This is a genomic window from Microbacterium sp. LMX7-1.2 (assembly GCF_040675935.1).
In the GTDB taxonomy this organism is placed as follows: Bacteria; Actinomycetota; Actinomycetes; order Actinomycetales; family Microbacteriaceae; genus Microbacterium.
In genome coordinates this window covers 2,011,848-2,235,841 of the sequence record NZ_JBEGIL010000001.1, presented here as the reverse complement: position 1 = coordinate 2,235,841, position 223,994 = coordinate 2,011,848, and the positions used below count along the sequence as shown (strand labels likewise).

The 223,994-nt window shown below is 69.4% G+C and carries 223 protein-coding genes, 3 tRNA genes and 2 pseudogenes (2 of these 228 cut by a window edge); 111 read left to right on the top strand and 117 right to left on the bottom strand.

The window, feature by feature from the left end; all coding sequences use genetic code 11:
• The 3 genes in view from MRBLMX7_RS10890 to MRBLMX7_RS10880 are tightly spaced (each overlapping or abutting the next) and all read right to left on the bottom strand, a layout consistent with a single transcriptional unit that may run on beyond the window.
• Window positions 1-862: the 5' portion of a carbohydrate ABC transporter permease gene (locus MRBLMX7_RS10890; protein ID WP_363368407.1), read on the bottom strand. The gene continues 17 nt to the left of window position 1, outside the view; only the first 862 of its 879 coding nucleotides appear in the window; it begins with the start codon at window positions 860-862; its stop codon lies off the left edge, out of view.
• Window positions 862-1,827, bottom strand: a complete 966-nt coding sequence (locus MRBLMX7_RS10885) for a carbohydrate ABC transporter permease (protein WP_363368405.1) — start codon at window positions 1,825-1,827, stop codon at window positions 862-864. The genes MRBLMX7_RS10890 and MRBLMX7_RS10885 overlap by 1 nt, the downstream gene beginning before the upstream one ends.
• Window positions 1,824-3,149, bottom strand: a complete 1,326-nt coding sequence (locus MRBLMX7_RS10880; protein ID WP_363368403.1) for an ABC transporter substrate-binding protein — start codon at window positions 3,147-3,149, stop codon at window positions 1,824-1,826. The genes MRBLMX7_RS10885 and MRBLMX7_RS10880 overlap by 4 nt, the downstream gene beginning before the upstream one ends.
• Before the next feature lie 101 nt (window positions 3,150-3,250).
• Here MRBLMX7_RS10880 and MRBLMX7_RS10875 point away from each other — a divergent pair, with 101 nt between their 5' ends.
• Both MRBLMX7_RS10875 and MRBLMX7_RS10870 read left to right on the top strand, forming a co-directional pair.
• The gene (locus MRBLMX7_RS10875; RefSeq protein ID WP_363368401.1) at window positions 3,251-4,471 is read left to right on the top strand and encodes an ROK family protein; all 1,221 of its coding nucleotides are present in this window, start codon (window positions 3,251-3,253) and stop codon (window positions 4,469-4,471) included.
• Between the two features lie 2 nt (window positions 4,472-4,473).
• A complete protein-coding gene (locus tag MRBLMX7_RS10870; RefSeq protein ID WP_363368399.1) occupies window positions 4,474-5,007 on the top strand; it encodes a 2'-5' RNA ligase family protein in 534 nt (177 codons plus the stop codon).
• Window positions 5,008-5,119: 112 nt separating this feature from the next.
• Here the strand turns inward: MRBLMX7_RS10870 and MRBLMX7_RS10865 are convergent, their stop codons facing one another.
• The 6 genes and pseudogenes from MRBLMX7_RS10865 to MRBLMX7_RS10840 all read right to left on the bottom strand — a co-directional run bounded on the left by MRBLMX7_RS10865 (window position 5,120) and on the right by MRBLMX7_RS10840 (window position 10,876).
• A complete protein-coding gene (locus MRBLMX7_RS10865; RefSeq protein ID WP_363368397.1) occupies window positions 5,120-5,356 on the bottom strand; it encodes a hypothetical protein in 237 nt (78 codons plus the stop codon).
• 140 nt (window positions 5,357-5,496) lie between these two features.
• Window positions 5,497-5,853: pseudogene (locus MRBLMX7_RS10860) on the bottom strand (transcriptional regulator); the annotation flags it as partial.
• A gap of 247 nt (window positions 5,854-6,100) precedes the next feature.
• Window positions 6,101-7,465 (bottom strand): dihydrolipoamide acetyltransferase family protein, encoded by a 1,365-nt coding sequence (locus tag MRBLMX7_RS10855; protein WP_363368396.1) that lies wholly within the window; start codon window positions 7,463-7,465, stop codon window positions 6,101-6,103.
• A gap of 122 nt (window positions 7,466-7,587) precedes the next feature.
• Window positions 7,588-8,568: an alpha-ketoacid dehydrogenase subunit beta gene (locus tag MRBLMX7_RS10850; protein WP_050724000.1), complete on the bottom strand. Its 981-nt coding sequence runs from the start codon at window positions 8,566-8,568 to the stop codon at window positions 7,588-7,590.
• On the bottom strand, window positions 8,568-9,722 hold the full coding sequence (locus tag MRBLMX7_RS10845; RefSeq protein ID WP_363368394.1) for a thiamine pyrophosphate-dependent dehydrogenase E1 component subunit alpha: 1,155 nt from the start codon (window positions 9,720-9,722) through the stop codon (window positions 8,568-8,570). Before MRBLMX7_RS10845 ends, MRBLMX7_RS10850 begins: the two co-directional genes overlap by 1 nt.
• Before the next feature lie 86 nt (window positions 9,723-9,808).
• Window positions 9,809-10,876 carry a histidinol-phosphate transaminase gene (locus MRBLMX7_RS10840; protein WP_363368392.1) on the bottom strand — a complete coding sequence of 356 codons (1,068 nt, stop codon included), beginning with the start codon at window positions 10,874-10,876 and terminating at the stop codon, window positions 9,809-9,811.
• 78 nt (window positions 10,877-10,954) lie between these two features.
• Here MRBLMX7_RS10840 and MRBLMX7_RS10835 point away from each other — a divergent pair, with 78 nt between their 5' ends.
• From MRBLMX7_RS10835 to MRBLMX7_RS10825, 3 genes are read left to right on the top strand one after another with little or no spacing between them, the layout of a single operon-like run.
• Complete coding sequence (locus MRBLMX7_RS10835; protein WP_363368391.1) at window positions 10,955-11,161, top strand: ribbon-helix-helix protein, CopG family; 207 nt, start codon at window positions 10,955-10,957, stop codon at window positions 11,159-11,161.
• The gene (locus tag MRBLMX7_RS10830) at window positions 11,158-11,520 is read left to right on the top strand and encodes a type II toxin-antitoxin system death-on-curing family toxin (protein WP_363368389.1); all 363 of its coding nucleotides are present in this window, start codon (window positions 11,158-11,160) and stop codon (window positions 11,518-11,520) included. Before MRBLMX7_RS10835 ends, MRBLMX7_RS10830 begins: the two co-directional genes overlap by 4 nt.
• A 52-nt stretch (window positions 11,521-11,572) precedes the next feature.
• On the top strand, window positions 11,573-11,977 hold the full coding sequence (locus MRBLMX7_RS10825; protein ID WP_050724005.1) for a phage holin family protein: 405 nt from the start codon (window positions 11,573-11,575) through the stop codon (window positions 11,975-11,977).
• Window positions 11,978-12,008: 31 nt separating this feature from the next.
• Here the strand turns inward: MRBLMX7_RS10825 and MRBLMX7_RS10820 are convergent, their stop codons facing one another.
• Both MRBLMX7_RS10820 and MRBLMX7_RS10815 read right to left on the bottom strand, forming a co-directional pair.
• Entirely contained in the window at window positions 12,009-13,295 is a 1,287-nt protein-coding gene (locus tag MRBLMX7_RS10820; RefSeq protein ID WP_363368387.1) for a hypothetical protein, read from the bottom strand.
• On the bottom strand, window positions 13,292-13,552 hold the full coding sequence (locus MRBLMX7_RS10815) for a hypothetical protein (protein WP_363368385.1): 261 nt from the start codon (window positions 13,550-13,552) through the stop codon (window positions 13,292-13,294). Before MRBLMX7_RS10815 ends, MRBLMX7_RS10820 begins: the two co-directional genes overlap by 4 nt.
• A 148-nt stretch (window positions 13,553-13,700) precedes the next feature.
• Here MRBLMX7_RS10815 and MRBLMX7_RS10810 point away from each other — a divergent pair, with 148 nt between their 5' ends.
• Together MRBLMX7_RS10810 and purB are read left to right on the top strand one after the other, a co-directional pair.
• The gene (locus MRBLMX7_RS10810) at window positions 13,701-14,240 is read left to right on the top strand and encodes a low molecular weight protein-tyrosine-phosphatase (RefSeq protein WP_363368383.1); all 540 of its coding nucleotides are present in this window, start codon (window positions 13,701-13,703) and stop codon (window positions 14,238-14,240) included.
• Entirely contained in the window at window positions 14,237-15,619 is a 1,383-nt protein-coding gene (gene purB, locus MRBLMX7_RS10805) for an adenylosuccinate lyase (protein WP_363370886.1), read from the top strand. Before MRBLMX7_RS10810 ends, purB begins: the two co-directional genes overlap by 4 nt.
• A 3-nt stretch (window positions 15,620-15,622) precedes the next feature.
• Here the strand turns inward: purB and MRBLMX7_RS10800 are convergent, their stop codons facing one another.
• The 3 genes from MRBLMX7_RS10800 to MRBLMX7_RS10790 are packed head-to-tail and all read right to left on the bottom strand — an operon-like array spanning window position 15,623 to window position 18,096.
• Window positions 15,623-17,056 (bottom strand): MFS transporter, encoded by a 1,434-nt coding sequence (locus MRBLMX7_RS10800; protein WP_363368381.1) that lies wholly within the window; start codon window positions 17,054-17,056, stop codon window positions 15,623-15,625.
• A 51-nt stretch (window positions 17,057-17,107) separates the two neighbouring features.
• Window positions 17,108-17,461 (bottom strand): hypothetical protein, encoded by a 354-nt coding sequence (locus tag MRBLMX7_RS10795; RefSeq protein ID WP_050724011.1) that lies wholly within the window; start codon window positions 17,459-17,461, stop codon window positions 17,108-17,110.
• On the bottom strand, window positions 17,458-18,096 hold the full coding sequence (locus MRBLMX7_RS10790; RefSeq protein ID WP_363368379.1) for an acyl-CoA synthetase: 639 nt from the start codon (window positions 18,094-18,096) through the stop codon (window positions 17,458-17,460). The genes MRBLMX7_RS10795 and MRBLMX7_RS10790 overlap by 4 nt, the downstream gene beginning before the upstream one ends.
• Window positions 18,097-18,541: 445 nt before the next feature.
• Here MRBLMX7_RS10790 and MRBLMX7_RS10785 point away from each other — a divergent pair, with 445 nt between their 5' ends.
• Window positions 18,542-19,318: a hypothetical protein gene (locus MRBLMX7_RS10785; protein WP_235556820.1), complete on the top strand. Its 777-nt coding sequence runs from the start codon at window positions 18,542-18,544 to the stop codon at window positions 19,316-19,318.
• 28 nt (window positions 19,319-19,346) lie between these two features.
• Here the strand turns inward: MRBLMX7_RS10785 and MRBLMX7_RS10780 are convergent, their stop codons facing one another.
• A complete protein-coding gene (locus MRBLMX7_RS10780) occupies window positions 19,347-20,180 on the bottom strand; it encodes a sulfurtransferase (protein WP_363368376.1) in 834 nt (277 codons plus the stop codon).
• Between the two features lie 112 nt (window positions 20,181-20,292).
• Here MRBLMX7_RS10780 and MRBLMX7_RS10775 point away from each other — a divergent pair, with 112 nt between their 5' ends.
• The 3 genes from MRBLMX7_RS10775 to MRBLMX7_RS10765 are packed head-to-tail and all read left to right on the top strand — an operon-like array spanning window position 20,293 to window position 22,367.
• The gene (locus tag MRBLMX7_RS10775; protein ID WP_363368374.1) at window positions 20,293-21,222 is read left to right on the top strand and encodes a DMT family transporter; all 930 of its coding nucleotides are present in this window, start codon (window positions 20,293-20,295) and stop codon (window positions 21,220-21,222) included.
• A gap of 27 nt (window positions 21,223-21,249) precedes the next feature.
• Entirely contained in the window at window positions 21,250-21,909 is a 660-nt protein-coding gene (locus MRBLMX7_RS10770) for a GTP cyclohydrolase II (RefSeq protein WP_363368372.1), read from the top strand.
• Complete coding sequence (locus tag MRBLMX7_RS10765) at window positions 21,909-22,367, top strand: MarR family winged helix-turn-helix transcriptional regulator (protein ID WP_363368370.1); 459 nt, start codon at window positions 21,909-21,911, stop codon at window positions 22,365-22,367. Before MRBLMX7_RS10770 ends, MRBLMX7_RS10765 begins: the two co-directional genes overlap by 1 nt.
• 236 nt (window positions 22,368-22,603) lie before the next feature.
• On the opposite strand, the gene MRBLMX7_RS10760 is transcribed toward MRBLMX7_RS10765, so the two are convergent.
• Window positions 22,604-27,766 (bottom strand): Ig-like domain-containing protein, encoded by a 5,163-nt coding sequence (locus tag MRBLMX7_RS10760; RefSeq protein WP_363368368.1) that lies wholly within the window; start codon window positions 27,764-27,766, stop codon window positions 22,604-22,606.
• Window positions 27,767-28,210: 444 nt separating this feature from the next.
• Between MRBLMX7_RS10760 and MRBLMX7_RS10755 the strand changes: the two genes are divergently transcribed.
• Window positions 28,211-28,552, top strand: a complete 342-nt coding sequence (locus tag MRBLMX7_RS10755; RefSeq protein ID WP_363368366.1) for a helix-turn-helix domain-containing protein — start codon at window positions 28,211-28,213, stop codon at window positions 28,550-28,552.
• A 7-nt stretch (window positions 28,553-28,559) separates the two neighbouring features.
• On the opposite strand, the gene MRBLMX7_RS10750 is transcribed toward MRBLMX7_RS10755, so the two are convergent.
• Window positions 28,560-29,153: a ClpP family protease gene (locus MRBLMX7_RS10750; protein WP_363368364.1), complete on the bottom strand. Its 594-nt coding sequence runs from the start codon at window positions 29,151-29,153 to the stop codon at window positions 28,560-28,562.
• Window positions 29,150-29,764: a ClpP family protease gene (locus MRBLMX7_RS10745; RefSeq protein WP_363368362.1), complete on the bottom strand. Its 615-nt coding sequence runs from the start codon at window positions 29,762-29,764 to the stop codon at window positions 29,150-29,152. The genes MRBLMX7_RS10750 and MRBLMX7_RS10745 overlap by 4 nt, the downstream gene beginning before the upstream one ends.
• Before the next feature lie 236 nt (window positions 29,765-30,000).
• Between MRBLMX7_RS10745 and MRBLMX7_RS10740 the strand changes: the two genes are divergently transcribed.
• Both MRBLMX7_RS10740 and MRBLMX7_RS10735 read left to right on the top strand, forming a co-directional pair.
• Window positions 30,001-30,594 carry a hypothetical protein gene (locus MRBLMX7_RS10740; RefSeq protein WP_363368360.1) on the top strand — a complete coding sequence of 198 codons (594 nt, stop codon included), beginning with the start codon at window positions 30,001-30,003 and terminating at the stop codon, window positions 30,592-30,594.
• A gap of 71 nt (window positions 30,595-30,665) precedes the next feature.
• Window positions 30,666-31,139, top strand: coding sequence for an acyl-CoA thioesterase (locus MRBLMX7_RS10735; RefSeq protein ID WP_363368358.1), 474 nt, complete (start codon window positions 30,666-30,668; stop codon window positions 31,137-31,139).
• On the opposite strand, the gene MRBLMX7_RS10730 is transcribed toward MRBLMX7_RS10735, so the two are convergent.
• Window positions 31,073-32,329, bottom strand: a complete 1,257-nt coding sequence (locus tag MRBLMX7_RS10730; RefSeq protein WP_363368356.1) for a trans-sulfuration enzyme family protein — start codon at window positions 32,327-32,329, stop codon at window positions 31,073-31,075. The genes MRBLMX7_RS10735 and MRBLMX7_RS10730 overlap by 67 nt on opposite strands.
• Before the next feature lie 112 nt (window positions 32,330-32,441).
• On the opposite strand from MRBLMX7_RS10730, the gene MRBLMX7_RS10725 reads away from it, so the two are divergent.
• Complete coding sequence (locus tag MRBLMX7_RS10725) at window positions 32,442-32,906, top strand: Lrp/AsnC family transcriptional regulator (protein ID WP_363368354.1); 465 nt, start codon at window positions 32,442-32,444, stop codon at window positions 32,904-32,906.
• A gap of 102 nt (window positions 32,907-33,008) precedes the next feature.
• Here the strand turns inward: MRBLMX7_RS10725 and MRBLMX7_RS10720 are convergent, their stop codons facing one another.
• Entirely contained in the window at window positions 33,009-33,416 is a 408-nt protein-coding gene (locus tag MRBLMX7_RS10720) for a hypothetical protein (RefSeq protein WP_363368352.1), read from the bottom strand.
• A gap of 106 nt (window positions 33,417-33,522) precedes the next feature.
• On the bottom strand, window positions 33,523-35,001 hold the full coding sequence (locus MRBLMX7_RS10715; RefSeq protein WP_363368350.1) for an MATE family efflux transporter: 1,479 nt from the start codon (window positions 34,999-35,001) through the stop codon (window positions 33,523-33,525).
• Between the two features lie 103 nt (window positions 35,002-35,104).
• Here MRBLMX7_RS10715 and cycA point away from each other — a divergent pair, with 103 nt between their 5' ends.
• The 10 genes from cycA (at window position 35,105) to MRBLMX7_RS10665 (ending at window position 46,764) form a co-directional block, all read left to right on the top strand.
• Window positions 35,105-36,556 (top strand): D-serine/D-alanine/glycine transporter, encoded by a 1,452-nt coding sequence (cycA, locus tag MRBLMX7_RS10710; RefSeq protein ID WP_363368348.1) that lies wholly within the window; start codon window positions 35,105-35,107, stop codon window positions 36,554-36,556.
• A 163-nt stretch (window positions 36,557-36,719) separates the two neighbouring features.
• Entirely contained in the window at window positions 36,720-37,649 is a 930-nt protein-coding gene (locus tag MRBLMX7_RS10705; RefSeq protein ID WP_363368346.1) for a J domain-containing protein, read from the top strand.
• A gap of 129 nt (window positions 37,650-37,778) precedes the next feature.
• The gene (locus MRBLMX7_RS10700; RefSeq protein ID WP_363368344.1) at window positions 37,779-38,771 is read left to right on the top strand and encodes a LacI family DNA-binding transcriptional regulator; all 993 of its coding nucleotides are present in this window, start codon (window positions 37,779-37,781) and stop codon (window positions 38,769-38,771) included.
• A 56-nt stretch (window positions 38,772-38,827) separates the two neighbouring features.
• Window positions 38,828-40,093, top strand: coding sequence for an extracellular solute-binding protein (locus MRBLMX7_RS10695; RefSeq protein WP_363368342.1), 1,266 nt, complete (start codon window positions 38,828-38,830; stop codon window positions 40,091-40,093).
• Between the two features lie 19 nt (window positions 40,094-40,112).
• Window positions 40,113-41,075, top strand: a complete 963-nt coding sequence (locus tag MRBLMX7_RS10690) for a carbohydrate ABC transporter permease (RefSeq protein ID WP_414685093.1) — start codon at window positions 40,113-40,115, stop codon at window positions 41,073-41,075.
• The gene (locus tag MRBLMX7_RS10685; RefSeq protein WP_363368340.1) at window positions 41,072-41,914 is read left to right on the top strand and encodes a carbohydrate ABC transporter permease; all 843 of its coding nucleotides are present in this window, start codon (window positions 41,072-41,074) and stop codon (window positions 41,912-41,914) included. The genes MRBLMX7_RS10690 and MRBLMX7_RS10685 overlap by 4 nt, the downstream gene beginning before the upstream one ends.
• Before the next feature lie 50 nt (window positions 41,915-41,964).
• On the top strand, window positions 41,965-42,942 hold the full coding sequence (locus tag MRBLMX7_RS10680; RefSeq protein WP_363368338.1) for a glycoside hydrolase family 130 protein: 978 nt from the start codon (window positions 41,965-41,967) through the stop codon (window positions 42,940-42,942).
• Window positions 42,939-44,993, top strand: a complete 2,055-nt coding sequence (locus MRBLMX7_RS10675; RefSeq protein ID WP_363368336.1) for a hypothetical protein — start codon at window positions 42,939-42,941, stop codon at window positions 44,991-44,993. The genes MRBLMX7_RS10680 and MRBLMX7_RS10675 overlap by 4 nt, the downstream gene beginning before the upstream one ends.
• 100 nt (window positions 44,994-45,093) lie before the next feature.
• Window positions 45,094-45,750, top strand: coding sequence for a histidine phosphatase family protein (locus tag MRBLMX7_RS10670; protein ID WP_363368334.1), 657 nt, complete (start codon window positions 45,094-45,096; stop codon window positions 45,748-45,750).
• A gap of 48 nt (window positions 45,751-45,798) precedes the next feature.
• Window positions 45,799-46,764, top strand: a complete 966-nt coding sequence (locus tag MRBLMX7_RS10665; protein ID WP_363368332.1) for a squalene cyclase — start codon at window positions 45,799-45,801, stop codon at window positions 46,762-46,764.
• On the opposite strand, the gene MRBLMX7_RS10660 is transcribed toward MRBLMX7_RS10665, so the two are convergent.
• Window positions 46,761-47,372 (bottom strand): hypothetical protein, encoded by a 612-nt coding sequence (locus MRBLMX7_RS10660; RefSeq protein WP_363368330.1) that lies wholly within the window; start codon window positions 47,370-47,372, stop codon window positions 46,761-46,763. The genes MRBLMX7_RS10665 and MRBLMX7_RS10660 overlap by 4 nt on opposite strands.
• 68 nt (window positions 47,373-47,440) lie before the next feature.
• Here MRBLMX7_RS10660 and MRBLMX7_RS10655 point away from each other — a divergent pair, with 68 nt between their 5' ends.
• Window positions 47,441-48,031, top strand: coding sequence for a TetR/AcrR family transcriptional regulator (locus MRBLMX7_RS10655; RefSeq protein WP_363368329.1), 591 nt, complete (start codon window positions 47,441-47,443; stop codon window positions 48,029-48,031).
• 30 nt (window positions 48,032-48,061) lie between these two features.
• Here MRBLMX7_RS10655 and MRBLMX7_RS10650 read toward each other — a convergent pair whose 3' ends face one another.
• Window positions 48,062-48,598 (bottom strand): hypothetical protein, encoded by a 537-nt coding sequence (locus MRBLMX7_RS10650; protein ID WP_363368327.1) that lies wholly within the window; start codon window positions 48,596-48,598, stop codon window positions 48,062-48,064.
• Between the two features lie 115 nt (window positions 48,599-48,713).
• Here MRBLMX7_RS10650 and MRBLMX7_RS10645 point away from each other — a divergent pair, with 115 nt between their 5' ends.
• On the top strand, window positions 48,714-49,133 hold the full coding sequence (locus tag MRBLMX7_RS10645) for a Fur family transcriptional regulator (RefSeq protein WP_363368325.1): 420 nt from the start codon (window positions 48,714-48,716) through the stop codon (window positions 49,131-49,133).
• 68 nt (window positions 49,134-49,201) lie between these two features.
• The gene (locus tag MRBLMX7_RS10640) at window positions 49,202-50,653 is read left to right on the top strand and encodes a catalase (protein WP_363368323.1); all 1,452 of its coding nucleotides are present in this window, start codon (window positions 49,202-49,204) and stop codon (window positions 50,651-50,653) included.
• 64 nt (window positions 50,654-50,717) lie between these two features.
• Here MRBLMX7_RS10640 and MRBLMX7_RS10635 read toward each other — a convergent pair whose 3' ends face one another.
• On the bottom strand, window positions 50,718-50,993 hold the full coding sequence (locus tag MRBLMX7_RS10635; protein WP_363368321.1) for a hypothetical protein: 276 nt from the start codon (window positions 50,991-50,993) through the stop codon (window positions 50,718-50,720).
• A 9-nt stretch (window positions 50,994-51,002) separates the two neighbouring features.
• Entirely contained in the window at window positions 51,003-51,800 is a 798-nt protein-coding gene (locus tag MRBLMX7_RS10630) for a hypothetical protein (protein WP_363368319.1), read from the bottom strand.
• Window positions 51,801-52,006: 206 nt separating this feature from the next.
• On the opposite strand from MRBLMX7_RS10630, the gene MRBLMX7_RS10625 reads away from it, so the two are divergent.
• Entirely contained in the window at window positions 52,007-52,816 is an 810-nt protein-coding gene (locus MRBLMX7_RS10625; protein ID WP_414685092.1) for an alpha/beta fold hydrolase, read from the top strand.
• A gap of 46 nt (window positions 52,817-52,862) precedes the next feature.
• Here MRBLMX7_RS10625 and msrA read toward each other — a convergent pair whose 3' ends face one another.
• Window positions 52,863-53,405 (bottom strand): peptide-methionine (S)-S-oxide reductase MsrA, encoded by a 543-nt coding sequence (msrA, locus tag MRBLMX7_RS10620; RefSeq protein WP_363368316.1) that lies wholly within the window; start codon window positions 53,403-53,405, stop codon window positions 52,863-52,865.
• Entirely contained in the window at window positions 53,402-53,896 is a 495-nt protein-coding gene (msrB, locus tag MRBLMX7_RS10615; protein ID WP_363368314.1) for a peptide-methionine (R)-S-oxide reductase MsrB, read from the bottom strand. The genes msrA and msrB overlap by 4 nt, the downstream gene beginning before the upstream one ends.
• Window positions 53,897-54,066: 170 nt before the next feature.
• Here msrB and MRBLMX7_RS10610 point away from each other — a divergent pair, with 170 nt between their 5' ends.
• Window positions 54,067-54,984 carry a DUF808 family protein gene (locus tag MRBLMX7_RS10610; protein ID WP_363368312.1) on the top strand — a complete coding sequence of 306 codons (918 nt, stop codon included), beginning with the start codon at window positions 54,067-54,069 and terminating at the stop codon, window positions 54,982-54,984.
• 123 nt (window positions 54,985-55,107) lie between these two features.
• Here the strand turns inward: MRBLMX7_RS10610 and MRBLMX7_RS10605 are convergent, their stop codons facing one another.
• Together MRBLMX7_RS10605 and MRBLMX7_RS10600 are read right to left on the bottom strand one after the other, a co-directional pair.
• Complete coding sequence (locus MRBLMX7_RS10605; RefSeq protein WP_363368311.1) at window positions 55,108-56,457, bottom strand: HNH endonuclease; 1,350 nt, start codon at window positions 56,455-56,457, stop codon at window positions 55,108-55,110.
• Between the two features lie 70 nt (window positions 56,458-56,527).
• Window positions 56,528-57,283 (bottom strand): SDR family oxidoreductase, encoded by a 756-nt coding sequence (locus tag MRBLMX7_RS10600; protein WP_363368309.1) that lies wholly within the window; start codon window positions 57,281-57,283, stop codon window positions 56,528-56,530.
• 161 nt (window positions 57,284-57,444) lie between these two features.
• On the opposite strand from MRBLMX7_RS10600, the gene sigJ reads away from it, so the two are divergent.
• From sigJ to MRBLMX7_RS10530, 14 genes are all read left to right on the top strand, one after another.
• Window positions 57,445-58,371, top strand: coding sequence for an RNA polymerase sigma factor SigJ (gene sigJ / locus MRBLMX7_RS10595; protein WP_363368307.1), 927 nt, complete (start codon window positions 57,445-57,447; stop codon window positions 58,369-58,371).
• Window positions 58,372-58,408: 37 nt separating this feature from the next.
• Window positions 58,409-59,608: a hypothetical protein gene (locus MRBLMX7_RS10590; RefSeq protein ID WP_363368305.1), complete on the top strand. Its 1,200-nt coding sequence runs from the start codon at window positions 58,409-58,411 to the stop codon at window positions 59,606-59,608.
• 80 nt (window positions 59,609-59,688) lie between these two features.
• Window positions 59,689-60,237, top strand: a complete 549-nt coding sequence (locus MRBLMX7_RS10585) for a GNAT family N-acetyltransferase (RefSeq protein WP_363368303.1) — start codon at window positions 59,689-59,691, stop codon at window positions 60,235-60,237.
• Complete coding sequence (pnuC, locus tag MRBLMX7_RS10580) at window positions 60,234-60,962, top strand: nicotinamide riboside transporter PnuC (protein WP_363368301.1); 729 nt, start codon at window positions 60,234-60,236, stop codon at window positions 60,960-60,962. Before MRBLMX7_RS10585 ends, pnuC begins: the two co-directional genes overlap by 4 nt.
• A gap of 156 nt (window positions 60,963-61,118) precedes the next feature.
• Window positions 61,119-62,504 (top strand): LLM class flavin-dependent oxidoreductase, encoded by a 1,386-nt coding sequence (locus MRBLMX7_RS10575; protein WP_363368299.1) that lies wholly within the window; start codon window positions 61,119-61,121, stop codon window positions 62,502-62,504.
• Between the two features lie 208 nt (window positions 62,505-62,712).
• A complete protein-coding gene (locus tag MRBLMX7_RS10570; protein WP_363370880.1) occupies window positions 62,713-63,318 on the top strand; it encodes an HD domain-containing protein in 606 nt (201 codons plus the stop codon).
• Window positions 63,319-63,628: 310 nt separating this feature from the next.
• Complete coding sequence (locus tag MRBLMX7_RS10565) at window positions 63,629-65,209, top strand: ABC transporter substrate-binding protein (RefSeq protein ID WP_363368297.1); 1,581 nt, start codon at window positions 63,629-63,631, stop codon at window positions 65,207-65,209.
• Between the two features lie 7 nt (window positions 65,210-65,216).
• Window positions 65,217-66,170 (top strand): ABC transporter permease, encoded by a 954-nt coding sequence (locus MRBLMX7_RS10560; protein ID WP_363368295.1) that lies wholly within the window; start codon window positions 65,217-65,219, stop codon window positions 66,168-66,170.
• Complete coding sequence (locus MRBLMX7_RS10555; RefSeq protein WP_363368293.1) at window positions 66,167-67,012, top strand: ABC transporter permease; 846 nt, start codon at window positions 66,167-66,169, stop codon at window positions 67,010-67,012. Before MRBLMX7_RS10560 ends, MRBLMX7_RS10555 begins: the two co-directional genes overlap by 4 nt.
• A complete protein-coding gene (locus tag MRBLMX7_RS10550) occupies window positions 67,009-68,694 on the top strand; it encodes an ABC transporter ATP-binding protein (protein ID WP_363368291.1) in 1,686 nt (561 codons plus the stop codon). The genes MRBLMX7_RS10555 and MRBLMX7_RS10550 overlap by 4 nt, the downstream gene beginning before the upstream one ends.
• 2 nt (window positions 68,695-68,696) lie before the next feature.
• The gene (locus MRBLMX7_RS10545; protein WP_363368289.1) at window positions 68,697-69,614 is read left to right on the top strand and encodes a LysR family transcriptional regulator; all 918 of its coding nucleotides are present in this window, start codon (window positions 68,697-68,699) and stop codon (window positions 69,612-69,614) included.
• Entirely contained in the window at window positions 69,611-70,408 is a 798-nt protein-coding gene (locus MRBLMX7_RS10540; protein ID WP_363368287.1) for a carbon-nitrogen hydrolase family protein, read from the top strand. Before MRBLMX7_RS10545 ends, MRBLMX7_RS10540 begins: the two co-directional genes overlap by 4 nt.
• Window positions 70,409-70,440: 32 nt before the next feature.
• A complete protein-coding gene (locus MRBLMX7_RS10535) occupies window positions 70,441-71,202 on the top strand; it encodes an HpcH/HpaI aldolase family protein (protein WP_050723615.1) in 762 nt (253 codons plus the stop codon).
• Window positions 71,203-71,369: 167 nt separating this feature from the next.
• Window positions 71,370-71,819, top strand: a complete 450-nt coding sequence (locus MRBLMX7_RS10530; RefSeq protein ID WP_363368285.1) for a carboxymuconolactone decarboxylase family protein — start codon at window positions 71,370-71,372, stop codon at window positions 71,817-71,819.
• Window positions 71,820-71,845: 26 nt separating this feature from the next.
• Here MRBLMX7_RS10530 and MRBLMX7_RS10525 read toward each other — a convergent pair whose 3' ends face one another.
• Window positions 71,846-72,412: a hypothetical protein gene (locus tag MRBLMX7_RS10525; RefSeq protein ID WP_363368283.1), complete on the bottom strand. Its 567-nt coding sequence runs from the start codon at window positions 72,410-72,412 to the stop codon at window positions 71,846-71,848.
• Window positions 72,413-72,502: 90 nt separating this feature from the next.
• Between MRBLMX7_RS10525 and MRBLMX7_RS10520 the strand changes: the two genes are divergently transcribed.
• Together MRBLMX7_RS10520 and MRBLMX7_RS10515 are read left to right on the top strand one after the other, a co-directional pair.
• Window positions 72,503-73,537, top strand: coding sequence for an iron-containing redox enzyme family protein (locus tag MRBLMX7_RS10520; protein ID WP_363368281.1), 1,035 nt, complete (start codon window positions 72,503-72,505; stop codon window positions 73,535-73,537).
• The gene (locus MRBLMX7_RS10515; RefSeq protein ID WP_050723611.1) at window positions 73,534-73,737 is read left to right on the top strand and encodes a CDGSH iron-sulfur domain-containing protein; all 204 of its coding nucleotides are present in this window, start codon (window positions 73,534-73,536) and stop codon (window positions 73,735-73,737) included. Before MRBLMX7_RS10520 ends, MRBLMX7_RS10515 begins: the two co-directional genes overlap by 4 nt.
• A gap of 135 nt (window positions 73,738-73,872) precedes the next feature.
• Here MRBLMX7_RS10515 and MRBLMX7_RS10510 read toward each other — a convergent pair whose 3' ends face one another.
• Window positions 73,873-74,577, bottom strand: coding sequence for a MerR family transcriptional regulator (locus tag MRBLMX7_RS10510; protein WP_363368280.1), 705 nt, complete (start codon window positions 74,575-74,577; stop codon window positions 73,873-73,875).
• Window positions 74,578-74,639: 62 nt separating this feature from the next.
• Between MRBLMX7_RS10510 and MRBLMX7_RS10505 the strand changes: the two genes are divergently transcribed.
• Window positions 74,640-75,080 (top strand): DUF6194 family protein, encoded by a 441-nt coding sequence (locus tag MRBLMX7_RS10505; RefSeq protein ID WP_363368278.1) that lies wholly within the window; start codon window positions 74,640-74,642, stop codon window positions 75,078-75,080.
• Window positions 75,077-75,619 (top strand): putative immunity protein, encoded by a 543-nt coding sequence (locus MRBLMX7_RS10500; protein ID WP_363368276.1) that lies wholly within the window; start codon window positions 75,077-75,079, stop codon window positions 75,617-75,619. Before MRBLMX7_RS10505 ends, MRBLMX7_RS10500 begins: the two co-directional genes overlap by 4 nt.
• A gap of 11 nt (window positions 75,620-75,630) precedes the next feature.
• On the opposite strand, the gene MRBLMX7_RS10495 is transcribed toward MRBLMX7_RS10500, so the two are convergent.
• Entirely contained in the window at window positions 75,631-76,518 is an 888-nt protein-coding gene (locus MRBLMX7_RS10495; RefSeq protein WP_363368274.1) for a hypothetical protein, read from the bottom strand.
• 111 nt (window positions 76,519-76,629) lie between these two features.
• Here MRBLMX7_RS10495 and MRBLMX7_RS10490 point away from each other — a divergent pair, with 111 nt between their 5' ends.
• The 7 genes from MRBLMX7_RS10490 (at window position 76,630) to MRBLMX7_RS10460 (ending at window position 83,664) form a co-directional block, all read left to right on the top strand.
• On the top strand, window positions 76,630-77,307 hold the full coding sequence (locus MRBLMX7_RS10490; protein ID WP_363368272.1) for a response regulator transcription factor: 678 nt from the start codon (window positions 76,630-76,632) through the stop codon (window positions 77,305-77,307).
• Complete coding sequence (locus tag MRBLMX7_RS10485; protein ID WP_363368270.1) at window positions 77,300-78,613, top strand: sensor histidine kinase; 1,314 nt, start codon at window positions 77,300-77,302, stop codon at window positions 78,611-78,613. Before MRBLMX7_RS10490 ends, MRBLMX7_RS10485 begins: the two co-directional genes overlap by 8 nt.
• 72 nt (window positions 78,614-78,685) lie before the next feature.
• The gene (locus MRBLMX7_RS10480) at window positions 78,686-79,510 is read left to right on the top strand and encodes a hypothetical protein (protein WP_363368268.1); all 825 of its coding nucleotides are present in this window, start codon (window positions 78,686-78,688) and stop codon (window positions 79,508-79,510) included.
• A gap of 124 nt (window positions 79,511-79,634) precedes the next feature.
• Window positions 79,635-79,859 (top strand): RNA-binding S4 domain-containing protein, encoded by a 225-nt coding sequence (locus tag MRBLMX7_RS10475; protein ID WP_363368266.1) that lies wholly within the window; start codon window positions 79,635-79,637, stop codon window positions 79,857-79,859.
• A gap of 100 nt (window positions 79,860-79,959) precedes the next feature.
• A complete protein-coding gene (locus MRBLMX7_RS10470; RefSeq protein ID WP_363368264.1) occupies window positions 79,960-81,765 on the top strand; it encodes a glycoside hydrolase family 15 protein in 1,806 nt (601 codons plus the stop codon).
• A 69-nt stretch (window positions 81,766-81,834) separates the two neighbouring features.
• The gene (locus MRBLMX7_RS10465) at window positions 81,835-82,731 is read left to right on the top strand and encodes an SDR family oxidoreductase (protein ID WP_363368262.1); all 897 of its coding nucleotides are present in this window, start codon (window positions 81,835-81,837) and stop codon (window positions 82,729-82,731) included.
• Between the two features lie 141 nt (window positions 82,732-82,872).
• Window positions 82,873-83,664 carry a DNA/RNA non-specific endonuclease gene (locus MRBLMX7_RS10460; RefSeq protein ID WP_363368260.1) on the top strand — a complete coding sequence of 264 codons (792 nt, stop codon included), beginning with the start codon at window positions 82,873-82,875 and terminating at the stop codon, window positions 83,662-83,664.
• Window positions 83,665-83,680: 16 nt separating this feature from the next.
• On the opposite strand, the gene MRBLMX7_RS10455 is transcribed toward MRBLMX7_RS10460, so the two are convergent.
• A complete protein-coding gene (locus tag MRBLMX7_RS10455; RefSeq protein ID WP_363368259.1) occupies window positions 83,681-84,862 on the bottom strand; it encodes a sensor histidine kinase in 1,182 nt (393 codons plus the stop codon).
• A gap of 263 nt (window positions 84,863-85,125) precedes the next feature.
• On the opposite strand from MRBLMX7_RS10455, the gene MRBLMX7_RS10450 reads away from it, so the two are divergent.
• The gene (locus MRBLMX7_RS10450) at window positions 85,126-85,785 is read left to right on the top strand and encodes a response regulator transcription factor (RefSeq protein WP_363368257.1); all 660 of its coding nucleotides are present in this window, start codon (window positions 85,126-85,128) and stop codon (window positions 85,783-85,785) included.
• Between the two features lie 6 nt (window positions 85,786-85,791).
• On the opposite strand, the gene MRBLMX7_RS10445 is transcribed toward MRBLMX7_RS10450, so the two are convergent.
• The 10 genes from MRBLMX7_RS10445 to dnaB form a co-directional block, all read right to left on the bottom strand.
• A complete protein-coding gene (locus tag MRBLMX7_RS10445; RefSeq protein WP_363368255.1) occupies window positions 85,792-86,577 on the bottom strand; it encodes a hypothetical protein in 786 nt (261 codons plus the stop codon).
• Window positions 86,574-87,473: an ABC transporter ATP-binding protein gene (locus tag MRBLMX7_RS10440; RefSeq protein ID WP_363368253.1), complete on the bottom strand. Its 900-nt coding sequence runs from the start codon at window positions 87,471-87,473 to the stop codon at window positions 86,574-86,576. Before MRBLMX7_RS10440 ends, MRBLMX7_RS10445 begins: the two co-directional genes overlap by 4 nt.
• Window positions 87,470-88,120, bottom strand: a complete 651-nt coding sequence (locus MRBLMX7_RS10435) for an ABC transporter ATP-binding protein (RefSeq protein ID WP_363368251.1) — start codon at window positions 88,118-88,120, stop codon at window positions 87,470-87,472. The genes MRBLMX7_RS10440 and MRBLMX7_RS10435 overlap by 4 nt, the downstream gene beginning before the upstream one ends.
• Window positions 88,069-89,556: a hypothetical protein gene (locus MRBLMX7_RS10430; RefSeq protein ID WP_363368249.1), complete on the bottom strand. Its 1,488-nt coding sequence runs from the start codon at window positions 89,554-89,556 to the stop codon at window positions 88,069-88,071. Before MRBLMX7_RS10430 ends, MRBLMX7_RS10435 begins: the two co-directional genes overlap by 52 nt.
• Window positions 89,553-89,936, bottom strand: a complete 384-nt coding sequence (locus tag MRBLMX7_RS10425; RefSeq protein WP_363368247.1) for a hypothetical protein — start codon at window positions 89,934-89,936, stop codon at window positions 89,553-89,555. Before MRBLMX7_RS10425 ends, MRBLMX7_RS10430 begins: the two co-directional genes overlap by 4 nt.
• Window positions 89,937-89,982: 46 nt before the next feature.
• Complete coding sequence (locus MRBLMX7_RS10420) at window positions 89,983-90,585, bottom strand: hypothetical protein (protein ID WP_363368244.1); 603 nt, start codon at window positions 90,583-90,585, stop codon at window positions 89,983-89,985.
• A gap of 1 nt (window position 90,586) precedes the next feature.
• A complete protein-coding gene (locus tag MRBLMX7_RS10415) occupies window positions 90,587-91,153 on the bottom strand; it encodes a stage II sporulation protein M (protein ID WP_363368242.1) in 567 nt (188 codons plus the stop codon).
• Between the two features lie 10 nt (window positions 91,154-91,163).
• A complete protein-coding gene (locus MRBLMX7_RS10410) occupies window positions 91,164-91,448 on the bottom strand; it encodes an uberolysin/carnocyclin family circular bacteriocin (RefSeq protein WP_363368240.1) in 285 nt (94 codons plus the stop codon).
• A 374-nt stretch (window positions 91,449-91,822) separates the two neighbouring features.
• On the bottom strand, window positions 91,823-93,073 hold the full coding sequence (locus MRBLMX7_RS10405) for a S1 family peptidase (protein WP_363368238.1): 1,251 nt from the start codon (window positions 93,071-93,073) through the stop codon (window positions 91,823-91,825).
• A gap of 289 nt (window positions 93,074-93,362) precedes the next feature.
• A complete protein-coding gene (dnaB, locus tag MRBLMX7_RS10400; RefSeq protein ID WP_050723587.1) occupies window positions 93,363-94,736 on the bottom strand; it encodes a replicative DNA helicase in 1,374 nt (457 codons plus the stop codon).
• A gap of 541 nt (window positions 94,737-95,277) precedes the next feature.
• On the opposite strand from dnaB, the gene MRBLMX7_RS10395 reads away from it, so the two are divergent.
• Together MRBLMX7_RS10395 and MRBLMX7_RS10390 are read left to right on the top strand one after the other, a co-directional pair.
• Complete coding sequence (locus MRBLMX7_RS10395) at window positions 95,278-96,270, top strand: hypothetical protein (protein ID WP_363368235.1); 993 nt, start codon at window positions 95,278-95,280, stop codon at window positions 96,268-96,270.
• Between the two features lie 111 nt (window positions 96,271-96,381).
• A complete protein-coding gene (locus MRBLMX7_RS10390; RefSeq protein ID WP_363368233.1) occupies window positions 96,382-98,388 on the top strand; it encodes a beta strand repeat-containing protein in 2,007 nt (668 codons plus the stop codon).
• 373 nt (window positions 98,389-98,761) lie between these two features.
• Here the strand turns inward: MRBLMX7_RS10390 and rplI are convergent, their stop codons facing one another.
• The 4 genes from rplI to rpsF are packed head-to-tail and all read right to left on the bottom strand — an operon-like array spanning window position 98,762 to window position 100,411.
• Entirely contained in the window at window positions 98,762-99,214 is a 453-nt protein-coding gene (gene rplI, locus MRBLMX7_RS10385) for a 50S ribosomal protein L9 (protein ID WP_363368231.1), read from the bottom strand.
• Window positions 99,215-99,225: 11 nt separating this feature from the next.
• Window positions 99,226-99,480 (bottom strand): 30S ribosomal protein S18, encoded by a 255-nt coding sequence (rpsR, locus tag MRBLMX7_RS10380; protein WP_017203799.1) that lies wholly within the window; start codon window positions 99,478-99,480, stop codon window positions 99,226-99,228.
• A 50-nt stretch (window positions 99,481-99,530) separates the two neighbouring features.
• Window positions 99,531-100,037, bottom strand: a complete 507-nt coding sequence (locus MRBLMX7_RS10375) for a single-stranded DNA-binding protein (RefSeq protein ID WP_050723584.1) — start codon at window positions 100,035-100,037, stop codon at window positions 99,531-99,533.
• Window positions 100,038-100,042: 5 nt separating this feature from the next.
• A complete protein-coding gene (rpsF, locus tag MRBLMX7_RS10370; protein ID WP_050723583.1) occupies window positions 100,043-100,411 on the bottom strand; it encodes a 30S ribosomal protein S6 in 369 nt (122 codons plus the stop codon).
• 223 nt (window positions 100,412-100,634) lie between these two features.
• On the opposite strand from rpsF, the gene MRBLMX7_RS10365 reads away from it, so the two are divergent.
• Window positions 100,635-101,336, top strand: a complete 702-nt coding sequence (locus MRBLMX7_RS10365; RefSeq protein ID WP_363368228.1) for a hypothetical protein — start codon at window positions 100,635-100,637, stop codon at window positions 101,334-101,336.
• Between the two features lie 221 nt (window positions 101,337-101,557).
• On the opposite strand, the gene MRBLMX7_RS10360 is transcribed toward MRBLMX7_RS10365, so the two are convergent.
• The 8 genes from MRBLMX7_RS10360 to MRBLMX7_RS10325 all read right to left on the bottom strand — a co-directional run bounded on the left by MRBLMX7_RS10360 (window position 101,558) and on the right by MRBLMX7_RS10325 (window position 110,559).
• A complete protein-coding gene (locus tag MRBLMX7_RS10360; RefSeq protein ID WP_363368227.1) occupies window positions 101,558-102,604 on the bottom strand; it encodes a FecCD family ABC transporter permease in 1,047 nt (348 codons plus the stop codon).
• Complete coding sequence (locus tag MRBLMX7_RS10355) at window positions 102,601-103,632, bottom strand: FecCD family ABC transporter permease (RefSeq protein ID WP_363368225.1); 1,032 nt, start codon at window positions 103,630-103,632, stop codon at window positions 102,601-102,603. The genes MRBLMX7_RS10360 and MRBLMX7_RS10355 overlap by 4 nt, the downstream gene beginning before the upstream one ends.
• On the bottom strand, window positions 103,629-104,672 hold the full coding sequence (locus MRBLMX7_RS10350; protein WP_363368223.1) for an iron-siderophore ABC transporter substrate-binding protein: 1,044 nt from the start codon (window positions 104,670-104,672) through the stop codon (window positions 103,629-103,631). The genes MRBLMX7_RS10355 and MRBLMX7_RS10350 overlap by 4 nt, the downstream gene beginning before the upstream one ends.
• 81 nt (window positions 104,673-104,753) lie before the next feature.
• Entirely contained in the window at window positions 104,754-105,359 is a 606-nt protein-coding gene (locus tag MRBLMX7_RS10345) for a hypothetical protein (RefSeq protein ID WP_363368222.1), read from the bottom strand.
• A complete protein-coding gene (locus MRBLMX7_RS10340) occupies window positions 105,356-106,276 on the bottom strand; it encodes a carbohydrate ABC transporter permease (RefSeq protein ID WP_363368220.1) in 921 nt (306 codons plus the stop codon). The genes MRBLMX7_RS10345 and MRBLMX7_RS10340 overlap by 4 nt, the downstream gene beginning before the upstream one ends.
• The gene (locus MRBLMX7_RS10335; RefSeq protein WP_363368218.1) at window positions 106,273-107,220 is read right to left on the bottom strand and encodes a carbohydrate ABC transporter permease; all 948 of its coding nucleotides are present in this window, start codon (window positions 107,218-107,220) and stop codon (window positions 106,273-106,275) included. The genes MRBLMX7_RS10340 and MRBLMX7_RS10335 overlap by 4 nt, the downstream gene beginning before the upstream one ends.
• 60 nt (window positions 107,221-107,280) lie before the next feature.
• Window positions 107,281-108,591: an ABC transporter substrate-binding protein gene (locus MRBLMX7_RS10330; RefSeq protein ID WP_363368216.1), complete on the bottom strand. Its 1,311-nt coding sequence runs from the start codon at window positions 108,589-108,591 to the stop codon at window positions 107,281-107,283.
• A 42-nt stretch (window positions 108,592-108,633) separates the two neighbouring features.
• Window positions 108,634-110,559 carry a glycoside hydrolase family 2 protein gene (locus MRBLMX7_RS10325; RefSeq protein ID WP_363368214.1) on the bottom strand — a complete coding sequence of 642 codons (1,926 nt, stop codon included), beginning with the start codon at window positions 110,557-110,559 and terminating at the stop codon, window positions 108,634-108,636.
• Window positions 110,560-110,698: 139 nt separating this feature from the next.
• Here MRBLMX7_RS10325 and MRBLMX7_RS10320 point away from each other — a divergent pair, with 139 nt between their 5' ends.
• Window positions 110,699-111,691, top strand: coding sequence for a LacI family DNA-binding transcriptional regulator (locus MRBLMX7_RS10320; RefSeq protein ID WP_363368212.1), 993 nt, complete (start codon window positions 110,699-110,701; stop codon window positions 111,689-111,691).
• A gap of 54 nt (window positions 111,692-111,745) precedes the next feature.
• Here the strand turns inward: MRBLMX7_RS10320 and MRBLMX7_RS10315 are convergent, their stop codons facing one another.
• The 7 genes from MRBLMX7_RS10315 to MRBLMX7_RS10285 form a co-directional block, all read right to left on the bottom strand.
• On the bottom strand, window positions 111,746-112,471 hold the full coding sequence (locus MRBLMX7_RS10315; protein ID WP_363368210.1) for an SDR family NAD(P)-dependent oxidoreductase: 726 nt from the start codon (window positions 112,469-112,471) through the stop codon (window positions 111,746-111,748).
• Window positions 112,472-112,542: 71 nt separating this feature from the next.
• A complete protein-coding gene (locus MRBLMX7_RS10310) occupies window positions 112,543-113,118 on the bottom strand; it encodes a TetR/AcrR family transcriptional regulator (RefSeq protein WP_363368208.1) in 576 nt (191 codons plus the stop codon).
• 45 nt (window positions 113,119-113,163) lie between these two features.
• Window positions 113,164-114,003: an ABC transporter ATP-binding protein gene (locus tag MRBLMX7_RS10305; protein WP_363368206.1), complete on the bottom strand. Its 840-nt coding sequence runs from the start codon at window positions 114,001-114,003 to the stop codon at window positions 113,164-113,166.
• A complete protein-coding gene (locus tag MRBLMX7_RS10300; RefSeq protein WP_363368204.1) occupies window positions 113,996-114,850 on the bottom strand; it encodes an ABC transporter ATP-binding protein in 855 nt (284 codons plus the stop codon). The genes MRBLMX7_RS10305 and MRBLMX7_RS10300 overlap by 8 nt, the downstream gene beginning before the upstream one ends.
• Window positions 114,847-115,758, bottom strand: a complete 912-nt coding sequence (locus MRBLMX7_RS10295) for an ABC transporter permease (protein ID WP_363368202.1) — start codon at window positions 115,756-115,758, stop codon at window positions 114,847-114,849. The genes MRBLMX7_RS10300 and MRBLMX7_RS10295 overlap by 4 nt, the downstream gene beginning before the upstream one ends.
• On the bottom strand, window positions 115,755-116,816 hold the full coding sequence (locus tag MRBLMX7_RS10290) for an ABC transporter permease (protein ID WP_363368200.1): 1,062 nt from the start codon (window positions 116,814-116,816) through the stop codon (window positions 115,755-115,757). The genes MRBLMX7_RS10295 and MRBLMX7_RS10290 overlap by 4 nt, the downstream gene beginning before the upstream one ends.
• 14 nt (window positions 116,817-116,830) lie before the next feature.
• Window positions 116,831-118,417, bottom strand: a complete 1,587-nt coding sequence (locus MRBLMX7_RS10285; protein WP_363368198.1) for an ABC transporter substrate-binding protein — start codon at window positions 118,415-118,417, stop codon at window positions 116,831-116,833.
• 148 nt (window positions 118,418-118,565) lie between these two features.
• On the opposite strand from MRBLMX7_RS10285, the gene MRBLMX7_RS10280 reads away from it, so the two are divergent.
• From MRBLMX7_RS10280 to MRBLMX7_RS10270, 3 genes are all read left to right on the top strand, one after another.
• Complete coding sequence (locus tag MRBLMX7_RS10280) at window positions 118,566-119,153, top strand: Lrp/AsnC family transcriptional regulator (protein ID WP_363368197.1); 588 nt, start codon at window positions 118,566-118,568, stop codon at window positions 119,151-119,153.
• Between the two features lie 224 nt (window positions 119,154-119,377).
• The gene (locus MRBLMX7_RS10275; RefSeq protein WP_363368195.1) at window positions 119,378-120,550 is read left to right on the top strand and encodes a pentapeptide repeat-containing protein; all 1,173 of its coding nucleotides are present in this window, start codon (window positions 119,378-119,380) and stop codon (window positions 120,548-120,550) included.
• A gap of 293 nt (window positions 120,551-120,843) precedes the next feature.
• Window positions 120,844-121,719: a hypothetical protein gene (locus tag MRBLMX7_RS10270; RefSeq protein ID WP_363368193.1), complete on the top strand. Its 876-nt coding sequence runs from the start codon at window positions 120,844-120,846 to the stop codon at window positions 121,717-121,719.
• Between the two features lie 82 nt (window positions 121,720-121,801).
• Here MRBLMX7_RS10270 and MRBLMX7_RS10265 read toward each other — a convergent pair whose 3' ends face one another.
• Complete coding sequence (locus MRBLMX7_RS10265; protein WP_363368191.1) at window positions 121,802-122,161, bottom strand: hypothetical protein; 360 nt, start codon at window positions 122,159-122,161, stop codon at window positions 121,802-121,804.
• A gap of 133 nt (window positions 122,162-122,294) precedes the next feature.
• Window positions 122,295-123,308, bottom strand: a complete 1,014-nt coding sequence (locus tag MRBLMX7_RS10260; RefSeq protein ID WP_363368189.1) for a hypothetical protein — start codon at window positions 123,306-123,308, stop codon at window positions 122,295-122,297.
• A 100-nt stretch (window positions 123,309-123,408) separates the two neighbouring features.
• Between MRBLMX7_RS10260 and MRBLMX7_RS10255 the strand changes: the two genes are divergently transcribed.
• Complete coding sequence (locus MRBLMX7_RS10255; protein WP_363368187.1) at window positions 123,409-124,392, top strand: hypothetical protein; 984 nt, start codon at window positions 123,409-123,411, stop codon at window positions 124,390-124,392.
• A gap of 46 nt (window positions 124,393-124,438) precedes the next feature.
• Complete coding sequence (locus MRBLMX7_RS10250; RefSeq protein ID WP_363368185.1) at window positions 124,439-125,269, top strand: zinc-ribbon domain-containing protein; 831 nt, start codon at window positions 124,439-124,441, stop codon at window positions 125,267-125,269.
• A 325-nt stretch (window positions 125,270-125,594) separates the two neighbouring features.
• Here MRBLMX7_RS10250 and MRBLMX7_RS10245 read toward each other — a convergent pair whose 3' ends face one another.
• The 5 genes from MRBLMX7_RS10245 to MRBLMX7_RS10225 form a co-directional block, all read right to left on the bottom strand.
• Window positions 125,595-126,098 (bottom strand): GNAT family N-acetyltransferase, encoded by a 504-nt coding sequence (locus tag MRBLMX7_RS10245; RefSeq protein WP_363368183.1) that lies wholly within the window; start codon window positions 126,096-126,098, stop codon window positions 125,595-125,597.
• Window positions 126,091-126,372 carry a DUF1778 domain-containing protein gene (locus MRBLMX7_RS10240; RefSeq protein ID WP_363368181.1) on the bottom strand — a complete coding sequence of 94 codons (282 nt, stop codon included), beginning with the start codon at window positions 126,370-126,372 and terminating at the stop codon, window positions 126,091-126,093. Before MRBLMX7_RS10240 ends, MRBLMX7_RS10245 begins: the two co-directional genes overlap by 8 nt.
• A 29-nt stretch (window positions 126,373-126,401) precedes the next feature.
• A complete protein-coding gene (locus MRBLMX7_RS10235; protein ID WP_363368179.1) occupies window positions 126,402-126,794 on the bottom strand; it encodes a DUF779 domain-containing protein in 393 nt (130 codons plus the stop codon).
• Between the two features lie 60 nt (window positions 126,795-126,854).
• Entirely contained in the window at window positions 126,855-128,420 is a 1,566-nt protein-coding gene (locus MRBLMX7_RS10230; RefSeq protein ID WP_050723567.1) for an aldehyde dehydrogenase family protein, read from the bottom strand.
• A gap of 133 nt (window positions 128,421-128,553) precedes the next feature.
• On the bottom strand, window positions 128,554-129,876 hold the full coding sequence (locus MRBLMX7_RS10225) for a transcriptional regulator (protein ID WP_363368177.1): 1,323 nt from the start codon (window positions 129,874-129,876) through the stop codon (window positions 128,554-128,556).
• A 148-nt stretch (window positions 129,877-130,024) separates the two neighbouring features.
• Between MRBLMX7_RS10225 and MRBLMX7_RS10220 the strand changes: the two genes are divergently transcribed.
• Window positions 130,025-130,378, top strand: coding sequence for a PadR family transcriptional regulator (locus MRBLMX7_RS10220; protein ID WP_363368175.1), 354 nt, complete (start codon window positions 130,025-130,027; stop codon window positions 130,376-130,378).
• Entirely contained in the window at window positions 130,375-131,433 is a 1,059-nt protein-coding gene (locus tag MRBLMX7_RS10215) for a hypothetical protein (RefSeq protein ID WP_363368173.1), read from the top strand. Before MRBLMX7_RS10220 ends, MRBLMX7_RS10215 begins: the two co-directional genes overlap by 4 nt.
• A gap of 18 nt (window positions 131,434-131,451) precedes the next feature.
• Here MRBLMX7_RS10215 and MRBLMX7_RS10210 read toward each other — a convergent pair whose 3' ends face one another.
• On the bottom strand, window positions 131,452-132,879 hold the full coding sequence (locus MRBLMX7_RS10210; protein WP_363368171.1) for a CCA tRNA nucleotidyltransferase: 1,428 nt from the start codon (window positions 132,877-132,879) through the stop codon (window positions 131,452-131,454).
• Between the two features lie 184 nt (window positions 132,880-133,063).
• Here MRBLMX7_RS10210 and MRBLMX7_RS10205 point away from each other — a divergent pair, with 184 nt between their 5' ends.
• Window positions 133,064-134,821, top strand: a complete 1,758-nt coding sequence (locus tag MRBLMX7_RS10205) for an alkaline phosphatase family protein (protein ID WP_363368169.1) — start codon at window positions 133,064-133,066, stop codon at window positions 134,819-134,821.
• Window positions 134,822-134,827: 6 nt separating this feature from the next.
• On the opposite strand, the gene MRBLMX7_RS10200 is transcribed toward MRBLMX7_RS10205, so the two are convergent.
• From MRBLMX7_RS10200 to MRBLMX7_RS10180, 5 genes are all read right to left on the bottom strand, one after another.
• Complete coding sequence (locus tag MRBLMX7_RS10200) at window positions 134,828-135,172, bottom strand: type II toxin-antitoxin system PemK/MazF family toxin (protein ID WP_363368167.1); 345 nt, start codon at window positions 135,170-135,172, stop codon at window positions 134,828-134,830.
• Window positions 135,169-135,483 carry a ribbon-helix-helix protein gene (locus MRBLMX7_RS10195; protein ID WP_422655930.1) on the bottom strand — a complete coding sequence of 105 codons (315 nt, stop codon included), beginning with the start codon at window positions 135,481-135,483 and terminating at the stop codon, window positions 135,169-135,171. Before MRBLMX7_RS10195 ends, MRBLMX7_RS10200 begins: the two co-directional genes overlap by 4 nt.
• Before the next feature lie 76 nt (window positions 135,484-135,559).
• Entirely contained in the window at window positions 135,560-137,584 is a 2,025-nt protein-coding gene (locus tag MRBLMX7_RS10190; RefSeq protein ID WP_363368163.1) for an MSCRAMM family protein, read from the bottom strand.
• A gap of 52 nt (window positions 137,585-137,636) precedes the next feature.
• The gene (locus MRBLMX7_RS10185; protein ID WP_363368161.1) at window positions 137,637-138,221 is read right to left on the bottom strand and encodes a small multidrug efflux protein; all 585 of its coding nucleotides are present in this window, start codon (window positions 138,219-138,221) and stop codon (window positions 137,637-137,639) included.
• Window positions 138,222-138,289: 68 nt separating this feature from the next.
• Entirely contained in the window at window positions 138,290-138,985 is a 696-nt protein-coding gene (locus tag MRBLMX7_RS10180; protein WP_363368159.1) for a GOLPH3/VPS74 family protein, read from the bottom strand.
• Between the two features lie 95 nt (window positions 138,986-139,080).
• Between MRBLMX7_RS10180 and MRBLMX7_RS10175 the strand changes: the two genes are divergently transcribed.
• Complete coding sequence (locus tag MRBLMX7_RS10175) at window positions 139,081-139,680, top strand: TetR/AcrR family transcriptional regulator (RefSeq protein WP_050723564.1); 600 nt, start codon at window positions 139,081-139,083, stop codon at window positions 139,678-139,680.
• Between the two features lie 46 nt (window positions 139,681-139,726).
• On the opposite strand, the gene MRBLMX7_RS10170 is transcribed toward MRBLMX7_RS10175, so the two are convergent.
• The 3 genes from MRBLMX7_RS10170 to MRBLMX7_RS10160 all read right to left on the bottom strand — a co-directional run bounded on the left by MRBLMX7_RS10170 (window position 139,727) and on the right by MRBLMX7_RS10160 (window position 143,342).
• Complete coding sequence (locus MRBLMX7_RS10170; RefSeq protein ID WP_363368157.1) at window positions 139,727-140,563, bottom strand: hypothetical protein; 837 nt, start codon at window positions 140,561-140,563, stop codon at window positions 139,727-139,729.
• Between the two features lie 164 nt (window positions 140,564-140,727).
• Window positions 140,728-141,783 carry an LLM class flavin-dependent oxidoreductase gene (locus tag MRBLMX7_RS10165; RefSeq protein WP_363368155.1) on the bottom strand — a complete coding sequence of 352 codons (1,056 nt, stop codon included), beginning with the start codon at window positions 141,781-141,783 and terminating at the stop codon, window positions 140,728-140,730.
• A gap of 29 nt (window positions 141,784-141,812) precedes the next feature.
• On the bottom strand, window positions 141,813-143,342 hold the full coding sequence (locus MRBLMX7_RS10160; protein WP_363368153.1) for a DUF7059 domain-containing protein: 1,530 nt from the start codon (window positions 143,340-143,342) through the stop codon (window positions 141,813-141,815).
• 98 nt (window positions 143,343-143,440) lie between these two features.
• Between MRBLMX7_RS10160 and MRBLMX7_RS10155 the strand changes: the two genes are divergently transcribed.
• The 4 genes from MRBLMX7_RS10155 to trxA all read left to right on the top strand — a co-directional run bounded on the left by MRBLMX7_RS10155 (window position 143,441) and on the right by trxA (window position 148,643).
• Window positions 143,441-145,567 (top strand): DUF6049 family protein, encoded by a 2,127-nt coding sequence (locus MRBLMX7_RS10155; protein ID WP_363368151.1) that lies wholly within the window; start codon window positions 143,441-143,443, stop codon window positions 145,565-145,567.
• Window positions 145,564-147,183, top strand: coding sequence for a murein biosynthesis integral membrane protein MurJ (murJ, locus tag MRBLMX7_RS10150; protein ID WP_363368149.1), 1,620 nt, complete (start codon window positions 145,564-145,566; stop codon window positions 147,181-147,183). Before MRBLMX7_RS10155 ends, murJ begins: the two co-directional genes overlap by 4 nt.
• A 93-nt stretch (window positions 147,184-147,276) precedes the next feature.
• Window positions 147,277-148,251 carry a thioredoxin-disulfide reductase gene (trxB, locus tag MRBLMX7_RS10145; RefSeq protein WP_363368147.1) on the top strand — a complete coding sequence of 325 codons (975 nt, stop codon included), beginning with the start codon at window positions 147,277-147,279 and terminating at the stop codon, window positions 148,249-148,251.
• A 68-nt stretch (window positions 148,252-148,319) separates the two neighbouring features.
• The gene (gene trxA / locus MRBLMX7_RS10140) at window positions 148,320-148,643 is read left to right on the top strand and encodes a thioredoxin (RefSeq protein WP_050723559.1); all 324 of its coding nucleotides are present in this window, start codon (window positions 148,320-148,322) and stop codon (window positions 148,641-148,643) included.
• 50 nt (window positions 148,644-148,693) lie between these two features.
• Here the strand turns inward: trxA and MRBLMX7_RS10135 are convergent, their stop codons facing one another.
• The 12 genes from MRBLMX7_RS10135 to rpmH all read right to left on the bottom strand — a co-directional run bounded on the left by MRBLMX7_RS10135 (window position 148,694) and on the right by rpmH (window position 158,623).
• Window positions 148,694-149,227, bottom strand: coding sequence for a GrpB family protein (locus tag MRBLMX7_RS10135; RefSeq protein WP_363368145.1), 534 nt, complete (start codon window positions 149,225-149,227; stop codon window positions 148,694-148,696).
• Window positions 149,228-149,230: 3 nt separating this feature from the next.
• On the bottom strand, window positions 149,231-149,566 hold the full coding sequence (locus tag MRBLMX7_RS10130; protein WP_050723557.1) for a hypothetical protein: 336 nt from the start codon (window positions 149,564-149,566) through the stop codon (window positions 149,231-149,233).
• Between the two features lie 9 nt (window positions 149,567-149,575).
• Window positions 149,576-151,024, bottom strand: a complete 1,449-nt coding sequence (locus MRBLMX7_RS10125; RefSeq protein WP_363368142.1) for a sugar porter family MFS transporter — start codon at window positions 151,022-151,024, stop codon at window positions 149,576-149,578.
• A 62-nt stretch (window positions 151,025-151,086) separates the two neighbouring features.
• Window positions 151,087-152,052 (bottom strand): ParB/RepB/Spo0J family partition protein, encoded by a 966-nt coding sequence (locus MRBLMX7_RS10120; protein ID WP_363368140.1) that lies wholly within the window; start codon window positions 152,050-152,052, stop codon window positions 151,087-151,089.
• Entirely contained in the window at window positions 152,052-152,927 is an 876-nt protein-coding gene (locus MRBLMX7_RS10115; RefSeq protein WP_363368138.1) for a ParA family protein, read from the bottom strand. Before MRBLMX7_RS10115 ends, MRBLMX7_RS10120 begins: the two co-directional genes overlap by 1 nt.
• Window positions 152,928-154,735: 1,808 nt before the next feature.
• Entirely contained in the window at window positions 154,736-155,194 is a 459-nt protein-coding gene (locus MRBLMX7_RS10110) for an AAA family ATPase (protein ID WP_363368136.1), read from the bottom strand.
• Window positions 155,195-155,558: 364 nt separating this feature from the next.
• Complete coding sequence (rsmG, locus tag MRBLMX7_RS10105; RefSeq protein ID WP_363368134.1) at window positions 155,559-156,191, bottom strand: 16S rRNA (guanine(527)-N(7))-methyltransferase RsmG; 633 nt, start codon at window positions 156,189-156,191, stop codon at window positions 155,559-155,561.
• A gap of 34 nt (window positions 156,192-156,225) precedes the next feature.
• Entirely contained in the window at window positions 156,226-156,717 is a 492-nt protein-coding gene (locus tag MRBLMX7_RS10100) for a protein jag (protein WP_050723553.1), read from the bottom strand.
• Complete coding sequence (gene yidC, locus MRBLMX7_RS10095; protein ID WP_363368132.1) at window positions 156,714-157,784, bottom strand: membrane protein insertase YidC; 1,071 nt, start codon at window positions 157,782-157,784, stop codon at window positions 156,714-156,716. The genes MRBLMX7_RS10100 and yidC overlap by 4 nt, the downstream gene beginning before the upstream one ends.
• A gap of 3 nt (window positions 157,785-157,787) precedes the next feature.
• A complete protein-coding gene (gene yidD / locus MRBLMX7_RS10090) occupies window positions 157,788-158,138 on the bottom strand; it encodes a membrane protein insertion efficiency factor YidD (protein ID WP_363368130.1) in 351 nt (116 codons plus the stop codon).
• Complete coding sequence (rnpA, locus tag MRBLMX7_RS10085) at window positions 158,135-158,479, bottom strand: ribonuclease P protein component (protein ID WP_363368128.1); 345 nt, start codon at window positions 158,477-158,479, stop codon at window positions 158,135-158,137. The genes yidD and rnpA overlap by 4 nt, the downstream gene beginning before the upstream one ends.
• 6 nt (window positions 158,480-158,485) lie before the next feature.
• Window positions 158,486-158,623 (bottom strand): 50S ribosomal protein L34, encoded by a 138-nt coding sequence (gene rpmH / locus MRBLMX7_RS10080; protein WP_022879826.1) that lies wholly within the window; start codon window positions 158,621-158,623, stop codon window positions 158,486-158,488.
• 316 nt (window positions 158,624-158,939) lie between these two features.
• Between rpmH and dnaA the strand changes: the two genes are divergently transcribed.
• From dnaA to MRBLMX7_RS10020, 12 genes are all read left to right on the top strand, one after another.
• Window positions 158,940-160,334, top strand: a complete 1,395-nt coding sequence (gene dnaA, locus MRBLMX7_RS10075) for a chromosomal replication initiator protein DnaA (protein ID WP_363368126.1) — start codon at window positions 158,940-158,942, stop codon at window positions 160,332-160,334.
• Window positions 160,335-160,830: 496 nt separating this feature from the next.
• Window positions 160,831-161,973: a DNA polymerase III subunit beta gene (dnaN, locus tag MRBLMX7_RS10070; RefSeq protein WP_363368124.1), complete on the top strand. Its 1,143-nt coding sequence runs from the start codon at window positions 160,831-160,833 to the stop codon at window positions 161,971-161,973.
• Window positions 161,974-162,039: 66 nt separating this feature from the next.
• Complete coding sequence (gene recF / locus MRBLMX7_RS10065) at window positions 162,040-163,200, top strand: DNA replication/repair protein RecF (RefSeq protein WP_363368122.1); 1,161 nt, start codon at window positions 162,040-162,042, stop codon at window positions 163,198-163,200.
• On the top strand, window positions 163,193-163,702 hold the full coding sequence (locus MRBLMX7_RS10060; RefSeq protein WP_363368120.1) for a DUF721 domain-containing protein: 510 nt from the start codon (window positions 163,193-163,195) through the stop codon (window positions 163,700-163,702). Before recF ends, MRBLMX7_RS10060 begins: the two co-directional genes overlap by 8 nt.
• A gap of 118 nt (window positions 163,703-163,820) precedes the next feature.
• Window positions 163,821-165,890, top strand: coding sequence for a DNA topoisomerase (ATP-hydrolyzing) subunit B (gyrB, locus tag MRBLMX7_RS10055; protein WP_363368118.1), 2,070 nt, complete (start codon window positions 163,821-163,823; stop codon window positions 165,888-165,890).
• 52 nt (window positions 165,891-165,942) lie between these two features.
• Window positions 165,943-168,510, top strand: a complete 2,568-nt coding sequence (gene gyrA / locus MRBLMX7_RS10050) for a DNA gyrase subunit A (protein ID WP_363368116.1) — start codon at window positions 165,943-165,945, stop codon at window positions 168,508-168,510.
• Window positions 168,507-168,911, top strand: a complete 405-nt coding sequence (locus tag MRBLMX7_RS10045; protein WP_050723544.1) for a DUF3566 domain-containing protein — start codon at window positions 168,507-168,509, stop codon at window positions 168,909-168,911. The genes gyrA and MRBLMX7_RS10045 overlap by 4 nt, the downstream gene beginning before the upstream one ends.
• A gap of 139 nt (window positions 168,912-169,050) precedes the next feature.
• Window positions 169,051-170,319, top strand: coding sequence for a sensor histidine kinase (locus MRBLMX7_RS10040; protein WP_363368113.1), 1,269 nt, complete (start codon window positions 169,051-169,053; stop codon window positions 170,317-170,319).
• 52 nt (window positions 170,320-170,371) lie between these two features.
• Window positions 170,372-171,061, top strand: coding sequence for a response regulator transcription factor (locus MRBLMX7_RS10035; protein ID WP_363368111.1), 690 nt, complete (start codon window positions 170,372-170,374; stop codon window positions 171,059-171,061).
• Window positions 171,058-172,035 carry a DUF4097 family beta strand repeat-containing protein gene (locus MRBLMX7_RS10030; protein WP_363368109.1) on the top strand — a complete coding sequence of 326 codons (978 nt, stop codon included), beginning with the start codon at window positions 171,058-171,060 and terminating at the stop codon, window positions 172,033-172,035. The genes MRBLMX7_RS10035 and MRBLMX7_RS10030 overlap by 4 nt, the downstream gene beginning before the upstream one ends.
• An 84-nt stretch (window positions 172,036-172,119) precedes the next feature.
• Window positions 172,120-172,193 (top strand) — tRNA-Ile (locus MRBLMX7_RS10025).
• A 26-nt stretch (window positions 172,194-172,219) separates the two neighbouring features.
• Window positions 172,220-172,292: transfer RNA gene (locus MRBLMX7_RS10020), tRNA-Ala, on the top strand.
• Between the two features lie 71 nt (window positions 172,293-172,363).
• Here the strand turns inward: MRBLMX7_RS10020 and MRBLMX7_RS10015 are convergent.
• Window positions 172,364-172,849, bottom strand: a complete 486-nt coding sequence (locus MRBLMX7_RS10015) for a DUF3253 domain-containing protein (protein WP_363368107.1) — start codon at window positions 172,847-172,849, stop codon at window positions 172,364-172,366.
• 148 nt (window positions 172,850-172,997) lie between these two features.
• The gene (locus tag MRBLMX7_RS10010) at window positions 172,998-173,819 is read right to left on the bottom strand and encodes a helix-turn-helix transcriptional regulator (protein ID WP_363368105.1); all 822 of its coding nucleotides are present in this window, start codon (window positions 173,817-173,819) and stop codon (window positions 172,998-173,000) included.
• A 76-nt stretch (window positions 173,820-173,895) separates the two neighbouring features.
• Between MRBLMX7_RS10010 and ilvD the strand changes: the two genes are divergently transcribed.
• Window positions 173,896-175,800, top strand: coding sequence for a dihydroxy-acid dehydratase (ilvD, locus tag MRBLMX7_RS10005; protein WP_363368103.1), 1,905 nt, complete (start codon window positions 173,896-173,898; stop codon window positions 175,798-175,800).
• Window positions 175,801-176,038: 238 nt separating this feature from the next.
• Entirely contained in the window at window positions 176,039-176,320 is a 282-nt protein-coding gene (locus MRBLMX7_RS10000; RefSeq protein WP_363368101.1) for a hypothetical protein, read from the top strand.
• Between the two features lie 20 nt (window positions 176,321-176,340).
• On the opposite strand, the gene MRBLMX7_RS09995 is transcribed toward MRBLMX7_RS10000, so the two are convergent.
• On the bottom strand, window positions 176,341-177,252 hold the full coding sequence (locus tag MRBLMX7_RS09995; RefSeq protein ID WP_363368099.1) for a LysR family transcriptional regulator: 912 nt from the start codon (window positions 177,250-177,252) through the stop codon (window positions 176,341-176,343).
• A gap of 120 nt (window positions 177,253-177,372) precedes the next feature.
• On the opposite strand from MRBLMX7_RS09995, the gene MRBLMX7_RS09990 reads away from it, so the two are divergent.
• Window positions 177,373-178,101 (top strand): gamma-glutamyl-gamma-aminobutyrate hydrolase family protein, encoded by a 729-nt coding sequence (locus MRBLMX7_RS09990; protein WP_363368097.1) that lies wholly within the window; start codon window positions 177,373-177,375, stop codon window positions 178,099-178,101.
• 90 nt (window positions 178,102-178,191) lie between these two features.
• Here the strand turns inward: MRBLMX7_RS09990 and MRBLMX7_RS09985 are convergent, their stop codons facing one another.
• On the bottom strand, window positions 178,192-179,199 hold the full coding sequence (locus MRBLMX7_RS09985) for a LacI family DNA-binding transcriptional regulator (RefSeq protein ID WP_363368095.1): 1,008 nt from the start codon (window positions 179,197-179,199) through the stop codon (window positions 178,192-178,194).
• 162 nt (window positions 179,200-179,361) lie between these two features.
• On the opposite strand from MRBLMX7_RS09985, the gene MRBLMX7_RS09980 reads away from it, so the two are divergent.
• Window positions 179,362-185,391, top strand: coding sequence for a GH92 family glycosyl hydrolase (locus MRBLMX7_RS09980; RefSeq protein ID WP_363368093.1), 6,030 nt, complete (start codon window positions 179,362-179,364; stop codon window positions 185,389-185,391).
• Window positions 185,392-185,471: 80 nt separating this feature from the next.
• Here MRBLMX7_RS09980 and MRBLMX7_RS09975 read toward each other — a convergent pair whose 3' ends face one another.
• The 3 genes from MRBLMX7_RS09975 to MRBLMX7_RS09965 form a co-directional block, all read right to left on the bottom strand.
• Window positions 185,472-186,587, bottom strand: a complete 1,116-nt coding sequence (locus MRBLMX7_RS09975) for a M24 family metallopeptidase (protein ID WP_363368091.1) — start codon at window positions 186,585-186,587, stop codon at window positions 185,472-185,474.
• A gap of 103 nt (window positions 186,588-186,690) precedes the next feature.
• Window positions 186,691-187,902: a lytic polysaccharide monooxygenase gene (locus MRBLMX7_RS09970; protein ID WP_363368089.1), complete on the bottom strand. Its 1,212-nt coding sequence runs from the start codon at window positions 187,900-187,902 to the stop codon at window positions 186,691-186,693.
• Between the two features lie 88 nt (window positions 187,903-187,990).
• Window positions 187,991-188,437, bottom strand: a complete 447-nt coding sequence (locus MRBLMX7_RS09965) for a hypothetical protein (RefSeq protein WP_363368087.1) — start codon at window positions 188,435-188,437, stop codon at window positions 187,991-187,993.
• A 169-nt stretch (window positions 188,438-188,606) separates the two neighbouring features.
• Between MRBLMX7_RS09965 and MRBLMX7_RS09960 the strand changes: the two genes are divergently transcribed.
• Window positions 188,607-189,029, top strand: a complete 423-nt coding sequence (locus MRBLMX7_RS09960) for an NUDIX hydrolase (RefSeq protein WP_050723521.1) — start codon at window positions 188,607-188,609, stop codon at window positions 189,027-189,029.
• Window positions 189,030-189,060: 31 nt separating this feature from the next.
• Here the strand turns inward: MRBLMX7_RS09960 and MRBLMX7_RS09955 are convergent, their stop codons facing one another.
• Both MRBLMX7_RS09955 and MRBLMX7_RS09950 read right to left on the bottom strand, forming a co-directional pair.
• Window positions 189,061-189,522, bottom strand: coding sequence for an aminoacyl-tRNA deacylase (locus tag MRBLMX7_RS09955; protein WP_363368085.1), 462 nt, complete (start codon window positions 189,520-189,522; stop codon window positions 189,061-189,063).
• A 50-nt stretch (window positions 189,523-189,572) separates the two neighbouring features.
• Window positions 189,573-190,241, bottom strand: a complete 669-nt coding sequence (locus MRBLMX7_RS09950) for a DNA helicase (RefSeq protein WP_327037280.1) — start codon at window positions 190,239-190,241, stop codon at window positions 189,573-189,575.
• Here MRBLMX7_RS09950 and MRBLMX7_RS09945 point away from each other — a divergent pair.
• Together MRBLMX7_RS09945 and MRBLMX7_RS09940 are read left to right on the top strand one after the other, a co-directional pair.
• Window positions 190,240-190,797 (top strand): peptidylprolyl isomerase, encoded by a 558-nt coding sequence (locus tag MRBLMX7_RS09945; RefSeq protein ID WP_050723520.1) that lies wholly within the window; start codon window positions 190,240-190,242, stop codon window positions 190,795-190,797. The genes MRBLMX7_RS09950 and MRBLMX7_RS09945 overlap by 2 nt on opposite strands.
• A gap of 21 nt (window positions 190,798-190,818) precedes the next feature.
• Window positions 190,819-191,715 carry a rhomboid family intramembrane serine protease gene (locus MRBLMX7_RS09940; RefSeq protein WP_363368082.1) on the top strand — a complete coding sequence of 299 codons (897 nt, stop codon included), beginning with the start codon at window positions 190,819-190,821 and terminating at the stop codon, window positions 191,713-191,715.
• 180 nt (window positions 191,716-191,895) lie between these two features.
• Here the strand turns inward: MRBLMX7_RS09940 and MRBLMX7_RS09935 are convergent, their stop codons facing one another.
• Window positions 191,896-192,135, bottom strand: coding sequence for a cell division protein CrgA (locus MRBLMX7_RS09935; RefSeq protein WP_363368080.1), 240 nt, complete (start codon window positions 192,133-192,135; stop codon window positions 191,896-191,898).
• 89 nt (window positions 192,136-192,224) lie between these two features.
• Here MRBLMX7_RS09935 and MRBLMX7_RS09930 point away from each other — a divergent pair, with 89 nt between their 5' ends.
• The 3 genes from MRBLMX7_RS09930 to MRBLMX7_RS09920 are packed head-to-tail and all read left to right on the top strand — an operon-like array spanning window position 192,225 to window position 193,829.
• Window positions 192,225-193,019, top strand: coding sequence for a class E sortase (locus MRBLMX7_RS09930; RefSeq protein ID WP_363368077.1), 795 nt, complete (start codon window positions 192,225-192,227; stop codon window positions 193,017-193,019).
• Between the two features lie 22 nt (window positions 193,020-193,041).
• Window positions 193,042-193,197 (top strand): hypothetical protein, encoded by a 156-nt coding sequence (locus MRBLMX7_RS09925; RefSeq protein WP_363368075.1) that lies wholly within the window; start codon window positions 193,042-193,044, stop codon window positions 193,195-193,197.
• Window positions 193,194-193,829 carry an anthranilate synthase component II gene (locus MRBLMX7_RS09920; RefSeq protein ID WP_363368073.1) on the top strand — a complete coding sequence of 212 codons (636 nt, stop codon included), beginning with the start codon at window positions 193,194-193,196 and terminating at the stop codon, window positions 193,827-193,829. Before MRBLMX7_RS09925 ends, MRBLMX7_RS09920 begins: the two co-directional genes overlap by 4 nt.
• Window positions 193,830-193,861: 32 nt before the next feature.
• On the opposite strand, the gene pknB is transcribed toward MRBLMX7_RS09920, so the two are convergent.
• The 7 genes from pknB to MRBLMX7_RS09885 are packed head-to-tail and all read right to left on the bottom strand — an operon-like array spanning window position 193,862 to window position 202,731.
• Window positions 193,862-195,556: a Stk1 family PASTA domain-containing Ser/Thr kinase gene (pknB, locus tag MRBLMX7_RS09915; RefSeq protein WP_050723515.1), complete on the bottom strand. Its 1,695-nt coding sequence runs from the start codon at window positions 195,554-195,556 to the stop codon at window positions 193,862-193,864.
• Between the two features lie 59 nt (window positions 195,557-195,615).
• Window positions 195,616-197,349, bottom strand: coding sequence for a protein kinase domain-containing protein (locus MRBLMX7_RS09910; protein ID WP_363368070.1), 1,734 nt, complete (start codon window positions 197,347-197,349; stop codon window positions 195,616-195,618).
• Window positions 197,346-198,800, bottom strand: a complete 1,455-nt coding sequence (locus MRBLMX7_RS09905) for a peptidoglycan D,D-transpeptidase FtsI family protein (protein ID WP_363368068.1) — start codon at window positions 198,798-198,800, stop codon at window positions 197,346-197,348. Before MRBLMX7_RS09905 ends, MRBLMX7_RS09910 begins: the two co-directional genes overlap by 4 nt.
• The gene (locus MRBLMX7_RS09900) at window positions 198,800-200,185 is read right to left on the bottom strand and encodes an FtsW/RodA/SpoVE family cell cycle protein (protein WP_363368066.1); all 1,386 of its coding nucleotides are present in this window, start codon (window positions 200,183-200,185) and stop codon (window positions 198,800-198,802) included. Before MRBLMX7_RS09900 ends, MRBLMX7_RS09905 begins: the two co-directional genes overlap by 1 nt.
• Entirely contained in the window at window positions 200,182-201,477 is a 1,296-nt protein-coding gene (locus tag MRBLMX7_RS09895) for a PP2C family protein-serine/threonine phosphatase (RefSeq protein WP_050723511.1), read from the bottom strand. Before MRBLMX7_RS09895 ends, MRBLMX7_RS09900 begins: the two co-directional genes overlap by 4 nt.
• Before the next feature lie 7 nt (window positions 201,478-201,484).
• Window positions 201,485-202,009 (bottom strand): FHA domain-containing protein FhaB/FipA, encoded by a 525-nt coding sequence (locus tag MRBLMX7_RS09890; protein WP_050723510.1) that lies wholly within the window; start codon window positions 202,007-202,009, stop codon window positions 201,485-201,487.
• Complete coding sequence (locus tag MRBLMX7_RS09885; protein WP_363368063.1) at window positions 202,009-202,731, bottom strand: DUF3662 and FHA domain-containing protein; 723 nt, start codon at window positions 202,729-202,731, stop codon at window positions 202,009-202,011. Before MRBLMX7_RS09885 ends, MRBLMX7_RS09890 begins: the two co-directional genes overlap by 1 nt.
• 191 nt (window positions 202,732-202,922) lie before the next feature.
• Here MRBLMX7_RS09885 and MRBLMX7_RS09880 point away from each other — a divergent pair.
• The 5 genes from MRBLMX7_RS09880 to MRBLMX7_RS09860 all read left to right on the top strand — a co-directional run bounded on the left by MRBLMX7_RS09880 (window position 202,923) and on the right by MRBLMX7_RS09860 (window position 205,591).
• Window positions 202,923-203,005 (top strand) — tRNA-Leu (locus MRBLMX7_RS09880).
• Window positions 203,006-203,139: 134 nt separating this feature from the next.
• Window positions 203,140-203,544: a hypothetical protein gene (locus MRBLMX7_RS09875; protein ID WP_363368061.1), complete on the top strand. Its 405-nt coding sequence runs from the start codon at window positions 203,140-203,142 to the stop codon at window positions 203,542-203,544.
• A 5-nt stretch (window positions 203,545-203,549) separates the two neighbouring features.
• Window positions 203,550-204,074 carry a GNAT family N-acetyltransferase gene (locus MRBLMX7_RS09870; RefSeq protein WP_363368059.1) on the top strand — a complete coding sequence of 175 codons (525 nt, stop codon included), beginning with the start codon at window positions 203,550-203,552 and terminating at the stop codon, window positions 204,072-204,074.
• Between the two features lie 78 nt (window positions 204,075-204,152).
• Window positions 204,153-205,199, top strand: a complete 1,047-nt coding sequence (locus tag MRBLMX7_RS09865) for a hypothetical protein (RefSeq protein ID WP_363368057.1) — start codon at window positions 204,153-204,155, stop codon at window positions 205,197-205,199.
• Window positions 205,196-205,591 carry a GntR family transcriptional regulator gene (locus MRBLMX7_RS09860; protein ID WP_363368055.1) on the top strand — a complete coding sequence of 132 codons (396 nt, stop codon included), beginning with the start codon at window positions 205,196-205,198 and terminating at the stop codon, window positions 205,589-205,591. Before MRBLMX7_RS09865 ends, MRBLMX7_RS09860 begins: the two co-directional genes overlap by 4 nt.
• Window positions 205,592-205,616: 25 nt before the next feature.
• On the opposite strand, the gene MRBLMX7_RS09855 is transcribed toward MRBLMX7_RS09860, so the two are convergent.
• On the bottom strand, window positions 205,617-205,994 hold the full coding sequence (locus tag MRBLMX7_RS09855; protein ID WP_363368053.1) for a hypothetical protein: 378 nt from the start codon (window positions 205,992-205,994) through the stop codon (window positions 205,617-205,619).
• Between the two features lie 150 nt (window positions 205,995-206,144).
• Between MRBLMX7_RS09855 and MRBLMX7_RS09850 the strand changes: the two genes are divergently transcribed.
• From MRBLMX7_RS09850 to MRBLMX7_RS09815, 8 genes are all read left to right on the top strand, one after another.
• Window positions 206,145-207,464: an extracellular solute-binding protein gene (locus MRBLMX7_RS09850; RefSeq protein WP_363368051.1), complete on the top strand. Its 1,320-nt coding sequence runs from the start codon at window positions 206,145-206,147 to the stop codon at window positions 207,462-207,464.
• Window positions 207,465-207,596: 132 nt separating this feature from the next.
• Window positions 207,597-208,451 (top strand): carbohydrate ABC transporter permease, encoded by an 855-nt coding sequence (locus tag MRBLMX7_RS09845; protein WP_363370877.1) that lies wholly within the window; start codon window positions 207,597-207,599, stop codon window positions 208,449-208,451.
• A complete protein-coding gene (locus tag MRBLMX7_RS09840) occupies window positions 208,448-209,284 on the top strand; it encodes a carbohydrate ABC transporter permease (RefSeq protein ID WP_363368049.1) in 837 nt (278 codons plus the stop codon). Before MRBLMX7_RS09845 ends, MRBLMX7_RS09840 begins: the two co-directional genes overlap by 4 nt.
• A 16-nt stretch (window positions 209,285-209,300) precedes the next feature.
• Window positions 209,301-210,677, top strand: coding sequence for a NosD domain-containing protein (locus tag MRBLMX7_RS09835; protein ID WP_050723495.1), 1,377 nt, complete (start codon window positions 209,301-209,303; stop codon window positions 210,675-210,677).
• On the top strand, window positions 210,674-211,705 hold the full coding sequence (locus MRBLMX7_RS09830) for a LacI family DNA-binding transcriptional regulator (RefSeq protein ID WP_363368047.1): 1,032 nt from the start codon (window positions 210,674-210,676) through the stop codon (window positions 211,703-211,705). Before MRBLMX7_RS09835 ends, MRBLMX7_RS09830 begins: the two co-directional genes overlap by 4 nt.
• Before the next feature lie 72 nt (window positions 211,706-211,777).
• Window positions 211,778-213,001, top strand: a complete 1,224-nt coding sequence (locus MRBLMX7_RS09825) for a glycoside hydrolase family 32 protein (RefSeq protein ID WP_363368045.1) — start codon at window positions 211,778-211,780, stop codon at window positions 212,999-213,001.
• Window positions 212,998-213,879, top strand: a complete 882-nt coding sequence (locus MRBLMX7_RS09820; RefSeq protein WP_363368043.1) for a carbohydrate kinase family protein — start codon at window positions 212,998-213,000, stop codon at window positions 213,877-213,879. The genes MRBLMX7_RS09825 and MRBLMX7_RS09820 overlap by 4 nt, the downstream gene beginning before the upstream one ends.
• Window positions 213,880-213,981: 102 nt before the next feature.
• The gene (locus MRBLMX7_RS09815) at window positions 213,982-214,779 is read left to right on the top strand and encodes a siderophore-interacting protein (RefSeq protein WP_363368041.1); all 798 of its coding nucleotides are present in this window, start codon (window positions 213,982-213,984) and stop codon (window positions 214,777-214,779) included.
• Between the two features lie 46 nt (window positions 214,780-214,825).
• Here the strand turns inward: MRBLMX7_RS09815 and MRBLMX7_RS09810 are convergent, their stop codons facing one another.
• Entirely contained in the window at window positions 214,826-215,812 is a 987-nt protein-coding gene (locus MRBLMX7_RS09810; RefSeq protein WP_363368039.1) for a hypothetical protein, read from the bottom strand.
• Window positions 215,809-216,513: an RNA polymerase sigma factor gene (locus MRBLMX7_RS09805; RefSeq protein ID WP_363368036.1), complete on the bottom strand. Its 705-nt coding sequence runs from the start codon at window positions 216,511-216,513 to the stop codon at window positions 215,809-215,811. The genes MRBLMX7_RS09810 and MRBLMX7_RS09805 overlap by 4 nt, the downstream gene beginning before the upstream one ends.
• A gap of 187 nt (window positions 216,514-216,700) precedes the next feature.
• Here MRBLMX7_RS09805 and MRBLMX7_RS09800 point away from each other — a divergent pair.
• From MRBLMX7_RS09800 to MRBLMX7_RS09790, 3 genes and pseudogenes are all read left to right on the top strand, one after another.
• Window positions 216,701-217,293, top strand: a pseudogene (locus tag MRBLMX7_RS09800) (molybdopterin-dependent oxidoreductase).
• Window positions 217,290-218,009, top strand: coding sequence for a ferredoxin reductase (locus tag MRBLMX7_RS09795; protein WP_363370874.1), 720 nt, complete (start codon window positions 217,290-217,292; stop codon window positions 218,007-218,009). The pseudogene MRBLMX7_RS09800 and the gene MRBLMX7_RS09795 overlap by 4 nt, the downstream one beginning before the upstream one ends.
• Complete coding sequence (locus tag MRBLMX7_RS09790; protein WP_363368034.1) at window positions 218,009-218,275, top strand: DUF6510 family protein; 267 nt, start codon at window positions 218,009-218,011, stop codon at window positions 218,273-218,275. Before MRBLMX7_RS09795 ends, MRBLMX7_RS09790 begins: the two co-directional genes overlap by 1 nt.
• Before the next feature lie 6 nt (window positions 218,276-218,281).
• On the opposite strand, the gene MRBLMX7_RS09785 is transcribed toward MRBLMX7_RS09790, so the two are convergent.
• The 7 genes from MRBLMX7_RS09785 to MRBLMX7_RS09755 form a co-directional block, all read right to left on the bottom strand.
• Complete coding sequence (locus tag MRBLMX7_RS09785) at window positions 218,282-219,730, bottom strand: LCP family protein (protein WP_363368032.1); 1,449 nt, start codon at window positions 219,728-219,730, stop codon at window positions 218,282-218,284.
• A gap of 253 nt (window positions 219,731-219,983) precedes the next feature.
• The gene (locus MRBLMX7_RS09780) at window positions 219,984-220,820 is read right to left on the bottom strand and encodes an aldo/keto reductase (protein ID WP_363368030.1); all 837 of its coding nucleotides are present in this window, start codon (window positions 220,818-220,820) and stop codon (window positions 219,984-219,986) included.
• Window positions 220,821-220,870: 50 nt separating this feature from the next.
• Complete coding sequence (locus MRBLMX7_RS09775; RefSeq protein ID WP_363368029.1) at window positions 220,871-221,638, bottom strand: hypothetical protein; 768 nt, start codon at window positions 221,636-221,638, stop codon at window positions 220,871-220,873.
• Complete coding sequence (locus tag MRBLMX7_RS09770) at window positions 221,635-222,201, bottom strand: mismatch-specific DNA-glycosylase (protein ID WP_363368027.1); 567 nt, start codon at window positions 222,199-222,201, stop codon at window positions 221,635-221,637. Before MRBLMX7_RS09770 ends, MRBLMX7_RS09775 begins: the two co-directional genes overlap by 4 nt.
• Window positions 222,202-222,251: 50 nt before the next feature.
• Window positions 222,252-223,316, bottom strand: coding sequence for a hypothetical protein (locus MRBLMX7_RS09765; protein WP_363368024.1), 1,065 nt, complete (start codon window positions 223,314-223,316; stop codon window positions 222,252-222,254).
• On the bottom strand, window positions 223,313-223,921 hold the full coding sequence (locus MRBLMX7_RS09760; protein ID WP_363368022.1) for an ABC transporter ATP-binding protein: 609 nt from the start codon (window positions 223,919-223,921) through the stop codon (window positions 223,313-223,315). The genes MRBLMX7_RS09765 and MRBLMX7_RS09760 overlap by 4 nt, the downstream gene beginning before the upstream one ends.
• Window positions 223,918-223,994, bottom strand: the 3' portion of a protein-coding gene (locus MRBLMX7_RS09755; protein WP_363368020.1) for a peptidoglycan-binding domain-containing protein. 907 nt of this gene lie beyond the right edge of the window; only the last 77 of its 984 coding nucleotides appear in the window; its start codon lies beyond the right edge, outside the window — the gene reads right to left on this strand; its stop codon occupies window positions 223,918-223,920. The genes MRBLMX7_RS09760 and MRBLMX7_RS09755 overlap by 4 nt, the downstream gene beginning before the upstream one ends.

The following is a 223,994-nucleotide window of genomic DNA, read 5'->3' as shown; positions in this document are numbered from 1 at the left end:
CCTGCGTGACGCCCTCCATCACGAAGCGCTGCGTGAACAGGTACGCGAGGATCGCCGGCGCCATGGCCATGAGGTACGACGCGAAGGCCACGTTGTAGTTGTTGCTGAACTGGTTCTGGAAGAGGTTCTGCCGCACCGGGAGCGTCTGCAGCGCCGGGTCGGAGATGATGAGCGACGGCATCATGAAGTCGTTCCACGCGTACAGGAACGCGAAGATTCCGACCGTGGCGCTCATGGGAGCGAGCAGCGGGAAGATGAGCCGCCAGAACGTCTGCCACGTGGTCGCGCCGTCGATGCGGGCGCTCTCCTCGAGCTCCAGCGGGATCGACCGGAGGAACGCGGTGAACAGCAGCACGCTGAAGCTCAGCTGGAACATGGTCGCGAGGATGATCACGCCGAACGGGTTGTCGAGGCCGACGCGTCCGGTGAGCTGGATCTGCGGCAGCGCCACCACCGGGAACGGGATGAACATGGCCGCGAGCAGATAGAAGAACGACCACCGGAACAGCTTGCGGTCCCAGTTGCGCACGATCGCGTAGGAGGCGAACGCCGCGAGGACGATCGTCGCGCACACCGTGCCCGCGGTCACGAGCAACGAGATCCCGGCACCGACGGGGAACTTGGTGAGGTTCCACGCCTCCACGAAGCCGTCGAGGCTGAACGGTGCGGGGAACGAGAAGGCGTTGCCGTCGACCGCCTGGCCGGTGGTCTTGAACGCCATCGAGATCGTCACGTACAGCGGCAGCAGCACCGTGACGGCGCACAGGATGAGGATGATCGTGCCGGACCAGTTGACACGCTCCATGCGGATGCGCGGCTTCTTGCCGGAGGAGGTGACGGTGGTGAGTGTCTGCGTCGACATCAGAGTGCGTTCCTTCCGCGGGTCAGCGAGAGCTGCAGCAGGGAGATGAGCACCGCGACGATGAAGAAGATCGTGGCGTTGGCCATCTGGTAGGCGTAGTCGCCGCCGTTGAAGCCGGCGATGATCGTCATGGCGACGCTGCGGGTCGCGGTGCCCGGTCCGCCGTTGGTCAGACCGACGATGATGTCGTAGGCGTTGAGGAAGCCCTTGAACCCGAGGATGACGTTGATCACGACGTAGCCCGCGACGAGCGGCACCGTGATGCGCATGAGCTGCTGCGTCTTGCTCGCGCCGTCGATGCTCGCGGCCTCGTACACGTCGCCCGGCACCGACAGGAGACCGGCGATGTAGATGAGGAGCGTTCCGGGCGTCGCCTGCCAGGCCGTCACGATCACGATCGCCACCCAGGCGAGGTCGGGGTTCGCGAGCAGGCTCGTCTCGAGCCACGGGATGCCGGTCGCGGCACCCGCGGCGGGGAGGGAGTTCGAGAACAGGAAGTTGAAGACGTAGGCGATGATGATGCCCGAGATCACCATCGGGATCACGAAGATCGTGCGCAGCCCGGTCTTGAAGCGGATGCGGGAGGTCAGACCCACCGCGAGCATGAACGCGATCACGTTGACGACGATCACGGTCGCGATCGAGAAGCCGAACGTGAAGAGGTAGCTCTGCAGGATCGACGGGTCGCTGAACATCGCGATGTAGTTCGTGAGGCCGTTGAAGCTCCACTCGCCGATCCCGATCGAATCGGTGAAGCTGAAGAAGATGCCCATGACGCCCGGCACCGTGATCGCGAGCGTGAACAGGATCAGCGTCGGCACGAGGAAGAAGTAGTAGATCGGCTCGACACGTCGGCGCTTGTGCAGCGCGCGCGGGGCGCCGGTCACGATCGCGGTCGTGTCGGTGGTCGGGGTGTTCGGCTTCGTGAGGTTCGACACCGCGGGTGCCGGGGTGGCGTTCGTCATGGCGTCGGCTCCTCTGCCTCGGCGGATGCGTTGTCCTGCGTGGTGGGGATCGGCGCGCGGAACGCGATGCGCGCCCAGTCGGCGTCCATGGTGCGCAGCGTCGAGGCGGGCGAGGCGCCGAGCACCATCGCCTGCACGTAGTTGTTGAGCGGCAGCGTCTTGGGGACGAGCACGGAGGGGCCCTGATAGATCTGCCCGTTGTCGTAGTACTCGATCATCCCCTCGATGCGCGGGTCGTCGGGGGCGGGAGCATCCGTCGTGGGCGTGAACCCGAGCTGCGAGGCGTTGTAGGCCTCGATGTTCTCGGGCAGGTAGAGGTACTCGAGGAAGTCGCGGGCGGCCTCCTGGTGCCGCGAGCCCTCGGGGATCATCGCCGCGAGGTCCATGTTGACGCGCACACCGAGGTCGGCGGGGTCGTCGGTCATGGGCAGCGGGAAGGTGCCGAGTGCGAGGTCGGGCGCGGTCTTGGCGATCTCGCTGAAGGCCCACGGACCCTGCAGGTACATCGCGGCCTCGCCCTTCGAGAACGCGAGGTTGCCGTCGCCGTAGCCGCGGCTCGCGGCATCCGTGTTCGTGTAGTCCTTCGCGAGCTGCATCATGCGGTCCATGGGCTCGGCGAAGTCCTTCTCGAAGGAGACGGGAGAGTCGGCGCCGACGTCGGCGCCCTCTTCCGCCATCGCGTCGAAGAAGTCGATCACGTCGACCGAGCCGCCGGCGGTGTAGTCGTACCACCCCTGCGCGACGGTCCAGTCATCCTTGAAGGTCGCGTAGAACGGGTCGATGCCCGCGGCCTTGAGCTGGTCGCATACGGCGATCAGCTCGTCCCAGGTGGTGGGGACCTCGAGGCCCTGCTGGGCGAAGATGTCCTTGTTGTAGATGACGGATGCCGCCATCACGGAGTACGGCAGAGCACTGGTGCGCCCCTCGCAGGATCCGTACTGGTCCATGAGCGGACCGAGGTCGTCGCGGATGCCGCTCGCGGCCTCGGTGCCGGAGAGGTCGGTGAGCGCGCAGCGCTGCACGAACCGGGCGATCTCGTAGTTGTAGTTGGCGAGCATGATGTCGGGCGGGTTGCCGCGGACGAAGCTGGCCGACACGACATCGACGCCCGAGGTGTCGATCTCGACCTTCACATCTTTCTGCGAGGCGTTGTAGTCCGCGACCAGCTGGGTCATGAACTCGATCGCCTCGCGTTTGCTGAAGGTGAACCGGATGGTCTCGGCGCCACCCGCCGAGGAGCAGGCCGTCAGCGCCGCGCCGACGAGCGCGAGCGTGGCGACTCCGGCTGCGACACGAGCCGGGCGTGGGGATCTCTCAGACACCGTCGTCCTTTCGTCCTGTAAATCGCAAGACTAAATCTAGTGAGCGAATTTACTTCGATGAGGGGTACTCTCTCACCTGAACGAGAGTGAGGTCAAGACCCGTGGCAGAATCCAGCGCCGGACTCGGCACCGGACGCGCGAGCGTCAGCGCGGTGCTCGACTTCGCCTGGACCGCGGGCGAGTTCACCGCGACCGAGGTCATGGCCGGCACCTCCCTCACGCGGTCGACCGCGATCGACGCGATCGACACCCTCGTGAGCGCGACGGTGCTGCGCGAGCTCCCGAACGCCCGAGCGGCCGGCAGCTATCGTGCGGGCCGACCCGCGCGACGCTTCATGCTCGCCGACGACCTCGGCGTCGTGATCGGAGTGGATGCCGGCGACAGCCACCTCGCCGTCACGGTCGCCGACCCGATCGATCGCACGCTCGTGCACCACCGCACCGACCTCGACACGACGCAGACCGGACGCGCCCGCCGCGCGACGATCCTGCGACAGATGGAGCACGCGCTGGCCGAGGCCGGGTCGACGCGCGACGACGTGCTCGCGATCTGCGTGGGCGTCGCCGCGCCCGTGAATCGCGACGGCGTCTCTCCCCCGCATCCCGAAGGATTCTGGGAGCGCACGAACCCCGGCCTCGCCACGGCCCTCTCGGACTGGGCGCCCATCGTCGAGGTCAAGAACGACGCCCAGCTCGCGGCGATCGCGGAGGGCTCGACCGGAGCCGCCATCGGGTGCCGCGACTACGTCGCCCTGCTCGCGAGCGACCGCTTCGGCGGCGGAGTCGTGGTCGACGGGCATGTGCTGCACGGCGCGCACGGCGGCGTCGGCGAAGGCGTCGTCTTCGACCACATCGTCGGCGTGGGCTCGGCCTTCGGCCTCAGCCTCACCCTGCAGTCGCAGGTCCGTGCGGCCGTCGACGCGGGAGAGATCGGTCCCGACACCGCGATCGGCCGCCTCGCTGCGGCTGACCGCATCGACCCGCGCCTCGTGCTCACCGCCGCCGCCTCCGGCGACGCGGACGCCCTGCTCGCGACCACCCGCGTCGGTACGACCCTCGCCCGCGTGGTCGGCGTTCTCGGCAGCATGTACGACCCCGCGCGGGTGATCGTATGCGGGGCCGTGGCCGAGAGCATCGAACCCGTGCTCGCCGCGGCCCGCGAGGTGCTCCCCACGCAGCTGCATCTCCCCGCCCCCGAGATCCTCGCCTCGACGCTCGGCGCCGAGGTCGTCTCGATCGGTGCCGTCACGACCGCGCGTCGCGCGGCGCGTGAGGTCGCCGTGCCGCGGCTGGCGGAGCGTCGGCTCGCCGCGCGGGCGTAGTCGTGGCCGAGTCGCGCCGCTCCCCGTCGTCTCTCGAGCTGCTGTTCGACCCCGAAACCGAGGCCGCTGTCCACGCCGAGTGGGATGCGCTCGCCGCACTCGGGGTGTCGAGCCTCGCGCGGCACACCGCAGCCAGCAATCGCCCGCACCTGACCCTCCACGTGCGCCTCGACATGCCCGTTCCCGACGCCGGTGTGTTCGCCGACCTCCGCGCGATACCGATCACACTGGGCGCGCCCGTGCTCTTCGGCTCCGGCGCCCGGCGAGTGCTGGCCCGCAGCGTCACGCCCACCGCGGAGCTGCTCGACCTCCACCGGACGGTGCACGACGCTGTCGGCCCGGGCGAGGATGCGCCGCACACCGAACCCGGAACGTGGACCCCGCACGTCACCCTGTCCCGCAGACTCCGCGTCACCGACCTCGAAGCGGCGCTCGAGGTAGTCGGCAGAGACATCCGCGGGCATGCCCGGGGCGTGCGGCACTGGGACCCTGAGTCGGCGACCGTCACTCCGGTGGCGGAGCTGCGGAGCGCCTGACGAGCCCTCCGCACGCAGATTGTGCAATGGGCCGTTGCACATGGCCCGAGATGCTTCAGATCGTGCAGAGTAGCGGCATAGTCGTCGGGCTCGAGGTCACTCATGGCGGGAGTCAGGCCCCACGGCTTCTGCTCCGCCACCCGGGCGCCAGGGCAAGGAGGAGCGCAATCACGAAGCATGCGGCACTACCGGCGACGAGAAGAACGTCGCTCACCCGTATCTCAGCCACATCCCCTGCTGCGTCCACCTCGAAGCTGTACGCAACCACGCTGAAGAACCACGCGATGAGCAGCGCGACACCAAGAGTCACGAGGCTCCAGACGAGGAACCTTGGTCTGCTCTTGTTCATGCGTCCGAACTCCTCGTGTTGCTGAGGCCGCTCCATCCCGAGACCGGGGACATCGGCTCGATCGATGACAAGCTAACCGACGTCGGCGTCGCCGTCCGTCGTATCCGACGCGCCATACCGACATCGCAAAATGGCGAGTTCTACGCGGACTGACCTGCCTCATGCGATGACGCCGCGAGCTCCTGCGCCCAGGAGGCGAGCAGGCGCAGCCGCTCGGCGGAGGGCGAGCCGGGTTCGGCGCTGTAGATCAGCATGACCTGGCCGGGCTCGGCCTTGATGGCGAGCTCTTCGTAGACCAGCGTCAGGTCGCCGACGACAGGATGCCGGAACCGCTTCTGTCCCGACCCGTGCGTGCGCACGTCATGGGCCGCCCACAGGGTGCGGAACAGCTCGCTGCGGGTCGACAGCTCGCCGACCAGGTCCTGGATGCCCTTGTCGTGCGGGTCACGGCCCGCCTCCGCGCGGATTACAGCGACGCAAGTCTCGGCGAAGCGCTCCCCGACCAGGACCATTGGCATGCCTCCGCGGAAGACACGTTCACGGAGCACATCGCGATGCTCAAGAACGGCGACAACCCCGCGACCGCCACCGTGTGGAAGCAGCACATCACGGACGAGGAGCACGAAGGAAGGTGGGATCGTTCGAGAAGGAGGCGATGCCGCCGGCGTAGGACGATTCCGGCGAGATGCGCCTACTTCGGCGTCATCTCCTACCTCGGCGTCGGGGCCGCGCCAGCTGACCGACTCACTCCACGAGCAGCGCGGGCTCCTCCAGCACGCTCGCGACGTCGGCGATGAAGCGGCTCATCCCGTCCCCGTCGACCACGCGGTGGTCGAACGAGCCCGCGACCGTGGTCACCCATCGGGGTCGGACCTCGCCGTCGACGACCCACGGCTTCTGACTGATCGTCCCCATGGCCACGATCCCGGCCTCACCCGGGTTGATGATCGGCGTCCCGGCATCCATCCCGAACACGCCGATGTTGGTGATCGTGATGGTGCCGTGCTGCTGGTCGGCCGGCGAGGTCTTGCCGTCACGCGCCGTCAGGGTCAGGCGGTTCAGGGCGCGGGCGAGCTCCTTCATGCTGAGGTCCTGCGCGTCCTTGATGTTCGGCACGAGCAGGCCGCGCGGGGTCGCCGCGGCGATGCCGAGGTTCACGTAGTGGCGCACCGCGATCTCGGCGCCGTTCTCGGTCTCGATCCAGGCGGCGTTGACCATCGGCGTGCGACGCGCGGCCCAGATCACGGCGCGCGCCACGATGAGCAGCGGCGAGACGCGGATGTCGGCGTAGTCAGGCGAAGCCTTGAGCCGTTTGACCAGCTCCATCGTGCGGGTCGCGTCGACGTCCTTCCACACCGTGACGTGCGGGGCGGAGTACGCGCTCTGCACCATCGCCGATGACGTCGCCTTGCGGACGCCCTTGACCGGGATCGACTCTGTGCGCTCGTCGGATGCTGCGGTGCCGGATGCCGGAGACGACGCCGGGGCCAGGCCGCGGGCGAGCCCGGCCGGGGCGGACTGCGGCGCGGGAACGGTCTCCTCGCGCACGTCGCCCCACTCGGGCGTCTGGATGTTGCGGAACACGCTCGCCTGCTCGGCGTGCTTCATGACGTCGTCGCGCGTGACCTCGCCGTCGGCGCCGCTCGGGGTGACGGTCGTGAGGTCGACGCCGAGGTCGCGGGCGAGCTTGCGGATCGGCGGCTTCGCGATCACGCCGACCGAGGAGCGCACGGGCCGCTCGGCCGGACGCTTGCGGCGCGAGGTCGCCCCGCCGCCGCTGCCGTAGCCGACGAGCACCGAGCCGCCGCCCTCCTCGGGCGCGGGCGCCTCGGCGGTCGCGATGACACCAGGACCCGCGTCGTCACGAGCATCCGTCACGAAGGTGATGATCGGCGAGCCGACCTCGACTGTCGCGCCCTCGGCGACGAGCAGCTCGCCGACGACTCCCGCGTGCGGGGAGGGCAGCTCGACGAGCGACTTGGCCGTCTCGATCTCGCAGATGACGTCGTTGATCGCGACGGTGTCGCCCGGAGCGACCTTCCAGGCCACGATCTCGGCCTCGGTCAGGCCCTCGCCGACGTCGGGGAGGGTGAAGTTCTGCGTGCTCATGCTTGATCCTCTCGTGCACGGGGTTCACAACTCCGGAGAAACTCGCTCGCGCCGGCGTTCCCGGCCCTGAATGGGGCCATCCGCACCGCGATCTCCGGAGTTGTGAACATGAGGCGGCGGTGTCAGTAGGCCAAAGAGCGGTCGACGGCCTCGAGGATGCGGTCGGCATCCGGGAGGTAGGTGCCCTCGAGCTTCGCGGGCGGGAATGGGGTGTCGTACCCCGAGACGCGCAGCACCGGCGCCTCGAGAGCGTAGAAGGCGCGCTCCATGACGGTCGCCGCCACCTCGCTGCCGATGCTCGTGTGCCCCTGCGCCTCCTGCGCGTAGACCATGCGTCCGGTCTTGCGCACCGAGTTCAGGATCGGCTCGTAGTCGATCGGCGAGAGCGAACGCACGTCGACGACTTCGCAGCTGGTGCCCTCGGCCTCGGCGAGCGCCGCCGCCTGCAGCAGCGTCGTGACCATGGCACCGTGCCCGACGAGGGTCACATCGGATCCGGTGCGCACGACCCGCGAGGCGTGCAGCGGCAGCGCCGAGGCCTCGAGCTCGACCTCGCCCTTGGGCCAGTAGCGGCTCTTCGGCTCCATGAAGATCACGGGGTCGTTCGAGGCGATGGCCTCCTGGATCATCCAGTACGCGTCGTTCGGCGTCGACGGCGAGACCACGCGCAGACCCGGAGTGTGCGCGAAGTACGCCTCGGGGCTCTCCTGGTGGTGCTCGACCGCGCCGATGTGCCCGCCGTACGGGATGCGAATCACGATCGGAAGGCTCAGCGCGCCCTCGTGACGGTTCGTGAGCTTCGCGAGCTGCGTGGTGATCTGGTCGAACGCGGGGAACACGAAGCCGTCGAACTGGATCTCGATCACCGGGCGGAAGCCGGCCATCGCCAGCCCGATCGCCGTGCCCACGATCCCGGACTCCGCGAGCGGCGTGTCGAGAACGCGCTTCTCGCCGAAGTCGCGCTGCAGGTGCTCGGTCACGCGGAACACGCCGCCGAGCTTGCCGATGTCCTCGCCCATGAGCAGGACCTTCTCGTCGTCCTCCATGGCCTTGCGGAGCCCCGCGTTGAGGGCCTTGCTGAACGGCATCGTCTCGAGAGTCATCAGTTTCCCCCTGCGCTGTGTCCGGCCGCTTCGCTGGTGGCCTCGAACGACGCCTCGTAGCGGGCGCGCCATGCCTTCTGCTCGTCGATCAGCGGGTGCGGGTCGCTGTACACGAAGTCGAACATCTTGTCGGGGCTGGGCGGGCCGAGCTCGACCGTGCGCGCGCGCAGGTCTTCGGCGGCGTCCGCCGCCTCGGCATCCGCATCCGCGAAGAATTGTCCCGACGCACCGCGGTTCTCGAGGAACGCCCGAAGCCGCACGATCGGGTCGCGCAGCGCCCAGGACTCCTCCTCGTCGGAGCCGCGGTACTTCGTGGGGTCGTCGCTCGTGGTGTGCGCGCCGAGCCGGTAGGTCACGGCTTCGATCGCGCGCGGGCCGAGCCCGCTGCGGGCCTCGTCGAGGGCGACGCGCGAGACCGCGTAGCTCGCGAGCACGTCGTTGCCGTCGACCCGGACGCTGGGGATGCCATAGCCGGCGCTGCGCTCGACCAGCGGGACGCGCGACTGCGTCTCGACGGGCACCGAGATCGCCCAGTGATTGTTCTGCAGGAAGAACACCGTGGGCGCCTGGTAGCTCGCGGCGAACACCATGGCCTCGTGCACATCGCCCTGGCTGGAGGCGCCGTCGCCGTAGTAGACGATCACGGCCTCGTCGCGCTCGGGGTCGCCGGTGCCGCTGCGCCCGTCGAAGTTCAGTCCCATCGCGTAGCCGGCGGCGTGCAGGGTCTGCGATCCGAGCACCAGGGTGTACAGGCGGGTGTTGCCGTTCTTCGGGTCGGTCGGGTCCCAGCCGCCGTGCGAGACGCCCCGCATCAGCTTGATGATGTCGAGCGGGTCGACCCCGCGGATGCGGGTGACCACGTGCTCGCGGTACGAGGGGAAGATCGTGTCCTGCGCGCGGGCGGCCCGGGCGGAGCCGACCTGCGCGGCCTCCTGACCGCGGCTCGGCGGCCAGAGGGCGAGCTGCCCCTGCCGCTGGAGGTTGGTGGCCTGGACGTCGATCGCGCGGATGCTGACCATGTCGCGATAGAACTGCTCGAGCTCCGCATCGCTGATCGCCTCGATCAGGGGCAGGTACTGCTCGGCGGCCGCGCTCGGCGCGTAGCGGCCGTCGGCGTCCAGAACACGAACGAGGGGGGTCTCGGAGGTACTCACGCGCTCCACGCTACCGGCGCCCGCATGCCAGGTCACGTATACCTAGGACGTCCTCGCATCTGCCGGGAATCCGAAGAAAAGGCCGGTCAGCGCAGAGTGGCCGCCACGTCGAGCACGCGGGCGACCGAGTCCTCCTCGCCCACGGAGATGCGGATGCCGTCGCCAGGGAACGGCCGCACGACGAGGTCGTTCTCGACGAAGACGGATGCGGCGACCTCGGTCTGCGCGCCGGTGGGCAGCCACACGAAGTTGGCCTGCGAGTCGGGGACGTCCCATCCCTGAGCGCGCAGTCCCTCGACCAGGCGGGTGCGGCGCTCGACGATGACCGAGACGCGTTCGAGCAGCTCCGGCTCGGCGTCGAGGCTGGCGATCGCGGCGTTCTCGGCGGCCGAGGTGACCGACAGCGGGATGCCGGTGGTGCGGGCCGCATCGAGGACCTTCTCGTTGCCGATCGCGTAGCCCACGCGCAGGCCGGCGAGGCCGTAGGCCTTGGAGAACGTGCGGAGCACGACCACGTTCGGGTGCGTCTCGAACACGCGCTCGGCGAGACCGTCGATCGCGTCGGGGGCGGTGACGAACTCGGCGTAGGCCTCGTCGAGGATCACGAGCACGTCGGAGGGGACCCGTGCGATGAACTCCGCGAACTCGGCGGAGGTGATGATCGGACCCGTCGGGTTGTTGGGCGTGCAGAGGATGACGGCGCGGGTGCGCTCGGTCACGGCATCCGCCATCGCGGGGAGGTCGTGACGGGACTCGGCTGTGAGGGGGACCTGCACGCCGGTGGCGCCGGCGACGAGCGGGAGGCTCGGGTAGGCCTCGAACGAACGCCAGGCGTACACGACCTCGTCGCCGACGGACGCGGTCGCGAGGATCAGCTGGTGGAGGATCGACACGCTGCCCGCGGCGACGTGCACCTCGTCGGGCGACACGCCGTAGCGCTCCCCCAACCGGGCACGAAGGCGACCGGCCGTCGCGTCCGGGTACCGGTTGATCGGCGTCGTGTGCTGCAGGGCCTCGACGACCGACGGCAGCGGTTCGAACGGGTTCTCGTTGCTCGACAGCTTGAACGCCTCGGGTCCTGCCTGCTTGCCCTGACGGTAGGGCGGGAGCGAAGCGATGGCAGGACGGATGCGCGGGAGGATCGGGTCGGTCACAGGACCACTCTAGGATCCGCCGGGCGCCGGTAGCCAGGATGCTGGTGGAAGGCGTGCGCCCGGTAGTACCATTCTGGTATGGCCATGAATCTTCGACTCCCGGCGGAACTCGACGCGCAGCTCAGCGCGCTCGCCGATCGCCGACACACCTCGAAGCACGCGCTCCTCATCGAGGCCGCCGACCGCTTCGTCCGCGAGGAGGTGACGACGGAGCAGGCCGTCGGGATCGCTCGTGGTGTGGCCGATCGCTATTCCGAGCTGCTCAAGCGGCTGGAAGACGCGTGACGCGTTACCTCGAACTCCCGCAGGCGATAGGCATACTCGAAGATCTCGGACTCCATGTCCGCGACATCGGCCTGCTCTCGTCCGCCCTCGCGCGACCGTCCAGCTCGATGTTCGGCGTCGAGGCCTATCCTGAGCTCGAGGTGAAGGCCGCCTCGATGCTGTCCTCGCTGAGCCAGAACCACCCGCTCTTCGACGGGAACAAGCGGTTCTCGTGGGTTGCCACTCTGACGTTCCTGGAGTTGAACGGCGTATGGATCGACATGGACATCGACACGGCCTTCTCCCTGGTGCTGCGCACCGCTCAGAACAAGGCCACTCTCGACGAGATCGCCGACGCCTTCCGGAGTCATTCCCGGTGACCACCGGTCCTCTCCTGACATCCCCGCGCCCGCGTGGGAGACTGGCCTGATCATGCGCTTCATCATCCGTGTCGTCGTCAACGCGTTCGCCCTCTGGGTCGTCACGCTGATCCCCGTCCTGCAGGTCACCATCACGGCGTTCCCGCCGGGTGAGACCCTGCAGCTCGTGCTGACGCTGCTCGCGGTGGCCGCGATCTTCGCCCTCGTGAACACGATCATCGGCACGATCGTGAAGATCGTCGCCTTCCCGCTGTACATCATCACCTTCGGTCTGATCGGCTTCGTCATCAACGGCTTCCTGCTGTGGCTGACCGCCTGGATCACGAGCGGCTTCGGCTGGGGCCTCTCGGTCGGACACTTCTGGTGGGGTGTCGTCGCCGCGCTGATCATCTCGATCATCAACGGCCTCTTCGGCTTCATCCTGCGCCCGCAGAGCAAGCGCTCGCGCCGCGACTGAGTCGGCCCACGCGTCCGGCGACCCGCACGCACTAGTCCTCCTTCGCGACCCGCTCCGCTCGGAACTCCGTCCTCTCGATCACCTCCGCCTCGTCGAGGCGCTGCCAGAACGCGTCGAGCTCCTCGATCCGCGGATCCCCTGAGGCATCGGCCTGCGCTGCCAATTCGCCGTACGACGCGAGGTGGTGCGGAATCCCCACATCGTTCGTGGTGAAGCCCGGATCCTGCTCCCGCGTGATCGTGATGCTGTCTGCGGTCCCGGTGCCACCGGGCGAGCCCCCGCCCGACAGCGCCCGCACCCCGTCGTCGGTGTGCCCCAGCGTCACCAGGGTCTGATCGTCGCGGAGCGTCGGGTCGATGGGGCTGCCCGCCGTGATGACCACGGGCACGTTGTACTCGCTCTGCATCGCGACGTAGGTTGCGACCGCACCGCCCTGTGAGTGCGCCACGACCGCGACCTGGTCGCCGGGCCGCGCACCGGCCGCCTCGAGCGCGGCGATCGTCGCGTCGTACGACGCCGATCTCCGTCCGCTGTAGAGCTCGGAGTTCGACTTCATATCCCAGGGGTCCCGTCCGCCGCAGTCCTGCAGCGCGAAGGTCTGCGTGCCCTTGATGTACACGATGTACGTGGAGGCTCCGCCGGCGAAGGAGTACTTCTCCACGGCGACCTGCGCTCCGCGCTTCTCGGGGATGCGCAGCACCGCCCCCTCGAGACCGGCCGGAGCGCCCGCCGGGGTCGACGCCTTCACCGGAGCGACCGACACCGGCTCCGCTGTCCCGTGAAGCTTCGCACCGCGGGGTACGACGCCGAGCGATGTCCCGCCCCCGATGAAGGCGAGCGGTAGGAACACAGGCCCGAGAAAGCCGCCCAACGGCATCTGCGTGATCAGCCCTTCGAATCGCTCGACCCGCCACTGATCGAGCAGGTCCTCCGCCATCCCCGGAATCCGCGCATCGCCATCCTCGAGACGTCGCATGCCCTCCCGCGCCTCCCTCCCGGCCGCGCTGCGCTCATCCATGAGCCATTGCACCCGCAGCTCGACGTATTCGTACACGTCGGCCATGAGCAGCGTGCTCGCGATCGTGTCCTCGCACTCGTCACGGAGCTCCTCCACCCGTTCCCCGACCACGTGGAACCCCACCAGGTCCATCCGGGCGCTCAGCCCCGGGGTGTCCACCACGAACTCGTAGGCGCGTGCGAGCAGTCGTCGCGCGTCGCGGTACGCCTCGGCGACGGCATCCAGCCTCCTCGCGATCCGTCGCAGATCGTCGGGGTCGACCGAGATCGCTCCGCCGTGGTCGATGCTCAGCCCGCTCATGCCTCGATCCTGTCCAGTGCCTGCTCGTGGTCCGTCACGTCCGCCCTCGCCACCCGAGTGCTCGCCAGCAGGTCGTGGAGCGCATCCTGCAGGGCCTCGACCCCGTCCGATCGCCACTCGGTGTCACCGCGGAGCGTGACGAGTGCGGGGATGGCGTCCTGGAGCGCCGCGCCCGCCGCGCGGACGAGGGACAGAGCATGGAGCACGGCCCAGGAGGGCGGGGCGGCAGCGGGATCGGTCGGAGCGAGGAGCAGCATGCGCCCAGCATCCTCGATCGGCTCGTGTCCGCGCGGGCCGCGGGGCAGGGTCCTCCAGCAGCCGTGGATGCCTCACGGATCACCGCGACTGTGCAGAGGAGGACGACCCGGCATCGCGCGAACAGCCGTCGACCGGCAGAATGGTCAGGTGACATCCCCGGATCCTTTCCGCGTGATCTTCGTGTGCACGGGGAACATCTGCCGCTCTCCGATGGCGGAGGTCGTCTTCCGCGATCTCGCCGAGCGGCAGGGACTCGGCACGCGCATCGTCTCGCGCAGCGCCGGCACCGGCGACTGGCACCTCGGCGAGCGTGCCGACCACCGCACCCTCGACGCCCTCGCCCGCCGCGGCTACGACGGATCCCAGCACCGCGCCAAGCAGTTCACGTTCGCCTCCTTCGCCGAGAACGACCTCGTGGTCGCCCTCGACCGTACGCACGAGCGCAACCTGCGCGAGTGGGCACGCGACGAGGACGAGGAGGGCAAGGTGGCGCTGCTGCTCGCCTTCGACCCCGGCGCGCCCACGCAGGACGTGCCCGATCCCTACTACGCCGGACCCGAGATGTTCGATTCGGTGCTCGGTATGATTGAGGCGGCGACCCGCGGGCTGTTCCGCCAGCTCGAGCCGGCTCTTCGCCAGCCCCGCTCGCCCCGAGGGATCGGGGCCCGATCAGGAGGACTCCCCTGACTTTCACGCCCTCGCTCCCGCCGCAGCCCCTGAGCCCCCTCGACGGCCGCTACCGCAGCGCCGTCACCGGGCTCGCCGACTTCCTCTCCGAGGCCGGACTCAACCGGGCACGGGTCGAGGTCGAGGTCGAGTGGCTGATCGCCCTGACCGACCGGTCGCTGTTCGAGACCACGCCGCTCACGGATGCCGACAAGGAGCGCCTCCGCGCGCTCTACCGCGACTTCGGCCAGGACGAGATCGATTGGCTCGCCGAGAAGGAAGCCGTCACGCAGCACGACGTGAAGGCCATCGAGTACCTCGTCCGCGACCGGCTCAGCACGCTGGGCCTGGACCGCATCGCGGAGCTCACGCACTTCGCGTGCACGAGCGAGGACATCAACTCCGCGTCGTACGCGCTCACCGTGAAGCGCGCGGTCGAGGAGGTCTGGCTCCCGGCGCTCGACACCGTGATCGCGAAGCTCCGCGAGCTCGCCGCCGAGCACGCCGACGCCGCCATGCTGTCGCGCACGCACGGGCAGCCGGCGACGCCGTCCACCATGGGCAAGGAGCTCGCGGTGTTCGCGTGGCGCCTCGAGCGCGTGCGCGCCCAGATCGCGGCGAACGACTATCTCGCGAAGTTCTCGGGCGCGACCGGCACGTGGTCGGCCCACCTCTCGGCCGATCCGGACGCCGACTGGCCGACCATCGCCCGCGAGTACATCGAGGGCCTGGGACTGGGGTTCAACCTCCTCACCACGCAGATCGAGTCGCACGACTGGCAGGTCGAGCTGTACGACCGGGTGCGTCACGCCGGCGGCATCCTGCACAATCTCGCGACCGACATCTGGACGTACATCTCGCTCGGGTACTTCGCGCAGATCCCCGTCGCCGGCGCGACGGGATCGTCGACCATGCCGCACAAGATCAACCCGATCCGCTTCGAGAACGCCGAAGCGAACCTCGAGATCTCGGGTGCCCTGCTCGCCTCGCTCGGCCAGACACTCGTCACCAGCCGCCTGCAGCGCGACCTCACCGACTCGACCACGCAGCGCAACATCGGCGTCGCGTTCGGGCACTCGCTGCTCGCGCTCGACAATCTGCGCCGTGGACTGAACGCGATCTCGCTGCGTCGGGACGTGCTGCTCGCCGACCTCGACGTGAACTGGGAGGTGCTCGCCGAGGCCATCCAGACCGTGATCCGCGCCGAGGTCACCGCCGGGCGCTCGACCATCCAGGACCCGTACGCGCTGCTCAAGGAGCTGACCCGCGGACACCGGGTGGGAGCTGCGGATCTCGCCGCGTTCGTCGAGGGTCTCGAGATCGGGGATGCCGCCAAGCAGCGTCTCCTCGCCCTCACCCCCGCCACCTACACCGGCATCGCCGAGCAGCTCGCGAAGTAGCGGTCAGTCCCCGGCCTCGCCGGAGCGCGCAACGGCGTCGTCGCGGGGCATGAAGACCGCCGCGAGCAGCGTGAGCACAGCGACGATCGCGGCGGCGACGAACACCCAGAACGAGGCGTCGACGATGGTCGCGGGGTCCTGCGGTCCCGCGCCCCGGGCGATCACGGCGTTCGAGATCGCCCCGAAGACCGCGACGCCGAGCGCGCTGCCGGCAGAACGCGCGAAGGCGTTCATCCCGGTGACGGCCCCGCGTTCACCCCATCCGACCGCGGCCTGCGCGGCGATCAGCGTCGGGGCCGCGCTCCACCCGAGCCCGAAGCCGAGCACGAACGCGACGGCGGCGATCACGACCGGATTCGGCCAGGGAGACACGGCCGCGAGTGCGATCGCCGCGACGGTCGCGATCGCGAGGCCGGTGAGCGCCGTGCGTCGGAAGCCGATGCGCAGGTAGAGGCGACCGGCGTTGGCGGCGGCAAGGGGCCAGCCGAGTGTGAGCGCCGCGACCGCCAGGCCCGACAGCAGCGGCGCGATCCCGATCGACCCCTCGAGGTACGCGGGGGCGAAGCTCGTGACGCCGGTGAGCAGTGCCCCGATCCCCAGCGACACGATCGTGGTGGTGAGGATCAGCGGGCGCGCGACCAGGCGCAGATCGACGATGGGCTCCGCGGCCCGGCGCTCCACGACCGCGAACCCCGCGAGCGCGACGGCGCCGACCCCGAAGCAGACGATGCTGGGCGCCGAGAGCCACTCCCAGGCGTTGCCGCCCTCCAGCATCCCGAGGATGAGCCCCGTGAGGCCGATCGTGAGCAGCACGGCTCCGAGGTAGTCGACGCGATGCCGCTGCGGCTCGAGCTTCTCGTGATATCTGCGCAGCAGCATCCACGCCGCGATCAGACAGAGCGGGATGTTGACCCAGAAGATCCACCGCCAGGCGTCGAGCTGCGCGAACACCCCACCGAGTGCGGGGCCGACGACCGAGGAGATCGCCCAGACCGAGGCGATGTAGCCCTGCACCTTGGCGCGTTCGGCGACCGTGTAGATGTCGCCGACGATCGTCATCGACATGGGGGCGACGGCGCCCGCGCCGAGTCCCTGCACGACCCGGAAGACGATGAGAGCCGTCATGCTCCACGCGAATCCCGAGAGCAGGGAACCGAGCAGGAACAGGCCGATGCCGAGGAGGATGATGGGCTTGCGTCCGACCGTGTCGGCGAAGCGCGAGTAGATCGGCACGCTCACGGCCTGCGCCAGCAGGTACACCGAGAACAGCCACGGGAACTGCTGATAGCTGCCGAGGTCGCGCACGATGCTCGGCACCGCGGTCGCGAGGATCGTCGCATCGATCGCGATCAGCCCGGTCGAGAGCATGAGCGCTCCGAGCACCGGTCCGCGTTCCGAACGGAGGCCGACGGAGGCGCGATCGATGGATGCTGTCACCCTGAAGACAAGCCGGACGGTGCCGCGACTATTCCGCGGAACCGGAGGGAATCAGGGCGTGGCAGAGCTGCTCGGCGCCTCGGGGTCGGCGTCGTCGGGCGTCTCCGGGTCGTAGAGGACCGGACGATCGACGGTCTTGGTGACGTCGGCGGGGTCGACGACGAGGATGAGCATCGCGAGGATCAGCAGTGTCACGATGAACGCGCCGCCGCCCACCACGAGGCCCAGCGCGATCGGCGTGAGCCCGTCGTAGGTGCCGCGCGCGATCGCGTCGTTCACGCGGGAGGTGAAGGCACCGGTCGACACCAGGGTCACGATCGCGGCGAACACGCCGCATCCCAGTGCGATGCCGAGCAGGTGCAGGGGACGCAGGATGTCGCGCCGCGTGGGCTTCTCGTCGCTCATCGGTCGCCTCCTTGCTCGACGGGTGCGGCCTCGGATGCGGTGGCCGCGGCGTCCGCGCGCTTCGGGGTGAGGCCCGCGATCCCGAGGAACACCGCGATGATGGCCGCGTAGCCGCCGAACATGCCGACGCCGAGGATGATGCCGGTGAGCTCGAATTCGCCCGCGCCCTTGATGGCGTACGGCTGCACGAACCCGGCGGGGATCGCGATCAGGAGCACGGCGAGCAGCAGACCGAAGGCGCCGACCGTGATGGCGTCGCGGGCGGCGGGATCGCCGGCGCGGCGCGCCCGGAGTCCGACGATGAGCTCGACGAGGCCGGTCGCCAGCGCCCACGCGATCACGACGATGAAGAAGAGGTCCTCGGTGCGCCAGGCGGGGATGCCCGCGGCCATGCCGGCCGCGATGCCGAGGAGCGCGAGCACGAGCCACGACCAGCGCTCACCGGCCGGGAACACGAGCCAGACGGCGAGGAGGAGGACGAGCGACGTCGCCAGCACGAACCCGCTGAACACCGACAGACCGACGGCGGCCGAGTGGTCCGGTGAGAAGGTGATCATCACGGCTGCTGCGGCGGCGAAGAGCGCGCGCATCAGTTGGACGTGTCGCGCGGTGAACGCGCGGGCAGGGGCAGACATGACGATCCAGAGTCCTCCGGGGTTTCACCCCAGTCTACGCGGGGGCGCGCGATGCTCGGACGCAGGAGCGATGCCCTCGGAACATGTCCGTGAGGCCTGACGGATCTCCCCAGATCGATCGTCAGGCCCCACGAGAACACGCAGCGACGGGGGCGACACTGCGTCGAGCTGCTCGAGCACAAGGTCGGGCACCCTGCTTGCCTCTCACAACTCTGTCGACCCCAGAAATAGCATCCCGTCCCCTACGCGATGCCGGTGTGGTCGTATGCTCACTTTAGGGGCCGGTTCTTCACATACCGGAGGGGGACGTGTGATGAGTTTGGAAAAAAGTCGTAGGACGGCATCAGACCTCTTTCCAGCTGCCTTCCGGGACGCGATAAACGCCCGGGATCTGTCGCTCGCGCGCCTGCACGAGATGCTGCGCGCGCGGGGCAACGGCGTGTCCATGACGACGCTGAGCTACTGGCGTTCCGGCCGCCGCCGCCCCGAGGGCGTGCAGTCCCTGGCGGCTCTCGCCGACATCGAGGTCATCCTGGACCTGCGCGCCGGCGCTCTCACCGGGCTGCTGGGAGCGACCAACCGCACCGGCCCCGTCGGACCGAACAGGTTCCCGCTCGACGAGCTCGAGGTCGAGCGCGCCGTGATGGATGCCTTCACCGCCATGGGTGCCGAGTACCCCGACACCTCGCGGGAGCTCACGACCCACTCCATCACCGACGTCGACGAGCACGGGAACGTGGCGCGCTCCGAGACGCGCAGCATCGTCCAGTCCACGGTGGGCACGGTCACCGCGATCCCTTTCCTTCAACTGACTCCGGGCGAGAGCACGCCCGCGCCGCTCATCAACGCGATCTCCGGCGGACGCATCGCGCAGCGCTACTCGCATCCGAGCGGCGAGGTGCACGGCGTCCTCTTCGAACTAGAGTCCCCGCTCGCCGCCCCCGACACCACGATCGTCGAGTGGTCGGTCGAGCTGCCGCCCGGCTACCCGCCGCAGCGCGACTCCGGTCACGCCGTCGCCATGAAGTGCCGCGAGCTGCTGGTGTGGACGCGGTTCCATCCGGATGCCGTGCCCGACACGGTCGAGGAGCGCGTCGACACCCCGGCCGGCGTCGTGTCCTCGCCCCTCGACCTGGGCGGCCGCACCTCGGTGCATCAGGTGCGGCGCGCGTTCGGCCCCGGAGCCCTCGGCATCGCCTGGAGCTACGCGGACGGACGCTGAGCGTCCGGCATCCGCCCGCTCCCGACGCTCAGGGCTGGTCGCCGACGGCCACCGGACGCCCGGGAGTGTTCGACCACTGGCTCCACGAGCCGGGGAACACCTTCGCGGCGATCCCGATCTCGTCGAGCACGAGCGCGGTGTGCGCTGCGGTCACGCCGGATCCGCAGTACGCGGCGACCGCTGTGCCCTCGGTCACGCCCGCCTGTGCGAAGGTGGCGCGCACGGCGTCGTGGTCGAGGATCCTGCCCGCGGCATCGAAGTGAAGCACCGTGGGGAGGTTGACAGCGCCAGGGATGTGACCGGCCTGCGGGTCGAGCGGCTCGACCTCGCCGCGGTAGCGCTCGGGCGCACGGACGTCGAGCAGCACCCCGGATGCCGGGAACGCGGCCGCCTCGTCGATCGTCAGCGCGTCCGCGCCGATCTCGTCGAGCACGACATCGCCCTCCACCGGCGTCACGTCATCGGTCGCGACCTCGAGGCCCGCATCCCGCCAGGCGCGGATGCCGCCTTCGAGCACCCGCACGTCGACGCCCGCCTGCCGGAGCAGCCACCAGGCGCGCGCGGCGGCCGCGCCCTTCGCATCGTCGTAGGCCACCACGGAATCCCCCTGTCGGAGCCCCCAGCGTCGTGCGGACGCCTGCAGCTCGGCTGTCGTCGGGAGCGGATGCCGCCCCTCGGACGGCTCGCCGTGGGTCGAGAGCTCGGTGTCGAGAGGCACGAACACGGCACCCGGCACGTGTCCGGAGAGGTAGTCGGGGCGCCCGTCAGGGCGGTCGAGCCGCCAGCGCACATCGATCACGCGGACGGGAGCTCCGGCCGACAGCAGTTCACTCAGCTCGGCGACGGTCACGAAGTTGCTCATGCTGCGAGGCTATCCGCTCTCCCGACCACCCGGGCCTGTGGTGCCACACGCCGTCACGGCCGCCGCTCCACCCGGCGATAGGCTCTATCCGGCCGCGTCGAGAAGGGACAGCATGCCCACTCGATTCCGCGGGATGCGCCTGCAACCACAGGAGACCGCCCTCATCGCCATCACGGCCGTGTGGGGCAGCACGTTCCTGCTCGTGCACTGGGCCATGCAGCACTCCGGTCCGTGGTTCTTCGTGGGCCTCCGCTTCCTCGTCGCCGGTGCCATCAGCGTCGTCATCTTCCGCACTTCCCTGCGCGGCATCCGCTCGCGCGACATCGGCGCGGGCGTCGCGATCGGGGTGATGATCCACCTCGGCTACGGGCTGCAGACGGTCGGGCTGCAGACCATCGATTCGAGCACCTCGGCGTTCATCACGGCGATGTACGTGCCGCTCGTCCCCTTGGCGCAATGGGCCGTGTTCCGGCGTCGCCCGCCCGCCATGGCGTTCGTCGGCGCCGGACTCGCGTTCTTCGGTCTGCTGTTCATCGCGGGACCCGACGCCTTCGCGCTCACGCTCGGCATGGGCGAGATCGTCACGATGCTCAGCACGCTCCCGATCGCGGCGGAGATCATCCTCATCAGCGTGTTCGCCGGGCGGATCGACCTCGGCCGCATCACGGTCGTGCAGCTGCTGACGGCCGGCGTGCTCGGGCTGCTCACGATGCCGGTGGTCGGCGAGGGCGTCCCGGAGTTCTCCTGGGTCTGGGTGGCCTGCGCGGTCGGGCTCGGCGTCTCGAGCTGTCTGATCCAACTCACGATGAACTGGGCGCAGAAGACCGTGTCGCCCACGCGAGCGACGATCATCTACGCGGGCGAGCCGGTCTGGGCCGCGGTGATCGGCCGGGCGGCCGGAGAGCGCCTCCCCGCGACGGCACTGATCGGCGGGGCGCTCGTGGTGCTCGGCATTCTCGCGAGTGAGCTCAAGCTCGTGCGGCGACGGCGCACGGATCGGCGCCGGGATCCCGTCACGCCGGTCGTGCCGAACCGGGAATAGAACCCGGGGAGCGGCGTTGCACCCCACATGATTGAAACTTCAACCGTCGTGCCGGTGGCCACCGAGCGGACCCGGGTGCGCGTGCCCCTGCGGTTCGCCGACGGCTACTCGACGACAGCGGACGTCGTGACGTTCGACGGGCTCGTCGACGGACGCGAGCATCTGCTGCTCGGCCTCGGCGACTGGCGCACCGCGCTCGACCGCGCCGTCGACGGCGGCCCCGCCCCGCTCGTGCGCCCGCACAGCGAATGCCTGACCGGCGACGTGTTCGGCTCGGAGCGGTGCGATTGCGGTCCGCAGCTGCGTGAGGCCGTGGAGCGGATCGCCGACGAGGGCGGCTTCCTCCTCTACCTGCGTCAAGAGGGCCGGGGCATCGGCCTCTACGCCAAGCTCGATGCGTACGCGCTGCAGGACTCCGGTCTCGACACGTACGAGGCGAACGTGGCGCTCGGTCGCGGCGAGGACGAGCGCGACTACACCGTGGCGGCGCAGATGCTGCGCGCCGTCGGCGCCGACCGCATCCGCCTCCTGAGCAACAACCCCGACAAGGCCAGGCAGCTCGAGGCGCTCGGCGTGGCCGTCGCCGAGCAGGTGCGCACGGGTGTGCACCTCTCGGCTGCCAACCACCGGTACCTCGAGGCGAAGCGCGACCACACGGCGCACACGATCGACCTGTCGGCGGCGTGATGTCGGAGCGGCAGCTGACCCCCGGGGAGATGGACGTCTGGCTCCCCACGATCCGCTTCGTGCAGCTGCTGCCACAGGTCCTCGATCGCACGCTCAAGGCCGAGACGGGGCTGAAGCACGCCTATTATGCGATCCTCGTATCGCTCGCGGGGCAGGATGACCTCGCACCGACCATGACGGAGCTCGCCCGGATCGCCGGTCTGAGCCGCTCACGCCTGAGCCACGCGCTGGACGTGTTGGAGGAGCGCGGATGGGTGGCCCGCACCACCTGCGGCGGCGACAAGCGCACCCAGTCGGCAGTGCTCACGGACGAGGGTCGCGAACTCCTGAGGTCAGCCGCTCCCGTGCACGTCGCGCAGATCCGGGAGCTGATCCTCGACCCGCTCGACGATGACGAGCGCGAGCAGCTCGCGAGCATCCTCACGAAACTGATCCCCGGGGTGACGGACGCCCTCTGAGGCGCTCACGCGAGGTGCGGTCTGCATCCGCTGAGCTCCGAGGGTGCCGTTCCCGAGGGTCCCGTTCCCGAGCGTGCCGCGCAGAGCGTCCCGCGCAGAGATGCGGGGACGGGGTGTCAAGACCCCGTCCCCGCTGCGCACGTCTTTTCGGGGGCCTTCTGGATGGCCACCGCCCGGGGAGGATGGGAACGTGCGCGGGCCCGGCGTCGAGCATGAACCGACGCCGGGAGTCTTCGTCAGTCGGTCGCCCTCCTCCGTGGCCGGACGATCAGGAGACCACCCGCTGCGAGGAGGACGGCGGCCCCGCCGATCCCGATCCACGGCACCTCGCCTCCCGTGGCCGGGAGCGCGCCGCCTGCCGTCGCTCGCGCGACGATGACCGTGACGCGGGCGGTGACTCTCGTCCCGTTGACGTCCGCGACCGAGTAGGTGATCGACGCGCGGCCGGAGAAGTCCGGGTCCGGCGTGAAGACGATCCTGCCGGACACGACTCGCCACTCGCCCTCTCCGGGGACGTCGAGTGTCAGCACGAGCGCACCGTCGGGCCCCACGATCCGCAGGGAGGCGGGATCCAGGGCCGCGCCGCCGGTTCCCGGGGTGTCGTCGCCGAGCACGTCGATCACGACCGGCATGCCCGACGACGTCCGGGCGACGTTGTCGCGCGCGATCGGGTCGTCGCCGACCACCGTGACGGTCAGAGTGGACGCGGCCACGTTGCCCAGGGAATCCGTCGCGGCGTACCGCACGGGTGACGCGGAGCCCGTGAACGTCGGCAGCGGGGTGAAGGTCACCCGGCCGTCGGCGTCGATCGCGTACGCTCCTTGGCCGGGGACCTCGATCGTCTTGCCGTCGGCTCCGAGCACGGCGCCGTCCGGCTGCCCGTCCGGCGGGAACACGACCGAAGCCGAATCGAACTCCGCAGCCGAGCCGTCGGCGCGCTGACCGGGGGTGTCGTTGCGGAGCACGTCGACCGTGACGGGGACGTTGCGCGACGTGCGTTCGGCGTCGGCCGCGCCGGTGGGCCCGGGGCGCACCGTGACGCCGATGGCTGCGGTCCCGGCGGTGCCGTTCGCGTCGCGGATCGTGTAGCGCACGGGCGTGGTCGCGCCGCTGAATCCCGCGGCGGGCGTGAACAGGACGGTGCCGTCGGCACCGAGCGTGTAGACGCCCTCGCCCGCGATCTCGACGGTCTTGCCGTCGTCGCGGATCTCGGCGGTGACGCCGGCGGGGAGGTCGGCGGCCTCGAAGGTCGCGGAGGTCGGATCGAGCGGAACGGACGGGTCGCCGGCGGTGTCGTTGCCGATGATGTCGATCGTCACGGGGGTCGCGAACGCCGTGGTCGCATCGTCGTCGGCGGCGGTCGGCGTCACGGGGTCGACGGTCACGCGGATCGTCGAGGTCACCGCGCCTCCGACCGCGTCGGATGCCGAGTAGCTCACGGTGCTCGCACGGCCCCGGAACTCGGGAAGGGGCGTGAACGTCACCGTGCCGCCGGCCGCGGCGACGTAGAAGCCCTCATTCGGGACGACCAGGCGGCGCCCGTCGTCGAGGAGCACGGAACCCGGCGGTTGCCCCTCGGAGGGGAACCGGAGGGTCGAGGGATCCCAGGCTCCCTCCGACCCGTCGGCGTTGCGCGACGGCACGTCGTTGGCGAGCGGGCTCAGGGCGACGGCGACGCCCTGCGGTGTCGTGATCGTGTCGCGCTCGGCGGTCGGCCCCGGGCGTACGGTGACCATCAGCCGGGCGTCGGCCGTCGTGCCGTTCGCGTCGACGACGCGGTAGGCGACGGGAGTCGTGGTGCCGCTGTAGCCCGCCTCGGGAGTGAAGGTCGCTGCACCAGTGGCGTCGAGCGTGTACGTGCCCTGACCCGGGACCGTGAGCGTCTTCCCGTCCGGGGACACCGTGGCCCCCTCGGGCTGACCCGCCGCGGGGAAGACCGTCTGCGCCGGGACCAGTGGCGCCGAATCGGCTCCGGCGCGATCGTTGGCGAGCAGATCCACCGTCACCGGGGTGCCGAAGGTCGTGGCGGCCCGATCGTCTGCGGCGACCGGGGTGATCGCGTCGACGACCACCATGATGGTCGACGACACCGGAGCGCCATGGCTGTCGAGGGCCGAGTAGACCACGGGTGTGCTCACTCCCGTGAACGCGGGCTCCGGGACGAAGGTCACGGCCCCGGTCGTCGGGTTCACCGTGTAGACGCCTTCGCCGGGCATGGTGATCGTGCGCCCGTCGGCGGAGACGACGGCGCCCGCCGGCTGTCCCTCTGTCGGGAAGGTCACGCTGGTGGGGACCATGGTCCCCGTGTCGCATCCCTGCGGAACATCGGTCTGCCCCGGGTCGCAGGGGGCGCCCAGGTCGCTCGCGTGATCGTTCCCCAGGACGTCGATCTCCACGGGGGTGTTCTGCGGCACGGCGGCCGAATCGGGCGCGGCGATGGCGCGACTCCCGACCATGACCTCGATCGTCGCGGTCGTCGGGGTGCCGTTGACGTCGGAGACCCGGTACTCGACGGGGGTCGCCCGACCGGTGAAGTCCTCGTCGGGCACGAAGCGCACCGAGCCGTCGTCGCGGATCGTGTACGTGCCCTCGCCGTCGACCACGAGCGTCTTTCCGCCGTCGGTCGCATCCGGCGAGGTGAACACCATGGTCGAGGCGACGAGCGGCGCGTCCGGCGCACCCGGGATGTCGTTGGCGAGCGCATCGATGACGACCGGCACATCGCCGGGGGTCTTCGCGGCATCGCCGGTCGCGACGGGGACCACCGCGGTGACGGACACGGAGATCGTCGACGACGCGGGGCTGCCGAACGCGTCGGTCACCGAGTAGGTCACCGGCGTCGCCGCGCCCGTGAACTGCGGCTCGGGGTCGAAGGTCACGCGTCCTGTGGCCGGGTCGAACGTGTACACGCCCTCGCCCGGCACCGTCAGCACGCGTCCGTCGGCGCTCGCCGCGCTGCCGGCGGGAAGCGCGGGCGTCACGACGAAGCGCACGGAGTCGCGGTCGAATCCTTCGCCGGGCCCGTTCGGCCCCTCACCCGGGACGTCGTTGTCGAGGATCGGGATGACGACGTCGACGTTCTGGTCGGTCGTGGCGGTGTCGGTGTTGGCCACCGGCCCCGGGAGCACGGTGACCGAGACGGTGGCCGTCGCCTGCTGGCCGCTCGGGTCGGTGGCGCTGTACGGCGCCGTCGCCGTCCCCGCGAAGCCCGGCGCGGGCCGGAACTCGACCTCGCCGCCGTCGGTCACTAGCCATTCGCCTTGCGCGGTGACGAGCCGTCGGCCGCCGTCGGTCGCGGCCGGGTCCGTGAAGACCACGGATGCCGGGTCCAGCGCCCCGCCGGGACCGGGCTCGTCGTTCGCGAGCACGTCCACCGTGACCGGAGTCGCCTGCGCGGTGCGCGCGGCGTCGTCGACCCCGACCGGGGGCTGCCCGGCCACCGTCACCTGGATCTGCGCGGTTGCCACGTTGCCGGTGCTGTCGGTGAAGCCGTAGGCGACGGGGGTCGTCGTGCCGGTGAAGGTCGCGGCGGGAGCGAAGGTCACCGCCCCGGTGGCGGGGTCGATCGTGTACACGCCCTCGCCGGGCACCGTGAGCCGTCGCCCGTCGGCGCTGACGGTCGCGCCCGTCGGCTGACCCGCGGTCGGGAAGACCACGGAGCCCGGCGGGATCGTGCCCGCCGTCCCGTCGGCGTTCTGCCCGGCGGCGTCGTTGTCGAGCACGGGGATCCGCACCTGCTGGCCCTGCGTGGTCGCAGCGGTGTCGGCCGCGGCCTCGGGTCCGGGTCGGATCGTCGCGGTGAGCGTGGCGGTCGACTCCAGTCCGTTGGCGTCGACCACGCGGTACTCGGTCACGGCATCGCCGGTGAAGCCCGGCGCGGGGGTGAAGGTCGCCCGCCCCTCGGCATCCAGGGTCCAGACGCCCTGCGGCGTCTCGAGGCGGCGGCCGCCGTCGGTCGCGTCGGGCGAGGTGAAGACGGTCAACTCGGGCGCGAGGGGCGCGCCACCCGCCTGGTCGTCGGTCGCGCCGTCCAGCACGACCGGTGCGCCGAACACCCCGAACGCCGCGTCGGGGGTGGCGGTCGGCCCGCGGACGACGTTCGTGAAGGCGCAGACGATGTTGATGCCGTCCGTGCCGGTCGGAGCCGTGAACGTCGCCGTGTTGCCCGTACCGCTCGAGATGGTCGCGCCGTCGCCGTCGGTGCACACCCAGGTCGTGTCGTACATTCGGAGATCGGTCGTGCCGAGGCCCTGCTGGGTCGCCGTGTAGGTCTCGCCGGGGATGATCAGGCCCGCATCGCTGTCGGCGCCGCCGTTGTCGGTCGTCCGGGTCGCCGGGAAATCGGGGCTGGTGCCGTTCGCGCCGTAGGAGCCACCCTCGAGGATGATGCGCACCGCGTCGGTCGGCCGGGCGCGCGGTCCGTCGAACTCGGCCATGACCTCGGCCGACGACGGGTTCGCGCAGCTGCCCAGGTCGTTGCTCGTGACCGTGCCGAACGAGCGCGGTGCGCCGACGGGAGCGCCGGTGATCGGGTTGGCCTTCTGCAGAGTCGAGACGCCGCCGATGTAGAGGAACCCGTCGGATCCGAACGCGACGCCGTTGGGGGCTGCGGTGACAGGGCTCCGGGAGATCTCCTGCGAGGTGAGGACCGTTCCGGTCCCCGAGGTCGGCACGACGCCGTTCGCGACGAAGAGCCCGGAGGTGGTGGGGTTGCCGTTGAGCATGAAGAGTCGGCCGAGCTTGTCGAACGCGATGTCTCCGTTGGTCCCCGGCGGGTTGGTGAGCGTCACGGACACCACGGGTCCTGCGGGCGACGCCCCCGTGGCGGGATCGTGCACGTACAGGTTCAGCGTCGCTCCGCTGTAGGCGCCGTAGTAGTGCAGGCCCGTGAGGGGGTTGACCGCGCCGACGGTTCCGGTCGGAATGGGGCCGGCCTTGCGCGAGGTGGTGAGGGTTCCCGCCTCGCTCGCAGCGGGCGTGAACTTGCCGATGCCGGCGGTGCCCACGATCATCGCGTAGGAGCCGTCCGCGCCGATGCCGAGCTGGTTGATCGACGAGCCGACCCCGCTGTTCGTCGTGAAGACCGGCGTGGGGTCGATCGCTCCCGTGGTGAGGTTCATCCGTCGGACGTTGCTGGCCGCAGAGCTGGCGATGTACACCGTGTTGTTGCAGGAGAGCGGGGCGGCGGCGCTGGCGGGAGTCGGAGCGGAACCGATCACCAGGCCTGCGGCCAGCATGACCCCGGCAGCCATCATCGAGACGGCGCGGGCGACCAGCGGACGACCGCGCTCCAGCGCGGTGACCCGATCGGTCGACAGCGATGCTCCGCCGTTCATGCTCTCCCCTTCCTGCTGGATCCGCCCGTCGGCCTCGGCGGGGGTGAGGTGACGACGCCTCACCCCCGCCTTTCCGAGCCACCGATCCGCCGATCCTTCGCGTCGAGGCCGTTGATCCTCGTGCGACGCCTGCGGCCGGTGATCGCCTGGGATCCAGTCGACCCGGAAGACCGTAGCAATCCGGTGTTCACCGACTGGGGCGGGAGAAGTGAACACGGAGGGGCGGAGCGGTTTTCTCCGCCCCTCCGCCGCACGAGGACCCGTCACCGGGTGCGACCAGGTGACGCTGAGGGGGTGGTCCCGCACGGCCCCGGCCGCCGACATGGGACGACAGCCGGGGAGCATATGCCGATCGACTGATCGTGTCTCCCGCCGACCACTGTCGGCCCGCGAAAAGTAGCAGTCGGCTGTTCACTCAGGCCGGGCGATCAAGTGAACCCGGCGGCCGCCGTTCTGCTCAGAGCAGAAACGCTCGCCGCGGACGTCCCCCGCGTCATACCGTGAGGCATGGCCGACCTCGTCCCGTTCCCCCGCAGCCCCCGGACGCGCCCGAGCGATCCCGAACCCCTGTGGCGCCACCTCCTCGGCGATCAGCTGCGGCGACGTCGGCACGAACGCGACGAGACACTCACCGAGACCGCGGCGAGCGCGGGAGTCTCCCCGCAGTACCTCTCCGAGGTCGAACGCGGCCTCAAGGAGCCGTCGAGCGAGATGATCGCCGCGATCGCCGGCGCGCTCGACACCTCGCTGATCGAGCTCACGAGCGCGGTCGCCGACGACCTGCGGGCGGCCGCGGCACCGGCATCCGCTTCCGCCTCGGCGAGCGGCGCGTTCGCCCTCGCCGCCTGAGTCGGCCTCAGAGCATCCGCTCCCCCAGCACCGTGTCGACGAGTCCGTAGTCGAGAGCCGCGGATGCCGTGAACACGCGGTCCCGGTCGGTGTCGGCGCGCAGCTCCTCGACCGTGCGACCGCTGTGCCTCGCGAGGATCGACTCCATGTCGGAACGCACGCGCACGACCTCGTCGGCCGCGAGGATCAGGTCGGGGATCGCCCCGCGCGACTGCCCGGCCGGCTGATGCAGCACGATCCGCGCATGCGTCAGAGCCGAGCGCTGACCGGACGCCCCGGCGGCGACCAGCAGAGCAGCGGGGCCGATCGCCTGCCCCACGCACGTCGTCGCGATCGTCGGCCGCACGTGCTGCATGGTGTCGTAGATCGCGAGAGCCGCACCCGGATCGCCGCCCTCGCTGTTGACGTACAGCTGCACGGGCGACTCGGGGGCATCGGCGTCGAGGTGCAGCAGCTGCGCGATGAGCGCGTTCGCGACCCCGGCGTCGATGCCCGTGCCGAGGTAGATCACGCGCTCCGCGAGCAGGTGCGAGTACACGTCCATGACCCGCTCCCCGCGCGGATGCTGGGCGATCACGTTCGGGATCGTGTAGCTGCTCATGACCCGACCCCCAGTCCGACCCGCGACCGTCGCTTGGGCATGAGGTCGGCGACCCCGTCGACGATGCCGTCGATGAACCCGTACTCCTGCGCCTGGACTGCGGTGTACCAGCGGTCGTGCAGCGAGTCCTCGAAGATGCGCTCGCGCGGCTGGCCGGTGTCGTGGGCGATGAGTCCGAGCACGGTGTCGCGCATGTGCCGGAGGTCGTCGGCCTGCGTCTCGATCTCGACCGCGGAGCCCCCGATGCCCGCGGACCCCTGATGCATGAGGATGCGCGCGTGCGGAAGCGCCCGCCGCTTGCCCCGCGCACCTGCCGACAGCAGGAACTGGCCGGCGCTGCACGCGAGTCCGAGCGCGAGGGTCGACACGTCGTTGGGCACCAGAGTCATGAGGTCGCGGATCGCGAGCATGGCGGGCACCGAGCCGCCCGGCGAGTGGATCCACAGGGAGATGTCGGTTGTCGGGTCCTCGGCCGACAGCGTCAGCAGCTGCGTCATGAGCAGCGTGCCGTTGTCGTCGTCGAGGGCACCGTCGAGCACGAGCACGCGCTCATGGAACAGCGCGCGCCGGGCCTCGGGCCCGAACTGCGGGATGGGGTTGTCTTCGCTCATGGCCCCAGCATCCGCCGCCGTCGCGGGATGCGGGCGGGAATCCGCCGGGGGCGGATCCGCCGAGGGCAGAGCCGTCTCATTCCGCACCCGCACCGCACGCGTGCCGCGGGGGTCGCACGCTCCGCAGGAGATCTCTCGACCTGCAGGATCGGTCGTCGCATCCGCTCCTGTAGATCGTGCGTTCTCCTGCATTACTGTGGGCTCGACCTCCTGACCTCCTCTATCTCGGAAGATCCATGCCCCTTCACGACGTCACCGGTGCCGACATCGACGCCTGCATCGCCCTGCTCCAGGCGCACGGAGTGCCTCTCGGCCCCGGCCTGGGTCCCGAGCAGATCGCGGACATCGAGGCCCGCTACGGCTTCGAGTTCAGCCCCGATCACCGGAGACTGCTCGAGCGAGTCCAGCCGTCGGGCGAGAGCTGGCTGCAGTGGACCGAGGACAGCGAGGAGAGCATCCGGTCACGGCTCGACTGGCCGCGCGACGGGGTGCTGTTCGATGTCGAGAACGACGCATTCTGGCCCGCGGGGTGGGGTGCCCGGCCACAGACCGCGGACGCACGCAGCGCGATCGTGACGGCGCGGATCGCGCGATGGCCCACGCTCGTCCCGCTGTACTCGCACCGCTACATGCCCGCCGCGCCGGCCGGGCCCGGTGCTCCCGTGTTCTCGGTCTGGCAGACCGATGTGATCTTCTACGGCTCCGATCTGCTGGACTACCTGCGCCACGAATTCGAACCCGCAACCCACGACTTCCAGGCCATGCAGGTGTCCCCCGACTCGTGCGTGCCGTGGTCGCTGTTCCCCTTCGAGGAGGAGATCCCCGAGTAGCCGGACGGGATGCCGCGATCCTTCTCGCGCGCGTAACGTCGCCGACTCACGACGGACGTAGCCTCGACCGCATGACGCAGCAGCAGGTACCCGAATGGCAGTGGTCGGAGGACGGCATCAACTTCCGGACTCGCAAGTGGGTGCGCCCCGAAGACCTCAACGCGAACGGCTCGCTGTTCGGCGGCAGCCTCCTCAAGTGGATCGACGAGGAGGCGGCGATCTACGCGATCGTGCAGCTCGGCAACTACCGAGCGGTGACCAAGCACATCTCCGAGATCACCTTCGAGGCCTCGGCCGTGCAGGGCGATCTCGTCGAGCTGGGACTCCAGGCCACCCACTTCGGCGTCACCTCGCTCACGATGCGGGCTGTGGCGCGGAACATGATCACGCGCAAGCGCATCCTCACGATCGAGAAGATCGTGTTCGTGAGCCTCGGCGAGGACGGCCGTCCCACGCCCCACGGCTACCGCGACATCACCTACAACCGCGACCGCATGCCGACCGAGCGGCTCGTCACGGGAACCGTCGCGCTGCCGAAGCTCTGATCGCCCTCGGCGTCCTGCGACAGCGTCGCGAATGCCGCGGCGAGGTCGGCGATGAGGTCGTCGACGTGCTCGAGGCCGATCGAGAGCCGCAGCACGTCGGCATCCGGCCGCGCCTCCGCCGGCACCGGCCGGTGCGTGAGAGCGGCAGGATGCTGGATGAGGGAGTCCACCCCGCCGAGGGAGACGGCGTGGGTGAAGAGCGTCGTGGCCGACGTCACCGCGGATGCCGCGGCGTAGCCGCCCTGCATCCGGAGGGCGATCATCGCACCCGTGCCGCGCATCTGCCGCTCGAGGATGCCCTCGGGGTCTCCGTCGAGGCCCGGATAGAACACCTCGGCGACCTCGGGGCGGTCGATGAGCCACTGCACGATGGCCCGCGCACTCTCCTGCTGTGCGCGCATCCGCACCGGCAGGGTCGTGAGGCCTCGGTGCAACAGGTACGCCCCGAGCGGGTGCAGGAGCCCTCCGGTCACCGCCCGCACCCGCCGCAGCGCCTCGGCCGTGCGCTCGTCGCACGCCACCGCACCCGCGATCACGTCACCGTGACCGCCGAGGTACTTCGTGGCGCTGTGCAGCGACATCGCGGCACCGAGGTCGATGGGGTTCTGCAGCACCGGCGTCGCGAAGGTGTTGTCGACCACGACCGGCACCTCCCCCGCCTGAGCGACGATCGCCGCGATGTCGGCGATCTCGAGTGTCGGGTTCGCGGGCGTCTCGACGACGATCAGGCCCGTGTCGGCGCGAAGCGCGGAGGCGACCTCGTGCGGCGCGCAGTAGGTGGTGTCGACGCCGAGCAGACCCGAGCCGAGCAGGTGGTCGGTGCCGCCGTACAGCGGGCGCACCGCGACGACGTGGTGTTTGCCGGCCGCGGGGCCGTGCGCGAGGATCACGGCCGTCATCGCCGCCATGCCGGACGAGAACGCGACGCCGGCCTCGGCGTGCTCGAGTACGGCCAGCGCCTCCTCGAATCGCGCGACCGTGGGGTTCCAGAGCCTCGCATAGACCATGCTGCCGTCCGCGGGCGGGCGACCGCCGGTGGCCATCGCCTCGTAGGAATCGCCACCCCGTTCGATGTCGGGCAGCGGGTTCGTGGTCGACAGGTCGATCGGCAGGGCGTGCACCCCGAGCGCGCCCAGCTCGGATCGTCCGCCGTGCACGGCCAGGGTGTCGGGATGCAGCGCTGCAGTCATCCCTCCACCTTGCCGAGAACACGGAAAACATGCTCGTTTTCGACAGCATCCGCTGCTTACACGCGCGATCTCGCTATTCTGAACGAGATCACGGTTCCCGGAGGTGTCGGACTTGGCCAAAGCGCAACTCGATGAGATCGACCTCGAGATCCTCGCCGCCCTCACGCGCGACGCGACCGTCACGAACAAGGCGCTCGCGCACCGGCTGGGGCTCGCGGAGTCCACCTGCGCGCATCGCGTGCGCGCGCTGCGCGATCGCGGGGTGATCCGCGACACCCGCATCCGCATCGACGGCGCCGCCCTGGGCCTGCCGCTGCAGGCGATCATCAAGGTGCGACTGGCGAATCACACCGGACCGAAGGTCACGGCGCTGTTCGACGCCCTCGCCGGCATCCCCCGCGTGCTGCAGGTGTTCCACGTCGCGGGGGTCGACGACTTCCTCGTGCACGTCGCGGTCCCCGACGCCACCGCGCTACGCGACATCGTGCTCGAGCACATCACGATCCACCCGGTCGTGCGGGCCACCGAGACCCAGCTCGTGTTCGAGCTGCGCGACGGACGCGGGGTGCTCGACTGAGGACTCGGCCCCCGATCGCAGGGGATCTCCCGATCCGCAGGACCGGAATCGGCATCCGCTCCTGCAGATCGTGCGATCTCCTGCGGATCGTGTGATCTCGCGTCAGCGCGCGAGCGCCGGGATGGTCCCCGTGGCGGGCGAGCCCGTCGAGGTGGGAGCCGTCGTCGTGACGGGCGCCGCCGCGATCGCCGCGGCCTTCCGCTCCCGCGCGGCCGCCCGCGCAGGCTCTCCCGCGTTCACGATGCCGCGTACCACGACGCCGATCACCAGCAGCCCCACCAGCAGCGCGACCGACACGAACAGCGGAGTCCACTGGTTCGCGAACGACGCGGTCAGGCTCAGCACCGCGGCGGGGATCCAGATCCCGACGGCCCCTCCGGCCAGGCCTCCGGCCCCTCGCACGATCGCGATCGCCGCGACCAGGGCGCACAGCCCCGCCAGCACGGCCCCGACGATCCCCAGCGGCACCAGTACCGACGCCAGCTCGCTCGCGACTCTCGATGATGTCATCATTCGACCCCCCGGTCAGCGGACCCTCCGCACTATCAAGAGTACGAAGGGGATCCGCTCCCGACATCCATCTGCAGGATGATGTTGCGCAATCTTGACTGGCTGTTCAACGTCGCTTCAGCCAGGCGAGACGAGAGCCGCGGACGATGCGCACGGGCTGCGTCAGGACCGCGTCGACGACCATGGACCCGTCGGTCGGCCCGACGATCGCGATCGCCGAGGTCTCGGTCGCCTCCACGGGGTCGACCCTCATGCGCGCGAGGTCGCGGTGCGCCCTGACGTAGGCGGGCACGAGCAGCACGATCGCGCCGAGCCACGCCAGCGGATTGCTGAGCGCGACGCCGTCGAACCCGATCATCGCGCCGAGGACGACGGCCGCTCCGACGCGCATAACGAGCTCGATCACGCCGGTGACCGTGGGTACGAGCGTGTGCCCGAGACCCTGCAGCGCACCGCGGAGCACGAACAGGATGCCGAGCGCCCAGTACCCGCATCCGTTGATCACGAGCATGCGGTGCGCGAGGTCGACGACGTCGTCGGCCGCGGAGCCGTGGCCGACGAAGAGACGCACGAGCGGAGCGCCGAGCGCGATGATGATCACGCCGAGCAGCAGACCGGCGCCGGTCGCCATCCAGGTGCCCTCGATCACCCCGCGGCGGATGCGGTCGGGGCGGCGTCCGCCGAGGTTCTGAGCGGCGTACATCGACGCCGCGAGGCCCAGCGACGAGAGGAACGCCACGGCGAGGCCGTCGACGCGCGAGGCGGTCGTGTACGCGGCGACCGCGTCGGAGCCGAGCGTGTTCAGAGCGACCTGCACCGTGAGGGTGCCGATCGCGATGATCGACGCCTGGAAGCCCATCGGCAGTCCGAGTCGGAGGTGCTCGCGGACGTCCTCACGTGTCACCCTCCAGTCGATGCGGCGCAGGTGCAGCATCGACAGACGGCGACGCACGAACTCGAGGCACAGCGCCACGGAGACGGCCTGCGCCACGACCGTCGCGAGCGCGGCGCCGCCGACACCCCAGGCGAGCGGACCGACCATGAGGACGACGAGACCGACGTTGAGGATGCACGAGACCGTGAGGAACACGAGCGGGGTACGGGAGTCGCCGATCGCACGGATGATCGCCGAGAGGTAGTTGAAGAACATCGTCGCGCTCGCCCCGAGGAAGCTGATCTGCGTGAAGGTCGTCGCCTCGGCCAGGAGCTCGGGCGGCGTCTGCAGCAGCTCGAGGACCGGCCGCGAGATCAGGGGAGCGACGATCGTGAGGACCACGCTCGTGAGGCCTGTGAGCAGCACGCCGGTCGCGACCGAGCGACGCACGGCCGCGGCATCCCCGGCGCCGAACGCCTGGGCGATCGGGATCGCGAAGCCGCTCGTGAGACCCCAGGCGAAGCCGATGAGGAGGAACAGCAGACTGCCGGTGGCGCCGACGGCCGCGAGGGACTCGACTCCGAGGTGACGCCCGACGACGACGGCGTCGGCGAACTGGTACATCTGCTGCACGACGTTGCCGATGAGCAGCGGGATGGAGAAGGCGAGGATGACGCGCCACGGGCGGCCCGTGGTGAGAGAGGTGGCCATGGGGAAGCGGCTCGCAGAACTGGGGGGGCGGATCGGGGGTGCGACAAGCCTATCGAAACGATTCGGGATGGCGGGAGAGCGAATCGCGATTACGGTCTATGGGATGAGCACCGCCAAGACATCAGCATCCGACACCGGGGTCGGCGACGAGCAGCACCTGAAACGGGCCCTCAGCAACCGGCACATCCAGCTGCTCGCTATCGGCGGAGCGATCGGCACCGGCCTCTTCATGGGCAGCGGCAAGACCATCTCGGTCGCGGGCCCCTCGGTCATCTTCGTCTACATGATCATCGGCTTCATGCTGTTCTTCGTAATGCGGGCGATGGGCGAGCTGCTGCTGTCGAACCTCAAGTACAAGTCGTTCAGCGACTTCGCGAGCGATCTGCTCGGCCCGTGGGCCGGATTCTTCACCGGATGGACCTACTGGTTCTGCTGGGTCGTCACAGGAGTCGCCGACGTGATCGCGATCGCCGGGTACACGGATGCGCTGTTCCCCGGCATCCCGCTGTGGATCCCCGGCGTGCTCGTGGTCGTGATCCTGCTCGCGCTCAACCTCCCCACCGTCGCCGCGTTCGGCGAGATGGAGTTCTGGTTCGCGCTCATCAAGATCGTCGCGATCGTGGCGCTCATCGTCACGGGGCTCGTCATGATCTTCACGGGCTTCCAGCACGAGGCCGGCACCGCGAGCTTCGCGAACCTGTGGGAGCACGGCGGCATGTTCCCGCACGGCTTCCTCGGCTTCGTCGCCGGGTTCCAGATCGCCGTGTTCGCGTTCGTGGGCGTCGAACTCGTCGGCACCGCGGCGGCGGAGACCAAGGATCCGGAGAAGAACCTCCCCAAGGCGATCAACGCCATCCCGATCCGCATCCTGCTGTTCTACGTGGGCGCGCTCGTGATCCTCATGGCCGTCACGCCGTGGACCGAGTACGTCGCGAACGAGAGCCCCTTCATCGCGATGTTCGCGCTCGCCGGACTCGGCATCGCCGCGACCGTCGTGAACCTCGTGGTGCTGACCTCGGCCATGTCGAGCGCGAACTCGGGCATCTACTCGACATCGCGCATGGTGTTCGGTCTCGCGCAGGACGGCGATGCTCCCCGGGTCTTCGGGCGCCTCTCGCGGCGACGCGTGCCGCAGAACGCCCTGTTCCTCTCCTGCATCCTGCTGCTCTCCGGCGTCGTGTTGCTGTACGCGGGCGAGGACATCGGCACCGCGTTCTCGATGGTCACGACCGTGTCGGCGGTGTGCTTCATGTTCGTGTGGACGATCTTCCTGTTCAGCTACCTCGTCTACCGCCGCCGGCACCCCGAGAAGGTCGCGGCGTCGTCGTTCCGGATGCCGGGCGGGCGGGTCATGGTGTTCGTGGTGCTCGCGTTCTTCGTGTTCATCCTGTGGGCGCTGACCACGCAGCCCGACACGCTGACGGCGCTGGCCGTGACGCCGATCTGGTTCGGGCTGCTGCTCGTGTCCTGGCTGTTCGTGCGGAAGTCGCAGAACCACCTGACCCGGCACGCCGCGCACATCGCGTACCTGCGCAGCGACGACCCCGCGTCATGACTCCGGACATCCGGTCGGATTCACGGGGATCCGGCCGGTTCTTCGACGTCCGGCGTCGGTTTCTCCGGAGTTGTGGCGGCGGGCGTGCGCGGCCGGCGCATAGGCGATGCCGGATATCCTGGACGCCGCGGCCACGCCGGCGCCGCGAGGGCGAAGGAGAGCGATGTTCGACAGTCCGCTCTCGGCCTCGGCGTACGAGATCCTCGGCGTCGACCCCGACATCGACCACGTAGAGCTGCGCAAGGCCTACCGGCTGCGCCTGCGCCAGACGCATCCGGACACCGGCGGCGACGCCGCGGTGTTCATCCAGGTGCAGCGCGCCTGGGAACTCGTCGGCACACCCGAGCTGCGTGAGGCCTACGACCGACGGTCGGGCGTGCACCCCGGCATCCCCACGGACTCGACGCAGAGCGGATGGCGGCCGCAGGCCGCACCCCGCACCGACACCAGGCCGCGTGCCCGGTCGTACGGTCAGCCCGGCGGATGGCGACGCGAGCGGTACCTGTCGCTGATCCGCGAATGGGCGGGCTTCGGCGTCGAGGTGCCCGATCCGTACGACCCTGCACTGGTGCGCTCGGCGCCGCGCGAGGTGCGACGCCTGCTGGCCGACGCCCTCGCCGAGGAGGCGACCGCCCGCACCGTGAGCGCGCTCGGCATGGGGTTCACGGTGTGGCACGACGTGGCCGTCACGGCGGACGCCGACGACAAGCTCGACCACGTGGTCCTCAGCCCCTCCGGCCTCTACGGCGTGATGTCGGAGGACTTCGGCGGCGTCGTGGGTTTCCGTCGCGGCGAGATCACCGGACCGAGCCTCGGTACCAGGGCACCGGTCACCGCGGCGCTGTCGCGGGTGCGCGCGGTGGCGAAGTCCGCACGCGTGAAGTTCGGCGGCGTGATCATGGTGCTGCCCGACGACGACCTGGCGCAGGCCGTGACGCCGCTCGGCAGCAGTCGCGGCGTGCCGGTCGTGGTCGTGCGGCGGAGCGCGCTGTCGATGGTGCTGCGGCAGGGTGTGCCCGGCGCGCGGGCGATCGGCGGCAACGAGCTGTTCGACGTCCGCACGCGGCTGCAGCAGACCGTCCGCTTCGTCTGAGCTCTCACGCATCCGGGATCCCCGAGCATGCAGGATGCCGTTGACAACGCGCGTCAAACCGGTTTACGCTCGTCTCGTCAAACCGGTTCACACCGACGCGACACCCCGCAGAGTCCACGAGGAGGTGGCATGAGCCGCACGACGATCGCCGACGTCGCCCGCGAGGCCGGCGTCACGAAGGCCACCGTCTCGCACGCCATGAGCGGCAAGCGCCCGATCTCCGACGACACCCGCGCCAAAGTGCTCGCGGCCGCCGAGAGGCTGCAATGGGTGCCCAGCCAGAGCGCGCGCGCCCTCGCCACGCAGCGGGCCAACGCGGTCGCCGTCGTCCTCGCCCGCGACCCCGAGGTCATCGCGAACGACTCGTTCTTCCCGGCGTTCATCGCCGGCGTCGAGTCCGTGCTCGCCGAGACCGAGACCGCGCTGCTGCTGCAGGTCGTGCCCGACCGGACCGCCGAGGAACGGGCCTACCGCACCCTCAGCCACGGTCGCGCCGACGGAGCGCTGCTGCTCGATCTGCGCACCGACGACTGGCGAGTGCCGCTGCTCGAGGAGCTCGACGTGCCGACCGTTCTCGTCGGGGCCTACGAACGGCCGACCCGGTTCTCGTGCGTGCGCACCGACGACGCGGCCCCGGTCACGCAGATCGTCGAGCATCTGCGTGCCGCCGGTCACGAGCGCATCGCCCACGTCTCGGGACCCCTCGACTACGTGCACTCGCGCGTCCGCGCCGACGCCTACATCGCCGCGATCGGCGACGACGAACTGCTGCGCGAAGGGGACTTCACGGCATCCAGCGGCCGCGCCCGCACCGCCGAACTGCTCGCACTGCCCCAGCGGCCGACCGCGATCCTCTACTCGAACGACACCATGGCGATCGCCGGGCTCTCGTACGCCCGCTCGCAGGGACTCGACATCCCCCGCGACCTCGCGATCTCGGGCTTCGACGACGACCACCTCTCCGCCCACCTCTCCCCCGCGCTCACGAGCGTCTCCTCGAGCCCCGCCGCCCGCGGACGCGCGGCCGCCCGCCTGCTGCAGGCCGACATCCTCGGCGCCGAGCCGCGCACCGAGATCGTCGACGGCAACGCCGTGCACTTCCGGGAGAGCACCGGACGCTGACCCGCACCACCCCGCACCACCCGAACCGCGCCATTCATCACGTCAAGGAGGACACCATGAAGAAGATCCGAGCCGCAGCACTGCTGGGGGCCGTGGCCCTCGTCGCCACCGGATGCTCCGCGGGAGGCGGGGGCGGGGGCGGTTCGGCCGACGCCACCGGCCCCATCGACATCTGGCTCTCGAACAACGAGCAGGAGCTCGCCTGGGGCAAGGCCGTGGTCGAGGCGTGGAACGCCGAGCACCCCGACGAGAAGGTCACGGCGCAGGAGATCCCCGCCGGGTCCTCGTCGGAGGAGGCCATCACCGCTGCGATCACCGCCGGCACCGCGCCGTGCCTGGTCTACAACGTGGCCCCGGCCGCGGTGTCGGGCTGGGTCAAGCAGGGCGGTCTCGTCAACCTGAGCGACCTCGACGGCGGTGCCGACTACATCACCGAGCGCGGCGGCGACGTCGACGCCTACGCGACGGACGGCGACTTCTACCAGGTTCCGTGGAAGTCGAACCCCGTCATGGTCATGTACAACAAGGCCCTGTTCCAGGCGGCCGGCATCGATCCCGAGAACCCGCAGATGAACACCTACGACGCGTTCATCGAGGGCTCGAAGAAGATCGTCGCCTCCGGCGTGCAGAGCGCGATCTGGCCCGCACCGACGAGCGAGTTCTATCAGCCGTGGTTCGACTTCTACCCGCTGTACCTCGCCGAGACCGACGGCACGATGCTCGTGGAGGACGGCAAGGCCACCTTCGACTCGGATGCCGGGGCCGCGGTCGCCGACTTCTGGGCGACGTTCTATCAGGAGAAGCTGTCGCCGAACGAGGCCTCGACGGATGACGCCATGTCGGCCGGCACCACCGCGATGCAGCTCGCCGGCCCGTGGGCGATCCCGTCCTACGCCGACACGGTCGATGTGGGCTTCATGCCGGTGCCGACCAGCGACGGCCGCGAGAACCCCACGACGTTCGCCGACTCGAAGAGCGTGTCGATGTTCACGGCCTGCGAGAACCAGGGCACCGCCTGGGAGTTCCTGCAGTTCTCGACGAGCCAGGACAGCGACGGGCAGCTGCTCGAGGCGACGGGCCAGATGCCGATGCGCACCGGGCTCGCCGACACCTACGCCGACTACTTCTCGGCGAACCCCGACTACGTCGCCTTCGCGGAGCAGGCCGAGGCCACGGCCGACGTGCCCAGCATCGCGAACTCGGTGGAGGCGTGGCAGGCCTTCCGCGACGAGTACTCCTCGTCGGTGATCTTCGGCAAGGAGTCGACGGCCGACTTCCTGAAGAACGCCGCCGCGAAGATCGACGATCTCGTCGCCGAGTGACGAGAGCGACGACGGGGTCATGACTCTCCGCGACGACGCGGTCACGGACGTGGCCGGGGCGGCGAACGCCCCGGCCACGCCGCCGACCCGATCCTCGAGATCGCTGCGCACCCGGATGCTGGGAGGGCAGCCGATCGGCGGCCTGTTCGCACTGCCGTACCTCGTGTTCGTGATCGCGATCTTCGCGTACCCGCTCGGCTTCGCGATCTACATCGCCTTCCACGACTACTTCTTCACCGCGCCGGGCGCGGAGGTCGAGCGGCCCTTCGTCGGGTTCGACAACTTCGTGACGGTGCTCACCGACCCGCGGGTGCTCGGGGCGTTCCGCAACACGCTGATCTTCCTGGTCATCAACGTGCCGCTCACGGCCGTGCTCTCGCTCGTGCTCGCGGCGGCGCTGAACACCGGCATCCGCTGGGCGTCGGCGTATCGCGTGGCGTTCTACGTTCCGTATCTCACGGCGAGCGTGTCGCTCGTGGGCGTATGGATGCTGCTGTTCTCGGGCAACGGCCTGATCAACACGATCCTCGGGCCGCTCGCGCCCGATCCCTCGTGGCTCGTGAACAGCGGGCTCGCGATGCCGATGATCGCGCTGTACGTCACCTGGAAGCAGCTCGGCTTCTACATCCTGCTGTATCTCGCGGCGCTGCAGAACGTGCCGAAGGAGCTGTACGAGTCGGCCGAGACCGACGGAGCCGGAGCACTCTCCCGCTTCTGGAACGTCACCGTCCCCGGAGTGCGCAGCGCCACCACCCTCGTGCTCATCCTGTCGATCATCACGGGCGCGAACCTCTTCACCGAGCCGTACCTGCTCACCAACGGCGGCGGCCCCGACGGCGCTTCCACCACGCCCGTGCTGCTCATCTACCAGCTGGGCATCCAGCAGCAGAACCCCGACACGGCGGCAGCGATCGGCATGATCCTCGTGGTGCTCGTCGGGATGCTGTCGCTCATGGCCAACCGCGCGACGAGGGAGCGATGATGACCCGCCGACGTTCACTTCCCCGCATCCTCAGCATCATCCTGCTGACGCTCGCGGCGATCGGGTTCGCGTTCCCGTTCTACTTCATGCTCGTGGGCGCGTTCCAGGAGAGTCCGACGAACTCCCCGGACGAGCTGTTCCCGACGTCCGGCTGGACGTTCGACAACTTCCTCGCGATCGACTCGCGCATCGACCTGATGGGGTCGCTGCTGAACTCGCTGATCTTCACGGCGGGAGTGCTGCTCGGCACCGTGGTGTTCGGGCTGCTGGCGGGCTATGCGATCGCGCGGCTCGACTTCCGCGGTCGCGGCGTCGTGTGGGTGCTGATGCTGCTCGTGCAGATGGTGCCGTTCCAGCTGCTCATGATCCCGCTGTACGTGCAGATCACGCGCAATTACGGGCTCGGCGACTCGTATCTCGGCATGATCCTGCCGTTCCTCATCAACACGACGGCGGTGTTCATCTTCGTGCAGTTCTTCAAGGCGCTGCCCGCGGAGATCTTCGAGGCCGCGCGCATCGACGGCGCCGGGGAGATCCGTCTACTCACCTCGGTCGCGATCCCGCTCATCCGCCCCGCGCTCGTCACGGTCGTGCTCGTGACGTTCATCGGCCCGTGGAACGAGTTCCTCTGGCCGTTCCTCATCACGAAGGATGCCGCGCTGCAGCCCCTCGCGGTCTCCCTCGCCAACTACATCTCCAACGTCGCGCAGTCGACGGCCAACCCGAACGGGGCGATCCTCGCCGGTGCCACGGCTCTCGCGTTCCCCGTCGTGATCCTGTTCATCGTGTTCCAGCGGTTCTTCCGCGCCACCGACCTGGGTGCGGCCGTCAAGGGCTGACGTCCGGTCGACCCCGACCCCGACCCCGACCCCCGCCAGAAAGGGCATCCATGTTCTCCGGAGCTTCCTTCCCGCTCGGTCCGTTCACCCCGTACGAGGGCAACCCCATCCTGCGCCCGCGCGGCGACAGCTGGGAGTCGGCCAACCTGTACAACCCGGCCGCGCTCGTCGACGGCGACGAAGTGCTGCTGCTCTATCGCGCGCACGCCGACGACATCGTGTCGCACATCGGCCTCGCCAGGTCGCGTGACGGCGTGAACTTCGAGCGCGAGGACGCGCCGATCCTGTCGCCGTCCGAGGACTACGAGACCTACGGCTGCGAGGATCCGCGCATCGCGCTGATCCACGGCACCTACTACCTGACCTACACGGGCTGGGATCGGCGCAGCGCCCAGCTGTGCCTCGCGACCTCGACGGACCTGCGCACCTGGACCAAGCACGGCCCGCTGTTCGACGACTTCGACACGTTCAAGACCATGGACCCGCGCGGGTTCAACTGGTCGAAGGCCGGGGTCATCGTGCCGCAGAAGATGCACGGGAAGTGGTGGATGTACTTCGGCGAAGGCGGCATCTACTGGGCGACCAGCGACGACCTGATCCACTGGACTCCCGGTACTCCCGACACCGAGCCGATGTACACCCCGACGGCGGGAACGTGGGACGAAGCGCTCGTCGAGATCGGCACCTCGCCGGTCGTGACCGACAACGGACTCCTGGTGATGCTCACGAACGGCGCGACGCGCACGGTGCACGACGACGGCACGGTCGACGTCGACTACCGCTGCGGGCAGATCGCGATCGACCCCGACGAGCCGACAAAGGTCATCGCTCGGATGCAGGAGCCGTGGCTGCGCCCGCAGTCCTTCGAGGACCTCCACGGGCTCGTGTCGAATGTGACGTTCGTCGAGGGGCTCGTGAAGTTCCACGGCAAGTGGTTCGCGTACTACGGGCAGTCGGACACGACGCTCGCGGTCGCGATCCACGATCCCGCCGAGCCGTGGGGACGCGCCTTGAGGGTGGAGTCATGAGCATCTCGCGGCGGGCGTTCCTGACGGCCGCGGCGGCGAGCTCGGCGCTCGCTCTGCTGCCGGTCCGGCCGACGGATGCCGCGGCGGCGGCGCCCTCGGCATCCGCTCTGCCCTTCTCTCTGCCCGGATCGGTGTCCTCCGAGACGGCGCGCGGCCGCCGGCTCACGAACCTCGCGCACCTGCGGTTCCTGCTCGCCGAGGTGCCGGTCGCGGCGAGCGCGACGCACACGACGTATGCGATCGACGCGGATCCGCGCGTGCGCGCGCCGTGGACCTACGCCGACACCGACGGTGCGGGCGGGTACCGTCCGGTCGGCGGCGGCACGCGCGACGCCGTGACGGGCCACTGGACCCAGGGCGCGTACAACGCCGACGACATCGCCCGGGCGGCCGTCGTGTTCCTTCGCGACTGGAAGGCCTCGGGTGACACGCAGAGCCGCGACGAGGCGCGCGACGTGCTGCGCTCGCTCGCGTTCCTGCAGACCGTGAGCGGACCGGATGCCGGGCGCGTGGTGCTCTGGCAGCAGGAGGACGGCGTGCTCAACCCGAGCGCGATCCCGATCGAGCTGCCCGACCCCTCGGACTCGGCCGAGTCGTACTGGCTCGCACGCACGGTGTGGGCATTTGGCGAGGGCTACGCGGCGTTCGCCGGCGAGGATGCCGCGTTCGCGGCGTTCCTGCTCGAACGACTGCACCTGTGCCTCGACGCGCTGGGGCGAGAGTCGCTCGGGCGCGCAGGACAGTGGGTGCAGAGCGACGGGCGCCGACTCCCAGCCTGGCTCATCGCGGGTGGTGCGGATGCGACAGCCGAGGCCATGCTCGGGCTCGCGGCGGCGGCAGAGATCGGCGATGCCCGCAGTCGCGACGCGCTTGCGACGTACGGCGAGGCGGTGGCCGCCATGGCGACCGACCCGCGCGGTGGGTGGCCGTTCGGCGCGGTGCTGCCGTGGACCGGCTCGCTGGGGTTCTGGCATGCGTGGGGTGCGGCAGCGCCGGAGGCGCTGGGGCGCGCGGGGGCACTGCTGCGACGACGCGACTGGTCGCGGGCGTCCGTGGGGGATGCCGGCACCTTCACGCCGCAGGTGCTGGCCTCGGGCGGACCGCACAACGCCTGGGCGCCGCTGCCCGCGGAGGCGCAGATCGCCTACGGCGCGCACGGACGCGTCGCGGGGGCTCTTGCGGCGGCGGCCGTGGGCGGCGAGGGACTGCGACTGATCGCGGGACTCTCCGCCGGCTGGTTCTTCGGTGCGAACACCGCGGGCCTCCCGGTGTACGACCCCACGACCGGCGTGACGTTCGACGGGGTCGAGACCGACGGGCGCATCAACCGCAACTCGGGCGCCGAGTCGACGATCCACGGACTGCTCACGATGCTGCTGCTCGATGCGAACCGCGACGTCGCGGCCCTCGCGACGTCGATCACCGGGCTGAGCTCGTTCTCGGGGCTGCGTGTGCTCGAGGCGGAGAGCGCGCGACTGTCGGCGGGATGCGTGATCGAGCGCCCTGCCGAGGGCGCGTGGACGGGAGAGGGCAACCTCTCGGGCGGCGCGTTCGTGCGGGTCCCCTCCGGAGAGACGGTGGAGTTCGATGTGACTGAGGCCGGCGGCATCCTGCACGCTCTGATCTGGCGGCAGGCGGCCGAGGTCGGCGACGCCGTGTGGGAGGTGTTCCGCGGCCGGAAGCGGGTGTGGAAGACGACCACGAAGGCGGGCGGCACAGGCGACCGGGGCCTCACCGAGGCCGACGGGATGCTGGTGCCTCAGCGCCTCGGCGGCGACCTGCCCGGGGAGGCGGTGGTCGTGCGGTGCACGAGCCGAGGTGACGTGCGGCTCGATGCGCTCGTGATCCAGCCCGCGGTCGCTTTGGCCGTGTATGCGACGACCTCGGGGCCGGCGGTGCTGTACGCCGAGGGCACCGGTCGCGACCAGCGCGTCGCGGCGCTCGCCCCCGGATCCGGCCGGGCGTACGAGGCCGACGGCTCGCAGCGCGGTCAGGCCGTCGGCGGCGGTAAGGTGCGGGTGCGCGGCGGCGGGTTCACGGTCACCCGCTGAGGCTGTCACGATTCGCGGATGCCGGCACGATTCGCGGACGATTCCCGCGAATGCATCCGGCGTTCGTGACAGCATCCGCAGATCGTGACAGCCTGGCCATGTGCCGACGAACGACCCGCTGCCCGACCGCCCCGCCCCCGACAACCCGACCGGCAAGCTCGTGCTGCTGCGGCATGGCGAGACCGAGTGGTCCAAGACCGGGCGACACACCGGCCTGACAGACATCCCGCTGACCGCACGCGGGGAGGACCTCGCCCGCGGTGCCGGGCGCCTCGTCGCTGACTACGACTTCTCGCTCGTGCTCACCTCACCCCTCGAGCGCGCGCGGCGCACGGCGGAGCTCGCGGGACTGCACGCCCAGGTCGATCCGCTGCTCGTCGAGTGGGACTACGGCGGGTACGAGGGTCGCACGACGAAGGACATCCGTGCCGAACTGGGCTACGACTGGAGCGCGTTCACGCACGGCGTCGTGCGCGGCGACACCCCCGGCGAGACCGTCGAGGAGGTCGCGGCTCGCGCATCGCGCGTGCTGACCCGAGTCCTACCCGCGCTCGTCGACGGAGACGTGGCTCTGGTCGCGCACGGCCACTTCCTCCGCATCCTCACGGCCGTCTATCTGCGGCTCGCACCGCGCTTCGGCGCGCAGATCTCGCTCGACGCCGGGTCGGTCTCGGTGCTGAGCTTCTACCGCGAGCAGCCGGCGATCCTGTCGTGGAACTACGGTCTCGAACTGCCGCTGGCGCCGTCGGAGTCCTGACACGCGAACCCGGTGCGCGTGTCGCCTCCCCGGAGTAGCGTGCCCGTCATGACGATGTCGACGGAGACGACGGACTGGCTGCTCGACGGCGACCCGGCTGTGCGCTGGCAGGTCGAGCGCGACCTGCTCGATGCCCCGGATCCCGTGTGGCAGGCGACCCGCGCACGGGTCGCGACCGAGGGGTTCGGTGCGGCGCTGCTCGCGGCACAGGATCCGGACGGACAGTGGGCGGGAGGCGCGCACTTTCCGGCGGGGTTCTTCGACACCGCCGAGGCGCAGGGGGCGACGCAGCCGTGGACGGCGACCTCGTGGTCGCTCAATCAGCTGCGCGAGTGGGGAGTCGACGCCGCGGCCCTGGGCGACACGGCGGAGCGCCTCGACCGGAACTGCCGGTGGGAGTACGACGACATGCCGTTCTGGGGCGGCGAGGTCGACGTGTGCATCAACGCGTTCACGCTCGCGAACGGCGCCTGGCTCGGGGCAGACGTCTCACGGTTGGTCGCGTGGTTCCCTGAGCACCGGCTCGCCGACGGCGGATGGAACTGCGAGGCGGAGGAGGGCGACTCGGTGCGCTCGTCGTTCCACTCGACGCTCAACGCGCTGCGCGGGATGCTGTCGTACGAGGTCTCAACAGGCGATACGTCGTTGCGCGAGGCGCGGCATGCGGGCGAGGAGTACCTGCTACGACGACGCCTGCTGTACCGCGAATCGACGGGTGAGCGGGTCGGCGGCTTCGTCGAGCACTTCGTCTATCCCGCGCGCCACCAGTACAGCGCGCTGACCGCTCTCGACCATCTCCGCGAGGCGGCGGCGGTCGACGGCACGGCGCCCGACGAGCGGATCGCGGATGCCGTCGAACTGGTGCGCGCCGCGAGGCAGCCGGACGGGACGTGGCTGCAGGGTGCTCCTCTCGCAGGGCGCACCTGGTTCGACGTCGACGCACCCGAGGGCGAGCCGTCGCGGTGGCTCACCCTGATCGGCACGCGCGTGCTCGACTGGGTGGATCGCAGCTAGCGGGCGTCCGTGGCGGGGCCATCGGCGAACGGGCCGGGCGCCTTCGCCTCCTCTTTCGATCCACCGCCGGCACCCCACACCGGTCCGAACAGCAACCAGAGCCCGACCACGACCCATGCGCGCCCGATCCACCACCATAGGGACTCGGCGGCGCCGGCATCCTCCGCCATCACCATCAGCAGCAGGTAGGCGCCCGAAGCGATCACGGCGGCGGTGACGACGCGATACCACTCCTTCCAGAGCGCCGCCTGCTTGGCTGCGCGACCCGAGGGCTTGATCGGGGCGGGCGCGCCGGCGAACCGGTGCGCGAAGCGAGCATCGGCCCAGCGCACGATCGCGGGACCGAACGCCACCGAGAATCCGAGGTAGATTCCGGCGAGCCCGTGTGTGAGGTCGACGGGTGAGCCGTTCAGCAGGTCGACCGCCGTGGCCACCACCAGCACGACATCGAGCAACGGGATCAGCACGAGCACGAATCCGCCCAGGCGCTTCCGTCTGGCCGGGTAGCGCAGCAGCAACCCCGCGCCGAGCAGCACCCACAGGCCGATCTCGCAGAGCACGATCACCGCGGCGATGGGATGGGCGTGCAGGAACTGTACGGGCGTCATGATCCTCCTTGGTAGCACGGTCGGGCTAACAAGCCGCTAAGGTAGCACAGTTGGGCTAAATTGGGAGCATGCCCCGTCTCATCGACCACCGCGAGCGCGAGAAGCGGATCGCCGCCGCGGTCTGGCGGATCGTGCTCGCAGACGGAGTCAGCGCCGTCTCACTCCGCACCGTGGCGGTGGAGTCCGGCCTCGTGGTCGGCTCGGTACGGCACGTCTTCCCCACCAAGGCGGATCTGCTCGAGTTCGCGATGCGCCTCGTTCACGAGCGGGCCGCCGCGCGCATCACTCCGCATCTCGACGGCGCCGACCCCGTCCTATCGACCGTCGAGGCCATCAACGAGCTGCTACCCCTCGACGACGAGCGGACCGTGGAGATCCGCGTGCATCTCGCCCTGACCGCAGAGGCGCCCCGCCACGCTCAGCTCGCCGCCCTCGCCGACTCCGCGCACGACGACATCGCGGGACTGTGTCGCCTGCTGCTGCGGCGATTGATGGACGCTGGCGCCCTCCGTGGCGAGATCGTGGTCGACGACGAAGCCCGGTACCTCCAGGCGGTGATCGACGGGGTCGCGCTGCACGGGTCACGTGGCGAACTCAGCCCGACGCAGCAGACCTCGGTGATTCGTACGCACCTGCGCCGTCTCGGGCTCCCGGCCTGACGGCGGGTACGCCGCGCGGGCGACCCGAGATCAGCCGACCCGTCGCAGCGACACCGCATAGATCGTCGGGTCGCCCTGCAGATCGAGGACGACCTCCAGCCCCGTCTCCGTCGTCATCATGTCGAACGCGATGGTCGCGTTCGAGCACTGCGTCGGCTGCGCTGCGAGCCCGGCATCCAGGTCGCCTCCGGATGCCGAGATCGTGCCATCGCCCCGGCACGCGATCTGCGCCTGATAGGTTCCCGGCTCGAGTGACTGGAACTGCGACACGTAGTTCGCGGAGGATGCGTCGCTCAGCCACCCCGAGAGCGAGCCGACGTATCCCTCGGTGCCCGACCCGGGAACGGCGGTCTCGGCCCATTTCGGGATCTCATCCACGGGGATGGGGAGCTTCGCCTCGGCCGCAGCGACCTCCGCCGCGTCGGGCGTGGGCGTGGGTGCGGGCGTGGGCCTGGCGGATGCCGACGGGGTCGCGTCGCGTCCGGCATCCGTCGTCGCCGTGCATCCGCTCACCGCCAGACCTGCCGCGAGGATCAGTCCGACCGTCGCCACTCGTCTGCCGTCCATGCCCTCCACGCTACGGACGCCCCGAGAGAGCGCAACCCCCGGCACACGTCCAGCATCCTGGCATACGACACGCCGGTCTTTTGAATCACTCAAAATAAGAGGTAGGGTCGGAGACATGGACACCACACTCGAGTCGGCGCTTCGCGGCGCCGGGCTCAAGGCGACCGCGGGCCGCGTCGCCGTTCTCGAGGCGATGGCGTCCATGGCCCATACGGATGCGGAGCGCGTGTTCCGCGCGGTCTCCGAAGTGCTGCCGACCACGTCGATCCAGTCGGTGCACAACATCCTCGCGGACCTGACGACGGCGGGCCTGCTCCGCCGGATCGAACCGGCAGGTTCCGCGGCGCTCTACGAGCGGCGAACCGGCGACAACCACCACCACGTGGTCTGCACCCAGTGCGGTGCGATCGGCGATGTGGACTGCGTTGTCGGCGAAGCGCCGTGCCTCACCCCGTCTTCGGCCGGGGGATTCACCGTCCAGACAGCCGAAGTCACCTTCTGGGGCGTCTGCCCCAGTTGCCAGAACGCCGCGTAGGCGTGTCCGCCGACCGCACCCGGAACCCCGGGGGTGTTCGTCGCGCCCGCGCGCAGAAGGAGAAGAACATGACGAAACCATCGACCACGACGCAGACCGGAACCCCGGCGCCGAGCGACGCGCACTCCCTCACGGTCGGAGCCGACGGCCCCACCGTCCTGCACGACCGCTACCTCGTCGAGAAGCTCGCCTCGTTCAACCGCGAGCGCGTGCCGGAGCGCAACCCGCACGCGAAGGGCGGCGGCGCGTTCGGAACCTTCACCGTCACGGAGGACGTATCGGCGTACACGCGCGCCGCGGTGTTCCAGCCGGGCGCCACGAGCGAGACACTGCTGCGCTTCTCGTCCGTCGCCGGCGAGCAGGGCTCCCCCGACACGTGGCGTGACGTGCGCGGCTTCTCGCTGCGTTTCTACACGACCGACGGCAACCTCGACATCGTCGGCAACAACACCCCGACGTTCTTCATCCGCGATGCGATGAAGTTCCCCGATTTCATCCACTCGCAGAAGCGTCTGGGCGACTCGGCACTGCGTGACGCCGACATGCAGTGGGACTTCTGGACCCTCTCCCCCGAGTCCGCGCACCAGGTCACCTACCTCATGGGCGACCGCGGCCTGCCCCGCAGCTGGCGGCACATGAACGGCTACGGCTCGCACACGTACCAGTGGGTCAACGCCGCAGGCGAGCGCTTCTGGGTGCAGTACCACTTCCTGTCGAAGCAGGGCGTCGAGGCGATGCACGCCGACGAGGCCGAGAAGCTCGCAGGATCGGATGCCGACCACTACCGTCGCGACCTGTTCGACGCGATCGCGCGCGAGGAGTTCCCGTCCTGGGACGTGTTCGTGCAGATCATGCCGTACGAGGAGGGCAAGACGTACCGCTTCAACCCCTTCGACCTCACCAAGACGTGGTCGAAGAAGGACTACCCGCGCATCAAGGTCGGCACGTTCACGCTGAACCGCAACCCGCAGAACTTCTTCGCCGAGATCGAGCAAGCGGCGTTCTCGCCCGGCAACCAGGTGCCCGGCACCGGCATCTCGCCCGACAAGATGCTCATGGCGCGCGTCTTCGCGTACCCCGACGCGCAGCGCCACCGCGTGGGCACGAACTACAACCAGCTGCCCGTGAACCAGCCGCATGCGGCCGAGGTGCGCAACTACATGCACGAAGGCAACATGCAGTACCACTTCAACCCGGCCGAGCACCGCGTATACACGCCGAACTCGTACGGTGCGGCCGGTGGTCCCGAGGCCGACCCGCTGGCGGGCGTCGAGGCGAGCTGGGAGTCGGATGGCGAGCTGATCCGCGCCGCCGCCACGCTGCGTGCCGATGACGACGACTTCGGTCAGGCGGGTACCCTCTACCGCACGGTCTTCGACGACGAGCAGCGCGCCCGGTTCCTCGACACCCTGACCGGTCAGGGCCAGGGCCTCACGGTCGACGCGATCCGCGAGCGGTTCTTCCAGTACTGGACGAACGTGGATGCCGAGCTCGGCGAGGCGCTCCGCGCGCGCTTCTGACCGCATCCTCACGAGAAGCACCCGCCTCGATATCCGGGGCGGGTGCTTTCGTCTGTCGTTGGGGCTACTCGTCGTCGGATCGTCCCAGCCGCTTCAGAAGCTTTCGACGACCGCGATGCAGTCTCCACCAGCTGAAGGTCGTCCGCAGCTGCAACCTCCCCAGATCATCGAGCCCTGGGAGGTCGCGTTCGCGCAGCTCCTGCGCGAACGCGACCTGGTTGTCCTTCCCCAGGTGCTCGATGATCGCGAACGCCTCGCGGACGGGCCCGGACGACAGCGGATGCTCGGCGATCCGCGCTTCCACTGCGGCCAGTCTGTCTTCGTCATGAAGCCTGCTCATCCTCACCGACTACTTTCCGAGCGCGCACGCGAGCGCCGCACGCCCGAGACCACCCCAGATCGTTCCGCTCGCGAAGGCGGCGACGATCTGAGGCCCGTTGAGACCGAGCCCGAGCAGGCATCGGAATACCCAAGGCGCGATGAAGATCGGGTCCGCGACGACCGGATATGCGACGTCAGATCCGATATGGGTGACGACCTGGGTCAGTACGTTCTCCGATACGTCGTACGACGTAGGAACGTGCGCACCATTGGCATCTCTCGCCCAAGCCTGCGATACGACGAACGCCGTGGAGCCGTCCGGATCGATGACCTGAGCGCCTCCATCCACGAGCTCCAGAACCTGTCCTGGCTCGAGCGACAGTTCGTAGGAGCAGCGTGTCGGAGAGTTTGCGCCATTGACGATCGTGAGGAGCTGTAAGCCTGCGGTGCTGATGACCGCCGCGTTCGAGCTTTGTGCCCCGGTGTAGACGATGGCTCCTTCGTCCAGTTGCACAGCCTCCTCGGCGTGCCGCGCATACGGAAGGTGAATCGAGAGCGTCTCATCCGACCAACCGGTGAGATGCAGGGCGTCACCCGGATCGATCGGTAGTTCAACCGCGCCCGCCCCCGTGTCCACCTGCACGCCGACCACGGGCTTGTCAGCTGCCTCGTTGATCGTCGAGAGAATCAGGCGAGGCTCAATGGCTTCGACGTTTTCCAGTGCGGCGGCTGCGGCGTCCGCCGTCGAGTTCGCCCCGGCGACGCTCCTTTGGTCGCTCTTCAGGGTCGACGCGGGCTGGGCGGACGGGGGGACGACCATCGCCAAGACGAGCATTGTGATCGGGAGGGCTGATTGCGAGAAGCGCCTGGGTTTCATCGAATCTCCTGTCGGTCAGTAGCGCCCACGGTAAAGGGAAAGGATTCGCTCGCATGCGATATGCCGATACAGACCAGATGGGGCCCCACGGGTCCGAATCCGCACCTCGCGGACGGTCTCACGGCGGGACCTTGAGCCTGCGAGCATCGAGGAGAATGGATGCCGTGGCCGTGCCTCTCTCCGATCTGACCCAGATGCCCGAACCGCAGCAGGTGTACGCCGCCGACGGCACCCGCCTCGCGACCTACACGTGGGGCGAGCTCGACGATCCCGTCGTGGTCGTCGTGCACGGCTTCGCGTCGAGCGCCCGCGACACCTGGGTGCTCACAGGCTGGGTGCGGCAGCTGACCCAGGCCGGCTATCGTGTGCTCGCCCTCGACCAGCGCGGCCACGGGCTGAGCGAGAAGCCGCATCAGGCCGATCAGTACGGCATCCGCACCCTCGCGACCGACGTCGAGACCGTCATGGACGCCTACCTCGTCGACGACGCGTTCTATCTCGGCTATTCGCTCGGCGCCCGCGTGGGCTGGGAGGTCGTGCGCGATCTTCCGCAGCGGATCGGTCGGGCGGTGCTGGGCGGCGTGCCCGACGGCATCCCCCTCGCCCGCCTCGATCTCGACCAGGTGCGCGGGTATCTCGAGGACGGCACACCTGTCGCCGATCCGACGACCCAGAACTACATCACGCTGACCGAGCGCGTGCCGGGCAACGACTTGCGCGCGCTCGTGGCCCTCGCGGAGGGGCTGCGGTCGTCGCGGATGATCGATCCCGATCCGTCGAACGCCCCCGAGGCCCCGATCCTGTTCGCGACCGGGTCGAAGGACGCGATCATCGAGGGCTCGCGCGCACTGGCCGAGGCCGCACCGCAGGGGCGCTTCTTCGAGATCCCCGACCGCAACCATTTCAACGCCCCCGGTTCCCGCGCGTTCAAGGAGGCGGCGCTGGCGTTCCTCGCCGAGAAGTAGGCACGAAGAAGCCCCCGCCTCGGAGGACGGGGGCTTGTTCGTGTGATCAGACCGCGGGGCTCTCCCGCTTGGGCAGCACCCATCCCGCGCGCGGGAAGTGGCAGGTGTAGCCGTTGGGGTACTTGATCAGGTAGTCCTGGTGCTCCTCCTCGGCCTGCCAGAACGGCCCCTCGGGCTCGATCGTCGTGACGGCCTTGGCGGGCCACAGGCCCGAGGCGTCGACGTCGGCGATCGTGTCGCGGGCGACGGTCTCTTGCTCGGGGCTGAGCGGGAAGATCGCCGAACGGTAGCTCGACCCGATGTCGTTGCCCTGGCGGTTCAGGGTCGACGGGTCGTGGATCTGGAAGAAGAACGCGAGGATGTCGCGGTACGTCGTCTTGGTCGGGTCGAAGACGATCTCGACGGCCTCGGCGTGACCGGGGTGGTTGCGGTAGGTGGCGTGATCGTTCTGCCCGCCGGTGTAGCCGACGCGAGTGTCGAGCACGCCGGGCTGACGGCGGATGAGGTCCTCCATGCCCCAGAAGCAGCCGCCGGCGAGGACGGCGGTCTCGGTTCCGGGGGTGCGGGTGATGGTTCCGGTGTCGGTCATGACTGCTCCTCGGTGTCGGGGGTGGTGCCGGACGTGGTGGCGTCCGGGGTGGTGAAGAGGGTGCTGTAGCGACCGTACCCCTCTTCCTCGAGCCGGTCGGCCGGGATGAAGCGCAGGGCGGCGGAGTTCATGCAGTAGCGCAGGCCTCCCTCAGCCCGCGGTCCGTCGTCGAAGACGTGTCCGAGGTGGCTGTCGGCTCCGGTCGATCGGGCTTCGGTGCGGGTCATCCAGAGTGTGCGATCGGTGCGGGTCGTGACGGCCTCGGCGTCGATCGGGCGGGTGAAGCTCGGCCATCCGGTGCCGCTGTCGAACTTGTCCGTGGACGAGAACAGCGGCTGGCCCGAGACGACGTCGACGTAGATGCCGTCGTCGTGGTTGTTCCAGTAGGCGTTGCGGAAGGGCGGTTCGGTGGCGTCCTGCTGCGTCACCTCGTACTGCAGGTTGGTGAGGTCGCTGACCGCCTCGGTGGTCTTGCGGTAGTCGTTCGACATGATCCGTCTCCTTGTCCGACGCGGCTGGCTGCGGCGTCATAGAGGAGAACAGAGGGGATGCCGGATTTGGTCCCGCTCCGCTGGGAACGGGCTGTGAGTTTCGGCGGACTCGATAGAGTGTCTCGTCTGCAGACAGCTGGTCTGCACTTTCACTCCGGGGGAGAACGCACATGTCGGTGGGACTGCTCGCGGTCGTCGATGACATCCTCAGCGCGGCGATGAAGGCCTCGGCGAAGGCGGCGGGGGTCGTGATCGACGACGCCGCCGTGACGCCCCAGTACGTGCAGGGCATCACTCCGGCGCGGGAGCTGCCGGTGGTGGCGAAGATCGCGCTCGGCTCGCTGGCGAACAAGTTCATCATCATCATCCCGATCGCGCTGCTGCTCACGGCTTTCGCGCCGTGGGTGCTGCCGTTCCTGCTGATCCTCGGCGGAGCGTACCTGTGCTTCGAGGGTGCGGAGAAGGTGCTCGAGTGGTTCGGCGTGCAGCACGGCCATGCCGATGAGGGTGCGCGCGACGAGCGGAAGCTCGTGTTCGGCGCGGTGCGGACGGACCTGATCCTCTCGACCGAGATCATGCTCATCTCGCTGGCGAATCTCGAGGCGGGCCTCGACATCTGGACGACGCTCGCGATCCTGGCGGTGATCGCGCTCCTGATGACGGGTGTCGTGTATGGCGCGGTGGCGCTGCTGGTGAAGATCGACGACATCGGGTTGAAGATGGCGAAGAGCCCCGAGCGTCGCGTGCGCCACACGGGGACGCGCATCGTGCGGTCGATGCCGGCGGTGTTCCGCTTCATCAGCATCCTCGGTACCGTCGCGATGCTGTGGGTCGGCGGTCATCTGCTGCTCGTGAACCTCGGCGAGGTGGGTGTGCATTTCGGCGCAGACATCCTGCATGCGATCGAGCACGCCCTGGAGCCGGCGGGCGGGTTCATCGTCTGGATCGGCGACACGCTGTTCTCGGCGATCGCCGGACTCGTCGCGGGTCTCGTGATCGTCGGGGTGGTGCTCGGCATCGCGAAGCTGTTCGGCACGAAGCCGAGCTTCCACGAGGGCGAGGAATCCCCCGCCGACGTGCACGTGTGATCTGAGCCCACGGCGTCGGCCCGGATGCCCGTATGCCCGTACACCCCGCGGCACGCGTGCGCGCCGGATCCTGCCTGCACGACTGTCGCGCGCGGGTAACCCGCGGCTTCGCACCTCCTGCGTTCAGGCGGCGATGTCGTAGCGCGCTCGTCCGCCAAGGCGTGGGGTGCGGGTGGGGTCGACGGACGCCGGTGGGATCAACCACACCCGCGCGGCCACCCCTCTGCCCTCGATGCGGATGTCCCATCCGTTGTCGTGTATGCGGTGGTGACACGATTCGCACAGCAGTACCCCGTTGTCGAGGTCTGTCGGTCCGGTGTCGCGGTGCCACCATCGCAGGTGGTGGGCTTTGGTCATCTGGGGTGGGAGCCCGCACATCACGCATCCGCCATCACGCTCCACGAGCGCCAGGCGCTGCGCCCGGGTGAACAGCCGCTTCTCGCGGCCCCAGTCCAGGATCTCGCCCGCCGAGTCGAGCACGACCGGGATCACCCCGCCACTCGCCGCCATCCGCCGGCAGGTGGTGATGCTCACGGGCTGGTCGGTGCCGTCGATCGTCGCGACGCCGGTGCCGGTCGTGAGGTCGTCCAGAGACACGCGCACGATCACGGTCGCTCCGCTCGATGGAAGGTGGCCCGCTCCGCACGACACGGCGTGCTCGCAGAGAGCCGTGAGCGCGTCGGCCTGGATCATCGCCACACTGCGGTGATCCGCGTCCGGAGCATCCGGGGCCGGCGCATCCTGACGGGCTTGGAACGTCGCCGCCACGAACGCGTGAATCGCCGCCTTTATCGGCGCCCCCGACGCCACGTCCGTCTGCAAGGTCAGGTGCAACGACCCATCACGCTCGAACATCGTCAACGACCGCCGTCCCCGCGCCTCTTCCTCCCGCGGGGCGACTCCGTCTGGATCCAACCACGCCTCCGCCCGCACGACGAGCTTGCGGACATCGTCCAACGACAGCCCCACCGCCCGGGACACCAACCGCTGCTCCGCCTCCGCGACCCGCTCAAGATCCGCTTTCAGGCGCGCCCGGTCCAACACCGCGACGATCACGCCGGCAGCTGCCGCACTCAGATCCCCCGCCGACAGGGCCTCCTGCACCACCGGATACCGAGACGGCAGAACCTCGCCGAGCAGATTCGCCCGCGGAGCCGTCGCCTCCCCCACCGTCACCAACCGCGCGGCATCACCCTTCGAGCCCCCGGTCGTCGCCGCGATCAACGCCGCCGGCGACCGGAACCCCCGCTCCTTCGCCAGACCACCCGACCCCAGCTCCGGCCGAGACTCCCGCGCGATCCCCGCCGCGACCTCCGCATGCAGACCATCCAACCGACGCTGCAGCACACCTACGGCATCGTGCGCGGCCAGGAGCTGTGACCGCGAGAGATCAGTGCCGTTCGCGGCATCACCCCACGCACCCTCAAGGCACTGAACGGCCTCCAGAAGGGGGAAAAGATGCGGATTCGACATACCCCCAGTCTAGAACAAACCTTCGAAACTCGAAACGGAATGCCAATACAGAGCGCACCACCCGAGCTCGTCACGCACCCCGGTGATCCTCACTCCGCAACCACTCGTCGAATGTGATCCGTCCCCGCACGGCATCCGCACCTCCGCGCAACGATCCCGATGCCAGCCCGCGCCCGTACACTCCCGGCAACCGCACCTCCACCACCGGACGCCGCACTCCGTCGAAAGCCAGCTGCCGCCGCGCCACGTCGGCCAGCACCTCATCGCGCGGTCCGACGAGGTCCGCCGCACGCCCCGCCGCACCACCCTCGGCCACCCGCACGAGATGCTCTCCGACCTCGCGCGCCGCGACCGGCCGCATGAGGATCTTCGGCAGCAGCGCGACCGGACCGCCCATGCCCGACAGCAGCTGCCTCGCGAACTCGTGGAACTGCCCCGCGCGCGCGATCGTGAACGGCACGGCACCAGCGGCGACCATCCGCTCCTGCGCGAGCTTGCCCGCGTAGTACGACGCATCGATGTCGTCGATCCCGACGATCGACAGCACGACGTGATGCCCGACCCCCGCCTCCGACTCCGCCGTGAGAAGGGTGCGCGTCGCGGTCTCGAAGAACGCGGTGGCCTTCGTCGCCGACAGGGTCGTGGCGCTGTTCGCGGCGTCGATCACAGCATCCGCGCCGACCAGCGCCCCCGCGAGTCCCTGCCCGGTGAGCAGGTCCGTTCCTCGCGACCGCGCCAGCACCACGACGTCGTGCCCGGCCCGCTCGGCAGCGGCCACGACATGACGGCCGACGACGCCTGTTCCTCCTGCGACGGCGATCCTCATCCGATTCCCTTTCCTCGGCGGGCCGCACACGGGCCCCTCACGAGGATGACGACGCAGGGCCGCGCGGTGTGAGGCCGGGCCCTCACACCGCACCCCGGGACATCGTCATATCCTGCAGAGGCGTGCACGCGGAGCGCCGGGCGCAGATAGAGAGGACCAACGTGGACGACGAGTTGAGCGACGTGTTCCGCGAACGGCGACGTCTGCTCGCTCTCGGCTACCGCATGACCGGGACCATGGCGGATGCCGAGGACATCGTGCAGGAGACGTATCTGCGGTGGTATCGCCTCGACGATGCGGAGCGCGAGGCGATCGCGAACCCGGCGGGATGGCTGACCACCGTGGCCGGCCGCGTCGCCCTCGACCTGCTCGGATCGGCCCGCCGTCGCCGCGAGCAGTACGTCGGCGAATGGCTGCCCGAACCGCTGCCCGCCGGCGTCTTCCACGGCGCCCTCCCCCGCCGCACCGCTCCCGACTCGGATGCCGATCCGCTCGACCGCGTCACGCTCGACGAGGACGTCTCGACCGCCCTGCTCGTGGTGCTCGAGGCGATGACCCCGGCCGAGCGTGTGGCGTTCGTGCTGCACGACGTGTTCGACGTGCCGTTCGACGAGATCGCGGACGCCGTGGGTCGCTCGTCCGCCGCGGTGCGCCAGCTCGCCTCCTCCGCCCGACGCCATGTGCGCGAGAACCGGGCGACAGCCGTGCCCCGCGCCGAGCACGATCGCGTCGTCCGCGCGTTCCAGGAGGCGACGCGCACGGGCGAGGTCGCGAGCCTCGTCCGCTTCCTCGCCCCCGATGTGGAACTGCGCAGCGACGGCGGCGGGGTCGTCAGCGCAGCACGCAACGTCGTGTCCGGAGCCGACAACGTCGCCCGGTTCCTGCTCGGCGTCGCGTCGAAGCATCCGGAGCTCACGATGTCCGAGCAGGCGCGCGGAGACGGTGTCGGACTCGTGTTCCGCGACGGCGCGCGGGTGCAGTCGGTCATGGACTTCCGCGTCGAGGACGGCCGCATCACGCGCCTGTGGATCATGCTGAACCCGGCCAAGCTCACGCAGTGGGCGGCGGCACCGGCATCCGAGGGCTGAGCCCAGCGACAGCAGAGTCGTGTCGTATCCTCGCACCATGTCCACCGCATCCCGCCAACTTCGGAGCGCGAAGCGCGACGCCGATCGCTGGTTCCGCGAGCAGGGTCTGCCGACGTTCGTTCCGCTGCGACGCTGGTTCACCGACCTTCCCCGGCGCGTCGCCCCGCTCGTGGTCTGGGTCGCCGTCGTCGGCTTCGTGCTCGAGGTGTTCGTGGTGGCCCTCGATGCCGTCCTCGAGGTGGCCGACGGGGACGACGACGACGACCTGGTCATCGCGATCGTGGTCCTCGCGATGTCGCTCATCGGCATCGTCGTCGCCTGGGGCGGATACCTGCTCGCCCGGTTCGTGCTGAGACGACTGACCGCACTCGTCGGCACGATCGTCGCGACCGTCATGATCGTCGTGTGCGCGGTGTGGATGGTCGTCGACGGCTACGAGTTCAGCCCCGGCGCGACGGTCGGTCCGATCCTCGAGACGCTCGGAATCCTGGCGCTGTGCGTGCTCGTGACGGGCATGGGCGGCGGAGCGCTCATCTCCTGGGCATCGCGTCTGGCGGTGCAGAACGCCGCGGCGATCGGGCACATGGCGTCGATCGCCCTGCCGGTGATCCTCATGCTCGTCGTCTTCGCGTTCTTCTCCTCCGAGGTCTGGCAGATGGCCTCGGCGCTTTCATGGGGCTCGATCGCTCTCGTCGGACTGGTGGTCGCGGCTCTCGCGACCGTCGTCGTGCTGCGCGTCAGCGCCTCCGAGATCGACGACGGATCGCAGGCGCCCACTCCCGAGCAGCGCGCCGCGCTCATCGTCGACACCCCCGCCGAGCACCGCGACGCTGGAGCCGCACCCCGTCGTCGCCTGCGCGCACCGCAGCGGTTGAACATCCTGCTCGCCATGACGTTCGCCCAGCTCGTCCAGGCGCTGTTCTTCGCCGCCCTGCTGTGCGCGCTGCTCGTCGTGATCGGCAGCATCGCGGTGCCGATCGGGATCGTCGAGCTCTGGGTCGGCACCGGCAACGCCACTCAGCCGCTCGCGGTCGAACCGTGGCGCATCGGCGACACGACCCTGCCGATCACCGTGAACCTGCTCAAGGCGACCACCCTGCTGTCGCTCATCGCCACGCTGCCCTTCGTGTTCTCCGCCGTGAGCGAGGCCCGCTACCGCGAGCGGTTCTTCGATCCGATCATGGCCGACATGCGACGGGCGATCGTCGTGCGCGACGTCCTCGGCTCCGCTCGATAGGCAGGATGCCGTGAGCACCAGCACCCCGGCATCCTGCTAGCGTCGTCCCTGCGCACCCGAGCGCGGACGCAGGAGACCCGATGAGCGACCCCCACATCCGGGATGCCGAGGAGACCGACCTCGAGCAGATCACGGCGATCCACAACGACGCCGTCGTGCACACGACGGCGATCTGGAACGAGGAGGCCGTCGACGTCGCCGACCGCTCCGCCTGGCTGGCGGCCCGGCGCGAGCGGGGTTTCCCGGTGATCGTCGCGACCGATGAGACGGGCGTGGTCGGATACGCGTCGTTCGGCGACTGGCGCCCGCACAGCGGGTACCGCCACACGGTCGAGCATTCCGTGTACGTGCGGGGCGACCAGCGCGGCCGCGGGATCGGACGGCTGCTGATGGTCGAGCTCATCGACCGCGCGCGCCGCCTCGGCATCCATGTGATGGTCGGCGCGGTCGAGAGCGGCAACCTCCCGTCGATCGTGCTGCACAAGCGTCTCGACTTCCTTCAGGTGGGACGGATGCCGCAGGTCGGCGCCAAGTTCGGCCGTTGGCTCGACCTCACGTTCCTGCAGCTGGTGCTCGACGACCGGCCGTTCCCGCCCGAGCTGCCCGCTCCTGCGGAGGACGCCCGGTGAACCTCCTTCTCTGGCTCGTCGACGCATTCAACTCGCAGTGGCAGCTTCCCGGCGGCCAGACGCTGCTGGTGCGCGAGGTCGTCGGCAACGCCTTCGGTCTGGCCAGCGCCCTGGGCGGCATGCGCCGCAAGGTGTGGGCGTGGCCGGTCGGCATCATCGGCAACGTGCTGCTGCTCACGGTGTTCCTCGGCACGATCCTGAACCCCGATCACGAGCTGCCGCACCTGCTCGGCCAGGCAGGGCGACAGATCATGTTCATCGCGGTCGCGATCTACGGCTGGATCCGGTGGAAGCAGGCGTCGAGCGACGACGGTCGGGTGACTCCCCGGTGGGCGCCGACCAGCGCCCGGATCGGCCTCGTGCTCGTCCTCGTGATCGGCACGGTGGCGCTCACACCCCTGTTCCGCATGCTCGGCTCGTACGAGCCCGTGTGGGCGGATGCGTGGACCTTCGTCGGCTCGTTGCTCGCCACCTACGGCATGGCGAAGGGCTGGACCGAGTTCTGGCTCATCTGGATCGCGGTCGACGTCGTCGGGGTGCCGCTGCTCTTCGCCGCCGGCTTCTACGCGACCGGGTTCATGTACGTGTTCTACGGCGTCTTCACGGCCGTGGGATTCGTGGTCTGGTGCCGTGCGCAGGCGAACGCGAAACCCCAGGTCGACACGCTCATGCCCGATCCGCGTCCCGTCACGCAGCCGATCCGCACCGGCCGACGCCGCCGCTGAGTCCCGCGCCCCGGGGGCCGACACGCCAGATGTCGGACCGATCCGGCGAAAGGGCCCGGCATCTGACGTGTCGGCCACCATCCTGAAGCCCGGAATGTGTCGTCGTGTGTCGCCGGCAGTGGCCGGAACACGGGTCGACAGGGTCTTCTAGACGGCATGACCCGTCAGATCCGCTTCAACGCCTTCGACATGAACTGCGTCGCCCACCAGTCGTCCGGCCTGTGGCGGCACCCCGACGACCGCTCGCGCCAGTACAACACGATCTCGTACTGGACCGACCTCGCGAAGCTGCTGGAGAGCGCGACCTTCGACGGCATCTTCATCGCCGACGTGCTCGGCACTTACGACGTGTACGGCGGTACGAACGAGGCCGCGATCCGCAACGGCGCCCAGGTGCCCGTGAACGACCCGATCCTGCTCGTGAGCGCCATGGCGGCCGTGACCGAGCACCTCGGCTTCGGGGTCACGGCGGGCACCGCGTTCGAGCATCCCTATCCGTTCGCGCGTCGCCTGAGCACGCTCGACCACCTCACGCAAGGCCGCGTCGGCTGGAACGTCGTGACCGGCTACCTGCCCAGCGCCGCGCGCAACATGGGCCAGACCGACCAGCTCGCGCACGACGACCGCTACGACCACGCCGACGAGTACGTCGAGGTGCTGTACAAGCTGTGGGAGGGGTCGTGGGAGGACGACGCCGTGGTCGAGGACCGCGAACGCGGCATCTTCACCGACCCGTCGAAGGTGCACCCGATCGGCCACGAGGGGAAGCACTTCAGCGTCCCCGGCATCCACATCTCCGAGCCCTCGCCGCAGCGAACGCCGGTGATCTACCAGGCGGGCGCGAGCCCCCGCGGGGTGAAGTTCGCGGCGGAGAACGCCGAGGCGATCTTCGTCGCCGCCCCCTCGAAGGAGGTGCTGGCGGGCACCGTGAAGCGCATCCGCGACGCCCTCGAGGCCGCCGGCCGCGACCGCTACGACGCTCGCATCTACACGCTGCTCACGGTGATCACCGGAGCGACGAGCGAGGATGCCGCGGCGAAGCACGCCGAGTACCTGTCGTACGCGAGCCCGGAGGGCGCGTTGACGTTCATGTCCGGCTGGATGGGTGTCGACCTGTCGCAGTACGAGGAGGACGAGCCGGTGGGGAACGTCGAGTCGAACGCGATCCAGTCGGTGCTGCAGCATCTCAAGGAGGAGGCGGACCTCGGCCGCGAGTGGACCGTCGGCGACTTCGGCCGCCACAACGCGATCGGCGGCCTCGGCCCCACGATCGTCGGCTCGGGCGAGGAGATCGCCGACGAGCTGCAGTCCTGGGTCGAGGAGACCGACATCGACGGCTTCAACCTCGCCTACGCCGTCACGCCGGGCACCTGGCAGGACGTCATCGAGCACGTCATCCCGGTGCTTCGTGAGCGCGGCGCCTACCCCGAGGAGTACACGCCCGGCACGCTGCGCCACAAGCTCCACGGCAAGGGCGACCGCGTGCAGGACTCCCACCGCGCTGCCCGGTACCGGGTGGCGGCGCAGACGCCGGTCGCCTGAGAGATCGGTCACCGGCATCCATCCGCGCGGGCACAGCTTCGGAGCGGATGCCGCGACACGCCGTGCAGGAGTCGGTGCGCGCGGCGTGTCGGGACCGGGCTCCGAAGTCGTGCCCGGCGCTGCGCCGAGTCGCCCGATGTCCGGAATCGGAGGGATGCTGGCGGTCGGGACGCTCGTGGGATCTTCGACGCCGAGCGAGACTGACGCCATGCGCATCGCCGACTTCCCCGTGCCCGACACCGCCGCCGCCCGCGGGGCGCTCACCCTCGCTCAGGAGTACCACTCGCCGACGATCGTGAACCACGTCACGCGGTCGTGGCTGTGGGCGGAGGCGTTCGCTCAGGTCGAGGGCCGCCGTGATGTCGACCACGAGCTGCTCTACGTGTCTGCGCTCCTGCACGACATCGGCCTCGCCCCCGAGTTCGACAACCACACCCTCGCGTACGAGCACGCGGGCGGGCATGTCGGCATCGCGCTGACCGCGGGGGCCGGGTGGGATGCGGCGCGGCGGCACCGTGTGCTCGACGTGATCGTCGCACACAACCTGCCGAGTGTCGACCCCGCGGAGGATGCCGAGGGGTACCTGCTCGAGATCGCGACGGGCCTCGACATCTCGGGCGCGCGGCCCGACGTTCTGCCCGAGGACTTCCGCCGCGAGGTCCTCGACGCCTACCCGCGCCTCGAGCTCGCGCAGGAGTTCGGCACCGCGGTCGTCGACCAGGCCGAGCGCAAGCCGTCGAGCGCCGCGTGCCGCCTCGTCGACGGCGGGGTCGAGCGAAAGCTCCGCGACAACCCGCTCGAGTCCCTCGTCTGACGTCAGCGGCACCACCACGAGAGATGGAAAACGCCTCGGAGAATCGGGATTCGGAGGCGTATTCCATCTTTCGACACCGTTCGTGACGGGAAAAGCCCTGGTGGGCGCAGCACGTTAAGCATTTCGTTATCTCACTATGCGAAGTCGAACTTTCGACTTATGTGACCGGTCGACATAATCGATCACGAAGGGTCACACCCACCACCCGACCTTCACCCCCCGACGAGCAACGGAGCCGTCGATGACGACGCTCCGTGATTCGTGACACCTCGAGCGATGGCGCCCGTGCGCGCCATGGAAGGACTTCGTCATGCCCGCATCTCCGCACCTCCGTCGTCCCACACGCACCTCCGCCCGTTGGATCGGCGCCGTCGCCTTCGGCGCAGCATCCGTCCTCGTCCTCGCCGGCTGCGGCGGCTCCGGTGATGCCGGCGACTCCGGAGGCGAGGGCGGCGCGCAGACCCTGACGTTCGGTCTCTCCGCGGATCCCGCGACCCCCATCACCGGCATGCAGCAGGGCGGCGCGGTCAACCAGTTGCTCACGATGGTGCACCGCGGCCTCATGACCTACGACGAGACCGGGGCGGTCGTGCCGGGTGTGGCCGAGTCGGTCGACACCAGCGATCCCACGAGCTACGTGTTCACGCTGCGTCCCAACCTGACCTTCAGCGACGACTCCCCGCTCACCTCCGAGAACGTCAAGAACTCCCTCGACTACTACCGCGACCCGGCGAACGGCTCGCAGCTCGCCGCCGGCCTCAAGGACATCACCGACATCACCGCCGACGGCGACACCGTGACGATCACGCTCGCCCAGCCGAACACCGCGTTCCTGCAGTACCTCGCGCTGCCGTTCGCGGCGATTGTGCCCGACGCCTCGCTCAACCCCGACACCCCCAACTGGGTCGGCGCCGGTCCCTTCGAGATGACGAACCTCGACCAGGGCATCGGGCTCACGGTCGAGAAGAACGACGCCTACTACGACGCCGACGAGGTCTCCCTCGACAGCATCGAGGTGAAGTTCTACCCCGACGGCGAAGCCCGCACGAACGCACTGCTCAGCGGCGACGTCGACATGATCGAGTACGTGCCGTGGGAGAACTTCCAGCGGGTCGCGGATGCCGGGCTCACGGTCGATGCGCAGCAGGGACCGTTCCAGTACGTGCAGTTCAACGTGACGGACGGCCCGTTCGCCGACCCGAAGGTGCGCCAGGCCGTGGCGTACGCGCTCAACCGCGAGAACGCGGTGACCGCGGCGTTCCAGAGCAACGGCGCCCCGCTCGACGGGATCGTCATCCCCGAGGACGACCCCGCATACGACCCGAAGGCCGGGGAGCTGTGGAGCTACGACCCCGAGAAGGCCAAGGAGCTGCTCGCGGATGCCGGCTACCCGGACGGCTTCTCCGCCACGCTGCTGTCGACCTCGCAGTACACCTTCCTGCAGGACAACGCGCTGTCGGTGCAGGAGGACCTCCGCGCGGTCGGCATCGACGTCACGCTCGACGCCCCCGACTGGTCGACGCGCGTCAGCAAGGGCAACGCGGGCGAGTACGACCTCGCCGTCTCGGGTGACGCGGGCGTCATCACCGACCCGTCCTACCTGCTGAACTGGGTGGTCGACAGCCGCAACTTCAACGTCGGCTGGGGCTACTCCAACGACACGCTGCGCGGACTCATCGAAGAGGGACTCCGCGCCGCCGACGACGACGCCGGCAAGAAGGCGATCTACGAGGAGATCGCCGACATCTGGGCCGAGGACGTGCCGTTCGCCTCGATCAACACCCGTGAGCAGGCCTACGCCTACAGCGACAAGGTGAAGGGCTTCGAGACCCTTCCCGGGTTCCTCGTGTTCTACAGCTCGCTGAACCTCGCACACGCCTCCGTGGAGTGACCCTGCCGTGATCCTCTTCATCGCGAAGCGGCTGGCGATGGGGGTGGGACTGGTCCTGCTGGTCCTCACCCTCATCTTCTCCGCACTGCAACTCGTTCCGGGCGACCCCGCCGTGCTGCTGCTCAGCACGGGCGACGGCGGGGCGCCCAGCCCGGAGGCCGTCGCGGCGCTCCGTGAGCAGCTGGGGCTCAACCAGCCGCTGCTCACCCAGTACTTCTCGTTCCTCGGCGGCGTCTTCACCGGCGACCTGGGCGAGTCGTTCCGCACCTCGCAGCCCGTGCTCGAGGCGATCGGCGCCCGACTCCCCCGCACGCTCCTCCTCGTGGCCTACGCGACGATCCTCTCGATCGTCATCGGCGTCGCGATGGGAGCCCTCGCGGCCCGACGCGGCGGCTGGGTCGACACGCTCGTGACCGCGCTCAGCTCGATCGGCGTGGCCCTGCCCGTGTTCGTGTTCGGCGCCGTGCTGATCCTCGTGTTCTCGATCACGCTCGGCCTCTTCCCGGCCGGCGGCTACGTCGATCCCTCGAAGGACTTCCTCGGGGCGATCAAGAGCCTCACGCTTCCGGCGATCTCGCTCGCGGTCGGCTTCGCGGCGCAGATCGCCCGCATGACCAGGTCGGCCGTGCTCGAGGTGCAGACGCAGGACTGGGTGCGCACCGCCAAGTCCATCGGCCTGGCCCCGATGACGGTGTTCCGCCGCCATGTGCTGCGCAACTCCCTGACCCCGGTGGTCACGGTCGTCGGCATCGGCTTCGGCACCCTGCTCGGATCGACGGTGCTCGTGGAGCGGGTGTTCAACTACCCGGGCCTCTCGAGCCTCCTCGTCGACGGCGTCACGACCCGCGACTACCCGGTCGTGCAGGGCGTCGTGATCGTGATCGCGATGCTCTTCATCGCGATCAACATCGTCGTCGACATCATCTACGGAATCCTCGACCCCCGAGTGAGGCGAGCATGAAACTCAGCCCCCGCCTCCGTCAGGCGATCACCCCGCTGCGCACCGTCATGGTGGTGTACCTCGTCGTGATCCTCGTGCTCATGGCGTTCGCACCTCTGCTCGCGCCCTACGACCCGATCGCGCAGAACGTGGCGATCCGCCTGCAGCCGATGTTCAGCCCCGGACATCTGCTGGGCACCGACGAGCTCGGCCGCGACATCCTCTCGCGCATCATGTTCGGCGCGCAGGTCGAGCTGTTCATCGCCCTCGGCGCCACAGTGCTCGCGACGGTTCTCGGCACGCTCCTCGGCCTGCTCGGCGCGTACTTCAACGGCCTCACCGAGGTCGTCACGATGCGTCTGATCGTCGACGTGATCCTCGCGTTCCCGCCCATCGTGCTCGCGCTCCTCGCGGTCACGCTGTACGGTCCGGGGCCGGTCACCCTCATCATCGCGATGGGTGTGCTGTTCGCGCCGATCTTCGCCCGCATCACCTACGGGCAGGTGCTGTCGACCAAGCGCGAGGAGTACGTCGATGCAGCGCGCACCTTCGGCGCCCCGACCGTCGTGATCCTGTTCCGCACGGTGCTCGCGAACGTCTCCGCGCCGATCATCGTGCAGTTCTCGCTCACGATGGCGGCCGCGATCCTCATGGAATCCGGGCTCAGCTACCTGGGCCTCGGCGTCGTCCCGCCCACGCCGTCCTGGGGCTCGATGGTCGCGGCCGGCCAGCGGTACCTCACGACCGATCCGCACGTGCTGCTCGTTCCCGGCGCGGTCATCGTGCTGACGATCCTCGCGTTCGGCATCCTCGGCGACGCCCTCCGCGACCTCCTTGACCCGAAAGCGAAGAAGCGCTCATGAACGAACCGCTGCTGCAGGTCGACGGCCTGTCCGTCGAGTTCGCCACCCCGGACGGCTGGCGTCAGGTCACCTACGACGTGTCGTTCAGCGTCGATCGGCGCAAGACTCTCGCGCTCGTCGGCGAGTCCGGGTCGGGCAAGTCGGTCACCGCGATGTCGATCCTCGACCTCCTGCCGCCGAACGCGCGCCGCACCGGCCGCATCCTGTTCGACGGCGTCGACCTCGTGCCTATGCGCGACAAGGGGCTGCGGCCGCTGAGAGGATCCCGCATCGCGACGATCTTCCAGGAGCCGATGACCGCTCTGAACCCCGTGTACACGATCGGCCACCAGCTGATCGAGGCGCTCACGAGCCACCACGACCTCGATTACAAGGTGGCGCGCGAGCGCGCGGTGCAGCTGCTGCGCGACGTGCACATGCCGGCCCCCGAGGAGAAGGTCGACCACTATCCCCATCAGCTCTCGGGCGGTCAGCGCCAGCGCGCCATGATCGCGATGGCGATCTCGTCCGAGCCGGACCTGCTCATCGCGGACGAGCCCACCACGGCGCTCGACGTCACGGTGCAGGCCGAGATCCTCGACCTGATCGCCGAGATCCAGGAGCGGATGGGCATGGCCGTGCTCATCATCACGCACGACATGGGCGTGGTCGCCGACGTCGCCGACGAGGTCGTCGTGATGAAGGACGGTCGCGTCGTGGAGGAGGCCCCGTCGGCCGAGCTGTTCAAGACCCCGAAGGAGCCGTACACGCAGGCGCTGCTCGCCGCGGTCCCGCACCTGGGCAAGGCCGACGATTTCCTGTCGGCCGCGAACAACAAGCTCCGCATCGACGGCGTCACGGCCACGACGCCCCTGCCCGAGACGGTGCTGCGGCTGCAGGAGGCCGTGATCCGCTACCCCGGACGCTGGCGGCGCCCCGGTTTCCAGGCCATCAACGGCATCGACCTCGAGGTGCAGCGCGGCGAGATCGTCGGCCTGGTCGGCGAGTCCGGATCGGGCAAGTCGACGATCGGCAAGGCCGCGATCGGTCTGCTGCCGGTGACCGAGGGCACGCTCGAGGTCCGCGGCGAGCGCATCACCGGCCGACCGGGTCGTGCACTGCGGCAGCTGCGGCGCCACGTCACGATGGTGTTCCAGGACCCGGCATCCTCGCTCAATCCCCGCCGCACGATCGGACAGGCGATCTCGGACCCGCTGCTGTGGCAGGGGCTCGTGCGCGATCCCCGGGCGCGGCGGGCGCGCGCGAAGGAGCTGCTCGAGCGCGTGCAGCTCAACCCCGACTGGTCGGACCGCTACCCGCACGAGCTCTCCGGCGGGCAGCGTCAGCGCATCGGCATCGCCCGCGCGATCGCGACCGATCCGGTGCTGATGATCGCCGACGAGCCGACCTCGGCGCTCGACGTGTCGGTGCAGGCGCAGGTGCTCGACCTGTTCCTGGCCCTGCAACGGGAGCTCGGCTTCTCGTGCCTGTTCATCAGCCACGACCTCTCGGTCGTCGAGACCCTGTCGAACCGCGTGGTGGTGCTGCGGCACGGCGACGTGGTCGAGGAAGGGCCGACCGAGGAGGTGCTGCACCACCCGACGGACGAGTACACGAAGCGGCTGATCGCGGCCGCCCCTGTGCCCGACCCCGAGATCCAGCGGGTGCGACGCGCAGAGCGCCTCGCCCTGAGGAGGGGCTAGCCATGGAGACGCGACGGCTCGAGCTCTTCGTCACGCTCGTGGATGCCGGGGGCTTCAAGCAGGCCGCCGACAGCCTCTTCATCACGGCACCGGCCCTGTCGCAGCAGATCTCGCGCCTGGAGAAGGACGTCGGCGTCGCGCTGATCGACCGCACGACGCGACCGATCACGCCGACCGAGGCCGGCCGCGAGTTCTACTACCGCTGCCGTCGGGTGCTGGAGGCGATGCAGCACATCACCCAGCTGCTCGACGACCAGCGCAGTCACGAGTTCGGCCGCGTCCGGGTGGGCATCGTGCCGGCGATGATGTTCAGCTCGCCGGCGCGCGCCGTGCGCCAGTTCATCCGCGCGCATCCGACCGCGACCGTGCAGGTGCGCAGCATCCCCACCTCGCTGCTGGTCGACGAGCTGGAGCAGGGGTCGATCGACGTGGCGATCCTGCTGACCGAGCCGGATCTGAAGGACCTGTCCTCGACCGCCCTGTTCGGCGAGGAGTACCTGGTCGCGCTGCCCGACGACCACCAGCTCGCCGACGTCGACGAGGTGGACTTCGCGATGCTGCGCAACGAGCGGATCCTGCAGGGCCCGCGCACCGCGAACCCCACCGGGTACGACGCGGTCGTCACGGCCTGCATGCGCGCCGGGTTCTCCCCGCGATCGCTCGAGGTCATGGGCTCGTACCTCGACCAGGCCGCGATGGTGTCGGCGGGGATGGGCGTGTGCTTCATCCCTAAGTCCCTGTCGGACATCCCCCAGCACAACGTCGTCTACCGCACCCTCGTGAACCCCTCGGTGGGACTCACGACCTCGATCTCCTGGTTCGACCGTCGCCTCGACGCGGTCGGCCGGGCGTTCGTGCAGCACTGCATCACCGAGCTCTCCATCCCGGAGAGCCTCATCTCGAAAGAAGGAGCATCATGAAGTTCGCGATCGGCCAGATGGTCTCGGGCGACGACAAGGCCGCGAACCTCGCGGAGATCACCCGGCTCACGGAGGAGGCGGCGGCCAGCGGCGCACGTCTCGTCGTGTTCCCCGAGTTCGCGATGTACGACGTGCCGAACCTCGACTCGGCGTTCGTCGAGCAGGGCGAGGCTCTCGACGGCCCGTTCGTGACCGGTCTCGCCGAGCTGTCGCGACGAACGGGCGTCGCGATCGTCGCGGGCATGCTCGAGCGCATCGACGACGAGCCGCGCGGCTACAACACCCTCGTGCTCGTCACCCCGGACGAGGGCCTGTCGCGGGTCTACCACAAGCTCCACCTGTACGACGCGTTCGGGTTCCTCGAATCCGACCACATCCGCCCGGGGGACATCGAGGGCCCCGTGACCTTCACGATCGACGACGTGAAGGTGGGGATGCTGACCTGCTACGACCTCCGCTTCCCCGAGGTCGCACGCGAGCACGCCGACGCCGGCGTGGACCTGCTGCTGTACCCCGCCGCATGGATGCCCGGGGCCCGCAAGGAGGACCACTGGAACACGCTTGCCCGCGCCCGCGCGATCGAGAACACCCTGTACGTCGCCGCCGTCTCCCAGGGCCCCGGCGTCGGCACGGGCGGCAGCATCATCGTCGACCCGATGGGGATCACGCTCGGCGAGATCGGGGAGTCGAGCGGCATCGCGGTCGCCGACGCGACTCCGGCCCGCATCGCGCAGGTGCGCGCCGTGAACCCCTCGCTCGCCAACCGCCGCTTCACCGTCGTCGCATCCGTCTGACGCCGCCACCCCGCACCACCGAAAGGAACATCATGACTCACACACTCAAGCAGGGGGCCTGGCTCTCGGACGGCAGCAGCGCGATCGGCGAGATCGTCGCGGGCCTCGGCTACGACTTCGTCGTGCTGGACATCGAGCACGGCTCGTTCGACCTCGCGATCCTCGAGCGGTTCATCCCGCTGCTCAAGGGCCTGGGCCTCGAAGTGCTCTCGAAGGTGCTCGTGCCCGAGCGCGGCGCGATCCAGCAGGCCCTCGACTTCGGCTCCGACGGCGTCATCATCCCGCACATCGAGGGTCTCGAGCACGCGAAGCGCATCACGGACTTCGCGAAGTTCCCGCCGCTCGGCTCCCGCAGCCTCGCGGGCGGCCGCACCATGGGCTACCGCGGCTACTCGGACGAGTGGATCGCCGCGCAGGACCGCGACATCAAGGTCTTCCCGATGGTCGAGGACCCCCGCGCCCTGCAGGACGTCGAGGGGATCGCGGCGCTGCCGACCGTCGACGGCATCTTCATCGGCCCCGGCGACCTCGCCGCCATGAGCGGTCGCGGCGCGTACCGGCAGACCGAGGCGGACTTCGACGACTTCCGCCGGGTGATCGCCGCCGCCCGCGCGAACGACAAGCCCTGGGTGCTCCCCGCCTGGACGACCGTCGAGAAGGAGTTCGCTATCAAGGAGAACGCCGATTACGTGCTGCTGACCATGCAGCACGCCGCGATCTCGGAGGGCTACGGCAACGCCCGCGCCCTCATGGACGGGCTCATCGCCGACGCCTCCGTCACCGTCTCGTCCTGACCCCCGCCACGCCCCCTCCCCCGTCGGAAGGGGTGAGAGATGGAGAACGCCTCCGAAGCCGTCGCTTCGGAGGCGTTTTCCATCTACGAACGACCTCACAACCCGGCATCCCGCGTCGTCATCAGAGGGGAGGCGCACTCCGCGCCCCCATCGACGAGGGAGAAGACGTGTCGCACGTGAACATCGGCAAGACCTACTCGGGCCCGTACAAAGCCATGCTGGACTTCAACGACCAGGCCGTGGCCGCGGGGAAGGACGCCGGGCTGTCGCCGCTGCTCGTCGAGCTGGTCAAGGTGCGGGCGTCGCAGCTCAACGGCTGTGCGTTCTGTCTGCGGATGCACTGCGCCGACGCGATCGCTGCGGGCGAGACCGCGGATCGGCTCGCCGTGGTCGCCGGCTGGTGGGAGTCGCAGTACTTCAGCCCCGAGGAGCAGGCCGCGCTGCAGATCGCCGAGCACGTGACGATGATCGGCGACCACGGGCGTCTCGTCGACCGCGGGGTCGACGTCGACGGCATCCTCTCCGAGAAGCAGATCGCGGCCGTGACCTGGCTCGCCGTCGTGATCAACAGCTGGAACCGCATCGCGATCTCGAGCCACTACCCGGTGCACCCGTAGGGCGCCGCGCTCGGGCGGCGCCGGGGTCACTGCGCGGGCAGGCAGCCGCCGTCGAGGATGTACCCGCCGACCTCGACCCTGACCGCATCCGCGTTGACCCCGCCGAACACGCAGCCGCCGTCGGGCGCCGCAGCACCGAACTCCACCGCGCCCGAATCGCCGCGCGCCGTGATGTCGGACAGTCCCGCATCGCGTGCGGCGTCCTCCACGGCCTCGGCCGAGATCGCCCCCGACGAGCGGATGCTCTCGAGCGACGTCCGCAGCTGGGAGGCGGCGTCGTCGGCCGCGGCCTGCGCACCCTCGGGCATCTCCATCCGCTCGCGGTGCCGATCGTTCTGCGCCATGCTGTGCTCGGGATCGTAGGGCGCGCACTCGGGCGGCAGGTCGATCCCCTCGACCTGCGGGCAGGCCGCGGTGGGCATCGGGCTCGCGCTCGCGCCGGCGCCCGGCGCGGCCACCGCGCATCCGCAGATCAGCAGTGCCGTCGCCGTCATCAGGGCGACCGCAGTCGGCACCCGCATCCGCCCCTGCCGGCCGCCTCGCGTCACGCTCATGTCGTCATGCAACCACAGGTCGGCGGTGCGGGCGAGCATCTGTGCGCCTCATCGACCGCGGCGTCAAGACCCTTCTGCGAACCCGGTGCGACGGCGAGACTGCGGAGATCCGATCGATGGGAGCTCCCGATGACCGTGCTCGCGCACTCCGCGCTCGACAGCATCGCCGCCCGCGGCCCGATCAGCGAGGCCGTGCTGGCGCAGCTGCAGGGACGTGCCGACATCCCGCCCTCCGAGGTCGCGACCGGCGCGCTCGCGACGACGACCGACATCGTCCGCGACGACGACGTGCAACTCGCGCTCTTCCTCCTGTACGCCTCGTCGTACGGATCGCTGACCGGCCTGGACCCGGCACGCGAATGGGATGCCGAGCTGATCGCGACGCGTCTCACGCTGGAGGCCGCGTTCGAGGCCGCGCTGCGCGCATCCGTCCCGACGCCCGACCTGCCCGAGCCCTCGATGGATGCCGTCGGACGCGCCCTGTTCGCGCTGGCCGAGGCCGACACGGGACCGAGCCTCTCGCGGTACCTCGCGAAGAAGGCCACGCGCGACCAGTCCACCGAGTTCTTCATGCTGCGATCCATCTACACGCTCCGCGAAGCCGACCCGCACTCCTGGGCGATCCCGCGACTGCACGGCCGGGCGAAGGCGGCGCTGGTGGAGATCCAGTCCGACGAGTACGGCGGCGGTCGGCCGGACCGCGTGCACGCCGAGATCTTCGCGCGCGCCATGCGCGGTGCGGGTCTCGACGACGCCTACGGCACCTACGTCGACGATGCCCCCGCGATCACGCTCGCCTCGCACAACACCATGTCGCTGTTCGGCCTGAACCGGAGGCTCGTCGGCTCGATCGTCGGCCACCTCGCCGCGTTCGAGATGACCTCGTCGATCCCGAACCGCCTCTACGCCGAAGGGCTCCGGCGTCTCGAGTACGGCGACGACGTGACGGACTACTTCGACGAGCACGTCGAAGCGGATGCCGTGCACGAACAGATCGCCGCCCGTGACCTCGCCGGGGCGCTCGCGGAGGACCAGCCCGAGCTGCTGCCCGACATCATGTTCGGCGCCGCCGCGTGCCTGGCCGTCGACGGATGGGCGGCCGGCCACATGCTCGACTCCTGGCAGCGCGGGGAGTCCGCGCTGCGGACCGGGGCGGGACGATGAGCCACGAGGACGAGGTGACCATCACGGCCTACCCCGACGGGCCGCTGCTCGTGCGAGGTCGGGTCGACCTTCTCGGCGACGACGGCACGCCGGTCGAGCAGCGACGCCGCACCGTCGCGCTGTGCCGCTGCGGGCTGTCGACGATCAAGCCGTTCTGCGACGGCACGCATAAGGCCGCGGGGTTCCGCACCGACGTGTGACGTCGTCATCGGCGTCTCTCGCCGCACCCGGTCGGGCGGAGATCTCGCGTTCCGAAGGACGAATTCCCGCATCCGCTCCTTCCGAACGGGAGATCTCCTTCGTTGCGTGCGCCCCTGTGCCGCGAGACCCCGGGATCAGAGGTCGAGGAGGAGATCGTGCAGCGCTCCGGCCGCGGCGAGGAGCTTCACGCTGCGCTGCGAGAGCGCCGCGAGGCGTTCGGTCAGCACCCGCTCCGCATCGGCCGTGAGACCGTGCTCGCGCACCTGGTCGAGCACGCCCGCGATGAGCGGGATCCCGTAGCCTCCCGCGCGCAGCGCGGCCACGATGCGCGCCTCGGTGATCGCGGCGGATCCGTATGAGCGCACGACAGAGGTCCGGCTCGGTCGCACAAGGCCTTCGCGCTCCCAGTGCCGCAGCGCCGATGCGCGCACGCCGAGCGCGACGGAGAGCTCGGTGATCGTCATCGCGTCGGCATCCTCGAACACGTCGTCGACGTCGGCCACCGCAGCGTCCAGCCCGCGCAGCGCCTCCCGGACCCGCCGGCGCTCCTCGGCGAGCTCCGCGTGCAGCGCATCGATGCGCTCAGCCGCGCCGTCGAGCGTGGCCGCGATCAGCTCGGGCATGAGGATCCGCGCGGGCACCGGGCCGATCGCCGCGGCGAGATCGCGGTAGGCGCGCAGCGCGACGGCATGACGGCCCCCGTAGCGGCGGTAGCCGTTCGCACCACGGTCGGCTCGCGGCAGCACGCCCAGCCGTTCGAGGTCGCGCACCTGCTGCGTCGAGTAGCCGACGAGCCGACCCAGCTGCGCGGTCGTGTGGACGACTTGAGGGTCTTCCATGCTCAGCTCCCGTCTTTCCGGACTCGGAGTCCACATAAGCACGTCAACTTCATCATTGAGGAATGGACATGCAGACGATCATCCGACACATCCGCGGGCTCGACGGCTCACTCGTGATCGTCCCCGAACCGGGCGGCACGTTCCCACCGCTCGCCGTGGGCGATGCGTTCTTCTACCACGCACCCGACGGACGGATGCCGGAGCGCACCCAGCCGTACGCCACGATCATCACGAAGGACTACCCCGACGACACGTCATCCTCCCTCGACCTCTCAGGACGGTTCCGCGTCAACATCCACGTCGGGCGCGACCGCGTGCACGATCTCGCCGACCCCGCGTCGGACCCGTCCGACGGAGACGTCATCGTGCGGCATCCGCTCTACGGCGACGCCGGCTGGGTGAGCGTCGTCGCGCCGGGCGCGCGCACATCGTCGACGGTCCTCGCCCTGTTGAGCGAGGCGCACGACGCCGCTCGCGCGCGCTCGGAACGGCGCTCCCGGTGACCGGCCCCGCGAAGCGGCTGTCTCCGCAGACTCTGCCCGAACCCGAACGACGCCTGCTCGCCCTGTGGGCGGCCGCCTGCGCGGAGCGGGTGCTCTGGCTGTTCGAGCGGGACGCACCCGACGACGACCGACCACGCGACGCGATCGCCCGAGCCCGGGCCTACGGCCGCGGAGAACTCGACACCGCGGGCCAGATCCGCCGCCGACTCGAGGCGGGACGTGCTGCGGCGAGCGCGACGACCCCGGCGGGAGTCGCCGCAGCGCGATCCGCCGCCCAAGCGGCCGGTGTCGCTCACATGGGCGCGCACGCCCTGGGCGCGGCGGCCTACGCGATCGAGGCCGTGAGCCTCAGCGCGCCGGAGCAGGCCTCCGACGAGATCGATGCGCAGCTGCGTCTGCTCGACCACGCATCGACGACGGCTCTCGGTCGACTCCCCCTGCTCGGCGACGACGGGACGGGCCCCCTCGGGCCGGGACTGCTGGCGCGAGGAGTCCGCGGCGATGCCGTCCGCGCGATCCAGGCACGGCTGCGACCCTGAGGACCGAACGCTCACCACTCCCACTCGAGCACGATGCTGCCCGGGCCGAAATCGAACTCGACATGCGACGCGCTGTTCCCGACGAGCGGCACGGTGAAGCTGCGCTCCGGTCCGTCCTCCTGCACGGTCACGACGCAGCGTCGGGGGAGGAACTCCGGATCGAAGTAGATGAACACGCCGACCTCGACCTCGGGGCGCACCGCGACCAGACCCTGCACCGTACTGGTCGCTCCGGGCTCGTATCGATGATCCGTCGTCTCCCATTCCGTCATCGCGATCTCGCCGCGCTGCAGGGGAGAATGCAACCGCACGGTGGGCCGTACGAGCCGCTGCTGCCAGTCGACGACGATGTCGACCAGCTCGCATCCGATCAGCCCGCGGAGCACGGGGGCCGCCACCTCCGCCGGCTCGATGGTGGTGAACGCCGCGACCTCCTGGGCGCCGTCGATCCGTGCCTGCCAGGCGTTGCGAAGGACATTGCGCGTCAGCTGACCGCTCGCATCGATGTACGAGATCATCATCGCCGACCGCTCGGACAGCTCGCGCGAGGCTCCCTCGTCGGTGACCTCGTTGTGGCCGAGGCCGACGAAGCTCGCGAACGGCACGTTGCGGTCCTCCGGCACCCGCCGACGCCGGGTCAGCAGCCCGGCCAGCGCCGCCTCCTGCAGGCCCAGCAGCTCCTCCAGCTCGCGCACCACGTCCGCCGACGCGTCCGTCCCCGGCCGCCGGGCCCCCGACTGCCAGAGCGACAGCGTCGCGACGCTGACCTCATGGCCCCGATGCCGCAGCCGCTGCTGCAGGCTGCGCAACGAGACACCCCGTCGCCGTACGGCGTCTCGCAGGGCATCGGCGAACTCCTGCGGCCCATGACCGGAGGGCGGCTCCTCGACAGCATCCACTTCGCGATCCCCTTCGCGTCAGAGACACGGCGTGTCCCCCGCCGATGCCCCGATTGTCGCAGACGCCGCGGCTTCAGCCCTGATTCAGCGTGCGCACGCCACACTGGAGGCATGCGGATCCTGGTGGTGGACGACGAGGTGCGTCTGGCGGATGCCGTGCGCCGAGGCCTCGAAGCCGAGGGCTTCGCGGTCGACGTCGCCCACGACGGCGTCGACGGCCTGTGGCGTGCACGCGAGAACCGCTACGACGCGATCGTGCTCGACCTCATGATGCCCGGCATGAGCGGCTGGAAGGTCTGCGAGGCTCTGCGCGCCGAGGAGAACTGGACCCCCGTGCTCATGCTCACCGCGAAGGACGGCGAGTGGGACCAGGTCGAGGCACTTGAGACCGGGGCCGACGACTACGTCACCAAGCCGTTCTCCTTCGCGATCCTCGTCGCCCGTCTGCGTGCCCTCGTGCGGCGCGGAGCCGTCGCTCGTCCGACGATCCTCGAGGCGGGCGACCTCCGCCTCGATCCCGCCGCGCACCGCGTGTGGCGCGGCGACACCCTCATCCCGCTGACCGCCCGTGAATTCGCGGTGCTCGAGCACCTGATGCGCCATCGCGGCCAGGTGCTGTCGAAGCGGGCGCTCATCGACGGCGTATGGGACGACGACTTCGACGGAGACCCGAACATCGTCGAGGTGTACGTCGGCCATCTGCGCCGCAAGCTCGACAAGCCGTTCGGCCGGGAGGCGATCGAGACGATCCGCGGCGCGGGGTATCGACTGGCGGCCGACGGTGGCTAGTCGCGGCTGGCGCTCCGTCCGCGGCAGGACGACTCTCGGCGCGACCGCCGTCGTCGCGGTGGCGCTGCTGGTCGGGGCGTTCACGTTCTACGGCATCTTGGGCGCCAGCCTGCGTTCCAATGCGGAGCGCGCCGCCGAGCAGCGCGCGGAAGAACTCGGCGACCGCCTCGACGGACCCGGAGGTCGCGAGATCGGCATGCTGGACGACGAGATCGTGCAGGTGATCGATCGCAGCGGAGCCGTGCGGGCCGCAAGCGAGGAGGCGCAGGACGAGATGGGAACCACGCCCCTGCCGTTCGGCGAGGACCCCCGCACCGTGACGATCGACGACAAGCCGATGCTCGTCGTGTCGGAGGATCTCAAGGGCGACGAGACCCTTGTGCTCGCGGTGCCGCTCGACGACGACGATGACGCGTTGCAGACCGTCGCGCTGCTGCTCGCGGTCGCGGTGCCGTTGCTGCTCGTCCTCGTGGCGATCACGACCTGGCTGGTGGTCGGGCGCGCCCTCAGACCGGTGACCCGCATCCGCGAGGAGGTCGACGGCATCACCGCAGAGCGCCTCCACCGACGGGTCGAGGTGCCGGCGTCTGCCGACGAGATCGCCGCGCTCGCCACCACCATGAACGGCATGCTCGATCGGCTCGACGCCGCAGCGACCGCTCAGAGGCGGTTCGTCTCGGATGCCTCGCACGAGCTGCGCTCCCCGCTGGCGACGATCCGTCAGCACGCCGAACTCGCCCAGGCGCACCCCGCGACCACGAGCATCGGCGAGCTGGCCGAGGTCGTGTCGGACGAGGGCCTGCGGCTGCAGGGGATCGTGGAGTCGCTGCTGCTGCTCGCCCGCCTCGACGAAGGAGCGACGAGCCTCACGGAATCGGTCGACCTCGACGACGTCGCCCTGAGCGAGGTGCGGCGGCTCCGCGCGCGCGGTCTCGACGTCGACGGTTCGGGGATCCAGGCGGCGCGAGTGCACGCGGATCCGCGGTTGATGGGACAGCTGCTGCGCAACCTCGCCGACAACGCCGCCCGGCACAGCGTCGGGCGGATCGCGATCGGGGTGACGGAGTCCGCGGGGACCGTGTCCGTCACGGTCGAGGACGACGGTCGCGGTGTTCCTCCCGCGGAGCGCGAGCGGATCTTCGAGCGGTTCGTCCGTCTCGACGAGGCACGCAGCAGGGATGCCGGGGGCAGCGGCCTCGGGCTCGCGATCGCGCGCGGCATCGCCACCGCGAGCGGCGGAACCGTCACGATCGACGACTCGCGCTGGGGCGGTGCGCGGTTCGTCGTCCGCCTCCCGTCGGCCTGACGCTCCGCATCCTGAAGAGGTCTTCAGGTCGTTTCAGGAACGCTTCAGCGCTCCCCGGGCACCATCGGAGACATGAACGACAAGAACCCCACCCCGGACGAATCCTCGACCCCGGATGCGCCGACGGTTCCCGTCGCCCCGGCATCCGACCTCCCGACTCAGCCGCAGACGCCGATCGCCGAGCAGCCCGCCGCCGATGCGGCGCCCGCTCAGGCCGCCGCTCCGAAGAAGACCGGCCTCACCCGTGGCCTGCTCATCGGCGGAGGCATCGCGGCCGCCGTGATCCTCGTCGGCGGCGGCATCGCCGTCGGCGCCGCGATCGCGGACGAGCACGACGACGACCGCGCCCCGTTCTCGGACGGCCCGCGCGACGACGACCAGGACCGCGGCGACCGAGGCCAGGGTCAGGATGACCGACCAGGGGACGGTCCTCGCGACGACGGCCCCGGCGGGCCCGGCGCCGGCGGACCGGTCACCGGCATCGGCTCCGACTCCGCCGACGAGATCGTCGAGATCGCGAACGCCGCGCGAGGCGCAGCCGACGGCGAGGTCACCTCGATCGACGCCAAGCGCGACGGGTCCTGGGAGGTCCAGCTCACCGGATCGACCGGAGGTGAGACCGAGGTGCGCGTCACGGCCGACGGCACCGCGACCGTGGTGTCCTCCGACGACGAGGACGACGACGACACCGCCCCGACCCACGTGCTCGACGAGGCGGCCATCCGCGCGCTCGTCGCAGCCGCGCTCGACGAGGCCGACGGGCTCCTCACCGACCTCGACGCCGACGACGACACCTCCAGCCCCTACGACGTCCGCGTCGTGACCGACGACCGGCGCTCGATCGAGATCGACTTCAGCGCCGACTTCGCCGTCGTCGGGACCGACACCGACGACTGACCGGATGCCGCGGCGCACCGCCCGGCATCCGTCCCCTCCCCCCCCGGGGAACCGTGCCGCCGACCGCCCGAGGTCGGCGGCACGGTCGTGCGCGGCGCCGTCGCCCGCGACTACGCTGGCACTCATGGCCACCCCCGAACCGACCGACGTGTCCATCGGCGGCGACATGATCCGCCTCGGACAGTTCCTGAAGTACTCCGGGCTGCTCGACTCCGGCGGCGACGCCAAGGAGGTCGTGATCGACGGCTTCGTGAAGGTCAACGGCGAGGTCGATCGACGGCGAGGACGCCAGCTGCACGACGGCGACCTCGTGTCGTTCGAGGGTCGCACGGTCCGCGTCCGGCCCTGACCCCGCACGAACCCCTCTTCGGCACGCACGCGTGTAACCCACGCCCCGCCCTGCGCGCAAGGCGTTTGCGGGCTCACGGCGGCAGATCGACCATGGACGCATGCCCGCCGTCCACGCCGCCCGCCCGATCGAGTCGTACGCGCCGATCGGCGACGGACGCACGGTCGCGCTGATCGCCGACGACGGGCGCATCGACTGGCTGCCGCTGCCGGGCCTCACCGACCTGCCGGTGTTCGCGCGTCTGCTCGACGACACGACCGGCGGATGCCTGGAGCTGCGGCCCGACGGGGACTTCCGCAGCACCCGGCGCTATGTGCCGGACACGAATGTCCTCGAGACGACGTTCACGACCGACGATGGCTGCGTGCGCGTGACCGACGCGCTCGTGTCCGGCGTCGCCGGGCGGCTGCCCTGGGCCGAGCTCGCGCGGCGCATCGACGGGCTCGAGGGCCGCGTGCGGATGCGGTGGCACGTGCAGCCCGGATCCTCCCTGCAGACCGCATCCCCCTGGCTCGAGCGCACGGAGCTCGGCGAGATCATCCGCAGCGGCGAGACCGCGCTCGCGGTGGTCGGCTTCGAGCACGGCCCCGCGAAGGCCGACGGAGAGGGCCACTCGGGACCCGTGCTGGACGGCTCGTTCACGACCTCGCCGGGTTCCCGGCACCTGATCGCCCTCGCGGCCACGCACGACGAGCCGCTGCACCTCCCCGACCCGCACAACGTCGACGACGGCATCGATCGCACGATCGCGAACTGGCAGCACTGGTCGCGCGTGTTCTCGTACGACGGACCGTGGCGCGACATGGTGCAGCGCAGCGCCCTCGCCCTGAAGCTGCTCATCCACAGCCCCTCCGGCGCGATCGCCGCCGCCGCGACCACATCGCTGCCGGAGAACCCCGCCGGCGGCAAGAACTGGGACTACCGGCACGCCTGGGTGCGCGACCTGGCATACACCGCACACGCGCTCGTGCGGTTCGGTCTGCGCGAGGAGACGCACGCCGCGCTGTCGTGGCTGCTGCGCACGATCCGCGCCCACGGCTCGGACCTGCACGTCATGTACACGCTCGACGGCGGACTCGTCCCCGAGCCCACCGAGTACGACGTCTCCGGCTGGCAGGGCATCGGCCCGGTCGTGACGGGCAACCCCGCCGGCGAGCAGCTGCAGCTGGGCGTCTACGGCGACCTCCTGGCGATCTGCCGCACGTACGTCGACGCCGGCAACGTGCTCGACGTCGAGACCGGACGGATGCTGTCGCGCATCGCCGACCGCACGTGCGACGTGTGGCGCAACCCCGACTCGGGCATGTGGGAGCTGCCCGAGGAGCGACACTACACCTCGTCGAAGATGGGGTGCTGGAAGGCGCTCGAGGACGCGATCGCCCTCGCCGAGGCGGACGCGATCCCGGGGAGTGCCGAGCGCTGGCGCGCGGAGCGCGAGCGCATCCGCTCCTGGATCGACGAGCACTGCTGGTCGGAGGCGCGCGGAGCCTACGTCTTCTACTCGGGAAGCGACGAGCTCGACGCATCCGTGCTGCTGCACGCGCCGAGCGGCTTCGATCGCGGCGAGCGCATGTCGTCGACCATCGACGCGCTGAGCGTCGAACTCGGCGCCGGCTCGCTGCTCTACCGCTACAGCGGGGTGTCGGCCGAGGAGAAGACGTTCGTCGCCTGCGCGTTCTGGCGGGTCGAGGCCCTCGCGTGCGTGGGTCGCCACGACGAGGCGATCGAGCGCATGGAGAAGCTGCTCACGCTCGCGAACGACGTCGGGATCTACGCCGAGATGATCGACGCCGACGACGGCTCCGCCTGGGGCAACACCCCGCAGGCGCTCAGCCATCTGGCGTTCCTGACCGCCGCGATGACCATGCGCGAGGTCATCCCTCCCGCGAAGCTGCGCGGCCGCTGACCCGACCGCCCGGAACCGCGCACCCCAGACCTGCCCCACCCAGACCGGAAAACAAGGAGAGGACACACCATGTCTCGTGACCAGTACACCTTCGTGAACCCCGCCGAGCTCTACGCCGACATCCAGCCCGAGAAGCAGCACATGCCCGAGCCGGGCCTCGACGCCGAACTCACGCCGAAGGCGGACCTCGGCGAGGACAGCTACCGCGGCTCCGGCCGCCTCGCCGGCCGCAAGGCCCTCATCACCGGCGGCGACTCGGGCATCGGCGCCGCCACCGCGATCGCGTTCGCGCGCGAGGGCGCTCACGTCGCGCTGTCGTACCTTCCCGAGGAGCAGGAGGACGCCGACCGGATCGCGGGCATCGCCAGGGAGGCGGGCGTGACCGTCGCCCAGATCCCCGGGGACCTGCGCGACGCCGAGTACTGCCGCACGCTCGTGGCGGAGGCGGTGGGCGCTCTCGGCGGACTCGACATCCTGGTGAACAACGGCGGCAAGCAGATCTACCAGGAGTCGCTGACCGACATCACCGACGAGCAGTTCGACGACACGTTCAAGACCAACGTGTACGCGATGTTCTGGATCACGAAGGCCGCGCTGCCGCACCTGGCCCCCGGGTCGACCATCATCAACACGACGTCGATCCAGGCGTACTCGCCGTCCGGCATCCTGGTCGACTACGCGTCGACGAAGGCGACGATCAATGCCTTCACGAAGGGACTCGCCGACCAGCTCGCTCCGAAGGGGATCCGCGTGAACGCGGTCGCTCCGGGACCGATCTGGACCCCGCTGCAGCCGAGCGACGGACAGCCGCAGGAGAAGATCGACCAGTTCGGCGAGGAGACGCCGCTGGGCCGCATGGGACAGCCCGCCGAGCTCGCCCCCGCCTACGTGTTCCTGGCATCCGCGGAGTCGAGCTACGTCGCGGGCGAGACGCTCAACGTCAACGGCGGCATGCCGACCCCCTGAGTCGTCGCGTCGTCTCGACGCCCCGGCTGAGTTGCGACGCCCCTGCTCGTTCACGTGAACGAGCAGGGGCGTCGTCGTCCAGCGGGGGCGTCGGCATCAATGTCGCGGAGGCATGTCGGTGGGACGCGGCAGGATGGGGGCATGGCCGCCGACGGATACGACCTCGACTTCCTGCCCACCCGCGTGCCGCTTCCCCTGCCGTCGCAGGCGGTGCGGGAGCTGACCTATCCGCGCTTCACGGTGCTGCTCGATCCGGCACGTCGGCTCGCGGCCGTGACAGGCGTCAACATCGACGGCGGGATGCTGCGCGAGGTGCCCCGCACGGGCGACTGGCGGCTCGACCCCCGCGTCGACGAGGACCAGCAGGCCGGCGCCGCCGTGTACGCCCGCAACGACCTCGACCGGGGGCACCTCGTGCGGCGCCGCGACCCCGGATGGGGCGATGCGGCTGAGGCCCGCGCCGCCACGGAGGCGACGTTCTTCTACCCCAACGCCGCGCCCCAGGCAGCCGGCTTCAACCAGTCGAAGGAGCTGTGGCTCGGACTCGAGGACCACGTGATCGCGTACGCCGAGTCGACGGATCAGCGGGTCTCGGTCTTCACTGCGCCCGTCCTCGACGACGAGGATCCGCCGTATCGCGGCATCCGCGTCCCGCTCCGGTTCTGGAAGGTCGCGGCCTGGGAGGGCCCGGACGGCCTGGCCTCCGCCGCCTTCCTGCTCGACCAGTCGGACCTGGTCGACCTCGCCGACGGTCTGCGCGCCGCACCGCCGCTGGGCGGATTCCGCACCTTCCAGGTCCCGGTGACCGAGGTGGGAGAGCTCGCCCGCATCGACCTCGGTGTGCTCGAAGGCGCCGACGTGCTCCCCCGGCGCACCACGGTCCGGCCCGTGGGACGGGTGCCGCTCACGACCACCGGCGACATCGTGCTCTGAAACCGGCCGAGCGGGATCACTCCGCCGGCAGGGTCGGCACGGCGATCCGTCGCGGCACGCGCACCTCCAGGCTCCAGCGTCCGCCCCGGTCGCCGACCTCGAGCTCACCGCCGAGGCTCCGCACCCGCTCCGCCATGCGCACCATGCCGTAGCCGCCGGGAGGGAGCCGATGGCGGTCGCCCTCGCCGAGGTCGTTGACCATCCGCACACCCACGAAGTCCCGCTCGCTCGTGAAGCTGAGCTCTGCACGGCCGGGGCTCGCATGCTTCAGCGCGTTGGTCCCGGCCTCCCGGACGATGCGCGCGAGCGCCGTCGTGACCGGACGCGGAAGCTCCTCGGCCGTCAGGTCGGCGCCCCGCAGCGCGACCACCCATCCCGCTGCGGTCAGCTCGTCCACCGCTTCGGAGACCGCGGAACCCAGATCGCCGATCACGACGTTCTCGTCCCCGGGGAGCACGTCCATCTGCCCCAGCATCCATCGCAGATCGGCGAGCGCCTTGCGCGCGGCGGCCGAGATCGCCTCCTGCGACTGCCGCTGCGCGTCGGCCTCGGGAGAGCGCTCGAGCACGCTCGCGTGCATCGCGATGATCGTGAGGTCATGCGCGAGGATGTCGTGCAGCTCGTCGGCGATCCGCTGCCGTTCCGCGTGCGCCGCCGCCTCCTCCTGCTCCGCACGCTCGGCGAGCTCCCGGGCCGTGCGCTTCTCGGACGTGATCGCCCAGCGCTGCAGAGCGCCCACGCCGATCGCGACGCCCGCGATGATCACGATCACGATCGTGCCGCCGAGCCCCAGGTCGCGCTGCGTGGACGCGGCCACCAGCAGCAGGACCATGTAGACCGCGGCGTAGCCGGCGACGATCGCCCGCGTGCAGCTGCGCGCGACGAGCCCCGCGGCCAGCGCACCCGCGAGCAGGGCCTGCGGAACGACGTCCAGCGGGAACGACAGCCCCACGGCGATGGGCAGCACGATCGCGCCGACCCGAGGAGTCCACAGGAACAGCGCGAACGCCGCGATGAGCACCATCTCGAAGGCGTCGCTGCCGAGGTTCGGCGCGGCCGACGGCAGGAGCACGTCGACGATCAGGCCGATCACGATCAGGGCGCCGAGCACCCCGCGCTCGACCCTCGACAGCGGCGAGGAGCCGACGAACAGGTCACCGACGCGGGGTGCGGTCAGCCGCCGTCCCGGGGTGCTCATGTGCCGTACGTCTCCTGACGCTCTCGCCGAGCGTCCAGGTTACCCCTGACAGATGCGGAGCAGCTTGCATAGCTCGGTGAACGGTCCCGCCAGCAGTCCGAGTCGAATTCCCATGTCCCCCATCCCTCCTGCGTCCGACTTTCGGGCGCAGGAAAGATTGTCCGTGCAGGTCGTCGCGCGCGGACACCGCCGAATGTCCGGAATCGGACCGGCCGTTCGTCCGGTCGGCCTGCGTGATTCCGCACGATGCGTAGGCTGGTGATATGGAGACGGTTCGCGTGCTGATCGCCGACGACGAGACCCTCGTGCGCCGCGCGCTCTCCGTGTTCATCGAGGGCGAGGCGGGGATGACCGTCGTCGCCGTCGCGGCGGACGGCGCAGAGGCGGTCGCGATGGCCGCGGAGATCCACCCCGACGTCGTGCTGATGGACCTGCAGATGCCCCGCATGGGCGGCATCGAGGCGATCCGCCGCATCACCGCCGATCTGCCCGGCGCCCGCGTGATCGCCCTCACCACCTTCGGCACCATGGAGCCCGTGCTCGCCGCGCTGAACGCGGGTGCATCCGGATACCTCCTCAAGGACACCGATCCCGAGGACATCATCTCCGCGATCCGCGAGATCCACGCGGGCGGCGGCGTGCTGTCGCCGCGCGTCACGGAACGTCTGCTCTCCTCGATCCGCGAGGGCGTGGGCGCGGGGTCGGCGGCGATCACGCTCCCCGAGCTGAGCGACCGCGAGAGCGAGGTGCTGACGGAGCTCGCCCACGGCAGGTCGAACATCGAGATCGCCGCGGCCCTGCACCTCTCCCCCGGCACGATCAAGGGCTATCTCAGCTCCATCATGGCGAAGTGGGATGCTCGGGACCGCGTGCAGGTGCTGGTCCTGGCCGCGCGGGCCGGGCTGATCAGCTTCGCCCTCTGAACACGCTCAGAGGAGCGGCCGGTTGCGGAATCCCGCCCAGGCCCACGCGGTCAGCACGACCGTGAGTCCGAGGAGCGCGATCGACGCCGTCACCGGCGTCGCGCTGAGCAGATCCGGCTCGTTGGCCGCCGACCCTGCCGAGAGCGAGTGCACCATGGCGTTGGCGGCCGCGACCGGGAGGTACTCGGCGACCTCCGCCAGACGCCCCGTCGCGAGGACCGCGAACCTCGCCGCGGGCTCGACGATCAGGATCCAGCCGAAGGCGATCGCCGCCGCCGCTCCGGCCGACCTCGTCAGGATCGCCAGCGCGGCTCCGATGATCGCGAAGCACGTCTGCGCGATCACGAACATGCCCGCGACCCGCCACAGGACCTGACCGTCGACCTCGACGCCGGCCGGCAGCACGAGAGACGCCGCCCCCAGCGACAGCAGCGCGGTCGCCGCAGCCGTGCCCGCCGCGACGACCCCGATCACCGCGAGCCGAGCGCCGAACAGACGACCGCGACGCGGGAAGAGCACCATCGTCGTGCCCGATACCCCTCGCCGCAGGTCGCGGGAGGCGAGGAGGATGCCGAGCAGCACCGACACCGAGACCGCGAAGGGCCCGCGTGTCATGGCCACCGTCACGGACGAGGTCACGGACTGCAGGAACGCCTCCGGGGAGGTCGAGTCCCGTGTCATGGCGACGACCGCGGCGGCCATCCCCGCGCCGGTGATCAGCGCGATGCCGACGAGCACCCACAGGATGCGCATGGCGCTCACGCGCAGCGCCTCGAATCGGACCTCGGTCATGGCCTGCCTCCGTTCGCCGGCGCGGTGAGGTCGAGGTAGACCTCCTCGAGCGTGGGGGTCATCTCCTCGAGCCGCGTCACCACGAGCCGGCGCCGGCACGCCGCCTCGCCGATCACGCGCCTGCCGACGCCGCGCACGACGAGCTCGGTCGCCGTGCGTATCGTCACCTCGACGGCGCCCGCGCGCCGCAGCTCCTCCGCGAGCGTCACGGGCTCGTCGCATTCCACGAGCACATGGCTCATGACGGACGTCGCGAGGAACTCCTCGATCGGGGCGTCGGCGACGAGTCGTCCGGCATCCAGCACGACGACCCTGTCGACGAGGCGCTGCAGGTGCGCGAGGTGGTGCGAGGTGATGAGGACGGACCCGCCGCCGTCCGCGAACCGGCGGATGCGGTCGAGCATGACGGGCACCGCGTGCGCGTCGACGCCGTTGAGGGGCTCGTCGAGCACGAGGGTGCGCGGGTCGCCGAGCAGCGCGCCCGCGAACGCCACGCGCTGCGTCTGGCCGAGCGACAGCGCGCCGATCCTCCGCGCAGCGATGTCGCCGAGTCCGTGCTCTGCGATCGTCTCGTCGACCGCGGAGCGCGGTGCGCGGCGCGCCACCCGGATGAGCTGCAGGTACCGGCGCACGGTCCACGCGCGATCCAGCCCGCCGTCGTCGACGATGCTGCCGAGAGTCTCCCCCAACGGCTGCCGGGGCGCGGGGCGATCGTCGACCAGCACGTCGCCGCCCCCGCGGATCAGACCGAGCAGCAGTCGCAGGGTGGTCGACTTGCCCGACCCGTTGGGTCCGAGCAGGCACACGATCTCGCCGGAGCGCACGGCGAAGGACACGTCGGCGACACCGCCCCCACCGGGGAAGCGGTAGTCGGCGCCACGGAGCTCGATGCTCATCGGACCCTCTCCACGCCCGCGTCGAGCGACAGCGTCTCGTCGATCCGCAGGCCCGGAGGCACGGCGTGCGAGACGACGACCAGCAGGACGTCCTCGGCCCAGCCGTTCATCTCCCCCACCATCCGCTCCGCCGACTCCGCGTCCACACCGTTGAAGGGCTCGTCGAGGAGCCCGACCGAGAAGCGTCCGGTCGTGCACATCAGGTACCACAGTCGACGTGCCGTGCCGGTCGAGAGGGCCGAGGTGCGGGTGCCGAACCAGCGGTCGATCCCGTAGGCGCGTGCTCGCTCCAGGGGTTCGTCGCGGGTGACGCCGGCGAGGTCGGCGGCGAGCGCGAGATGGTCGAGCACGCTGAGGTGCGGATGCAGCGCCGGGGCCGCGCGGCAGACGCGTCGGTGCGCGCGCACCGCCGGGTGGTGGGCCTCCTGCCCGTCGACCCGGATGCTGCCGGCGAACGGCCGCAGATAGCCGGATGCGGCTTCGATCAGCGTCGACTTGCCCGATCCGTTCGGGGCGTCGAGCCGGACGATGCCTGGTCCGGCGAGCGAGAACGTGAGATCGCTGACCACGGGGCGGTCGGGCGCGTACCCGACCGTCAGACCAGCGGCCTCGAGGGAAGGGCGAGAACGCGACGTCTCGTCACCCATGCGGCACCTCCCAGGGAGAGAACGGATGAGGCGACGCCGAGTGCGGCGACACCGGCGGCGGATGCCGCGAGGACGACGACCGCGAGCGCCGCGGACGTGATGACGCAGAAGACCCCGGCCGAGAGCGACGAGGGACTCGAGCCGTCGGGGCGCGGGGGCTCCGCGGGGACGATCGCGGCAGCGACCCAGGCGGCGGCGAGCGCCGAGAGCATCACGCCCACCGGCACGGCCGGGCTTCCGCCGAACGCGGCCGAGGCGATCGCGAGCGGCGCCGTGAGTCCCAGGCCGATGACGACGGCGACGAGCACGGGGGCAGTGGCCAGCGTCCAGGAGGATGCTCCGGCCTCCCAGCTCGCCCGCCAGCGGGGTGCGAGTGCCGCGGGGCCGATCCACCGGCTCAGCATCTCGGCGACCGTGAGGCCGAGCACGAAAGAGAGGACGCCCGACAACCGATCGATCGCCACCTCCGGCAGCTGCCATCCCGCCGCGGCGATCGTGGTCAGCTGAACCCCGGCCGCGGCGGTGCCGCCCGCCCAGACGACGAACGCGAGACGGGAGAGGGCCGTCGCCCGCGGGAGCGGGGAGAGGTCGCTCAGCACGACCCCGATCCACACCCCCGATGCCGACCCCCGCAGGAGGCGCGACCGCGTCACGCGCGCCTCCTCCGACCGCACCGCGACGAAGTCGGAGCGGCCGACCGCGCGGAGCGCAGCGGCGGCGAGGACGGCCGAGACCACGGCGCACGCCACGACGACCGACGCCACAGCGGTCCAGGATGCCGGCGCGACGGCATCCGCGCGGGCGACAGCCGTCACGACCGTGAGCCGCACCGCCCCCACGATCACGAGCCCCGCGACGACACCGGCGGGGACCGCGAGGAGCGTCCGCGTCCGTGCGTGCGGATTCACCCAGGCGGCGGTGGAGGCCGTGATCGCGAGCACCCCTCCGAGCACCGCCGCCGGCATCGCCGCGAGTGCGATGACCTCGGCGGTCGACGCCCCGGCCACGATCACCCGCGCCGCGACCCCGCTCGCGATGCCGCACACGAGTGCCCCCGTCGTCAGGAGGCGATCACGGCACTCCGCGAGGACGACGGCCCGGCGCGGGATGTCCATCGCGACGAAGAACCCGGCCAGCGGATGGTCCACGAGCTGCAGGCGGCGGGTCGTGAGGGACTCGCGCACCGCATGGAGGATGACGACGTAGGCGCCGATCGCGAGCGCGCCGATCACGACGACGCTCGACCCGGTGGCAGGAAGCGCAGCGCTCACGGCATCCACGGCGATCGCCGACGCCACTCCTGAGCCGCACAGGAACAGCACGGCGCCGAGCGCCTTCGCGACGCGGAACCCCGGGAGCGTGAGCCGCCATCCGAGGCCGTCCAGTGTCGTGGCGTCCTGGATGCTCCGAGCCACCCCTGCGGCGGTCGTGCTCACAGGCGGTCCTTCGTCACCGCCGCACCCGCCTCGGTGCGGAGCATCAGGGCCATGGTCGCGAACGCGATCGCGACGATCACCGCGGGCAGGTAGATCAGGAACCCGGGCTCGAGCGCCGCGGCACCCCAGCTCACCGCCACGGCGATCGCCGCCAGGAGGAAGGCGATCATGTCGAAGCCGAACCGCGGAGCGGACTGCGCGGCGACGACCGCGAGAAGCGCTGCGGCGAGCACCGCGGTCGCGATCACCACGATCGCCCCCGTGTCGAGCGCGCCGGACGCATCGAGGTCGCGCAGGACGGTGAGGATCGCGTAGACCGCGAGCACCGCGATCAGGAGGGACGCGACGATGCGTCGCGACGAAGCGTAGAGGGTCTGCATGGGGGCTCCTGTGGTCGGGCGAGAGGGGCGGGGTGAGCGGGACGGGTCAGAGGAGGAACGAGATGGCTGCGACGACGACGAGCACCGCCACCAGGAGGATGCGACCGCGCGGTCCGCGGTCGCGGAGTGCGGGGCGCGTGCACGCCCACACCGACACGACCGCGACCAGCACGAGGAGCCATACGCCGAGGAACGGCGAGTCCTTGGGCGCGGTGAGCCCGAAGGCGAGGGCCGTGAGCTGCACCGGGAGCGTCGCGGCGATCCCCACCACCACGGCGGGGCCGAGCGCGGGGCGCCGCCCCTTGCGGTCGGCGCGGCGGCCGGTCGGGACCATGACGCCGGCGAGGAGCTTCTCGTCGACCGTCGCGCACAGGAACAGGTAGATGATCTGGAACACCGCCGAGATCACCACGGCGAGCATCACCCCCATGCGCACCGCGAGCTCGGCGAGCGCGGGGTCGTCGAGACCGGCGGCGAGGTCGCGCACCTGGTCGTCGGCCGTGATGCGTTCGAGCAGCTGGCCGCTGAGACGGACGATCATCACGACGACGGTCGCGAGCACCGCCGCCCAGAGGATGAGCCGATCGGTCCTGCGGGGGGCCGCGGCGACGGCATCCGTCCGTGGAGCCGTGGAGAGCGGTGCACTCATGTCACATCCTTCGTGAGCTGATGATGGCGGTCTCGACGCCCGCCCCGACGACGATGAGGACGAGGGCGATCGCGAGGAGGAGAAGGGATCCGGGGAGGGGTGCGAGGTAGCGGGCGAGCGGTCGCAGCTCACCGAGGCGCCGCGACGGGAAGAGCAGAGCGGATGCGGGGACCAGCCCCGCCGCCGCCGCGAGGAGCAGCGCGGGGAGCTCGATGATCGCGTACCCGATCACGGAGGCGAGGGCGGCGGCAAGTCCGATCTCCGTCGCCGCTGCCGCCGTACTGGCCCCCACGAGGAACCCGAGGAAGGCGATCCCGATGAGCGAGCCGAGACCCGCCGTCAGGACCCCCGCGAACAGGCCCAGCGCCACGGCGGCGTTGCGCAGCAGGATCGCGAGGAACAGCGGCGTGTCCGGATCACCGAGCGGAGCCGCGAGCGACCCGCCGCCGCCGGCGACCCGCCCCGACAGCGTCGAGTACGAGATCAGCACGGCGGCGACGAAGAGGACGAGGACGACCGCGAAGGCGATGCCGAGGCTGCGCACATCGAGCCGTCCCCGTCCGCTCATGACGGAGTCGTCAGGCAATCGCAGCCTTCTCGCCCCACTTGGTGATCGCCCAGCGCGCCGTCGCGACGACCGCGCCCGCGATGCCGCCCGACACGAGCGCCAGGGCGATCGCGAGCACGGCGCCGCCGACCGAGATCGCGTTCACGATCTGGGTGGCCACGGCGGACGAGAGCCCGAACATGCCGGCGATGTACGCGGCGCTGAGCCCCGCGAGGACGATTCCCGCTGCCGCGACGATCGCGGTGACGGCGACGGTGCCGCGCGACGTCCGCGACTCTGCAAGTGAACTCTGCATGATCTCTTCTTCCTGTTGGGCCCGAGGGCTGTCGCTCGAGCCCATGTGCTCGAACGACAGCAGGTTCCCATCGGCGGAGATCGGGTCGGTAGGCCGATTGTCCGGTCCCGGGCGGCAAGACGTCCGGACGGCGCCGGTCCTGACGTCGGAGGACCCGGGACTTGCGCCGCGCTCCGCGTGGTGTCACGCTTGCGAAGCGGTCATTCGCGCTGCGATGCGGATGCCTGTGGCGTCGTCCCTATGACGACGCCAGGCGGGGCGCCCTTTCCGCCGCCTCCCCCGTGGTGGGGGCGTCCCGCCTGCCGCACGCTCTCGACAGCTCCGCCCCCGGGCGCAGGGCGCACCCGGGGGCGGAACCGTGTCGAGGTGATCGGCTACTGGAAGACGACCGCGTCGGAGACGTCGAAGCCGCGCTCCACGCTCAGCGTGTAGGCGGCCGTTCCGGCATCCGGTGCCGGGAACGACCACGTGCCGTCCGCGGCGATCGGGATCTCCGTGACGACGCCGGCCTGGTCGACGATGAGCGTCGCTCCCGGCTCGCCCGTTCCGGAGACCTGATCGGCCTCTGCAGCCTGCGCCGAGGTCGATGTCACGGCCGGGGCGGCCACGGCGAGCTGCAGCGTGTACCCGCCGGTGACGGCGAGACCCGCCTTCAGATCCGCGGCGAACGAGGTGCCGCCACCGCCGCCCGACAGGACGCCCAGGGCGGTCGTGCCGCGCATGAAGGGTCCGCCCGAGTCCCCGGGGAGCGAGACCGCGTCGGTGCGGAAGCCGTACACCCAGTGGCATCCGGTCGGCACCGGGGTGACCTTCTCGCACACCTTGGTCCAGGACTTGACCTCGAGCACCGTGCCGCTGTGCATGCCGGACGTGCGACCGGAGCGCACGATCGAGTCGCCCACGCGGGCCTCGCCGACCGCCGTGACCGGGATCGTCGACGCGGAGAGGTCGCCGCTGGCCTCGGTGGTCCAGTCGGTCACGGCGGGTCGCAGGCGGAGCGCCGAGTTGGTGACGGTGATCGCGGCCACGTCGACGCTGGTCACGTCGCCGTTCGCGCCGGCCGTGCCGCCGGGACCGCCCCACTGCGAGAAGGCGAACGTACCGACGTTGCGTCCCGCGGCATCAGACCAGAAGGCGGCGCCCGGACCGGAGTTCGGGTAGTACGCGGCGGCGTCGCGCTGCGGCTGGGTGCGGTCGACCCGCTGACCGGCCGTGCCGCAGTGCCCTGCGGTGATGATGGCCGGCTTTCCCGACGGCGACCAGGCGCTGAACCCGAAGGAGCAGACGCCCGCACCGTCGATCGCGTAGCCCGCGCCCCCGACGATGTCGTTCGCCGCGAGCGCCTGGATCGGCTGGTCGTCGATCACGACCAGGTTCTCGTACGAGTCGAGCTCGGCCTGCGCCGCAGCGTCGAGCTGCGCGAGGTCGGCGCGGACCACGACGTTGCCTGCTCCGTCCTGGGCGATGCTGTTGATCGCGTCATCCGTCGCGATCACCTCGTCGACGAACTCCTCGTAGCCGGAGTCGTCGAGCGGTGCGGACTGCGTGGACACCTCCTCTGCGAACGCCGGAGCGCCGACGAACGCCGTCGCCCCGAGCGCCAGCACGATCGCAGCGGATGCCACGCAGCCCCTCGATCGCGCCGTCCTGCTGTTCCCTCTCCACGAAAGATGCACACTTCCTCCTCAGATATGAGCTTTCGCCAGTCCGAGGTCGCGGCTCTGCGGCCTCGAACGATGCCTTGCATCGGGGCCACCGTAGGTTTTTGGACGGAGTCTGAAAAGGGTACGCGCGGAGAACGGGAGAAGTTCCGGACATACGTCCGGTGGTGGCAGCGGGGAGCGATTCCACCCTGGGTGGTTTTCCGAGGGAGTGGGTCAATGGGTGCGGCGGTGAGCACCCAGTAGCTCCGACTCAGTTGAAGTCGCCGCCCGGGGCCATGTCGGCGAAGCGCGAGTAGTGACCCTGGAACGCCACCGTGATGGTCGCGGTCGGTCCGTTGCGGTGCTTGGCGACGATGAGGTCGGCCTCGCCCGGGCGCACGTCCTTGTCGTAGACGGAGTCTCGGTGCAGCAGGATCACCATGTCGGCATCCTGCTCGATCGATCCGGACTCGCGCAGATCGCTGATGGCGGGCTTCTTGTCCTGGCGCTGCTCGGGACCACGGTTCAGTTGCGAGAGCGCGATGACCGGCACCTGGAGCTCCTTGGCGATCAGCTTGAGGCTTCGCGAGAATTCCGAGACCTCCTGCTGACGCGACTCGACGCGCTTGCCCGAGGTCATGAGCTGCAGGTAGTCGATGATGACCATCTTGAGGCCCGCGCGCTGCTTGAGCCGACGGCACTTGGCGCGGATCTCGACGAGCGTCATGTTGGGGCTGTCGTCGATGTAGAGCGGGGCGTCGTTGATGCGTCCGCGGGTGGAGGCGACGGTGGTCCAGTCGCGGGGGTCGAGCGTTCCCTTGCGCATGTTCTGCAGCGGGATGGCGCCCTCGGCGCTGAGGAGTCGCATCGCGATCTCGCTCTTGCCCATCTCGAGCGAGAAGAAGATCGACGGGTAGTCGTGGCCGATGGATGCCGCGCGCGCGAAGTCCAGCGCCAGCGTCGACTTACCCATGGCGGGTCGCGCCGCGACGACGATCATCTGGCCACCGTGCAGTCCGTTCGTCAGCTCGTCGAGTTCCCGGAACCCGGTCGGGATGCCCGTCATCGAGCCGTCGCGTCCGTTGGCGGCCTCGATCTCCTCGATCGCCGCATCGACGGCGGTGGTGAGCGGAACGTAGTCCTCGGCCGTCTCCGATCCGGTGACCGAGTAGATCTCGGCCTGCGCGTTGTTGACGATGTCGGTCGCATCGCCCTGTCCGTCGTACCCGAGCTGGACGATGCGCGTCCCTGCGTCGACGAGACGGCGCAGGATCGCCCGCTCCGACACGATGCCCGCGTAGTAGCCGGCGTTCGCCGCGGTGGGGACGATCGAGGTGAGCGTGTGCAGGTAGTCGGCGCCGCCCGCGCGGCTGAGCTCGCCCGTCTTGATGAGCTCGTCGGTGACCGCGACGACGTCCGTCGGCTCGCCGTGCGAGTACAGCGAGAGGATCGCCTCGTAGATGAGCTCGTGCTTGGGGATGTAGAAGTCGGCGCCCTTGAGCGTCTCGATCACGTCGGCGACGGCGTCCTTCGACAGGAGCATGCCGCCCAGTGCGCTCTGCTCGGCGAGCAGGTCGTGCGGCGGGGTGCGTTCGGGCTTCCGCTGCCCTCCGAGGCGCTCCTCTGAGATGTCCGCGATCGACACGCTTCTCCCTTCGCTACGACGTTCCCCCGGTGCGGGACGCGACCTCGTCCCGCTGTGATTCCGGCCGGGAAGGACCGTCTGCGCAGCAAACCAGGAACTTCCGACATCGGGTCGCTGGACCACGCTACGAGCGCCGGTTTCCGGTCGCAACACAGCCTGTGGATAACCATGTGGAGAGCGTGCGGAGAAGTCCGGAGTGTCTGTGCAGAACGCATGTGGATAACCCCGTGGAGTATCGGCACGCAGAACTTTCTTTTTGGCTGAGACCTGGGGTTTTCGGTTTCCCCACCCTGTGGATGGGAAAGTGCTTCAACTGCACCTTGAAGGTTCGACACCGAGGGAAACAGATGTGCAGAACCTGGGGAAAGTCAAGTGGGGATTCCACCGGGCGCGTCCTGTGTCCAGTCGATGGATTTATTGCGCGAGATGTCCTCATTTCTGCGGCAAGTAGGGGTTTACATCGCGAGATGTCGGGAGTATCGTCGCCGACACATCGACGCAGGATGCATGCAACGAGAAGCTTTCGGGGAGGGAAGCCATCGTGAACGCTCGAGCAACCCGACGCGGCGTACCAGCCGTCGTCCTCTGGGGTGGCTTGGGAGCGCTCGCATGGGCCGCGATCACGGCACTCACGGGAGGCTCCTCGGCGCAGGCCGACGAGCAGTCCGATCCCTCCCTGTTGGGAGGCGTCAGCTCCCTCGTCAGCGAGACCGTCACGGCGGTCGGCGACACCGTCACCGCGGTGACCCAACCCGTCGTCACCGAGGTCGTCACTCCCGTCGTGACCGAAGTCGTCGCCCCGGTGGTCACCCAGGTGGTGGCTCCCGTGCAGCAGGCGGCCCCCGCTGTCGTCGAGACCGTCTCCGACACCGTCGCCGAGGTCCCCGTCGTGGGACCGGCGGCGGCCCCCGTCGTCGAGACCGTCGCGGACACCGCGCAGGGGGTCGTGGATCCGGTGACGGATCTCCTGCAGGGGGCTCCGGTCTCGCAGATCGTCACCCCCGTGCAGGATGCCGTCGCGGCCCTCCCCCTCGTGGGGACGCTGATCGACCGGCTCGGCGTGAACACCCTGCTGACGAGCGTCGTCGGCGTGCTCGACGACACGACCGCCCTCGTCGGCGGCGTCGTGGAAGGCACGGTCCCGCCGGTCCTCGAGGCGCTCGCGCCGTCCCGGCCTGGTGCCGTGGAGGACGATGTCGCCGCTATCGCCGCGCCGTCCTCCGTGGCGACGACTACGACTCCGCCCGCATCCGCTCAGGGGACGGCTCCGCCCACCGTGCGGACGGCCTCGCCTGCCGCATCCCCGGCTATGAGTGCGCCCTCGGCCGACGGGGGCACGACTCTCCCGGCCTCCGGCGGCTCGCCGGCCGCGCCGGTCTCCTCGGCCGGCTCCGGCGGAGCATCCGTTCTCTCCCACGCTCGCACGAGCGACGTGGGCTTCTCACCGCTCCGTGCCGTGGAGCGGACCCCCGGCGCATCCGACGACGTCCTGCCGACGTCGCTGGTCGCCGACACCGACGTCTCTCCTGACTGACGTCCGTCGCGCCGTTCTCCGGAACGGCAGATGCCGTGCTGCGCGCGCACACATATCCACTCGCACGCACCCATCCAGACGCACACCACTGAAAGTCAGGAGAAGGTCATCATGCGTACTGTCATCAAGCGGCTCCTCTGGGGCACGCTCATCGCCGGCGGGGTCACCCTGTTCGGCGCGACCGCCGCGAATGCGGCGGAGACCTCGGGAGACGACGGACTGCTCTCGGGGACCCAGGCGGAGGCTCCGATCTCCGTCCCCGTCACGATCGTGGACAACGCGATCTCACTGCTCGGAGACTCCTCCGCGCAGCCGGCACCGGCCCCTGCACCCGCACCGGCCCCGGCTCCGGCACCCGCCCCTGCTCCGGCACCTGCACCCGCACCCGCGACGAGCGGGGAGTCCGGTACCGCATCGGGCACGCAGGCGGTGGTCGACGTGACGCTCCCCGTGACGGTGAGCGGCAACGCGATCAGCCTGCTCGGCGACTCGTCGAGCGAGGCCGCGGCACCTGCCGCAGCGCCGGAACCCGCGGCGGCGGCACCGTCCGCGGCGATCACCACGAACGGCGTCGACGGACTGCTCTCGGGCACGCAGGCGCTGATCGACGTCGACGTCCCCATCACGGTCACCGGCAACTCGGTCTCGCTGCTCGGAGACAGCTCCGCTGAGGGACAGGATGCCGCGGCACCGGCATCCGCTCCCACCACGACGGAGTCGTCCGCACCGACCACCACGGGTGACGACGGCATCGCCTCCGGCACCCAGGTCACCGCGCCCGTCACCGCTCCGGTGAACGTCGGCGGCAACGCGATCTCGCTCCTCGGCGACAGCTGGAGCGGCGGCAGCAGCGCGCCGGCGACACCGACCGGATCGACCGCGACCGGCACGGACGCCACGACCGGCGGAGAGGACGGTGTCGCGAGCGGCACCCAGGTCACCGCACCGATCACCGCACCGGTGAACGTCGGCGGCAACGCGATCTCGCTCCTCGGCGACAGCGCGACCTCGGGCGGATCGGCTCCGGCCGCTCCGGCACCCGGTGCCGCGCCCATGACTGGTGGCACGACCACGGGTGACGACGGCATCGCCTCCGGCACCCAGGTCACCGCACCCGTCACCGCACCGGTGAACGTCAGCGGCAACGCGATCTCGCTCCTCGGCGACAGCGCGGTCGACGGCGGCACGGCTCCGGCCGCGCCCTCGGGTTCCTGGATGCCGACGACCGAGGCTTCCACCTCCGGCGATGACGGGGTCCTCGGCGGCACGCAGGTCACCGCACCGGTCACGGCTCCCGTGACCGCGACCGGCAACGCCGTGTCGCTGCTCGGCGACAGCTGGACCGACGGCGGAACGGCTCCGGCCGCACCGAGCGGATCGACCGCACCCGCCACGGGCGCCATGACCGATGGTGAGGACGGCGTCGCCAGCGGCACCCAGATCACCGCACCGGTCACCGCTCCGGTCACCGCCACCGGCAACGCGATCTCCCTCCTGGGCGACAGCGCGGTCGACGGCGGCGGCGCTGCGACCGGCCCCGGCACCGACGGTGTGACGACCGGCGGCACCACCTCGGGTGGCGACGGCGTCGCCAGCGGCACCCAGGTCACCGCTCCGGTCACCGCTCCCGTGACCGCCACCGGCAACGCCGTCTCCGTCCTCGGGGACAGCGCGGTCGTCGGCGGTTCGGGCGTCGGCACGCCGGCGACGGAGGCCCCGACCACCGGTGGCATCACCACCGGTGACGACGGCATCCTCGGCGGCAGCCAGATCACCGCACCGATCACCCTGCCGATCACTCTCGGCGGCAACGCCATCTCCGTGGTCGGCGACAGCACGGTCACCGATCCGGGAACCGACCCGGGCACCGACCCGGGAACGGACCCCGGAACGGACCCCGGCACCGACCCTGGCACCGACCCGGGAACGGACCCGGGCACCGATGACGGCACAACCGTCGGAGGCGCATCCATCGGCGGAGGGTTCGTGACCGCCGCGGGTTCGGCGCAGGGTCTCGCGATGACCGGTGACGCGTCGTCGACGGCGCTCACCGCCATGGCGCTGCTGCTCCTCCTCCTCGGAGGTGGGATGCTGCTCCGCCGCCGCGCGATCGCGTAACGCTGTAGGCCCCGGCGGCACAGGGCATCCTCGGGGGAGGAGATGCTGTGTCGCCGGTGCGCGGGCTCCAGCCCGCCGGTCCGACAGGGTCCCCAGCCCTCGCCGGCCGCTGCGGCGCCGCGCAGTCTGCGGATGCCCCGTGTCCCCAGCACGGGGCATCCGCCATGCCCTCCGGCATCCGTCCTTCTCCCCTCGCCCGCGTGCCGACGCCCCTGCTGGTTCCCGACGCCCCGGTTCACTCACGTGAATCAGACGGGGCGTCGGCAACCAGACGGGGCGTCGGCAAGACGGCAAGACGGGAACGGGAACGGGCGGGAATGCGGAACGCCCCCTGTCCCGGAGGACAGAGGGCGTTCGCGCGGAGCGTCGGGCCTTACTTGGCGGCGACGACCTGCAGAGTGATGACAGCGGTCACGTCCTCGTGCAGACGGACCGTGGCCTCGTGCTCACCGGTCGACTTGATCGCCGACGTGATGTGCACCTTGCGCTTGTCGATCGCACCGAGACCGGCAGCCTGGACGGCGTCGGCGACGTCGGCGGTCTTCACCGAGCCGAACAGACGACCTTCCTTGCCGGCCTTGACCGCGAGGCGCACCTTGGCGGCCTCGATCGAGTTCTTCAGCGCCACAGCCTCGTCGCGGTCGTGGATCGCGCGCGCCTGACGAGCAGCCTGGATCGAAGCGACCTGCTTTTCGCCACCGCGGGTCCACGCCGTAGCGAAGCCCTGGGGGATGAGGTAGTTGCGGGCGTACCCGTTCTTGACCTCGACCACGTCACCGGCGCTACCGAGCCCGGCGACCTCGTTCGTGAGAATCAGCTTTGCCATGTCGCTACCCCTTACCGGCCTGCGCCAGCGTAGGGCAGGAGCGCCATCTCGCGTGCGTTCTTGATCGCGGTGGCGATCAGACGCTGCTCCTGCACCGAGACACCGGTGATACGACGGGCGCGGATCTTGCCGCGCTCCGAGACGAACTTGCGGAGGGTGGCGACATCCTTGTAGTCGATGACTCCGACCCGGATCGACTTCGCGGGAGCGGCGTTCTTCGCGCCCTTCCGCGGCTTGCGGCGGTCGCCGCTCGACTTTCCAGCCATTGTTTTTCCTTAGTTATGAGACGGATGCCGGAGCATCCGGAGATCCTGATTCAGAAGGGGGTGTCGTCGCCGAAGCTGCCCGGAGTGCTCCAGGCGTCCGCGCTGGTCGACGAGCCGGGCGTGGACCACGGCTCCTCCGACACCTGCTGCTGCTGCGCGGGACGGGACTGCCCGCCACCGCCGCCGCCGTTCGACGCCGCGCGGGTGACCTGCGCGGTCGCGTACCGGAGCGAGGGGCCGATCTCGTCGACCTCCAGCTCGATCGCGGTGCGCTGGTTGCCCTCGCGGTCCTGGTAGGAGCGCTGACGCAGACGGCCCTGCGCGATGACGCGCATGCCCTTGGTCAGCGAGCCCGCCACGTGCTCGGCGAACTCACGCCAGACCGACGCGCGGAGGAACAGCGCTTCGCCGTCCTTCCACTCGTTGGCGGCGCGGTCGAAGTTCCGAGGCGTCGAAGCGATGGTGAAGTTCGCCACCGGCAGTCCGTTCTGCGTGTACCGCAGCTCGGGGTCGGCCGTGAGGTTTCCCACCACGGTGATGACTGTTTCGCCGGCCATCGGACTCAGGCCTTCGCAGCCTTGGCGGCCTTGCGGGCAGCCTTCTCTTCGGAGCGCTTGGCCTCGGACGCGATCATCGCCTGAGCCTCCTCCGAGCGGAGGACCTTGGTGCGCATGATCTGCTCGTTCAGCTTGAGCTGACGGTCGAGCTCCTGAGTGGCCTCGCTCGTCGCGGTGAAGTTGACGACGGCGTAGATGCCCTCGTTCTTCTTCTGGATCTCGTACGCCAGACGGCGCTTGCCCCAGATGTCGACCTTGTCGATCGAACCGCCATCGTTGGTGATGACCTTGAGGAACTTGTCGAGCGTAGGAGCGACCTGGCGCTCGTCGACCTCGGGGGTCAGAATGACCATGAGTTCGTACTGGTGCGTCACTTACCCACCTCCTTCGGACTAGAACGGCTCTCGGGACTTTCCCGGGAGCAGGAGGGTGTGTGCACGTCGTCCACCCGGGTATCCGATGGATGCCGGAGGGCAGACAACCTGCTCAGTCTAGCGGACTTTCCTCTGCACTGCTGTCGGGCGTGTCCCCGCCGCCTGGCATGCTGGTGTGGTGCGCGTCGAGACCACGTGCACACGACCGAAGGGGGAAATGCGCATGCGCGTCATCAAGATCGGCGCCGGGATCGTCCTGGCCGCCGCCATCCTGCTCACCGGCTGTTCGGCTCCGGCCGCCGAGGAGCCCAAGGACGACACGTCCACCAGCACCACCGAGGAGACCACGGCACCCTCCTCCGACTGCCCGGAACTCACAGAGGGCGCGACCGTCGACGGGACCGAGCTCGGCACCTGCATCACCGAGGCGATGACCGACACCGAGGGCTATGCGGCCAAGATGACGGTTCTCGGCATGGAGACCACTGCTCAGTACGATCCGGCGACCGAGGCCGTCGCGTGGTCGACGCCGATGGGCTCCGTCGTCGTGATCGGCGACGACGCCTGGGTCAAGTCGTCGACGAGCGAGTGGCAGGTCGCGGACGCGAACTCGTCCGACCCGATCGTCGCCGGCCTCAGCCAGGCCGCGGCGACCGCGAACGAGGCAGACCCGGCGGTCGCGGCCGCCGGCCTCTCCGGCGAGTTCACCGTGACCGGCACGGGCTCGCGCCTGGGCCAGGACGTGTACATCCTCACCGGCACGATGGAGCAGGACGGTGTCTCGGTCGACATGACCTACGAGGTCACCGCCGATTACGTCGTGCTCGCGACCACCGGCGCCACCGAGGCCGCCGGTCAGTCCATCGAGACCTCGCTCGAGATCACCGAGTGGGACGCCAAGCAGGACATCGTCGCCCCGATCTGATCGGAGCGTGACGAGGAGGGCCGGGGCACGATGTGCCTCGGCCCTCTCTGCGTGTGGGGCGCGAGGCGACGGGACGCGCGGTGCGCAGGAGATCGCACGCTCCGCAGGAGCATCCAGCCGATGTTGTCCTTCATATCGTGTGATCTCCTGCGATTCGGACGGGCGGATGCCGCGGGGCGGAGAGCACCGCGGACCCCGGCGAGCGGAAGCGGATGCCGCGGCTACGGGCGCCGGCGGGCCGTGCGGATCAGGAGGTAGATGAGGTACACGCCGCCCAGCACGAGGGTCACGGCGCCGACGGGGAGCGCGTGCTTCGGCACCGCGTTCTGCCCGATGATGTCGGCGAGCGACAGCAGCGTCGCACCCATGAGCGCGGTGGCCACCAGGTGCGCCGTTCCGTTCCGCACGACGAGCCGCGCCAGGTGCGGGGCGGCGAGCGCGATGAAGGCGATCGGCCCGGCCACGGCCGTCACGACGCCGGTGAGGCCGACCGCGATCGCCACGAGCGCCGCCTTCGTCAGCGGCATCCGACCACCGAGTGCGGAGCCGAGGTCGTCGCCGAGCTCGATGAGCCACAGCCCGCGGCGCGCACAGGCGAGCAGCACGAGCAGCCCGAGGACCACGAGGATCGGCAGCGCCGCCTGCGTCCACCCGACGCCGTTGAGCGATCCGGCACCCCAGATCGCGGCGGAGATCGCGACCTCCAGTCGGGCGCGCAGCAGCATCCAGGCGTTGAGAGCGGCGAGCACCGCGCTGACCCCGATGCCGACGATCACGATGCGGTAGCCGAGAGCGCCGCGGCCGGCGACGAGCAGGGCGACGAGCCCGGCGGTCGCGAATCCACCGAGGATCGCACCGATGGCCACGCTGAACTGCGAGCCCCCGCCCGTCGTGATGACGAGCAGCGCGCCGGTGTAGGCGCCGGTCGTGAGGCCGATCACATCCGGGCTGCCGAGCGGGTTGCGGGTGATGGTCTGGAAGATCGTGCCCGACAGGGCGAGCGCGGCGCCGAACACCACGGCGGCGAGCGCGCGCGGAAGCCGCCAGTCGACCACGACCATCCGCACGCCGCCGTGGGTCTCGAACAGCGCCTGCACCACCCGGATCGGCGAGAGCACGGTGTCGCCGATCGACAGGCTCGCCAGGAACGAGACGAGCAGCGCGGCGACGAGAGCGGCCATCGCGATGCGACCCCGGCGGTCCAGCGGGCGGCGGGCTCGGCGGATGACGCGGCGGGCATCCCCGGCGGTGCGGTCGAGAACGGTCACAGCTGCACCGGGTTCTTCCTACGGCCGATCACGATCAGGAAGGGCGCCGCGACGAACGCCATGACGATACCGACGGGCACCTCCTGCGGCGCGATGATCACGCGTCCGACGACATCGCCGAGCACGACCACGATCGCCCCGATCACAGCGGCCAGCGGCACGACGACCTTCTGCGAGGAGCCTGCGAATCCGCGGGCGATGTGCGGGGCCGCGAGACCGAGGAACGCGACGGGACCGGCCAGCGCCGTCGCGGTGCCGGCCAGCAGCGTGACCGCCACGACCGCGGCGGTGCGCAGGGGGCCGATCTTCACACCGATCGCGGCCGCGGTGTCGTCGCCCAGGGCGAGCACGTCGAGGCTGCGCGTCATGAGCAGGGCGATCACGAGCCCGAGCGCGATCGCCGGCCCCGCGAAGGCGAGCAGGGAGAGGTCGCGTCCGGCGAGGGCTCCGGACTCCCAGCTGCGCATCTGCAGGAACGCGGTCGGGTTGAGCAGCACGAGAGCCGTCGTGATGCCGCCGAGCACCGCGGCGAGCGCGACGCCCGAGAGCACGAGGGTGACCGGGCTTCCGCCGCCCGCGGCGCCGAGAAGCACGACGCCGATCGTCGCGATGAGGGCTCCGAGCAGCGCGAACAGCATGAGGTGCGAGAAGTCGCTCACCCCGAGCGCTGCGACGGCGAGGGCCACGGCGACCGAGGCACCGGCGTTGACTCCCAGGATGCCGGGGTCGGCGAGCGCGTTCCGGGTGAGCGCCTGCATCACGGCCCCGGCGGCGCCGAGCGCGAGACCGACCACGATGCCGAGAACGGTCCGGGGGATCCGCGACTCGCGCACGATGAGCTGCAGGTCGCTGCCGTCGAAGCGCGTGACGGCGTCGACGACCGTGCCGAGGCCGATCATCTTGGTGCCGACGGTGAGGCCGACCACGGAAGCGGCGGCGAGCGCGAGGAACGCGAGCACGACGACGAGCGCGATCCGCGCGGCGGAGCGCCGGCGCGGATCGCGTGTCGTGCGTGCGGCCGTCGTCACTCGGCGGTGCGTGCCGGTCCGTTGCCGGCGACCGCGTCGCTCAGGGCGGGCACCAGTGCGTCGAGCACATAGGGCAGGCTCAGCGGCGAGGTGAAGTAGATCGCCCCGGCGGTCACGCCGTCGGTGTACACGACGGACCCGCTCTGCATGGCGCGGAGCGCGGTCACGAAGGCCTCGCCCTCGAGCGCGGTGACGTCTTCTTCCTTCTCGGTGCCCCAGATGAGCACGTCGGCGGCGTTCAGCACGTCGAGGTTCTCGACCGGGATGTAGGCCTGGCCGCCGGACTCGTCCTCGGGTGCGTACGCGTCGATGTCGGCGGGGATCGTGAAGCCGAGGTCGGTGAGGAAATCGGTGCTGAGGCCGTCCTGGTAGGCGATGGCCGAACCGTCGTAGATCGCGTTCTGCAGGAACACGGCCGGCGTGCCGGAGAACTCGGGGTGCGCGGCCGCAGCATCCGCGAACTGCTCCTCGATGCCGTCGACCAGATCCTGGGCTTCATCCTCGAGGCCGACGGCCTTGCCGATCTGCAGGGTCTGCACGTCCCACGGCTCGAAGTACATGGAGTAGTCGCCCGAGTGGGCGACGGTCGGCGCGATCTCGGAGAGGCGGTCGAAGTCCTCCTCGGTCATGCCGGCGTTCGTGCCGATGATGAGGTCGGGCTCGAGCAGCGCGATCGCCTCGAAGTCGAGTCCGTCGCTCGTGGTGAGGACCTCGGGCTCGGAGTCGCCGCGGGCCTCATCGGCCCACGGCCAGGAGGCGAACTCGTAGTCGCCGTACCAGTCGGTCACGCCGACCGGCTTCACGCCGAGCGCCCACAGGGTGTCCTGCTCGGTGTAGCCGACCGAGACGACGCGCTTCGGCTGCTCGGAGATCGTGGTCTCACCGTAGGCGTGCTCGACCGTGACGGGGAAGGCGTCGGCGGCGACCTCGGGCAGTTCGGCGTCGGCGCCGTCGGTCGCGGGACTGCAGGCGGTGAGGGCGGCCGCGGTCGCGACGGCGGCGAGGAGGGCGGCGAAGGCCCGGGTACGGATGCGGGGCATGGCGGAACCTGTCAGTCGAGATAAGGGTTGCCTAAGCTTATCCACCCGACCCGCTCAGCGTCAGCCCAGCGAACGGATGGGTCAGGCCGGCACACCCCGGCGTCGCCGCTCCGCGGCCACGAGCGCCACGACCACGAGACCCGGCGCGATCACGATCAGCGGCGGCAGCATCCACACCACCACCACGCTCACGCCCAGGCCGAGGAGCACGAGCACGTCGCCGATCGGGTCGTCGAGCAGGATGTCGCGACCGGCCTTCCACAGCGCACCCCACCGAGCACCGGGCGTCCACAACGCCGCGGTACGCAACGCGGCGAGCGCGACGACCGCTGCGAGCACGCCGCTCACGATGCCGAGAGCGACGCCGCCGGGCAGCAGCCCCTGCATCCCCGCGAGAGCGTTGAGCAGCAGCATCCCCACCACGACGACGGATGCCGCGCCGAACCACCATCCCGAGCGGATCGCCTGCCAGCCGAGCGTCAGCAGACGCCGCACCGAGTCGGTCTCGTGCTCGAGGTGCGCGTCGAGGTGCCGCGCCCCGGCGGCGACCGCCGGAACGATCGTCACGAGCGGCAGCGAGAGCGCGGCGACCCCGAGGCCCACGACGAGCATCTCGCCGAACGCGCCGAGCCGCGCACCGCCGAACGCCGCGGACTCGCGCCGCGCACGCGGCCGCACCCCGCTCACCCCTTGAGCCCCTCGGTCGCGACGCCCGACACCAGGTAGCGCTGGAACGCGAGGAAGAAGAGCACGACGGGCAGCAGCGCGAGGATCGCCATGGCCATCTGCGCGCCGTAGTCGCTCGTCGAGGTCTGATCGACGTACAGGCGCAGCGCGAGCGGCATCGTGTACATGCCCGGATCCTTGAGGTAGAGCAGCGGTCCGAAGAAGTCGTTCCACGACCAGATGAACGCGAAGATCGAACTCGTCACGAGCGCGGGCTTCATGAGCGGCAGGATCACGTACGCGAACGTGCGCACGTGACCGGCGCCGTCGATACGGGCCGCCTCGTCGAGGTCCCGCGGCAGCCCGCGGATGAACTGGATCATGAGGAACACGAAGAACGCGTCCGCTGCGAGGAACTTGCCCAGCAGCAGCGGCCAGTAGGTGTTGATCATGTCGAGCTGGTTGAACACGATGTACTGCGGGATGATCACGACGTGGAACGGCAGCAGCATGGTCGCGATCATGCAGAGGAAGAAGAGCTTGCTGCCGCGGAACCGGATGCGCGCGAACGCATACGCCGTGATCGAGCACGACAGCACCACGCCGAGCACCGAGGCCACCGCGAGGATCAGCGAGTTCACCACGAAGGTCCAGAACGAGACCCCGCCGATGCCCGACAGCGCCTTGGCGTAGTTGTCGAACGAGAAGCTCTCGGGAATGAGGCTGACGGAGCCGATGATCTCGTTGCCCGGCTTGAACGACGACATCACCATCCACACGGCCGGGTACAGGATCACCACCAGCACGGCGATCGTCAGGACATGGAAGACGGTCGAGCGGAGGACGCTCCGCCGACGGTGGCCGACACCCGGACGGCGTCGCCCGCCCTGGGCCGGATCGGTCGTGATGAGCTCGGTGTGCGTGACGGTCGTGGTCATCTCTCGTCTCCCGCGTAGTGGACCCAGGCCTTCGAGCTGCGGAACAGGATGATCGTGACGATGCCGACCGCGATCACGAGCACCCAGGCCATGGCCGAGGCGTACCCCATCTGGAAGTCGCGGAAGCCGCGCAGGTACAGGTACAGCGTGTAGAAGAGCGTCGACCCCGCTGGCCCTCCGCTGCCGTTGGAGATGATGTACGCCGAGTTGAACACCTGGAAGGCGTGGATCGTCTCGAGCAGCAGGTTGAAGAACAGCACGGGCGACAGCATCGGGATCGTGATCGAGAAGAAGCGCCGCACGGGGCCTGCGCCGTCGACGGATGCCGCTTCGTAGAGCTCCGCCGGCACCTGCTTGAGCCCGGCGAGGAAGATCACCATCGGCGCGCCGAACTGCCACACCGTCAGCAGGATGAGCAGCGGCAGCGTGCGAGCGGGATCGCCGACCCAGCCGCCCTCCGCGGCCGGCGGACCGCCGAAGAACGAGCCGATCTGGGCGACGATGCCGTTGTCGATGAACATCGCCTTCCAGACGATCGCGATCGAGACGCTGCCGCCGATGAGCGAGGGCAGGTAGAACGCCGAGCGGTAGAAGCCCTGACCGCGACGCGGCGCGTTCAGCAGCATCGCGACTCCGAGAGCGGCGACGAGCTTGAGCGGGGTGCCGACGAGCACGTAGATGCCGGTGACCTTGACCGCCTGGAGGAAGTTCGGGTCGGTCAGCATCCGCGTGTAGTTGTCGAGCCCGATGAACTCGGGGTCGTTGAAGAGGTTGTAGTCCGTGAACGACAGCGCGAGCGAGGCAACCATCGGCCCGGCCGTGAGGGCGAAGAACCCGATCAGCCAGGGACTGAGGAACAGGTAGCCCGCGCGCGTCTCCCGCCGGGCGCGCACGTTCTTCGTGCGCGCCCGGACCGGGGCGGCGGTGGCTGCAGGAGCAGTCATGAGGGTGTCATCCTTCCTCCTGCAGCCGGGCGCGCCCGTGCGGCAGGTCGTGCGTGAGGGTCAGCCGAGGACCAGCGAGATCTCGGAGAACAACTCCTGCGCGAACTGCTTCGTCGTCAGGTCGCCGTAGCGCAGCTGCTCGTGCAGCTCGCCCCACTTGGCCTCGATCGTGCCGTAGCCCGCGGGCAGGATCGGGTAGCTGGCGGTGAGCTCGTCGTCGACCGAGGCGAGGTAGTCGAGGTTCACCGTGTCGGCCGGGGTCTGGTCGATCGCGGCGCGGCCCTCCTCGGTGGGAGGCGTGCCGAGCGAGGTGCCGAAGACCTTCGCGACCTCGGGCGAGGTGGTGAGGAAGTTCACGAACGCCGCGGCGGCCTGCTGCTGGTCGGAGTTCTTCGCGACGCTGAGCAGCATGCTCGGCTTGGGCGCGAGCACGTGCTCCTTCTCGCCCTTCTCGAGCGGCGGCTGCACCATGCCGATGTTCTCGGTGCCGGCATCCGTCATGCCCTGCAGGACCGTGGTCGAGAAGTTGAACCAGATTGCGGCCTCGCCGGCCAGGAACCCGCCGCTCGGCGACAGTGCGACGCTGCGCTCGACCGGGTAGAACTCCCCGTCCTCACGCAGCGACGAGGCGCTGTCGAGGTAGTCGATCACGTCGTCCTCGTCGAATGCGGGCGTGCCGTCCTCCTCGAAGACCGCGTTGCCCGACTGCATCAGGTGGTAGATGAAGTTCGGCAGTCCGCCCGTGTAGTCCTCGGCGCCGTAGATCTTCGGGTCGGATGCCGCGCCTGCGGCGTTCACCTCGAGGATGAAGTCGTCGAGCTCATCCCACGTCATGTCGTCGGTCGGGTAGTCGATGCCGTACTGGTCGAGGAGGTCTTTGTTGTACATCATCGACCAGGCGTTCGTGCCGAGGGGGACGCCGACGAGCTGGTCGTCGACCGTGCCGGAACCCAGCACCTGGTCGGTGATGCCGTCGAGCGGCAGCAGCGAGTCGCGGTACGGCGAGAGGTCGGCCAGGAGGCCCTTGCTCGCATACTCGCCGAGGTAGCCGGCATCCATCATCACGACGTCCGGGAGCGACTTGCCCGCGGCCTCCGTGTTGCGGGCGGTCCAGTAGTCGCCCCAGGCGTTGAAGTTCCGCACGACCTCGACGTTCGGGTACTGCTCGTTGAACAGCGCGACGACCTGCTCGAAGCGATCGGCGCGGTCCTCGTTGCCCCACCACGAGAAGCTGATCTCGGCGGTGGTGTCCTCGTCGAACGTGATGTCCTCGGGGGCGGCGCTCGATCCCCCTCCCCCACCGCATCCGGCGAGCACGAGCGTGGCGGCGCCCGCGAGGGCGACCAGGGCGGGCAGTCTCTTCTTGGTCATGTCGATTCTCCTCATTGAGTGGCTGTGCGTTCGGGTAGGGGGTCAGGCGCTCGGCGTTCCCTGGATCAGGGCGCGAAGCGTCTCGATGGGGAGCTTGGGCTCCCGCGTCTCGGTGAGCAGGCCGTTCCGCTCCTGCATGGTGTCGGTGAGCTGGGTCCAGCACCAGCCCGACAGACCGCGCGCCCGGCCGCGGTGGCCGCGCGTGCCGGACTGCACGGCGCCGAGGATGTCGGCGATCATGCGCGTGTAGTCCTCCGCGCCTGCGGCCTCGGAGTACCCCCAGGCGTCGTCGGGGCTCGCATCGACCGCCCACTTCACGCCCCCGAACTCGGTGAGCAGCACGGGCTGGCCCTCGTCGGTCGTGCCGGGCAGGCGGATCTGCCGCCCAGCGGGGCCGATGCCGGAGATGTAGCCGCGCAGCGCCTGCTCGTCGACGTCGTAGCGGTCGGCGAGCACGCGTCCGTCGGCCTCGTAGTCGTGCAGGGTCCACAGGTCGGAGGTGCCGAGCTCCCAGCCGTCGTTCGAGATCACGGGACGGGTCGGGTCGAGCGCCTTGGTCAGCTGGTACAGGCCCTCGGCGAAGGCGCGCTGGTCGGAGCGCGAGGCGATGTGCTGCACGCCCCAGCTCTCGTTGAGCGGCACCCAGGTGACGATGCTGGGGTGGGCGCGGTCGCGCAGCACGGCCTCGGTCCACTCCGCCGTCGTGCGCTGCACCGCGCGCGGGGTGAAGGTATAGGTCGCCGCCATCTCGCCCCAGACCAGGAGTCCCAGTCGGTCTGCCCAGTACAGGAACCGCTCGTCTTCGATCTTCTGGTGCACGCGCACGGAGTTGAAGCCCAGCTCGGCGATCAGCTCGGCCTCGCGGCGCAGCGCCTCGGGCGAGGGCGCCGTGAGGTGCGATTCGGGCCAGTACCCCTGGCTGAGCACGGAGCGCAGGGTGACAGGACGGTCGTTGAGCAACAGCGCGCCGTCGGCCCACGCGACGCTGCGGAGCCCGAGGTAGCTCGCGACGGCATCCGTCACGACGCCGTCCTGTTCAACGCTCACCCAGGCGTCGAGCAGGGTCGGCTGACCCGGGCGCCACAGCAGCTGCTCATAGCCCTGCCCGTTGGTCTGACCCGTGAGCGGCAGCGTGAGCGCGGTCGTGTCGCCGGTCACGCGCACGCTCGCGGAGGCGAGCTCGCGCCCTTCATGGGCGATCCGCACGTGCACGACGCTGTCCCCGGCGCTCTTCAGCGCGACGTCGACCGTGACGGTGCCGGCCGACAGGTCGCTCGTCCAGTTCACGCCGGTGACGTGCTGCGGGGCCACCGATTCCAACCACACGGTCTGCCAGATGCCGGTGGTGCGGTGGTACCAGATCGCGTGCGGCTGCTCTTCCCAGTCCTGCTTGCCCCGGGGCTGGGCGAGGTCGTGCGGGTCGTCCTCCGCGCGGACGACGATCACGTGCGAGGCGGATGCCGGATCGAGCGCATCCGTGATGTCGACGGCGAAGGGCGTGTGACCGCCCTCGTGCGCGCCCACCGTGCGTCCGTCGACCCACACCGTGGACCGGTAGTCGACGGCGCCGAAGTGCAGGATCGCGCGGGCGCCGTCGTGGTGGCCGATCGACTCGAGCTCGGCGTCCGCGAGGTCGCGGCGGTACCAGACGACGGGGTGGAAGCCGGTCGCGCCGATGCCGGAGGCGGGCGACTCGGGCGGGAAGGGCACGCGGATGCGGTCGGGCAGCTGCCGTCCGTCGTACCAGCGCTCGCGGAGGCCGAGGTCGGTGTCGTCGTGCGCGAAGCCCCACTCCCCGTCGATCTCGAGGTACGAGTCGCGGACGAGCTGCGGACGCGGACGCGCCGTCTCCAGACTGCTCGCGCGGACGGTCTCGATCGCTCGGTCGGTGTCGTTCTTCACCACGGGTGCGGCTCCCTCTCCCGGCGCTCCGCGCCGGTCTTCGTCATCGAATGCGTTCTCCGTCATCGGAGCTGGAATGGGAAAACGTTTCCAGTTCAACGTTGAAGGACACGATAGTTCCACGTTGAACTATAGTCAACTGTGAAGCGACGACCGGGTGTCGGTCGCTCCAGGACGGACCTCCGTCCAGCAGGGAGGAGACAGCATGCCCCGAGTGACCCTCGCCGACGTCGCCGCCCGGGTCGGCGTCAGCGCCAAGTCGGTCTCCAACGTCGTGAACGGCACCGGCTGGGTCGGCGACGAGGTGCGCCAGCGCATCCTCGCCGCGATCGACGAGCTCGGCTACCGCCCCAACCTCGCGGCTCGACAGCTGCGCAACGGCCGCAGCGGGCTCATCGCCCTCGTGCTCCCCGACCTGCGCGAGCCGTACTTCGCCGAGTTCGCCTCGCAGTTCGTGAGCGCGGCTCAGACACGGTCCCTCACGGTGCTCATCGCGCAGACCGGCGCCGACCGCGCGGCCGAGCTCGCCATGATGGCCGGTGAGGGATTCCCCGCGCTCGACGGGATCGTCATGAGCCCCCTGGCCCTGTGCCCCGACGACCTCGTGGGCCGACCGGCCTCTCCCCCGCTCGTGCTAATCGGCGAGCAGGCCGAGGAACTGCTGACCCCCGCCGTGCACCACGTCGGCATCGACAACGTGTCAGCGGCAGCCGCCGCCACCGCGCACCTGATCGAACAGGGGCGCCGGCGCATCGCCGCGGTCGGCGTGCAGCAGTCGGGGCCGACCGCCACCTCCCGCCTCCGGTTCGACGGCTATCGACAGGCGCTGGCCGCCGCGGGCATCGCCGACGACCCCGCGCTCTACGCCACGGTCGACCAGTTCAACCGCGCCGAGGGATCGATCGCCGTCGAGCGGCTCATCGCGGAGGGCACCGACTTCGACGCCCTGTTCTGCTTCAGCGACAGCCTGGCGCTGGGCGCGCTGTACACGCTCGGCAGCCACGGCATCTCGGTGCCCGACCGGGTGCAGGTGATGGGTTTCGACGACATCGAGGAGGGACGCTTCCACATCCCCGCGTTCTCGACCGTCGACCACGGCGTCGAGCAGGCGGCATCCGTCATCCTCGACATCCTGCAGGACGCGAGGACCGAACCCGGATCGCACCACGAGGTGCCGCACCGCCTCATCGCCCGCTGACCCGGCCCGCTGCCACACGACAGGGCGACGTCGGAGCCCGCTATCCGTCAGGGCTCAGCGAAGAACCCAGCCTCCGTCGATGGTGAAGTCGGCTCCCGTGACGTACCGTGACTCGTCGCCTGCGAGGTACGAGATCAGGCCTCCGACCTCCTCGAGACGGCCCACACGACCCAGCGGGCTCTGCGCCGTGAGGATGTCGATCGCTCCCGCGTTCATGTCGGTGTCGAACGGCCCGGGTTGCACGTTGTTGATCGTGATGCGTCGAGGAGCGAGCTCCATCGCGATGCTCTTCACCATGCCGGCCACGGCGGATTTCGTCAGGTGGTAGACGCTCGACCCTGGCCCGCCGCGCAGCGCCACATTGCTGCCGATCGTGATGATCGACCCACCCTCGTTGATCACGGGGATGACAGCCTGCACCGACAGGAACACGCCTCGCACGTTGACGGCGAGCATCTCGTCGAGCTCGGCGACGGAAACGTCCTGTGCGAGGTTGACCCTCAGGATGCCGGCGTTCACCACGACCGCATCGAGTCTGCCCACGCGGTCGACGACTTCGGCGACGGCGGCACGAATCTGACCGACCTCACTGCTGTCGGCGTGAACGGCCAGAGCGGATCCTCCTTCGGCTTCGATGGCCCGCACGAGTGCCTCTGCCGCGTCGGGGCGCGAGACGTAGGTGAAGGCGACGGTATAGCCGTCGGCCGCCAGACGCTTCGCGGCTGCGGCGCCGATGCCTCGTGATCCCCCGAACACGAGGGCGTTCTTCGTGGTAGTCATTCTTCTGTACCTTTCTGTACTGATTGATCAAAAACGGTCATGAGGGAGGACGACAGACGCGCTCCGTCGTCTCAGAGCTGGTCGATCGCGTAATCGGCGGCAGAGCGCATCGAGTGCACGCTCGCCCCACTTCGAGCCGCGACCTGCAGCGCGATCATCTGCTGCTCGACGAGCACGGCGCTGGCTTCGAGGTCGATGTCCGCGTCGAGCGACCCGTCGGCGACGGCCAGTGCGAGGCGCTCCCGAATCCGCGCGTGCAGAAGAGCCGCGGGGCCACGGGTTGCGGCCGCGATCGCCTCGTCCGAGGCGCCGAACTCGATCGTCGCCGCAACGCCGAAGCAACCTCGTGCGCGATCGTCGTCGTCGTCGACTGCGAGACCGCGCAGGAGCTCGCGGAGTCCATCGACCGGTGCCTCCGGTCCCTCCAGGCGCGCCACATGGGCGGAGACGCTTTCGCTCGAATAGAGGCGCAACGCGTCGAGATAGAGCTGGCGCTTGTCTCCGAACGCGTTGTAGAGGCTCTGTCGTCCGATCTTCATCTCGTCCAGCAGCGCTTCGGTACTCGTCCCCGCATATCCATGGCGCCAGAAGGCGCGCGCGGCGGACCGCAGTGCCGTCTGCGTATCGAACTGTCGGGGCCGAGGCATGACCTCATGCTACACCTTTATTGATCGATTAGTCCACTATTGCCGTCAGCGTATGACGGGCGGGATCTGCGACCAGGCGATCCGCTCGTCGGTCGACGGAGCGACGGGGATGCGCCCGGTGCCGTCCGGCTCCGGGATCGCCGCGAGCAGAGCCCGGGTGTACGGATGCTGCGGCGCAGCCCACACGCGATCGGTCGGCCCCGACTCCAGCACACGGCCCGCGTACATGACGAAGGTGCGGTCGGCGATGCGGCGGACCACAGCGAGGTCGTGCGAGATGAACAGCATCCCCGCTCCGGCCTCGGCGACGAGGTCGCGCATGAGTCCGGCGACGCTGGTCTGCGTCGAGGCGTCCAGGGCCGAGATCGGCTCGTCGGCCACGAGCAGCGACGGCCGCGCCGCGAGCGCCCTGGCGATCGCGATGCGCTGCTTCTGCCCGCCCGAGAACTGGTGCGGGAACCGGGTCGCGACCTGAGCCGGGAGCCCGACGCGCTCGAGCCACTCCTCCACGCGCGAGCCCTCGGCACCGCGTGCCCGGGCGGTCGCGATGCCGTCGGCGATCTGGTCGCCCACCCGGCGGCGCGGGTTCAGCGACGTCGACGGGTCCTGGAACACCATCTGGATGCCGGTGAGCGCGAGCCTCCGGCGGCGGATGCCGAGCGGCGTGACCGGCGCATCGCGGAACCGCACTTCACCGGCGGCGATCTTCTCGATGCCGACGACCGCGCGGGCGAGGCTCGACTTGCCGCTGCCCGACTCGCCGACCAGCGCGACGGTCTCGCCGGGGGCGACCTGCAGCGACACCTGGTCGACCGCGACGACCGGCGGGTTGCCCGGGTAGCGCACGACGACGCCCTGCGCGTCGAGGACGGAGACGTCACTCATCGGCATCCTCCTTCTCGCTGGGCGCGATTGGGTCGGCATCCGCGACGGGTCCGCCGGCCGCTTCCTCGACCTTCGAGCCGGGCAGTGCGGCGAGCAGTGTGCGGGTGTACTCGTGCTGCGGGTCGCGGAACAGCGTCTCGCGGTCGGCGCGCTCGACGATCTCGCCGTTCTTCATGACGGCCACCTCGTCGGCGATCGCGCTCATGACGCCGAGGTCGTGCGTGACCAGCAGCACCGCGAGGTTGCGCTCGGTCGCGAGATCGCGCAGCAGCCGCAGGATGCCGGCCTGCACCGTGACGTCGAGGGCCGTGGTCGGCTCGTCCGCCAGCAGCACCTCGGGGTCGCAGGCGAGGGCGCAGGCGATCGCGATGCGCTGACGCTGTCCCCCCGAGAACTGGTGCGGGTAGCGCGACAGCGCTCCCTCCGGGTTCGGCACCTGCACGGTCTCGAGCAGCTCGATCGCCCTGGCCTTGGCCGCGGCTCCGCGGAGTCCGAGATGCACACGCATGTGGTCGGTGAGCTGCCGCCCCACGGGCAGCTGCGGGTGCAGTGACGCGGAGGGATCCTGGAAGACCATCGCCACGCGCTTCCCGCGGATGCGGTTGAGCGAGCGACGCCGCAATCCGAGCAGCTCCTCCCCCGCGAGCGTGATCGAGCCGCCGGTGCGGGCGGTGCGCGGGAGCAGGCCCAGAACCGCGAGCGAGGTCAGGGTCTTGCCCGATCCCGACTCCCCCGCGAGGCCGTGGATGCGTCCGGCGTGCAGGTCGAGCGAGATGCCGTGCACGAGCGGGCGGCCGATCGCGATGGTGAGGTCGCTGATGCGCAGCGCGGGAGCGGTCGCGTTCATGCCGATGCTCCCTTCGCAGAGGCCGCGTGATCGGCCTGCTTCTCGTGCGTGACCTCGGCCGTCGGGTCGAGCACGTCGCGCATCGCATCGCCGAGGAAGTTGAAGGCCAGCACGACCGTGAGGATCGCGAGACCGGGGAACACGCCCAGCCACCACGCGTCGAAGTTCTGCATGGCGGCCGAGATCATCGAGCCCCATTCCGCGGTCGGCGGCTGCGCGCCGAGGCCCAGGAACGACAGTCCCGACAGCAGCAGGATCGCGGCGCCGATGTCGAGCGTCGCGAGCACGAGCATGGGCCCGGCGATGTTGGGCAGGATGTCGACGAACAGGGTCCGCAGCGGCGAGTGCCCGAGCAGGCGGCCGGCGATCACGTAGTTCTGGCCTCGGAGACCGATCACGATACTGCGGGTCACACGCGCGTACTGCGGCCAGGAGACGACGATGGCCGCGATCACCGCGTTGAACAGCGACGGACCGAGAGACGCCGCGACGACCATCGCGAGGATCACGGTCGGGAACGCCATGAACAGGTCGGTGATGCGCATGAGCGTCTCGTCGACCGCGCGGCCGAAGTAGCCGGCGACCGCGCCGATCACGGTGCCGATCACCATCGCCGCGATCACGAGCATCAGCGCGAGCGGCAGGCTCACGGTCGCGCCGGTCATGAGGCGCGAGAAGATGTCGCGGCCGTTGCCGTCGGTGCCGAGGAGGGTGTCGATGCCGGGTTCCTGCAGGCGCGGCAGCACCTGCGCGTTGGGCCCGTAGGGCACCCACCACTGCGCCGTGAACGCCACGATGACCCAGGCGACGGCGATCACGGAGCCGATCACGCCGAGCGGGGTGCGCCAGGCGCGCGGCCAGCGGAACCGGAACCGCCAGGGCCCGGATGCCGAGTCGATGCGGCTCATGCGATCCTCACTCTCGGGTCCAGGACGCCGTAGAGCAGGTCGACGACGAAGTTGATGAGGAGGTAGATGACGCCGACCACGAGACCGACGCCCATGATGCCCGGGAGGTCGAGGTTCGCGGCGGAGTTGTACGCGTACGTGCCGAGCCCCGGCCAGGCGAACACCGACTCGACGAGCACGGTACCCGACAGCAGCGAGCCGAAGGCGACTCCCACGACGGTGAGGATCGGGAGGGATGCGCCGCGCAGCACGTAGCCGACGATGACGCGCATCGCGGGAAGCCCCTTGGCCCGGGCCGCGCGCACGTAGTCGCTGCCCAGCACCTCGAGCACGGAGGTGCGGATGAATCGGGTCAGCAGGCCGATCGTCACGAGCGACAGGACGATGACCGGCAGCGCGAGGTGCGCGAGGGCGTCGAAGAATCCGACGCCGTCGCCGTTCAGGAGGTAGTCGACCGTGTGGAGGCCCGTCACTCGCGGAGGCGGGGTGATCGACGGGGAGATCCGCCCGGAGCCCGGGGCGATCCGCAGCTCGAGGAAGAACACGTAGAAGCTGACGAGCGCGAGCCAGAACGTGGGGACGCTGAGGCCGACGAGCGTCACGACGCGGATGACCTGGTCGGTGACGAGCCCGCGCCGGTAGGCGGCGAGCGTGCCGAGCACGACGCTGACCGCGAGGCTCAGGATGATCGCGGCGATCGCGATCTCGATCGTCGCGGGCACCGCGGTGGCGAGATCGCTGGTGACCGGGCGTCCGGTCACCAACGACGTGCCGAGGTCCCCGCGGAGCAGGTTCCCCATGTAGATGACGTACTGCACGAACAACGGCTGGTCGAGTCCGTTGGCCTTGATGAAGGCCTCGCGCGTCGCGGGGTTCTGCGACGCGCCCTCACCGAGCGCGGCCGAGACCGGGTCTCCCGGCACCAGGTTGGTGAGCAGGAACGTGACGATCGTCACGCCCACCAGAAGGAGCAGGGAGGTCCCGGCCCGGCGCAGCAGGTAGCCGACGAGCGGCGACCTGCGGCGCTGCGCCTGGCGTTGCACGGCCACCGTCGTCATGCGTCAGAGCCCTCTCAGCCGGCGGGCTGGATCTCGGCGATGTCCATCTCCCACACCGAGTTGTACACGGCGCCGGTGACGGCATCCGCCGTGGCGATGTTGCGACCGGGCACGATCAGCGGCACGAACGGGCCCTCAGCCTGCATGGCCTCGGCGAACGCCGTGAAGGCCTCGCTGCGCTGCGTCTCGTCGGTCGCAGCGGCGGCACCGGCCGCGATGCCCGCGATCTCGGGGTTCGCCTCGGCGGCCCAGCCGGCGCGCAGGCCGACCTTCAGTCCGGGGGCGAAGGGCAGGAAGTTCGCCGAGTCGGCGTAGTCCGGGCCCCAGAACCACAGACCGAAGCCCTCGGTGCCGTTGACGTACGCGTCGAGCTCGGTCGCGAACGGAGCGGGGGCGAGCTCGACCGTGATGCCGGCGTCCTCGAGCTGCGCCTGGACGCGCTCGGCGAGCGGGGTGAACTCGACGCCGCCGACCGGGTAGTCGTTCGGGAACTGCAGCTTCAGCGTCTGGCCCGTGTAGGCGGCCTCGGCGAGCGCGGCCTTCGACTTCTCGAGGTCCTGCTCCACGCCGCTGTCGAGGGCGCCCTCGAAACCGGGAGGGATGACGCCGGTCGCCTGCACCGCACCGGCGCCCGCGAGTTCGAGCAGCGCGTCGTAGTCGAGCGCGTAGCGGATCGCCTCGGCGATCTTGACGTTCGCGAGGTCTCCGGCCACGGCCGAGGACTGGTTCAGGAGCAGGAAGATCGTCTGGCCCGAGGGGACCGACTCCACCTGGAGGCCGTCGCCGAGACCCGCGACCTGGTCGCCGTTGAGGTCCATCGCGACCATCGAGTCGCCGCCCTTGAGGTTGGCGAGCTGCGTGGCGCTCTCCGAGACGTTACGAACGACGACGCGGTCGTAGCCGGCCTCCTCGTCGCCGTCGTACTCGTCGCTCTTGGTGAGCACGACCTGCGAGGAGAGGTCGAGCGTGTCGAGCACGAACGGACCCGAGCCCGCGGACTCGCCGTCGAGGAACTTCTGGGCCGTGTCGGTACCGTCGGTCGCTCCGCCGTTCTCGATCACGACGTCGGAGTTGAGGATGCCGAGGGCGGGGTTCGCGAGGATCGCGGGCAGCTGCAGCAGCGGGGTCTCGGACGTGATCGAGATCGTCTTGTCGTCGACCTCGGTGATCGTCAAGCCCGTGAGGAGGAAGTTCGGCTTCGCATCCTCCATGCCCTGGATGCGCTGCAGCGAGAAGACGACGTCCTTCGCCTCGATCGGCGAGCCGTCGGAGAACACGCGGTCGCCCTCGAGCGTGAAGGTGAACTCGGTCGCGGCGTCGTTCTGCTCCCACGAGGCGAGGCCGGGGACGGGGGTCGAGACGTCCGAGCCCTCGAAGTCGACGAGGGTCTCGTAGAGCGCCTTCGCGATCATGTTGCCGGTGGGGTCGTAGCTGTGACCGGGGTCGGCGGTCTCGATCGAGAACGCCGTGTCAATCACGAGCGATCCGGACGAGGAGCCGCCATCGCTGTTGTTCGCGGAGTTGCCTCCCGAGCAACCGGCGAGCGCGAGGAGCGCGACCGCTCCGATCGCGATGACGGACGTGCTGCGACGTGACGACATGGGGGCCTCCCAGGGCGAGGGTTCATCGGGTGCGGACGTCCGAGAAGTGGACGACCGGTGATCAGATTCGCATCATATGGGACTATGTGTCCAGCGAGGATGCGATGGTCATCAAGGTCTGTCCAGTATCTCGCCGAGGAGGAGACATATGTCCAGCAAGAGCGCCACCGGGTCGCAGCATTCTGGACGAAGTGCCACTCCTCTGGACGACATCGCCTACAGAATCCTCGATACGCTGCGCGATAACGGTCGGATCTCGATCGCGGCGCTGGCCGAGACGGTCGGGATCTCCCGCGCGAACGCCTACACCCGGGTCGAGTCGCTCATGCAGGAGGGCGTCATCACGGGTTTCAGCGCCACGGTCGACCATGCCAAGGCCGGTCTCTCGATCGGCGCCCTCGTGTTCGTCACCGTGCACCCGCAGGCCTGGGCGTCCTTCCGCGAGCGCGTGATCGAGATGCCCGACGTCGAATGGTGCGCGATCACCACCGGGGAGCACGACGCCATGCTCCTGATCCGCGCCGTCGACGTGAGCGGCGTGCACGAGTTCTCCACCGGCGTGATCGCGCAGCTGCCCGAGGTGCGCACGGTCGTGAGCGTGGTCGTGCTCGACGAGGTCATCCGGCGCGCGTTCCTGCTGCCGACGGACCTGCCCGAGCGTGACATGACCGTGCCGCTCGGCATGACGCGCTGGACACCGGCCTCCCCCGGGCGGGACGCGCTCCCGCCTCGCTGAAGGCTCGAGACGTCGTTGAAGCGTCTGCGTGAGGCACGAGGGGCCGCGGATGCCGCGGGGTGCAGGTGACGATCGAGAATGAGACGTTGCGCTGCTGCTTCTCGCAGGACGCGTGTCAGCGGATCTCTGCGCCAACCGACGTCTGGTGATCCTGGGTGGGAGAGACCTCGAAGGCAATAAAGGTTTGGACGACTCGATCGATCGCCGAATCTAGACGGACAACCGTGGTCATCACTCTTCCGCCCCAGCAGCATTGTCGTGCCGGCGACGCCATCGCTGCTTATTCAATCCTGCGTGGGACGATGACCTTCATGACCCTTGAGATCGCAGAGCGCGGGAGTGAGCCATACAAGGCGCGCATCGGCGCAGCTGTTGTTTGGATTGCCGTGATGGCCGCAGTAATCGGGATCGTTTCAGCGGTCATGTGGCTTCCGCCCGTAGTCGTTGGGGCGGACCTCCCTGACTCTGTTCCCAAAGGCTCCGTGCCGTTGACGGAGTCAGAGCGGTTGGCGGCGATCTCGTCCGTGCGTCAGCATCTTCTCTGGGCTGCGGGCGGACTGATCGCGATCATCACGCTTCTTTTCACTTGGCGTCGAGATCAGATCGCGCGGATTGGTGCGAACCTCGATCGGGATTCCAACTTCACATCGCGGTACACGGAGGCGATCACTCAGCTCGGTTCCGGAGAACGCTCGATTCGTCTCGGCGGCATCTATGCGTTGGAGCGAATCGCTATCGACTCAAGGCGGGATCACCAGACGATCCTTGACGTCCTCGCGGCCTTTGTCCGCTCGAGTGCGCCGCGTCAAACTGTGGCCAGCGAGGTGCGCCGCATGGACGAGGACGTGAGCGCTGCGGTCGCCGTCCTTGGTCGTCTTTCGCGCCTGCCTCGGGACAGACGACCTGTGGATCTGAACAACACTCAGCTGAACGGGGCCGATCTGCGCGGCGCGTGTCTTCACCTCTCGAATCTCGCAAAGGCCGACCTGACCGGTGCCGATCTTTCCCATGCCGATCTGACCGGTGCGGAACTCACCTCAAGTGTGCTCGTACACGCCGACCTCACGGGTGCGAACCTCACGGAGTCCAAGTTGCAGCGAGCCGACCTGAGCGAAGCGGTCCTTGTGGATGCGCTGCTCATTCGAGCATCGATGCCCGAAGCAGTGATGCGAAGTGCACGCCTCACTGGAGCGGACCTCTCGGAAGCGATGATGTGGAGCGTGAAAATCTCTGACGCTTCCCTGTTCGATGCGAAGTTGATCGGCGCCGACCTGCGGAAGGCTGACTTCTCGCGGTCCGCCTTGAAGGGGATCGATGTAACAGGTGCGGACCTGAGCGAAACCGATCTGAGCCCGTTTGACGCGCACGGCGTGGATCTTTCGACGACGAAGACTTGAGAAGCGCGGGTTCCTCAACGCCCATACGAGTCCTGCCCATCGCGATCATCGGTGCATCGGTCCCATGTATGAGCATGCGGCGGCGGTCTGCTCGAGCCCGAAAGCGCCGCCACCCAGCTTCGAGGAGGATCGGTACCCACAGCTAGGCGATTTCACCACGGCACCGCTCAACTCTGTTCGCTGCCTCCACGGATGGATCTGCTCGCTCACCCCTAATCGTCATGTGCGCGGCGCCTATGGCACGCGGCGCGGGACTCCACCGCCTGGCATCCGGTATGCGCGAGGATGAACGCATGACAGACGACGACGAGCGCTTCCAGCGGGCCGGCCACGCCTCTCGACGTCTTGTCGCTCAGTGCCTCGCGCACGTGCGCTCCGCGACATCGAAGCTCCCTGGGCGTATCGATGCCGCCCCCAGCTGGACGGACTACGGAGTCGATCTCTCAGCCGCCGTGGCCGGCTCACACGTGAGGGCGTTCCGGCACCGGGGCGACGAAGTCGAGTCGACCTGCAACGCGTTGGTGTCCCACCTGGAGGGCCTGCGTGTGCTCGTCGACCACGACACCCTGCACTCGCTCCCGGCGATCACGATCACGCGATCGATCGCGGAAGTGAGTGCTTCGACATCCTGGTTGCTTTGCCCTGGACTTAGTGCTGATGAACGCGCTGCTCGGGCATACGCGGCCCTCTTCCGCTCCGTCGAGTCGAGTAAGGCTGCGTCGCCCGAAACGTCGGGGCGGATCCGAGAGCGGCTGATCCTGGAGCTCGCGAAAGCCGGGGTGAGGATCCAACGCGCCGTCGACAAGCACAAGAATCCTACGGATGAAGTGGCCCAGGTGCTCGTCGGACGCTCGAACGCTAAGACACGATTCCAGTTCACCCAGCGCATCGCCGATGAGATCCCCGCGCTAGGCACCATGTACGGCACCCTGTCCGGCATCGCGCACGGCGAGCACCTGTTCGTCTCGACATCCTGGGAAACCCCCGATACCTACGCTCGAGCGATCGGTGTCGTCACCTACCGAGCAGTGGAGGCGTGGTCACGCAGCATCCACGAATGGGTTGGCGTGACGGCTGCGCCGTTCCTGAACGGCACAGACATCCACAACCTACTCCAGTCGATCCCCTCAGATCTGCGGGAGGAGTTCGAGACAGAGGCATCCGACTAGCTGACGTCGTCGTTCCAATGCAGACCGAGCATCAGGAATGAAATCAGGAGGTCCGGGTGATCGTAGGCGACGACTCTGATCGTCAGGCGGCGGGGACCTCTTCGCACACGCTGAGCTGCGGGAGGCCGTGCATCTCGTAGTGCTCCACGAGGCGGATCAGCCCGTCGTCGGTGAGCTCGAGCTCGCTCTCGCTGTCACCGGTCACGACCGTTCCGTCGGCGACGAGCACGTGGACGAACGAGACCCAGATGGTGTCGGCCGTGCGGGTGCCGACGAAGCGTCCGAACGTCACGGTGTCACCCGAATAGTCGCCCCAGATCGCGCCGTCCTTCTCCCGATACACGAACTCGCTGGGCCCCTCGGGATCGACCGCTGATGTGGTGGACGACACCATGCGGAACCGGCGGCCGTCGAGCGAGGGGATGGATGCTGTCGAGGTCACCCTCCGATTATGGACGCCTGCTGCCGCGACATCGGACGCTGATCGTCAGGGGTCTCGCGCACTCGTGCGGGTGCGAGGTCCGTCGAGACGAAACGCGTCATCCCGGCAGTCCGGAAGTGCTTTCGTCCATCCGTCATTCGAGATCGAGGCGCAGCAGACCAGGGAGGTGCGCGGTCTGGCCGCGCACGGCGAGCAGGAAGTCGGCGTAGTCCGGCGTCATCTGCACGCGCGAGGATCCGAGCACCATCGTGCGGGAGCGTCCGCTCGCACGCTCCAGCTTCATGCGCCGGACCGGGTAGCCCGTGGGCGTGAGCCAGATGCGGGTGAGCTGCACGAAGGGCACGTCATCGTGGTCGAGCCGCAGGCCCTGCGGACTCACGCCGATACGCGCGGGGATGCTCGCGAGCACCCGCCGACGCTGCAGCGCACCGATCAGGAGTCCGATGCCGGCCACCCCGGCGAACGGCACGATCATCACGAGCGCCGAGAGCTCGCTGTCGAGGAAACCGGGGGTGAAGGCGAACGCGAGCGCGGCCAGCGCGGCGGCGAGCGCGATCACCGCGCCGACGGTCAGCCCGGTCGCGAAGCCGCGCTCCTTCGAGGTGTCGACCGCGAAGGACGTCGGCAGGTGCGCGCGCGCCCGCGCCGCCTCGATCGGATCCGCGGCCGGCGGCTCGTCGATCGGGTTGAGCACAGCCATGAGCTCGTTGAAGTCGGTGCGGGTGAAACCGGGGAGCTCGACGGTGATCTCCCGCCCGCCGCTGTACACGAGGAGGGCACGGGTCACGCCGCTGCGCAGCCCGTTCGTGCGGTGCTCGGTGATCTTCGAGCGGAACGCCGTCGTCGCACGCTCGAAGATCTCGCGGTTGCCGCCGCGACCGACTTCCACGTGGGACGGATGCACGGCGATGCGCACGTTGCGGAACCAGAAGATGCCGAGCCAGACGGCGGCCGTCAGGGCGACTGCCACGACGAGCACGATGATCCCGCGCGTCTCGATGTCCATCTGCCGGGGAAGGAACCGCGGCAGGATGAACAGCGTCGCGGCCGACAGCACCACCGTCAGCACCACCGCGCTCACGACCGCGCGTGCAGGATGACGTCGGAACACGCGCCCGCTCGACACCACCGAGACCCCATCGACCATGCGCACTCTCCCCCGGGCTCCGGACTTTCCTCTGGCACAGTAGCGCTCCTCGCACCGGGCCGCACCCTCGGATCGGGGCCCCGCGGGTACCGTGGTCGACATGCAGTGGACCTCCGACATCTCGACCGGCGAGTGGCTGCGCGGGCTACTCGACGATCCGTGGAACGCGTCGATGCACAGCGTCGTGCCGCACGGATACCCCGCGTACGCACGCATCCTGCATCCCGGAGCGGTACGCTCACTCCCCGGCCGGGCGGTGCCCTCGCCGGAGGACTGGGTGCGACTCCCGCTCGCCGAGCAGAACCGGCTGATCGCCCTGTTCCACGACGAACCTGCGACGTGGGCCTCGACGGCCGCCGCCTTCGGCACCGAGGTGCATCCGCTCGCCCAGTGGCAGCGTCTCGTGCGCACTCCCGTGGACGGCGATTGGCGCACCCGCATCGCCCCGGACGGACGCGAGTTCACGGCGCCCATGGAGGGCGAGCTCGCCCCCGAGGTCGTCGCCGCCGTCGCCCGGCATCTCGTCGCGCACACCACCACGCCGGATGCCGGGACCGCGGCGCTCTGGGAGGGTTTCGGCGGGCTCCTCGGCCACCTCGGGCACACCCCTTCGCGGGTGTTCTTCCCGATCGGCGACACCGGGGTCGACGACCCCCATCATCAGGCGATGCTCGACCGCAGCATCCATGACCCCCTCAACAACGCCTTCCGGAAGCCCGCCTGGCAGGAGGGGATCCTGTCGCGAGAGATCTCGGAGGGACCTCGGCTCGAACTCCTCGCCCGTGCGTACGTGCTGTTCGACGCATCCGCTCGCGAGTTCTCGTCGCCGGACTGGGTGCTCGACGCGCCATGGCGCGACCTTCCCGGCGAGAAGCACGGCTTCCCGCCGAGCGCGCAGAGCCCGAACATCCTCTGGCCCCAGGACCGCGCCTGGGTGATGGTGAGCGAGATCGACTTCGACTCGACCGTCGTCGCCGGATCGGCCGCGCTGGTCGCGGCGCTGTGCGCCGACCCGGCGCTCGAGGCTCTGCCGCTGCGCGAGGGCGCCGACCTGCACTGGGACGCCGACGACGTCAACCGCTGACGCCCGTGACGCCCGCGGTGTCGGTGCCCGGCGCTACTGTCGCCGCATGGCGGAGCCGGTGCAGCAGTGGTGGGCGCGAAGGCAGTTCTCGCGCGGGCTCGACGTGCCCTACGAAGTGGGGACGTTCCGCGCCGGCTGGGCCGCCTACCCCGAGCTGATCCGGCAGTACCACCCCGAGCTCAACCACGGTGTCGCGTTGTCGCAGATCCCGCTCGCCGCCGATGTGCTGCTCTGCTGGGAGTGCGCCCTCGGGCACCGCTTCGCGGCCACGCCCTCCGAGCAGCGCGAACGCCCCGGTCGGGTGCGGCGACGGTCGGCGTGGTGCCCGGAGTGCTCGGCGCTCGCCCGACCACAGCCCGTCGTGCTCGGGGAGGCGCGGGCGATACCCAGGGCACCGCGACGACGAGAGCCCGCGCTCTGCACCAAGACCCCCGATGTCCCGACGGGCACGGCGTTCGCGAGCGCGTGCGCGCCGAAGCCGGCGTCGGCCGCCGAGGGACGCCTGCGAGCGGAGCTCGTCTCCCGCCTGCTCTTCGACACCGGCGCGAATGCCGTGAAGGTCGCCCGTCCGTTCTTCCGGCACACCGAGGTGTGGCCCGACATCGTGCTGCCCGAGCTGCGGATCGCGGTCGAGTACGACACGGTCGGCCGTCACGGCCTCGAGCACGTGGGAAAGCGGCAGGATGCGGATCTGCGCAAGGACCGGGCGCTGCGCGCCGCCGGGTGGGAGGTCGTGCGCATCCGCACCGGAAGGCTCGAGCCCCTCGGCCCGCACGACCTGCAGATGTCGTCTGTCGGCGCGACGGGAGTCACGCGACTGCTCGACGTCTTCCGCGACGTCCGCGGCGACCTCCTGGTGGACGCCTATCTGCGGTGACGCGATGCATCCGAGGTGTGGGGGTGGGTGCTGTTGGGGATCAGCTGCCCACCCCATCCCCCCTCGGGATCAGAAGAAGATCTGACTCTCCCTCCGCAGGACGGTCGAACCGTCCACCACGCGTGGTCAGCTGGGGACTGACGAATCAACGCGTATGGGGCAATGATATGCCTGCGAACGTTGCACGGAATTGCGCCAACCGATCTCGTTCTTGCGTTCGATGAACCGGTTCGAATCCCGCATCCGCGCAACCGATTTCACGCTCAGATTCGTGCATATGCGGAGAATCCGCTCGGACCACGGTACTGCTCCGACGAGGCCGGAGTCAGCGTGTGAGCGCGAAGCGTGCGTCGGCAGTCCGCAGGTACAGCGTGCGCTGCGCGTCGGGGAAGCGCGTGAAGCCGAAGCGCTCGTAGAACGGCACGACGTCGTCCGTGATCGCGTGCACGATCACGGCGTGGATACCTATGGTCTCGGCGGCCTCGAGCGCGCGGAGCGTCGCGTGCTGCAGGAGGGACGCGCCGAGGCCGCACCCGGCGAACTCCTCGTCGACCGCGAGGCGGCCCAGCAGCACCACCGGGATGGACGAGGGCATGCCGGCGGCGAGCGGTGCCGCCCCATCCCCGCGATCGATCGCGCTGGAGGAGAGACAGTAGTAGCCTGCGACCCGCCCCTCCCGGGTCACCGACACCATGGTGCGGGAGGCGCCACTCCGCTCGTTGCGGCGCGCGCGACCGCGGAGCCAGAGGTCAAGGCTCTCCACCCCGCAGCGGAAGTCCGAGAGCACGTCGCCGGTCGTGAGCGGACGTGGGGTCAGGAACTCAGTCAACGAAGACGGATCCGCGGTTCATCAGCTCACGCAGGCCGTCTACCGACCGCGCCGGACGATCCATCACCTCGAGGAAGGCGTCGAACTGCACCGCGTCCACTCGCAGCCGACGCTCGCGCTGGATCACCTCCTGCGCCCGCTCGACGAGCGCGGACGAGGAGAAGTCGGTCACGGATCGCCCCTCGATCGCAGCCGCCTCCTCGATCGCCTCCTTCTGCTCGGCCGTGACACGGAACTCCAGGCGAGCGTTCTTGAGCGATGAGGAAGGAGTCATGACCTGAGTGTACGGCAGATCGCCGTACGTCAACGTGTGAGCGCGAAGTAGTCCAGTTCCGCCTCGTTGAGCATCCGGGAGCGGATCAGGAACCGCATCCCCGTCGGCCCCTCGACCGAGAACCCCGCTCCCCGCCCCGGCACGACGTCGATCGTCAGATGCGTGTACTTCCAATACTCGAACTGCGACTCCGACATGTAGACCTCAACGGTCTGCGGGAGTCCGACGTCCAGGTCGCCCAGCAGCACGTCGCTCGGGCCGGTCAGGAACATCCCGATCGGGTAGCACATGGGCGAGGAGCCGTCGCAGCATCCGCCGGACTGGTGGAACATGAGCGGCCCGTGCTGCGCCGTGAGGTCGCGGATCAGGGATGCCGCGGCATCCGTCACATCCACGCGCTGGTACCGGCCGATGCTGACCATGAGTCGCTCCTCCCTGGGTGGTTCCGGGCGGGCGGTCGACCGCCCGCCCGGAGATCTGGATCAGAAGAAGCCCATGGGCCCGTCGGCGTACGAGACCAGCAGGTTCTTGGTCTGCTGGTAGTGGTCGAGCATCATCTTGTGGTTCTCACGACCGACACCCGACTGCTTGTACCCGCCGAACGCGGCGTGCGCGGGGTACTGGTGATACGTGTTGGTCCAGACGCGTCCCGCCTCGATCGCCCGACCGGCACGGTAGGCCGTGTCGCCGCTGCGGCTCCACACCCCGGCGCCGAGCCCGTAGAGCGTGTCGTTCGCGATCGAGATCGCGTCGTCGTAGTCGTCGAACGAGGTGACCGAGAGCACGGGCCCGAAGATCTCCTCCTGGAAGATCCGCATGTCGTTCGTGCCCTCGAACACGGTGGGCGCGACGTAGTACCCCTCAGTCAGGTCGCCGCCGAGGTCGACGCGCTCCCCTCCCGTCAGCAGCCGGGCGCCGCCCTGCTTGCCGATGTCGATGTAGCTGAGGATCTTCTCCAGCTGGTCGTTCGACGCCTGCGCGCCGATCATGGTGGCAGGATCCAGCGGATTCCCCTGCACGACCTTCCCGACCCGTGCCAGGCCGTCGGCGAGGAAGCCGTCGTAGATCGACTTCTGGATCAGCGCCCGCGAGGGGCACGTGCAGACCTCGCCCTGGTTGAGCGCGAACATCGTGAAGCCCTCGAGCGCCTTGTCGTAGAACGGATCGTTCGTCGACCGCGCGACGTCCTCGAAGAACACGTTGGGGCTCTTGCCCCCGAGCTCGAGCGTGACCGGGATGAGGTTCTGCGAGGCGTACTGCATGATCAGGCGACCCGTCGTGGTCTCGCCCGTGAAGGCGACCTTGCGGATGCGCTTGTGCTGCGCGAGCGGCGCCCCGGCCTCGATGCCGAAGCCGTTGACGATGTTCACGACGCCGGCGGGCAGCAGGTCGCCGATGATCTCGAACAGGAACAGAATGGATGCCGGGGTCTGCTCAGCCGGCTTGATGACGATGCAGTTTCCTGCGGCGAGCGCCGGCGCGAGCTTCCAGACCGCCATGAGGATCGGGAAGTTCCACGGGATGATCTGGCCCACCACCCCGAGAGGCTCGTGGAAGTGGTACGCCACGGTGTTCTCGTCGAGCTGGCTGATGCCGCCCTCCTGCGCACGCAGCACTCCGGCGAAGTAGCGGAAGTGATCGATCGCGAGCGGGATGTCGGCGGCGAGCGTCTCGCGCACCGGCTTGCCGTTCTCCCAGGTCTCGGCGACCGCGATGCGCTCGAGGTTCTGCTCGATGCGGTCGGCGATCCGGTTCAGGATGACCGAGCGCTCGGCCGGGCTGGTCTTGCCCCAGGTCTGGAACGCCTTCCACGCGACGTCCACCGCACGGTCGACGTCCTCGACCGTGCCTCGGCCGACCTCGGTGAACGGCTTGCCGTTGACCGGGCTCACGTTCTCGAAGTACTGGCCCTTCACCGGCTCGACGAACTCGCCGCCGATGTAGTGGCCGTAGCGCGGCCGGTAGTCGGCGATCGATCCCTGCTGGCCGGGCGCCGCGTACACGGCGGAGGCGGGTGCGGCTGCGACGTCTTCTTCGACGATGGTCATCGGTGACTCCTTCGACGGGCCGCGGCTCCGGTGCTCTGCGGCTGATGCTCCGACGGTAGGTCGGCGAACGTTGCGCCGCCGTGCGCAACGTTGCGACGGGTTGCGAGGCCGATTGCGGGCGGAGAAACGGAGGTCAGCCGCGTTCGAGGCGTTCGATGCGCGTGACGAGTCCGGCACGCTTGGGCGATCGTGCGGGCAGCATCTCGAGCGCGAGGCGCAGCGCCTCGGCATCCGCCTGACCCTCCGGGATCTCGGCGTAGGCGAGCAGCACGTCGAGGCTCGCCTCCGACAGCATGACCTCCCGGAGGGCCGCGCGTACCGTCTCGCGGAACTCCTCCACCCCCGGCGAGGTCGACTCCGGCAGCACGGGGCCGCGGTAGGCGGTCAGGGCCACGCGATGCGCTCCCCGGTCCAGGAGAGAGAGCACGTCGTGCGCGTCGGTCTCGAGCGGGACGGCAAGTCGGTACGGACGGGACTCCGGCACGAGACTCGGCGCGTGCTTCTCGAGCACCTTGCGCAGACGCACCATCTCGGGGCGGAGCGTGTCGGGCGATGCGTCGGCGCCGTAGACGAGCTCGCTCAGCCGTTCGGCCGACAGTCCCTGCCGGTGCAGTGCGAGCATGAGGAGGATCGCCGCGTGGCGGGCGCTCAGCTCGATGACCGACTCCTCCAGCTCGGTCTCGGTCTCGAGTCGGGCCCGGTCGCGACCCAGCACGTGCAGCGTCGCGCGCGTCGTCGGCTTGGCGCGTGAGGCGATCGTGGTCGCCCGCGGCGCCTCCGACCTCTGCCGGAGTCGCGCCACCAGCATCTCCGACTCGACCGCCCGCGCGGTGGCGTCGACCAGGAGCCGGGCCTGCGTCGTGACGACCTCCTCGCCGCCGGTGATGTCGATCACTCCGACGACGCGCTGGGTCTCGGGATCCCGGACCGGGGCGGCGGTGCACGACCAGGGATGCACGAGCCGGTTGTAGTGCTCCGCGCCGCGGATCTGCACCGACTGCCCGAGGGTCAGCGCGGTGCCGGGAGCGCTCGTGCCGACGGCATCCTCGGCCCAGTTCGCCCCCGCGATGAAGCCCATCCCCTCTGTGAGGGACTGGAGCTGGCGGTCGCCCTCGATCCACAGCAGCCGTCCGGCCTGGTCGCCGACCGCGATGACGACTCCGGATTCCTCCGGCGACCCGGGCAGCAGGAGCGCCCGGATCATGTCCATCGCCGAGGCGAGCGGATGCGTGCGGCGGTACTCCTCGAGCTCCTCGCTCATGAGGTCGATCGGCGGCGCGCCCTCGGGGCCGACCCGTCCCCGCCAGGACCGCACCCACGACTCGCGCACGAGCGGTCGCACGGACTGCAGCCGCTTGTCGTCGAGATTGCCGGCGAGGAGCTCTTCGTGCGCGCGCTCGATGAGGAGTCGGGAGGCTTCAGGACCCTCGCGCGACACCTGCCACGACGCGACCACGGCGTCTCCGATCGTCGTTGGTGGAGCGTGTCCCCAGTGTAGGAGCCGGATGCCGTTCGCGATAGGCGGTGCGACACGCGGCATGCATCTGCGCGCCGCGCACTACTGTGCACTGCGTGGTAGTGTGCATCGCATCGAAGGAGGTCCGATGGACACCACTCAGCTGCTCAAGGGAGTACTGGACGTCGCCGTGCTCGCCGTTCTGCGCGCCGAGGACGGCTATGGCTACGACATCGTGCGCCGGCTGCGAGACGCCGGACTGGGCGACGTCGGCGACGCCTCCGTGTACGGAACTCTGCGCCGTCTCTACGCCGCAGGGAGCCTGTCGAGCTACGTGGTCCCCTCCGAAGGCGGCCCGCACCGCAAGTACTACGCGATCAACGCCCAGGGTCGCGCCGCACTGGAGTCGCAGACCGGCACCTGGCTGGATTTCGCAGGCGCGATGTCCGCACTGCTCACCACCGACACCGCCGCAACATCCACGATCGGAGAGAACCGATGAACGACACCGTCGCCTCCACCGACGAGCAGGTCCGCTCGTTCGCAGCCGCCGTGCGAGAGCATCTCGACGATCTCCCCGCCGACGAGCTCGATGAGATCATCGGCGGCCTCGAGGCGGACCTCGCCGACCAGGCCGCCGACAACGACGGCGTGCTCGACCTCGGCGATCCCGCCGCCTACGCGGCGGAGCTGCGCGCGGCCGCCGGACTTCCGCCGCGCTCGGAGCACTCCCGCTCGACGATCCCCCTCCGGGAGCGCGCGGCGGCCGCGCGTCGTCGGATGATCCAGGGCGTCCGCCGCTCTCCGCTCGGCGCCTGGGTCCTCGATACGCTGCTCGCGCTGCGACCGGTGTGGTGGGTGCTCCGAGCGTTCGGACTCTGGGCGAGCGTCGCCCTCGTGATCGCGCTCGTCCCGCCCTTCCCTTATGGACCGATGGACCGGTGGGCGGTGCCGGATTCCCCGCTGGGCTGGCTCGCGCTGTTCGGACTCGTCGTCCTCAGCGTCCAGTGGGGTCGCGGCCGATGGCTGCCGGAGAATCCGCTGCGCCACATCCGCACCGCGGCCAGCATCGTCGCGCTGCTGATGCTCCCCGCCGTGGTGTCGTCCCTCACCACGCCGGAGGTCGAGTACGTCGGCGACGAGTACCCGCCGAGCGGACTGATGCTCGACGGCGTGCAGATCAACAACATCTTCGCCTACGACGCCGACGGCGAACCCATCGAGCAGGTGCAGCTGTTCACCGGCAAGGGAACACCTCTCAATCTCTACGGTGAATCCGGCGGTCAGGTGATCACCGACGAGGATTACGAGCCCGTGAGGACCGAGGACGGCAGCATCCAGGAGTTCGGGTTGCAGGATGACGGGGTCCGCGCGACGATCCCCTCGAAGGACTATCGCGGACGGCCGGTGTGGAACGTCTACCCGCTCGACGAGGCGGATATGGACACCCGGTACGGCATGCCCGATCTCTCGACGCTCGCGCCGCCGCGGCCGCCGTTCCAGAAAGCGCCGAGCGTGACCCCCACGCCAGGGCCGACGCCGACGCCGACTCCCTGAGAACCCGAGCCAGGGGCGTCAGGCCCGCGCGGCCCACCAGTCGCGGAGGCGCTGCTCGGCGGCATTCGTGCCGATGACGCCCTCGTCGAGGCGCAGGTCGAGCAGGAAGCGGTATGCCTCGCCGACCTCGCGGCCGGGGGCGATGCCGAGCACCTGCTGGATGCGGTTGCCGTCGAGCTCCGGGCGGATCGAGTCGAGTTCCTCCTGCTCACGAAGCGCGGTTATGCGCGACTCGATGTCGTCGTAAGCGGCGGCCAGCCGCTGCGCCTTGCGCTTGTTGCGCGTGGTCACGTCGGCGCGGGTGAGGATGTGCAGCCGCTCGAGCTCGTCTCCGGCATCCCGCACATAACGGCGCACCGCCGAGTCGGTCCACGCGCCCTCGCTGTAACCGAAGAACCGCAGATGCAGCTCGATCAGCGTCGCGACCGCATCCGTCGTGGCGGTGTCGAAGCGCAGGGCCTGCATCCGCTTGCGAGCCATGCGGGAGCCGACCACGTCGTGATGGTGGAAAGTGACGGCCCCGCCGTCCTCGAGCTTGCGGGTGCGCGGCTTGCCGATGTCGTGCAGCAGCGCGGCCAGGCGCAGGGCGACGTCGGGCTTCTCGCCGGGATGCCGCGACCGCTCGAGCTCGATGGCCTGGCGCAGCACGGTCAACGAGTGCTCGTAGACGTCTTTGTGATGGTGGTGCTCGTCGACCTCGAGGCGCAGGGCGCTGACCTCGGGCAGGAACTCGTCGATCAGGCCGGTGTCGACCAGCACACGGATGCCGCGCACCGGGTCGTCGGTCTGCAGGAGCCGCACCAGCTCGGACTGGATGCGCTCGGGGCTCACGATCCCGAGGGTCTCCCCCAGCTGCGCGATCGCGTCGGTCGTGGCGTCGTCGATGCGGAAGCCGAGCTGGGCGCTGAACCGCGCGGCACGCAGCATCCGCAGCGGATCGTCGCCGAACGACACCGCAGGATCGGCCGGGGTCTGCAGCACCCCGGCGACGAGATCCTCCACGCCGCCGGTCGGGTCGATGAGCTTCACGGCGGGCACCTGCAGCGCCATCGCGTTCACCCGGAAGTCGCGGCGCACGAGGTCGGCGTCGATCGTGTCGCCGAACTCGACCGTGGGCTTGCGCGTCACACCGTCGTAGCTGTCGGCCCGGTACGTCGTGATCTCGACCTGCTCGCCCTGCACCCGCGCGCCGATGGTGCCGAACGCGCGGCCGATGTCCCACTGCGCGGTCGACACCGGCTTCACGATCCGCAGGATGTCGTCGGGCAGCGCGTTCGTGGTGAAGTCGAGGTCGTTCGTGGCGCGGCCGAGCAGGGCGTCGCGCACGGGACCGCCGACGACGGCGAGGTCGAACCCCGCGGCCTGGAAGGCGTCGGCGAGGGTGCGGACGACCGGATTCTCGGCGAGCGCGCCGAGTCGGGCGAGGCCGTCGGCCATGTTGAGCATGGGTTCCAGCGTACCCGGGGCGTGTTCCCTCCCGATCTCCGGGCACAGTTTCGGATGCCGGGGGCGGCGCGCCGCGGCATCCGTCTCCCCGCCCCGCGTGTCGGGTGCGATCTCCGAAGCTGTGCCCGGCAGTGGCCGCTCCACAGGGGTGCGACCGCGGCGCGACCGTCCTAGGATCGGGCACGTGACGGCAGACGACGAGAAGGCCCCCCGCGACACCTCACGCCGCGGCTTCCTGAAGATGGGCGGCGCGGCGCTCGCGGGCGCCGTCGTGGGCGGCGCCGGCGGCGCGGCGATCGGCGCCTCGGTCGCCGGAAATCAGCGTGACGGGTTCGCCACCGAGCCCGATCCGTTCTCGGCACTCACTCCGCGCAGCGAACCCGGCTTCGACCATCTCGTCGTCGTGATGGGCGAGAACAGGTCCTTCGACAACCTGCTCGGCTACCTCTACACGCCGGAGACGCTGCCGAAAGGCGAGACGTTCGAAGGTCTGGCGTTCGGGGCGCACAGCAACACGGCGTCCGACGGCACCGTGGTCGACGCGCACGTGTACACGGGCGACACCGACCGCATCATGAGCTACCCCGACCCGGACCCGGGTGAGGAGTACCCGCACGTCAACACGCAGATCTTCGGGACGGTCGACCCGAAGGGCAACGCCGACCTGTTCGCCGAGCAGATGACCGCGCCGTTCAACGCGCCGACGCACGGTGAGAAGGCGACGATGTCGGGGTTCCTCGAGGACTACATCATCAACTTCCGCCGCCTCCGCAAAGGCGAGCCGCCGGCCGCCGCAGAGGCCGCGCACATTATGGGCTCCTTCTCGCCGGAGATGCTGCCCGTGCTGTCGACCCTCGCGAGCGAGTTCGCGGTGTTCGACCACTGGTTCGCCGGCGTCCCGTCGCAGACCTTCTGCAACCGCTCGTTCTTCCATGCCTCGACCTCGCACGGCTTCGTGACCAACCAGGGGGGTGCCGGCTTCGGCAAGTGGCTCTCGGCCCCCGCCGCGCCGACGGTGTTCAACCGGCTCGAAGACAAGAAGGTCAGCTGGAAGATCTACATCGACAAGCTGCAGCTCGTGTCCTACACCGGGATGCTGCACACAGCCGTGCTGGAGAAGTACTGGCGCACCGAGCACTTCGGCTTCATGGAGGACTTCTACGCCGAGGCGAAGGCCGGCACCCTGCCCGCCTACGCGTTCATCGAGCCGCGGATGGTCTACGACCACAACGACTTCCACCCGCCGTTCGGGTCGCCGCGGGAGAGCGATGTCGACGGTCGCGAGGTGTTCGACAGCGCGATCTCCGACGTCCGCGCCGGCGACCGCCTGATCCACGACGTGTACGAGGCGGTGCGCACGAGCGCCTCGCCGAAGGGATCGAACGCGGTCAATACGCTGCTGCTCGTCACGTTCGACGAGCACGGCGGCACCTACGACCACGTGCCCCCACCCGCCGCGACCAAGCCCACCAAGGACACGGGTCCGGGCGAGATGGACTTCACGTTCGACCGGCTCGGGTGCCGCGTGCCGGCCATCGCGGTATCGGCCTACACGCGCCGCAACACGATCATCCACGATGAGATGCACCACGGCTCGGTCATCGCGACGCTCTCCCGCCTGCACGGTCTGCAGCCGCTGAACGACCGGGACCAGTCCGCGAACACGCTCGACAACGTCGTGAACCTCGACAAGCCCCGGCATCCGGCCGACTGGCCTGTCACGACCCCGGCCTACACTCCCCCGAACCCCGAGGAGCAGAAGCCGCAGGACGGCGTCGAGGCGCAGATGAAGCCGCTCACGCCGCCCGCCCGCGGGCTCCTCGGCCTGCTGATCGCGAAGTACGGACGGCCAGACGAGCCCGAGCCGAAGACGTTCGCCGACGCCTATCGTCTGCTGCACGAGCACGGGGAGGAGCTGTTCGGTCCTCCGAAGGGCTCCTGACGACGGTCAGAGGTCGAGGAAGTCGCCGAGCCACATTCGCACGGCCGCGAGACACTCAGGGTTCACCGAGCCCGCGATCCCCGTCAGACCGTCACGAGCGAGCGTCCTCGGCTGCTCGGTCATGACCCACGACGGCCGGTCGAGTCCGCTCGGTCCTTTCACGGCGACATGGTTCGGCCACCCGCGATCACTCGTCGTGACCGGAAGGGCGATCACGAGCGTGGTCACCGCGTCGAGGTATCCCGTCGAAGCGACGACGAGCACCGGGCGATGGCCCCCCTGTTCCCGACCGCGGACCGGGGCGAGCGAGGCCCAGGCGATCGTTCCCGGCGCGAGTTCGAGATCCGTCACGACGCGGCGGGAAGGTCGGTGCTCTCCCACTCCGCCACCTCGGCGGCATACTCCTCGAGTCCGGATGCGGAGGTGCGGGCGATCGCCTCCTTGACCGACTCCAGACGTCGACGGCGGTCCTCCGCATCGGCCAGGCGCTCGAGGTGTGCGCCGAGCGTGAGCCCGTCACGCGCCGCCTGATCTTTCAGCCGATCGCGCAGATCGTCGCTCACCTTGATGGTCGTGGTCATACTCGAAGTATACCGAGGGCCCTCGACAATGCCCCGGCCGGGCACGACTTCGGATGCCGGGGGCGACACGCCGCCCAGCATCCGTTCGTCGCGGCGTGTCGGGCGCGTGCTCCGAAGTTGTGCGCGCGGATGCCAGAGCGAGATGCGGTGAGCCGAGTCAGTCGTCCTCGCGGCGAGCGCGGCGTCGCGACACAGCGAAGAGGATGCCGCCGAGAACGAGCACGCCCGCACCGGCGCCGGCCCACACGAACGTGTCGGGGCTGAGACCCGTCGCCGGGAGCCGTCCGCCGTTCGCGCCGCCGGTTCCCGACCCGTCGCCCGTGCCGGGAGTCCCGGGGGTGCCCGGCGTCCCCGGATCGACCGGCGGGACCTCGTCGACCGCGAGGGTGAAGTCCTGATCCACGACGACCTCGCCCGCGGCCGTGATCACGACCGTGCGGGTGGCCGAGCCCACGATGGACGTCCCCGCGGGAGGCGTGATCGTGAGCGTGTACGTGCCTGGGGCCAGGTCGCCGAGACCGTAACCCCCACCGGCATCCGTCGTGAGCTGCTGAGTGCCCGCGCCCGTATCGACCGTGATGACCGCCCCGCTGACGGGGTCGCCGTCGTCGGTGAGGACGGTGCCGGAGAACGCACCGAAACGCGCGAGTTCGAAGTCGACATCGGCCACATCGACCGTCGAGACGGTCTCGCTGCGCGTGGTCGCACCCACGGCGGAGTAGCCGGCCGGGGTGCTCATGGTGATCTCGTAGGGCCCCGACGGCAGCCGCGGGAACGAGTAGTCGCCGTTCGCGTCGGTGACGGCCGTGAGAGCGGGCTCGCCCGGGGCGGTCGCCGTGACGGTGACCCCGGACACACCGCCGCCGTTCGCGAGCACCGTTCCGCTCAGGGTCGGGTTCTCGACGAGCGTGAAGCCGACGTCCTCGATCGGATCCTCGCTGCCCGGCGGCACCACCACAGGCTGGAGCGGACTTGTGGTCGAGTACCCCGGCGGAGGCGTGACGACGACGCTGTGCGGACCGACCGCGACGGTGTCGAAGATGTAGAAGCCGTTCGCGTCGGTCGTCGTGGTCTGCGTCCCGTCGACGGAGACCGTGACACCCGCGATCGGGTTCCCGTCGCCGTCGACGACCTGCCCCGACACCGCGACGGGCACGATCGGACGCACCTGGAAGTCGGCGACCGCGTCATCGGTCGTGAGGTCGACCTCCTGCGTCGGCGATCCGACCGCGATCGTGCCGTCCGGCGGCGTCACGCGGGCCGTGTAGCCGGGTGCGGCCACGACGCCGGGGAACGTATACGTCCCGTCGGGCAGGGTCGTCGTGGTCGCGACGACCGCGCCGTTCGCGTCGGTGAGGGTGACCGTCACGCCCGCCCGCGGCACCGCGCCGGGGTCGGTCACGGTGCCCGTGACGTCGCGCGCGATCGAGGCGAACCAGGTCTGGTACACGGGGAATCCCGCGCGGCGCGTGAAGACGAAGGACAGTGAGCTGATCGACGCGTTGGGCTCGAACCAGGCCGAGGACCCGTTCGTGTCGGCCGCCGCCGCGTTGCCGGTGAGGGTCAGGGTCGCGGGATCCCAGGCGGGCACGTCGGCCGCGTCTCCCGTGCACGAGGGCTTCCCGGTCACTCCGGGCGCGCAGTAGTTGAAGCCGCCCTGGAACCCGAGTTCCGCGGCGGTGAGCGCCTGGCCGTCAGGTCCGACCGCCTGGATGCGCACGGAGTCGGCGTCGATGTCGCCGAGCACGAAGGCCCAGCCGGCGCTCGGCGTCGCCGTGGCGAAGGCGTAGGTCGTGGTGGAGGGACTCGTCGCGTTGTCGGCTCGTGGTCGGAGGTTGAGGTACGACTGCCCGACGCTCGACCCGTACTTCGCACCGACGGGCGTACCTTCGGCCAGCCACACCGAAGCACCGGAGATCACGCCGACCTGGCCGGCGCGGGAGTCGCTGGTCACGGCGGCGGTGAGATCGGGCGTGGTGGCGATCCGCACCGACGACGTGAACGCGCCGCCCGTGCCGGCGAGCGGCTGCCAGGTGGCCCAGGTCGTGGTCGTAGCCGCGGCCGCCGGGATGGCGCCCACGAGGACCAGCCCGAGCGCGACGGCTCCCGCCAGGATGCCTCCCGCTCGCGATCCTGTCGGAGTTGCTCGTGTCTTGGGTGCTGCTGTCCTCGACGCACGCATGCGGCCAGAGTACCGGCATACCGGTTGGGTGGGGAGGGGTCGGCTCAGGCCGTCAGCCCGTCACGAGCGTCAGCACGCCGGTCGCGATGAGGGTCGTCACGGTCGTCCAGGCGACGATCGCGACGGCCTGCCACAGCAGCACCCAGCGCTTGGAGACGCCGGTCGAGACCAGCACGGCCGAGGTGAACTGCGTCGGCAGCGCGAGGGGACCGAGGATGCTGGCACCCGGCACGCCGAACCGCACCAGGAACCGCTTGAAGCGCGCGACGCCCTTGGAATCCGGCTCGGTCTCGGCGACGGCATCCGCATCCGTGTCGGTGACGGTGCCGTCGGCGAGTGCGGACGCGGATGCCGGGGCGCCGGCGGCCACCGCGACAGGCTGCCTCCTGCGGGCGCGGCGATCGACGACCGTCGCCCGGATCCGAGCGCCGAACACGACGACCACCAGCACCGACAGGAAGTTGCCGGCGATCGCTGCCGCGGCCGCGACGACGGGATTGAGCCCGGCCCAGACGCCGAGGACGGAGGCGAGCTCGCCCTCGACGAAGGGGATGGCGGCGGCGAGCGCCACGATCACGGGTTGGACGAGCAGAGGAACCTCGGACATGAGGTTCTGCAGGAACTCGAAGACGTTCATGTTCTCTCCAGTGGTGGCGGATCGGTGCGGAGGTGTGTCGGTGCGGAGGTGTGTCGGTGCGGGACGGATCAGCGGTTCGTGACGACGGCGCTGACCACGAGGGCGTTCGTGATGACGGCGAGCATGGTGCGGGTGACGGCTGCCGCCGCGGCGGCCCCGGCCCAGTCGCCGCGCTCGATCTGCTTCGCCCGCGTCGCGACGTCGCCCGACCAGGGGATCTCGCGGTGCAGGGTGGGGAGTCCGCCGCTCGCGGAGACGAGAGCGATGATCGGCGCGAGTCGTTCACTCGGCTCCTCGCCGTCGACGAGCACCGCCCGCATCCCGGCGATGATCTCGGCGCGTCGGCCGGAGTCGCCCTCGGTGAGGGCAGTGGTCGGGAAGATACCGAGCGCCCGGCGCTCCGTGCGAGTGAGGTGGCCGTGTTCGACGAGACGGTCCAGCAGGGGTGCGCGCATAGTCGGGCCGATCCCGGCGAGGACACCCTGGATGCCGCGCGGCTTCTCCGAGATGTAGTCCCACGCAGGGCGCAGCAGCTCATCGTCGGGCGCGTAGCCGGAGGCGCGGACGAGCACTCCGCGGAGGCCGGCATCCTCACTGACCGCTCGCCCCTGGGCTGAGAGGTCGGCGAGCACCGCGCCACCCAGCACGTAGAAGAGGGTGTTCTCCCCCGCGATCGTGCCGGCGGCCGGGTCGAACAGGGCGAGGATCACGTCCTCGGCGAGAAGGGTGGCTGTGCGCTGTACGCGGGTGTCGTCGGTGGTCATGTCGTACACGTTAGCACACTGTACTAGCACAGTGTGCGGGTACGGTGTACCAGTACGCTGTGCTGAGCCTCTAGACTCGTTCCGGGAGGTCGGACATGGGCACACGCGAGCGCATCCTCGAGGCGACGACGGAGATGATCCGCGAGGGCGCAGAACGATTGAGCGTGCGCGCGGTCGCGGCCCGCGCGGGGATCGGCGCGAGCACGCTGCGCCACTACTTCCCCACGCAGCGCGACCTGCTGAACGCCTCCCTGACCGCGACCTACGACGAGGCGATGCCCGACGAGCGGATCCGCGACACCTCGGTGCCGCCGCGTGAGCGCCTGCGCGAATGCCTGCAGCGTCTGCTCGAGCCCTTCGGCGGGCCCGACGCCGCGCGCGACGTCTGGCTCAGCATCTTCGAGGCGTTCGCCGGCCCCGACGCCACCCCCGAGGCTCGCGCCGGCTACGAGGTGCTCGAGGCGCAGGCGGCCCGCCGCGTGGGCGCGTGGCTCGCGATCCTCGAGGACGAGGGGGTACTCGCGCCGGGCGACACGGATCGCCGCACCCACCTGCTACTCACCGTCGTCGACGGTCTCTCGATCGCCCGGGCTCTACCGCGCCGCAGCACGCACCTGGAAGACGAGGCCGCGACCCTCGCCCGGACGGTCGACGCGGTGTTCGACGTGCCGTTCCCCGCACGCGCGACGCCCTGAGGGCGACGCCAGACGAGGAGGGCGGATGCCGCAGCATCCGCCCCTTCTATCGCGCCTCGGCGTCGACTCCCTCTGTGACTTCGTCGTCAATCACTTCGTAGTCGACAACATCCTGATCTTCCGTCGGCGATCGGTGACCGGGCTTCGTGAGCTCAAGGCTCGCCAGGTGTTTCTGCAGGCGCTTGGACATGGGGAGGAAAGTGCCCAGCGTCAGGCCGCCGGACAGTACCGCGCCGAGAACGGGGATCGCTTTCGCGAGTCCGCCTGCGAACAGTTTCTTGGTCATGTTGACCCCGAGATAACCCGCGACCTTCTTGACGACCGGATATAGCACGCCCTTAGTGAGAGCCTGCTGGGGCAGCTTCTTCGCCACATTTGCCGCGATCATGGCGGCGACCTTCGTGACACCGCTCTGTGCGATCTGCACGCCGAACATGACACCGACAAAGAGAATGAGCATGCCCTCTGTGGCCTCGTCGAGTTCTTCACCGTCCTCTGCGAAGAGGTCCGGCCACCCGTAGATGTAGGCAAGCTTCTGCGAGATCCGCAGCATATGGCCCATGTACTGTGCCAGATCAGCGGGCACCGTGCCGATCATGGCGAATCCGCCGGGTATTCCTGCAAGCGTAGAGAGCCCGGTGACCTTGCTCGTCTCATAGCGGATTGACGTGTTGGCAATCTCGTTGAGAAGGTTCAACGGGACACCGGCCGCGGCGGGACTCTCCGCGATTGCGTGCCGAATCTGCTCTTCCGTGCAGTGGCGCGTGAGCGCCGTTCGGAGGTAGGACGCGCGGTTGATCCTCACCCCAGGCAGCTTCGCCGCTGCGTCCAGCACCTGCGAGAACTTCGAGCCAGGATTCTCGATCTGTCGGGGTTCCGTCATGGGCTCATGCTAGTGGTCGCCCCTCTGACAGTTCTCGCGGCCTATGTCACCACGAAGAAGGCAGTCAGCGCCTCGGCGCGACCCCCTGATCCCGACGCCAGAACACCGACGAGGGGACGGATGCCGCAGCATCCGCCCCCTCATTCGATCCCGTCCAGTCTGATTCAGACCGGGTCGCCCTGTACGGGCCCCTCGGTGTTGGGTTTCCAGCCGAGAGCAGGCGCGACATGCTCGGCGAAGGCCTCCAGCACGTGGAGGTTGTACTCCGGGCCGAGCTGGTTCGGGATCGTGAGCAGCAGCGTGTCGGCGGCCATGACGGCCTCGTCGGCGCGCAGCTGCTGGATCAGGACGTCGGGCTCGGCCGCGTAGGTCTTGCCGAACGTCGAACGGAATCCGTCGATCACGCCGACCTGGTCGGCGTTCTCCTCGCTGCGCAGCCCGAAGTAGGCGCGGTCCATGTCGGACACGAGCGGGAAGACGCTGCGGCTGACCGAGACGCGGGGACGGCCGGTGTGGCCGGCCTCCTTGTACGCCGCGCGGAACAGCTCGATCTGCTCGCGCTGCAGCTCGTGGAACGGCTGACCCGTCGCCTCGGTGACGAGCGTCGAGCTCATCATGTTGAGTCCCTTGCGCCCGGTCTCCTCGGCCGTCGCACGCGACCCCGATCCCCACCAGATGTGGTCGCGCAGGGTCGGCGACTGCGGCTCGATCTGCAGGTAGCGTCCCGCACCGACCATGCGGGGGTCGCCGGGGGCGAGCCCCTCGCCGTCGATCGCGCGCAGGAACAGGTCGAACTTCTCGCGGGCGAGCACGCTGCCCCGCTCCGGGTCCTCCTCGTCGCGGAAGCCGAAGGTCTCGTAGCCGCGCAGAGCCGTCTCGGGTGAACCGCGGCTCACGCCGAGCGCGATGCGACCGTCGGCGATGAGGTCGAGCGCCGCGGCCTCTTCGGCGAACTGGAACGGGTTCTCGTAGCGCATGTCGATCACGCCGGTGCCGACCTCGATGCGCTCGGTGCGTGCGGCCATGGCGGACAGCAGCGGCATGGGCGACGCGGCCTGGCGCGCCCAGTGGTGCACGCGCACGGAGGCGCCGTTCACGCCGAGCTCGTCTGCACCTTCGGCGATCTCGATGGTCTGCTTCAGCATGTCGCCCGCCGTGCGGGTCGCCGAGCCGGGCACGTCTGCATAGTGCCCGAAGGAGAGGAATCCGAAAGCCTTCATGATGTATTCGAACGCATGGATGCCGTCGGCTATTCCGCCGGCAGGAGGAACCCGTCCACGACGAGCGCTCGGATCCGCGGCTCCAGATCCGCCCACAGGTCGGCGAACGGCACCTCGAACAGGTCGGCGAGCGCTGCGGCGATCTGCATCACCGTGAGCTCCCCGTCGCACGCGCCCACGAACGCGGCGAGCGCGGAGTCCACCGAGACGGTACGCGCGAAACCGCCTCCCTGACGCAGCTCGATGATGCTGGGGTCGTCGTTGCCGGGAAGCAGATGCCGCGCCTCGGTCACGTCGGCGGACGTCACGAGCGAGATCGGGAGCCCGTCCGCGAGGAGGTCGTGCGCCGCGAGGCCGGCGCGCAGCGCCCCGCCGACGTTCGACACCGGCTGCGTCACGCTCTCGAGACGGCGCAACGACGCCGCACCGACCGGACGCCGGATGAGGATGTAGCCGAACCCGATGGCCGTCACACCACGGTCGGCGAAATCGTCGAGCCAGGCCGTGAGCAACGGAGTGAACGCCGCGTCGCGCGGGGTCGTGCCGCCGTCGCGGATCCACAGCTCCGCGTAGCCGAGCGGGGTGAGCTCCTCGCGCTGCACGACCCAGAGGTCGAGATCGGCCGGCACCCACGACGCCAGGCGATCGAGACCCGCCCGCAGCGCGAGCGCCGCCTGACCTCCGCGCGACTCCCAGTTGCCCAGCAGCTGTGCCACGCCGCCGACCGTGAGGAAGGAAGGCACCGTCGTCACGAACTGCTCGACCAGGGCATCCCCGATGAGACCGCCGTCGCGGTACTCGTACTCGGGCACCCCCTCGACGCGGGGCGTGATGACGAACGGCGGATTCGACACGATCAGGTCGAACGCCTCCCCCGCCACCGGCTCGAACATGCTCCCCCGGCGGAACTCGATGTTCCCGACTCCGTTCAACTGCGCGTTCAGCTCGGCGTAGGCGAGAGCGCGGGCCGAGATGTCCGTCGCGACGACCGATCCCGCGTGGCGCGCGACGAGCAGCGCCTGGATGCCGCATCCCGTGCCCAGATCCAGAGCGCGCTCGACCTCGACCGGCATGATGATCTCCGCGAGTGTGCGCGAAGCTCCTCCCACCCCCAGCACGTGGTCGGCGGGAAGAGCGCCGTCGAGCGCCACCTCGTCGAGGTCGCTCGCGATCCACCACTCGCCCATGCCGTCGGCGTCGACGAAGGACTGCGGGCGCACCAGGGCGGTCGGCACGACGTCGTCCCCCTCGAGACGCGCGAGACCGAGGCGAGCGAGACCGTCGACTCCCACCCGCGGGAGCGCCCGAGCCACGGCATCCGTCGGCTGCCGCATCCCCAGCACCAGCAGGCGACCGAGGGTCGCCAGGATGCCGTCGTCCCCACGCGTCGCGCGGAGGATCGGCTCGCGCATGCCGCGAGCAAGCGCGTCGTCGGCCTCCTCGCCCCACAGGCGTCGGAGCGGCTCGGAGCGGAGGTCCGCGGCGTCGAGATCGGCGGCGAGAGCCGTGCTCAGGGTCTGATCGGGTACGGGCGCGGGGGTGTCGGACACGGCCGTCACTCTACGCGCCTTCAGGGTTCTCCTCCGCGTGGACGCCTAGAATCACAAGGTCACCACTCACGAGCGGCCCGGACTCCCGGCGCCCGAGGAAGACCTCCATGACCGCGAGCATCCCCGAGAACGGCCTGCGCGCGCGCCTTCTCCGCCTGGCGCGCCGCTCCGTCGTCGTCGCCACGGTGCTCGGACTCTGCGCCGCGGGCGCCGCAGGAGCCACGACCGCCACGGCGGCGACCGACGCGAACGATCCCTCCGTCGAACTCACCGTCTCCGCCGGGACACGCGGCACCGTCACACCCGGCAGCGCCACCACAGCCTCCCTGACCGTGCAGAACGGCTCCGACGCGTCCCTGTCGTCCGGACGGATCACGGTCGAGCTCGGTGGCACTCCCCTGGGCGACGAGGCCGCACTGTCGGCGTGGCTGGACGACGCCGACACCGCCGGCGCCTTCGCGCAGATCGGCACGGACACCACATCCCCGGTCGAGCCCGACGCCACCGTCGCCTCGACCCTGCTGATTCCCGCCGAAGCTCTCGCGGGCCTCACGCCGGGTGTGTACCCCCTGCGCGCGACCCTCTCGGGAGTGACCGACGACGCGGACGACGATCCCGTCGTCTCGACCTCTGTGCTCGTCGTGTCCGACCCCGCGGCGGGCCCGATCGCGATCGTGATCCCGATCACCGCGACGCCTGCGGACGGTGCCCTGCTGTCCGCAGAGGAGCTCACGACACTCACCGCGGCCGACGGTGCGCTCACCGCAGCGCTCGACGGCGTCTCGGGCACCTCGGCTGTGCTCGCGATCGACCCCGCGATCCCCGCAGCGATCCGCGTGCTCGGATCCGCGGCCCCCGAACCCGCGACCGCATGGCTTCGTCGATTGGACGCGCTCCCCAATGAGCGTTTCGCCCTGCAGTTCGGCGACGCCGACCTCACGGCGCAGGCACAGGCCGGACTCCCGGCCCCGCTGAGTCCGACGACTCTCGCCCCGTTCCTCGACCCGAGCCGCTTCACCGCGACACCGGCGACGCCCACACCCGACGCCACCGGCTCGCCGGCGCCGACCCCCGCTCCGACGGACGGCCCGGTGCTTCCCGATGACGACGCGTTGACGACCGTCGACGGTGCCACCGCCGGTGTCATCTGGCCGCGCAGCTCCCTCGTCGACGCCGATCTCGCGACCTTCGCGAGCTATTTCGGCGACTCGACGGTCACGATCCTCTCGTCCTCGTCCACCAGCGGATCCATCGGCGGACACTCGTCGATCGACGGGCACGACGTCCTCGTGACGGATGCCGCCGCCTCCGGCGCCCTGTCCCGCGCCGCGAGCGAGAACGACTCCGCCGCGCGTCAGGCGCTCCTGGCGGAGGCGAGCGCGCATCTGTCGCTGTCGGGCCGGGCGAGCACCGAGGCTCCCGTCCTGGTGGGTCTGTCCCGCGATGAGACGCGGTCGTCGGACGCCCTGAAGGAGACGATCAGCGCGGTCGACACCCTGGGCTTCGGCCTCACCGGCATCCTCGCGGCGCAGCCCGCCGTGACGACTCTGACCTCAGAGGCCGACACCGAGCGGGCAGCCGACCTGCAGCGGATGCTCGCCGGTGAGCCCGTGCTCGGAGACTTCGCGACACTCCTCGACGACCCGCAGCTGCTCCTGAGCCCGAAGCGCATCCAGATCATGCGCGCCTCGGGCGTCGGCCTGGGCGACACCGCTCATGACGAGGCCGTCGAGGCCGTGGAGGACGCCACGGCCGACACGCTGAACGCCGTCGACATCCCGCCCGGCAGCACCATCCAGCTCCTCTCGGCGAATGCCGACCTGCCGTTCGCGGTGCGCAACGACCTCCCCTGGCCTGTCAACGTGCGTCTGTCGGTGTCGCCGAGCGACCCCCGGCTCGAGGTCGAGTCCCCGCAGGAGGCCACCGTGCAGGCCGGCACGACGCAACGCATCAAGGTTCCCGTCTCGGCCCGCGTCGGCAGCGGCGAGGTGAGTCTGCGCCTGCAGCTCTCCAGCCCGACCGGGGCCACGATCGGCCAGGTCGAGAGCGTCCGGGTGTCCGTCCGCGCCGAGTGGGAGACGATCGGCCTCGTGGTGTTCGGCGGTCTCATCGTGCTGCTCCTCGGACTCGGGACGATCCGCACGGTCGTGCGGCGACGTCGCGAGCGCGAGACCTCCGAGGCAACGGATCAGGATGCCGTGGACTCGTCGCCCGCCGCGGAGGAGCGCTCGTGAGCGGTCTGGGGCGCGCGAGCGCCATCATCGGCGCGGGGACCCTGATCTCGCGGGTGACCGGTCTCGTCCGCACCATCGTCCTCGTCGGCGTGATCGGCTCGGTCGCCGCCGGTGCCGCGGACTCGTTCGCGATCGCGAACCAGCTCCCCAACAGCGTCTTCTCTCTGATCTCTGTGGGAGTCCTGACGGCGGTCATCATCCCGCAGATCGTCAAAGCGACAGCGGATGCCGACGGCGGCAACGCCTTCATCTCCAAGCTGTTCACACTCGGCACCGTCGTGCTGGTCGCCGTCGCCGCGGTCGCGACGATCGCCTCGCCCTGGCTCGTGCAGCTGTTCTCGAGTGAGAAGGCGACGCCGGAGTTCCTCGCGCTCGCGACCGCGTTCGCCTACTGGTGCATGCCGCAGATCCTCTTCTACGGCCTCTACGCGCTGCTGGGCGAGGCGCTCAACGCCCGCCGCATCTTCGGGCCGTTCACGTGGGCGCCGGTCGTCAACAACATCGTCTCGATCATCGGGTTCCTCATCATCGGGGCGCTCTTCGGCGCACCGCTCACGCGGATCGAGCAATGGACACCGGGCATGATCGCCGCGCTCGGCGGCACCGCCACGCTCGGCATCGTCGTGCAGGCCGTCGTCCTGCTGGTCTTCTGGCGGCGCACGGGTCTCGCCCTGCGCCCGGACTTCCGCTGGCGGGGAGTCGGCCTGGGTAACGTCGGAAAGCTCGCCGGCTGGACCTTCCTCATGGCGGTCGCAAGCCTCGTCGCCGGGCTCGTGCAGACACGCATCCTCACCGAAGCATCGGACCTGGCAGCCTCCGTCGCAACCTTCCAGTACGCCTGGCTCATCTTCATGCTCCCGTACTCGATCATCGTGCTGTCGATCGGGACCCCGTACTTCACGCAGATCAGCGAGCACGCGGCCGCCGGGCGGGACGACGAAGTGCGGGCCGACATCGCGCGCAGCATCCGCACCCTCCTGTTCTTCATCGTCGCGGCGGTCGCGGCCGTCGTCGCCGCCGCGATACCTGCCTCCCGGATCTTCACGAATGCGGCCTCGGATGCCGAGGACGCGGCGCTCGTGCTCGTGTGCTTCCTCGTGTGCCTGATCCCGCTCACCGTGCTGTTCATCGTGCAGCGCACGTTCTACGCCTACGGCGACACGCGCACGCCGTTCTGGTTCACGCTGTTCCAGAGCGCGCTCGTGGTGCTGAGCGCCCTCGCCGCGCAGCGGATGCTCGCAGCCGATGTGATCGGGATCACCTCTCTCGCGGCCACGATCGCGCTCGGCCAGTCGATCGCAAGCACCATCCAGGTCGTGGTGGCGACGTGGCTGCTGCACCGCAAGATCGGCGGACTGCAGATCCGGTCCTGGCTCTCGGCCGTGGCGCGCTTCGCGATCGCCGGCATTCCCGCCGGATTCGCCGGCTGGGGCGTGTTCCTGCTCCTCGGCGGTACGGAAGGTTGGACCACCGCCGACAAGCTCCAGGGAGCGATCGGCACCTGCATCATCGGCGCGGCCGTGGTCGTCGTCTACCTGCTGATCCTCGCCTTGCTGCGCTCCCCCGAGCTCAAGGTCGCCGGGTCCCTGCTGCGCCGGTTCCTGCCGGGACGCTGAGACCTCTCGCGCGGGAATGCCGCGCGGTTACCATGGGTTGAACCAGTCGAGCGTCTTCCGACGTCTCAGCAACGCTTCGATCACGGAGAGCACATGCGTCAGGTCATCATCATCGGCTCCGGCCCCGCCGGATTCACCGCCGCCATCTACGCGGCGCGCGCGAACCTCAAGCCGCTGCTCATCGCGAGCTCGGTCGAGGTCGGCGGCGAGCTGATGAACACCACCGAGGTCGAGAACTACCCCGGCTTCCCCGAGGGCATCCAGGGCCCCGAGCTCATGGCGAAGTTCCAGGAGCAGGCCGAGAAGTTCGGCACCGAGGTCGTCTACGACGACGTCACCGAGCTCGACGTCGCCGGCCCGGTCAAGAGGGTCACCCTCGGCAGCGGCACCGTGCACGAGGCGCAGTCGCTCATCTACGCGACCGGCTCCGCCTACCGCAAGCTCGGCATCGAGGGCGAAGAGCGCCTCTCGGGCTACGGCGTCTCCTGGTGCGCCACCTGCGACGGCTTCTTCTTCCGCGAGAAGACGATCGCGGTCGTCGGCGGCGGCGACTCGGCGATGGAGGAGGCGACGTTCCTCACGCGCTTCGCCGACAAGGTCTATGTGATCCACCGCAAGGACACCCTGCGCGCCTCGAAGATCATGCAGGAGCGCGCGTTCGCGAACGAGAAGATCGAGTTCGTGTGGAACAGTGAGGTCGCCGAGGTCCTCGGCGGCGACGCCGTCACCGGCGTGAAGCTCACGTCCACGGTCGACGGCTCGCAGCGTGACCTCGCCCTCGACGGCCTGTTCATCGCCATCGGCAACGACCCGCGCACGCACCTGGTGCACGACAAGCTCGATCTCACGGCCGAGGGCACGATCTGGGTCGACGGCCGCTCGTCGAAGACCTCGGTGCCCGGTGTCTTCGCGGCCGGCGACGTGATCGACCCCACCTACCGTCAGGCCATCACGGCTGCCGGCTCCGGTACGGTCGCGGCTCTGGATGCCGAGCACTTCCTCGCGGATTTCGATGACGCCTCGGTCGAGGTCCCGGCCGCCGAGGCCGCGGAGATCATCATCGCCTGAACGGCGGGGAACAGTTTCAGCTCGCCCGCTGTTGTAGCAGGCGAACCTCGAATCAAGGAGAACTACTGATGAGTGCAAAGACTACGAGCCAGGCGACCTGGGAGCAGGACGTCCTTCAGGCCGAGGGTCCCGTGCTGGTGGACTTCTGGGCCGAGTGGTGCGGCCCGTGTCGTATGGTCGCCCCGGTGCTGGACCAGATCCAGGCCGACAACCCCGACAAGATCACCATCGTCAAGCTCAACGTGGACGAGAACCCGCAGCTGGCGATGCAGTACCAGATCACCTCGATCCCCGCGATGAAGGTGTTCCAGGGCGGTGAGGTCAAGACGACCATCATCGGCGCCAAGCCGAAGCACGCCCTCGAGCAGGATCTCGCCGCCTACATCGGCTGATCCCCCAGATCGCACGAAGGGCCGTCATCCCCACGGGTGACGGCCCTTCGTCATTCCCGCTTGTCCGAGACGGGGACGGAGGGTAGCCCGCGCGCCGCGCGAGCCTGATCGACGAGCTCCTGGACGATCGGGGTCTTTGCGTCGTTGTACGACGCGGTTCCGCGCGCGGCGGCCGCCACCGCATCGCACTTCGCGTGTGCGTAGCGCGCGGCATCATCAGGGTGTGCACGCAGCCAGTCGCGCAGGAGGCGCTGATTCACGGCATCCCACTCCGCCGCGGGGAAGAAGTGCGCGATCGCCGTGCGGATGCCGTCGCGCTCCCACACCATCACAGGATGCGTGCGCACACCGCTGCCGACAGCCCACCCGGCGCGCTCGAGCGCGGGCCGATGCGTCTCGAACTCGCCGTGATCGGAGATGCGGACCGCGAGGTCGATGATCGGCTTGGCGCGCAGACCGGGCACCGCCGTCGACCCGATGTGCTCGATGACCCACTCCGGATCGGCCACCGCACGTATGCCGTCGGCCAGCCTCTCGAAACGCTCAGGCCACACAGGGTCGTAGGCCACCAGCATCCGCGGCATGCGTCAAGAGGCGTCGGCGATCGTCGGATCCCAGCGGCGATGACGCTGCTTCTCGTCGAGCAGACCCCACACCGCCGGTGTGAGCTCCGGGTACTCCAGCGCGATCTGGCGCAGCACGCGGTAGTGCCGGGCCTCATTCGGACGCACGCCGTCGTTCGCGGTGATGTTGTCGGCACGGAGCAGGTAGACGACCAGCTCGTCGACGCTCGGGAGCTCCTCCATGAAGTCCCACGGATCCTCGCCGCCCAGCAGGCGTTCCTGGATCAGCACCGCGAGTTCGTCCGACGCCTCGGCGCGCAGCACTTCGAGGCTGGCACGGCGGGGAACGGACTCGGTCATGCTTCCAGCCTACGTCGGCTTCGGGCGTCCCCGGCGCTGCACGGACAACTCGTCGGTCATCTCCTCCAGCTCCTTGCCCTTGGTCTCCGGAACCTTGAAGTACACGAAGAAGAACGACAGCAGAGCGAAGAACGCGTAGAAACCGTAGGCGAAGGTGAGTCCGATCTCGGCGAAGACGGGGAACGTCGTAGAGATGAAGAAGTTCGCCGCCCACTGCGCGGCTGCCGCGACCGCCAGTGCTCCGGCGCGGATCGAGTTCGGGAAGATCTCCCCCAGCAGCACCCACACCAGCGGACCCCAGGTCGCACCGAAGAACACCACGAAGCCGTTCGCGCAGATCAGGGCCACGGTCGCCCACGGATCGGGCAGGGTGGCGGTCCCCTCGGCGTCGAGGGTGCCGAACGAGAACGCGAGCGCCATGAGTCCCAGCGTGACCGTCATGCCGACAGATCCGACGAGCAGCATGATGCGTCGACCGACCTTGTCGACCAGCAGGATCGCAACGATCGTCACGACGATGTTCGTCACGGACGTGATCACCGAGGTCAGCAGCGCGCTCGACTCGTCGAAACCCACCGACTGCCACAGAGTCGTCGAGTAGTAGAAGATCACGTTGATGCCCACGAACTGCTGGAACACGGAGAGCAGGATGCCGACCCACACGATCGGTTTGAGACCGAGCCTGCTGCCGCGGAGGTCGCGCAGAGACTCGCTCTTCTCCGTGTCGATCGTCCCGGTGATCTCCGTGATCTTCGCTTTGACGTCGACCGTGCCGGTGACCGTCTGCAGCACTTCGGAGGCTTTCTCGATGTCGCCCTTCCTCACCAGATACCTCGGCGACTCGGGCAGCCGCAGCGACACGAGCCCGTAGACGAGAGCCGGGATCGCCGCGACCATGAACATCCAGCGCCAGGCAGTGAGTCCCCACAGGGGCTGATCCGCCTCGCCGGCGATCCCGGCCAGCAGGGCGTCCGACAGCAGGGCCGCGAAGATACCCGTCACGATCGCGAGCTGCTGCAGCGACCCGAGCCTGCCGCGGATCGCCGCCGGTGAGACCTCCGCGATGTAGGCCGGTGCGATCACCGAGGCCGCGCCCACGCCGAGCCCGCCGATCACCCGCCAGATGATGAGATCGACGACGCTGAACGCGAGTCCGGAGCCGATCGCGGAGATGAAGAACATCGCCGCGGCCACCACCATGACGGGGATGCGTCCACGTTTGTTCGCGATCGGGCCGGCGAACCAGGCTCCGACGGCGCAGCCGATCAGCGCCGAGGAGACCGCGAAGCCCTTGAGTCCGACGCCCAGATCGAAGCCCGACACGGTTCCCGCGAGAGCATCCACCGCCCCGTTGATGACCGCGGTGTCGAAGCCGAAGAGGAATCCTCCCAGCGCGGCCGCGATGCTCACGGCGATCACCTTGCGCCGGATGCCTTCGGCATTCTGTGCTGTGGACATTGTCGACCCCCTCGTCACGATGGAGCGAGTCTAGGGGACGAGTGCCCTCAGCGGGCGGTCATTCACGCCGAGCCGTAGCTCGACTCCCCCAGTTCCTCGAGAATGCGATTGAGATCCTGGATGGAGGCGAAATCGATGGTGACCTGGCCTTTGCGAGCACCCAGCGAGATCTTCACGCGGGTGTTGAGGCGATCCCCGAGATTGCCGGCGACCTCGTCGAGGTAGGCGCGACGAGCACCGGGGGTCGGCTTGGCGCTGCGTCCGGGAGCCGAGGGAGTGCTCTTCGCGGCCTCCTCCGTGGCGCGGACCGAGAGGTCCTCGTTCACGACCTTGTCGGCGAGACGCTGCATGGCCTCGGGGGAATCGAGACTGAGGATCGCCCGCGCGTGACCCGCAGTCAGCACTCCGGCCGCCACCCTCTGCTGCACGGGGACCGGCAGCTTCAGGAGGCGGATCGTGTTGCTGATCTGCGGACGGGATCGGCCTATCCTGGTCGCGAGCTCCTCCTGAGTGATCCCGAAGTCCTCGAGCAGCTGCTGATAGGCGGATGCCTCCTCCAGCGGGTTCAGCTCCGAACGGTGGAGGTTCTCGAGCAGCGCGTCGCGCAGCAGGTCTTCGTCCGCCGTGTCGCGGACGATCGCCGGGATCGCGTCGAGCCCGGCTTCGCGAGCCGCACGGGTGCGCCGCTCCCCCATGATGAGCTCGTAGTCGCCCTCGCCGTTCTTGCGGACGACGACCGGCTGCAGCACGCCGAACTCGCGGACGCTGTGCACCAGTTCAGCGAGATCCTCCGGGTTGAAATGCGTGCGCGGCTGCCGGGGATTCGGCACGATCTTCTGTGGATCGACCTGGATGAGGTGGATGCCGGGGACCGACTCGAGGTCCGGTGCGTCGACGACCTCTGGCGCGGGCTGCTCCGTGGGACGGATGCTCGTGCCGGGGAAGAACACGTCGACAGGACGCTCTGCCTGATCGGCGGTGGGGATGAGTGCGCCGATGCCGCGGCCCAATCCGGTGCGCTTGGCCATCATTTCTCCTTGCTCTGCGCCGCAGGACGCGACGCGATCTCGACAGCGGCTTCGCGATACGCGATCGCACCGGCAGACTGCCCATCGTAGGCGATCACGGTCTGTCCGAAGCTCGGGGCCTCCGACACACGGACCGACCGAGGGATCACGGTCTCCAGCACCTGTGTCGGGAAGTGACTGCGCACCTCGTCGGCCACCTGCTGGGCGAGCCGTGTGCGTCCGTCGTACATCGTCAACAGGATCGTCGACAGGTGCAGACCCGGGTTGAGGTGCTTCTGGATCATCTGGATGCTGCCGAGCAGCTGGCTCAGACCCTCGAGCGCGTAGTACTCGCACTGGATCGGGATGAACACCTCGGATGCTGCGGTGAAGGCGTTGATCGTCAGCAGGCCCAGCGACGGCGGGCAGTCGATGATGACGAAGTCCATCGGGTGATCCTCGAGGTACTCGAGGAGTGCCCGACGGAGGCGGTGCTCTCGCGCCACCTGGGCGACGAGTTCGATCTCAGCCCCGGCGAGGTGGATCGTGCTCGGAGCGCAGAAGAGGTTCTCGTTCTCGGGGCTCGGCTGCACGATCTCCGCGAGGGGGAACTCCTCGATGAGGACGTCGTACACGCTCGGGGTATCGGCGTTGTGCGGCACTCCCAGAGCTGTCGAGGCGTTGCCCTGAGGGTCGAGGTCGATCACGAGGACTTTAGCCCCGAGTCCTGCGAGAGCTGAGGCGACGTTGACGGCGCTCGTCGTCTTGCCGACACCGCCCTTCTGGTTCGACACCGTCAGGATCCGGGTCTCCCCCGTGAACTCCATGCGTACACCTTCGAGTGCGCGGCGGCGAGCGGAGAGGTCGGCGAGTTCCCGCGCGAGCGGCGTATCCATCCCGAAAGCGTCCTTCGGTGATGCCTGTTCGGACTGTTTCACGTGAAACATCCACTCCTTTCGGGACCGTCTTCCACTCTAATCGCTATCCCCGACGTGACAGAGTCTCGCTGCATCGTCGGCGACGGCGACCCGGTCGGCGCGCGGGTGATGGTGGCTCACGTCATCGATTCCACCCGTGTGTTCTCTGCGGAACGCCCATTTTGCCGGCGAGGATAGGGGGCAGGACGGCAACGACGGACTCCTCCCCCGGTGGGCGCATGTCGAAGCGCATCTCGACACCCGGTTCATCCGCGTGCCATGGTGAGGAGTCCTGCTCCAGGGCTGGCGACGGATCGGAGACGTGCGAAGTGGGCGTTTGTCTGCCCGCGGTCGCGTCACAGTCTCGTCGCGGACTCGTCGCAGTTTTGTCGCACGGTCCGTCGCAGCGTGCGGAGCCATTGTGGTCACGGGAGCGAGCGGTTCTCGCGGGACCCTCGTCGACGATCGTCCCGGCTGAACTCGTCGCACGACTACCCCGACCTGATATCCACCCTTCCCGGAGAATCTCAGGGCTGACCCACCAGGCTTCCGGTGTACCTTCTCTCGCGCAGACGACTGTTCCTGTTGTCCCGGCAGCGTCGATTCAAGGGCCCAACCCCCCACGACACGACCGCGCTCTCCGGCACGACCGAGTGCGACGCGCATCAAGGCCTCTCCGTCGCACGTCTCTGCGTTGACAAGGTTTCATGTGAGACGCACGTGAACCCATGGCGACACCTGTTGACCTGTGCCCAGCTCGATTCGAGCGGTGGAGCGGCGGGGTGGCTGTTGCAGTGACGGGGTGCCTTCGCCGGAGTTGTATGCCCGCCGACGGGGAATGGCGCACCGGATCGGCATGGCTCCGAACTAGTGGTGCGGTGTGTTTCACGTGAAACACTCTGAACCCGCGCCACTTTCGTCCCCTCGACCCAGCTCGATCTGGGTGGTGGCGTCGCCAGCAGTGGGGCGTTCTAAAAGACGAGCAGCTTCCGCCAGAGGTGCATGCCCACCAATGTGGGACTGGCCCTCCGGATCAGCATCGCGCCGAACCTCTTTGATCTGCGACGTTTCACGTGGAACGTACCAGACGGCGCCGGTGTCTATCCGCCTGGACCCAGTTCGACACCGGTGGTGACGTAGCCGGAAGGATGGCGTGCGCGGCGACGAGGTGCTTCGGCTGGAGGTTCATGCTCTCTATGTGCACGTGAACTCCGGATCGGCATCGCGCCGAGCCTATTGACCGGAGACGTTTCACGTGAACACATTGAACCCGCAGCACATCATTTGCCCTTCTCGACCCAGCTCGATCTGGGTGGTGGCGTCGCCAGCGGTGGGGCGTTCGAAAAGACGAGGAGCTTCCGCCGGAATTGCATGCCGGCCAATGTGGACTGGCCCTCCGGATCGGCATCGCGCCGAACCTCTTGATGTGCGACGTTTCACGTGAAGCACACCGACCCCATGCCCCCATCTGTTCGTCTGGACCCCTCTCGATTCGGGTGGTGGCTTAGCCGGCTGCTGGCGTCGCAGTGTCGAGCTGCGCCGCCGGACTGCGTACCCGCCGATGAGGACTGCGCGCCGGATTGGCATGGCTTCAAAACCGTTGATGCCAATCGCTCACGTCAAACACACCGAACCCACGACACAGCCGTCGGTTGAACCCAGCTTGATTCGGCTTGTGAAGTCACCGGGGGCTTTGCACTCCCGCGGTGGTTCGCCGAAGTCGTATGACCGCGCAGGTGGACAGTTCTCCAGCGGGCACGACTCCGAACCTAGTGGTGCGAGTTGTTTCACGTGAAACGGCGGGGAACCGCCAGAAGCCCGACGATCGCATCCACGGTCGTCGCAACCGGCTGGGTGGTCTCGATCACCTCTGTCGCCGTCGCTCGAAGCAGCGGTTCCACGGTGTGGGTGTACTCGAGGATCTCCTCGCGTTCGGCCGCCGATGATCCGTACGGGTTCGTCCGGCGAGACGTGACGCGCTCGATCAACACCGATGGAGGTGCGGTGAGCAGCACGACGTGATCGAACAGGTCGTACAGCATCCCCTGATTCTCGACCGTTCCCGACACCACGATGTCGTCGTTCTCACGCAACAGTCTGCCAACCGCTTCCAGGTCCCAGGAACCGTCCGCGCTCTTCCAGTCGCCGTAGTCCGTGTCCACAGCGACAATGCCCCGCTGAGCGATCCCCTCGACCACCGTCGACTTGCCGACCCCGGACATCCCGGTGATGAGTACCCGTCCCATCCCCTCACGCTACCCATGTTTCACGTGAAACATGCGCAGCTACAGCCCAGCGGAACGTTTCACGTGAAACATCCACCCCCAGTCACACCTCGGTACGCTGCCCCACGTTTCACTGCAGTCGTCGAGCGAAGCGATGACGCTGCCCCATCATCCCCAGCATTCGATCGATGCGCAGTCCCGCCCCAGGATCTCCGGGCTCGCCGGGACGGTCGGGTGGAGGGGTGTCCTCGGGAAGGAGCATCGGGAGGGGCCCGCGAAGCGGGAGGGTCCCCGCTCTGCTCCTTCCCGAGGAGCACCCCGCAACCCGACACACACAGGAAACAGCACCAGCACAGCAGAACTCAGCAAGACACTGCCGACAACCTCAGGACCGAACGGAAGCCCGAATCACTCGTGTGACCTCGGCGTCGGGAAGAACTCCCTCACCGAGCACCTCGACGCGGACATCGGACAGCCGGAACTTCTTGATCTGCTTCTGCGCCGCGTCGGTTTCCTTGGTCGCGTTGATGCCCTTCAGGAGTACCAGCTCTCCTCCGTCGCGCACGAGCGGCGCGGTCCAGGGCAGCAGCGTTCGGAGCGCACTCACGGCTCGAGCGGTGACCACGTCGAAGCCCTCCGGCAGGTGTACCTCTTCCGCGCGGGCGCGCACGACGTCGACGTTGTCGAGCCCGAGAGCCTCGACCTGTTCCGTGAGCCAGGTGACGCGTCGCTCCATGGGCTCGATGAGTGTGAAGTGCACGTCCGGGCGGGCGATTCCCAGCACGATGCCCGGCAGCCCTGCCCCGGAACCGATGTCCGCGACCGTTCCGTGGAACAGCGGCGCGGCGATCGCGCTGTTGAGAATATGTCTGGTCCAGAGGCGCGGAAGCTCCAGGGGGCCGATCAGCCCGCGCTCCTCACCCTGATCTGCTAATGCAGCCGTGAAGGCGCGCGCGAGTTCGATGCGGTCGCCGAAGAGCCGCACCGCGGTGGCGGGCTCGGTCTCGACGATCGTCATGCAGACTTCTCAGCGCGATGTTTCACGTGAAACGTCAGTGACGGCGCAGCACGGTGTGGCGGTCGGCGCCCTCACCGTAGGACTCGGAGACGAGACCGTGCTCGGCGGCGATGTCGTGGACGAGCTTGCGCTCGTAGCTGGACATCGCGGGGAGCGAGGCCTGCGACGCACCGTCGTCGAGCTTCGTCGCCGCCGCGCTCACCAGCGTCTCGAGCTGGCGGCGCCGGGCATCACGTGAGCCACCGATGTCCAGGATGAGGCGAGAGAACGAGCCGGTCTTGTTCTGCACGGCAAGACGAGTGAGTTCCTGCAGGGCCTGGACCGTATCGGGCGCCGAGAGCAGCGACAGACCGTCGCCCTCGGCCTCCACCGACACATACGCGCGTCCCTGCCGTACATCCAGATTCAGATCGCCGTCGATGTCGGCGATGTCGAGCAGCTCTTCCAGGTAGTCCGCGGCGACGTCGCCCTCGTTCTCGAGGTCGGCCACCGAGGGCTCGACGGTTTCGGTCAGGTTGTCGGTCATGCGCCGCTCCCCTTCTTCTTGGCACGCTTCTTGCCCACGGGCTGTTGACGCTTCGGTGCTGCGGCCTTGGCCTTCTCGACCTCGTCCAGCATCCGCTGCTGCTCCGCCTCATAGACCGCCATCGAGACGACCTTGCCGGAGGAGTCGATCGCCTTGCCCTTGCGTGCGAGTCGCTCCTCACGAGCTTTGGCTGCCTCGGAGCCGGGGGTCGGCATCTCACGGATGACGAGGAACTGCTGACCCATCGTCCACAGGTTCGAGATGAACCAGTAGATGACGACGCCGAGCGGGAAGAACACGCCGGAGAAGATGAAGCCCAGCGGCAGGACGTAGAGCATGATCTTCTGCATCTGGTACGCCTGGCCGGTCTTGGCCTCGGGCGACAGGTTCTTGGAGATGATCTGCAGCTGCGTGAAGAACTGCGAGGCGATCATGAGGACGACCAGGACCACGAGGATCACGATCGCGACGGTGTTCCCCGCCTCGAACGCGTTGCCGAGGTTCTCGTGCAGGGACGCGACACCGAACAGCTGCGCGTCGTAGAACTCCTTGGTGAGCTCCGGAGTGAGGAGCCCGACACCGCCGATCTCGAGCTTGGCGTGCTTGCTGACATCGTTGAGCACGCTGAACAGGGCGAAGAAGATCGGCATCTGCACGAGGAGCGGGAGGCAGCTCGACATCGGCGTCGTGCCGTGCTTCTTGTACAGGGCCATGGTCTCGCGACTCATCGCCTCACGGCTGAGCTGATCCTTCTTGCCCTTGTACTTCTCCTGAACTTTTCGGAGTTCAGGAGCGATTTCCATCATCTTCCGCTGGCTCTTGATCTGCTTCACGAAAAGCGGGATCAGCGCAGCGCGCACCACGATGACGAGGCCGACGATCGAGAGGACCCAGGTGAGGCCGGATGCCGCGGGCAGACCGACGGCGGTCAGCAGCCAGTGCCATGCGACGAGCACCATCTCGACGAGCCACTTGAGCGGCCACAGGATGGTCCCGAGCAGGTCGAACCCGCCGGACGCCGGCTCCGGCGACGGGGTGGTGCTGGCGAGCAGGAGATCTAGACCCACCGGTCAGTCCTTTCGGGAGGGGACGACGAAACCGTGAGCGGTCAGGTCGTAGCGGAAGTGTTCGTGCGGACGGACGTCATCGACGCCGCCGTGGCTCCAGGGATTGCAACGGAGGATGCGCCATGCCGAAAGGGCTGCCCCTTTCACGGCGCCGTGCTGTTGCACCGCCCCTACAGCGTAAGCCGAACAGGACGGGTAGTAGGCGCACACGTCTCCGTACATCGGAGAGATCACCCGCCGGTAGCCGGCCAGGAACCCGAGAACGAGGTTGCGCGGTACGAGGGGGATGCTGCGGAGCAGGTCCCTCGAGTCGAGATGCGCCGTCCCGATCGACGAGGCCGGCAGCGCGGTCATGTTCGCACCTGCGCGAGACGACCGAGGCAGCGGTTGACGTCGGCACTGAGCTCGGAGTAGCTCGCAGTCGCGGACGCAGGAAGGGCACGGATGACGACATCCGTGCCCTCAGGCACCCGGGAGAGCGCCTCCGCGCAGACGGCTTTGAGCCGCCGACGCACGGTGTTGCGCACCACTGCGGTGCCCACCTGCTTGCTGATGATGAATCCGAACCTCGCGGCTCTGCTCTCACCCGTCGTCAGCATGGACGTGACGACCCGGGCTCCGCCACACCGCGATCCGCGTCGAACGACCAGTCGATAGTCGCTCCCGCGGGTCAGCCGGAACGGGCGGGCGAGCACAGCGGTTTACGCGGAGAGCTCGGTGCGGCCCTTCGCGCGGCGGGCCGAGAGGATGGCGCGGCCGGCGCGGGTACGCATGCGGGCGCGGAAGCCGTGCTTCTTGGCGCGACGACGGTTGTTGGGCTGGAAGGTGCGCTTGCTCATGGAATCACTCCGGGAATGGTGTCACCGGGATCTGTGCGTCCGGAGACAGAGGGAACTGCCGTTCAGGCATAAGTCAACCGACTAAGGGTACGTCGCGACGGCGCGCAGAGCAAATCTGCGCGCTGATCCGGTGCTCGCCCGCGAAGATCCGCACAGCCATTATCCACAACCCCGTCGTCGTGCGCGGGCGCAACACGCGCGCGGTATTCCAAGGCCAGGTTGCCGTTCCCGGCGGCGATGACTACCGTGGCATCCGAAGTTATCCACAGGGAGGCCGCATCCGACGACGCCCCCCGCGATCCCCTCCCGGAGCGTCATGTCCTCACCAGCCCAGCCCGACGTCCCGATCTGGACCGCGGTGCAGGAGCTGCTGGAGGCCGACGATCGCGTGACACCTCAACTGCAGGGGTTCCTCAGTCTGGCCGTGCCTGCGGGCGTGATGGCGGCGACTCTTTATCTCGAAGTGCCGAACGATCTCACTGCTGCGCAGATCAACAAGCGGCTGCGCCTTCCGATCATGGAGGCGCTCTCTCATATCGGCGAGGAGGTGACCTCCTACCGGGTGGTGGTCAACCACGAGCTCGCCGACCAGCCGACGGCTCCGATCGCCGTGGCCGACTTTGGCCGCCAGGAGCAGGTGCGGATCGAGTCCCCCATGGAGCAGGCTCCCGCGCCGATGCGCCACGAGTCGCGTCTCAACCCGAAGTACACCTTCGACAACTTCGTGATCGGGCAGTCCAACCGCTTCGCGCATGCCGCGGCGGTCGCGGTGGCCGAGGCGCCGGCCAAGGCGTACAACCCTCTCTTCATCTACGGGGACTCCGGTCTCGGGAAGACGCACCTCCTGCACGCGATCGGCGACTATGCGCAGTCCCTCTACGCCGGAGTCAAGGTGCGGTACGTCTCGAGCGAGGAGTTCACGAACGACTTCATCAACTCGATCGCGAACAACCGCGGCGCGGCCTTCCAGGCTCGCTACCGCGAGGTCGACATCCTTCTGATCGACGACATCCAGTTCCTGCAGGGACGTGCGGAGACGCAGGAGGCCTTCTTCCACACGTTCAACACGCTGCACGACCACAACAAGCAGGTCGTGATCACGAGCGATGTCGCTCCGAAGCTGCTCACCGGCTTCGAGGACCGCATGCGCAGCCGTTTCGAGTGGGGTCTCATCACCGACGTGCAGGCGCCCGACCTCGAGACCCGCATCGCGATCCTCCGCAAGAAGGCTCAGAGCGAGTCGCTGCACATCCCCGACGAGGTGCTCGAGTACATCGCGACCGTCGTCTCGTCGAACATCCGCGAGCTCGAGGGCGCGCTGATCCGCGTGTCGGCGTTCGCGAGCCTCAACCGGTCGCCGCTCGACATCTCCCTGGCGCAGACGGTGCTACGGGACATCGTCGACACGGCCGAGGACAACATCATCTCGCCGACCGACATCATCACGGCGACCGCGCAGTACTTCAAGCTGACGGTCGACGACCTGTACGGGTCGTCACGCTCGCAGCAGATCGCGACCGCTCGACAGATCGCGATGTACCTGTGCCGCGAGCGCACGAACCTGTCGCTGCCCAAGATCGGTCAGCTGTTCGGCAACCGCGACCACACCACCGTGATGTACGCCTACAAGAAGATCAGCGAGCTCATGAAGGAGCGTCGATCGATCTACAACCAGGTGACGGAGATCACCACGCAGCTCGGTCGCCGCTGAGCAGCGTCTCCACTCCAGAAAAGGGGGTGCGCGGTCCGACAGGGCCCTGCGCCCCCCTTTCTGTCGCGTGTGCGTGCCGTTCGCGGCATCCGATCGATGCCTGTTTGCACATGTGGATAACTTGTGGATGATCGACCTCGACATCGGGACGGATGTGGGGGAAACGGCTCGACCTGTGGATAACCGGGGGTGGACGATTCGCGCGAGGGATGCCGTACACCCGCGGATTCCTCAGGGATTCCACAACTGACAATCGTGTAGTTCCCTACTCGCGACTGCTTTCCACCGACTTATCCACAGTATCCACAGGTGTTAACACCGTTAAGGAGTTAAGTCAGATCAAGGGCGATCCGATCACCAGACGGTGGGGAAAGTCGCCCGACGCAGTGGAATCGACCGGACGTAGGGATCAGAGCGACTGTGGGGCTAGCATGGGAAGCCCTGCACTGGCAGGACCGATCACGACGCGTCACAGAACGACGACAAGGGAGCACCCGTGAGGTTTCAGGTCAACCGCGATGTCTTCAGCGAGGCTGTGTCATTCGTCGTCAAGCTGCTTCCGCAGCGCAATCCGCAGCCGATCCTCGCGGGCGTCCTGATCGAGGCGGATGGCTCGGGGCTCACGCTCTCCGCCTTCGACTACGAAGCATCCGCTCGCACGACGATCGAGGCGACCGTGGAGACGCCGGGCACGATCCTGGTGCACGGTCGGCTGCTGTCGGACATCGCGAGTCGTCTCCCGAACGCTCCGATCGAGATCGCCGTCGAGGACGACGGCGGCATCGCGGTCACCTGCGGCTCCGCACGGTTCACGCTCGCGGCCATGCCGGTCGAGGAATATCCGTCGATCCCCGAGGTCTCCGGTTCGTCGGGCGTGGTCCCCGCCGACGACTTCGGCACCGCGATCTCCCAGGTCGGCTTCGCGGCATCCCGCGACGACGTGACCCCGGTGCTCACCGGTGTGCAGCTGGAGGTCACGGGTCAGAGCCTGAGCCTCGTCGCCACCGACCGCTACCGGGTCTCGCTCCGCGACGTGCCGTGGGACGGCGAAGCGGTCGAGACCACCGCGCTGGTCCCCGCACGCACCCTGCTCGAGGTCGGTAAGACCTTCGGTCACGCCGGCACGATCCAGATCGCTTTCTCCGGTGCCGGCGACCGCGAGATCATCGCTTTCACCGCGGGCAACAAGACCGTGACGTCGCTGCTGATCAAGGGCAACTTCCCGCCGGTCCGCCGCCTGTTCCCGGAGCAGACCGACCACTATGCGGTCGTCAATACGGCGGATCTCGTCGAGGCCGTGCGGCGTGTGGCCCTGGTGCTCGATCGCGCCGCACCGCTACGGTTCACGTTCTCGTCCGACGGCGTCACCATGGACGCATCCGGCAGCGAGCACGCCCGCGCCTCCGAGTCGGTGGACGCGATCCTCTCGGGCGGCGACGAGGTCACGCTCGGCTTGAACCCGCAGTACCTCATCGAGGCTCTCGGCGCGGTGAAGAGCGAGTTCGTGCGCGTGACGTTCACCTCGAGCGACAACGCCAACAAGCTCAGCCCCGTCCTCATCACGAGTCAGACCTCGGTCGACCAGGCCGGTCTGGACTCGTTCAAGTACCTGCTGCAGCCCAACCTGCTGCTGCGCTGACGCGCATCCCTCGACGGCCCGACGCTCGCCTCGAGCGCTGTCGGACCCCGAAGGTAGGCTGATCCCGTGATCGTGGAACACCTGAGCCTGGTTGATTTCCGCAATTACGCGACCGCCGAGCTCGCGCTCCACCGCGGTCCGAACGTCCTGGTGGGGCGCAACGGACAGGGCAAGACCAACCTCGCGGAGGCCGTCGTCTTCCTCGCGACGCTCGGCTCGCACCGGGTGTCGTCGGATGCGCCGATGGTGCGCGACGGTCAGGAGTTCGCGATCATCCGGGCTCGCCTGTCGCACGGAGAGCGCAAGGTCCTCACCGAGGTGCAGCTCAATCGGCAGGGATCGAACAAGGCCCGGATCAACGGATCGCCGTCGAAGACCAGCGAGCTGCCGCGCTATGCGCACGTCGTGCTCTTCGCACCCGAGGATCTCCAGATCGTACGGGGGGATCCGTCGTCGCGGCGCCGTTTCGCGGACCAGCTGCTGATCCAGCGCACCCCGCGTCTCTCGGCCGTGCTCGCCGATTACGATCGCGTCCTCAAGCAGCGCACCGCCTTGCTCAAGTCGGCACGAGCACGCGGCATCCGTGGAGACGCGCTGAGCACGCTCGACGTGTGGGACGACAAGCTCGTGGCTCTCGGTTCGGAGATCATCGCCGCGCGTCAGCGCCTGGCCGCCGACCTGCAGCAGCCGGTCGCGGACGCCTATGCCGCGATCGCCGGCGCCGACCATCAGCCGCAGCTCGAGTGGGCCCTGTCCGTGCGCGGCGGCGACCCCGAAGAGGGTGAGGCCGCGACCGCCGACTCCACGGGCGACATCGCCGAGATGTTCCGGGCATCCCTCCTCGCGAAGCGCACCCAGGAGCTCGAACGCGGACTCACGCTCACCGGTCCGCACCGCGATGATCTGGTCCTCCGTGTCCGCGGTCTTCCCGTCAAGGGCTATGCGTCGCACGGCGAGTCGTGGTCCGTCGCGCTCGCTCTGCGTCTCGCGTCCGCGGAACTGCTGCGCAGCGAGTCCCCGGCCGGCGACCCTGTGCTGATCCTCGACGACGTGTTCGCCGAACTCGATGCCGACCGTCGTCAGCGACTCGCGACGCTCACCGCGGGGTACGAGCAGGTGGTGGTCACCGCTGCGGTGGAGGAGGATATCCCCGAGGTGCTGCACGCCCACGTGGTGCGGATCTCGGCGGGGACCATCAGCGACGAACGGGAGGCGGCGGATGACTGACGTCGCGAGCACCGCCGCCCCGTCCCCCGAGACTCCGGAGACCGTTGCGACGTATCTGCGTCTGCGCGGTCTCCAGCCCAGCTCGAAGAACTGGAAGCGCAAGCGTCGTCTCGTCACCGACGACGACAACGCCCCTTTCACGCCGGGCCGCGATCCGGGATCTCTGGGTGCCGTGCTCGACAAGCTCAGCAAGGATGCCGGATGGCAGACGACCCTGGCCCGCGAGGACCTCGTCCGGCAGTGGGCCGACCTCGCAGGTGCCGACACCGCGAAGCACTCGGAGCCGGTGTCGCTCGAGCGCGGCCTGCTCACGGTGAAGTGCGATTCGACCGCATGGGCGAAGAACCTCCAGTACATGCGGGCGACCATCATGACCGAGATCGGGCGACGCTATCCGGATGCGGGCGTCGAGAACCTCCGCTTCATCGGACCGGACGTACCCTCCTGGAAATGGGGTCCCAGAGTCGTCCCAGGGCGGGGTCCACGCGATACCTACGGGTAGGACACCACGCAAGGGGTCCGACACGCTCAGAGGGCCGCAGACGGCCTTTGAGCCGCATATCGACTCGAAACCCCGCTAGAATGGGAGTTCGTGATATCGATGTGGAGAAACCTCTCTGATGACGCCTGAATCCCCCGCTGACGAGCCGGAATCGAACACCGGAGGCACCCCCGAGAACGGGGAGCCCACCGCCCCCAAGGCTCAGCAGCCCGGCGAGTACGGCGCCGACTCGATCCAGATCCTCGAGGGTCTCGAAGCCGTCCGCAAACGCCCCGGCATGTACATCGGCTCCACGGGACCTCGAGGTCTACACCACCTCGTGTACGAGATCGTCGACAACTCGGTCGACGAGGCCCTCGCCGGATATGCCGACACCATCCTCGTCACGCTCCTCGCCGACGGCGGCGTGCGCGTGATCGACAACGGCCGCGGCATCCCCGTCGACCCGCACTCGTCCGACCCGTCCAAGTCCACCGTCGAGGTCGTGCTCACGATCCTGCACGCCGGCGGCAAGTTCGGCGGCGGTGCCTACGCCGTCTCCGGCGGTCTGCACGGTGTCGGCTCCTCGGTCGTGAACGCGCTCTCCACGCGCTTCGAGGTCGAGGTCAAGCAGAAGGGCTTCGTCTGGCGGCACAGCTTCGCGAACGGCGGAATCCCGCAGCAGAAGCTCGAGAAGGGCGAGGCCGCCGACACCACCGGCACGGCGATCACCTTCTGGCCCGACGCGGAGATCTTCCAGGAGACCGTCGAGTTCGACTACGACACGCTCCGCACGCGGTTCCAGCAGATGGCCTTCCTGAACAAGGGGCTGCGCATCGAACTGGCGGACGAGCGCTCCACCTCCGCCTACGAGGTCGAGGTCGACGGTCAGACCGTCACGAAGCAGCCCGGTGACGTGTTCTTCTACGAGCGCGGTCTCGTGGACTACGTCGAGTACCTCAACAAGGTGCGGCATGCCGAGGTCGTGAACGAGGAGATCATCGCGTTCGAGTCCGAGGACACCCAGCGCAAGATCTCCCTCGAGGTCGCGATGCAGTGGACCACCTCCTACACCGAGAACGTGTTCACGTACGCGAACACGATCAACACACACGAGGGCGGCACACACGAAGAGGGCTTCCGCGCGGCGCTCACCACGCTCGTGAACCGCTACGCCCGCGCCAACAACCTCCTCAAGGAGAAGGACGACAACCTCTCCGGCGACGACGTGCGCGAGGGCCTCACGGCGGTCATCTCGATCAAGCTCGGAGAGCCGCAGTTCGAGGGTCAGACCAAGACCAAGCTCGGCAACACCGAGGCCAAGGCGTTCGTGCAGAAGGTCGTGGGAGATCAGCTCGGCGACTGGTTCGAGCGCAATCCCGCCCAGGCGAAGAACGTGATCCGCAAGGCGATCGACGCCGCGACGGCGCGCATGGCCGCGCGCAAGGCGCGGGAGACCGCCCGCCGCAAGAGCGTGTTCGAGTCGGCGGCGATGCCCGACAAGCTCAAGGACTGCACGAGCAAGGACCCCTCGATCAGCGAGATCTTCCTCGTCGAGGGTGACTCGGCCGGCGGCTCCGCGGTGCAGGGTCGCGATCCGCACACGCAGGCGATCCTGGCGCTCCGCGGCAAGATCCTCAATGTGGAGCGCGCTCGCCTCGACAAGGCGCTCGGCAACAAGGAAGTCCAGGCGATGATCCAGGCCTTCGGCACGGGCATCGGCGAGGACTTCGACATCGAGAAGGCGCGCTATCACAAGATCGTGCTGATGGCGGATGCCGACGTCGACGGCCAGCACATCACGACGCTGCTGCTGACGATGCTGTTCCGCTACATGCGCGGACTGATCGAGGCGGGCTTCGTGTATCTCGCGATGCCGCCGCTGTACCGCCTCAAGTGGACCAACCAACCGCACGAGTACGTGTTCAGCGATGCGGAGCGCGACGCGCTGCTCAAGCACGGCCTCGAGAACGGCAAGCGCATCCCGAAGGATGCCGGAATCCAGCGCTACAAGGGTCTCGGCGAGATGAACGCCAAGGAGCTGTGGGAGACCACGATGGATCACACGACGCGCACGCTGCGTCAGGTGACGATCGAGGACGCTGCGGCCGCCGACGAGATCTTCAGCGTGCTGATGGGCGAGGACGTGGAGTCGCGCCGCAGCTTCATCCAGCGCAACGCCAAGGACGTCCGCTTCCTCGACATCTGAGCGCGTTTCGACTCGCTTCGCTCGCTCAACGACCGGAAACTGAAGAGAACACATGACTGACGAAGAACGTCCCGACCTCAACGAGGGCCACGACCACGGCAAGATCGACCAGGTCGACCTGCAGTCGGAGATGCAGCGCAGCTACCTCGACTACGCCATGGCCGTGATCGTGGGCCGCGCGCTCCCCGATGTCCGCGATGGACTCAAGCCGGTGCACCGCCGCGTCATCTACGGCATGTACGACGGCGGGTTCCGTCCCGACAAGTCGTTCTCCAAGTGCGCGCGCGTGGTCGGCGAGGTCATGGGCCAGTACCACCCGCACGGCGACTCGGCGATCTACGACGCCCTCGTCCGCCTGGTGCAGCCGTGGTCGCTGCGCTATCCCCTCGCCCTCGGTCAGGGCAACTTCGGCTCGCCCGGCAACATGGGTGCCGCGGCCCCGCGGTACACCGAGACCAAGATGGCTCCGCTCGCGCTCGAGATGGTGCGGGACATCGAAGAGGACACGGTCGACTTCACCGACAACTACGACGGTCAGACCCAGGAGCCGACCGTCCTCCCGGCTCGCTTCCCGAACCTGCTCGTCAACGGCTCGGTCGGCATCGCGGTCGGCATGGCGACCAACATCCCGCCGCACAACCTCCGCGAGGTCTCCGCGGCGGCGCTCTGGGCGCTCGACAACCCGGGTCTCTCCCGCGAGGAGCTGCTCGAGGGCCTGATCCAGCGCATCCCGGGACCGGACTTCCCGACCGGCGCGCAGATCCTGGGCACCAAGGGCGTGCACGAGGCGTACCGCACGGGTCGCGGGTCCATCACGATGCGCGCGGTCGTCAACGTCGAGGAGATCCAGGGCCGCACGTGCCTCGTGATCACGGAGCTCCCGTACCAGGTCAACCCCGACAACGTCGCGGTGAAGATCGGCGACCTCGCGCGCGACGGCAAGATCACCGGCATCGCGGACATCCGCGACGAGTCCTCGGACCGCACGGGTCAGCGTCTCGTCGTCGTCCTCAAGCGGGATGCCGTCGCCAAGGTCGTGCTCAACAACCTGTACAAGCACACGCAGCTGCAGGAGAACTTCGGCGCGAACATGCTCGCGATCGTCGACGGCGTGCCCCGCACGCTCGGCATCGACGGCTTCATCACGAACTGGATCACCCACCAGCTCGAGGTCATCGTCCGCCGCACGCGCTTCCGCCTCGCGAAGGCCGAGCGGCGCATGCACACCCTCGAGGGGTACCTGAAGGCGCTCGACGCGCTCGACGAGGTCATCGCGCTCATCCGTCGTTCGCCCACGGTCGACGATGCACGGGAGGGTCTCATCAAGCTCCTCGACGTCGACGCCGACCAGGCCGACGAGATCCTCGCCCTCCAGCTGCGTCGCCTCGCCGCGCTCGAGCGGCAGAAGATCCTCGAGGAGGCCGAGGAGCTCCGCGCCAAGATCGAGGAGTTCAAGGCGATCATCGCCGACGAGGCGCTGCAGCGCGACATCATCCGCGAGGAGCTCACCGGAATCGTCGACCGCTTCGGCGACGAGCGCCGGACGCACATCCTGCACGGCTTCGACGGCGACGTGTCGATGGAAGACCTCATCGCCGAGGAGGAGATGGTCGTCACCGTCACGCGCGAGGGCTACATCAAGCGCACGCGCAGTGACAACTACCGTTCGCAGCACCGCGGCGGCAAGGGTGTGAAGGGCGCGCAACTTCGCGCCGACGACATCGTCGAGCACTTCTTCGTCACGACCACCCACCACTGGCTGCTGTTCTTCACCGACAAGGGCCGGGTCTACCGCTCGAAGACCTACGAGGTCCCCGAGGCCGGCCGGGATGCGAAGGGCACGCACGTCGCGAACCTGCTCGCACTGCAGCCGGACGAGAAGATCGCGCAGATCCTCGACATCCGCGACTACGAGGTGGCCGACTACCTGGTGCTCGCGACCCGTGACGGACTCGTCAAGAAGACCGCGCTGTCGAGCTATGACACGAACCGTCAGGGCGGCGTGATCGCCATCCGTCTGAACGACGAGGACGAGCTGGTCTCTGCGCTCATGGTCGATGCGGAGGACGACATCCTCCTCATCAGCCGCAAGGGCATGTCGGTGCGGTTCAGCGCCACCGACGAGGCGCTGCGGCCGATGGGCCGCGCGACCGCGGGCGTGAAGGGCATGAAGTTCCGCGAGGGCGACAGCCTGCTCTCCGCCTCGGTCGCAGCTCTCGGTCAGTACGTGTTCGTGGTCACCGACGGAGGCTACGCCAAGCGCACCGCGATCGAGGAGTACCGGGTCCAGGGACGCGGCGGATTCGGCATCAAGGTCGCGAAACTCAACGACGACCGGGGCACTCTCGCGGGTGGTCTCATGGTCTCGGAGGACGACGAGGTCTTGGTGGTTCTGTCCAGCGGCAAGGTGGTACGCTCTGCCGTGGCCGAGGTGCCCGCCAAGGGCCGCGACACGATGGGAGTGGTGTTCGCGCGGACGACGGAAGCCGACCGCATCCTCGCCATCGCCCGCAACGGTGAGCGGGGCCTCGCCGAGGATGATGAATCGGCCGAGGCGGAGGTGGACTCCCCCACCATCTCCCCTGAGACGACCGAGAACCCTGAGGACACAGACGCATGAGCACAGTAGCCGACAAGCTGGCGAAGAAGTCGACGCGCAAGACCGGTGGCAAGCAGGTCCGCCTGCGCCTGGTCTACGTGGACTTCTGGTCGGCCGTGAAGCTCTCGTTCCTCGGCGCCGTCGCGCTGGCGATCGTGACCATGGTGTCGTTCTTCCTCATCTACCTCGTGCTGCAGGCGACCGGCATCCTGGCGCAGGCCGACGACTTCATCGGCACGGTCACCGACAACGCGGTGCAGATCTCCGAGATCGCAGGCCTCCCGCAGGTCATGGCGTTCGCGGCCGTCGTGTCGATCCTGAACCTGATCGTCTTCACGGTGCTCGGCGCCGTGGTCGCGGGAATCTACAACGTCGCCGTCAAGGTGACGGGTGGACTGCTCGTCGGCTTCATGTCGAACTGACGCGATTCACGGGAGGGGCGGATGCTGCGGCATCCGCCCCTCCGGCGTTCCCGGCGTGAGTCCGGGGTAGGGAAAACCCGAAGCGGGGTCTCGGGATGCCTCGGTGTCGGCGTCATCGGGCCGCCCGTACCTTGGAACCATGACCACACAGACTGCCGTGCCGCAGCGGGCGAAGCCGGCCAAGCCGCCGCTGCGCCTCTTCCTCACCATCCTGCACCTGGCGGGCGTCGGCGTGATCGGCGGCGTCATCTTCGGAGCGCTGACCGGACTGCTCGGGACAGGCCTCGGCCTGCTGTTCGCCGCCGGAGTCGGGATCGTCCTCCTCGTCGGCCTGATCTACGCGCTGTTCGGCGTCGGCTGGTTCGAGGTCGCCCGGGTGAGCGGTCTGTACCGCACTCCGATCGCTCCGCTCCGGTGGCGTCCCCGCGACCGTCCGGGCTTCTCGGGCTGGGTTCGCGCTCTTGGGCGTCAAGCGATCGACGGTCGCATGTGGCGGGCCATCGCCAACTTCGCGATCTCCGCCGTGCTCGGCTGGGTCGTGCTGCGACTGGCCTGGGGACTCGTCTGGTCGATCGCGATCTGCTTCGCGCCGATCGTGGGCTCCGAGGCCGTGATGGGCCCGTTCGGCGGCGGCGGGATCACGGCTCCCTGGGCGCCGCTCGTCGGGATCCTCGGCATCGCCGCCTGCATCGTCGGCATGATCGGACTCGCCGCCCTTCACCGGGTGCTGTCGCTGTCGATCGTGATCCGCTCGAAGGAGGCGGAGCTCACCGAGCGCGTGCGCACCAGCACCGCCCAGCGCGAAGGCGCGGTCCGCGCCGCGGACGTCGAGCGCACACGCATCGAGCGCGACCTGCACGACGGCGTCCAGCCGCGACTCGTCTCGGTCGGCATGACCCTGGGGCTCGCGCAGCAGAAGATCGACAACGACCCGGATGCCGCGAAGGAGCTGATCGCCGAGGCCCACACGTCGACCAAGGCGGCCATCACCGAACTGCGGCAGCTGGCCCGCGGCATCCACGCCTCGGTGCTCGACGACCGCGGTCTTGACGCCGCGCTGTCGGCGCTCGCAGGGCGTTCGCACATCCCCGTGAGCCTCGACGTCCGCATGGACGGACGCTGCAGCCGTGAGGCGGAGGCCGCCGTGTACTTCTCGATCGCGGAGTCGCTCACGAACGCGGCCAAGCACTCGCGGGCCAGCGAGACGCGGGTGACTGTGCGACTCCGCGAGGGCGGCGTGCTGTGGGCGAGGGTCGAGGACAACGGCATGGGCGGCGCGCAGGTGCAGCCCGGCGGCGGTCTCGACGGCATCGCGAACCGGATCCTCGCCGCGGGCGGGACGTTCCGGCTCGACAGTCCGATCGGCGGTCCCACCAGCCTGGAGGTGAACGTGCCATGCGCATCCTGATCCGCCCGCTTCTCGACCAGCATCGCCGCGTCGGTACTGAGGGAGGTCTGCCATGCGCATCCTGATCTGCGAGGACTCCGTCCTCCTCCGCGAAGGACTCGTGCGTCTGCTCGAAGACGCCGGCCACACCGTGGTCGCCGCTCTCCCCGACACGCACGGACTCGCCGAGGCCGTGCGGAACGAAGCCCCGGAGCTCTGCATCCTCGATGTCCGACTCCCTCCGACCTTCACGGACGAGGGGATCCGCGCGGCGCTCGAGCTGCGTGCCACGGATCCGGCACTCCCGCTGCTCGTGCTCTCGCAGTACGTCGAGGAGCGCTACGCCTCGGATCTCATCGCTGCGCAGGGAGGTCCGCTCGGATACCTGCTCAAGGACCGGGTCGCCGACGTCGCGGAGTTCCTCGCCTCGGTGCAGCGCATCTCCGAGGGAGCCACAGTGCTCGACCCCGAGGTCGTGGCTCAGCTGCTGACCCGCCGCAACCGCGACGACCGGATGATGCGCCTCACCGAGCGGGAGCGCACCGTGCTCGCGCTGATCGCGGAGGGCAAGTCCAATCAGGCGATCGCGGGGTTGCTCTTCCTCTCCGAGGCGAGTGTCGAGAAGCACATCACCGCCATCTTCCAGAAACTCGGGTTCGAGCCGGACGAGTCGGGCAACCGACGCGTGCTCGCCGCCCTCGCCCACATCGAGAACACCGGCGGAACCACTCCGCCCACCGGCCAGACAGGAGCCGCACGATGAGCACCGAACAGAACAGCACCCCGGACCAGGGGGCCGCGAACGACAGCGGGCACATTCCGCTCACCCCGCCTCCAGCGACTGCACCGGCCTCGGCGTCCTCGCAGACTCCGCCCGCGAATCCCGCCCCCGCCGATCTCCCGCCTACGGGTGATCGTACAGAGAAGCGCGGACCGGGCGTCACGGCGGTGCTCGTGAGCACGGCCGTGATCGGCGGACTCGCGTTGCTGGGATCCGGCGGCACCGCCGCGGTCGCCGCGACCGGAACGCTCCTGGCGGCATCGGACGAGCGGAGCGACTCGGTGCAGACCGTCGATGCCGAGGGGCTCACGGGAATCGACCTCGACGTGGATGCCGGGAACATGCGCATCGAGTTCGGCGACGTCGACGAGGCGGAGCTCTCGGTCACGAACGGGCGCAGCCCCGGCTGGACGCTCGAGAGACAGGGGGACGAGGTCGTGGTCCGGAGCCCCGAGTTCCGCTGGGGCTGGTGGTTCGGCGGCTGGTTCGGCGACGAGGAGTCCGCTGTGCTCACGCTCCCTGAGGGGTTGCGAGAGGAGGCGCTGGACGCGACGCTCATCCTCGATGCGGGGAGCCTCGACGTGGTCGGCGACTTCGGGGCGCTCGACGTGACGGTCAACGCCGGCGCGCTGGATGTCGAGGGCGCGGCCACGAGTCTCGCGATCGACATGAGCGCCGGGCGTGCCGATGTCGTGCTCGACGGCGTGGACGATGCGGACCTGAGCGTCTCGGCCGGAGACATGAACGTCGAGCTGACGGGTACGGCGCCCAGTCGCACCGCGGTCGAGGTCAGCGCCGGGTCGGTCGATCTCACCGTCCCCGACACCTCGTACGCGATCACCCAGGAGGTGAGCGCGGGGTCGCTCGATGCCCGCATCGACGAGTCGTCGAACAGCTCGCGGACCATCGAGGTCACGCTCTCGGCGGGCAGCGTGACCATCCGACCCGGCCGATGATCCACGTCGAGGGCGGGACACCCCCGGGGTCCCGCCCTCGATTGGGTATTTCCACGATTCTCCGGTAAAGTCTTGGAGGTTGACGGGGCTATAGCTCAGGCGGTTAGAGCGCTTCACTGATAATGAAGAGGTCCCAGGTTCAAGTCCTGGTAGCCCCACCCTGTAATTCAAGAAGTACCCTCACGGGGCCTTAGCTCAGTTGGTAGAGCGCCTGCTTTGCAAGCAGGATGTCAGGAGTTCGAATCTCCTAGGCTCCACACTGTGTTGAGACAGTTCGAGAAGGCCCCGCCATGTGCGGGGCCTTCTCGTTTCTCCCCCGGTCGAGGTCTCACTGCGGTGCGCGCCGGATGCGCACGGGACCCTTCACTTCCGCGAGACGCACCGGTTCGCCCTTCTGCGTGACCACGACGTCGCCCCGATCGGCCAGTTCCCCCGTGACGCGGCGCACGTCATCCAAGCGCGCCCGCCACGAGTCCCCACCGATCGTGCGCGCCACGTCGCTCGGGCAGATCGACGACTCGGTGCGCTTGCGGGTGAGGGCACGGATCGTGGCGGCGATACGGTCGTCGAAGGCCGGACCTGCGGACTCCTCCCACCAGGGGTGACCGCGCTCGCCGAGAGCGGTCTTCGCATCGTTCACGCGTGCGCGGGCATCCGACTCCCCGGTCTTCACCGCGCGGCGTGCGGCCATCAGCTCGTCGACGAGCTCCTGTCGGAAGGACTCGGGGATCGACGGGTCGGTCGCACGCCACTTCCGACCGTCGATCACGACATGATGGCCGTCCTCGGTGTGCGGAGGCTGCTCAGCAGACATGCGAGCAGTCTGCGTCACGTGGGCGGGGTCGACGAGGGCCTTGACCTCTCCGCATGTCGACGCCCCTGCTGGACGTCCACGCCCCGGCTGAGCGGCGTCGTTCAGTAGGGGCGTCGACGACCACACGGGGCGTCGGCGAACGGGCTCCCTAGCCCACCGCGAAGCGCTCGCGCGTCTCGGCATCCGCGGTGTAGACGACGAGCTGGATGTCGGTCTGGTCCGACGGGCGCATCTGATGGTGCTCGAACACGAGACGCCCGAGGGCCGGATGCTGGAACACGCGCTCACGCGACTCGAAACCGCCGACGCCGTGGCTCTCCCAGCGCTCGCGGAACTCCGGGCTCTCCTCGCGCAGTCGCCCGATCAGGTCGCGGTAGCGGGGGTCGCCGAGCCGCGGTCCGGCCTCGGCGCGGAACTCGGCGAGGAACCGGCGGCTGGTGTCGTCCCAGTCGTCGAGCAGTGAGCGCACCGCGGGGTCGGTGAAGATCAAGCGGAGCAGGTTGCGCTGCTCGGGCGGGGTCGTGGCGACGTTCGTGTACAGCCGTTCGTACGCTCGGTTCCAGCCCGCGATGCCCCAGTCGGGCGCGAGCGCGTAGGCCGGATGCTCGTCGAGGGCGTCGAGGAACCGCTGCACATGCGGGGGCGCAGTCTCGACCGGCTCCCCTCCCCCGGGGCGCTGCGGGGCGAAGCCCGCGAGCGTCAAGGCGTAGTCGTGCTCGGCCACCGTGAGGTGCAGCGCCGTGGCGACGGCATCCAGCACCTGTCGCGAGGGATTGATGTCGCGCCCCTGCTCGAGCCAGGTGTACCAGGTGACGCTCACGCCGGAGAGGAACGACACCTCTTCGCGCCGGAGGCCGACCGTGCGGCCGCGCCCGGCCGGTGGGAGTCCGTAGGTGACGCGGTCGAGCTGCTCCCGACGTGCGCGCAGGAATCCGCCCAGCTCCGCGCGCTTCTGCTCATCCGAGGTCACCTCACAAACCTAGTACTCCCACTACTAGTGTCAGCGCCGTCTTCCTCCTCCGTGCGCGCGAGGCCACAGTGGAACGATGCCGACTCCTCTTCGCTCCCGTACCGTGACCCACGGCCGCAACGCCGCCGGTGCCCGTGCCCTCTTCCGCGCCGCGGGCGTCAACGCCGCCGACTTCGGCAAGCCGATGGTCGCCGTCGCGAACAGCTTCACCGAGTTCGTCCCCGGGCACACGCACCTGCAGCCCGTCGGCCGCATCGTCTCCGACGCGATCAGCGCGGCCGGCGGCATCCCCCGCGAGTTCAACACCATCGCGGTCGACGACGGTATCGCGATGGGCCACGGCGGGATGCTGTACTCCCTCCCCTCGCGCGACCTCATCGCGGACTCGGTCGAGTACATGGTGAACGCGCATCAGGCGGACGCGCTCGTGTGCATCTCGAACTGCGACAAGATCACCCCGGGCATGCTCATGGCCGCGCTGCGCCTCAACATCCCGACCGTGTTCGTCTCGGGCGGTCCGATGGAGTCCGGTCGGGCGACGCTCGTCGACGGCAGCGTCCGCACCCTCGATCTCGTCGACGCGATCTCGGAGGCCGCGAACGACACGGTGTCGGATGCCGACATCCAGCGCATCGAGGAGAACGCGTGTCCGACGTGCGGGTCGTGCTCGGGCATGTTCACCGCGAACTCCATGAACTGTCTGGTCGAGGCGCTCGGCCTCGCGCTCCCCGGCAACGGCTCGGTGCTCGCGACGCACACCGCGCGCCGCGCGCTGTACGAGCGGGCGGGCGAGGTGGCGGTCGAGATCACCAAGCGCTTCTACGACGAGGACGACGCCTCGGTGCTGCCCCGCGCCGTCGCGAGCTACAACGCCTTCGAGAACGCCATGGCCCTCGACATCGCGATGGGCGGATCGACCAACACGATCCTGCACCTGCTCGCCGCGGCGCACGAGGCCGGCGTCGCGTTCGGTCTCGACGAGATCGACGCCGTGTCGCGTCGGGTGCCGTGCCTCGCGAAGATCGCGCCGAACCCGGCATACGGCCGGATGTACTACATGGAGGACGTGCACCGCGCGGGCGGCATCCCCCGCATCCTCGGCGAGCTGCACCGTGCGGGCGCACTCAACGACGACGTCTCGTCGATCCACGCCCCGTCGCTGACGTCGTGGCTGGACGCCTGGGACATCCGGCGCGACTCCGTCTCCGACGAGGCGAAGGACCTCTGGTACGCGGCTCCCGGCGGCGTCCGCTCCTCGAGCGCGTTCTCGCAGTCCGAGCGCTGGCTCGAGCTCGACACGGATGCCGAGAACGGATGCATCCGCGACGCCGCGCACGCCTACTCGGCCGACGGCGGGCTCGCGGTGCTCCGCGGCAACATCGCCGTCGACGGCGCGGTCGTGAAGACGGCGGGCGTCGACCCGTCGATCCTCGTGTTCTCCGGCCCGGCGGTCGTGTGCGAGTCGCAGGAGGAGGCCGTCGCGAAGATCCTCGGCAAGAAGGTGCAGCCGGGTGACGTCGTCGTGATCCGCTACGAAGGTCCGAAGGGCGGACCGGGTATGCAGGAGATGCTCCACCCCACCTCGTTCCTCAAGGGTCGCGGCCTCGGCAAGGTGTGCGCCCTCATCACGGACGGGCGCTTCTCGGGCGGCACCTCCGGGCTGTCGATCGGGCACGTCTCGCCGGAGGCGGCGTCGGGCGGCGTGATCGCGCTCGTCGAGGACGGCGACATCATCTCGATCGACATCCCGACGCGCGACCTCACGCTGCAGGTCGAGGAGGCCGAGCTCGAGCGCCGCCGCGCCGCGCTGCTCGAGAACGGCGGCTACCGCCCGAAGGACCGTCAGCGACCGGTGTCGCTCGCGCTGCGCTCGTACGCGACCATGGCGACCTCGGCCGACCGGGGCGCTGTCCGCGATGTCGAGGCGGTCGAGCGCGCGCTCCGCGAGCAGGAGCTGCGCGCAGCATCCGCGCTGGTCTGAGAGCGCGCCGGTTCCCCTGAGGACGGCGTCGGCCTGATCCCTGAACGGTCATACAGTCATCCACACCTGTGGATGAATCTGTTAACAACTCTGACCTGGGATTCAGGCAATTCCCAGACTGAGTGGATGCGCTTCCATAGGTGCTTCGTAGGAAGCGAGGCCGGGCGTGTCCTGCCATCCGACCCCGGAGGATGCAACCCCTTCTCGATCTCGACGCGACCGGCGTACCGTGCCGGGCATGAGCGAAGCGAAGACGATGATCAGAACAGAGGTGACCATCGACGGAGCCAGCTTCCTCCTCTCTCAGGACCAGGACGTGGGGGACCTGCGCCGTCGGATCGAGGACGCCGTGGAAACGGCCGGCACGTTCGTCGACATGACCGTGGTGGGCAACCGATCGGTGAGCGTGCTCGTCACGCCGCGGACGCATGTCACGATCAGCGTCGCGACCGTGGCGTACGACGCACGCGACACCGGCGACCTCGAGTTCCCCTGCGGCGGGTACTACGACCTCGTGTGAGCACGCACGCGCCGCCGACGTCAGAGCGGTGCAAGGGAGGACGCCGCGTCGTGCAGACAGGCGACGAAGGCCGCAGTGAGGGCGTCGTCGTCCGGCCGCATCCGCCGTGCCGCCACCAACCGGGTCGTCGGCGAACCCGCGAGCGGCACCACGGCGATCGAGGGTGGGGCGAGCTGACGCACGGACTCCGGCAGGATGCTGCCGCCCACGCCGGCCGCCACGAAGCCGAGCGCGGTCTCCTGATGCGCGACCTCCTCGACGATCTGGACGCCGCCGCCGTCCTGTCCGAGCACCTCACGCACCCGGTCGACGAATCCGGGCATGAGAGCGCGCGGGTAGGCGATCATCGGCACCGAGGCCGCTTCCGCGACCGAGACCTCGGCGCGTCGGGCGAGCGGGTGGCCCACCGGAAGGCAGAGCACCAGGCGCTCCTCGAACACGACCTCCGTGAGCAGGCGCGACGGCGACGAGCCGGCATCCGGGAACTCGTCGCGCACGATCCCGACGTCGATCGACCCATCGCGCAACCGGTCGAGCTGTTCGCCCGAGGTCAGCGGCAGGAGGGTGAGGTTCACGCGATCGCGGCGGGCGCGGAACAATCGCACGACCTCGGGGAGCACGGTGTAGTTGGCCGAGCTCACGAATCCCGCCGTGAGCTGTCCGGCGAGACCGTCGACGTAGTCGCGCATCTCGGCGCGCACGGCATCCACCTCATCGAGGATCCGGCGGGCGCGGGCCTGCAGATGACGCCCGGCCGGGGTGAGTGACACCCGGCGGGTGCTGCGCTCGAACAGGGGGAGGCCGACCTCGCGTTCGAGACGCCCGACCTGCACGCTAAGCGGGGGCTGTGACATGTGCAGGCGCTGCGCCGCCCGGCCGAAGTGGAGCTCGTCGGCGACCGCCATGAAGTAGCGCAGCTGACGGAGTTCCATGACGGCACGATACGTGCCCGGTATTACCGCGGCGTTACGGGCGCATTGCGAGCGAAACGCTATCAATTCGCGGCGAAAAACGTATTTGACCAGGGGTTGTCGCGCGGGTTGTCTGGTCTCATGCACGCCGCGCTGTTCCACGTCCGCACCCGACGATCCCGCGCGGGCGCGGAGTACCAGCGCCTCCTCGACGCGCTCAACGCCTCGGCGGTCTCGGCGGTCCAGGACATGGGATGGACCGCGTCGCTGCACGCGGCCGGATCCGACCCCGAGCACTCCCTGCGTCGCGCGTCTCGCGAGGCCGACATCGTGGTGCTGTTGGACGGGGACGACATCGACCCGTCCCTCTACGGACAGGGCGATCACCGACCCACCCGCACGCCGTACGAGCGTCGCGCCGACCGCATGCAGATCGCCGTGATCATGGATGCGGTGAGCCAGCGCCGTCCTCTGCTGGGCATCTGCCGCGGGCATCAGCTGCTGAACGTCGCGCTGGGGGGGACGCTGCGCCAGCACGTGTCGGGGCATCGGGGCGGCGGGGCCGATCCCTTCGTCGCGACGGCGGTCCCCGGCGTCGCGACGCTCGCTCCTGGACTGCAGCCCCCTGCGCTGTGCATGCACCATCAGGCGGTCGACGAGCTGGGGCGTGGACTGCACGCCGTGCTGCACTCCGACGACGGGGTGATCGAGGCCATCGCCCACGAGTCGCTGCCGTTCCTCGGGGTGCAGTGGCATCCCGAGCACCCGGCCGTCGCGCGGGCGCAGCTGACCGGGCTCCTGCGCGCGGTGCACCGTCGGGGGTCGGCGCGGGAGAACCAGCTCGTGCGGGTCAGCTCACGTCGCGCGTGATCGGCCGCTGTCCCTCCGATCTGGTCTCGCCGTCGGACGCCTGTGCGGTGCTGTCGTCCGCCGTCGGCGGTGACACGCCGAGACCCGGGGTCATTCGGTCGTCGAACGACGGGCGATCAGACGCATGGGCACCGTGACCGTCTCGACGGGGCGGGTGCGATCACCTAGACGCGAGACCGCGAGGCGTGCGGCCTGGCGACCGAGGGCCTCGACGTCGCCCGTGACGACGCTGACGCCCAGCACCCGCGCCCATTCCGGGTCGTCGAAGCCGATCACGGCGGGAGCATCCGCTCTTCCCGCGACCTCTTCCATGACGCCGAGCAGGATGCGGTTGTTCCCGGCGACCACGGCCGTGGGCGGTGCGTCGAGGGCGAGCAGACCCCGCATGCAGGCCCGTGAGGAGGCCACGTCGTGCGCGTCCGTGCGCAGCAGGTCGCGCCAGTCGGAGTCGACCTCGTCGAGCACCTCCCCCATGCCGGCGAGGCGCTGTCGGTAGGTGGGCAGCCAGGCGTAGTCGCCGATGAACGCGATGCGGCGGTGCCCGGCGTCGATCAGGTGCCGCGCGGCGAGGCGACCGCCCTCGAGGTTGTCGAAGACCGCCGAATCAGCGGCGAGGTTCTCGGCGGGACGGTCGACGAACACGACGGGGATGCCGCGGGCCTGCAGCTGCGCGTAGCCGCTGTGATCCGTCATGGCCGAGACCGTGATGACGGCCGTGGTCTGCCGATCCGCGAGGTCGCGGGCGACCCGCTTCTCCTGTTCGGCGGATTCGCGCGAGTTGGCGACGGAGAGGTGCATGCCCCGCGGGCGGATCTCGTCCTCGATGGCTTGCGCGAGCGCCGAGTAGAACGGGTTCGTGACGTCACCCGTGATGAGCCCTATCGAGTCCGCGAGGCGTCCGCTCGCGAGCAGGCTCGCCGCGGCGTTGCGCTGGTAGTCGAGCTCTGCCGCGGCCTCCAGCACGCTTGCGAGGGTCTTCTCGCTCACGTACGACTCTCCGCCGAGCGCGCGCGACGCCGTCTTGAGGCTGACGCCTGCGCGGGCGGCGACCTGCGCGAGGGTGGGGCGCACTGCGGCGCCGCCTTCTGGTCGTGACATGGAACCCCTTCGTGGCCCTCGCGGGCGGATAGCCCATTATGACCGGTGCGTCTTCGCGGATCGTCCTTCCCCACGACGACACCGCTGTGGTAGCGTCCTCAGCATATGACAGCGATGTCATAACCCAGACCACCACGACGCAGTGGAGTGAGAGGAACGACCATGAGGGTCCCCACCCCGAGGAACGCACGATCCCCCCGACGATCCTGGGCAGCCGCCGGGGTCGCGGTGACCGTGGGCCTGGCCATGCTGACGCCGATGTCGGCGACCGCCGCCGGCGCCACCGCCTTCGCCTCGTCCTTCGAGACCGCCGACGTCGCCCCCGTGCTCACCGGCACAGGTGATGCGATCAACGTCACGGGCAGCCGCTTCGCACCGGGAAGCGTGCTCGGAGGAGTGACGGCCGTGACGGCATCCGCCCAGAACACCCCCGGCGAGGCCGCCGCCTTCGCGGCCGACGGCAACGCCGCGACCAAGTGGCTCGCCTTCGCGAACACGGGCTGGCTGCAGTACCAGCTCGCCGAGGCGCAGCCCATGAGCAGCTACACGCTCACCTCCGGCAACGACGAGCCCGATCGCGACCCCAAGGACTTCCGCATCCAGGGTTCGAACGACGGCACGGACTGGGTGACCGTCGACGAGCGCAGCGGCGAGCTCTTCACCGGCCGGGGTCAGACGCGGTCGTTCACGCTCGCAGACCCCAGCGCCGAGTACCTCTACTACCGCCTGGAGGTGCTCGCCACGCGCACCCCGAGCAAGAACATCGTGCAGCTCGCCGGATGGGAGCCCATCGCCGTCGAGGGCGCGACGCCCGAGCCCGCCGACCTCATGCTGCAGATCGGCAGCGGTCCGACCAGCTCGGACACGGCGAAGACCGGGGTCGGCTTCACCGGCACCAAGGCCCTGCAGTACGTCGGCCGCCACCTCGACGCAGGCCCCGCCTCCTCGACCACGGTGCTGTACGACGACGTCGCGGTCGACGTCGCCGACGACAGCGAGCTCTCGTACCTCGTCTTCCCCGTGCTCGACGGCGAGCAGACGTACGCGGCCACCTTCGTCGCGGTCGACCTCACCTTCGACGACGGCACGCGGCTCTCCACGAGCGGCGCGGTCGACTCCTACGGCTACGGCGCGAACGCCCGCCAGCAGGGGCAGGCCAACGTCCTCTGGCCGAACCAGTGGAACAAGGTCACCGTCGACCTCGGTGCCTTCGCCGGCCGCACCGTGAGCGACATCCTCTTCACCTACGACCACCCCGGATCCGATGTGAAGGGCGTCGAGACGCCCACCGCGGCCACAGCCTTCAGCGGCTGGCTCGACGACGTCGAGATCGGCGCAGCCGCGCAGCTCGACACCACCGACGGCCTCGTGTCGTACGTCGACACGCGCCGCGGAACGAACTCCACCGGCGGATTCTCGCGCGGCAATAACCTGCCGGCGACGGCCTGGCCGAACGGCTTCAACTTCATCACCCCGATGACCAACGCCGACAACGTCGGCACGATCTACCAGTACCAGCGCGCCAACAACGCGCAGAACCTGCCCGCGCTGAACGGCATCGGATTCTCGCACCAGCCGAGCATCTGGATGGGCGACCGCAACCAGATCGCCGTGCTCCCCGCGGCGAACGGCAACCCCACCTCGTCGCTCAACGACCGCAAGCTCCCGTTCCACCACGAGAACGAGACCGCGCGGCCGGACATCTACAGCGTCGAGTTCGACAACGGCATCCAGACCTCCGTGACCGCCACCGACCACGGTGCGATCTACCGCTTCGAGTTCACCGGCGACACGAGCTCGATCCTCGTCGACCAGCTCGTGAACTCCTCCAAGCTGCAGATCAGCGGTGAGACGGTGTCGGGCTGGGTCGATGGCGGCTCCGGCTGGCCGGGACGCACGCGCATGTTCGTCTACGGCACGTTCGACCGGGCCCCCCTCACCGCGGGCGCGACCACGCAGGGCGACCGCAACGGCACCGCGCGCTACGCGGCCTTCGACACGAGCGGCGACAAGACCGTCGAGCTGCGTCTGTCGTCGTCGTTCATCTCGCAGGACCAGGCGAAGAAGAACCACGACTTCGAGCTGCAGGGCGTCTCGTTCGAGGATGCGCACGCCGCGGTCCGCGACGCCTGGAACGAGCGGCTCGGCGTCGTCCACGACGTCAAGGGCGCGACCGACACGCAGCTCGTCACGCTCTACTCGAGCCTGTACCGGCTGAACCTCTACCCGAACTCGCAGTTCGAGAACACGGGCTCCGAGGAGAACCCGGTCTACCAGTACGCGAGCCCCGTCTCCGCGACCAGCGGCGCGGCATCCGACACCCGCACGAACGCGAAGATCGTCGACGGCAAGGTCTACGTGAACAACGGGTTCTGGGACACCTACCGCACGGCCTGGCCGCTGTACTCCCTGCTCTACCCGGACGTGACCGAAGAGCTCGTCGACGGCTTCGTGCAGCAGTACCGCGACGGCGGATGGGTCGCCCGGTGGTCCTCCCCCGGCTACGCCGACCTCATGACCGGCACCAGCTCCGACGTCGCCTTCGCCGACGCGTACCTCGCCGGTGCGCTCGACACCGACACCGCGCTCGAGGCGTACGACGCGGCCGTCAAGAACGCGACAGTGCTCCCGGCATCCAACGCCGTGGGTCGCAAGGGCCTCGCTCAGTCGATCTTCCTCGGGTACACCGAGGCCACGACGCACGAGAGCGCCTCCTGGGGTCTCGAGGGCTACATCAACGACTTCGGCATCGCGGAGATGGCGAAGAAGCTCTCCGAGGACCCGAACACCCCGGCCGACCGCGTCGAGCAGCTGAAGGAGGAGGCGACCTACTTCGAGGCGCGTGCCGATCACTACGTCGAGATGTTCAACCCCGCAGCCGGCACCTTCACCTCGCGCAACGCCGACGGCTCCTGGACCTCGGGCGCCGAGTTCGACAAGAAGGCGTGGGGCGGTGCCTTCACCGAGGCGAGCGCCTGGACCTTCGGGTTCCACGCCCCGCACGACGTCGACGGCCTCGCGGCCCTGTACGGCGGGCGCCAGGAGCTGCTCGACGTCATGCACGACTTCCTCACCGTCCGGGAGAAGGCCGACTACTCCGGCATCCACGAGGCGCGCGAGGCGCGGGACGTGCGGCTCGGGATGCTGGGCATGTCGAACCAGATCGCCCACCACATCCCGTACGTGCTGGCCGAGGCCGGCGACCCCTCGGGCGCGCAGGCGCTGATCCGCGACATCCAGGACCGCCTGTTCGTGGGCTCCGACATCGGCCAGGGCTACCCGGGCGACGAGGACAACGGCGAGTTCTCGGCCTGGTACGTCTTCTCGGCGCTCGGCTTCTACCCGCTCGAGGTGGGCTCGGGCGACTACACGATCGGCACGCCGCTGTTCGACAGTGCGACGCTGTCGATCGGCGACACCGACCTCGTCATCAACGCCCCCGGAGCGTCGGAGGGTCGCGACTACGTCGCCGGCGTCAGCATCAACGGCACCGCGGTCGACGAGACGACCTTCGACGGCGACCTGGTGCGCGCGGGCGGCACGATCGACTTCACGATGAGCGAGACGCCCTCGACGTGGGGAGCGAAGGACCTGGGTGAGGAGCTCGAGGTCCCGACCACGCTCGTGGACGCGACCAAGCCCGGTCGTGGCGCGCTCGCCGCGGCCGACGGCACCCCCGTCGGCTCGCTCGTGGACGACAACATGAACTCGACCGTCACCTTCGCGGGCGACTCGGCCGAACTGGTCTGGGCCTCGCAGTCCGGCCCGGTGTCGATCGGGCAGTATACGCTCACGAGCGCGTCGAAAGCCGCGGCTCCCTCGAGCTGGACGCTGTCCGGATCGATGGACGGCACGACCTGGACCGAGCTCGACAGCCGTGAGGGCGAGACGTTCACGTGGGACTCGCAGACCCGGCCGTTCACGGCGCAGGGAGCGGGCGGTTACACGAGCGTCAAGCTCAGCATGAAGAGCGGCGGTGCCCCGCTCGCGCTGTCCGAGGTGGAGCTGTTCGCCTCGGCCTCGGCGGCCGACGGACTCTCGATCGCCGCCGGTGCGCCGCAGCGCGTGGCCGTCGGCACGGAGTTCACGGGCTCTCTCGCCACGATCGTCGGCACCGAGACCGAGGCCGCGGGCTACGAGGTCACGGTCGACTACGGCGACGGCGGCGAGGCGGCGGACGTCGCCCTTACCCGTGACGAGCTGGGCGGATGGAAGGTGAGCGCCCCGCACACCTTCACGGCTCCCGGCACGTATTCGGCGGTCGTCACGGTGCGGGACTCGAGCGGTGCGGCGGCTCAGGCCACCGCCACGATCGAGGTGTTCCGCGACGAGACCCTGATCGGTTCGTTCAACAACGTCTGCATCGGCGATCTCGGGGTGACCGCGGCGAACTGCGACTCGCAGGGGCACGGCTACTTCCGCGACAAGGTCAATGCCGACGGCTTCGTGCAGGGGCAGACCCTGACCGTGCCCGGCACGACGCTGACCTATGACCTGCCGGCCATTCCGGCCGGCGCGCCCGACAACATCACGGGCGAGGGACAGACCGTCAAGGTGTCGCTGGGCGCCGGCGCGACGCAGCTGTCGTTCATCGGCACGGCCACCGAGAGCAACCGGGACTCGGATGCCGTGCTGCACTTCACCGACGGCAGCACCCAGACCGTGACGATCAGCTTCGGCGACTGGGTCGGAGCATCCGGGAACCCCTACAAGGGCAACACGGTGCTCACGATCTCGGAGGGCCGACTCTCCGGCACCGTAGCGGAGTCGAGCGTCAAGAACACGGCGATCTACGCCACCGCCCCGATCACCCTCACGCTGGACGGCGGAGGGAAGCCGAAGGTCGTCGAGTCGCTCACGATGCCGAAGGAGCCCGGTTCGCTGAACGACGGACGCGTGCACGTCTTCGCGATCGCCTCGGACGGCGATCGCGCGGCGGCCGCTGATCTGGCCCTCACGCCCGGCGCGGTCGGCGAGCAGATCACCGGCGAGGAGTTCGACGCCACCCTGGCGACGGTCGTCGGCGGGATGGGCGAGATCAGCGCGGTCGTCAACTGGGGCGACGGATCACCCGTCTCCGCGGTCGACGTGGCGGACGGCGCCGTCGCCGGCACCCACACGTACGCGAAGGCCGGCGCGTACACCGTGACGGTCACGGCGGATGACGGTGTGAAGTCGGCCGCGACGCAGCTGACGATCACGGTCGCCGACCCGGTGCCGGTGTTCGAGCCGACGATCCAGGCACCCGCGCAGGCGGCACCGGGTGAGACGGTGACGATCACGGGTGAGGGCTTCGCCCCGGGCGAGAGCGTGGCGATCCGCATCGACGCCGAGGAGCCGGCGGTGGTGACCGCGGAGGACGACGGCACGATCAGCGGAGGCGTCACGGTCCCCGCGGGCGCCGTGGACGGCGATCACCCGATCGTGGCACTCGGCGTCGTCTCGAAGGTCGAGGCCCGCGCCTCGCTCCTGATCGTCGGCGACCCGACGGCACCGAAGAACACCTCGGTCACTCTCTCGGCCGGATCGGACGACCCCGTGGCAGGAGAGGCGATCGCCCTGATCGCGACGGTCAAGCCCGCGGGCGCTGCCGGACAGGTGGAGTTCCTCGAGGGCGAGGTCGTCGTCGGCTCGGCGAACGTCTCCGCCGGGATCGCGACGGCAGACGTCACGATCACGACCTCGGGCGCGCACACCTACACGGCGCGGTTCGTGCCCTCGGATCCGGACGCGTTCCGTCCGTCGACGTCGGCGCCGCTGACGATCGACGTGCGCAGCACCCCGGTGCTCAAGGCCGAGCTGGTGCTCGGAGTGTCGGTGGTCGTGCAGGGAGGATCGATCGAGATCTCGGGTCGCGGCTTCGCGGCCGGTGAGCTCATCACCATCACGCTGTTCTCCGATCCGATCCGCCTGGGCGAGGTCACGGCCGACGGCAGCGGAGCATTCCGCACGGTCGTCACGATCCCCGCGGACGCCCCGGTCGGCCAGCACACGCTGGTGGTCGAGGGCACGACATCCGGGCTCAGCGCGCAGGGATCTCTCACGGTCACCGCCGCGGCGGCGACGGGTGACGGGCTGGCCGGGACGGGTGGCGCCGCGCCGATCGCGCTGATCGTGCTGATGCTGGGCCTGCTCGCGGCGGGTGGCGTGCTCGTCGTACGGCGCCGCCGGACGAGCCGCACGGAGGCCTGAGCCACGGCATCCTGATCCGCCCCTTCCGGCCACCGGGAGGGGCGGTTCGGGATGCCGGATGCCGGATGCGGGACGCGGCCTCAGACCGACGTCAGGCCGTGCGGGGCGACGTTCAGTCGCTCGCATCCGTCGGCCGTGAGCACGACGATGTCCTCGATGCGGGCGCCCCACTCCCCCGCGAAGTAGATCCCCGGCTCGATGCTGAACGCCATCCCCTCGCGCAGCACCAGGTCGTTGCCGGGCGCGATGTAGGGCTCCTCGTGCACCGACACCCCGATGCCGTGGCCCGTCCGATGCAGGAACGCCTCGCCGAGTCCGGCCTGCTCGAGCACGCTGCGGGCTGCAGCATCGACGTCGTGCGCGGTGACGCCGGGTCGCGCAGCATCCACCGCCGCCTGCTGTGCGCGCACGAGCACGGCGATGCGTTCGGCGGCCTGCGGGTCGGGAATTCCGACGACATAGGTGCGCGTGCTGTCGGAGTTGTACCCGCTCGGGACCGCGCCGCCGATGTCGACGACCACCACGTCGCCGTCCTCGATCACGCGGTCCGAGACCTCGTGGTGCGGGTCGGCTCCGTTGGGGCCGGATCCGACGATCACGAACTCGACCGTGCGGTGCCCCTCCTCGACGATCGCGGCGGCGATGTCGGCGGCGACCTCGCGCTCGGTGCGTCCGGCGCGCAACCACTCCGGCACGCGGCGGTGCACGGCGTCGATGGCCGCTCCCGCCCGCCGGAGCTCGGCGATCTCGTCGGCGTCCTTGATCATGCGCCCTTCGCGGAGCACCGGGGTCGCGAGCTCGATCCGCACGCCCAGGCGTTCCCCCAACGGCACGACGTGCAGGGCCGGCAGTGCATCGGAGACGCCGACGCGCGCGGGCGAGCCGAGGGCCTCGGCGACCAGAGCGTACGGGTCCTCCCCGTCCACCCAGTCGGACACCGCGAGGCCGAGCTCGCCGACCGCGGTGCTGCGCACCTTGGCGAGCTCCATGCGCGGGACGACGACGGTCGGCGGGATGCCGGGGCCGAGCACGAGGGCGGTGAGACGCTCGATCGTGTCTCCCTCGACGCCCACGAGGTACTGCAGGTCGGGTCCGGGTCCGACGATGATCGCGTCGAGTCCCGCCGAGGCCGCCAGCGCGCTCGCGCGGTCGAGGCGGGCGGCGTACACGGAAGCGGGGAACGGCGGTGTGCTCACGGCATCCACGCTACTGCGACGCGGCGGTCGGCGACACGGTCCTGCGCCCCCGGAACCGCTCGTGCCCTCCCGGAAGGTCGGGAGGGCACGATGTCGGAGCTGATCAGCGGGTGCCCACCGGCTCCCACAGAGCGAGGGCGGTGATCCAGGAGGGGTCGCCCCAGGCGCGGTGCGACTGCACGGCCCGGTACACGACGCCCTCATGGCGGCGCAGGTCACCCCGGGTGTACGTGCCGACGGCCGTCCAGGCAGGGATCCCGACGGCGGGCGTGGTGACGGGCGGCGTCACGGGTGCGGGCGGTGTCGGTGCGGCGGCGGTCGTCGAGACGGTGAACACGGCGCTCGCCGCCTCGCCCGCCGCTGACACGGCGACGATCCGGTAGCGGTACGTCGTGCCCGCGGCGAGGCCCGAGTCCAGGTAACGCGCCGAGACCGAGGTCCCGACCGCGGAGTAGGCGATCCCGTCGGTGGAGCGTTCGATGCGGTACGAGGTCGCGCCCGCCGCGCCCTTCCACATCAGGTCGACGCTCGACGCGGTGCGACCCATGGAGTGCACCCCGCTCGGCGTGCCGGGCGCGGTCGCCGTCGGGGGCGTCGTGACCGGCGGTGCGGTCGTGGGAGGGGCGCTGACCGGCGGCACGGTCACCGGCGGGACGGTGACGGGAGGCACGGTGACGGGAGGCGTCGTCACCGGTGGGGTCGTGCCCGCTCCCCCGCCGCGGACGTCGATGTCGATCGTGTTGTAGAACGCGTTGGTGGTGTCGGCGATGTCCCACACCGCGTAGATGACGTGGTAGCCGGTGTGTGTCGACGGGATCGTGAGGGTGTGCACGGTGGGGACCGCCGGGATGTCCCCGCGTCCGTCGAAGGTCGCGAGCGGCTCGAGGTCCGCACGCTCCAGCTCGTCGTTCGGATCCCATCCGGGCTTCGTGATGAAGTACCGCCACTGGGCGGTGCGGTGGGCAGCCGTCAGCGACCACGCCACCTGCACGGGTCCCGCCTCGACGACGTTCTTCTGCCACCGCGTCGCGGTCTGCTCGTCGAGCGTGCCACCGAAGAGCCCGCCGGCCGAGGCGAGTCGTCCGTCGGCGGGACCGCCCGCGGGGAATCCCTTCGGTGCCTCGAGGCTCTGCGGCTCGAACTGCACGGCTCCGCGATCCGCGTTCGCCGACCACGCGGCGCGGGAGATCAGGGTCGAGGACGACCCTCCCACGTAGCCGTGGCCGAAGGCGGATGCGGGGGCGGTGAGGAGTCCGGCGGCGGTGATCGCGGCCACGGCGAGCGTGGTCGCTCCGAGTCGTCTGCGAGGTGTCATGCCTCCAGTGATATCGGCTCGTATGCCGGGAACTCGCGGTATCCCGGCATACGTTCCTGACCCGCCGTCCGCCGTGCGACGTGACGGCTCAGCTCATCGCCAGGCGCAGGCGTTCCGCGAGGAACTTCCGGTTCGCTGCGTCGAGCGCGAGCACCGCGTACGCGGTCGGCCAGAGGGTGCCGTCGTCGAGGTTCGCCGGCTGCTCGAAGCCGAACGTGCCGTAGCGGGTCTTGAACTTGCTCGCGGGCTGGAAGAAGCACAGCACCTTGCCGTCCTTCGCCCACGCGGGCATGCCGTAGTACGTGCGCGGCATGAGCTCGGGCGCGACCTCCGACACGAGGGCGTGCAGCCCCTCCGCAATCTCGCGGTCGGTGTCGGACAGCTTCTCGAGCGACGCCTTGAGGTCGGCCTCGCCCTCTGCACGCACCTCCTCCGGTGTCTTCTTGGCGCGCGAGCGCGCCTTCTTCTTGTCGTCGGCTGCGGCCTTCATGGCCTCGCGCTCTTCGGCGCTGAAGCCGGTCTCCTTGTCGGCCATCTCTGGCTCCTCTCCTGGGGTTCTCGGTGATGACTTCACCCTAGGGATGCCGCCGCGGTCGGCGCTTCTCGATTCGTGATCGATTCCCACGACGCGGAACGGAGCGGGGCCGAGGCGGACCGGGGACATGCGGGTCGTCGTTCCATGCCCGTCCGGTTAGGGTGGGGAGATGGACATGCGTGTCGCGGCATACGCAGTCGTCACCGATGACGACGGGCGGCTGCTGCTGGCGCGCTGGATCGAGGGCCGCCGGGTCGCGTGGACCATGCCCGGCGGCGGACTCGAACCGGGCGAGGACCCGCAGGCGGCGGTGCGCCGCGAGCTGCGGGAGGAGACCGGGTACACCGTCAAGGTCGGCGAGCTCCTCGGCATACACTCGCGCGTGATCCCGGCATCCCAGCGCGTCAACGACTCCGATCAGCCGCTGCACACGCTCCGCATCGTGTACCGCGCGAGCGTCACGGGCGGTCGTCTGCAGTATGAGACCGATGGATCGACCGACATGGCGGCGTGGTACCCGCTGAAGTCCGTGGCCGAGCTGCAGCGCGTGAAGCTCGTCGACATCTCGCTCCGCATGGCCGGGCTGCTCTGACGCGCTCGGCACGGCAAGCGAAGGCTGGCCGTCAGCCCCGGGACTCCTCGGGCACCGAGATGTCGGCCACGGTCGCCCCGTATGCGGCGATCAGGTCGTCGGCGTCGACGAACAGGCTGTACCCGTGCGCACCGGCCCCCATCGCGATCCGCTGACCGACGATCGTCTCGTCCGCGAAGACGGGCCAGTCGGTCGTGCTGCCGATGGGCACGATCGTCCCGCGCTCGTAGCCCGTGGCGGCGAGGGCCAGCTCGGCCTCGGGCAGACGCAGCTTGTTCACGCCGACGACCGCCCGCAGCTTGGCCCAGGAGATCGAACGCCCGCCGGGCACCAGCGCGAACAGGTAGGTGTCGTCGGATCGCTTGACGACGAGTGTCTTGACGATGCCGGACGGCGGGATGCCGAGGATCTCGGCCGCTTCGACCAGGCTGTTCGCCGCGGGACGCTCGCGGATCTCGACCGCGAGATCACGGGCGGCCGCGGCGTCTTTCACGCGCGCATGCGGATCCGCCGACCCGGAGGTCGACGGATCGTGGGGCGTGATCACGCGTCGGGCGCGGACAGCGGGTCGTCGGCGACCCACAGCTCGTCGTCGGCGCGAAGCGCCTGCCACGCGGTGTACAGCACGCCGACGGCGGCGGCGACGCCGAGGATCACGGCGATGACGGCGCCGGCGCCGGGACCCTTCTTCTCGGGCTGCACGGCCTTGCGGACCTTCTTCGTGGCCTTGTTCACGTTCTTCTCGAAGCCGTGGCGCTTGGCGTTCGCGACGTCCCACGCGGTGAGCGCGCTGCCGACGACGCCGCCGACGATCGGGACGACCTTGTCGTCGACCACGTGACGGCCGAGACGAGCACCCTGGTCGAGCACGGGAGCGACGCGGCGGTTGTACGTGTCCTGCACGACGGGCGCGACCTGCTCACGTCCGAAGTGGCCGAGCTGACGGCCGGCCTCACGAGCGACATCGGCGGCGTGGCCGACGAGGATCTGCTGGTTCTCCCACAGCTGGTTGGCGTCGGACTGGAGCCGACGCAGTTCCTTCTTCCGCTTGCGGCTGATGCTCACGATGCTCTCCTGTCGATTGGAGTACGGGTTCACCATCTTGCCACGCCACCCTGGAAGGGGCGAGGGAATCGCCGAGCCCTTGCGCTGAGGGCGGATCGACGCTAGATCCCGGCCGATCCACACGAAGCTCTGAGAGAATGAGGGCATGGCTCATGCTTCTCACGTCGCAACCCTGCACACCAACCACGGTGACATCGTCATCAACCTCTTCGGCGACCACGCCCCGAAGACGGTCAAGAACTTCGTCGGTCTGGCCGACGGCACCCAGGAGTGGACCGACCCGGCCACCGGCAAGCCCGGCGAGGGACCGCTCTACAAGGACGTCATCTTCCACCGCATCATCCCCAACTTCATGATCCAGGGCGGCGACCCGCTCGGTCAGGGCGTCGGCGGTCCCGGTTACAACTTCAACGACGAGATCCACGGTGACCTGAACTTCAACGACCCGTACATCCTCGCCATGGCGAACGCCGGCCTGCGTCGCAACGCGATCACAGGTCAGGTCGAGGGCACCAACGGTTCGCAGTTCTTCATCACGACCGACCCGACCCCGTGGTTGCAGGGCAAGCACACGATCTTCGGCGAGGTCGCCGACGACGCGTCCAAGGCCGTCGTCGACGCGATCGCCGCGGTGCCGACCGCCGCGGGCGACCGTCCCATCGAGCCGGTCGTCCTGCAGTCGATCGACATCGTCGCCGCCTGAGTCCGAGGCTGGCCGATCCGGATGACCACGCCTGAGTTCGCGGACAACCGCGACAACTTCTGCTACCGGCATCCGGATCGGCAGAGCTTCGTGCTCTGCCAGCGGTGCCTGCGCACCATCTGCCCCGAGTGTCAGACCCAGGCCGCGGTCGGGGTCATCTGCCCCGAGTGCATGGCGGCGGAGCGCAAGAACCGCACCCCCGCCCAGAAGAGGGCCGCACGTCGCTGGGGCACGCGCCCGGCCATGGGCACCGCACGCAGCGGCAAGCCCGTCGTCACCTACGCGCTGCTGCTGGTGACCTCGATCATCGGCCTGCTGCAGATGGTGCCTGGCCTCGGCGACGCCATCACAGCACAGTTGCTGTTCGCGCCCCGCTACCTGTATCCCGACCTCTTCCTCCTGCCATTCGAGCCGTGGCGCATGCTCACCGCGGTCTTCGCGCACGGCGGCTTCATCCACCTCGGTCTGAACATGCTCGCCCTGTGGATGCTGGGGCAGAGTCTCGAGCCGATGCTCGGTCGCGTCCGTTTCCTGTCGCTCTACCTCATCAGCGGTCTCGGCGGTTCGGTGGCCGTCGCCCTCCTCGATCCGGGGACGGCGACGGTCGGCGCCTCCGGGGCGATCTTCGGGCTCATGGCCGCTCTGCTCATCATCGGGCGGCACATCGGGGCGAACGTCACCGGCATCCTCGTGATCCTCGGCATCAACTTCATCTTCGGTTTCTTCGTTCCCGGCATCGCCTGGCAGGCGCACCTGGGTGGAGCCGTCGTGGGCGCAGTCGTGGCGCTGATCCTCACGCGCACGCGGAGACGTGAGCAGCGCGCGGCGCAGATCGCGATGCTCGTGGGACTCACGTTGCTGCTCATCGCCGTCGTCGCGGTCGTCCCTCCCCTGCTGATCACCTCGGTCTACGCCTGATCAGCGGTTGTTAACAGGTTCGTTAACAGGTGTGAATAACATCCGTGTAATTCTCCCCAGGTGTGCACAACCCTGTGGATAACTCTGTGGTGACCTTGTGGACGGCTGTGGGAAACATGCCGGGAGACAGCAGAAGGCCCCTCGCGATGCGAGGGGCCTTCGAGGCAGAGGGGGCGGCGTCTAGCGCCAGCGGGTGGTCATCAGGAACCCGATGAGGGCGATGCCCAGACCGATCGCGAGGTTCCAGTTGTCGAGACCGGGGATCGGGAACTGCATCCCGGAGATGTAGAACACGAGGATCCATGCGAGGCCCAGCAGCATGAAGCCGATCATCACCGGCTTGAACCACACCGCGTTGGGTGCGGATTCGCCCTCGGTGCGCGGTGCGTCGGGCTCTTCGGTCTTGCGCTCTCGTGCCATTCCGACATTGTACCCATGAGAGGTATATGCGACGGAAAACAGGCGTCGATCCGGGGCCGGTGCACAGGCCCGCGGGATAGGATCGCGCCATGACCGCATCCGTCGTCTCGGGGGAGCGACGTGGCCGACGCCGCCGCCCTCGATCGCGCGCCACCGTAACCAGCGTCCTCGGTGAGCTCCTGCTGACCGCCGGCGTCCTGGTGCTGCTGTTCGTCGCCTGGCAGATGTGGATCGGCGACATCATCATCAGCGCGCAGAAGAACGACGAGGGCGCGCAGATGTCTCAGGAGCTCGCGGAGGCTCCTGTGCCCGAGCTCCCGCCGGTCGTGGAGACCGACGACGGCACCACCGTGTACGAGCCGGTGGTCCCCGCGCCGCCCGCCGATGCGCAGTGGCTCGCCCAGATGCACATTCCCCGCTTCGGCTCCGAGTACAACGTCGGGATCTACGGCGGCACGAGCCGCGCCCGCACACTCGACAAGCTCGGCATCGGCGTCTACACGAACTCCAAGATGCCGGGCGAGGTCGGCAACTTCGCGATGGCCGGGCACCGCACCACCTGGGGCAAGCCGTTCAACCAGCTCGACAAGCTGCAGCTCGGCGACGCGATCGTGGTCGAGACGGCCGACGGCTGGTTCACCTACCGCTTCCGCACACTCGAGTACGTCAAGCCGACACAGACCGACGTGCTGCTCGACGTGCCGCAGATGCCCGGGGTCGAGACGGGCGAGCGCTACATCACGCTCACGGCCTGCTCCCCGCTGTACTCCCTCGCCGAGCGCATCGTCGCGTACGGCGTCTTCGAGAGCTTCCAGCCGCGCGCCGAGGGGCCGCCCCCGGCACTCACCGATCCGCCTCCGCCGCCGGCCGCGCCGTCGATCTGACCGAAGGGAACGCGAAGGAACCATGTACGCCGCACTCTGGCGCATCCTGCCCGGCCCCTGGTGGCTCAAGCTGTTCATCCTGCTCGTGGTCGTCGCGGCCGTGCTCTACGGGCTGTTCTGGTACGTGTTCCCGTGGCTGAGTCCGATCATCACTCCGGGCGAGGTCGACCTCGAATGACCCGCGTGCTCGTCGTGGACAACCACGACAGCTTCGTGCACACACTCGTCGGCTATCTGCGCGAGCTCGGCGCAGACGTCGCGATGATCGAGGCGGATGCCGTCGACGCGGCGATCCTGGAGGGGATGCTGCCGCAGTTCGACGCCCTGCTCGTCTCCCCCGGGCCGGGAGCACCTGCCGACGCCGGGGCCTCGATCGCGGCCGTGCGCGTCGCGGCCCGGTTGGGGATGCCGCTGCTCGGCGTGTGCCTCGGTCATCAGGCCATCGGCGCGGCGTTCGGCGCTCCCGTCTCCGAGGCGCCGGAGCTGATGCACGGCATGGTGTCGGAGGTCGCACACGACGGCGCGGCGCTGTTCGACGGCATCCCCTCGCCGTTCGCGGTCGGTCGCTACCATTCGCTGGCGCTCGACGAGCAGAGGCTGCCCGCTGAGCTCGTCGTGACGGCGCGCACGGCGACCGGCACCGTGATGGCGCTCGCTCACGCAGAGCTGCCGATTTTCGGCGTGCAGTTCCACCCGGAGAGCGTGCTCACCGACGGCGGATACCGGCTGCTCGCGAACTGGCTCTCGCTGTGCGGCGATCGCAACGCCGTGCCGCGCGCCGAGCGTCTGCATCCCCTGTCGCGCGGCTGAACCCGTGCCTGCGACGGTCCGCGTGCGGCGGATCAGCCCGCGGCCGCGCAGTACCGCAGCTCGACGGTCGAGCCGATCGGCACATCGCCCGGAGCGATCGACATCGCCGCGACCGTGGGCGGGTTGTTCGGGGTGCAGTCCGTGAGCTCGACCGGCGTCGCCACGAGCCCGATGCGCTCGAGCTCCGCAGTCGCCGCGGTGAGCGTCCACCCCGTGACGTCGGTGAGGGTCATGCGTCCGCTCGCGACGACCAGGTTGACCGCGGTCTTCGGGGCGACCTCGGCCTCGGCGGCCTCGCTGGCCTCCATCACCGTGTCGGCGGCGAGCCCCTTGTCGTTGCGTTGGATCACCGTGCCGAGCTGCAGTCCCGCCTGTGCGAGCGCCTCCTTGGCGGCATCCAGCGACAGCCCCTCGAGCGTGGGGACCACGACGGTCTCCTTACCCGAGGAGACGTAGACCGTGATGGTGTCGCCCTCGGTGACCGCGGTGCCGGCCTCGGGATCCGTACGGATCACGTTGCCTTCGGCGATGTCGCTGCTCGACTCGAGCACGAGCTTCGACGCGAGATCGAGTTCGCCCAGGTCGTCCTGCGCCCTCTCGGCCGACACGTTCACGAGATCGGGGACGGTGCGGGAGTCCGCCGGCACCTCGTCCGGGCGCATGCTGATCGTCCAGACCCAGAACAGCACCGACGCGAGCAGCACCGCCAGCAGCGCGACGCCGGCCCAGATCCATGCGACCGGGGGACCGGACTGCGTGCGGGCCATGGTCGTGTCGGTGCTGAGCTGACGGAGCGAGCGGGCCGTCTCCTGCGCCTGACGCGGGCTCGGACCGTACAGCTCGCTCGTCAGGGCGCCGATCTCCTTGCGGGTCGGGGTCGCGCCGGTGACCGCGGAGTCGAGCGCCGCGCGGAAGTGCGCGGCATCCGGGAATCGCTGGTACGGGTCCTTCGCGAGCGCGCGCAGCACGATGGGGTCGAGCGCCGGAGGGGCGTCCTCGTTGACCTCGGTGGGAGGTACGGGGGTCTCGCTCACGTGCTGGTAGGCGACGGCCACGGGGGACTCGCCGCGGAACGGCTGACGCCCGGTGAGCAGCTCGTAGAGCACGACGCCGGTCGAGTACAGGTCGGCGCGTGCGTCGACGGGCTCGCCCTTGGCCTGCTCGGGGGAGAAGTACGCGGCGGTGCCGATGATCTGGGTCGTCTCGGCCACCGTCGACGAGGAGTCCGACACCGCGCGCGCGATGCCGAAGTCCATGACCTTCACCTGGCCCTTGTCGGTCACCATGACGTTGCCGGGCTTGATGTCGCGGTGCACGACACCGGCACGGTGCGAGTAGTCCAGGGCTTCGAGGATGCCGTCGACGTAGCGGACCGCGTCCTCGACCGGGACCGGGCCGCGCGCGATGATGTCCTTCAGCAGCGTGCCGCCGATGAGCTCCATCACGATGTACGGCGGGTCGTTCGAGTCGTCGCCCGGAGCCGAGGGGTCGCCGGCGTCGTAGACGCGCACGATCGACGGGTGGGACATGCGCGACGCCGACTGCGCCTCGAGGCGGAAGCGGGTGCGGAACGCGGTGTCGCGGGCGAGCTCGGGGTCGAGGATCTTGATCGCGACGTCACGGCCCAGAGTCAGGTCGTAGCCGCGGTACACCTTCGCCATGCCGCCGTGCCCGATGAGCTCGCCGACGCGATAGCGACCTGCGAGAACGCGTGGCTCTGTCGACACGTACTGACCCCCTGGAACGACCTGACCTGATGAGAACCTCAGCCTACGGCGTGCAACCCCTAATCGCCTGTGTCCTCGCCGCCGCCGTCACCGGCCGCGGGGAGGATCAGCACCGGAGGCATGGAGTCCGACTGCTGCGAGGGCATGTCGCTGCCGCAGAACACCCGGTACGTGGCGGTGATCGACTGACCGGCCGTGCCCGGGATGATCTGCGTCGAGAGGACGCTCGGTCCGAAGCTGCGGATCGATTCCCCGGCGTTGCCGCCCGAGAAGGTCGCGTTCGTGAGGGTGACCTCGAACGACGAGCGAGCGCCGGTGCCCGAGGGGCACTCGAAGCTCGGCCAGTTCAGCGTGACCGCTACGCCCGTGGTCGCCGTGCCGGCGATCGTCGGAGTGCCGGTGGGCTTCCCGACCTGCGCCCGCTCCTTGTACGTGGTGAGGACGATCGAAGTGCCCTCGGGCACGTTGCCGCCGGGCTGGACCGACTCGACGGTCCCGACCTGGTCGGCGTTCGGGGCCACCGTGTTCCCGACGACGCACTCCGCCTGGAGTCCGGCGTTGATCGCGGCGCTGCGGGCGGCCTCGCACTGCATCCCCACGAGCCCGAGCCCGTCGACGTCGACCATCTCGGCGGTCGGAGTCGGGGTGGGGGTGGGCGTCGGAGTGGGGGACGCGCTGGTCGTGGTCGGCTTGGGTGTCGGATCGGCGTCGCCGCCCGGGTTCGTGAGAGCCCAGACAGTGCCGACCAGCACGATCACCAGCAGCGCGATCAGCGCGATGAGCGGCCACGTCCAACGGCTGCGCTTCTTCTTCTCGGTCGCGTCCTCGGCCGCTTCCTCGGTCGCGAGCTGCGCCGTGGTCGGCAGCACGCGCGTGGCGCCGTCGTCGCCGGAGGCCGTGAGCAGACGCGTCGCATCGTCGCCGGCCACCCCGCCGTTCGCGATGGCGGGAACGGCGATCGCGGCGGAGTTCAGATCTCCGCGACGCAGGGCCTGCGCCGCGCGGGCGACGGTCGCCGCGGACGACGGTCGATCGGCCGGCTTCTTGGCGATCATCGCCATCACGAGGTTCTGCACCGGGATCGGCACGGTCGGCGGCAGCGGCGGGGGCTGCTCGTTGATCTGAGCCATCGCGATCGCGACCTGCGACTCGCCCGTGAAGGGACGCTTTCCTGCAAGGCACTCGTAGGCGACGATCCCGAGCGAGTACGTGTCGGTCGCGGGGGACGCCGGGTGACCGGAGGCCTGCTCGGGCGACAGGTACTGCACCGTGCCCATGACCTGACCGGTGGCGGTCAGCGGAACCTGGTCGGCGATGCGCGCGATGCCGAAGTCGGTGATCTTGACGCGGCCGTCGGGGGTGATCAGCAGGTTGCCCGGCTTGATGTCGCGATGCACCAGACCGGCGGCGTGCGCGGCCTGGAGCGCCGAAGCCGTCTGGGCCACGATGTCGAGCGTCTTGTCGGCGCTCAGTGAGCCGTCGCGCTCGAGGATCGTCGAGAGCGCCTCGCCGGGCACGAGCTCCATGACGAGGTAGGCGCTGCCGTTCTCCTCGCCGTAGTCGAACACGCTGGCGATGCCCTCGTGGTTCACGAGCGCCGCGTGCCGTGCCTCCGCACGGAAACGCTCGAGGAACCCGGGGTCCCCCATGTACTCGTCCTTGAGGATCTTGATCGCGACGGTGCGTCCGATGACGTGATCCGTCGCCTCCCACACCTCGCCCATGCCGCCGATCGCGATACGCGACTGCAGCTCGTAGCGACCACCGAACGACACACCCTGCGTCGGTCTCATCTGCCCAGCACCGCCTCTATGACCTTCTTCGCAATCGGAGCGGCGATGGTGTCGCCGGATCCCGATTGCCCTTTTCCTCCGCCGTCTTCGACGAGGACCGCTACTGCGACCTGCGGGTCGTCCGCGGGTGCGAATCCGGTGAACCACAGCGTGTACGGCTTGCTGCCGTTCTCCGTGGTGCCGGTCTTACCCGCCACATCGACCCCGTCTATTCTTGCACCCTGAGCAGCGCCCGTTGAGACGCTCGCGACCATGGATGCCGTCACCTGATCGGCGACCGTCGCGTCGAGCGCGCGACCGAACTCGGTGTCGTCGTACGAGCGGATCACCGACAGGTCGTTGCCGATGACCGTGTCGACGAGTCGCGGGTTCATCACGACGCCGTCGTTCGCGATCCCGGCCGACAGCATCGCGATCTGCAGGGGAGTAGCCGTGACCTGACCCTGGCCGAATCCGCTGAGTGCGGTCTGCGCGTCGTCGAGCGCGCGCGGGTAGCTGGAGGGCGTCGACTCGAGGGGTGTCGAGAAGCTCTGGTTGAACCCGAACTTCTCGGCCGTCTCGCGGATCTTGTCGTCGCCGAGCTGCACCGCGAGCTCCGCCATCGGGATGTTGCAGCTCAGACGGATCGCCTCGGCGATCGTGACCGTGTCGCCGGGGCCGCACGTGCCGCCCCAGGCGTTCGCGACCGTGTTCGAGGACTGCGGCAGCTGGTAGCGCGCCGGATTGGGCAGCGTCGAGTCGGGCGTGTAGTCGCCGGACTCGTAGGCGGCCGCCGCGACGATGAGCTTGAAGGTCGAGCCGGGAGGGTTCAGGTCTCCCGCGATCGCACGGTTCGACAGGGGCTTCAGGGGGTCGGCGACGAGCTGGTCGTAGGCCGCGTTCGCGGCATCCGCGTCGTGGGTGGCCAGGGTGTTCGTGTCGAACCCGGGAGTGGACACCATCGCGAGGATGCGGCCGGTGCTCGGCTCGATCGCGACGACGGCGCCCTGCAGGCCCTGGAGTGCGTCGTAGGCCGCCTGCTGCGCCGCCGTGTCGAGCGAGAGCTCGACGCCGAAGCCGGTCTGCGGCTGGCCGGAGAGGATGCGCTCGATCTCGGCGAAGAACGCTGTGGAGCCCGTGCCCGAGAGGTCGGCGTTGAGGGCGCGCTCGATGCCGGTGGCCGACTGCAGGGCGGGGTTGAAGTACCCGGTCACGGGCTCCCACATCGCGCCGTCGGTGTAGACGCGCTGGAACTGGTACCGGTCGGACGACGGTGTGGACGACACGATCGGGACGCCGTCGACGATGATGGACCCGCGCTGGATCTCGTAGCTGTCGTACAGCGTGCGGCGGTTGTTCTGGTTCTGCGCGAGGCTGTCGGCCTCGACGACCTGAATCCAGCTGGTCGCGGCGAACAGCGAGATGAACATGAACAGCATCACGATGCTGAGACGGCGGAGCTCTTTGGTCATCAGCCGATCACCGCCCTCGGCTGGCTGCGGACGCCGTCGGAGATGCGCAGCAGGATCGCGACGATGAGCCAGTTGGCCACGAGCGAGGAGCCTCCGGCGGCGAGGAACGGGGTGGTGAGACCGGTGAGCGGGATGATCCGCGTGACGCCGCCGACCATGATGAACACCTGCAGGGCGATCGTGAACGCCAGCCCTGTCGCGAGCAGCTTGCCGAAGTCGTCCTGACCGGCGAGGCCGATGCGGACGCCGCGGCTGATGAACACCATGTACAGGCACAGCACGGCGAACAGACCGATCAGGCCGATCTCCTCGCCGAGGCTCGTGATGATGTAGTCGCTGTGCGCGAGCGGGGTCACGTCGGGGCGCCCCTGGCCCCATCCGGTGCCGAGCAGGCCGCCGTGCGCGAGACCGAACAGTCCCTGCATCGGCTGGAAGCCGGCGCCGGCGGGATCGACCTTGTCGGGGTCGAACAGGAACAGCCAGTTCGTGAAGCGACCCTGCACGTAGCTGAGGATCTGCGTCGCCACCGCGACCCCGGCCGCGACGAGCGCGAGGCCGATCAGCACCCAGCTGGTCTTGCCCGTCGCGACGTACAGCATCGCGACGAACATGCCGAAGATGAGGGTTCCGGTGCCGAGGTCGCGCTGGATCACGATGATGCCGAGCGAGATCGCCCACACCACGAGGACGGGGCCCAGCTCGCGCATGCGCGGCCAGGTGATCCCGAGGAATCGCGTGCCGACGGACGTCAGGCTCTCGCGCGTGCGCACCAGGTACCCGGCGAAGAAGATCGCGAGGCAGATCTTGGCGAGCTCGCCGGGCTGGAAGGCGAACATGCCGCCGAGGGAGACCCACACCTGGGCGTTCGCGTCGGGGATGCGCAGGCCCGGGACGAACGGCAGCAGCAGGAGCAGGATGCCGGAGAGGCCGAAGATGTACGTGTACCGGAACAGCACCCGGTAGTTGCGCAGCATGATCACCATGGTGATCGCGCCGGCGAGGGAGATGGCCGTCCACGCCAGCTGCTTGGTCGAGTAGGCGTCCCAGCCGGTGAGGGCCTTGGCGATGTCGATGCGGTAGATCATCGAGATGCCGAGACCCGTGAGCAGGGTGGCGATCGGCAGCACGAACGGGTCCGCGTTCGAGGCGACGATCCGCAGCACGAAGTGCAGGGCGAACGCCAGCACCGCGAGGCCGCCGCCGATCGCGAGGATCATCGGGTCGATCAGGCCGAGGGCGCCGAGCTGGGTCAGCGCCAGGGCCGAGCCGCTGATCACGACGGCGAACAGCAGCAGCCAGAACTCGCGGTTGCGCTGCGTCTGCGGCAGCCGGAGCGTCCGCAGCGCCTTGATGACGGTGGTGTCGGCCTGGACGTCGCTGCTCATCCTGCACCCTCCGTCTCGGTTGGGGTCGGCACGGGGGTGGGCAGCGGCGTCTCGCCGGTGACGCGGTCGGCGCCCGCCTGCAGGCGCGCGACGATGGCCTGCGCGTCGGAGAGCGACCGCGCGGTGATCGTGCGCTCGACGGAGTCGCGCTGATACGGCGGGAGGTTCGCGAGCAGGATGTCGGTGTCCTCGATGGGCGTCGACAGTGTGATCGGGCCGATGTTCTGCTGCACGCCCTGGTAGATCACCACGCTGTCCTCGTCGGCGCCGACGAAGTAGCGCGTCTGCGTCCAGCTGTAGGCGGCGAACGCCGCGAAGGCGAGCATCGCGAGCACCACCAGCATCCCGGCGATCCAGCCGAGACGGCGGCGCTTGGCGCGACGGCGATCCTCCTCGATGAGCTCTTCGAGGTATTCCGAGGAGGGCTCGAAGTGGCTGGGGTCGTTCGCGGCCTGGCGCACCGGGTGCAGCCAGCTGCTGCGCGGGGCTCGCACGGGAGGGACCGTGATGTTCGCGGGGTTCGACGCCGAGCCCACGATCGTCGCGGTGCCGGAGTGCATGGCGTGCTGACCGCCGACGTCGACCAGCACGATCGTGACGTTGTCGGGCGCGCCGCCGTCGAGCGCCTGCTTCAGGAGGTTGTCGGCCGTGCGGCCCGGCGCGAGACCGAGGCGCATGGCCTTGAGGATGTGGTCCTCGTCGACGACGCCGGAGAGCCCGTCGGAGCACAGCAGCCAGCGGTCGCCGGGCTGCGTGTGCATCACGAACATGTCGAGCTCGGGATCGGAGTCCATGTCGCTGAGCACGCGCATCAGCACGGAGCGCCGCGGGTGGTACCGCGCCTCCTCGGGGGTGATGCGTCCCGAATCGACCAGACGCTGCACGAAGGTGTGGTCGGCCGTGATCTGGGTGAGCGCGTCGTCGCGATAGAGGTAGATGCGCGAGTCGCCGATGTGCCCGATCACCGCGAAGTCGTCGACCATGATGATCGCGCTCAGCGTGGTGCCGAGTCCCGCGAGCTCCGGGCGGTCCTTCGCGGCGCGGATCAGGTCGCCCGCGGCCGTGGTCGCGGCGGCCTGCAGCGAGGCCTGCGCGTCCTCGGTCGACGTGTAGGGCTGATCGAGCGGCTGCATGCGTGAGATCGCGATGCTCGAGGCGACGTCGCCGCCCGCGTGGCCGCCCATGCCGTCGGCGACGACGAACAGGTTGGCCCCGGAGTACCCGGAGTCCTGGTTGTTGGAGCGGACCTTCCCGGTGTGGGAGATCGCGACGCTCGAGCCTTCGAAGACCATGCCCGGGTCAGGCTCGCAGCTCGAAGGTCGTGGCGCCCACCTTGATGGGAACGCCGAGTCCGAGGGCGACGGGACCGCCCGTGACGCGGTTGCCGGCGACGAACGTGCCGTTGGTCGAATCGAGGTCCTGGATCGCCCAGGCGTCGCCGCGCAGCAGCAGGCGCGCGTGATGGCTGGACGTGTAGTCGTCGCGGATCACCAGGGCGGACTCGCTGGAGCGGCCGATCGTGAGGATGTCGGTGCCGAGAGGCAGTTCGAGTCCGGCCTTCGGTCCTGAGGTGATCACGAGGCGCTTGGCGGTCGCGATCGTCGCCGGTCCCGTGCTCGCCTTCGATGAGGCGGGACGCTTGGCGGGGGCCGGGGGAGTGGTGGGGGATGCGGCAGCGGCGTCGCCCTCGGCGGGGAGCTTGCGCACCTTCATGCCGAACAGGTCGGCGCGCAGCGAGTACACGACACCGAACACGAAGAACCACAGCAGCACCAGGAAGCCGATGCGCATGAGGAGGAGGACGAGCTCACTGGGGGTCGTCATCAGATCGCTCCGAACGCGCGGGTCGCGTCGTCGTCGCGCGGACGCGGGGGGCGCGAGGGCGTGGCGATGGGGACGATGCGGAAGATCAGATCGGTGCGGCCGATTGTGAGGGTGGTGTCGGTGGGGAGGCCGGCCTCGCGCACCTTCGCGCCGTTGACCTTCGTGCCGTTCGTGGAGCCCAGGTCGCGCATCATGGCGCGCTCGCCGTCCCAGAGGATCTCGACGTGCTTGCGGCTCGATCCGGCATCCGCGATCGTGATGTCGGCGTCCGTGCCGCGGCCGATCACGGTGCGTGCACGCGTGAGCGGGTGGCGGCGGCCGTCGACGTCGATCACGGCCTGCCAGTTCACGCGGCCCTCGACCGTGCCCGAGCTCACGCGCACGGTCCCGGTCGCGATGTCATCGGCTTCCAGAGCGATCGCCAGCGGGCCGGCGAAGCTGTACCCCTGCGACTTCGCGTGCTTCGTGAGGAGCGCGTGCAGTTCGTCGGTCAGCGCACCGCCGAGCCCCTGCATCCGCTCGTAGTCGTCGGCGCTCAGGCGCACGACGTAGTTGTTGGGCGCGATGATGCGGTCGCGGCTCACGACGGCCGCCTTCGTGTCGGCTTCACGCCGCAGCGCCGAAGCGATCTCCACAGGCTGGATGCCGCTGCGGAAGGTCTTCGCGAAGGCGCTGTTCACAGCGCGCTCGAGACCCTTCTCAAAGCTGTCAAGTAGTCCCACTGGGCTCCTCTGGCATGCCAACTGGTGGGTACATCGTAGCCAGGTGACCTGGGTGATCGCCCGCTCGAGGCTCTTCGTCGGTTGATTTCCGTGCGGATCCGGGGCCGGTCGGGCCGCCGTCGCCGCGGTTTTCGGGTGGCTCGAACGCGTGATAGCCTTGGGAAGTTGAGTTCTTCGGAACGAGACGACTCGCGCGAGTGGCGGAATGGTAGACGCGCTGGCTTCAGGTGCCAGTGTCCTTATGGACGTGGGGGTTCAAGTCCCCCCTCGCGCACAGTGAGTGGAAGAGCCGGTCAGAATGGATTTCTGACCGGCTCTTTTGTTTGTCCCCGGTCTTCGGCAGAGGGTTCGCGACGCGGCCTCGGTGCTATCGTGCGAGCACGGCGATCGACGCGACGAGGGGGATGCATGGACGCGCAGGGTCCGACCATCATGCACGATGCCCCGCTCGACGATACGCGCACGGCGCGCCGCATCCGGTGGTTCGCGCGACGCCGTTTCGTGCTGCTGACGACGGTCGTCGTGATCCCGATCCTCCTGTCGCTCGTGCTCAACAGCTGGGGAGCGCTCACGGCGGAGAGCGCGTGGCGTATGGCTGTCGCGACGGTGGTCGGTCAGACGATCACGATCTGCGGCGCCATCATCGCGGTCGTGCTGACGATCGTGCAGCGTCGGCCCGCTGTCGCGGTCATCGCCTTCGCTCTGCTCGCGGCGGTGCTCGTCCTGAACGCCCTGAGCACCATGGACGGCGCGGGTCAGGTGCTGCTCGACCGGCTCGATCTCATCGCCGAGACCGCAGCCCTCGATCGTTGACCGTGATGTCGACGCGACCTCGACACCTCCGAGCTCTGGAGACCGACCGTTTCGAACTGCGTCCTCAGCGGGAGACGGATGCCGAGGCCTTCCGCGAACTGTGGACCGAGCGGGATCCGCGGGTCCCGCGGCATCGGCAGCTCACGTCCGACGGGCATCCCACCGTCGAGGAGATCGCCGAGAGCATCCGGGCAGGCGCGGAGCCGGGGCTACTCACGGTCGTGGCGACGGGCTCAGGCGAGGTGGTCGGCTACTGCGGGATTGTCTTCCACGGGAGCGGTGAGCCGGACGAGCCCGAGATCGCCTTCGAACTGCTGCGCGGGGTCCACGGCCGCGGCTATGCGACGGAAGCGGCGACCGCCGTGCTCGCCGAGGCGCGCCGCGCCGGGCACCCGCGGATCTGGGCGACGGTCTGGGATTGGAACACCCCATCGCTGCGCGTCCTCGAGAAGCTCGGGTTCGTCGACTCGGGCGCGGCGAACCCGGTCACGCCGCACGGTCGGACCATCCTCCTGAAGTCCGTCGCCTGAAGGCGCACTGACGCGAGCTTGTTCTCCGCTGGTGACACAACTTGTGATAGACTTGTGGAACAAACCGGGGAGGCTATCGTGTCATCAGCAGTGATGTGGACACCGGGCGAGATCGTGGGCGTGGCCTTCTCGATCCCGCTCACATCGTTCGTCGTCGCGATCTTCGTCGCGCTGGTCCTCGAAGCCTGGCGGTCGCGTCCCAGTGAGGGAGCGAGCGTCCGCCGTGCCGCGTCCGCGACGATCGACCGCACCGGCGCGGTCGGCGTGCGTCATCGTCCAGAACTCATCGCCGTCGTCGTCATCGCCGCGGCCGTCGTGTGCACCCACCTGCTCGACTTCGTGCTGCGCTCCTACGTGCTGAACACGTCGGGGTCGACCGCATCGCTGCGCTTCGCGCTCCCCGTGATCGTCGCATCCCTGGGGCTTGCCGGTCTCGCTGCGCTCGTGGTCGTGAGAGGATCCGCGGCGTCCGTCATCCCGGTGACGCCCTCCGTGCGGCGGACCTGGCTGACCTTCAGCCGTCGGAGAGATCTCGTCGTCGCCGCCCTCGTCGCCACCGTACTCGCGGCCACGACCGTCGCCGCAGGACTGGCCTCGTCGACGGATCCGCAGGGGCAGCACATCTGGCTCGTCGTCCCCGTGCCGAACGTCGATGCCGTCGACCCGCTCCGACTCCACTTCTACGGGTGGACGTATGGGGTGCCCGTGCTGATCGCGCTCGCCGCGCTGCTCATCTCCCTCGCGGCGCTCCTGCGGGTCAACGCAGCCCGACCGTTCCTGTCCCCGGACACGGTCGCGGCCGAGCGCCTCGCGCGTCGGAGCATCGCGTCGACGGCTGCGCGCATCGCCGCGGCGGCTCTCGGCCTCGCCCTCGCCGGGGCCTGGCGACTCATCGCCTCGACCGGATCGGTCACGAGCCTCGTCATCACGGGGCAGAACGACGGCCACCCCTACGAATCCGCGTGGCGGTATGCCGAGCTCGCCGCAGCGGCAGGGTGGGCCGCGCCCGTGCTGGAGATCGCCGCCTACGCGACGCTGCTCGTCGTGGTCATCGGCATGCCGCGGCGCCTGCCCTTGTCTGCGCGGACGACTGATCGCTCCGACACGGTCGGGGCGAGGCGATGACACCGGTGACGACCGGGGAGATGCCCGAGGAGGGTGTCAGCGCACGTGAGATCTACGCGCAGTTCCGTGGTCTGATCGTCTCGGGTCGGCTCGGCGCGAACGAGCGGCTCCCCACGGTCCGGCAGACGGCGACAGACCTCGGCGTCGCCCCGGGCACGGCGGCGAAAGCGTACAAGATGCTCGAGCAGGAGGGACTCGTCGTGAGCCGCACCGCGGCGGGGACCCGAGTCGCCGCATCGGCGGCGGTCCTCCCGCTGCCGGTCCTGAGGCGGGTGCGGGACCTCGTGGACGAGGCGACGGCCTCGGGCTCATCCGCCGACGATGTCGTCGACGTTCTCCGGGCGCTATGGCCGGCGGCATCCGCGGCGCCGACCGCGATGCGGGTCGACTGACGGCCCTATCCGCCCCGCGTCGCCCTCAGGCGCGGTTCCACGGCGGCGAGGGGTACTCGGTCGGTGGCTCCGGCCACCCCACCGCGAGGATGCAGAGAGCGAGGACGCCCACGATGCTCACGACCGCGAGGACGATCGAGGTCGTTCGCATCGTTCGCATCGTTCGCGAGCGCTCGTACCCTCCACCCCTCATGACCGCGAACGACCCGCCGAGCAGGCCCAGCCAGGCGATCAGCAGGATCACGGCGAAGCCGACGCCGATGCCGCTCTCGGAGTCGTCCCAGTAGCTGCGGGCGATGAAGCCGCCGTCCCATCCCACTCCGGCGAGGCTCAGCCACCCGGCACCGAGGACTCCGCACACGGTCGCGACGAGCCACAGGACGACACCACCCACCAGACGCATGGTCCGAGAGTAACGAACGGCCGAAGAGGATCCTCGAGCGAGATTTCTTGACGAATCCGACGCCCACCCGTATCTTGGTGCCAAGACGTTTTGGCAAAACGTCTTGGCACTGAGGGTCTGCATTCTCATCCACAAGCGAATGGAGTCGAAGTGAAGAAGCTTCGCACACGAGCGACGGGGCGTGCTCGGCACGTCGGCGTCGCGCTGGCCGCGCTCTCCGCGGCGGCAGTCGCCCTCAGCGGTTGCGGTGCTGGCGGCGCTGCAACCACCGCGGGCGCCGATGGACTGACCATCGTCGTCGAGGGCGGGGGCAAGGCGGAACTGCAGCCCATCGCCGACCTCTACACCGAGGAGACCGGCACTGAGATCACCCTGGTCGAGCTGCCGTACGCGGGGCTCTACGACCGGATCTCCTCGGAACTCAAGTCCGGAACCCCATCGTTCGACATCGCCGCGCTCGACGCCATCTGGCTCACCTCGTTCGGGCCAGGGCTCGCGCCACTGGACGACATCGCTGGCGACGAGGTCAAAGCCGATCTCTTCGACGGGCTCGTGAGCGAGGCGACCGTCGACGGGAAGTTCGTCGGGATGCCCGTCTGGACGAACTCGGAAGTGCTCTTCTACCGGACCGACCTCTTCGAGGACCCCACGAACAAGGCCGAGTTCGAAGCGGCCTACGGATACCCGCTCACACCGCCGACGACCTGGGAACAGTACCGCGACGCCGCGGAGTTCTTCACACAGGACACCGACGGCGACGGGAAGGTCGATCTGTACGGCACCGATGTGAAGGGCGCCGTCGAGACGGAATGGCTCGCCACGGTGTCGCAGGCGGGCGAGGAGCAGATGGTGCTCGACCCCGAGTCCGGGGAGGTCACGATCGACAATGCCGCGCACCAGGAGGCGCTCGACTTCTACGTGAGCCTGCTGCCGTTCGCCCCGCCGGGAGCGGCGCAGCTCGACTGGGCCGGCGCACAGAACCTCTTCTACCAGGGCAACCTCGCCATGATGCGGTTCTGGGGTCACGCGTATCGCCAGACCCCCGACGACTCTCCCGTCAAGGACGCGATCGGCGTCGCGCCGATGATCGGCGGCCCCGGCGGAGTCGCCGGAGTGCCGGGCGCCTGGTACCTCTCGGTGCCCGCGAGCGGCACGAAGCCGGATGCCGCGATGGAGTTCATCGCGTTCGCCTACGAGCACAACGACCTCGCCGCCGATACCTCGCTCGGACTCGTCGCACGCAAAAGCGCGTTCGAGAGCAAGGACGGCGTGGCCGGATTCGAGAACTACCCGGCGCTGGTGAGCACACTCGAGGCACCGCAGAGCCTTCCGCGACCGAAGACCGAGAAGTGGCAGGAGATCGTCGACTCCGTGCTCATCCCGACCCTGCAGAAGGCGGTGGAGCCGAACGCCGACACGGCCGCGCTGCTGTCCGACGCGCGATCGCAGATCGAATCGATCATCGAGTAGGACCCCGGCTCCGTGCACTCGACATCCCTCCGCACTGCCGCTGGGGTGGCTTCGGCCGCCCCAGCGCAGTCCACCCCGCCCCGTCGGCTCGGTCGACGGGAACGCGGCGACAGACGGTTCGCGTTGCTGCTCATGCTGCCCGCGGCGCTGTTCCTCGCGGCCTTCGTGCTCTGGCCGCTGATCAGCTTCGTCGTCGACAGCTTCTTCGACATCTCCCCGTTCGCCGGCGCCGGACGCACGTTCGTCGGATTCGACAACTACGTCGCGGCCTTCGCCTCCGACGCTTTCGCCTCCGCGTCGGTGCGCACGATCCTGTACACGGTTTTCGTCGTGGCCATGGAGCTCGTCCTCGGCCTGGCGGTCGCGTTGCTCTTCACCGCACTCGGCCAGCGCTCGACGGTCTTCCGCACCGTGTTCATGTACCCGCTCATGATCGCCCCCGTCGTCGCGGGTCTGCTGTGGCGCTTCCTCCTCATCGACAACTTCGGAATCGTCAACGAGCTGCTGACCCGATGGGGGATCCTCTCGAGCCGGGATCAGATCCAGTGGCTCAGCGATCCGAATCTGGCGCTGTTCTCCGTCGCCGTCCCCGACATCTGGCTCACGACGTCGTTCATCACGCTCGTGCTCTTCGCCGGCCTCCAGAACATCCCCGGTGACGTAATCGAGGCGGCGCGGCTCGACGGGGCGCGATATCCGCGGATGCTGTTCAGCATCATCATCCCGCTGCTGCGACCCGTCATCGCCGTCGCGCTCATCGTGCGCGGGATCGATGCCGCTCGCGCATTCGACGTCATCCTCATCCAGACCGACGGCGGGCCGCAGGGGAGCACGACGACGCTCAGCCTCCTCGTGTACCGGACCATGACGCGGTTCGGGGATCCCGGGCTCGCGAGTGCGATGGGGACGATCTATCTCCTGGCGATGCTCGCGGTCTCGATCGCGGCGATCCTGCTGATCTGGCGACCGGGGGCGGGTGCACGATGAACCCTCTCGAGACCCGTGGCCGGGGCCGCATCCTGCTGTGGGTGCTGCTCGCCGTCACCCTCGTCCTCTACGGCTTTCCGTTCCTGTACCTCCTGCTCACGTCGTTCAAGACACCGCTCGAGGCCATCGCCGTGCCGCCCGAGGTCTTCCCGTCGGTGTGGACGCTCGACAACTACATCTCGGCGCTGACCCGTCAAGGCGTCGATGCCGCGCTCGTGAACAGCGTCGTGACCGCGCTCCTGTCGACGGCGCTCAGTCTCGTCCTGGCGGTCCCGGCCGCGTACGCGATCACCCGATTCCGCACCCCGTCCGGGCGGGTGTTCATCCTCGCCGCGCTGGTGACCCGGATGGTCCCGACCATCGCCGTGGGTGCACCTCTGATCGAGGTGATGCGCGGTCTCGGACTCACCGACACGTCGTTCGGTCTGGCGATCGCCCACACCACGATCTCGCTGCCACTGTCGATCTGGCTCATGGCGAGCTTCTTCGAGGCTGTTCCGGACGAGCTGAGCGAGGCGGCGCAGGTCGACGGATGCAACCGGCTCCAGGCGATGACCCGTGTCGTGCTGCCGGTGGTCTCTGGAGGACTGGCGGTCACCGCGATCTTCGCGTTCCTCGCGTCCTGGAACGAGTTCCTGTTCTCGCTCCTGCTGACATCGGTGCGTGCGCAGACGACCCCCGTGGTGATCGCGAACTTCCAGAGTCAGTTCGGTCTCGACTGGGGCGGGATGACGGCGCTCGCCGCCGTGTACTCCGTGCCGGTCATCATCCTCACCCTCTTCCTCCAGCGTCACATCGTGGCCGGACTCACCCTCGGCGCTGTCAAGGGCTGAGGGGGAAGGAGACAGCATGTCGAGCAGCAACGCCTACGACGTCACGACGTGGCCCCACGGCGATCCCGTCGACGACATCGGCGCGGTCATCAACGACATCGTCGCCGACGTGCGCGCGCGGCAGTCGCGCGACGACCTGACCGACGGGGGCCGACCGGGTGCCGTCATCCGCATCCCTCCCGGTGACTACCGCCTGCGCACCCAGGTCGTGATCGACGTGAGCTTCCTGCGCATCGAGGGGGCAGGCCACGGATTCACCTCGTCGAGCATCCGCTTCAACGTCCCCTCCACCGAGGTCCCCGACCTCCACGAGCTCTGGCCGGGAGGGAGTCGTATCCTCCACGACCTCCCGGTGGCCCACGGCGCCGCCGAGGGCGAGGGCGCCGCATTCCGAGTGGCCCGCACCGGGAGCCCGCGGATCAGCTCGGTCGAGTTCGTCGACTTCTGCATCGACGGGCTGCACTTCACGGGGGAGGGCCCCGACGGGAACCCGGAGAACTCGTACCGGAACGGCAGGACGGGCATCCTCGTGGACGATGCGAACGACTCGTTCCGGGTCATCGGGATGGGCCTCGTCTACCTCGAGCACGGTCTCACGATCCGCCGGGCCGATGCACTCTCCGTGCACGGCAACTTCATCGCCGAGTGCGGCAACGCGATCGAGCTGCGGGACTGGGGGCAGGCGTCGAAGGTCACTGACAACCTCGTCGGCGCCGGACCCTGGGGGCACTCGATCTACGCCGAGCGTCACGGTGGTTTGCTGGTCACCGCGAACAACGTCTTCCCCCGGGGCGCGAGCAGCGTGCACCTCGACGGGGTGACGCGGTCGAGCGTCACGAGCAACCGCCTGCACACGTTCTACCCGGGGGCCGTGCGGCTCACGGGCGGCAGCTCGGAGAACCTCGTCGGCGCGAATCACATCCTCCGCGACCACGAGCCGTGGGCTCCGTTCCAGGGCGTCCACAACGATCTGGACGACCTGCAGGGCCTGCTCCTCATCGAGGGGAATGACAACACAGTCTCCGGGAACCACTTCTCCGAGATCGTCGACACCCGAGAAGTGCGGCCCGCCGGTGCCGTTCCCGTCATCATCCGGGTGGCCGGTGGGAGCGGCAATCACATCGCGAACAACCATGTGGTGGCGAAGGACGTGCGATCCTCGTCGAGCGACGACTGCTTCGAGGCGCAGGTCGGTGCACTCCTCGGCACCCCCGAAGAGGGCAGGCTGGAGGTCGTGACGGTGCTGGTCGACGCCGACGCGGTCGCCAACACCGTCCTCGATTCCGGGACGGACGATGAGGTCGTGCTCGACAGGACGCGGAACGCGTTCCGCGCGACCCCGGCGGTGCCGACGCCCGGCCCGGGGCAATCGACGAGGAGAGCAGAGAAGTGAAGAGCAAGCGAGTCACCATCAGGCAGGTCGCCGCCGAAGCGGGCGTCTCGATCACCACGGTCTCCCACGTGCTGAACGACGTCCCCGGTCTGCGGGTGAACCCGGTGACGCGACAACGTATCGAGGAGGTGGCGGCACGGCTCGGCTACGTGCCCAACGGGCTCGCCCAGTCGCTGCGCACCCAGCGGTCGAACACGATCGGACTCATCGGCGACGAGATCGTGACCACACCGTTCGCCGGGAAACTGATCCTGGGCGCCCAGGAGGTCGCACTCGCGCGGAATGCCGTGCTGTTCGTGGTCTCCACCGGGTATGAGCGCGCCGTCGAGGACCGCGAGATCGAGGAGCTGCTCCGACGACAAGTCGACGGCATCCTGTACGCGTCGATGTTCCACCGAGAGCTCGCCCTGCCGCAGCAGCTGTCCTCGGTGCCGACGGTGCTGCTGAACGCCGAGTCGACGGATTCGCGCGTGCCCTGGGTCGCCCCCGACGAGGTCGCCGGCGGGAGGGATGCGGCCCGAACCCTCATCGACGCAGGGCACCGTCGGCTGGCATTCGTCAACAACATCGATGACATCCCCGCTTCCTCCGGACGGTTGGCGGGCTTCCGGTCGGAGATGGCGCAGGCGGGCCTGGATCCCGACGATCTGCTGGTCACGACCGCTGAAACGGATCCCGCCGGCGGATACGCGGCCACCCTGCCCCTGCTGTCGAGCCCGCAGCGGCCGACCGCGGTGTTCTGCTTCAACGACCGACTCGCCATGGGCGCGTACCGCGCGGCCGCCGAGCTCGGCCTGCGCGTGCCCGACGACGTGTCCATCATGGGCTTCGACAACCAGGAGTATGTCGCCGACGGCATATATCCCGGACTCACCACGATCGAGCTCCCTCACTACGACATGGGTGTATGGGCGGCCGAAAGGCTGTTCGCCGACATCGACGGGGCGGCGGCCGAGACGCCGAGTGTCCTCCTCCGCGGACCGGTGATACACCGCGGCTCGGTCGCGCCTCCTCCCCGGACCCCCTGACCGCGGGGGGCTCGTCCGTTCCGCAGACTCGCGGCGAGCTCCTCGCTCCTTCTCGCGCAGAAAGAGAGAACCATGCGCCCCGCCCTCCACTTCACGCCGCGCAGCGGCTGGATCAACGACCCGCACGGCATCACGGCCAGGGACGACGGATACGACGTCTTCTACCAGTACGTCCCCGGTGAGACGACGTGGGCGCCGAACTGCCATTGGGGTCACGCGAGCGGGCCCGACCTGCTGTCGTTGCGTGAGCTGCCCGTGGCGATCGCTCCGGGCGACGGCGACGACGGCATCTGGACCGGGGCGATCGTGCGCGACGGCGACGCTGCACGGGCGTTCTACACCGCGACCACCGTGCCCGACTTCGGTATCGGGCGGATCCGGGTGGCCTACGCCGAGGACGACTGGTCGACCTGGTCGAAGGGCGACGTCGTGGTCGAGGCGCCCGCCGATCTCGACCTGATCGCATACCGCGATCCTTTCGTCCGCCGCGACGGAGACCTCTGGCGCATGTTCGTGGGCGCTGCCGGTCGTGACGGTACGGCCATGGCCCTCTCGTACACCTCGGGCGATCTCGATGCGTGGGACTACGAGGGTGTCGCGCTGGAGCGGAACACCGCAGAACTCGACCCGGTGTGGATGGGCGCGCTGTGGGAATGCCCGCAGATGTTCGACCTCGACGGTCAGTCGGTGATGATCTCGTCGGTGTGGGACGCCGACGTGCTGCACTACGCGGGCTTCGCGCTCGGCTCCCTCGACGGCGGACGCTTCGCCGCGGAGAGCTGGGGTCGCCTCACCTGGGGCCCGAGTCTGTACGCGCCGTCCCTGTTCACCGACGCGGACGGCCGCCACGCGCTGACGTTCTGGCTGCGAGGAGTGGGCGGCGCGGACTGGACCGGGGCGCACAGCATCCCGTACCGCCCGACGCTCGTCGACGGCCGCCTCGTGGTCGAGCCGCACCCCGACGTACTCGACCATCGTGTCCCGTCGTGGGGCGACGGAGTGGTGGATCGCCTCGCGGCGGACATCGAGTGGTCCGCAGCGGACGGCGTGCTGACGATCGTGTCTGGGTCGGCGCCGATCATCACCTTCACGCGCGCGGGCGACGAGGTCGTCGCCGAGACGCCGACATCGCGCTCGGTGTTCCCGGCGATCGGTGCGATGCGGATCGTGCTCGACGGTCCGATCATCGAGGTCTCGTCGATGGGCGGGGCGTTCGCGACGGGCGTGGAGCCCTCAGGGCCGGGTGTCAGGGTGACCGCCACCGCCGGCGACCTGTCGGTGTTCGGGCTCGCATGACGACGCCGAGGATCCTCGTCGTCGGCGAGGCGCTCATCGACATCGTCGATGGCGTCGAGTACGTCGGCGGATCGCCCGCGAACGTCGCTCTGGGCCTCGGGCGGCTGGGAGCCGATGTGCGGCTCTTGACCGCTCTAGGCGAGGATGAACGGGGCCGGCGCATCGCAGGGCATCTCGATGCCGCCGGGGCCCGTGTGCTTCCCGAGTCGTTCCTGCTCGATCGCACATCGACGGCTACCGCGACCGTCGGCGACGACGGCAGCGCGCACTACGAGTTCCGTGTGGAATGGCGCGTGTCCGAGGCGTCGATTCCAGAGTGCGACCTGATGCACGTCGGATCGATCGCGTGCCTCCTCGAACCCGGTGCGTCGCGCGTCCTCGAGATGGTCGAGAGCGTGGCCGCTCGGGTCGGCCGCGTCACCTTCGATCCGAACATCCGCCCCGCTCTCATCGACGGATCGCGGATGCGGGAGCGGGTCGAGCGGATCGCGGGTCTCGCGTCCGCGGTGAAGCTCAGCGACGAAGACGCGGCCCTGATCTACCCGGGGCTTGCGGTGGGAGCTGTTCTCGACGAGCTTCTCGCTCTCGGGGTCGCCGTCGCTGTTGTCACTAGGGGCGCCGAAGGCGCCGTGCTCGCCTCTCAAACGGCACGGGTCGAGGTGCCGGCGGTCGTCACGCACGTCGTCGACACGGTGGGTGCGGGAGACTCGTTCATGGCGACGCTCGTGTCCGGGCTGTCGGAGACGGCGGACTGGGACATCTCCGGCGATGCCCTGAGCCGCCTCGGGGCGCGATGTGCTGCGGCCGCAGGCATCACTGTCGGCAGAGCGGGGGCGGACCTCCCCGATCTCGCCGAGCTCGAATCGGTGCGCGCCTGACATCGGGTGCGGTCGAACGACCCGGATGCTCGCCGCAACCGCCCCGCATCCCCCTCGTCCGAGGCAGACTGGGAGGACGTGCCCGCGATCTCAGGAGACGGAATGACCGACCAGCCCCGCCCCGCGCCCGCCCAGGCCGTCCTCACGGTCGAAGACGTCGAGCAGGTGAGCCCCGAGCTGATCCGCATCACGGCAGGAGGCGACGGCTACGACGACTTCCGTGACAACGTGTTCACCGACAAGTACGTGAAGATCCTGTTCGCCGACCCCGAGCACGGGCTCACCCCGCCGTACGACCTCGCCCGGCTGCGCGAGGAGAGCCCCGAGAAGCTCCCGACGCGCCGCACCTACACGATCCGGTCGTCGGATGCCGCGCGCCGGCGTCTCGTGATCGATTTCGTCGTGCACGGCGACGAGGGCGTCGCGGGGCCGTGGGCTCGTCGCGCCCAGCCCGGCGACGTGCTCGTGCTGAGTGGCGCGGGCGGAGGGTACGCGCCCGACCCCGCGGCCCCGTGGCATCTGCTCGTCGGCGACCACACGGCCGTGCCGGCGATCTCCTCGGCGATCGAGGCCATGCCCCCGGATGCCGTGGGCCACGTGCTCGTGACGGTCGCCGATCCCGCCGACCGCATCCTCCCGGACCTCCCCGACGGGGTGCGTCTGCGCTGGACCGACACCGATGAGGAGCTGCTCTCGGTGCTCGCGGGTCTGCACTGGGCCGACGGTCACCCCGCGGTCTTCGCGCACGGCGAGCGCGGCACGATCAAGGAGGTGCGTGCCCTGCTGAAGCAGCGCGAGGTGCCCCGCGAGTCGCTGTCGATCTCCGCCTACTGGGCGCGCGGCCGCGCCGAGGACCAGTTCCAGGCGGAGAAGCGCGAGCCGATCGGCCAAATCGAGTAGCGGCGTCAGCGAGCGTATCCTCGGACCGCGGCGAGCTCTGGGACATCTAGTCGATGTCCCAGAGGCGGTAGCCCATGACCCCGGCCGGGATGAAGTCGAGCGGATGCAGGAGCTCCGTCTCGATCCCGACGATGCGTCCCGTGTCGCTCGAAATGAGCACGGTCTCGGCGTGATCCGGTCTCTGCGGATCCTCGACCCGCAACCCCACGACGTCTCTGCCGAGGCGGTCGCGGGTCTCGCCGAGCACCCGGATGCCGTCCGCCTCGGCGAGCAGGTCGATCAGCGTCGCCTGCTGCGCATCGGTGAGGGTCCAGGCATCGAGCACTCTGCTGATCGCGGTGAGCAGCTCACCCGAGGGCGACGACTCGTCGGCGCCGAAGGCGCGCAGCACCGGCCAGAGGTCGTCGGGCGTCGAACCCGAGAGCGTCAGCAGCGCGGCCGGCGCGTTGAACTGCTCGGGCGTCTGCAGGAAGGAGGCGATCACCTCACCGGGTGCATACGGGCTCTCGGCGACGCCGTCGGGGCGATCGTCGTCGCTCCAGAGCGACTCCCCGGCGACGATCGTGACCGCGCCGCTGCCGTCGTCGGCCCACTCGAGGGTCGTCTCCTGCGGCACGATCTCGATCTTCTCCGAGCCCATGTCGATGCTCCACCCCCAGCCGAGCGTGCGCACCCGGCGCTCCTGCTCGGGACCGTCGTCGTCGGCGAGAGCCGCCTGGGCGTCCGCGACGACATCTGCGAGCGGCTGAGGATTGCCGTAGATCAGAGGCGGGGGAGTGAGGGCGACGGCCTGCTGCGTCGGAGTGAGCACGAGCACCGATGCCACCACCACGGCGACGATCGACGCGACGGCGACCGTGAACCCGGCCCACGCCCGGCGGCGACCCGCCTCGGGGACGCCGGCGGAGACGGGGACCCCGCGCACGATCCGCTCGCGCACGGCGAGGTCTTCCGCCCGCAGGTCGGCGAACTGCTCGCGCGGCGCGGGGTTCACGGAGCGGAGCAGGCGGTCCAGCTCGTCGTCAGGGATCACGACTCCCCTCCCGTCGCATCGAGGTGCCGCCGCAGCTTGGCCCGAGCCCTCGTCAGCGTCGTCCAGACGGACGCCTGGCTGCAGCGCAGCACCTCGGCGACCTCGCCCGCGGTCAGGTCGTCCCAGTAGGTGAGCACGACAACGTGACGTTCGCGCGCGTTCAGCGACCCGAGGGCGTCACGGAGAGCGAGCGACTCGAGAGGATCCACCCCCGCGGATGGATGCTGCAGTCCGCGGGTCAGTGCGTCGAGCGCCCGGTCCTTCGAGCGGGCACGGCGATTGGCATCCCGGACCTTATTGGCCGCTGTGCGGAGGAACCAGGTCAGCCCCATGGGCCGCGCGGGGTCGAGCTTCTTCCACGCGATCACGAACACCTCGGCGGTCAGCTCGTCGACCTCGTCGGCGTCGTCGAGGAAGCAGGCCAGGTGCCGTCGCACCCGCGGCCAGTTCTCGTCGAACACCCGCCGGTAGACGACCGCCTTGTGCTCGGCGGGGGAGCGGTGCGCGACGGGCGACGCGGAGACGTGCTCCGGAAAGGATGAGCGCCCGTCGACGGCGAAGGCGATGCGCACGGTGGCGAAGACGTCACGCCAACCTCGCATTCCCACCACTCCCTCCACCGCCGTCTCCAGGCTACCCAGGAGCACCGGCGGGTCGCGGACGGTGATGCTCGTGCGCTCCCCCCGAAGCGCACGAGCCACCCCCCGGCATCCCAGTATCCGTCCCTCGTCAGCGTGTGCGCCCCTCGCCTCTTTGCAGCTGGAGCGCATTCCTGACACACGTCTTCGTCGACTGCCGAGGCGTCCTGATGCTCGCGGCTGGGACCGCTCTTGCGCGGGACGTGCGGATGCCCCATGCTGGCGCCATGCGCACGGGAGAGGATGACGGATGGCTGTGATCTCTCGAGGATTCGGAGGGCGACGGCGCGAGAGTGATCCTGCGCTGCCCCCGGGGCAATACCTCACCGCCGATTTCCCTGTGCTCTCCGCTGGGCCCACACCGCGGATAGCGACATCCGAGTGGAGCTTCAGCATCCGCGACGAGGGCGGCGCGCTGACCTCGTGGACCTGGGATGAGCTGCACGCGCTGCCTCTCGAGGATGTGCACACCGACATCCACTGCGTCACCGCTGGTCGAAGCTCGGCACGAACTGGCGCGGGGTCTCGCTCGACACCCTGCTGGCCGACATCGACACGAGCGCGTCGTCTGCGATGGCCCATTCCTACGGCGGATACACCACGAACATCCCGCTCGACGACCTGCGGGGCGGACAGGCGTGGATCGTCTCGGAGTTCGAAGGCGAACCGCTCGACCCCGAGCACGGGGGACCGGCGAGGCTCATCGTGCCGCACCTCTACTTCTGGAAGAGCGCCAAGTGGGTCAGGGGCCTCACCCTCATGGACGAGGACGCCCCCGGATTCTGGGAGCAGAACGGCTACAACATGCACGGCGACCCCTGGACCGAGGAGCGCTATTGGTGATCGTCGCCGGGTGGCGCCCGGCGCGCGTGATCGGCGTCACGGAGCAGACGGCGTCGGCGCGCAGCATTCTTCTGGACGTCACCGATTGGCCGGGAAACGATCCGGGGCAGCACGTCGACGTGCGGCTGACCGCCGAGGACGGCTACCAGGCCGTCCGCTCATACTCGCTCGCATCGTCGGGCGATGCGACGGTCATCGAGCTCGGCGTCGACGAGATCCCCACCGGCGAGGTGTCGCCGTATCTGGTGCGCGACATGGTCGTCGGCGATGAGCTCGAGGTCAAGGGACCACTCGGTCAGTACTTCGTCTGGCGCACCGATCAGGAAGGGCCGGTGCAGTTGATCGCCGGAGGATCGGGCATCGTCCCCCTGGTCGCGATGGTTCGTGCGGCGACCGCCGCGGGAGTCGGATCGGAGATGCGGCTGCTCTACTCCGTGCGCACTGCGCAGGACGCGATGTTCGGCGCGGAATTGCTCGGCGAGACTTCAGGGGTCGACGTGCGCTGGGCGTACACCCGAGCGGCTCCGGCCGGCTGGCACGGCCGGGCGGGCAGGCTGGACGCGGATGCCGTGGCCGAGGCCGTCTGGCCGGCGGTACGCCGTCCGCTCGTCTTCGTCTGCGGACCGACGGGGTTCGTCGAGCACGTGTCGAGCATCCTCGTGCGGCTGGGCCATGATCCCGAGCGTGTGCGCACCGAGAGGTTCGGAGGCAGCTGATGAGTGCAGACCACCCCGCCACCACGGTGGACGGCAATGCGATCGCCGGTCAGGTGCTCGACATCCTCGGCATCGACGTCACCGCGCTCCGCGGCACCTGCGACGGATGCGGCGGCGACGCGAGCCTGGCCGAAGCCGTCGTGGAGATCGACGACAGCGCCGCGATCGTGCGCTGCCGCACGTGCACGCGCACCCTGTTCACGGTGCTGCACTCGGGGGAGCCGCCGCGGCTCGTCTTCGGGAGCCTCGGGTCGCTCAGCGGCTGAGGGGCGTCAGGGCGCGCAGAGGTCGGTGTCGGCGCTGCGGCTGACCGCGTCGACGGGGCGCGACGGCGCTGGAGTCTCCTGAGCCTGCATCGTCAGCGTGCGGTAGTCGGCGCCGAGCAGCAGCTGCACGCCGTCGACGTCGCCGACCTGCACCTCGACCGCGATGCCGAGCTCGCGGGCCAGGCTGCGCGCGGTCTCCTGCGCGTCGGGGGTGTCGGCGGCGGTGATCACCGTCTGCGTCGCGGAGGTCTGCGCGTTCGCGAGCCCCGAGACGACGTACCCGAAGGCCCGCGCCTCCTCCGACACCTGCCCGGCGAGTCCCGCGACACCGGCGCCGTTCACGATCTGCACCGGGGCGGTGCGGATCGTCGAGTCCGGCTGCTGCTCGGCATCCGTGCCGTCGGCGTCTGCGGTGAACACGAGAGGCACGTCGTCGCGCAGCGCGCGGAACACGACGTCGGCGTCGGGCGTCGGCACGACGCGGTTGCGGTCGCCCGGCGCCTCGGTCGTCGGCATGGTGACGAAGGTCACGGCGCTCGTCGGCACGTTCGCGACGCGCGCCGCGAGAGCGCCGAGGTCGGTGAGCGATCCGAGCCCCGGATCGACGGTCATCGACGAGGTGATCGCGTCGAGGAACGCGAACAGCCGGTCCGGACGCACGAGCACGTTGGACTTCGTCGCCTTCTGCACGACGGCCGACAGCACCATCTGCTGGTGTCCGAGCCGCGCGATGTCGCTCTCCTCCGCGAGCGCGTGACGCGTGCGCGCCAGGGCCAACGCCTGCGCACCGTCGATCGACTGCGGTCCGGCCGGAAGGTCGAGGCGGGCATGGCCGTCCTGCAGAGCCTCGGGCAGGCACACGTCGATGCCGCCCAGTGCGTCGACCACTCCGATGAAGCCCTCGAAGTCCATCGCGATGAAGTGATCGATGCGCACGCCCGAGAGCTGCTCGACCGCCGCGACCGAACAGGCCGGCCCGTACTGCAGGGCCGAGTTCAGCATGCCGCGGCCGCCCGCATACGCGCCGCGCCCGGTGTCGTCGCACGCCGGGAGGTCGACGAGCGTGTCACGGGGCAACTGCACCGCGTCGAGGCGCGTGCTGTCGCTCGAGATGTGCGCGAGCACCATCGCGTCACTGCGTTCGCTGCCGTCGTCCTCGCCGAAGTCCGTCGTCGACAGCGCTCGCGCGTCGGACCCCAGCAGCAGCACGTTGAGCTCGCCGGTCGGCAACGCCTCGTCGTCGTCGTTCGAGCCCGAGGCGGCGAGCGGCGCCGTCATCACGTTGCCCTGCAGCTGTGCGTACGCGATCGCCCCCGTCGCGATCAGCGCCGCCACGAGTCCCCCGGCGACCAGCGCGACGGTGCGACGGCGACGGCGGCGCCGGGATGCCGGGGGTGTCGCGGCCGTCGCGGGGGTCGGGCGGTCGTCGTGCGGGAGGGAGTCGGGTCGTCTCACCGTCCTACGACACCATGCTCACCTGTGAACGTCGCTGCGGCGGACGGCGCGCCTTCGGACCGGTGCCGCGGCGGGCGGTCGAACGACGGCATCCGTCGGTCGACGAGGAGCATGAGCGCGAGCGGCGAACCAGGGTTCCGGGCGGGGGAGGCGTCGTTCCGTCATGAGGACAGTGCGGCCCACCCGCGCCCTCGGTGCGCGCGCGAGGGTGGCGCGACGCTGAGCTCGCGCCACCCTCGGTCGACGACGTCGCTCAGTTGAACTCGAGCGGGTGCGAGCCGACCCGGCCGGAGCCGTCCAGCGGGTCGAGACCGTCGATCGCGGAGATCTCGGCATCCGTCAGCTCGAAGCCGAACACGTCGAAGTTCTGCTCCATGCGCTCCTTGCGGCTGGACTTCGGGAAGACGATGAAGCCCCTCTGCAGGTGCCAGCGGATCACGGCCTGGGCCGGGGTGACGCCGTGCGCCTCGGCGGCCTCGGCGACCGCGGGGTTCTCGAACAGCGGGTACTTGCCCTGGCCGAGCGGGCCCCACGACTCGATCTTCGTGCCGTTCTTCTCGGCCCAGGCGAGCACGTCGCGCTGCTGGTACGCCGGGTGCAGCTCGATCTGATCGATGGCGGGCACAACGCCGGTCTCGGCGACGAGTCGGTCGAGGTGCTCCGGCAGGTGGTTCGAGACGCCGATCGAGCGCGAGAGGCCCGCGTCGCGGATCTCGATGAGCTTGGTCCACGCGTTGACGTAGGTGTCCTTCTCCGGCGTGGGCCAGTGGGTCAGGTACAGGTCGACGTGGTCGAGGCCGAGCTTGTCGAGGCTCTCGCGGATCGCGTCGTGCGGCTGCTCGCCGGACTGGCGGTCGTTCCAGAGCTTCGTGGTGATGAAGAGCTCGTCGCGGGGGATGCCGCTCTTCGCGATCGCGGCGCCGACACCCTCCTCGTTCTTGTAGATCGCGGCGGTGTCGATGTGGCGGTAGCCGACCTCGAGCGCCTCGGAGACAGCCTTCTCCGCCTCGTCGGCGGGCACGAGGAAGACGCCGAAACCCAGCTGGGGGATGGAGTGACCGGAGTTCAGGGCGATGGTGGGAACAGTCATGTCTCCAGCCTAGGAGAGCTGTCGCTGGGTGGGCCCGGTCGTGACGATTCCTATCGGTCGACCCGCACCTCGACGATGTTGCCCCGCATCGTGAGCTTCATGGCCGTGCCGGTCGGGAAGCGCTCGCGCAGGGCATCGGGGTAGCCGTCGTCGATGACGAACTGGACCGTGGCGGGGAAGCCGCCGGCGGGGCAGCCCATCGAGAATCCGCCGAACCCGGTGTCGATCGTGGCGGATCTGAGGCCCTTGGTCGATACGGCGAGGAGGCAGCCGTCTTCCGGACCCGCAGGGCCGATGAAGGCCGTGCTGCGCACGAACGTGAGGCCGTAATAGTCCTCGAAGATCACGGAGCCCTGCGCGCGCTCGCCGAGTATGTCGCTCCACTCCGCGTCGGGGTCGACGGGTACCGTCGCGACGACCCCCGGTTCGACCGGGCGCGCGATCGAGGTCGCTGCGGTGGTGACGCCGACGGTCAGCAGGAGCGCCGCGGCCGCGGCCACGAACCACGCGACGCGGGGGCGCGGCGAGAAGCGGTCGCGCAGAGTGCGCGGCGGGGTGACACCCGGCTGGTCGAGACGCTCCACGGGCGGGTCCACGGGAGGGGGAGTCTCGGCGGATCCGTCTCGCGCGAGGGGTACGTGATGGATGAGCGGCGCGTCGACGGCAGCGGTGGGTACGGCCTCGGTGGCCGGTGCCGGCTGTCGTCGGGACTCCAGGTCGGCGAGGCGCTGCTGCGCGGCAGGATCCGCGCCGATGTCGGCCTCTCGTCCGTAGGCGCGCGACTGCAGGGCCCGCAGCTCGGCATCTGTGTCGCTCATCGCTCGCCCTCCCCGCGGTCGACGATCGCGGCGGCGACGGCCGCGTCCCGGAACGCGCTCGCGAGGTCGGCGAGCGTCGATCCGGCGTTCAGCCCGCTGGGATTCGGCAGCACGCGCAGTTGGGCTCCGCCCAGCGTCTCGTCCTGCACGCCCTGCTGCGCTTTCCGACGCCCGAAACCGGTGCGATAGGCGCCGATGCCGAGCACCGCGACCACGGCGAGGTCGTGCTCTGCGACGAGCGCCCGCAGGTCGTCGACGCCCGCCATCAGCTCCTCCGGCGCGAGTTCGTCGGCGGCGCGAGTCGCCCGCTGCACGAGCGTGCTCACGCCGACGCCGCGCGCCAGGATGTGCTCGCGATCGGCGGGAGTGACCCCGTCGTACGCGTCGACGACGCGGTCGAGGATGCCGGCGGCATGCAGCGCCTTCCAGAACCGATTACTGCGATGAGCGAAGGGGGCGGCGACTTCCGCCGACCGCAGCCCGGGGTTGATGCCGACGAACAGCAGCCGCGTGCGGTCGTCGATGAGCGGCGGCATGACGAGGGCGGGGCGCGGTTCGGACACACTCGGACTCTACGCCCGCCGAGGACCGCCAGCTCATCGCACGAGGCCCATCAGCGCTGCGTGAAGTACGTGAACAGTCGTCGTTCTCGAGTCACGGATACTCCGACGACGGATCCGAGAGCCATGCCCGCCGCTACGGCGAGGGCGCATACCATCTGCTCCTGGCTCACGGCCTGACGATCTATAGCGGACGCGTCAGCGGTGAAGATGGCGTTGAGGGCAAACATGGCTGCGAGAGCGGGGGCGCTGGTGGCCACGCCTTCGAGAAGAGCAATGGCTGTGGCATCGATCCTCCGCATCCCGGCGTGAAGGTCCGATGCGATGGTCACACGACGCAGGAGAGTAGACATCAGGTAGATGGCCGTCACCGCCATGAGTATCCCGACGGGTGTCCATCGAGTCACACGATCTTCATAATCCGATCGTCCGCTGAACTCGGCTCCGAACTTGGTGTTCAACTGAACGAGCTCGGGAGACGAATCCTGTGGCTGGGCGATAGCAAGTAGAGGCGCCTGACGCGTGGATTCGGAGACCGGCCACACTCGTGTCCAGCACTGGTCGAAGGCGCCGGAACGAGGTGCAGGGAACAGAGCTGCGTAGGCAAGAGCGGATTGCCGGCCATCTTCGGGGAACTCATACACCGCGGAGACGTTCAGCGTGCTTCCGTCGGTGAGAGTCAGGATGTCACCGACTCGGACGTCTAGTTGCTGGGCCAACTGCTCGGAGACGACGACGCCGGAGGCAGGAGAGCCCACACCCAGCAGCTCGAGGAAGCCAGGGGTCGCTTCGAACGTGGGAATCGTGAACCCCGGGGCTGCGAGCGGGTGTGAGACGGTGTCGGAGGGACGCAACGCTCCCGAGCTGACGACGTCGCTCGACCGTTCCAGAGAATCGCAAGAGGCACCGTCCACGGCGCCCGTCGATGACGCCAGAAACGTGGACGCACCGGTTCGCTGGAAGTCATAGCTCCTGGATATGAGCGCGAGCGTCGACTGCCCAGCCATGCCCGCCAGCGACACCGCGATCGCGAGTACGCTCAGCGCGACCACGAGCGTGCGGACGGCGTTGGAGGAGACGTTTCTCCATGCCTCGCTGACGATGGCTGTCAGGATCATAGGTTTCCGAGCCGTATCGTGACGTCGCAGGTGTCGATGACCCGGGGGTCATGCGTAGCGATGATGACGATCCGTGAGGCATCGCTGAGCCCGCGTAACGCCTCGATGACTGTTGTTGCCGAGTGGGGATCTAGTTGTGCCGTGGGTTCGTCCACCAGAAGAAGCGACGGCATCGCGACCATCGCGCGCGCAAGCATGAGACGTTGAGCTTCACCGCCGGACAGTGTGTGAAAGTCTGCATGAGCGCGGTGTCCGAGCGAGACTTTGTCGAGGGAGGCCTGTGCTAGCGTCGACGCCGCTGCTCGTGTAGCTCCCGTAGCGAGCGCCGGCATGGCAGCGATGTCGATCGCACGGCGATGGGCGGGCCCGTGCGGGTTCTGGAACACCCACTGCGTGGATTCGATCCCCTCCAACTCGAGGCTTCCCGAGGATTGTACGGTCGCTCCACCGAGGATGCTGAGAAGCGTGCTCTTGCCGCTGCCGGAGGGGCCGCTGAGACCGACGACCTCTCCCACCCTAAGGTGGAAGTCGAGCTCAGCGAGCACCGGGGATGAGGCTCCCGGGTACTGAAAACTCAGTCGTCTAGCCTTGATCGCAGCGTTCATGGGCAGACCTGGTCCGCGGGCACTGGAGCCTTAACGGAGCTTATGGTCTTCTCAGTCTGGATCACCACTCGAC

Bases quoted from the DNA above. Each gene is read 5' to 3' on its own strand.
- MRBLMX7_RS10885 (WP_363368405.1), bottom strand. From the start codon at position 1,827: ATGACGAACGCCACCCCGGCACCCGCGGTGTCGAACCTCACGAAGCCG.
- MRBLMX7_RS10865 (WP_363368397.1), bottom strand. From the start codon at position 5,356: ATGAACAAGAGCAGACCAAGGTTCCTCGTCTGGAGCCTCGTGACTCTT.
- MRBLMX7_RS10855 (WP_363368396.1), bottom strand. From the start codon at position 7,465: ATGAGCACGCAGAACTTCACCCTCCCCGACGTCGGCGAGGGCCTGACC.
- MRBLMX7_RS10850 (WP_050724000.1), bottom strand. From the start codon at position 8,568: ATGACTCTCGAGACGATGCCGTTCAGCAAGGCCCTCAACGCGGGGCTC.
- MRBLMX7_RS10835 (WP_363368391.1), top strand. From the start codon at position 10,955: ATGGCCATGAATCTTCGACTCCCGGCGGAACTCGACGCGCAGCTCAGC.
- MRBLMX7_RS10825 (WP_050724005.1), top strand. From the start codon at position 11,573: ATGCGCTTCATCATCCGTGTCGTCGTCAACGCGTTCGCCCTCTGGGTC.
- MRBLMX7_RS10820 (WP_363368387.1), bottom strand. From the start codon at position 13,295: ATGAGCGGGCTGAGCATCGACCACGGCGGAGCGATCTCGGTCGACCCC.
- MRBLMX7_RS10815 (WP_363368385.1), bottom strand. From the start codon at position 13,552: ATGCTGCTCCTCGCTCCGACCGATCCCGCTGCCGCCCCGCCCTCCTGG.
- MRBLMX7_RS10795 (WP_050724011.1), bottom strand. From the start codon at position 17,461: ATGAGCGACGAGAAGCCCACGCGGCGCGACATCCTGCGTCCCCTGCAC.
- MRBLMX7_RS10790 (WP_363368379.1), bottom strand. From the start codon at position 18,096: ATGTCTGCCCCTGCCCGCGCGTTCACCGCGCGACACGTCCAACTGATG.
- MRBLMX7_RS10785 (WP_235556820.1), top strand. From the start codon at position 18,542: ATGACGACGCTGAGCTACTGGCGTTCCGGCCGCCGCCGCCCCGAGGGC.
- MRBLMX7_RS10780 (WP_363368376.1), bottom strand. From the start codon at position 20,180: ATGAGCAACTTCGTGACCGTCGCCGAGCTGAGTGAACTGCTGTCGGCC.
- MRBLMX7_RS10775 (WP_363368374.1), top strand. From the start codon at position 20,293: ATGCCCACTCGATTCCGCGGGATGCGCCTGCAACCACAGGAGACCGCC.
- MRBLMX7_RS10770 (WP_363368372.1), top strand. From the start codon at position 21,250: ATGATTGAAACTTCAACCGTCGTGCCGGTGGCCACCGAGCGGACCCGG.
- MRBLMX7_RS10765 (WP_363368370.1), top strand. From the start codon at position 21,909: ATGTCGGAGCGGCAGCTGACCCCCGGGGAGATGGACGTCTGGCTCCCC.
- MRBLMX7_RS10755 (WP_363368366.1), top strand. From the start codon at position 28,211: ATGGCCGACCTCGTCCCGTTCCCCCGCAGCCCCCGGACGCGCCCGAGC.
- MRBLMX7_RS10750 (WP_363368364.1), bottom strand. From the start codon at position 29,153: ATGAGCAGCTACACGATCCCGAACGTGATCGCCCAGCATCCGCGCGGG.
- MRBLMX7_RS10745 (WP_363368362.1), bottom strand. From the start codon at position 29,764: ATGAGCGAAGACAACCCCATCCCGCAGTTCGGGCCCGAGGCCCGGCGC.
- MRBLMX7_RS10740 (WP_363368360.1), top strand. From the start codon at position 30,001: ATGCCCCTTCACGACGTCACCGGTGCCGACATCGACGCCTGCATCGCC.
- MRBLMX7_RS10735 (WP_363368358.1), top strand. From the start codon at position 30,666: ATGACGCAGCAGCAGGTACCCGAATGGCAGTGGTCGGAGGACGGCATC.
- MRBLMX7_RS10730 (WP_363368356.1), bottom strand. From the start codon at position 32,329: ATGACTGCAGCGCTGCATCCCGACACCCTGGCCGTGCACGGCGGACGA.
- MRBLMX7_RS10720 (WP_363368352.1), bottom strand. From the start codon at position 33,416: ATGACATCATCGAGAGTCGCGAGCGAGCTGGCGTCGGTACTGGTGCCG.
- MRBLMX7_RS10715 (WP_363368350.1), bottom strand. From the start codon at position 35,001: ATGGCCACCTCTCTCACCACGGGCCGCCCGTGGCGCGTCATCCTCGCC.
- cycA (WP_363368348.1), top strand. From the start codon at position 35,105: ATGAGCACCGCCAAGACATCAGCATCCGACACCGGGGTCGGCGACGAG.
- MRBLMX7_RS10705 (WP_363368346.1), top strand. From the start codon at position 36,720: ATGTTCGACAGTCCGCTCTCGGCCTCGGCGTACGAGATCCTCGGCGTC.
- MRBLMX7_RS10700 (WP_363368344.1), top strand. From the start codon at position 37,779: ATGAGCCGCACGACGATCGCCGACGTCGCCCGCGAGGCCGGCGTCACG.
- MRBLMX7_RS10695 (WP_363368342.1), top strand. From the start codon at position 38,828: ATGAAGAAGATCCGAGCCGCAGCACTGCTGGGGGCCGTGGCCCTCGTC.
- MRBLMX7_RS10690 (WP_414685093.1), top strand. From the start codon at position 40,113: ATGACTCTCCGCGACGACGCGGTCACGGACGTGGCCGGGGCGGCGAAC.
- MRBLMX7_RS10685 (WP_363368340.1), top strand. From the start codon at position 41,072: ATGATGACCCGCCGACGTTCACTTCCCCGCATCCTCAGCATCATCCTG.
- MRBLMX7_RS10680 (WP_363368338.1), top strand. From the start codon at position 41,965: ATGTTCTCCGGAGCTTCCTTCCCGCTCGGTCCGTTCACCCCGTACGAG.
- MRBLMX7_RS10675 (WP_363368336.1), top strand. From the start codon at position 42,939: ATGAGCATCTCGCGGCGGGCGTTCCTGACGGCCGCGGCGGCGAGCTCG.
- MRBLMX7_RS10665 (WP_363368332.1), top strand. From the start codon at position 45,799: ATGACGATGTCGACGGAGACGACGGACTGGCTGCTCGACGGCGACCCG.
- MRBLMX7_RS10660 (WP_363368330.1), bottom strand. From the start codon at position 47,372: ATGACGCCCGTACAGTTCCTGCACGCCCATCCCATCGCCGCGGTGATC.
- MRBLMX7_RS10655 (WP_363368329.1), top strand. From the start codon at position 47,441: ATGCCCCGTCTCATCGACCACCGCGAGCGCGAGAAGCGGATCGCCGCC.
- MRBLMX7_RS10650 (WP_363368327.1), bottom strand. From the start codon at position 48,598: ATGGACGGCAGACGAGTGGCGACGGTCGGACTGATCCTCGCGGCAGGT.
- MRBLMX7_RS10645 (WP_363368325.1), top strand. From the start codon at position 48,714: ATGGACACCACACTCGAGTCGGCGCTTCGCGGCGCCGGGCTCAAGGCG.
- MRBLMX7_RS10640 (WP_363368323.1), top strand. From the start codon at position 49,202: ATGACGAAACCATCGACCACGACGCAGACCGGAACCCCGGCGCCGAGC.
- MRBLMX7_RS10635 (WP_363368321.1), bottom strand. From the start codon at position 50,993: ATGAGCAGGCTTCATGACGAAGACAGACTGGCCGCAGTGGAAGCGCGG.
- MRBLMX7_RS10625 (WP_414685092.1), top strand. From the start codon at position 52,007: ATGGATGCCGTGGCCGTGCCTCTCTCCGATCTGACCCAGATGCCCGAA.
- msrA (WP_363368316.1), bottom strand. From the start codon at position 53,405: ATGACCGACACCGGAACCATCACCCGCACCCCCGGAACCGAGACCGCC.
- msrB (WP_363368314.1), bottom strand. From the start codon at position 53,896: ATGTCGAACGACTACCGCAAGACCACCGAGGCGGTCAGCGACCTCACC.
- MRBLMX7_RS10610 (WP_363368312.1), top strand. From the start codon at position 54,067: ATGTCGGTGGGACTGCTCGCGGTCGTCGATGACATCCTCAGCGCGGCG.
- MRBLMX7_RS10605 (WP_363368311.1), bottom strand. From the start codon at position 56,457: ATGTCGAATCCGCATCTTTTCCCCCTTCTGGAGGCCGTTCAGTGCCTT.
- MRBLMX7_RS10600 (WP_363368309.1), bottom strand. From the start codon at position 57,283: ATGAGGATCGCCGTCGCAGGAGGAACAGGCGTCGTCGGCCGTCATGTC.
- MRBLMX7_RS10590 (WP_363368305.1), top strand. From the start codon at position 58,409: ATGTCCACCGCATCCCGCCAACTTCGGAGCGCGAAGCGCGACGCCGAT.
- MRBLMX7_RS10585 (WP_363368303.1), top strand. From the start codon at position 59,689: ATGAGCGACCCCCACATCCGGGATGCCGAGGAGACCGACCTCGAGCAG.
- MRBLMX7_RS10575 (WP_363368299.1), top strand. From the start codon at position 61,119: ATGACCCGTCAGATCCGCTTCAACGCCTTCGACATGAACTGCGTCGCC.
- MRBLMX7_RS10570 (WP_363370880.1), top strand. From the start codon at position 62,713: ATGCGCATCGCCGACTTCCCCGTGCCCGACACCGCCGCCGCCCGCGGG.
- MRBLMX7_RS10565 (WP_363368297.1), top strand. From the start codon at position 63,629: ATGCCCGCATCTCCGCACCTCCGTCGTCCCACACGCACCTCCGCCCGT.
- MRBLMX7_RS10555 (WP_363368293.1), top strand. From the start codon at position 66,167: ATGAAACTCAGCCCCCGCCTCCGTCAGGCGATCACCCCGCTGCGCACC.
- MRBLMX7_RS10550 (WP_363368291.1), top strand. From the start codon at position 67,009: ATGAACGAACCGCTGCTGCAGGTCGACGGCCTGTCCGTCGAGTTCGCC.
- MRBLMX7_RS10545 (WP_363368289.1), top strand. From the start codon at position 68,697: ATGGAGACGCGACGGCTCGAGCTCTTCGTCACGCTCGTGGATGCCGGG.
- MRBLMX7_RS10540 (WP_363368287.1), top strand. From the start codon at position 69,611: ATGAAGTTCGCGATCGGCCAGATGGTCTCGGGCGACGACAAGGCCGCG.
- MRBLMX7_RS10535 (WP_050723615.1), top strand. From the start codon at position 70,441: ATGACTCACACACTCAAGCAGGGGGCCTGGCTCTCGGACGGCAGCAGC.
- MRBLMX7_RS10525 (WP_363368283.1), bottom strand. From the start codon at position 72,412: ATGCTCGCCCGCACCGCCGACCTGTGGTTGCATGACGACATGAGCGTG.
- MRBLMX7_RS10520 (WP_363368281.1), top strand. From the start codon at position 72,503: ATGACCGTGCTCGCGCACTCCGCGCTCGACAGCATCGCCGCCCGCGGC.
- MRBLMX7_RS10515 (WP_050723611.1), top strand. From the start codon at position 73,534: ATGAGCCACGAGGACGAGGTGACCATCACGGCCTACCCCGACGGGCCG.
- MRBLMX7_RS10510 (WP_363368280.1), bottom strand. From the start codon at position 74,577: ATGGAAGACCCTCAAGTCGTCCACACGACCGCGCAGCTGGGTCGGCTC.
- MRBLMX7_RS10505 (WP_363368278.1), top strand. From the start codon at position 74,640: ATGGACATGCAGACGATCATCCGACACATCCGCGGGCTCGACGGCTCA.
- MRBLMX7_RS10490 (WP_363368272.1), top strand. From the start codon at position 76,630: ATGCGGATCCTGGTGGTGGACGACGAGGTGCGTCTGGCGGATGCCGTG.
- MRBLMX7_RS10480 (WP_363368268.1), top strand. From the start codon at position 78,686: ATGAACGACAAGAACCCCACCCCGGACGAATCCTCGACCCCGGATGCG.
- MRBLMX7_RS10475 (WP_363368266.1), top strand. From the start codon at position 79,635: ATGGCCACCCCCGAACCGACCGACGTGTCCATCGGCGGCGACATGATC.
- MRBLMX7_RS10470 (WP_363368264.1), top strand. From the start codon at position 79,960: ATGCCCGCCGTCCACGCCGCCCGCCCGATCGAGTCGTACGCGCCGATC.
- MRBLMX7_RS10465 (WP_363368262.1), top strand. From the start codon at position 81,835: ATGTCTCGTGACCAGTACACCTTCGTGAACCCCGCCGAGCTCTACGCC.
- MRBLMX7_RS10460 (WP_363368260.1), top strand. From the start codon at position 82,873: ATGGCCGCCGACGGATACGACCTCGACTTCCTGCCCACCCGCGTGCCG.
- MRBLMX7_RS10455 (WP_363368259.1), bottom strand. From the start codon at position 84,862: ATGAGCACCCCGGGACGGCGGCTGACCGCACCCCGCGTCGGTGACCTG.
- MRBLMX7_RS10450 (WP_363368257.1), top strand. From the start codon at position 85,126: ATGGAGACGGTTCGCGTGCTGATCGCCGACGACGAGACCCTCGTGCGC.
- MRBLMX7_RS10445 (WP_363368255.1), bottom strand. From the start codon at position 86,577: ATGACCGAGGTCCGATTCGAGGCGCTGCGCGTGAGCGCCATGCGCATC.
- MRBLMX7_RS10440 (WP_363368253.1), bottom strand. From the start codon at position 87,473: ATGAGCATCGAGCTCCGTGGCGCCGACTACCGCTTCCCCGGTGGGGGC.
- MRBLMX7_RS10435 (WP_363368251.1), bottom strand. From the start codon at position 88,120: ATGGGTGACGAGACGTCGCGTTCTCGCCCTTCCCTCGAGGCCGCTGGT.
- MRBLMX7_RS10425 (WP_363368247.1), bottom strand. From the start codon at position 89,936: ATGCAGACCCTCTACGCTTCGTCGCGACGCATCGTCGCGTCCCTCCTG.
- MRBLMX7_RS10420 (WP_363368244.1), bottom strand. From the start codon at position 90,585: ATGAGTGCACCGCTCTCCACGGCTCCACGGACGGATGCCGTCGCCGCG.
- MRBLMX7_RS10415 (WP_363368242.1), bottom strand. From the start codon at position 91,153: ATGAGCGGACGGGGACGGCTCGATGTGCGCAGCCTCGGCATCGCCTTC.
- MRBLMX7_RS10410 (WP_363368240.1), bottom strand. From the start codon at position 91,448: ATGCAGAGTTCACTTGCAGAGTCGCGGACGTCGCGCGGCACCGTCGCC.
- MRBLMX7_RS10390 (WP_363368233.1), top strand. From the start codon at position 96,382: ATGCGTACTGTCATCAAGCGGCTCCTCTGGGGCACGCTCATCGCCGGC.
- rplI (WP_363368231.1), bottom strand. From the start codon at position 99,214: ATGGCAAAGCTGATTCTCACGAACGAGGTCGCCGGGCTCGGTAGCGCC.
- rpsR (WP_017203799.1), bottom strand. From the start codon at position 99,480: ATGGCTGGAAAGTCGAGCGGCGACCGCCGCAAGCCGCGGAAGGGCGCG.
- MRBLMX7_RS10375 (WP_050723584.1), bottom strand. From the start codon at position 100,037: ATGGCCGGCGAAACAGTCATCACCGTGGTGGGAAACCTCACGGCCGAC.
- MRBLMX7_RS10365 (WP_363368228.1), top strand. From the start codon at position 100,635: ATGCGCGTCATCAAGATCGGCGCCGGGATCGTCCTGGCCGCCGCCATC.
- MRBLMX7_RS10350 (WP_363368223.1), bottom strand. From the start codon at position 104,672: ATGCCCCGCATCCGTACCCGGGCCTTCGCCGCCCTCCTCGCCGCCGTC.
- MRBLMX7_RS10340 (WP_363368220.1), bottom strand. From the start codon at position 106,276: ATGACCACGACCGTCACGCACACCGAGCTCATCACGACCGATCCGGCC.
- MRBLMX7_RS10335 (WP_363368218.1), bottom strand. From the start codon at position 107,220: ATGACTGCTCCTGCAGCCACCGCCGCCCCGGTCCGGGCGCGCACGAAG.
- MRBLMX7_RS10330 (WP_363368216.1), bottom strand. From the start codon at position 108,591: ATGACCAAGAAGAGACTGCCCGCCCTGGTCGCCCTCGCGGGCGCCGCC.
- MRBLMX7_RS10325 (WP_363368214.1), bottom strand. From the start codon at position 110,559: ATGACGGAGAACGCATTCGATGACGAAGACCGGCGCGGAGCGCCGGGA.
- MRBLMX7_RS10320 (WP_363368212.1), top strand. From the start codon at position 110,699: ATGCCCCGAGTGACCCTCGCCGACGTCGCCGCCCGGGTCGGCGTCAGC.
- MRBLMX7_RS10315 (WP_363368210.1), bottom strand. From the start codon at position 112,471: ATGACTACCACGAAGAACGCCCTCGTGTTCGGGGGATCACGAGGCATC.
- MRBLMX7_RS10310 (WP_363368208.1), bottom strand. From the start codon at position 113,118: ATGCCTCGGCCCCGACAGTTCGATACGCAGACGGCACTGCGGTCCGCC.
- MRBLMX7_RS10305 (WP_363368206.1), bottom strand. From the start codon at position 114,003: ATGAGTGACGTCTCCGTCCTCGACGCGCAGGGCGTCGTCGTGCGCTAC.
- MRBLMX7_RS10300 (WP_363368204.1), bottom strand. From the start codon at position 114,850: ATGAACGCGACCGCTCCCGCGCTGCGCATCAGCGACCTCACCATCGCG.
- MRBLMX7_RS10295 (WP_363368202.1), bottom strand. From the start codon at position 115,758: ATGAGCCGCATCGACTCGGCATCCGGGCCCTGGCGGTTCCGGTTCCGC.
- MRBLMX7_RS10290 (WP_363368200.1), bottom strand. From the start codon at position 116,816: ATGACGACGGTGGCCGTGCAACGCCAGGCGCAGCGCCGCAGGTCGCCG.
- MRBLMX7_RS10285 (WP_363368198.1), bottom strand. From the start codon at position 118,417: ATGTCGTCACGTCGCAGCACGTCCGTCATCGCGATCGGAGCGGTCGCG.
- MRBLMX7_RS10280 (WP_363368197.1), top strand. From the start codon at position 118,566: ATGTCCAGCAAGAGCGCCACCGGGTCGCAGCATTCTGGACGAAGTGCC.
- MRBLMX7_RS10270 (WP_363368193.1), top strand. From the start codon at position 120,844: ATGACAGACGACGACGAGCGCTTCCAGCGGGCCGGCCACGCCTCTCGA.
- MRBLMX7_RS10260 (WP_363368189.1), bottom strand. From the start codon at position 123,308: ATGGTCGATGGGGTCTCGGTGGTGTCGAGCGGGCGCGTGTTCCGACGT.
- MRBLMX7_RS10255 (WP_363368187.1), top strand. From the start codon at position 123,409: ATGCAGTGGACCTCCGACATCTCGACCGGCGAGTGGCTGCGCGGGCTA.
- MRBLMX7_RS10250 (WP_363368185.1), top strand. From the start codon at position 124,439: ATGGCGGAGCCGGTGCAGCAGTGGTGGGCGCGAAGGCAGTTCTCGCGC.
- MRBLMX7_RS10240 (WP_363368181.1), bottom strand. From the start codon at position 126,372: ATGACTCCTTCCTCATCGCTCAAGAACGCTCGCCTGGAGTTCCGTGTC.
- MRBLMX7_RS10235 (WP_363368179.1), bottom strand. From the start codon at position 126,794: ATGGTCAGCATCGGCCGGTACCAGCGCGTGGATGTGACGGATGCCGCG.
- MRBLMX7_RS10230 (WP_050723567.1), bottom strand. From the start codon at position 128,420: ATGACCATCGTCGAAGAAGACGTCGCAGCCGCACCCGCCTCCGCCGTG.
- MRBLMX7_RS10220 (WP_363368175.1), top strand. From the start codon at position 130,025: ATGGACACCACTCAGCTGCTCAAGGGAGTACTGGACGTCGCCGTGCTC.
- MRBLMX7_RS10215 (WP_363368173.1), top strand. From the start codon at position 130,375: ATGAACGACACCGTCGCCTCCACCGACGAGCAGGTCCGCTCGTTCGCA.
- MRBLMX7_RS10210 (WP_363368171.1), bottom strand. From the start codon at position 132,879: ATGCTCAACATGGCCGACGGCCTCGCCCGACTCGGCGCGCTCGCCGAG.
- MRBLMX7_RS10195 (WP_422655930.1), bottom strand. From the start codon at position 135,483: ATGCTGGGCGGCGTGTCGCCCCCGGCATCCGAAGTCGTGCCCGGCCGG.
- MRBLMX7_RS10190 (WP_363368163.1), bottom strand. From the start codon at position 137,584: ATGCGTGCGTCGAGGACAGCAGCACCCAAGACACGAGCAACTCCGACA.
- MRBLMX7_RS10185 (WP_363368161.1), bottom strand. From the start codon at position 138,221: ATGAACGTCTTCGAGTTCCTGCAGAACCTCATGTCCGAGGTTCCTCTG.
- MRBLMX7_RS10180 (WP_363368159.1), bottom strand. From the start codon at position 138,985: ATGACCACCGACGACACCCGCGTACAGCGCACAGCCACCCTTCTCGCC.
- MRBLMX7_RS10175 (WP_050723564.1), top strand. From the start codon at position 139,081: ATGGGCACACGCGAGCGCATCCTCGAGGCGACGACGGAGATGATCCGC.
- MRBLMX7_RS10170 (WP_363368157.1), bottom strand. From the start codon at position 140,563: ATGACGGAACCCCGACAGATCGAGAATCCTGGCTCGAAGTTCTCGCAG.
- MRBLMX7_RS10165 (WP_363368155.1), bottom strand. From the start codon at position 141,783: ATGAAGGCTTTCGGATTCCTCTCCTTCGGGCACTATGCAGACGTGCCC.
- MRBLMX7_RS10155 (WP_363368151.1), top strand. From the start codon at position 143,441: ATGACCGCGAGCATCCCCGAGAACGGCCTGCGCGCGCGCCTTCTCCGC.
- trxB (WP_363368147.1), top strand. From the start codon at position 147,277: ATGCGTCAGGTCATCATCATCGGCTCCGGCCCCGCCGGATTCACCGCC.
- trxA (WP_050723559.1), top strand. From the start codon at position 148,320: ATGAGTGCAAAGACTACGAGCCAGGCGACCTGGGAGCAGGACGTCCTT.
- MRBLMX7_RS10135 (WP_363368145.1), bottom strand. From the start codon at position 149,227: ATGCCGCGGATGCTGGTGGCCTACGACCCTGTGTGGCCTGAGCGTTTC.
- MRBLMX7_RS10130 (WP_050723557.1), bottom strand. From the start codon at position 149,566: ATGACCGAGTCCGTTCCCCGCCGTGCCAGCCTCGAAGTGCTGCGCGCC.
- MRBLMX7_RS10125 (WP_363368142.1), bottom strand. From the start codon at position 151,024: ATGTCCACAGCACAGAATGCCGAAGGCATCCGGCGCAAGGTGATCGCC.
- MRBLMX7_RS10120 (WP_363368140.1), bottom strand. From the start codon at position 152,052: ATGGCCAAGCGCACCGGATTGGGCCGCGGCATCGGCGCACTCATCCCC.
- MRBLMX7_RS10115 (WP_363368138.1), bottom strand. From the start codon at position 152,927: ATGGATACGCCGCTCGCGCGGGAACTCGCCGACCTCTCCGCTCGCCGC.
- MRBLMX7_RS10110 (WP_363368136.1), bottom strand. From the start codon at position 155,194: ATGGGACGGGTACTCATCACCGGGATGTCCGGGGTCGGCAAGTCGACG.
- rsmG (WP_363368134.1), bottom strand. From the start codon at position 156,191: ATGACGATCGTCGAGACCGAGCCCGCCACCGCGGTGCGGCTCTTCGGC.
- MRBLMX7_RS10100 (WP_050723553.1), bottom strand. From the start codon at position 156,717: ATGACCGACAACCTGACCGAAACCGTCGAGCCCTCGGTGGCCGACCTC.
- yidD (WP_363368130.1), bottom strand. From the start codon at position 158,138: ATGACCGCGCTGCCGGCCTCGTCGATCGGGACGGCGCATCTCGACTCG.
- rpmH (WP_022879826.1), bottom strand. From the start codon at position 158,623: ATGAGCAAGCGCACCTTCCAGCCCAACAACCGTCGTCGCGCCAAGAAG.
- dnaA (WP_363368126.1), top strand. From the start codon at position 158,940: ATGTCCTCACCAGCCCAGCCCGACGTCCCGATCTGGACCGCGGTGCAG.
- MRBLMX7_RS10060 (WP_363368120.1), top strand. From the start codon at position 163,193: ATGACTGACGTCGCGAGCACCGCCGCCCCGTCCCCCGAGACTCCGGAG.
- gyrB (WP_363368118.1), top strand. From the start codon at position 163,821: ATGACGCCTGAATCCCCCGCTGACGAGCCGGAATCGAACACCGGAGGC.
- gyrA (WP_363368116.1), top strand. From the start codon at position 165,943: ATGACTGACGAAGAACGTCCCGACCTCAACGAGGGCCACGACCACGGC.
- MRBLMX7_RS10045 (WP_050723544.1), top strand. From the start codon at position 168,507: ATGAGCACAGTAGCCGACAAGCTGGCGAAGAAGTCGACGCGCAAGACC.
- MRBLMX7_RS10040 (WP_363368113.1), top strand. From the start codon at position 169,051: ATGACCACACAGACTGCCGTGCCGCAGCGGGCGAAGCCGGCCAAGCCG.
- MRBLMX7_RS10035 (WP_363368111.1), top strand. From the start codon at position 170,372: ATGCGCATCCTGATCTGCGAGGACTCCGTCCTCCTCCGCGAAGGACTC.
- MRBLMX7_RS10030 (WP_363368109.1), top strand. From the start codon at position 171,058: ATGAGCACCGAACAGAACAGCACCCCGGACCAGGGGGCCGCGAACGAC.
- MRBLMX7_RS10015 (WP_363368107.1), bottom strand. From the start codon at position 172,849: ATGTCTGCTGAGCAGCCTCCGCACACCGAGGACGGCCATCATGTCGTG.
- ilvD (WP_363368103.1), top strand. From the start codon at position 173,896: ATGCCGACTCCTCTTCGCTCCCGTACCGTGACCCACGGCCGCAACGCC.
- MRBLMX7_RS10000 (WP_363368101.1), top strand. From the start codon at position 176,039: ATGAGCGAAGCGAAGACGATGATCAGAACAGAGGTGACCATCGACGGA.
- MRBLMX7_RS09995 (WP_363368099.1), bottom strand. From the start codon at position 177,252: ATGGAACTCCGTCAGCTGCGCTACTTCATGGCGGTCGCCGACGAGCTC.
- MRBLMX7_RS09990 (WP_363368097.1), top strand. From the start codon at position 177,373: ATGCACGCCGCGCTGTTCCACGTCCGCACCCGACGATCCCGCGCGGGC.
- MRBLMX7_RS09985 (WP_363368095.1), bottom strand. From the start codon at position 179,199: ATGTCACGACCAGAAGGCGGCGCCGCAGTGCGCCCCACCCTCGCGCAG.
- MRBLMX7_RS09980 (WP_363368093.1), top strand. From the start codon at position 179,362: ATGAGGGTCCCCACCCCGAGGAACGCACGATCCCCCCGACGATCCTGG.
- MRBLMX7_RS09970 (WP_363368089.1), bottom strand. From the start codon at position 187,902: ATGACACCTCGCAGACGACTCGGAGCGACCACGCTCGCCGTGGCCGCG.
- MRBLMX7_RS09965 (WP_363368087.1), bottom strand. From the start codon at position 188,437: ATGGCCGACAAGGAGACCGGCTTCAGCGCCGAAGAGCGCGAGGCCATG.
- MRBLMX7_RS09960 (WP_050723521.1), top strand. From the start codon at position 188,607: ATGGACATGCGTGTCGCGGCATACGCAGTCGTCACCGATGACGACGGG.
- MRBLMX7_RS09945 (WP_050723520.1), top strand. From the start codon at position 190,240: ATGGCTCATGCTTCTCACGTCGCAACCCTGCACACCAACCACGGTGAC.
- MRBLMX7_RS09950 (WP_327037280.1), bottom strand. From the start codon at position 190,241: ATGCCCTCATTCTCTCAGAGCTTCGTGTGGATCGGCCGGGATCTAGCG.
- MRBLMX7_RS09940 (WP_363368082.1), top strand. From the start codon at position 190,819: ATGACCACGCCTGAGTTCGCGGACAACCGCGACAACTTCTGCTACCGG.
- MRBLMX7_RS09935 (WP_363368080.1), bottom strand. From the start codon at position 192,135: ATGGCACGAGAGCGCAAGACCGAAGAGCCCGACGCACCGCGCACCGAG.
- MRBLMX7_RS09930 (WP_363368077.1), top strand. From the start codon at position 192,225: ATGACCGCATCCGTCGTCTCGGGGGAGCGACGTGGCCGACGCCGCCGC.
- MRBLMX7_RS09925 (WP_363368075.1), top strand. From the start codon at position 193,042: ATGTACGCCGCACTCTGGCGCATCCTGCCCGGCCCCTGGTGGCTCAAG.
- MRBLMX7_RS09920 (WP_363368073.1), top strand. From the start codon at position 193,194: ATGACCCGCGTGCTCGTCGTGGACAACCACGACAGCTTCGTGCACACA.
- MRBLMX7_RS09910 (WP_363368070.1), bottom strand. From the start codon at position 197,349: ATGAGACCGACGCAGGGTGTGTCGTTCGGTGGTCGCTACGAGCTGCAG.
- MRBLMX7_RS09905 (WP_363368068.1), bottom strand. From the start codon at position 198,800: ATGACCAAAGAGCTCCGCCGTCTCAGCATCGTGATGCTGTTCATGTTC.
- MRBLMX7_RS09900 (WP_363368066.1), bottom strand. From the start codon at position 200,185: ATGAGCAGCGACGTCCAGGCCGACACCACCGTCATCAAGGCGCTGCGG.
- MRBLMX7_RS09895 (WP_050723511.1), bottom strand. From the start codon at position 201,477: ATGGTCTTCGAAGGCTCGAGCGTCGCGATCTCCCACACCGGGAAGGTC.
- MRBLMX7_RS09890 (WP_050723510.1), bottom strand. From the start codon at position 202,009: ATGACGACCCCCAGTGAGCTCGTCCTCCTCCTCATGCGCATCGGCTTC.
- MRBLMX7_RS09875 (WP_363368061.1), top strand. From the start codon at position 203,140: ATGGACGCGCAGGGTCCGACCATCATGCACGATGCCCCGCTCGACGAT.
- MRBLMX7_RS09870 (WP_363368059.1), top strand. From the start codon at position 203,550: ATGTCGACGCGACCTCGACACCTCCGAGCTCTGGAGACCGACCGTTTC.
- MRBLMX7_RS09860 (WP_363368055.1), top strand. From the start codon at position 205,196: ATGACACCGGTGACGACCGGGGAGATGCCCGAGGAGGGTGTCAGCGCA.
- MRBLMX7_RS09855 (WP_363368053.1), bottom strand. From the start codon at position 205,994: ATGCGTCTGGTGGGTGGTGTCGTCCTGTGGCTCGTCGCGACCGTGTGC.
- MRBLMX7_RS09845 (WP_363370877.1), top strand. From the start codon at position 207,597: ATGCTGCCCGCGGCGCTGTTCCTCGCGGCCTTCGTGCTCTGGCCGCTG.
- MRBLMX7_RS09840 (WP_363368049.1), top strand. From the start codon at position 208,448: ATGAACCCTCTCGAGACCCGTGGCCGGGGCCGCATCCTGCTGTGGGTG.
- MRBLMX7_RS09835 (WP_050723495.1), top strand. From the start codon at position 209,301: ATGTCGAGCAGCAACGCCTACGACGTCACGACGTGGCCCCACGGCGAT.
- MRBLMX7_RS09825 (WP_363368045.1), top strand. From the start codon at position 211,778: ATGCGCCCCGCCCTCCACTTCACGCCGCGCAGCGGCTGGATCAACGAC.
- MRBLMX7_RS09820 (WP_363368043.1), top strand. From the start codon at position 212,998: ATGACGACGCCGAGGATCCTCGTCGTCGGCGAGGCGCTCATCGACATC.
- MRBLMX7_RS09815 (WP_363368041.1), top strand. From the start codon at position 213,982: ATGACCGACCAGCCCCGCCCCGCGCCCGCCCAGGCCGTCCTCACGGTC.
- MRBLMX7_RS09790 (WP_363368034.1), top strand. From the start codon at position 218,009: ATGAGTGCAGACCACCCCGCCACCACGGTGGACGGCAATGCGATCGCC.
- MRBLMX7_RS09780 (WP_363368030.1), bottom strand. From the start codon at position 220,820: ATGACTGTTCCCACCATCGCCCTGAACTCCGGTCACTCCATCCCCCAG.
- MRBLMX7_RS09775 (WP_363368029.1), bottom strand. From the start codon at position 221,638: ATGAGCGACACAGATGCCGAGCTGCGGGCCCTGCAGTCGCGCGCCTAC.
- MRBLMX7_RS09765 (WP_363368024.1), bottom strand. From the start codon at position 223,316: ATGATCCTGACAGCCATCGTCAGCGAGGCATGGAGAAACGTCTCCTCC.
- MRBLMX7_RS09760 (WP_363368022.1), bottom strand. From the start codon at position 223,921: ATGAACGCTGCGATCAAGGCTAGACGACTGAGTTTTCAGTACCCGGGA.